This window comes from Sorangium sp. So ce448 (assembly GCF_051520915.1).
GTDB classification, from domain to species: domain Bacteria; phylum Myxococcota_A; class Polyangia; order Polyangiales; family Polyangiaceae; genus Sorangium; species Sorangium cellulosum_B.
The window spans coordinates 5,149,735-5,380,420 of record NZ_CP150343.1; the positions used below are offsets into that span (position 1 = coordinate 5,149,735).

General features: G+C 71.0%; 169 protein-coding genes and 1 pseudogene (2 of these 170 running past the window's edge). 94 read left to right on the forward strand and 76 right to left on the reverse strand.

Annotation, left to right across the window (positions count from 1 at the left end; genetic code table 11):
• Both pheT and pheS read right to left on the reverse strand, forming a co-directional pair.
• On the reverse strand, positions 1 to 293 hold the 5' end (the start) of the coding sequence (gene pheT / locus WMF45_RS19345) for a phenylalanine--tRNA ligase subunit beta (RefSeq protein WP_437718356.1). It extends 2,152 nt beyond the left edge of the window; the window shows 293 of its 2,445 coding nt (coding positions 1-293); it begins with the start codon at positions 291 to 293; the stop codon falls past the left edge of the window.
• Positions 294 to 326: 33 nt separating this feature from the next.
• Positions 327 to 1,376, reverse strand: coding sequence for a phenylalanine--tRNA ligase subunit alpha (pheS, locus tag WMF45_RS19350; protein WP_272098834.1), 1,050 nt, complete (start codon positions 1,374 to 1,376; stop codon positions 327 to 329).
• Between the two features lie 558 nt (positions 1,377 to 1,934).
• On the opposite strand from pheS, the gene WMF45_RS19355 reads away from it, so the two are divergent.
• From WMF45_RS19355 to WMF45_RS19390, 8 genes are all read left to right on the forward strand, one after another.
• A complete protein-coding gene (locus tag WMF45_RS19355; protein WP_437718357.1) occupies positions 1,935 to 2,099 on the forward strand; it encodes a hypothetical protein in 165 nt (54 codons plus the stop codon).
• 35 nt (positions 2,100 to 2,134) lie between these two features.
• Entirely contained in the window at positions 2,135 to 2,440 is a 306-nt protein-coding gene (locus WMF45_RS19360) for a hypothetical protein (RefSeq protein WP_437718358.1), read from the forward strand.
• Positions 2,441 to 2,581: 141 nt separating this feature from the next.
• Complete coding sequence (locus WMF45_RS19365) at positions 2,582 to 3,763, forward strand: vWA domain-containing protein (protein ID WP_437718359.1); 1,182 nt, start codon at positions 2,582 to 2,584, stop codon at positions 3,761 to 3,763.
• Positions 3,764 to 4,043: 280 nt separating this feature from the next.
• Positions 4,044 to 5,669 (forward strand): serine/threonine-protein kinase, encoded by a 1,626-nt coding sequence (locus WMF45_RS19370; protein WP_437718360.1) that lies wholly within the window; start codon positions 4,044 to 4,046, stop codon positions 5,667 to 5,669.
• 28 nt (positions 5,670 to 5,697) lie between these two features.
• The gene (locus WMF45_RS19375; RefSeq protein ID WP_437718361.1) at positions 5,698 to 6,522 is read left to right on the forward strand and encodes a hypothetical protein; all 825 of its coding nucleotides are present in this window, start codon (positions 5,698 to 5,700) and stop codon (positions 6,520 to 6,522) included.
• 285 nt (positions 6,523 to 6,807) lie between these two features.
• Positions 6,808 to 7,713 (forward strand): ParA family protein, encoded by a 906-nt coding sequence (locus tag WMF45_RS19380; protein WP_437718362.1) that lies wholly within the window; start codon positions 6,808 to 6,810, stop codon positions 7,711 to 7,713.
• Entirely contained in the window at positions 7,710 to 8,462 is a 753-nt protein-coding gene (locus tag WMF45_RS19385) for a hypothetical protein (RefSeq protein WP_437718363.1), read from the forward strand. The genes WMF45_RS19380 and WMF45_RS19385 overlap by 4 nt, the downstream gene beginning before the upstream one ends.
• The gene (locus tag WMF45_RS19390; protein ID WP_437718364.1) at positions 8,452 to 9,333 is read left to right on the forward strand and encodes a hypothetical protein; all 882 of its coding nucleotides are present in this window, start codon (positions 8,452 to 8,454) and stop codon (positions 9,331 to 9,333) included. Before WMF45_RS19385 ends, WMF45_RS19390 begins: the two co-directional genes overlap by 11 nt.
• 58 nt (positions 9,334 to 9,391) lie before the next feature.
• Here WMF45_RS19390 and WMF45_RS19395 read toward each other — a convergent pair whose 3' ends face one another.
• Entirely contained in the window at positions 9,392 to 10,717 is a 1,326-nt protein-coding gene (locus tag WMF45_RS19395; protein ID WP_437718365.1) for a sigma 54-interacting transcriptional regulator, read from the reverse strand.
• Positions 10,718 to 10,824: 107 nt separating this feature from the next.
• Between WMF45_RS19395 and WMF45_RS19400 the strand changes: the two genes are divergently transcribed.
• Together WMF45_RS19400 and WMF45_RS19405 are read left to right on the forward strand one after the other, a co-directional pair.
• Entirely contained in the window at positions 10,825 to 11,814 is a 990-nt protein-coding gene (locus WMF45_RS19400; protein ID WP_437718366.1) for a diguanylate cyclase, read from the forward strand.
• A gap of 71 nt (positions 11,815 to 11,885) precedes the next feature.
• On the forward strand, positions 11,886 to 12,476 hold the full coding sequence (locus WMF45_RS19405; RefSeq protein ID WP_437719555.1) for an HD domain-containing protein: 591 nt from the start codon (positions 11,886 to 11,888) through the stop codon (positions 12,474 to 12,476).
• Positions 12,477 to 12,584: 108 nt separating this feature from the next.
• Here WMF45_RS19405 and WMF45_RS19410 read toward each other — a convergent pair whose 3' ends face one another.
• Positions 12,585 to 13,328 (reverse strand): pectate lyase, encoded by a 744-nt coding sequence (locus WMF45_RS19410; protein ID WP_437718367.1) that lies wholly within the window; start codon positions 13,326 to 13,328, stop codon positions 12,585 to 12,587.
• A gap of 34 nt (positions 13,329 to 13,362) precedes the next feature.
• Here WMF45_RS19410 and WMF45_RS19415 point away from each other — a divergent pair, with 34 nt between their 5' ends.
• Entirely contained in the window at positions 13,363 to 13,572 is a 210-nt protein-coding gene (locus WMF45_RS19415; protein ID WP_437718368.1) for a hypothetical protein, read from the forward strand.
• Positions 13,573 to 14,428: 856 nt separating this feature from the next.
• Here the strand turns inward: WMF45_RS19415 and WMF45_RS19420 are convergent.
• Both WMF45_RS19420 and WMF45_RS19425 read right to left on the reverse strand, forming a co-directional pair.
• Positions 14,429 to 15,889, reverse strand: a complete 1,461-nt coding sequence (locus WMF45_RS19420; protein ID WP_437718369.1) for a pectate lyase family protein — start codon at positions 15,887 to 15,889, stop codon at positions 14,429 to 14,431.
• A gap of 425 nt (positions 15,890 to 16,314) precedes the next feature.
• Positions 16,315 to 17,082, reverse strand: coding sequence for a hypothetical protein (locus WMF45_RS19425; protein ID WP_437718370.1), 768 nt, complete (start codon positions 17,080 to 17,082; stop codon positions 16,315 to 16,317).
• Positions 17,083 to 17,339: 257 nt separating this feature from the next.
• On the opposite strand from WMF45_RS19425, the gene WMF45_RS19430 reads away from it, so the two are divergent.
• Entirely contained in the window at positions 17,340 to 21,629 is a 4,290-nt protein-coding gene (locus WMF45_RS19430) for a DNA topoisomerase 3 (RefSeq protein WP_437718371.1), read from the forward strand.
• Positions 21,630 to 21,647: 18 nt separating this feature from the next.
• On the opposite strand, the gene WMF45_RS19435 is transcribed toward WMF45_RS19430, so the two are convergent.
• From WMF45_RS19435 to WMF45_RS19445, 3 genes are all read right to left on the reverse strand, one after another.
• Complete coding sequence (locus WMF45_RS19435) at positions 21,648 to 21,776, reverse strand: hypothetical protein (RefSeq protein ID WP_437553583.1); 129 nt, start codon at positions 21,774 to 21,776, stop codon at positions 21,648 to 21,650.
• A 214-nt stretch (positions 21,777 to 21,990) separates the two neighbouring features.
• A complete protein-coding gene (locus tag WMF45_RS19440) occupies positions 21,991 to 23,562 on the reverse strand; it encodes an SBBP repeat-containing protein (RefSeq protein WP_437718372.1) in 1,572 nt (523 codons plus the stop codon).
• Positions 23,563 to 23,750: 188 nt separating this feature from the next.
• On the reverse strand, positions 23,751 to 24,569 hold the full coding sequence (locus WMF45_RS19445) for an SDR family NAD(P)-dependent oxidoreductase (protein WP_437718373.1): 819 nt from the start codon (positions 24,567 to 24,569) through the stop codon (positions 23,751 to 23,753).
• A gap of 428 nt (positions 24,570 to 24,997) precedes the next feature.
• On the opposite strand from WMF45_RS19445, the gene traA reads away from it, so the two are divergent.
• Positions 24,998 to 27,115, forward strand: a complete 2,118-nt coding sequence (gene traA, locus WMF45_RS19450; protein ID WP_437718374.1) for an outer membrane exchange protein TraA family protein — start codon at positions 24,998 to 25,000, stop codon at positions 27,113 to 27,115.
• Positions 27,112 to 29,007, forward strand: a complete 1,896-nt coding sequence (locus tag WMF45_RS19455; RefSeq protein WP_437718375.1) for an OmpA family protein — start codon at positions 27,112 to 27,114, stop codon at positions 29,005 to 29,007. The genes traA and WMF45_RS19455 overlap by 4 nt, the downstream gene beginning before the upstream one ends.
• Before the next feature lie 152 nt (positions 29,008 to 29,159).
• Here WMF45_RS19455 and WMF45_RS19460 read toward each other — a convergent pair whose 3' ends face one another.
• Positions 29,160 to 29,810 carry a hypothetical protein gene (locus tag WMF45_RS19460; RefSeq protein WP_437718376.1) on the reverse strand — a complete coding sequence of 217 codons (651 nt, stop codon included), beginning with the start codon at positions 29,808 to 29,810 and terminating at the stop codon, positions 29,160 to 29,162.
• Between the two features lie 239 nt (positions 29,811 to 30,049).
• On the opposite strand from WMF45_RS19460, the gene WMF45_RS19465 reads away from it, so the two are divergent.
• Entirely contained in the window at positions 30,050 to 30,568 is a 519-nt protein-coding gene (locus WMF45_RS19465) for a peptidylprolyl isomerase (protein WP_437718377.1), read from the forward strand.
• A gap of 147 nt (positions 30,569 to 30,715) precedes the next feature.
• A complete protein-coding gene (locus WMF45_RS19470) occupies positions 30,716 to 31,198 on the forward strand; it encodes a hypothetical protein (protein ID WP_437718378.1) in 483 nt (160 codons plus the stop codon).
• A gap of 43 nt (positions 31,199 to 31,241) precedes the next feature.
• Here WMF45_RS19470 and WMF45_RS19475 read toward each other — a convergent pair whose 3' ends face one another.
• Positions 31,242 to 33,035, reverse strand: coding sequence for an ATP-binding protein (locus WMF45_RS19475; RefSeq protein WP_437718379.1), 1,794 nt, complete (start codon positions 33,033 to 33,035; stop codon positions 31,242 to 31,244).
• Between the two features lie 123 nt (positions 33,036 to 33,158).
• Between WMF45_RS19475 and WMF45_RS19480 the strand changes: the two genes are divergently transcribed.
• Both WMF45_RS19480 and WMF45_RS19485 read left to right on the forward strand, forming a co-directional pair.
• Positions 33,159 to 33,776: a DUF47 domain-containing protein gene (locus tag WMF45_RS19480; RefSeq protein ID WP_437718380.1), complete on the forward strand. Its 618-nt coding sequence runs from the start codon at positions 33,159 to 33,161 to the stop codon at positions 33,774 to 33,776.
• Positions 33,773 to 34,780 carry an anion permease gene (locus tag WMF45_RS19485; protein ID WP_437718381.1) on the forward strand — a complete coding sequence of 336 codons (1,008 nt, stop codon included), beginning with the start codon at positions 33,773 to 33,775 and terminating at the stop codon, positions 34,778 to 34,780. Before WMF45_RS19480 ends, WMF45_RS19485 begins: the two co-directional genes overlap by 4 nt.
• 194 nt (positions 34,781 to 34,974) lie before the next feature.
• Here the strand turns inward: WMF45_RS19485 and WMF45_RS19490 are convergent, their stop codons facing one another.
• Together WMF45_RS19490 and WMF45_RS19495 are read right to left on the reverse strand one after the other, a co-directional pair.
• Positions 34,975 to 36,174: a 6-phosphofructokinase gene (locus WMF45_RS19490; protein ID WP_437300484.1), complete on the reverse strand. Its 1,200-nt coding sequence runs from the start codon at positions 36,172 to 36,174 to the stop codon at positions 34,975 to 34,977.
• Positions 36,175 to 36,352: 178 nt separating this feature from the next.
• The gene (locus WMF45_RS19495; protein ID WP_437718382.1) at positions 36,353 to 39,094 is read right to left on the reverse strand and encodes a phosphoenolpyruvate carboxylase; all 2,742 of its coding nucleotides are present in this window, start codon (positions 39,092 to 39,094) and stop codon (positions 36,353 to 36,355) included.
• A gap of 223 nt (positions 39,095 to 39,317) precedes the next feature.
• Here WMF45_RS19495 and WMF45_RS19500 point away from each other — a divergent pair.
• Together WMF45_RS19500 and WMF45_RS19505 are read left to right on the forward strand one after the other, a co-directional pair.
• Positions 39,318 to 40,199: pseudogene (locus tag WMF45_RS19500) on the forward strand (serine/threonine-protein kinase); the annotation flags it as partial.
• Between the two features lie 662 nt (positions 40,200 to 40,861).
• Positions 40,862 to 41,770 carry a LysR family transcriptional regulator gene (locus WMF45_RS19505; protein ID WP_437718383.1) on the forward strand — a complete coding sequence of 303 codons (909 nt, stop codon included), beginning with the start codon at positions 40,862 to 40,864 and terminating at the stop codon, positions 41,768 to 41,770.
• 6 nt (positions 41,771 to 41,776) lie between these two features.
• On the opposite strand, the gene dut is transcribed toward WMF45_RS19505, so the two are convergent.
• Positions 41,777 to 42,232 carry a dUTP diphosphatase gene (gene dut, locus WMF45_RS19510; protein WP_437718384.1) on the reverse strand — a complete coding sequence of 152 codons (456 nt, stop codon included), beginning with the start codon at positions 42,230 to 42,232 and terminating at the stop codon, positions 41,777 to 41,779.
• A gap of 18 nt (positions 42,233 to 42,250) precedes the next feature.
• Positions 42,251 to 43,630, reverse strand: a complete 1,380-nt coding sequence (locus tag WMF45_RS19515; protein ID WP_437718385.1) for a M50 family metallopeptidase — start codon at positions 43,628 to 43,630, stop codon at positions 42,251 to 42,253.
• Positions 43,631 to 43,743: 113 nt separating this feature from the next.
• On the opposite strand from WMF45_RS19515, the gene WMF45_RS19520 reads away from it, so the two are divergent.
• Positions 43,744 to 44,595 carry an SGNH/GDSL hydrolase family protein gene (locus tag WMF45_RS19520; protein WP_437718386.1) on the forward strand — a complete coding sequence of 284 codons (852 nt, stop codon included), beginning with the start codon at positions 43,744 to 43,746 and terminating at the stop codon, positions 44,593 to 44,595.
• A gap of 23 nt (positions 44,596 to 44,618) precedes the next feature.
• Here WMF45_RS19520 and WMF45_RS19525 read toward each other — a convergent pair whose 3' ends face one another.
• The 5 genes from WMF45_RS19525 to WMF45_RS19545 form a co-directional block, all read right to left on the reverse strand.
• Complete coding sequence (locus WMF45_RS19525) at positions 44,619 to 45,368, reverse strand: lysophospholipid acyltransferase family protein (RefSeq protein ID WP_437718387.1); 750 nt, start codon at positions 45,366 to 45,368, stop codon at positions 44,619 to 44,621.
• Between the two features lie 188 nt (positions 45,369 to 45,556).
• The gene (locus WMF45_RS19530; RefSeq protein ID WP_437718388.1) at positions 45,557 to 45,988 is read right to left on the reverse strand and encodes a secondary thiamine-phosphate synthase enzyme YjbQ; all 432 of its coding nucleotides are present in this window, start codon (positions 45,986 to 45,988) and stop codon (positions 45,557 to 45,559) included.
• A 9-nt stretch (positions 45,989 to 45,997) separates the two neighbouring features.
• Positions 45,998 to 46,900 (reverse strand): HvfC/BufC family peptide modification chaperone, encoded by a 903-nt coding sequence (locus tag WMF45_RS19535; RefSeq protein WP_437718389.1) that lies wholly within the window; start codon positions 46,898 to 46,900, stop codon positions 45,998 to 46,000.
• Positions 46,884 to 47,741, reverse strand: coding sequence for an MNIO family bufferin maturase (gene bufB, locus WMF45_RS19540; protein ID WP_437718390.1), 858 nt, complete (start codon positions 47,739 to 47,741; stop codon positions 46,884 to 46,886). Before bufB ends, WMF45_RS19535 begins: the two co-directional genes overlap by 17 nt.
• A gap of 156 nt (positions 47,742 to 47,897) precedes the next feature.
• Entirely contained in the window at positions 47,898 to 48,215 is a 318-nt protein-coding gene (locus WMF45_RS19545) for a hypothetical protein (protein WP_437718391.1), read from the reverse strand.
• Between the two features lie 376 nt (positions 48,216 to 48,591).
• Here WMF45_RS19545 and WMF45_RS19550 point away from each other — a divergent pair, with 376 nt between their 5' ends.
• Positions 48,592 to 49,581 (forward strand): hypothetical protein, encoded by a 990-nt coding sequence (locus tag WMF45_RS19550; protein ID WP_437718392.1) that lies wholly within the window; start codon positions 48,592 to 48,594, stop codon positions 49,579 to 49,581.
• A 4-nt stretch (positions 49,582 to 49,585) separates the two neighbouring features.
• Positions 49,586 to 50,611 (forward strand): hypothetical protein, encoded by a 1,026-nt coding sequence (locus WMF45_RS19555; RefSeq protein WP_437718393.1) that lies wholly within the window; start codon positions 49,586 to 49,588, stop codon positions 50,609 to 50,611.
• Between the two features lie 119 nt (positions 50,612 to 50,730).
• Here the strand turns inward: WMF45_RS19555 and WMF45_RS19560 are convergent, their stop codons facing one another.
• On the reverse strand, positions 50,731 to 51,309 hold the full coding sequence (locus WMF45_RS19560) for a hypothetical protein (protein ID WP_437718394.1): 579 nt from the start codon (positions 51,307 to 51,309) through the stop codon (positions 50,731 to 50,733).
• A 297-nt stretch (positions 51,310 to 51,606) separates the two neighbouring features.
• Here WMF45_RS19560 and WMF45_RS19565 point away from each other — a divergent pair, with 297 nt between their 5' ends.
• Positions 51,607 to 52,083 (forward strand): SRPBCC family protein, encoded by a 477-nt coding sequence (locus WMF45_RS19565; protein WP_437718395.1) that lies wholly within the window; start codon positions 51,607 to 51,609, stop codon positions 52,081 to 52,083.
• Positions 52,084 to 52,158: 75 nt separating this feature from the next.
• On the opposite strand, the gene WMF45_RS19570 is transcribed toward WMF45_RS19565, so the two are convergent.
• The 4 genes from WMF45_RS19570 to WMF45_RS19585 form a co-directional block, all read right to left on the reverse strand.
• Complete coding sequence (locus WMF45_RS19570; RefSeq protein ID WP_437718396.1) at positions 52,159 to 54,816, reverse strand: efflux RND transporter permease subunit; 2,658 nt, start codon at positions 54,814 to 54,816, stop codon at positions 52,159 to 52,161.
• A 707-nt stretch (positions 54,817 to 55,523) separates the two neighbouring features.
• Complete coding sequence (locus WMF45_RS19575; protein ID WP_437718397.1) at positions 55,524 to 56,249, reverse strand: hypothetical protein; 726 nt, start codon at positions 56,247 to 56,249, stop codon at positions 55,524 to 55,526.
• Positions 56,250 to 56,281: 32 nt separating this feature from the next.
• On the reverse strand, positions 56,282 to 56,707 hold the full coding sequence (locus WMF45_RS19580) for an EVE domain-containing protein (RefSeq protein ID WP_437718398.1): 426 nt from the start codon (positions 56,705 to 56,707) through the stop codon (positions 56,282 to 56,284).
• 105 nt (positions 56,708 to 56,812) lie between these two features.
• Complete coding sequence (locus WMF45_RS19585; protein ID WP_437718399.1) at positions 56,813 to 57,349, reverse strand: L,D-transpeptidase family protein; 537 nt, start codon at positions 57,347 to 57,349, stop codon at positions 56,813 to 56,815.
• Between the two features lie 105 nt (positions 57,350 to 57,454).
• Here WMF45_RS19585 and WMF45_RS19590 point away from each other — a divergent pair, with 105 nt between their 5' ends.
• Together WMF45_RS19590 and WMF45_RS19595 are read left to right on the forward strand one after the other, a co-directional pair.
• The gene (locus tag WMF45_RS19590) at positions 57,455 to 58,519 is read left to right on the forward strand and encodes an RNA polymerase sigma factor (RefSeq protein ID WP_437718400.1); all 1,065 of its coding nucleotides are present in this window, start codon (positions 57,455 to 57,457) and stop codon (positions 58,517 to 58,519) included.
• A 228-nt stretch (positions 58,520 to 58,747) separates the two neighbouring features.
• On the forward strand, positions 58,748 to 59,788 hold the full coding sequence (locus tag WMF45_RS19595) for an OmpA family protein (protein ID WP_437718401.1): 1,041 nt from the start codon (positions 58,748 to 58,750) through the stop codon (positions 59,786 to 59,788).
• Between the two features lie 27 nt (positions 59,789 to 59,815).
• Here the strand turns inward: WMF45_RS19595 and WMF45_RS19600 are convergent, their stop codons facing one another.
• Positions 59,816 to 64,234, reverse strand: a complete 4,419-nt coding sequence (locus WMF45_RS19600; protein ID WP_437718402.1) for a hypothetical protein — start codon at positions 64,232 to 64,234, stop codon at positions 59,816 to 59,818.
• 71 nt (positions 64,235 to 64,305) lie between these two features.
• Between WMF45_RS19600 and WMF45_RS19605 the strand changes: the two genes are divergently transcribed.
• The 4 genes from WMF45_RS19605 (at position 64,306) to WMF45_RS19620 (ending at position 72,625) form a co-directional block, all read left to right on the forward strand.
• Complete coding sequence (locus WMF45_RS19605) at positions 64,306 to 66,750, forward strand: peptide ABC transporter substrate-binding protein (protein WP_437718403.1); 2,445 nt, start codon at positions 64,306 to 64,308, stop codon at positions 66,748 to 66,750.
• Between the two features lie 118 nt (positions 66,751 to 66,868).
• On the forward strand, positions 66,869 to 67,885 hold the full coding sequence (gene galE / locus WMF45_RS19610; protein WP_437718404.1) for a UDP-glucose 4-epimerase GalE: 1,017 nt from the start codon (positions 66,869 to 66,871) through the stop codon (positions 67,883 to 67,885).
• 193 nt (positions 67,886 to 68,078) lie between these two features.
• Positions 68,079 to 70,220, forward strand: a complete 2,142-nt coding sequence (locus WMF45_RS19615; protein WP_437718405.1) for an ABC transporter substrate-binding protein — start codon at positions 68,079 to 68,081, stop codon at positions 70,218 to 70,220.
• Positions 70,217 to 72,625 (forward strand): glycoside hydrolase family 31 protein, encoded by a 2,409-nt coding sequence (locus WMF45_RS19620; RefSeq protein ID WP_437718406.1) that lies wholly within the window; start codon positions 70,217 to 70,219, stop codon positions 72,623 to 72,625. Before WMF45_RS19615 ends, WMF45_RS19620 begins: the two co-directional genes overlap by 4 nt.
• Before the next feature lie 27 nt (positions 72,626 to 72,652).
• Here the strand turns inward: WMF45_RS19620 and WMF45_RS19625 are convergent, their stop codons facing one another.
• Positions 72,653 to 73,540, reverse strand: a complete 888-nt coding sequence (locus WMF45_RS19625; protein WP_437718407.1) for a LysR family transcriptional regulator — start codon at positions 73,538 to 73,540, stop codon at positions 72,653 to 72,655.
• A gap of 61 nt (positions 73,541 to 73,601) precedes the next feature.
• Between WMF45_RS19625 and WMF45_RS19630 the strand changes: the two genes are divergently transcribed.
• Entirely contained in the window at positions 73,602 to 74,318 is a 717-nt protein-coding gene (locus WMF45_RS19630) for an SDR family oxidoreductase (protein WP_437718408.1), read from the forward strand.
• A gap of 274 nt (positions 74,319 to 74,592) precedes the next feature.
• Positions 74,593 to 75,525 (forward strand): fibro-slime domain-containing protein, encoded by a 933-nt coding sequence (locus WMF45_RS19635; RefSeq protein ID WP_437718409.1) that lies wholly within the window; start codon positions 74,593 to 74,595, stop codon positions 75,523 to 75,525.
• A 122-nt stretch (positions 75,526 to 75,647) separates the two neighbouring features.
• Here WMF45_RS19635 and WMF45_RS19640 read toward each other — a convergent pair whose 3' ends face one another.
• Positions 75,648 to 76,052 carry a hypothetical protein gene (locus WMF45_RS19640; protein WP_437553661.1) on the reverse strand — a complete coding sequence of 135 codons (405 nt, stop codon included), beginning with the start codon at positions 76,050 to 76,052 and terminating at the stop codon, positions 75,648 to 75,650.
• Between the two features lie 303 nt (positions 76,053 to 76,355).
• Between WMF45_RS19640 and WMF45_RS19645 the strand changes: the two genes are divergently transcribed.
• The gene (locus WMF45_RS19645) at positions 76,356 to 77,189 is read left to right on the forward strand and encodes a class I SAM-dependent methyltransferase (RefSeq protein WP_437718410.1); all 834 of its coding nucleotides are present in this window, start codon (positions 76,356 to 76,358) and stop codon (positions 77,187 to 77,189) included.
• A gap of 124 nt (positions 77,190 to 77,313) precedes the next feature.
• On the opposite strand, the gene WMF45_RS19650 is transcribed toward WMF45_RS19645, so the two are convergent.
• Both WMF45_RS19650 and WMF45_RS19655 read right to left on the reverse strand, forming a co-directional pair.
• On the reverse strand, positions 77,314 to 78,816 hold the full coding sequence (locus WMF45_RS19650; protein WP_437718411.1) for a hypothetical protein: 1,503 nt from the start codon (positions 78,814 to 78,816) through the stop codon (positions 77,314 to 77,316).
• Between the two features lie 211 nt (positions 78,817 to 79,027).
• Complete coding sequence (locus tag WMF45_RS19655) at positions 79,028 to 80,539, reverse strand: GH1 family beta-glucosidase (protein WP_437718412.1); 1,512 nt, start codon at positions 80,537 to 80,539, stop codon at positions 79,028 to 79,030.
• 120 nt (positions 80,540 to 80,659) lie between these two features.
• On the opposite strand from WMF45_RS19655, the gene WMF45_RS19660 reads away from it, so the two are divergent.
• The 11 genes from WMF45_RS19660 (at position 80,660) to WMF45_RS19710 (ending at position 94,330) form a co-directional block, all read left to right on the forward strand.
• Positions 80,660 to 81,628, forward strand: a complete 969-nt coding sequence (locus WMF45_RS19660) for a quinone oxidoreductase family protein (RefSeq protein ID WP_437718413.1) — start codon at positions 80,660 to 80,662, stop codon at positions 81,626 to 81,628.
• Between the two features lie 198 nt (positions 81,629 to 81,826).
• Positions 81,827 to 82,186 (forward strand): glutaredoxin, encoded by a 360-nt coding sequence (locus WMF45_RS19665; RefSeq protein WP_437718414.1) that lies wholly within the window; start codon positions 81,827 to 81,829, stop codon positions 82,184 to 82,186.
• 251 nt (positions 82,187 to 82,437) lie between these two features.
• Positions 82,438 to 83,358 (forward strand): ABC transporter permease, encoded by a 921-nt coding sequence (locus WMF45_RS19670; RefSeq protein WP_012236088.1) that lies wholly within the window; start codon positions 82,438 to 82,440, stop codon positions 83,356 to 83,358.
• A gap of 2 nt (positions 83,359 to 83,360) precedes the next feature.
• Positions 83,361 to 84,422 (forward strand): ABC transporter permease, encoded by a 1,062-nt coding sequence (locus tag WMF45_RS19675; RefSeq protein ID WP_437718415.1) that lies wholly within the window; start codon positions 83,361 to 83,363, stop codon positions 84,420 to 84,422.
• A gap of 47 nt (positions 84,423 to 84,469) precedes the next feature.
• Positions 84,470 to 85,483 carry an ABC transporter ATP-binding protein gene (locus WMF45_RS19680; RefSeq protein WP_437718416.1) on the forward strand — a complete coding sequence of 338 codons (1,014 nt, stop codon included), beginning with the start codon at positions 84,470 to 84,472 and terminating at the stop codon, positions 85,481 to 85,483.
• Positions 85,480 to 86,496: an ABC transporter ATP-binding protein gene (locus tag WMF45_RS19685; RefSeq protein ID WP_437718417.1), complete on the forward strand. Its 1,017-nt coding sequence runs from the start codon at positions 85,480 to 85,482 to the stop codon at positions 86,494 to 86,496. The genes WMF45_RS19680 and WMF45_RS19685 overlap by 4 nt, the downstream gene beginning before the upstream one ends.
• Positions 86,497 to 86,621: 125 nt before the next feature.
• On the forward strand, positions 86,622 to 87,968 hold the full coding sequence (locus WMF45_RS19690; protein ID WP_437718418.1) for a hypothetical protein: 1,347 nt from the start codon (positions 86,622 to 86,624) through the stop codon (positions 87,966 to 87,968).
• A gap of 50 nt (positions 87,969 to 88,018) precedes the next feature.
• On the forward strand, positions 88,019 to 88,369 hold the full coding sequence (locus WMF45_RS19695) for a BolA family protein (protein ID WP_437718419.1): 351 nt from the start codon (positions 88,019 to 88,021) through the stop codon (positions 88,367 to 88,369).
• Between the two features lie 14 nt (positions 88,370 to 88,383).
• Positions 88,384 to 89,196, forward strand: a complete 813-nt coding sequence (locus WMF45_RS19700) for a metallophosphoesterase family protein (RefSeq protein WP_437553683.1) — start codon at positions 88,384 to 88,386, stop codon at positions 89,194 to 89,196.
• 159 nt (positions 89,197 to 89,355) lie between these two features.
• Positions 89,356 to 91,542, forward strand: coding sequence for a hypothetical protein (locus WMF45_RS19705; RefSeq protein ID WP_437718420.1), 2,187 nt, complete (start codon positions 89,356 to 89,358; stop codon positions 91,540 to 91,542).
• Positions 91,543 to 91,561: 19 nt separating this feature from the next.
• The gene (locus WMF45_RS19710) at positions 91,562 to 94,330 is read left to right on the forward strand and encodes a hypothetical protein (protein WP_437718421.1); all 2,769 of its coding nucleotides are present in this window, start codon (positions 91,562 to 91,564) and stop codon (positions 94,328 to 94,330) included.
• Between the two features lie 83 nt (positions 94,331 to 94,413).
• Here WMF45_RS19710 and WMF45_RS19715 read toward each other — a convergent pair whose 3' ends face one another.
• Entirely contained in the window at positions 94,414 to 94,818 is a 405-nt protein-coding gene (locus WMF45_RS19715) for a CBS domain-containing protein (RefSeq protein ID WP_437718422.1), read from the reverse strand.
• Positions 94,819 to 95,548: 730 nt separating this feature from the next.
• On the opposite strand from WMF45_RS19715, the gene WMF45_RS19720 reads away from it, so the two are divergent.
• The 4 genes from WMF45_RS19720 (at position 95,549) to WMF45_RS19735 (ending at position 102,973) form a co-directional block, all read left to right on the forward strand.
• On the forward strand, positions 95,549 to 96,367 hold the full coding sequence (locus WMF45_RS19720) for a hypothetical protein (RefSeq protein WP_437718423.1): 819 nt from the start codon (positions 95,549 to 95,551) through the stop codon (positions 96,365 to 96,367).
• A gap of 1 nt (position 96,368) precedes the next feature.
• Positions 96,369 to 100,547, forward strand: a complete 4,179-nt coding sequence (locus WMF45_RS19725; RefSeq protein ID WP_437718424.1) for a serine/threonine-protein kinase — start codon at positions 96,369 to 96,371, stop codon at positions 100,545 to 100,547.
• Positions 100,548 to 100,963: 416 nt separating this feature from the next.
• Positions 100,964 to 101,875 carry an esterase/lipase family protein gene (locus WMF45_RS19730; RefSeq protein WP_437718425.1) on the forward strand — a complete coding sequence of 304 codons (912 nt, stop codon included), beginning with the start codon at positions 100,964 to 100,966 and terminating at the stop codon, positions 101,873 to 101,875.
• 18 nt (positions 101,876 to 101,893) lie between these two features.
• Positions 101,894 to 102,973: a lipase secretion chaperone gene (locus WMF45_RS19735; protein WP_437718426.1), complete on the forward strand. Its 1,080-nt coding sequence runs from the start codon at positions 101,894 to 101,896 to the stop codon at positions 102,971 to 102,973.
• Here WMF45_RS19735 and WMF45_RS19740 read toward each other — a convergent pair.
• The 4 genes from WMF45_RS19740 to WMF45_RS19755 all read right to left on the reverse strand — a co-directional run bounded on the left by WMF45_RS19740 (position 102,957) and on the right by WMF45_RS19755 (position 107,026).
• Positions 102,957 to 103,682, reverse strand: coding sequence for a hypothetical protein (locus tag WMF45_RS19740; RefSeq protein ID WP_437718427.1), 726 nt, complete (start codon positions 103,680 to 103,682; stop codon positions 102,957 to 102,959). The two genes, WMF45_RS19735 and WMF45_RS19740, sit on opposite strands and share 17 nt — an antisense overlap.
• A 387-nt stretch (positions 103,683 to 104,069) precedes the next feature.
• Positions 104,070 to 104,564: a PaaI family thioesterase gene (locus WMF45_RS19745; protein WP_437718428.1), complete on the reverse strand. Its 495-nt coding sequence runs from the start codon at positions 104,562 to 104,564 to the stop codon at positions 104,070 to 104,072.
• 93 nt (positions 104,565 to 104,657) lie between these two features.
• Positions 104,658 to 105,971: a fatty acid desaturase family protein gene (locus WMF45_RS19750; protein ID WP_437718429.1), complete on the reverse strand. Its 1,314-nt coding sequence runs from the start codon at positions 105,969 to 105,971 to the stop codon at positions 104,658 to 104,660.
• Entirely contained in the window at positions 105,968 to 107,026 is a 1,059-nt protein-coding gene (locus tag WMF45_RS19755) for an alpha/beta fold hydrolase (protein ID WP_437718430.1), read from the reverse strand. Before WMF45_RS19755 ends, WMF45_RS19750 begins: the two co-directional genes overlap by 4 nt.
• 555 nt (positions 107,027 to 107,581) lie before the next feature.
• On the opposite strand from WMF45_RS19755, the gene WMF45_RS19760 reads away from it, so the two are divergent.
• The 3 genes from WMF45_RS19760 (at position 107,582) to WMF45_RS19770 (ending at position 111,801) form a co-directional block, all read left to right on the forward strand.
• Complete coding sequence (locus WMF45_RS19760) at positions 107,582 to 108,283, forward strand: hypothetical protein (protein ID WP_437718431.1); 702 nt, start codon at positions 107,582 to 107,584, stop codon at positions 108,281 to 108,283.
• Positions 108,284 to 108,759: 476 nt separating this feature from the next.
• Complete coding sequence (locus WMF45_RS19765; RefSeq protein WP_437718432.1) at positions 108,760 to 110,046, forward strand: peptidylglycine alpha-amidating monooxygenase; 1,287 nt, start codon at positions 108,760 to 108,762, stop codon at positions 110,044 to 110,046.
• Positions 110,047 to 110,340: 294 nt separating this feature from the next.
• Positions 110,341 to 111,801, forward strand: coding sequence for an FG-GAP repeat domain-containing protein (locus WMF45_RS19770; protein WP_437718433.1), 1,461 nt, complete (start codon positions 110,341 to 110,343; stop codon positions 111,799 to 111,801).
• A gap of 7 nt (positions 111,802 to 111,808) precedes the next feature.
• Here WMF45_RS19770 and WMF45_RS19775 read toward each other — a convergent pair whose 3' ends face one another.
• Both WMF45_RS19775 and WMF45_RS19780 read right to left on the reverse strand, forming a co-directional pair.
• A complete protein-coding gene (locus WMF45_RS19775; RefSeq protein ID WP_437718434.1) occupies positions 111,809 to 112,504 on the reverse strand; it encodes a hypothetical protein in 696 nt (231 codons plus the stop codon).
• A gap of 77 nt (positions 112,505 to 112,581) precedes the next feature.
• Positions 112,582 to 114,150 carry a GMC family oxidoreductase gene (locus WMF45_RS19780; RefSeq protein WP_437718435.1) on the reverse strand — a complete coding sequence of 523 codons (1,569 nt, stop codon included), beginning with the start codon at positions 114,148 to 114,150 and terminating at the stop codon, positions 112,582 to 112,584.
• A gap of 167 nt (positions 114,151 to 114,317) precedes the next feature.
• On the opposite strand from WMF45_RS19780, the gene WMF45_RS19785 reads away from it, so the two are divergent.
• The 3 genes from WMF45_RS19785 to WMF45_RS19795 are packed head-to-tail and all read left to right on the forward strand — an operon-like array spanning position 114,318 to position 117,439.
• Positions 114,318 to 114,662, forward strand: a complete 345-nt coding sequence (locus WMF45_RS19785; protein ID WP_012236117.1) for a hypothetical protein — start codon at positions 114,318 to 114,320, stop codon at positions 114,660 to 114,662.
• 3 nt (positions 114,663 to 114,665) lie between these two features.
• On the forward strand, positions 114,666 to 117,110 hold the full coding sequence (nirB, locus tag WMF45_RS19790) for a nitrite reductase large subunit NirB (RefSeq protein ID WP_437718436.1): 2,445 nt from the start codon (positions 114,666 to 114,668) through the stop codon (positions 117,108 to 117,110).
• 11 nt (positions 117,111 to 117,121) lie between these two features.
• The gene (locus WMF45_RS19795) at positions 117,122 to 117,439 is read left to right on the forward strand and encodes a Rieske (2Fe-2S) protein (RefSeq protein ID WP_437718437.1); all 318 of its coding nucleotides are present in this window, start codon (positions 117,122 to 117,124) and stop codon (positions 117,437 to 117,439) included.
• 355 nt (positions 117,440 to 117,794) lie between these two features.
• On the opposite strand, the gene WMF45_RS19800 is transcribed toward WMF45_RS19795, so the two are convergent.
• The 3 genes from WMF45_RS19800 to WMF45_RS19810 all read right to left on the reverse strand — a co-directional run bounded on the left by WMF45_RS19800 (position 117,795) and on the right by WMF45_RS19810 (position 119,998).
• Complete coding sequence (locus tag WMF45_RS19800) at positions 117,795 to 118,325, reverse strand: hypothetical protein (RefSeq protein WP_437718438.1); 531 nt, start codon at positions 118,323 to 118,325, stop codon at positions 117,795 to 117,797.
• Between the two features lie 269 nt (positions 118,326 to 118,594).
• Positions 118,595 to 119,236, reverse strand: a complete 642-nt coding sequence (locus tag WMF45_RS19805) for a hypothetical protein (protein ID WP_437718439.1) — start codon at positions 119,234 to 119,236, stop codon at positions 118,595 to 118,597.
• A gap of 117 nt (positions 119,237 to 119,353) precedes the next feature.
• Positions 119,354 to 119,998, reverse strand: coding sequence for a hypothetical protein (locus WMF45_RS19810; RefSeq protein WP_437718440.1), 645 nt, complete (start codon positions 119,996 to 119,998; stop codon positions 119,354 to 119,356).
• A 975-nt stretch (positions 119,999 to 120,973) separates the two neighbouring features.
• Here WMF45_RS19810 and WMF45_RS19815 point away from each other — a divergent pair.
• The 7 genes from WMF45_RS19815 (at position 120,974) to WMF45_RS19845 (ending at position 127,645) form a co-directional block, all read left to right on the forward strand.
• On the forward strand, positions 120,974 to 122,833 hold the full coding sequence (locus WMF45_RS19815; protein WP_437718441.1) for a serine/threonine protein kinase: 1,860 nt from the start codon (positions 120,974 to 120,976) through the stop codon (positions 122,831 to 122,833).
• Between the two features lie 91 nt (positions 122,834 to 122,924).
• Positions 122,925 to 123,107: a hypothetical protein gene (locus WMF45_RS19820; RefSeq protein WP_437718442.1), complete on the forward strand. Its 183-nt coding sequence runs from the start codon at positions 122,925 to 122,927 to the stop codon at positions 123,105 to 123,107.
• Positions 123,088 to 123,360, forward strand: a complete 273-nt coding sequence (locus WMF45_RS19825; RefSeq protein WP_437718443.1) for a hypothetical protein — start codon at positions 123,088 to 123,090, stop codon at positions 123,358 to 123,360. Before WMF45_RS19820 ends, WMF45_RS19825 begins: the two co-directional genes overlap by 20 nt.
• Positions 123,360 to 123,674 carry a transposase gene (locus tag WMF45_RS19830; protein WP_437718444.1) on the forward strand — a complete coding sequence of 105 codons (315 nt, stop codon included), beginning with the start codon at positions 123,360 to 123,362 and terminating at the stop codon, positions 123,672 to 123,674. Before WMF45_RS19825 ends, WMF45_RS19830 begins: the two co-directional genes overlap by 1 nt.
• Positions 123,560 to 124,039 (forward strand): S16 family serine protease, encoded by a 480-nt coding sequence (locus WMF45_RS19835; protein WP_437718445.1) that lies wholly within the window; start codon positions 123,560 to 123,562, stop codon positions 124,037 to 124,039. Before WMF45_RS19830 ends, WMF45_RS19835 begins: the two co-directional genes overlap by 115 nt.
• 5 nt (positions 124,040 to 124,044) lie before the next feature.
• Positions 124,045 to 124,359, forward strand: coding sequence for an NHLP leader peptide family RiPP precursor (locus tag WMF45_RS19840; protein WP_437718446.1), 315 nt, complete (start codon positions 124,045 to 124,047; stop codon positions 124,357 to 124,359).
• Positions 124,360 to 124,420: 61 nt separating this feature from the next.
• On the forward strand, positions 124,421 to 127,645 hold the full coding sequence (locus WMF45_RS19845; protein ID WP_437718447.1) for a type 2 lanthipeptide synthetase LanM family protein: 3,225 nt from the start codon (positions 124,421 to 124,423) through the stop codon (positions 127,643 to 127,645).
• A gap of 122 nt (positions 127,646 to 127,767) precedes the next feature.
• Here the strand turns inward: WMF45_RS19845 and WMF45_RS19850 are convergent, their stop codons facing one another.
• Together WMF45_RS19850 and WMF45_RS19855 are read right to left on the reverse strand one after the other, a co-directional pair.
• Positions 127,768 to 128,322: a nucleotidyl transferase AbiEii/AbiGii toxin family protein gene (locus tag WMF45_RS19850; protein ID WP_437718448.1), complete on the reverse strand. Its 555-nt coding sequence runs from the start codon at positions 128,320 to 128,322 to the stop codon at positions 127,768 to 127,770.
• An 80-nt stretch (positions 128,323 to 128,402) separates the two neighbouring features.
• Positions 128,403 to 130,496: a DUF4365 domain-containing protein gene (locus WMF45_RS19855; protein WP_437718449.1), complete on the reverse strand. Its 2,094-nt coding sequence runs from the start codon at positions 130,494 to 130,496 to the stop codon at positions 128,403 to 128,405.
• Between the two features lie 34 nt (positions 130,497 to 130,530).
• On the opposite strand from WMF45_RS19855, the gene WMF45_RS19860 reads away from it, so the two are divergent.
• A complete protein-coding gene (locus tag WMF45_RS19860; protein WP_437718450.1) occupies positions 130,531 to 130,857 on the forward strand; it encodes a hypothetical protein in 327 nt (108 codons plus the stop codon).
• Between the two features lie 126 nt (positions 130,858 to 130,983).
• Complete coding sequence (locus WMF45_RS19865) at positions 130,984 to 137,088, forward strand: AAA family ATPase (RefSeq protein WP_437718451.1); 6,105 nt, start codon at positions 130,984 to 130,986, stop codon at positions 137,086 to 137,088.
• Between the two features lie 83 nt (positions 137,089 to 137,171).
• Here the strand turns inward: WMF45_RS19865 and WMF45_RS19870 are convergent, their stop codons facing one another.
• The 3 genes from WMF45_RS19870 to WMF45_RS19880 all read right to left on the reverse strand — a co-directional run bounded on the left by WMF45_RS19870 (position 137,172) and on the right by WMF45_RS19880 (position 139,375).
• Entirely contained in the window at positions 137,172 to 137,702 is a 531-nt protein-coding gene (locus tag WMF45_RS19870) for a hypothetical protein (protein ID WP_437718452.1), read from the reverse strand.
• 269 nt (positions 137,703 to 137,971) lie between these two features.
• Complete coding sequence (locus WMF45_RS19875) at positions 137,972 to 138,613, reverse strand: hypothetical protein (protein ID WP_437718453.1); 642 nt, start codon at positions 138,611 to 138,613, stop codon at positions 137,972 to 137,974.
• Positions 138,614 to 138,730: 117 nt separating this feature from the next.
• Positions 138,731 to 139,375, reverse strand: a complete 645-nt coding sequence (locus tag WMF45_RS19880; protein WP_437718454.1) for a hypothetical protein — start codon at positions 139,373 to 139,375, stop codon at positions 138,731 to 138,733.
• Between the two features lie 313 nt (positions 139,376 to 139,688).
• Between WMF45_RS19880 and WMF45_RS19885 the strand changes: the two genes are divergently transcribed.
• Positions 139,689 to 140,336, forward strand: a complete 648-nt coding sequence (locus WMF45_RS19885; protein ID WP_437718455.1) for a hypothetical protein — start codon at positions 139,689 to 139,691, stop codon at positions 140,334 to 140,336.
• A 22-nt stretch (positions 140,337 to 140,358) separates the two neighbouring features.
• Here the strand turns inward: WMF45_RS19885 and WMF45_RS19890 are convergent, their stop codons facing one another.
• The 4 genes from WMF45_RS19890 to WMF45_RS19905 all read right to left on the reverse strand — a co-directional run bounded on the left by WMF45_RS19890 (position 140,359) and on the right by WMF45_RS19905 (position 144,990).
• Complete coding sequence (locus WMF45_RS19890; RefSeq protein WP_437718456.1) at positions 140,359 to 141,498, reverse strand: hypothetical protein; 1,140 nt, start codon at positions 141,496 to 141,498, stop codon at positions 140,359 to 140,361.
• A gap of 139 nt (positions 141,499 to 141,637) precedes the next feature.
• Positions 141,638 to 142,609: a hypothetical protein gene (locus tag WMF45_RS19895; protein ID WP_437718457.1), complete on the reverse strand. Its 972-nt coding sequence runs from the start codon at positions 142,607 to 142,609 to the stop codon at positions 141,638 to 141,640.
• Between the two features lie 113 nt (positions 142,610 to 142,722).
• On the reverse strand, positions 142,723 to 144,072 hold the full coding sequence (locus WMF45_RS19900; protein ID WP_437718458.1) for an RNA polymerase sigma factor: 1,350 nt from the start codon (positions 144,070 to 144,072) through the stop codon (positions 142,723 to 142,725).
• A gap of 132 nt (positions 144,073 to 144,204) precedes the next feature.
• Positions 144,205 to 144,990, reverse strand: a complete 786-nt coding sequence (locus WMF45_RS19905) for a hypothetical protein (protein WP_437718459.1) — start codon at positions 144,988 to 144,990, stop codon at positions 144,205 to 144,207.
• A gap of 221 nt (positions 144,991 to 145,211) precedes the next feature.
• On the opposite strand from WMF45_RS19905, the gene WMF45_RS19910 reads away from it, so the two are divergent.
• The 3 genes from WMF45_RS19910 (at position 145,212) to WMF45_RS19920 (ending at position 149,294) form a co-directional block, all read left to right on the forward strand.
• On the forward strand, positions 145,212 to 146,144 hold the full coding sequence (locus WMF45_RS19910) for an AraC family transcriptional regulator (protein ID WP_437718460.1): 933 nt from the start codon (positions 145,212 to 145,214) through the stop codon (positions 146,142 to 146,144).
• 173 nt (positions 146,145 to 146,317) lie between these two features.
• On the forward strand, positions 146,318 to 147,484 hold the full coding sequence (locus WMF45_RS19915; RefSeq protein WP_437718461.1) for an STAS domain-containing protein: 1,167 nt from the start codon (positions 146,318 to 146,320) through the stop codon (positions 147,482 to 147,484).
• A gap of 208 nt (positions 147,485 to 147,692) precedes the next feature.
• On the forward strand, positions 147,693 to 149,294 hold the full coding sequence (locus WMF45_RS19920) for a PAS domain-containing protein (RefSeq protein WP_437718462.1): 1,602 nt from the start codon (positions 147,693 to 147,695) through the stop codon (positions 149,292 to 149,294).
• Between the two features lie 56 nt (positions 149,295 to 149,350).
• On the opposite strand, the gene WMF45_RS19925 is transcribed toward WMF45_RS19920, so the two are convergent.
• Positions 149,351 to 150,664 carry an AgmX/PglI C-terminal domain-containing protein gene (locus tag WMF45_RS19925; RefSeq protein ID WP_437718463.1) on the reverse strand — a complete coding sequence of 438 codons (1,314 nt, stop codon included), beginning with the start codon at positions 150,662 to 150,664 and terminating at the stop codon, positions 149,351 to 149,353.
• A 107-nt stretch (positions 150,665 to 150,771) separates the two neighbouring features.
• Here WMF45_RS19925 and WMF45_RS19930 point away from each other — a divergent pair, with 107 nt between their 5' ends.
• From WMF45_RS19930 to WMF45_RS19945, 4 genes are all read left to right on the forward strand, one after another.
• Positions 150,772 to 151,647: an Fpg/Nei family DNA glycosylase gene (locus tag WMF45_RS19930; RefSeq protein ID WP_437718464.1), complete on the forward strand. Its 876-nt coding sequence runs from the start codon at positions 150,772 to 150,774 to the stop codon at positions 151,645 to 151,647.
• Positions 151,648 to 151,771: 124 nt separating this feature from the next.
• The gene (locus tag WMF45_RS19935; RefSeq protein ID WP_437718465.1) at positions 151,772 to 152,530 is read left to right on the forward strand and encodes a hypothetical protein; all 759 of its coding nucleotides are present in this window, start codon (positions 151,772 to 151,774) and stop codon (positions 152,528 to 152,530) included.
• Between the two features lie 81 nt (positions 152,531 to 152,611).
• Positions 152,612 to 153,976, forward strand: coding sequence for a hypothetical protein (locus WMF45_RS19940; RefSeq protein ID WP_437718466.1), 1,365 nt, complete (start codon positions 152,612 to 152,614; stop codon positions 153,974 to 153,976).
• On the forward strand, positions 153,948 to 155,585 hold the full coding sequence (locus tag WMF45_RS19945; protein WP_437718467.1) for a tetratricopeptide repeat protein: 1,638 nt from the start codon (positions 153,948 to 153,950) through the stop codon (positions 155,583 to 155,585). Before WMF45_RS19940 ends, WMF45_RS19945 begins: the two co-directional genes overlap by 29 nt.
• 208 nt (positions 155,586 to 155,793) lie before the next feature.
• Here the strand turns inward: WMF45_RS19945 and WMF45_RS19950 are convergent, their stop codons facing one another.
• From WMF45_RS19950 to WMF45_RS19980, 7 genes are all read right to left on the reverse strand, one after another.
• Positions 155,794 to 159,285 carry an ATP-binding protein gene (locus WMF45_RS19950; RefSeq protein WP_437718468.1) on the reverse strand — a complete coding sequence of 1,164 codons (3,492 nt, stop codon included), beginning with the start codon at positions 159,283 to 159,285 and terminating at the stop codon, positions 155,794 to 155,796.
• A 45-nt stretch (positions 159,286 to 159,330) separates the two neighbouring features.
• Positions 159,331 to 160,428, reverse strand: a complete 1,098-nt coding sequence (locus tag WMF45_RS19955; protein ID WP_437718469.1) for an AI-2E family transporter — start codon at positions 160,426 to 160,428, stop codon at positions 159,331 to 159,333.
• Positions 160,429 to 160,576: 148 nt separating this feature from the next.
• Positions 160,577 to 161,107 carry a pyridoxamine 5'-phosphate oxidase family protein gene (locus WMF45_RS19960; RefSeq protein WP_437718470.1) on the reverse strand — a complete coding sequence of 177 codons (531 nt, stop codon included), beginning with the start codon at positions 161,105 to 161,107 and terminating at the stop codon, positions 160,577 to 160,579.
• Between the two features lie 211 nt (positions 161,108 to 161,318).
• The gene (locus tag WMF45_RS19965) at positions 161,319 to 162,335 is read right to left on the reverse strand and encodes a zinc ribbon domain-containing protein (protein WP_437718471.1); all 1,017 of its coding nucleotides are present in this window, start codon (positions 162,333 to 162,335) and stop codon (positions 161,319 to 161,321) included.
• Positions 162,332 to 163,402 (reverse strand): hypothetical protein, encoded by a 1,071-nt coding sequence (locus WMF45_RS19970; RefSeq protein WP_437718472.1) that lies wholly within the window; start codon positions 163,400 to 163,402, stop codon positions 162,332 to 162,334. The genes WMF45_RS19965 and WMF45_RS19970 overlap by 4 nt, the downstream gene beginning before the upstream one ends.
• Positions 163,403 to 163,471: 69 nt before the next feature.
• Positions 163,472 to 164,548: an alpha/beta fold hydrolase gene (locus WMF45_RS19975; RefSeq protein ID WP_437718473.1), complete on the reverse strand. Its 1,077-nt coding sequence runs from the start codon at positions 164,546 to 164,548 to the stop codon at positions 163,472 to 163,474.
• A gap of 1,075 nt (positions 164,549 to 165,623) precedes the next feature.
• The gene (locus tag WMF45_RS19980; RefSeq protein ID WP_437718474.1) at positions 165,624 to 165,932 is read right to left on the reverse strand and encodes a hypothetical protein; all 309 of its coding nucleotides are present in this window, start codon (positions 165,930 to 165,932) and stop codon (positions 165,624 to 165,626) included.
• A gap of 177 nt (positions 165,933 to 166,109) precedes the next feature.
• On the opposite strand from WMF45_RS19980, the gene WMF45_RS19985 reads away from it, so the two are divergent.
• The 5 genes from WMF45_RS19985 (at position 166,110) to WMF45_RS20005 (ending at position 173,696) form a co-directional block, all read left to right on the forward strand.
• Positions 166,110 to 166,589 carry a hypothetical protein gene (locus WMF45_RS19985; RefSeq protein WP_437718475.1) on the forward strand — a complete coding sequence of 160 codons (480 nt, stop codon included), beginning with the start codon at positions 166,110 to 166,112 and terminating at the stop codon, positions 166,587 to 166,589.
• Complete coding sequence (locus WMF45_RS19990; RefSeq protein ID WP_437718476.1) at positions 166,586 to 168,757, forward strand: ATPase domain-containing protein; 2,172 nt, start codon at positions 166,586 to 166,588, stop codon at positions 168,755 to 168,757. The genes WMF45_RS19985 and WMF45_RS19990 overlap by 4 nt, the downstream gene beginning before the upstream one ends.
• A 9-nt stretch (positions 168,758 to 168,766) precedes the next feature.
• The gene (locus tag WMF45_RS19995) at positions 168,767 to 171,511 is read left to right on the forward strand and encodes a PAS domain S-box protein (RefSeq protein ID WP_437718477.1); all 2,745 of its coding nucleotides are present in this window, start codon (positions 168,767 to 168,769) and stop codon (positions 171,509 to 171,511) included.
• 1,048 nt (positions 171,512 to 172,559) lie between these two features.
• Positions 172,560 to 173,021: a hypothetical protein gene (locus WMF45_RS20000; protein WP_437718478.1), complete on the forward strand. Its 462-nt coding sequence runs from the start codon at positions 172,560 to 172,562 to the stop codon at positions 173,019 to 173,021.
• Positions 173,022 to 173,030: 9 nt separating this feature from the next.
• The gene (locus tag WMF45_RS20005) at positions 173,031 to 173,696 is read left to right on the forward strand and encodes a hypothetical protein (protein ID WP_437718479.1); all 666 of its coding nucleotides are present in this window, start codon (positions 173,031 to 173,033) and stop codon (positions 173,694 to 173,696) included.
• Between the two features lie 162 nt (positions 173,697 to 173,858).
• Here the strand turns inward: WMF45_RS20005 and WMF45_RS20010 are convergent, their stop codons facing one another.
• From WMF45_RS20010 to WMF45_RS20020, 3 genes are all read right to left on the reverse strand, one after another.
• Positions 173,859 to 175,400 carry a hypothetical protein gene (locus WMF45_RS20010; RefSeq protein ID WP_437718480.1) on the reverse strand — a complete coding sequence of 514 codons (1,542 nt, stop codon included), beginning with the start codon at positions 175,398 to 175,400 and terminating at the stop codon, positions 173,859 to 173,861.
• A gap of 47 nt (positions 175,401 to 175,447) precedes the next feature.
• The gene (locus WMF45_RS20015; protein ID WP_437718481.1) at positions 175,448 to 177,055 is read right to left on the reverse strand and encodes a hypothetical protein; all 1,608 of its coding nucleotides are present in this window, start codon (positions 177,053 to 177,055) and stop codon (positions 175,448 to 175,450) included.
• Positions 177,056 to 177,252: 197 nt separating this feature from the next.
• Positions 177,253 to 178,266: an extensin family protein gene (locus WMF45_RS20020; RefSeq protein WP_437718482.1), complete on the reverse strand. Its 1,014-nt coding sequence runs from the start codon at positions 178,264 to 178,266 to the stop codon at positions 177,253 to 177,255.
• 70 nt (positions 178,267 to 178,336) lie between these two features.
• On the opposite strand from WMF45_RS20020, the gene WMF45_RS20025 reads away from it, so the two are divergent.
• The 8 genes from WMF45_RS20025 (at position 178,337) to WMF45_RS20060 (ending at position 192,421) form a co-directional block, all read left to right on the forward strand.
• Positions 178,337 to 179,248, forward strand: coding sequence for a hypothetical protein (locus tag WMF45_RS20025; protein WP_437718483.1), 912 nt, complete (start codon positions 178,337 to 178,339; stop codon positions 179,246 to 179,248).
• Between the two features lie 366 nt (positions 179,249 to 179,614).
• Complete coding sequence (locus tag WMF45_RS20030) at positions 179,615 to 186,307, forward strand: RHS repeat-associated core domain-containing protein (protein WP_437719556.1); 6,693 nt, start codon at positions 179,615 to 179,617, stop codon at positions 186,305 to 186,307.
• Positions 186,308 to 186,574, forward strand: coding sequence for a hypothetical protein (locus WMF45_RS20035; protein WP_437718484.1), 267 nt, complete (start codon positions 186,308 to 186,310; stop codon positions 186,572 to 186,574).
• Positions 186,575 to 186,651: 77 nt separating this feature from the next.
• Positions 186,652 to 186,819 (forward strand): hypothetical protein, encoded by a 168-nt coding sequence (locus WMF45_RS20040; protein WP_437718485.1) that lies wholly within the window; start codon positions 186,652 to 186,654, stop codon positions 186,817 to 186,819.
• Between the two features lie 79 nt (positions 186,820 to 186,898).
• Positions 186,899 to 189,019: an RHS repeat-associated core domain-containing protein gene (locus WMF45_RS20045; RefSeq protein ID WP_437718486.1), complete on the forward strand. Its 2,121-nt coding sequence runs from the start codon at positions 186,899 to 186,901 to the stop codon at positions 189,017 to 189,019.
• A 1-nt stretch (position 189,020) separates the two neighbouring features.
• Positions 189,021 to 189,296, forward strand: a complete 276-nt coding sequence (locus WMF45_RS20050) for a DUF7716 domain-containing protein (protein ID WP_437718487.1) — start codon at positions 189,021 to 189,023, stop codon at positions 189,294 to 189,296.
• Between the two features lie 389 nt (positions 189,297 to 189,685).
• Positions 189,686 to 191,548 (forward strand): M14 family zinc carboxypeptidase, encoded by a 1,863-nt coding sequence (locus tag WMF45_RS20055; protein ID WP_437718488.1) that lies wholly within the window; start codon positions 189,686 to 189,688, stop codon positions 191,546 to 191,548.
• Positions 191,549 to 191,812: 264 nt separating this feature from the next.
• Positions 191,813 to 192,421, forward strand: a complete 609-nt coding sequence (locus WMF45_RS20060; RefSeq protein WP_437718489.1) for a DUF4360 domain-containing protein — start codon at positions 191,813 to 191,815, stop codon at positions 192,419 to 192,421.
• A gap of 43 nt (positions 192,422 to 192,464) precedes the next feature.
• Here the strand turns inward: WMF45_RS20060 and WMF45_RS20065 are convergent, their stop codons facing one another.
• The 6 genes from WMF45_RS20065 to WMF45_RS20090 all read right to left on the reverse strand — a co-directional run bounded on the left by WMF45_RS20065 (position 192,465) and on the right by WMF45_RS20090 (position 199,300).
• Positions 192,465 to 192,890: a hypothetical protein gene (locus WMF45_RS20065; protein WP_437718490.1), complete on the reverse strand. Its 426-nt coding sequence runs from the start codon at positions 192,888 to 192,890 to the stop codon at positions 192,465 to 192,467.
• 189 nt (positions 192,891 to 193,079) lie between these two features.
• Positions 193,080 to 193,679, reverse strand: coding sequence for an RES family NAD+ phosphorylase (locus WMF45_RS20070; RefSeq protein WP_437718491.1), 600 nt, complete (start codon positions 193,677 to 193,679; stop codon positions 193,080 to 193,082).
• A gap of 12 nt (positions 193,680 to 193,691) precedes the next feature.
• Positions 193,692 to 194,327 carry a hypothetical protein gene (locus WMF45_RS20075; RefSeq protein WP_437718492.1) on the reverse strand — a complete coding sequence of 212 codons (636 nt, stop codon included), beginning with the start codon at positions 194,325 to 194,327 and terminating at the stop codon, positions 193,692 to 193,694.
• Between the two features lie 183 nt (positions 194,328 to 194,510).
• Positions 194,511 to 196,637, reverse strand: coding sequence for a DNA ligase D (gene ligD, locus WMF45_RS20080; protein WP_437718493.1), 2,127 nt, complete (start codon positions 196,635 to 196,637; stop codon positions 194,511 to 194,513).
• Positions 196,638 to 196,953: 316 nt separating this feature from the next.
• Positions 196,954 to 197,862, reverse strand: coding sequence for a hypothetical protein (locus WMF45_RS20085; protein WP_437718494.1), 909 nt, complete (start codon positions 197,860 to 197,862; stop codon positions 196,954 to 196,956).
• Positions 197,863 to 198,061: 199 nt separating this feature from the next.
• The gene (locus WMF45_RS20090) at positions 198,062 to 199,300 is read right to left on the reverse strand and encodes a hypothetical protein (RefSeq protein ID WP_437718495.1); all 1,239 of its coding nucleotides are present in this window, start codon (positions 199,298 to 199,300) and stop codon (positions 198,062 to 198,064) included.
• A gap of 790 nt (positions 199,301 to 200,090) precedes the next feature.
• On the opposite strand from WMF45_RS20090, the gene cysK reads away from it, so the two are divergent.
• Both cysK and WMF45_RS20100 read left to right on the forward strand, forming a co-directional pair.
• Complete coding sequence (gene cysK / locus WMF45_RS20095) at positions 200,091 to 201,083, forward strand: cysteine synthase A (protein WP_437718496.1); 993 nt, start codon at positions 200,091 to 200,093, stop codon at positions 201,081 to 201,083.
• Positions 201,084 to 201,090: 7 nt separating this feature from the next.
• Positions 201,091 to 202,083, forward strand: coding sequence for a serine O-acetyltransferase (locus WMF45_RS20100; RefSeq protein ID WP_437718497.1), 993 nt, complete (start codon positions 201,091 to 201,093; stop codon positions 202,081 to 202,083).
• A gap of 30 nt (positions 202,084 to 202,113) precedes the next feature.
• On the opposite strand, the gene WMF45_RS20105 is transcribed toward WMF45_RS20100, so the two are convergent.
• Both WMF45_RS20105 and mgtE read right to left on the reverse strand, forming a co-directional pair.
• Positions 202,114 to 202,404, reverse strand: coding sequence for a SelT/SelW/SelH family protein (locus WMF45_RS20105; RefSeq protein ID WP_437718498.1), 291 nt, complete (start codon positions 202,402 to 202,404; stop codon positions 202,114 to 202,116).
• 39 nt (positions 202,405 to 202,443) lie between these two features.
• Positions 202,444 to 203,877, reverse strand: coding sequence for a magnesium transporter (mgtE, locus tag WMF45_RS20110; protein WP_437718499.1), 1,434 nt, complete (start codon positions 203,875 to 203,877; stop codon positions 202,444 to 202,446).
• Positions 203,878 to 204,355: 478 nt separating this feature from the next.
• Between mgtE and WMF45_RS20115 the strand changes: the two genes are divergently transcribed.
• Positions 204,356 to 205,975, forward strand: coding sequence for an SEL1-like repeat protein (locus WMF45_RS20115; RefSeq protein WP_437718500.1), 1,620 nt, complete (start codon positions 204,356 to 204,358; stop codon positions 205,973 to 205,975).
• Here WMF45_RS20115 and WMF45_RS20120 read toward each other — a convergent pair.
• Both WMF45_RS20120 and WMF45_RS20125 read right to left on the reverse strand, forming a co-directional pair.
• The gene (locus tag WMF45_RS20120) at positions 205,972 to 209,241 is read right to left on the reverse strand and encodes a UvrD-helicase domain-containing protein (protein WP_437718501.1); all 3,270 of its coding nucleotides are present in this window, start codon (positions 209,239 to 209,241) and stop codon (positions 205,972 to 205,974) included. The genes WMF45_RS20115 and WMF45_RS20120 overlap by 4 nt on opposite strands.
• Positions 209,242 to 209,707: 466 nt before the next feature.
• Positions 209,708 to 210,823 (reverse strand): hypothetical protein, encoded by a 1,116-nt coding sequence (locus WMF45_RS20125; RefSeq protein WP_437718502.1) that lies wholly within the window; start codon positions 210,821 to 210,823, stop codon positions 209,708 to 209,710.
• Positions 210,824 to 211,401: 578 nt separating this feature from the next.
• Here WMF45_RS20125 and WMF45_RS20130 point away from each other — a divergent pair.
• The 3 genes from WMF45_RS20130 (at position 211,402) to WMF45_RS20140 (ending at position 214,792) form a co-directional block, all read left to right on the forward strand.
• Positions 211,402 to 212,832: a DEAD/DEAH box helicase gene (locus WMF45_RS20130; protein ID WP_437719557.1), complete on the forward strand. Its 1,431-nt coding sequence runs from the start codon at positions 211,402 to 211,404 to the stop codon at positions 212,830 to 212,832.
• A gap of 237 nt (positions 212,833 to 213,069) precedes the next feature.
• The gene (locus tag WMF45_RS20135; RefSeq protein WP_437718503.1) at positions 213,070 to 214,092 is read left to right on the forward strand and encodes a M23 family metallopeptidase; all 1,023 of its coding nucleotides are present in this window, start codon (positions 213,070 to 213,072) and stop codon (positions 214,090 to 214,092) included.
• A gap of 382 nt (positions 214,093 to 214,474) precedes the next feature.
• The gene (locus tag WMF45_RS20140) at positions 214,475 to 214,792 is read left to right on the forward strand and encodes a hypothetical protein (protein WP_437718504.1); all 318 of its coding nucleotides are present in this window, start codon (positions 214,475 to 214,477) and stop codon (positions 214,790 to 214,792) included.
• 557 nt (positions 214,793 to 215,349) lie between these two features.
• On the opposite strand, the gene WMF45_RS20145 is transcribed toward WMF45_RS20140, so the two are convergent.
• On the reverse strand, positions 215,350 to 216,606 hold the full coding sequence (locus tag WMF45_RS20145) for a dicarboxylate/amino acid:cation symporter (protein WP_437718505.1): 1,257 nt from the start codon (positions 216,604 to 216,606) through the stop codon (positions 215,350 to 215,352).
• Positions 216,607 to 216,782: 176 nt separating this feature from the next.
• Here WMF45_RS20145 and WMF45_RS20150 point away from each other — a divergent pair, with 176 nt between their 5' ends.
• Positions 216,783 to 218,456: a protein kinase domain-containing protein gene (locus WMF45_RS20150; RefSeq protein ID WP_437718506.1), complete on the forward strand. Its 1,674-nt coding sequence runs from the start codon at positions 216,783 to 216,785 to the stop codon at positions 218,454 to 218,456.
• 74 nt (positions 218,457 to 218,530) lie between these two features.
• Positions 218,531 to 219,022 carry a hotdog fold domain-containing protein gene (locus WMF45_RS20155; protein WP_437718507.1) on the forward strand — a complete coding sequence of 164 codons (492 nt, stop codon included), beginning with the start codon at positions 218,531 to 218,533 and terminating at the stop codon, positions 219,020 to 219,022.
• 114 nt (positions 219,023 to 219,136) lie between these two features.
• On the opposite strand, the gene map is transcribed toward WMF45_RS20155, so the two are convergent.
• Entirely contained in the window at positions 219,137 to 219,889 is a 753-nt protein-coding gene (gene map / locus WMF45_RS20160; protein ID WP_437718508.1) for a type I methionyl aminopeptidase, read from the reverse strand.
• Positions 219,890 to 219,992: 103 nt separating this feature from the next.
• Here map and WMF45_RS20165 point away from each other — a divergent pair, with 103 nt between their 5' ends.
• Positions 219,993 to 220,310, forward strand: a complete 318-nt coding sequence (locus WMF45_RS20165) for a LysR family transcriptional regulator (RefSeq protein ID WP_437718509.1) — start codon at positions 219,993 to 219,995, stop codon at positions 220,308 to 220,310.
• A 29-nt stretch (positions 220,311 to 220,339) separates the two neighbouring features.
• Positions 220,340 to 222,181 (forward strand): inositol monophosphatase family protein, encoded by a 1,842-nt coding sequence (locus WMF45_RS20170; RefSeq protein WP_437718510.1) that lies wholly within the window; start codon positions 220,340 to 220,342, stop codon positions 222,179 to 222,181.
• Between the two features lie 99 nt (positions 222,182 to 222,280).
• Here WMF45_RS20170 and WMF45_RS20175 read toward each other — a convergent pair whose 3' ends face one another.
• From WMF45_RS20175 to WMF45_RS20190, 4 genes are all read right to left on the reverse strand, one after another.
• The gene (locus tag WMF45_RS20175) at positions 222,281 to 224,800 is read right to left on the reverse strand and encodes an AAA family ATPase (RefSeq protein WP_437718511.1); all 2,520 of its coding nucleotides are present in this window, start codon (positions 224,798 to 224,800) and stop codon (positions 222,281 to 222,283) included.
• Positions 224,801 to 224,833: 33 nt separating this feature from the next.
• Complete coding sequence (locus WMF45_RS20180) at positions 224,834 to 228,748, reverse strand: RHS repeat-associated core domain-containing protein (protein WP_437718512.1); 3,915 nt, start codon at positions 228,746 to 228,748, stop codon at positions 224,834 to 224,836.
• 44 nt (positions 228,749 to 228,792) lie between these two features.
• Positions 228,793 to 229,788: a phosphogluconate dehydrogenase (NAD(+)-dependent, decarboxylating) gene (gene gnd, locus WMF45_RS20185; RefSeq protein WP_437718513.1), complete on the reverse strand. Its 996-nt coding sequence runs from the start codon at positions 229,786 to 229,788 to the stop codon at positions 228,793 to 228,795.
• 100 nt (positions 229,789 to 229,888) lie between these two features.
• Positions 229,889 to 230,686, reverse strand: the 3' portion of a protein-coding gene (locus tag WMF45_RS20190) for an STAS domain-containing protein (RefSeq protein ID WP_437718514.1). The gene runs 246 nt beyond the window's last position; only the last 798 of its 1,044 coding nucleotides appear in the window; its start codon lies off the right edge, out of view; its stop codon occupies positions 229,889 to 229,891.

Here is a 230,686-nt window from a genome sequence, read left to right on the forward strand (position 1 = left end):
GCCCCCACGGGCGCATAACAGACGAGCGCCGGAGCCGCCGGGATGACCGGCGCGCCGCACGCGACCTCGACCTCTCGATCACCCGCGTCCACGCGGACCACCGTCAGGCCCTTCTTGCCCGCCGGGTGCGGCCGCGTCGCGACGACGCTCGCGAGGACCACCGAGCGCAGCGCGGCACCGACGTGCGTCACGCGGTCGACCTCGAGCCCGCCGCGGCCGAGCGCCGAGGTCACCGCGTCGACGCCGGGATCGGCGCCGAGGATCTCTTGAAGCCACTTGTAGGATATCAACATGGGGAATCGGGCCTGCGGGCGAGGGGCAGTGGCCTAGAGGCTTCCGAGGAAGCGGACGTCGTTCTCGTAGAAGGCGCGGATATCGTCGACGGCGAACTTCATGTTGGCCGTGCGATCCACGCCGATGCCGAACGCCAGCCCCGTGTATTCCTCCGGGTCGATCCCGACGTTCCGGAGCACCGTCGGGTGGACCATGCCGCACCCGAGCACCTCCAGCCAGCCCGTCCCCTTGCACTGCGGGCAGGCGCGGTTCTCGCCGAAACAGACGAGGCAGGACACGTCGAGCTCCGCGCTGGGCTCGGTGAAGGGGAAGTAGCTCGGCCGGAAGCGCGTCCTCGTGGCCTCGCCGAACATCCGGCGGCTGTAGACCTCGAGCAGGCCCTTCAGATCGGCGAGCGACACGTCGCGGTCGACAACGAGCCCCTCGATCTGCACGAACATGGGGCTGTGGCTCGCGTCGTCGTCGCGGCGATACACGACGCCGGGCGCGACGATCATCACCGGCGGAGGGTGGGAGAGCATCTCGCGCACCTGGACCGGGCTCGTGTGCGTCCGGAGGAGCACGTTCTGGCCAGGATCGCCGGCCATGTAGAACGTGTCGTGCATGTCCATGGCCGGGTGATCCGCCGGGAACCCGAGGAGATCGAAGTTGTAGCGCGCGAGCTCGATCTGCGGCCCTTCGGCCACGTCGAACCCGAGCCCGACGAAGATATCGACGATCTCGTCGAGGGTCCGCATGATCGGGTGCGACCGCCCGGGCGCGCGCCAGCGGCCGGGCAGGGTGATATCGAGGGGTGGCGCGGAGAGCTCGCGATCGCGCGCAGCGCGCTTGATCCTCGCCGTCGCCTCCTCGCGGGCGCGCTCCACGCGGCCCTTGACGGCGTTGAGGCGCTGGCCGAGCGCCTTGCGCTCCTCGGGCGCCGCGCCGGGCAGCTGCTTCATCAGCGCATTGAGCGACCCGCGGCGCCCGAGCAGGCTGGCATACAGGCGGTTCAGCTCATCGAGATCGCCGGCAGCGGCGAACTGGACGTCCACCGTGCGATCGACCTCGTCGATGAGGCGGCCGAGTTCGGGACCACTCATTGCCGCCCCCTTACCGCGAAGGCCATGGCAACGCAAGACGTTGACCTCCCGCGCCGCCCCGGCCCCCTGGTCTGGCCACCCGCGGGATCCGGAGGCTCGACGACCCCCGCTGCGGCGGGGGCGCCCCGCGCGAGGAGCCGCCATCGCCGCGCGGGCTCCTCGCGGGAGGTGCGCGTCAACCGCCGGTATCGGTCACGTCAACCGCGTCAACCCGAGGTTTACGGGCTCTCCACGGCGGCTGCCTATCTGAATCGCGATTCGCACTCTGGCCGCGGCGATGACGCCTGAAACGTGGCGCTGTGACCGAGCCGAACGTCCCTGGCCCATCGCTTGCTTTGTGCCGTTACGAACGTTGACGGACGCGGGCGAGCGCGCCTGAGGGCGAGCGCTGCGAGCATTCCAATCGATGAGCGAGCCACGCCAGGCGTGCTCGTCGGGCTCCTTTCGCCCTGACGACACCCCGCTGCATGCGCTGCCGCTCCAACACACCACCCGATCGGCGCACCTTGAATCCCATCATCCATCTCTCTCACCGGGGACGAGAAGTTCATCGCCCGCGTGCCCGAGGCGCTGGACTGGCTCGACAAGGTCAAGCTGCCGCCGGAGCTCGTGGAGATCTTCCCCGACCGAACGCACCCCACGTACATCGAGATCGGGACCGACATTCCGCTCTACGTCCACCGGCGCGGCTCGAACGTCGCCTCGGTACTTCTCGCTGCGTGAGGTGAAGCTCGAGGACCTCTACCGCCGGCGCCACGATGACGACCGCGCCGGTGACCGCGGAGGACGCCCAGAAGCTCGTCGGCGAGCTCAACGGAGAGGGCTACTGGCCGACCAAGATCACGATGATCACGAACCCTTACAAAGGTCCTGGGGCCGCCGAGCCGTTCGTGGAGGACACCTACGCCACGACGCACGTCGGCGATCGCAACGATACCTCCCCGTACGACCCGACGAAGGCGCCAGCGACGTACGCCGCCGAGGAGTCGCCGACGGGCATCTCCGTGGAGTCGTTCATCAAGAACATGGGCGTGCTGATCTCCCACGTTGCGCCCGTGCAGTGAGCGCCCACGAGCCTCCGCGCGCTGGCACCTCGTGTGCTTTGGAGATGGGGACGGAGAGCCGAGGCCTGGGACCACGCGCGATCCAGGTGGCTTGATGGCGGCGGCGCGGTGCCGGCGCGCGGTGGTGCAAGGAGTCGATGCATGAAATTGCTTGGAGTTGTCACGGCGGTGCTGAGCGTGGCTGCGGTCGGGCTCGGGTGCAGCAACAGCCCGAACGAAGGGGGAGAAGGTGAAGGGGCGAGCTCCGGCGGCAGCTACGGCTCCGGCTCCGGCGAGGGGGGCTCGCTGGACATCGGCGGTGGGATCGGGCCCGGATCGAGCGGCGCGGGCAGCGCCAGCCCCGCGGGCGGAGGGGGAGCGTGCGCCACCCAGACGGCGGCGGCATCCCTCCAGCCCGTGTACCTGGCGTTCGCGTTCGACGTGTCCGGCAGCATGGGAAAGGGCGACAAGGACTGGCACGACAAGTCGCTCAAGTGGGATCCCGTGGTCGCCGCGACCAAGCAGTTCTTCTCGGATCCCGGGTCTGAAGGGCTGACGGCCTCGCTCTCGTTCTTTCCCGCCGACGACGACAAGTGTTCGTCCGAGATCTACGCGACGCCGGACGTGCCGCTGACGCCGCTCCCCTCGGCGGCCTTCACCGAGGCGATCGACGCGATCGAGCCGGCGAGCTCGGACGACTGGCGCGGCGGCACGCCGACCGCGTGGGTGATGCGGGGCACGAGCGCCTTCATCGAGGCGCAGCGGCAGCAGAACCCCGGGAAATACGCGATCGTGCTCGTGACGGACGGCTACCCGCAGGGCTGCGACGAGGCCTCCGACACGATCGATGCCGTCGTGGGCGACGCCCAGGCGGCGCTGGCGGAGGGCGTCCCGACCTACGTCATCGGGGTCGAGAACCCGCAGATCAAGGGCGCGCCGGACACCCTCGACGACCTGCACAAGATCGCCGCGGCCGGCGGCACCGAGCGCGCCGTGCTCATCGACACCGGCGATCCGTCGCAGACCACGGCCGCTTTCAAGGCGGCGGTCGACCGGATCCGCGGCGCCTCGGTCTCGTGCACGATGGCGATCCCGCTCCCGCCGAACGGGAGCGCGTTCGACAAGGAGAAGGTCCGCGTGCTCTACACGAGCGGATCGAGCGCGACCACGGAGCTCGTGTACGACCAGAGCTGCGCGACCGAGGGCGCCTGGCGCTACGACGAGCCCGCGAGTCCGACGCAGATCGTGCTGTGTGTCGACGCGTGCACCACGGTCCAGGCGGACATGGTGGCGAAGCTGAGCGTCGATTTCACCTGCGAGAGCGTGATCGAGGTTCCCCTCTAGCAGGAGGCCGCCGCGTCCCTGCCGCGCCGCGCCGCGCCGCGCGCTCGGAGCGCTCGATCCGACGATGAGCGCGCCAGCCCGATCCGTGTCAACCGTGAGTTGACACTGTGGACGCGCGCAGTTGCTTCTCCATCGGTCCCACCTCGGCAGGGGCGCTCAGACACCCATCTGCCGCGTCGAGCGCCCTCGCGCTGCCCGGCGTCATTGGCCGCCTGACGCGGGCGCGGCGCGCAGGTTACCGTCCGGCAACGCTGCCGAGATGTTGTAGAACAGAGCCACCATGGCACCTGCTCAGGAGCGCGAGCGGCGGACCCTCGATCGGTACACGCTCCATGGCGTGATCGCCTCCGGGGGCATGGCGTCCGTCCATTTCGGGCGGCTCGTGGGCGCCCATGGCTTTGCCCGCACGGTCGCGATCAAGCGCCTGCACCCGCAGTTCGCCAGGGACCCCGAGTTCTCGTCGATGCTCCTCGACGAGGCGCGGCTCGCGGTGCGCATCCGCCACCCGAACGTCGTCACCACGCTCGACAGCGTGCAGGCCGACGACGAGCTCTTCGTGGTCATGGAGTACATCGCGGGGGAGTCGCTCTCGAGCCTGCTGCGCGAGGCCGGCCGGCAAGGGGCCCAGGTGCCGCAGCCGGTCGGCTCGGCGATCATCGCCGGCGCCCTCGCGGGCCTGCACGCGGCGCACGAGGCGACCGACGAGGAGGGCGCCGCGCTCGAGATCGTCCACCGCGACGTCTCGCCGCAGAACATCCTCGTCGGCGAGGACGGCATCCCGCGCGTGCTCGACTTCGGGATCGCGCGGGCGGCGGTGCGGAGCCAGGTGAGCCGCGTCGGGCAGCTCAAGGGCAAGCTCAGCTACATGGCGCCGGAGCAGCTGCGCGGAGCCCCGCTGAGCCGCCGCGCCGACATCTACGCCGCTTCCGTGGTCCTCTGGGAGGTGCTCACCGGGCGGCGGCTGTTCACGGGGGAGTGCGACGCGGAGATCTTCGGGCGGATCCTCGAGGGCGTCGTCCAGCCGCCGAGCGTCTACGGCGACGTGCCGAAGGCGCTCGACGAGGTGGTGCTGCGCGGCCTCGACAGGGATCCCTCCCGCCGTTACGCGACCGCGCTGGAGATGGCGGCCGCGCTGGAGGAGGCGCTGCCGCCGGCGAGCCCGCGGGCGGTCGGGGCGTGGGTCGAGGCGACGGCGGGGACGCTCCTGGAAGCGCGGGCGAAGAGCCTCGCCGCGATCGAGACGTCGCAGCGGAGCGCGGCCCCGGCGCCGCCGCCGCCGAGGCCCGCCGCCGTGGACGACGCGCCGCCGCGGGACGTCGAGGCGCGCCTCGCGCAGCCGTCTGGCGGCCGCGGGCGCGCGCTGCGGACCTCGGTGACGGTTCCGACCATGACGAGGACGGTCGAGGACATGGCGCGGCCCGTGGCGTCGGCGCTCGCGACGCCGGTCGCCGCGGCGGCGCCGCCGCGGCTGGCGAGCGCGCAGCTCGTCCGCGCCTCCACGCTCGCGCTCGGCGCCAGCGCGCTGGTGCTCGCCGTGGCCCTCGGCAGGAGCTGTAGCGTGCGTCCAGAGCCCAATGCGCCGCAGGCCGAGCGCGCCGGAGCCGGCGAGCCGCCTCCGCTGGCCGTCGCCCCGGCGCCGGGGCTTGCGGCGCTCGCCTCGAGCGCGGCCGCTCCGGCGGCGTCCGAGACCGCGCCTGCGGCGCCCGCCACGAGCGCGCCTGCGGCCTCTGCGAGCGCCGCTGCGGCGCCTGCGAGCACCGCGGGAGCGCCGGAACCGGTCGCGCCCGCCACCGCGCAGGAGCGCGCTGCGGCCCCCGCGCGCACCGCGCGGCCGCGATCCCGCTGCGTGCCTCCGTACTACGTCGATGCCAGCGGCATCCGGCGGATCAAGCGTGAGTGCCTGTGAACGGTGGAAGCGTGTAGCCTACGCCGCGATGAAACGAGGCCTCCTCGCCGCCGTGGGCGCGGCCGTCACGCTCGTCGCCAGCTCGCGCGCCCGTGCTCAGGGCGTGGGTGAGACGTGCGCGGCCTCGTACGAGCAAGCGCAGCAGCTCGTTCGCGACCGGGCGCTGCTGCGCGCGCGGGCCGAGCTTCGCGTCTGCGTGAGCTCGTGCCCGGCGACGCTCGCCCGCGATTGCCAGAGCTGGAGCGAGCAGGTCGAGCGCGACATGCCCAGCGTCGCGCTGTCGGCCACGTCCGCGGACGGCCGCGCGCCGGGCCGCGTGCGCGTGCTCCTCGACGGCGCGCCGCTGGTCGACGCGCTCCCGAAGGACCCGATCGAGCTCGATCCCGGGCGCCACACGCTGACGTTCGAGGACGCGGCGGGGACGCGGGTCGCCACGGTGGTCACGGTGTCGCAGGGCGACAAGGCGCTGCCGATCGCGGTGCGCTTCCCTGCGGCGGCGCCGTCGCGCCCCGCGGCCGGCGCCGTCGCGCCGCCCGTGAGGCAGCGCTGGCCGCTCGTGCTCGCCGGCGCCGGCGTGATGGGGCTCGGTGCGGGCGCGTTCCTCGGCATCAAGGGGCACCTCGACCGGAGCGAGCTCCGCAGCAGGTGCGCGCCCGGGTGTCGGGTGGACGAGGTAGACGCGATCGACACCGTCTGGAAGGCCGGCGCCATCAGCGCTGGAGCGGGGCTCGTGGCTGCGGGGCTGGGCACGGTGCTGTACTTCCAGCTCGATCCGATCGTCCCCGCGGCGCCTGCCGCGGGCTCCGCCCTGCTTCCGGGCGGCGCAGCGCTCTCGCTGCGCGGCTCGTTCTGAGCGTCCGCGCGAGGCTCGTCTGCCCTCGCTCCGGGCGCCGGGGAGCTCGCGAGCCGCTATTGCGGCGTCGCTGGGGTGGGGGAGCGAACGACGGAAAGGTCAACAATCTTCATAGCTTCACGGGGTACGTGCGGCTGGATCGTCTGCCGGTGTGGCCCGACGTGGGCCCGCACGGGTGAGCTCTGCGTGAGAGGCGTGCGGTCTCGGCCGCCCCGCTTCTGGACGTACTCCTGGTTTCCGCTGGAACTTCCGAGCGGTACGGCTGTGGCGTATGCTCCCACCGGCATGCCGGATCGGCCGAAACAGAGCGTCCTCGCGGTGCAGAACATCAAGGGAGGGGTCGGCAAGACGACGATCGCCGTCAACCTGGCCGCGCTCCTCGCCGAAAGGTACCGCAAACGCGTCCTCTTGATCGACGCCGACCCGCAGTGCAACGCCAGCCTGTATCTGCTCAGCGACGAGCGCTTTGAGGCGAGGACGCGCGAGGACAAGGCGCGTCGGGAAGGCAACCTCCACGATCTGTTCCACGGCGACGTGCGGTACTTCGACGTGGTCAGCGGGAAGCCGCACGGCCCGTTGCGCAAGGTGAGCGACTACCTGGAGCCCGTGCGGGCGTGTGCCGGCGGGGGCTCGCTCACCCTCGTGTGCGGAAGCGCGAGGATGTTCGAGGTGCAGGAGATCGCGGCGGAGATCGTCGTGTCGAGGATCAAGAAATGGCTGCCGAGGACCGGCGATGCGTACGAGCACGTCATCATCGACTGCCCGCCGAGCATCAGCAGCGTCAGCCTGGCGGCGCTCAAGGCGGCGGACAAGATCCTGGTCCCGATGACGGCGGATCAGTTCTCCCTGCACGGGCTGCCGCTCCTGATGAAAGCGCTCAGGGAGTACAAGAAGGTCCTGGACATCAAGGCGAAGGTCGCCGGGGTCGTGTTGAGCATGTTCCCGCCGGCGAGCGACGCCGATCAGCGCGCCAAGGCAGAGCGGTACGTGAAGGCCATCAGCGATCTGTGCGCGGCGCAGAAGCCTGCGGTTCGCTGCCTCTCCGCAGTCGTCTCCAGGGATGAAGCTTACCGTGACTCGTTCGAGCGGAACGAGCCGCTGCCGTTCTCTGGTGATCCGAAGCACGTACGGCTTGTCGGCGAGCTTGAGGCGGTCGCGCACGAGGTGGGGCTTTTTGGAGGTGCGCCGTGACGAGTCCCGAGCGTACGGGCAGTGACGGAGTACGGGCAGCGAGAGCGCTGCTGAGCCTCGTCGAGGAGCACTCCGCCGACGACTTCCAGGCAGCCGAGGCGATCCTCGGCGGGCAGAAGGAGCTAGCACAGGTCCTCCAGTTGCTCCGCGACTTCAAGCGGCAGCAAAGCCCCGAGGACCAGGAGCCGGCGTCGATCGAAGGGTTGCGCGAGATCGCGAGGAAAGAGCTCATCGAGCTTGCCCGAGCTAATGCCGGTGTCGAGTTGATGTTGTTGAAGTCGTTCAAGCAACTTATCGGCACGCCGCCAAAGTCGACGATCGAAGACACTGTCGAACAAATTCTTCTTCACCTGGACAAAAAAAGTCCTACTCATGGTCAAAAAGTGTCTAGGCTTGCGGATTTGCTCCGTCACGCATCTCTCGCTGCAGGACGCGAGCACCGAGAAAGGATCGAGTCGCGTCTCCGCAGGCTTGCGATCTCGGCCCTTGCCGAGAACGTGATCTTGCTGCCGACGCTGCACTCCATCGCGCAGCTCCGAACCTCGTGGGGGCCCCGTCCGCTGCCCTACAAGCCTCAAGAGTCGCGCCAGCACCTCGCAGAGCGGCTCATGAAAGACGCGGAGCAGCATGCGCCCGACGATGTCGGCGATGTCGCCATTTTCTTGCTGTCCGAAGGGCTACGCGGCCCTGCCGACCGGGCGATCGCGGAGACGCGCCGGAGTGACGTGAAGAAGGCCCATGGCGAGTAAGCGACAGCGCCGCGACTCGCCTCGCGAGAAGCTGCTCGCGGAGGTCGGCCGGCAGGTCGAGCGCCGGCTCGGAGGCTCCGGATCCGAGCTGGCCGCCTCCCAGCAGACCCTCGCCTACCTGAACTGGCTCGCGTGGCACTGCGGCGGCTTTGCGACGGTCCCGGCGTTCTTGAACGCGGCGCGAGCGGACATCGTCGCCATCTTGCATGCAGGTGCGCTCGGGGTGGAGCGCACCGCCCATGTCCACGCCCGGAGCCTCCTGGAGAACCTCGTCCGTCACTGCTACTTCGACTCGCGCCCCTCCCTGTTCGTCGCGCGTACCGTCCTCCCCGAGGAGGACGTGAGAGACGTCTGGGCCGACCTGCTCAAGGAGATCCAGCGCCTTCCACACTTCCAGCCGGCGCTCGGCGATGCCGCCGAAACCGCCTTTCTGTTCTCCGAGATCGAGCACGCCTACCAGCAGTCGAGCCGTTTCGTACACGGCTCCACCGCGCGTTACTGGAGCCTCTACTGGAACATCCGCTCGATCGACCTGGATGCGGAGCGCGCCCGGGACCTCGACGCCGCCTTGCGGCGCCTCGGCGAGGCCTGCCTGCTCCTCCTGGCGCTGTATCACCTCGGACCTTACTTGCTCGTGTCGCAGCCCATCCGGCGCTTCATGTTGCGTGACGCCATGGACGCCGGCGGGCGCGCCCGCTTTCTGCGCTGCATGGAGTCCGTTCCCGTGACCTGGGCGCAGCACCAGCGCTCTGCGGCGCTCCGCACCTGGCGGGAGCGGAAGCGCAAGCCCTTCCCGACGAGCGACGGCTTGCTCCTCGACAGGAGGGGGCTCATCCTGGCAGCGAGCCCAAGAACATCAACCAAGTCGTAGGCTTGCGTTCGCGGTTCCCGATGCTGCGAATGCCGAGCCACGCGCGTCGCGCCTGCTATCAGCCCTTGCTGCGGATGCCGTAGCGCTCCATCAGCCGGTGGACGAGCTGCCGGGAGACGCCCATCGACGCGGCGGCCCGCGCCACGTTGCCGCCGCTCTCCCGGAGCTTCATCGCGATGTACGTGCGCTCGAACTGCTCGACGACCATGTCGCGCGCCTCGCGGAGCGGCAGCGCGGCGAACTGGCCGACGCCCATGTCGGCGGGCCGCGGCGCCACCTTGACGATCGCTTCCTCGGCGAGGTGCGGGAACAGCATGAGCCGCGCGACGGTGTTGCGGAGCTCGCGCACGTTGCCGGGCCAGTGGTGCCCGCGGAGCAGCTCCAGCGCGTTCGGCGGCAGGTCGGCGAGCGAGCGCGGCGGCACCTGCGCCGCGAGGAAGCGCTCGACGAGCAGCGGGATGTCCTCCTTGCGCTCGCGCAGCGGCGGCACGACGGTCTCCACGACGGCGAGCCGGTAGTAGAGATCCTCGCGGAACGTGCCCGACGCGACGCGGCCCTGGAGATCGCGGTGCGTCGCGGCGATCACGCGGGCGTCGAAGGACGTGTACGCCGCGGCGCCGATGCGCCGCACCTGGCGGGCCTCGAGCGCGCGCAGGAGCTTCGGCTGGAGATCGAGCGGGAGCTCGCCGATCTCGTCGAGGAAGAGCGTGCCGCCGCTCGCCTCCTCGAGCAGGCCGGCGCGCGCGCCCTGGGCGCCCGTGAACGCGCCCTTCGTGTAGCCGAAGAGCTCGGCCTCGATGAGGTTCGGGGCGACGGCGCTGCAGTCGAACACGACGAAGGGGCCGCCGCTGCGCGGGCTCGCCGCGTGGATGGCGCGGGCGAGGACCTCCTTGCCGGTGCCGGACTCGCCGAGCAGGAGGATCGTCTCCGAGGTGGCCGCTGCGCGCTCGAGGCGGGCGAAGAGCGCGCGCATGGGGACGCTGCCACCGAGGGCCTCGCCGAAGCTGGCCGAGGTGGAGAGCGGGACGACGACCGGGGCGCCGCCGACGCGCACGGTGAGGGACACGCCGCCCAGGGAGGCGATGGCGCCCGGGGTGAGGAAGCCCTCGACGATCAGCACGTCGTTGATGAACGTGCCGTTCTTGCTGCCGAGATCGGTGAGGACGACCCCGCGCGGCGAGAACCGGAGCTGGCAGTGGCGGCGCGAGACGCGCGAGTCGGGGATGATGACGTCGCACTCGCCGCTCGTCCCGAGCACGAGCGGCGCGACGCCGAGGGCGGCCTCGATCGGCGGGCTCTTCTGCGGGGTGACGAGGATGCGCAGGTCCGGGAGCTCGACCGCGTCGCTTCGGAGGGTCGTGATCGTCCGGGTGGGGTCGTGCATGGATCGCGCGGGAGGGGGACGGGGCAGCATCTCCGAATTTCCGGCGGATTTCCAGCGCGCGGTGCGTCCGGGGCGCTGGACGCACGCCGTCAGGATATCCTCGTGAGGTGCTCGAGTTCACGCAGTCCGAGGCCAAGATCCTGTCCCAGTGCGTCACCCGCTTCACGGAGGCGTTCCGCCGCGACGTGGCGGACGTGATCCGGCAGGAGTTCCGCGGCTACGAGCCGCCGGAGGTGACGGAGCTGATAGGACAGCTGAGCCTCCTCGGGCGGCAGCTCGAGCTGCGCCCGCCGCACGCGCAGATCCACGACACGCAGGGCCCGCTGCTCAAGCGCATCCTGATCGACCTCCGGCGCGACAGCGCCACGGCGATCGAGGAGCCGCTGCAGAAGGCCGTGAACGCCGAGACGATCCGGCACCTCCGGCGCGAGGTCCACGGGCTGGAGCAGCTGATGGCCGCGCCCTGGTTCGCGGCCACGCGCGCGCTCAAGGTGCCGCAGCTCACCGACTACATGTCGATCCGGCACGCCGAGGCCGTGACGCCGGAGGCGCCGCCGCTGCGCCCGCGCGAGTACGACGAGAAGTTCCACATCCTCGAGGCCCCCGGGCTCTTCCTGCCGGATCTGGCGCACTACCGGGCGCGCTGCGCGCTGCGCGGCGCCTCGATCGCCGTGGCGTTCATCGACATCGACGACTTCAAGGCGTTCAACGTCCAGCACACCGAGACCGCGGTCGATCTCCACGTGCTCCCGCCGCTCATGGAGAGCATCGAGGCGCACGTCTTCGCGCACGGGCACGCGTACCGGTTCGGCGGCGACGAGTACATGATCACGCTCCCCAACGCGACGCGCGCCTGGGCGGTGGACTTCCTGCGCGCGCTCCAGGAGCGGCTCGCCCGCCGCCGCTACCGCCGCGTCGAGCGGTCGCCGACGATCTCGGCCGGCCTGTGCGTCGCCGACGTCGACTGCTTCCTGACGGATCGCGAGATCCAGGGGCGCGCCAACCTCGCGAAGAACCACGCGAAGGCCACGGAGAAGGGCCGCGTCGCCACGTACGACGGGGAGCTGTTCCGCCCCGAGGATCTGGTGCTCGCGTGAGGCCGGACGGCTGGATCGCGGCGGGCGAGGCGCGCGCCGACGGCGACGCGCCGCCGGAGGCCCCGGACGGCCTGGTCCTGCCCGAGCCGCTGTGGGACGCGGTGCGCGCGGCCTACGGCGAGCCCGGGCGCGCGTACCACGACCTGGCGCACGTGCGCGAGGTGCTCCGCCGGGTGGGCGAGGTCGCCCGCGACGTCGGCTGGCGGAGGCCGCGGGAGGTGTTCCTGGCCGCGCTCTTCCACGACGCCGTGTACGTGCCCGGCCGCCACGACAACGAGGCGCGCAGCGCGGAGCTCGCGCGCGAGGCGGTGGCGCGCTGGCTGCCCGGCGAGGGGCTCGACGAGGGCCTCATCGAGCGGCTCATCCTGCTCACGGCGCGCCACGGGGCCCTCGGGCCGGCGGACGTCGGCGAGGAGGAGGCCCTCTTCCTCGACTGCGACATGGCCATCCTGGGCAGCGACGCGGCGGTGTTCGACGCGTACGACCGGGCGATCGCCGCGGAGTACAGCGCCGTGCCGCCCGAGCTCTACGCCGCGGGCCGGCGGCGCTTCTTCGAGAAGCTGCTCGCGGCGGAGCGGATCTTCCTCTCGCCGTACTTCCACGCCCGCCTCGAGGCGAGCGCGCGCGCCAACCTGCGCCGGAAGCTCGACGCGGGCGCGTAGCCGCGCTGCGCGGGGGTCGGTGGACGGCGCGGTCGTCACGGGCGCGGCGGCCCGCGCCGCCGGGGTGCAGGGGGGCAGCGACGCTGGCGCGCGCTGCCCCTCGCGCGATCACCAGCTCTTCACGTCGCTCTTGCTCACGCGGCACGTGGCGGTGCCCCACTGGCTCGCGCCGCCGTGGAGCTTCTCGGACTCGCCCATGTGATCGGTGACGGCCCTGTACTCCTGGCAGATCTTCGGCTTGTCGTCGCCCGCGTCGTAGCCCCCCTTGACATAGAGGTTCGTGATCGTGACCGTGTCCCCGTAGTTCTGGTTCGCGCCCGCGACCGTGGTCTTCACGCGGTCCACCCTGACGTTGTCGATGATCAGGTGACGCGGCCCGCCGTTCGCGGTGCAGTCGCCGCACGAGCGCCAGAGCTTCCCGAAGTCGGCGATGTACGAGTTCGTGACGATGGTCGTGGAGCCGCCCTTGGCGTTGTGCTGGAAGATCTTGTCGGCCGAGTGCAGGGCGATGGAGCTGTTGATGTGCATCGTCGCCCCGTCGGCGCTGTTGGTCGCCGCGTCCTCGCAGACGTCCTCCCAGTAGACGTGATCGAGCGTGCAGTCGCCCTTGCAGACGATGCCGTTGCCGCCGGGGAGGCCGCCGGCGATGATGAGGTTCTTCACGGTGACGCCGTCCTCGACCTCGAACACGGTCTTCTGGCCCTCGCCGTCGTCGCAGTCCTCCGTGTTGTTCACGCCGATCTTCTGGTTGTTGAAGTCGTAGACGTCCTGCCCGCCGTGGGCGGCGTTCTTGAGCACCGTCGTCTGGTTCCTGATCTCGCCGTTGCCGTTCGTGGGCGTCGGGATCGCCATCGGGAGCTCGTCGCCGAGCGGCTCCTCTCCACCCGTGCCGCTGCTCGTGGTGCTCGCGGCCGTGGTGCTGGAGCTGCTCGTGGTCGCGCTGCTCGTGGTGCTCGCGGCCGTGGTGCTGGAGCTGCTCGTGGTCGCGCCGCTCGTGGTGCTCGCGGCGGTGCTTCCGCCGCCGGCGCCTCCCGTGCCGCTGGTGCCCCCGCCGGTCGCGGCGGCACTCCCGCTGCTCGAGCTGCTGCCTCCCTGACCGTCGTCCGGCGTCGCGGCGTCGTCTGAACAGCCGAGCTGCATGGCTCCGACGGCGCCGAGCACGAACAGCAAAGTGAAAGCTGACTTCAATCCAGATCTCATCTCATTCCCTCTCGTTCCGGCATCATGATGGGCGACCCGCGGCCCGGAAGCGCTTGTGCGGCGCTGTCGACTCCTCGACGCAACCCGTCAGGGGGGCAACCACGAACTCGCGCTTCGCACCGCTCAGCTGGCTTCTGCGTCGAGCTCGTCGAGGTGGATGCAAGCGGCGATCCAGGGGGCGCGGCGGGACATCGAGCATCGCGCGGAGGCGCGCTGGGGCCTTCGTGTCAACGAGGGGTCGACACCGGTTGACGATCGGGTTGACGCGCAGGTGCTCTGCGCCGCGCAGCGCCGGGGGGAGGGCGTGCCTTGGGCGGCGGCGAGCCCACGATCGGCGTCCAGAGCCTGCCGAGCGCAGCGCCAGGCAGGCTGCGCCATGCAGCTCAGAAGATCGGGTCGTCCTTGCAGCCGAAGATGACCTTGACGGAGCCGGCGCCGCTGCTCGCCACCTGCTCACATGCAGCGCCGTGCAGCTTGATCGTCATCATGTCTGGCCCCGTGTAATTGGGGTATCGCCGGCGCCCGACGCTCCGCTGCCGCTGCCGGCTTCATCGCTCGACGTACTGCCCGATAGCGCCGCCAGCACGACGACGGAACAGATCGATGATGCTCTCAACATGATGCCTCCTGTAAGCTGAATCCTGGCGACGTCATCGCGAGCACCGCTCCAGGGCCTGCGCTCGATCCACGAACAGGGGCCACGAACAGCTGCCACGAGCCGCGGGGCTCGGCGACGGCGCGGGCGGCGGTCGCTACTCGAGCTCGTCGGCGAGACGATCGAGCCAGCCCTCGATGTCCTCGGTCGGGGCGTCGAGCGGTCTCGAGGTCGGCGCTGCCGTCGGGTAGCCCCCTACCTCGTCTTGGTTGTTCACGAACATTCCATCGCCGGACAGGACGTCTTCGACGATGCGCAGATCGACCTCGTCGCGGTCTCTGGGCCTCGCGCCCGCGTGCGCGAGCACCGCGTCGAGGACCGACGCTGCGGGGAGCGCCACGAGGCCGTCGGGCCACGCGGGCTTCTCGGCGAGGACGATGATGTCCGGGGAGGCGATGGGCGCCGCTGCGCCGAGGGCGTCCACGGCGAGGTTGTCCTCGAGGTAGGCGGATCCCAGCGAGTTGGTGCCGATCATGGGGAGGCCCGGCAAGGTGTTGGCGCCGTGCCGCATGTAGTTGCCGACGATGCTGACCCTCGGCGGCTCCGGCGTGACGCCCGAGCTCTCCCACTCCTTGAGGACGGGGCCGAGGCGCATCGCCCATTTGCCGGGGTTGTAGACGACGTTGTTCACGATCGCCCCGGTCGCGAACCCCTTGTACCAGGGGTTTCGTTCGTTGTTGTGGGCGTAGAGGTTGCCGACGACGGTGACGTCGGTGCAGTGGTCGTGCACGAGGGTGCCCATCGAATGAGAGCCCTTCTCGTGGATGGATTCGAGGAGCCCTTCGGCGATGATGTTGTTGCTGAGGGTGACGCGGCGCGAGGTGCCGTCGGGACCGTCGAAGCGGGGGCCCGAGACGGACAGGTTCTCGTCGACGCCCCACGCCACGGAGCAATGGTCGATCACGATGTTGTACGCCGAGGCGCCGTCCGTCGTGACGTCGGGCTCGAACCCCGACGCCGGCGCAGCCCCGGCGTCGCCCATCCGGAAGCGGAGGTGCTGGATCCGCACGTCGTGCGTGCGGATCTTCATCCCGCCGCGGATCAGCGTGACGCCCGGCGAGGGCGCTGTCTGGCCGGCGATCGTGACGAACGGCTCGGTGATGTCGAGGCGCGTCTTGTTCAGGTCGATGATCCCGCCGACCTCGAACACGATCGTGCGCGGCCCCCGCGTCTCGATCGCCTCGCGCAACGATCCCGGGCCGTCGGCGTCGAGGTTCGTCACCTTGAGGATCGTGCCCACGCCATCGACGGGCCCCGAGCCGCCGGCGCCCCCCGCGGAGCCGGTGGTGGCGGAGCCGCCGGCGCTGCCCGCGGAGCCGATGGTGGCGGAGCCGCCGGCGCTGCCCGCGGAGCCGGTGGTGGCGGAGCCGCCGGCTCCGGTCTGGGCGCCTGCAGTCCCTCCGCCGCGGCCGCCCGTGCCCGGAGTGCTACCTCCGGCGCCGCCCTGTCCGGCCGCCTCATCGCTCGGCCCGGGCGAGCTCGCTGCGCCGGAGCAACCGGCCAGGAACGTGCACCCCGTGCAACCGAGGAGGACGAACGAGAGGACAGCGGCCTTCATCAGATGATTCCTTTCGAATCGAGAGAACTCGTGTGGGCGCTGAAGGCGCCGAGCTCCCGCTGGCGACAACGGCGCATGGCGCGGCTCACCGTCGTTGCGCTGGATGCACGCACGAGGCGACTCGAGCCCAGCCCGTCGCGCAGTCCGGGTCGCGCGTGAGGTGGCGGCCGCCGAACCAGGCCGGCGCCGCGCCTCCTCCGCGCGCCGCGAGATAAGCAACGACAATGCCATTGGCCCGGCCCCGCCTGCCGACGGCTCACGTGTGTGGCCGGGGGGCTGCGCAGCGCTCGTGGCGTGGAGGTCCTCGTCGCGGCGCGTCGTGGCGCCGCGACGTCAACCACGGGTTGACGTGCTTGACGGCAAGGACGGCTCCCGTGTCAACCGCGCGTTGACCGGCAGCCGTCTGCCGCGCGCTCCGCCGGCGCTCAGCACTTCCAGCCGGGCGGCGGCTTGGCGAAGCCGGTCTCGGCGGGGAAGGGGCTGGCTGTCTCGCGCTGGTGCAGCCCGTCCACGTCGATGCCGAGCGCCCTCAGCCCGTCGCGCTGCTCGTAGCGGATCACCAGCACGGCGGCGGGCTTGGGTGTCGCCCGGGTGAACTGCGTCGATGTGATGCGCGACTCGCGCCGCTCGCCGAACGTCGTGCCCAGCCCCTTCGGCGCCGCGGGGGCCGGCGGCGGCGCAGCGGGCGCGGGCGGTCCATAGCCCCCCGGAGCCGGCGGCGGCAGTCCGCCACCCTGCGGCCCGCCGAACGCCGGCGGGCGCGGCGTGAAGGGCGGCGGGGGTGGCGGCGGCGGGGGCGCGAGCTCCTCGAACACCGCCAGGCCGATGACACCCACGTTGCGGGGCTTGCCGATCTGCGCGGCGTACGACTGCTCGATGCTCCCGAACCGGAACGTCGCGACCTCTGTGTGGCTGATGCGGAACCCGGTGAAATCGAACGACTCGTGCGCTCTGATCACCAGGCCGCGGGCGTCGAACGACGCGTCCTTGCCGCTCTGCACGTCGAGGCCGTCGACCGTGGGCACCACCTCGACGCGCGCGCCCGTCAGGTTGCGCACGCGCAGCGCATAGCGCTGCCCTGACCGCCCCTCGACATAGGTCGTCTCTCGATGGACGTACTCCCGCGTCGGCGTGAGCCCGCCGCTCTCCTCGACGAGCAGCTCCACCTCGACGATCCCCTTCAGGTCTCGCATCTCGATGCCCCTCTCCCTGAGCTGTCGCGCGCCCTCGCGCGGCGGCGAGCGTCCAGGCGCTACGTGAACCCGCTCGGCGCCGGCGTGTCAAGGCGCCGGTCGGGCGCGGGCCTCGCTGCCCGCTCGCTTCCCCATACCGCCCGCCCGCGGCTCGCGCTATCAACGCACCTGCGGGAGGCGCGGGCGACGCCCGCCGCCCTCGGTCTTCGCACACTTCGCACGTTTCACGCGTTTCGCATGGTTCGCAGGGTCGCCGCATGATCGCCGTGGTCGCAGAGAAGCCCGCCGTCGCCCGTGACATCGCCGCGGTGCTCGGGGCCTCGAAGCGCGCCGAGGGCTTCCTCGAGGGCGGCGGCTATGTCGTCACGTGGGCGATCGGGCACCTCGTCGCCATCGCCGAGCCGCACCAGATCGACCCCGCCTGGAAGCGCTGGCGCCTCGACCTCCTCCCGATGCTGCCCGGGCAGTTTCCGCTCGTCGTCCTCCCCGGGACGCGGGCCCAGTTCGAGATCGTCCGGAAGGTCCTGGGCCGGCGCGACGTCGAGCGCGTCGTCTGCGCCACGGACGCCGGCCGCGAAGGCGAGCTCATCTTCCGGTACCTCTACGAGGCGGCCGGGTGCAAGAAGCCGGTCGAGCGGCTCTGGATCTCGTCCCTCACGCCCGACGCCATCCGCGACGGGCTCCGGCGGCTACGGGACGCGCGCGGCTACGACGGCCTCGCCGACGCGGCGCGCGGGCGCAGCCGGGCGGACTGGCTCGTCGGCATGAACCTCTCGCGCGCCTACAGCCTGGTCTTCGACCAGGATCTCTCGGTCGGCCGCGTGCAGACGCCGACGCTGTCCATGGTCGTCGAGCGCGAGCTCGCGATCCGGCGGTTCGTCCCCGAGCCGTACCTCGAGGTCGTCGCGACCTTCTGCCCGCTCCGGGAGGATGGCTCGGGCGCGGCCGACGAATCCTATAAAGGCACGTATTTCAACGACAAACCGCTCCTCGGCGAGCCGCCGAACACCGGCGAGCGGCCAAATGCCGGCGAGCGGCCGAATGCCGGCGAGCGGCCCGAGACCGCGCCGTCGCGGAGGCGCCTGCCCCCGGACGGCGAGGAGGCGCGGCGCATCGTCGAGCGGGCCCGGCGCGGCGAGGCGCGCATCGAGGCGGTCCGGTCGGAGTCTCGCCGCCTCCCGCCGCCGCTGCTCTACGACCTGACCGAGCTCCAGCGACACGCCAACCGCCTTTACGGCTTCTCCGCGCAGAAGACGCTGGAGGTGGCCCAGGCGCTGTACGAGCGCAGGAAGCTCATCAGCTATCCGCGCACCGACAGCCGACACCTCTCGACGGACGTCGCGGCCACGCTCGGCGCGGTGGTGCAGGCGATCGAGGGCTCGTATCGGGGGATGCTCGCCCCGGGGACGGGGGCTCGGCCGCTCGGCAAGCGCTTCGTCGACGACGGCAAGGTCGGGGATCACCACGCCATCATCCCCACGGGGGCTCGGTCCTCGCGCGCGGAGCTCTCGACCGACGAGCAGAAGATCTTCGATCTCATCTGCCGGCGCCTCCTCTCGGCGTGGCACGAGGATCACGTCACCTCGATCACCACCGTCATCACCGCGATCACCACGCGCGGCGGCGCGGGCGCGCGCGGCGGCGAGCCGATCGTGGACCGCTACCACAGCGCGGGCAGCGTCGTGGAGAAGGTCGGGTGGAAGGTGCTCGACATCGGCTTCGGCAAGCCGCCTGCGAAGCCGCGCAGGAAGGGCGAATCGGACGGTGACGGACGCGATGCGCGCGACGGGGAGGGCGGGGAGGGCGAGCGCGAGACCGCGGATCAGCGGCTCCCGCCGGGCCTCGTGAGGGGGCAGGTGCAGCTCGTGCTCGACGCGGAGGCGCAGGCCAAGAAGACGCGTCCGCCGCCGCGCTTCACCGAGGCCACGCTGCTCACGGCGATGGAGACCGCGGGCAGCAGCCTCGAAGAGAAGGAGCTCTCCGAGGCGATGAAGGACTCGGGCCTCGGCACGCCGGCCACGCGGGCCGCGATCATCGAGACGCTCCTCCGGCGCGAGTACATCGTGCGCCAGGGCAAGCTGCTGCACGCGACCGACAAGGGCGTCGGGCTGATCGAGGTCGTCCACGCGGACGTGAAGAGCCCCGCGATGACGGGCGCCTGGGAGGCGAAGCTCGCCCGCATGGCCCGTGGCGGGGGCGATCTGCCGTCGTTCATGGCGGGCATCGAGTCGTACGTGCGCCAGGTGGTGGCGGAGGTGAGCGCTGGGCGGCGCGCGGCGGGGGCCGGTGCGCTTTCCCCGGAGGCCGGGGCGTCGCCATTTCAGGAGCGCGGCGAGGCGCGGTCGCGCGCGAAGGGCGGCCGCGCCGCGGCCGCTGCGCCGGGGGCCGGTCGAGGCCGCGAGGCGGCGACTCGCCGCGCTCCGGGCAGCAGCGCAGGGGTCGTGCCGGGCGACGCATCGGCTGGCGCGCTGCAGGCGGTCGCGGCGGCGGCTGCAGCATCGCCGCCGGCTCGGGCGCAGGCGCGGTCGCGTGCGGCAGCAGCGTCACCGCCGGCGCGACCGGCGGCGGTAACGCCGACGCCCGCGCGACCTGCGGCAGCGGCGTCGCCGCAGGCGCGACCCGTGGCGGAAGCGCTGTCGCCCGCGCGTGCGGCGGCCATCGGTGCCTCCACGGCGCGTGGGGCGGGCACGGCGTCCTCGCCGGCGGTCGCCCCGTCTCCAGCGCGCCGGCCCGAGGATCTCGTCGAGCTGCTCCACCAATGCTTCGGCTTCAGCGCGTTCCGCCCCTACCAGGAGGCCGTCTGCCGGACGGCGGCCGCGGGCAGCGACGTGCTGCTCGTCATGCCCACCGGCGCCGGCAAATCGCTCTGTTACCAGCTCCCCGGCATCGCCCGAGGCGGCACGACGCTCGTCGTGAGCCCGCTCATCGCGCTCATGGAGGATCAGGCGTCGAAGCTCCGGGCGTGCGGCTTTGCCGCCGAGCGGATCCACTCCGGCCGGAGCCGCGCCGAGTCGCGGAAGGCCTGCATCGATTACCTCGAAGGCGCGCTCGACTTCCTCTTCATCGCCCCCGAGCGGCTCCGCGTGCCCGGGTTCCCCGAGATGCTCGCCCGCCGGAAGCCCGTGCTCGTGGCCGTCGACGAGGCCCATTGCATCTCGAAATGGGGCCACGACTTCCGCCCTGATTACCGGATGCTCGGTCAGCGCCTCCCGGCGCTCCGGCCGGCGCCGGTCATCGCGCTGACCGCCACCGCCACGCCGGTCGTGCAGGACGATATCGTCGAGCAGCTCGGCCTCGCCTCCGCGGCGCGGTTCATTCACGGCTTCAGGCGGAGCAACCTGGGTATCGAGATCCTCGAGGTCAGCCCGGGAGAGCGCCTCGCCCGGGTGCGCGCGTTGCTCGGGCAGGACGGCCGGACGCCGGCCATCGTCTACGCCGGGACGCGGAAGGACGCCGAGGCGCTCGCCGCCGGCCTCTCGGAGGATCTCCCGGCCGAGGCGTACCACGCGGGCCTCGCCCCTCCGGTGCGCGACCGGATCCAGGCGGCCTTTCTGGACGGCAGCACCGAGATCATCGTCGCCACGATCGCCTTCGGCATGGGCATCGACAAGCCCGATGTCCGCACGGTCGTCCACGCCGGGCTGCCCGGGAGCGTCGAGGGATATTACCAGGAGATCGGCCGTGCTGGCCGTGACGGGCTCCCCTCGCGGGCCGTGCTGATGCACTCCTATGTAGACCGGCGAATGCACGAGTTCTTCCACGAGCGCGACTACCCTGATCCGGCGATGCTCCAGCGCATCGAAGAGGTCCTGTCGGAAGAGCCCCGCCCGAAGGAGGAGATCCTGGGCGATCTCGGCATCGATCCCGAGGTGGCGGACAAGGCCCTCGAGAAGCTCTGGATCCACGGCGGAGCGCGGGTCGATGTCAACGGGGACATCGCCCTGGGGGAGCCGGGGTGGCGCGCTCCCTACGAGGCGCAGCGGCGCCACAAGCTCGCCGAGCTCCTGCAGATGGCGCGGTTCACCGAGGGCCACGGCTGCCGCATGCTCCACCTGGTCCGCCATTTCGGCGACCAGGAGGACACCGGCGAGCCCTGCGGCCTGTGCGACGTCTGCGCGCCGGCCGCCTGCGCCGCGCGGGAGTTCCGGGCGCCGAGCCGCGACGAGGCGCAGGGGATCGCGAAGATCCTGGCGGCGCTTCGCGAGAGCGAGCAGCCGACCGGCCGGCTCTACCGCGAGGCCTTCGTTGACGGATCGCTGGAGCGGCGCGACTTCGAGCACCTCCTCGGCGGGCTCGTGCGGGCGGGCCTTGTCTGCGTGCGCGAGGACTCGTTCGAGAAGGCGGGCGAGCTCATCACGTACCAGCGCGCGTCGCTCACGTCGCGCGGCCTCCTCGGCGGGCCGCGCGGCGCGAGCGACGTCGTGGGCGATGTGCCGCTCGCGAAGCTCCCGCCGAAGGTGAAGAAGCGGCAGAGCGCGAAGTCCTCGGACGCGCGGAGGGCGTTCTTCGCCCGCAAGGCGCAGCGGAAGAAGGGCCGTTCGCGCTGAGCGCCGCGCGGGCGGCGCTCAGCGGAAGATGCCGAAATGGCCGAGCGCCCACCAGAGCAGGACGAAGATGAGGATGGTGCTGAAGCACCCGCCGCCGAGCTTCTTCGCGCCGTAGCCTGCCGCGATCCCACGCAGAATCTTGCTCATCGAATGACCTCCGGCCCCGTGTCGGGGTGCTCGATGGGCAAAGCAACGTGGGTGCCACCTCGAAGGGGGCGGATTATCGGGCTGGAGGGCGAGGACCTCGCTCGCTCGGCGCTGGGGGACGACAGCGCCCGCGTCACAGTGGGGCGTTTCGCTACGCTGGAGGCTCGGGGCCGCAGCGCTTCGCTGAGCTCAGGCAGCCGGGGCGACGACGGCCCTATCGGCCGAGCTTGGCGATGACGAGGTGCTGGTGGCCGTCGTCTCCGAGGCCGGGGAGAGGGCCCGCGCCCCAGTCGGCGTCTGATGCTCGAGTCCAGCCTGTAACGAGCGTCTCACCGCGGTCCGGTGAGCTGGCAACAGCGTAGGGAACGGCGTCCGTGCCCAGGAAACGATGCCATACGAGCTCCGCGTCGGGGCTGAGCTTCACGACGAAGCCGGTGCCGTCCGCAAGAGCGAGTGGGCCGTCGCCGAAGTCGATCTGCTTGTTCGCGTTTCCGATAACGACGACGTTGTCGAAGGGGTCGAGCACCAGGCCGCGGGCCGTCTGACTATCCATCCCGCCAAGCGTACGCACCCATCCCACGGTGCCGTTGGCCTCGAATTGCACCACGAAGATGTCGCTGTCAACCGACGTCATTGTGTGTGGACCTATCTGTAGCTCGCCGTAATGATATCCGGCCAACATAGGCCTTCCCGAGGAATCTACGGCAATACCCATCACGTCGACACCTGCCGGGATCGGCCCGATCGCGCGTATCGTCCTGATCCAGTCCGGTACTCCCGACGGCGTCAGCTTCATGACGAAGCTGCCTCTCTCGATCGTGTACCCCTCGAACACAACGGTCCCCGGCGTCGAGCCGGCGATAAAGATGTTTTTCGAGCGGTCTGTCGCAACCGCCGTGACGTAGACGGGCGCCCCTGAGCCGCCGAAGCTGCGCGCCCAGCATCCCGGCGTGGTCACGAGGCCTTTGGTACCGTCGAGCTTTGCCAGGTAGATGGCCGCGTCACCCTTCGGCTGAATCGGACCGCTGCCGAAGTCGATAGGATTACTCAGACCTCCCGCTACGATGATGTCATCGTTTGCGTCGGTCACGACGGCACTGAATACTGTGTCCAGGCTCTTGCTCCAGGCGGCTTTGCCCGATGAGTCCAGCTTCGCGATGAATCCACCTGCCGGAAGTGGCCCGTTGCCGAAGTCGATTCCTCCGCGGCTGCTATAGCCGATCAGGATCGGGTTCCCGTTGGAGTCAACGGTGAGGCCCGACGGCTCGTCCGGGTGGAAGTCGCCATACTTCTTGGCCCACATGGGCTCTCCGGTCGGGCTCAGCTTGAGGAGCACTATATCGGTCGTGCTGGCAGAAGAGAGTGTATCACCGCCGATCGTGATGGTATCCAGGAAGGCGCCGCTCACGAACATGTTGCCGTCAGCATCACTCGCGATGTCCATGAAATGGACATCGCCTGTCTGCTTGTAGGCGGTCGTCCAGACGATGCACTCGAGGCCGTCACAGTTCTCATCGTCCGCTGCGTCGCAGCGTTCCACCGCCGAGAGGATCTCTCCCTCGCATACGCCCCAGGTTCCGTCGGCGCTGCAGGTGCGCACGCCTTCCCGGCATATCCCCTCGTTCCTGGTGACCGGCGGGCCGCCGTAGCACGCTTCCGATGCGTCGGGGGTGCAGGGAGGGGGCTCACCTCCACCTCCAGCACCCCCAGCACCGCCCGCGCCCCCAGCACCGCCCGCCCCCGAGCCGCCCGGCGACTGATCGGCGAACTCGTCGAGGTCGAGCAACGCCGCACAACCGCTGGCGCACAGGGTCAAGATGGAGAGGGAACCAAGGACGTACGCTCGTGCTTGCATGCGCTAGGCTGCGCGCTCGCGAGCGGGCGCGGTCGCGCGGGCGGAGGCTACCACACCGGCAGCGCCGCCGGCGCCCGTCTCCAGATCAATGAGCACGGGGCACCGCGCGAGCTCTCGCCCTAGCCTCGGGCGCGTCGAGGTGGCGCGCCATAGCCGAGGAACGAGAGCCCTATCCGCGACGAGAGCCGGCGAATCGCCGCGCGCGGAAGCAGGCGTGAGAGCTGGGCCGTCGCCTTGCTCAACGCGGTCGGGACGGCGACCGCGTCGCCCCGCTCCGTCGCCGCGATGCCGTACGCCGCGCAGCTCTCGGCCGTGAGCTCGAACGGCACCTTCCTGCGCGGCACGCCGGGCGCGCCGGCTTCGAAGATCTCCGTGGTCACCGGCCCCGGGCACAGGGCCGTCACGGTGACACCGGTCCCGTCGAGCTCGACGGAGAGACTCTCGGAGAGCGAGAGCACGAACGCCTTGGTGGCTCCGTACACCGCCTGTCCCGGGGTCGGCTGGAACGCGGCGAGCGACGCGACGTTGAGCACGCGCCCTCCACCGCGGGTCACCAGGTCGGGGACGATCGCCGCGCAGAGCGCAACGACGCTCTCGCAGTTGAGCCGCACCAGCATCGCCTGTGCTGCCGGATCGCCGTCCAGGAAGGGCCCGAGCCGCGTCGTTCCCGCGTTGTTGACCAGCCAGGCCGCGCCGCCCAGCTCGCGCGCCCGATCCCGCACGCGGAGGGCTGCGCCCTCGGCGGTGACGTCGAGCTCGAGCGGGTGGATGGGCGCGTGCCCGGCGGCGCGCGCTTGCGCGGAGAGCTCCTCGAGGCGCTCCGCACGCCGCCCGATGGCGAGCACGGGCTGCCCGCGCGCCGAGAGCTGCCGCGCGAGCTCCGCGCCGATGCCGGACGAGGCGCCTGTGATGATGGCGAGGCCGGAGGTCGTCGTCATGAAGCGATCTTCTAGGCTGCTTCGTCCAGGATCGCGAGCAGGCCGTGACCCAGACCCGCGGGCGCCCCAGACGCCGGCGCCGCCGCGCGGCTCGCCGCATTGCGCCAAGATCGCGGGGATTCCCCGTGCGCGTCATCCGGTGCGGGGAGCCGCAGGTCGCGCGCGGGTGTCGACCTCGTGCCGTCCTCGTCACCGGGCCATCCCACACGGGGCGTGTGCGGCCGATCGCCCGTGCGGTTTGCCAGCCGTCCCGCGTGCAGGGCAGCATCGGACCATGGGGCGATAGAGGACCGTCGCCTACATCCCGCACGGGCTTTCGCGGCCTTCCTCTTGCGGAGCGCGGCTGGGAGCGGCTAGCCTGGGACTCGTGCTTCCGGAGCTCGGGTGCTGAGGACCCGCGAGCGATGCAAAGGACCCGCGAGCGAGCCATGCGCATTCGACGAGTTGCTCTAGCCGCCACGGCGCTGGCCGCGCTGCTGCCGGCGCAGCTTCGCGCGCAGCCGAGGCCGGAGCCGGTCACCATCTCGGCGCCCGCCATCCAAGAGTTGCCGGAGGTCGAGGGGACCGGCCTCTGCGCCGCATCCGCCCTCTCGACCACCAATCTAGCGGAGCGCCACTTTTACGTGCCCGAAGTTGATAACGACGAGATCGACGTCGGCGAGCGCGTACCCTATCTCGATAAGATCAACAAGTTCATTGATGACAATAAGGAAACACGTCTCGAATACGTCATCCGGACCCTTCTGGATTTCAGCAACAACAATATCACTGCCGAGCCGAACAGCTCAGGCCCGCTGAGCTTCGGCGACTTCACCGGGTTGATGGCGCCCACATGCAAGGAGGGCGGGTGCGACTTCCCGTGGAACAGTCACGGCACCGACCAGCCGTTCGGCTCGCGGCTCCGCGGGTTCTTGCGTGTCCCCGTGGAGCTCGCCGGCAGGCCGGTCCATATCGGCTTCTATGCCGACGACGCGGTCAGCCTCAGCTTCTTCGACAGGGTCGCTGGCATGAAGCCGGTCATCATCCGCCCGGCGAGGATCGGTCTTCCGACGTATCGCGTCACGAACACGGTCACGTTCGAGAAGCCGGGCCTGTACCCGCTCGAGGTCCTCTACGCGGAGTTCTGGGAGCACGCGGCGCTCGAGATGTCTTTCTTCCTCGGAGAGTTCGATGATTTCGAGCTCGGCGCGCGCGAGGCGGGCAGCACGAACCTCAAGGACGCCGGCTTCACCCTCTTCGAGCCCGCCCAGTTCTACCAGACGCTGAGCGGCTCGCCGTCGTTCCCCGATATCGACCAGTGCCAGCAGTGCAGTCGCGCCTTCGCCGGCCTCCCGGGCAACGCCCAGTGCGATACGGGCTACTACTGCAACGAGGCCGCCCTCTGCGCCCCGTGCGACACCGCGTACTACTGCGGGGATTCCTGCTCGCGCTGCGAGGGTGAGGCGCAGTTCTGCATCGACGTGAGCGGCAACCGCCAGTGCGCCCAGTGCCGCACCAGCGCGGACTGCCAGGGCGGCTTCGTCTGCGATCCCGAGACGCACGAGTGCAAGGAAGAGTACGAGTGCGAGGAGGACCCGGACTGCCCGCGCGGCGAGATCTGCGTCGATCACACGTGCGTCGTGTGCGACACCTCCGACCGGTGCGCCGGCAACTCGTGCAACTGCTGTCCGAACGGCATCAACGGAACGCAGATGGACTGCGCCGCCGTCGAGCCGGACGGCACCCCGATGTGCGTCGAGTGCCTCACCGACGAGCAGTGCCCCGACGGCAAGGTGTGCCACGTGCCCACGGGCCACTGCATGGACAGGCCGCTCCCGTCGAACGCGCTGCCCAACTGCTGCGGCGAGGGCTGCGTCGACTGCATGCACCCCGAGGAACCGAACGACCCGCAGACGCCCCCGGTGCCGTTCTGCCTCCCCGGGCCTGTCGGGACGGCGTGCGCCGCGTGCCGCAACGACATGGATTGCGCCGATGGGCAGTACTGCCTGAGCGGCGAGTGCAAGGAGTGCGTCAAGGACCGGCGCTGCGGGCCGCGCTGCGATAGCTGCGGCGGCGACACGCCGTTCTGCATGGGTCAGTTCTCCCAGCTCGCGGCGTGCGTGCGCTGCACGTCGGACGAGCAGTGCGCCGGCACGACCTGCAACCGCGAGACCAACGAGTGCGACCCGCCGGGGTGCATGGCGACCTGCGGCGAGGACACCCCGTTCTGCGACGGCGAGAAGTGCGTCGAGTGCTACGCCGACACGCAGTGCCCGTGCGGCAACACGTGCGACCTCGCGACGAACACCTGCGACATCTCCTGCAAGACGAACCTCGACTGCCTCGGCAACGAGCACTGCCGCTGGACCGACGAGGCGGACGCCAAGGAGTGCGCGCTCGGCCCGATGCCCGACAACGTCGCGTGCGGCGGCACCCTCGCCGAGATCTGCAGCGTCTCGGTCGTCGGCCAGAAGGGCGCCGATCCGAGGGCCGCCGGGCTCGTCGCCCTCGCGGCGCTGGCCCTGCTCGAGCGAAAGCGCCGCCGGCGCAGCGGAGGTGCCTCGTGAGAACTCGTCCGCTCCTCGCCCCACTCCTCGCGCTGTGCGCGCTCCTCGCCGGGCGCCCCGCGCTCGCCGAGGAGGGGCGCTTCGATGCCCAGGTCTTCCGCCCCGCGGCGGCCCCGCGCGATCTCGTGATGGTCCAGAAGTCCGAGGTCATCGGGAACCTCTCGCCGACCGTCGGCCTCTACAGCGACATCGCGGCCGACCCGCTCGTGCTGCTCGTCGCGGGCGACGACACGAGGCAGGCCGTCGACGCCATCTCCGGGCGGCTCGAGCTCGCCCTCCTCGCGGGCATCGGCTTCTTCGACGTGTTCGACGTCACGATGGCCATGCCGCTCGTCCTCTTCCAGGAGGGCGGCAACCTTCGCCGCTTTGGCACCGAGGGGTCGGTCAAGAGCTCCTCCGTCGGCGATCTCCGCCTGTCCACGAAGATCTCGCTCCCGTACCTGAACCGGAAGGAGCAGGTCAAGGAGGGGTTCGGGATGGCCATCTCGGGCAACCTCAACTTCCCCACGGGCGACCAGAACGCGTTCACCAGCGACGGCGCGCTGAGCGGCGGCGCGACGCTCATCGGCGACTACCGGTTCAACTTCGGGCTGCTCCTCGCCGCCAACGCTGGCATCTGGCTGCGGCCCGACAATCAGTTCGCGGGCGTGCGCGTCGGCGACATGGCGCAGTTCGGCGTGGCGGCGGAGCAGTACGTCGTCCAGAGCTGGGGCCTGTCGGTCATCGGCGAGGTGTACGGGTACCCCTCGCTCACGAGCTACCCCGACGACCCGGGGCAGATCCCCGCGGAGGCGCTCCTCGGGCTGCGCTGGCAGACCAAGCACGGCATCACGATCACCTTCGGCGGGAGCTTCGGCGCGGCGTGCGGCTTCGGCGCGCCCTCGATCCGGTTCTTCAACGTCATCACGTGGCAGCCGAAGACCTCCCAGGAGCAGGAGGAGATCAACCGCCTGCAGCAGCGCGAACAAGATGATCCGGATCGCGACGGCCTCATCGGCGCCGCGGACCGCTGCCCCGACGTGCCCGGGAGCCCCGAGAACTTCGGCTGTCCGGACCTGGACACCGACGGCGACGGCATCTTTGATCGCGACGACAAGTGCCCCGACAAGCCCGCCGGTCCGCACGGGAAGGACGGCTGTCCGCTCGCCTTCATCCGGGGCGACGAGATCGTGATCACCGAGCAGGTCCACTTCGCGACCGACAAGGACATCATCCTCGAGGACTCGAACTCGACGCTCGAAGCGGTCGCGCAGGTGCTGATCGACAACCCCGACATCCGCGAGGTGCGGATCGAGGGCCACACCGACGTGCGCGCGACCGACCTGTACAACATGGCCCTGTCCCAGCGCCGCGTGGCGAGCGTCATGGCGTACCTGATCGCGAAGGGCGTCGAATCCTCGCGGCTCCAGGCGGTCGGCTACGGGCACACGCAGCCGATCTACGACGACGCCGGCTGCCAGGGGCCCGACGATCAGCTGTCGCCCGATTGCCAGTTCATGACGTCGAAGAACCGGCGCGTCGTCTTCCGCATCATGCGCTACGGCGCCGCGGGGGCGAAGCCGCTCACCGGCGCGCCCGACGGGGGCGAGCAGCTCCTGCCGTCCGGCGGGGTGCTGCCGCAGAAGACCCAGGGCACGCTGCCCAGTCAGGGCACGCTTCCGGGGCAGGGGGTCCTCAAGTCGAACGTGCTGCCGAGCGGCGGATCCTCTCTCCCGCCTGCGGGCGGGGCGCCCGGCGGCGCGGCACCCCTGCCGAACCGCGGCAACGCGGGTGGCCTCCCGAGCAACACGGGCGTGCTGCCTCGATCCGGCACTCCTGCGCCCGCGCCCGCACCGCCGGCGCCGTCCTCGTCGAGCCAGCCGCCTGCTCCGGGAGGCGGGGGGAGTCGCTAGGAGGGCGTCGATCCTCGGGCCTACGGAGATGGATGGAAGGGGCGCGCTGGCGGTCGAGCGCGCGTTACGAGGGGAGGAGAGGACAACCGGACGTCAGCGTCACAGCGGTAGGAACCGCGCGACGCTGACGTCTTCTACGTCTTCTGCTGCGCTTACTTCTTCGGCGCCGGCTTCACGGGCGCCGATGACGTGGCGGGCTTGGCCGACGACGACGGGGGGAGCGACGACGGCGGGGCAGAGGAGGCCGGCTTGGCCGACGACAGCGGGGTGGGCGACGCGGGCTTCGCCCCCGGCTTGCCTGGCTTGGCCGAGGTCGCAGGAGCGGGCGAGTCCTCGTACGGCTCGTCGGATGCAGCCGGAGGAGCAGCAGGCTGGTCCGCCGGCGGCGCATCCGGTTCGACAGGCGCCGCCGAGTCGGCGGGCGGCGTCGCCGGATGCAACGTCAACGGCTTCGCCTCTCCCTCGGTGCGGCGGACCCAGATCACCGCCGTCCCGCTCGCCACGCTTGCATAGCGGCCGTCCTCGGTGCGGACCTCCTCGTTGACCGCCTCGATGACCGCGTCGCCGCCGACGGCGCACGCGGCCTTGCGGAGCGACTCGAGGCGCTCCGCCTCCGTGCGGGCCGTCGGATCGCTCGCGATCGGCTGAAGGCGATGGTACTCGCGATCGGGCAGCTGGCCCGCCGGCACGACGTGCATGTCGCTGCAGAACTCGCCCGAAGGCGTGCGTTTGTCTCGGAACGGAGTGCTGCAACCGGCGATCAGCGCGGCACCCAGGGCCGCCGAGAGGAGGAGGCGCTGCATGCTGCCTTCTTACCAGCGATGCGACGCGCGATGCAAACCCCGTGCATCATGGACGCAGCGGACGTGCACCGGGGACGCCAGCCGACCCGGCGGCACGCCGCCTCTCGCTGGTTGCTCGCGGGTGGATCGGCTCCTGACGCCGTGCCCGTCACCGGGCCGCCACCGCCCCATCCACCGCCCCATCCACCGCCCCATCCAGCGTTCCGATCTCGTGAACGCCTGGATATGCTTCGCGGCCGATGCGCCCCATCGAGCGATCCGCTCCTCTCGGCTTCCTCACCTTCCTCGGCGCGGCGCTCGCCGCCGCGTGCAGCGCGCCTCAGTCGGCGCCGCACGCCCCTCCGCACAGCGCCGCCCCTGCCGAGGAGAGCGCCTCGAGCGCCGCGGCGTGCCTCGCGGCCGCCAGCGCACCGCGGCAGGCCCGCGCCGACGAGCCGCCGCGGATCGGCGTGAAGCACATCCTCGTCCGCCACGCCGGCGCCGAGCGCGCCGAGGGCACGACGCGCACACGCGAGGAGGCGTGCCTGCGCGCGATGGAGGCGCGCGACAAGATCCGCGGCGGCGCCGACTTCGGCGAGGTGGTGGCGCAGTACAGCGAGGAGGCCGGCGCGACGTCGCGCGGCGGCTCGCTCGGCACCGTGGAGCGCGCCGACGTCCTGCCGCCCTTCGCCGATGCGGCGTTCGAGCTCGACATCCAGCAGCTCAGCGACGTCGTGGAGACCCGCTATGGCTTCCACGTGATCTTCAGGACGGAATAGCCCTCCTGCCGGGAGCGAGCCCTCCGCCGGAGACCTCTTTGCCTGCCCGCGCGACGCCTCGCCTCGCGGGCCACGCATCGTCACGGCGCCTCGCGGGCCGCGCGCGCAAGGGTTGCGTTCCCGGCGGAGGCGCAGCATGAAGCACCCATGCGCGCTCACAAGCTCCTCGCCGCCTTCGCCGTGATGATCGCCTCGCCAGCGCTGCTGATCGCGGCATGCAAATCCAGCGACGAGCCGGAGGAGGTCGCCCCGGCGCCGGGCGCCGTCACCGCGCCGACCGCGACGGCGCCGCCGCCCGCTGCGACCGGGACCGTGCCAGCCGCGACGCCGACCCCGGCCGCGCCTCCAGCGACCACGACGGCCGCCCCGACCCCAGCCGCCCCGGCGACCCCGAAGCCGGACGCGGGCGCGCCAGCGGACGCCGGCGCGCCGAAGGACGGCGGCACCGCCACCACGGCCGACGCGGGGGCGCTCTCGACCAAGCTCGCGGCGTGCGCCGCGAAGTGTCAGTCGATCCTCCAGACCTGCCTGACGCCGAAGTTCCCCGCGGACGGCGGCCTGCCCGCGCTCGCCGATCCGGCGGCGTGCCAGGGCTCGTTCGACTCCTGCCGCACCGCCTGCGCGCCGTAGCGCCTGCCCCGCCTCGGCGAAGCCGGCTCCAGCGCCGCCGAGCCTACTTCTTCTGGGCGCCGGTCGGCAGCGTGATGCGGAAGAGCGCGCCCCCGGCCGCGCCGGTCGTCACCGTGATGTCGCCGCTCATCGCCTCGACGAGGTGCTTCGCGATGGACAGGCCGAGCCCGGTGCCGCCCGACGCGCGAGAGCGGCCCGGATCCACCCGGTAGAACCGATCGAAGACGCGGGCCTGGTGCACCGCAGGGATGCCCGGACCGTCGTCCTCGACCTCCAGGACGACGCGCCCGTTCGCGGCACGCGCGCGCACCACCACGTGCGAGCCGTTCGGCGTGTGATGGATCGCGTTGTCGACGAGGTTGGTCAAGATCTGGTCCAGCGCGCGCGGATCGGCCGCGACGAGCGTGCCCGGCGCCACGTCGATCTTCACGTCGGTGTCCCTCTCCATGGCGCGCCCGCGCAGGAGCGCCACCGCCGCCTCCGCCTGCACCGAGAGGTCGAGCGTGCCCGGCGAGAGCGGCCGCTCGCCGCCCTCGATGCGCGACAGGTCGAGCAGATCGTCCACGAGCCGGTGCAGCCGGGTCGCGTTCCGCTCGATCACCTCGACGAAATCGCGCGCCGCCTCCGGGTCGTCGAGCGCCCCGCCGAGCAGCGTCTCGCTGCTCGCGCGGATCGACGCGACCGGCGTGCGCAGCTCGTGCGACGCGTTGGCGATGAAGTTGCGCTGCAGGCCCTCGATGCGCCGGAGCTCCGTGACGTCGAAGAAGACGGCGACGACCCCCGCCGCCCCGCGGCTCTGCGCCGGCAGCGCGAGCGGCGCGGCGTTCACGAGCAGGATGCGCCGCCCCGGAGGCCCGGCCACGCCTGGCGCCGCGGCCGCGATCTCGATCTCGCGCGTCGCCGCCGCGCGCGCGAGCGCGACCTCCTCGAGTAGCTCGTGCAGGCTCGACGAGCGCAGCACCTCGAGCGGCGGGCGGCCGACCGGGTCCCTGCGGATGCCGAGCAGCTGCGAGAGCGCCGGGTTGACCAGCGTGATGTCGCCCTTCTCGTCCGTGACGAGCACGCCCTCGCGCATCGACTCGAGCACCGCGCCGAAGCGCTCTCCCTCGCCCCCGAGCTCGCGCCGCGACAGCTCCAGGCTCTCGGCGAGGTCGTCCAGCGCGCCGCCCAGCGTGGCGATCTCGTCGTGCCCCTGCATGCGCGCGCGCCGGCCCAGGTCGGCCCGCATCTCCCGCGCGACGCCCGTCAGGTAGACGAGCCGCCCGGAGAGGGCGCGCGCCCCGGCGAGCGCCGCGGCGACGGCGAGCGCGAGGGCCAGGAGGGTGCCCTCCACCACGCGCGTGCGGGCGGCGGACAGGCTGCGGTCGATCGCGACCGGCTCGAACGCCACCCGCACCACCCACCGGCCGTCCGGTCGATCGAGCCGCTGCGCGGCGTAGAGCATCCGCATCCGCGTCGTCTTGCTCACGCGCTCGCTGCGCCCCGTGCCCTGGTGCCGCGCGTCGGCGACCTCGTCCCGCGTCGCGTGCGTGTCGAGCTGGCCGAGCCCCTCCGGCGCGACCGACGAGTCGCCCCGCACCGCGCCCTGTGGATCGATGAACGTGACGCGCGCTCCGGCGATCTTCGACAGCGCCGTCGCGAGGGCGGGCGCCTCGGCCGCGAGGTCTCCTGACCTCGCGGCGACCTCGGTGACGAGCGCCGTCCGCGTCGCCAGGTTGTCCTCCGTGTGCGCCGAGAGCTCTGCTCCGAGCGTCTTCAGGACATAGCCGTCGAACACCAACGCCGCGAGGATCGCGATCCCCACCGCGAACGCGATGAGCTTGCTTCGTATACCCATGTCACCAGCGTGCCGGGCTCACGCCGCGCGCGACGTGGGCGAAGATCTTTATGTTACTTGGTTTTGTCCGTTTCATGACGACTCGTTGACGTGATGCGGGGAGACGGGTAAACGCCCGGCCCCATGGGATTGACCCGTGACGCAGTCTTCTTCGATGCGCTGGCCAACCATGCGCGGCAGAGCGTCGCAGCGAGCGAGCTCCTCCTGGAGATGCTCGACCGGCTCGACGAAGCCCCGGCCCTGGTGCAGCGGATCTCCGACCTCGAGGACGAGGCCGACAAGATCACCCACGAGTGCCTGGCCGCCCTCCACCAGACGTGGATCACGCCGCTCGATCGCGAGGAGATCCACGCGCTCATCACCCGCCTCGACGACGTGCTCGACTGCATCGAGGCGGCGAGCGTGAGGCTCGTACTCTTCGAGATCACGAGCGCCCTGCCGGACGCGCGGCTGCTCGCGCAGGATGTCGTCGACGCGTGCACCGTCATGAGCTCCGCCATCCAGTCGCTCAGGGACATGAAGAAGCAGCCGCACCTCCTCGAGCTCTGCGTCGAGATCAACAAGATCGAGAACGCGGCGGATGCGCACTACCGCAACGGGTTGGCGGCGCTCTTCAAGAAGGGGAACGACCCGCTCCTCGTGATGAAGTGGCGCGACATCTATGACCTCCTGGAGCACGCGACCGACCGCTGCGAGGACGTCGCGAACATCATCGAGGGCATCGTGCTCGAGCACGCATGACGACCTACATCCTCGCCATCCTTATCATCGCGCTGGCGTTTGATTACATCAACGGCTTTCACGACGCCGCGAACTCGATCGCCACGGTCGTCTCGACGCGCGTCCTGTCGCCGCGCACCGCGGTGCTCTGGGCAGCCGCCTTCAACTTCATCGCGTTCGCGCTGTTCGAGCCCACGGTGGCGCGGAACATCGCGAAGGGCGTCGAGCCTGGGTTCATCACGCCGAACGTCATCCTGGGCGGCCTGCTCGGCGCGATCATCTGGAACCTGCTCACGTGGTGGTGGGGGCTGCCGTCGTCGTCGTCGCACGCGCTCATGGGCGCGTTCGCCGGGGCCGCGGTGAAGAGCGCGGGGCGGCTGTCGGTGCTCGACGCGACGGTCTTCGGCAAGACGGCGGCGTTCATCCTGGTGTCGCCCTTGCTCGGCGCGGTCATCGGGTTCGCGCTCATGCACGCCATCCGGCGGCTCGCGCGGGGCTGGACGCCCAAGAAGGTGAGCACCAGGTTCCGGCGGCTGCAGCTGCTCTCCGCGGCCGCCTACTCGCTCGGGCACGGGGGTAACGACGCCCAGAAGACGATGGGCATCATCACGGCGCTCCTCATCTCCGCGGGACTCCAGGAGGGCGGCAAGGACCCGAAGCCGATGCTCTGGGTCGTGCTCGTCTGCCACGCCGCGATGGGCCTCGGCACGCTCTCCGGCGGCTGGCGCATCGTGAAGACCATGGGGATGAAGATCACGAAGCTGAAGCCGGTGGGCGGCTTCGCGGCCGAGACGGCCGGCGCGGCAACGCTGTTCAGCGCCACGGCGCTCGGCATCCCCGTGAGCACGACCCACACGATCACGGGCGCGATCGTCGGGGTCGGCGCCACGAGCGGGCGCCTCTCCGCGGTCCGCTGGGGCGTCGCCGGGCGCATCGTCTGGGCCTGGATCTTCACGATCCCCGCCTCGGCCGCCCTCGCCGCGATCGCCTACACCATCGCGAGCGTCATCAGCGGCCAGCCCTGACAGCGCAGGCGAGCAGGCGCCTCGCTCGCGCGCCGGGCGGCGGCGCTTCGAGGACTGGGCACGCGAGCACCTCGCGGGCGCGCTGACCCGAGCGGTCGCGTGAGCCGGCGAGGGCGCCGCGTCGATCCGGCGCGCGTTCCGCCGGTCCACCTGCCCCGCGCGCCGGGCTCACCCGGGCCGCGCGGGCGCGGCGCTCATCCGACGTGCGACGGAGCGCGGCTCGGTCGGGCCGCCCCGAGGCTGATGAAGTGGTCGAGGATCCAGGTCTTGAAGCGGTTCAGGTCGAGCCGGTCGAGCAGCGGCAGGAACGCCCGCTCCACCCCGTCCTCGCGGCGTATCGAGGCGAAGTCGAGCACGCCGACGTCGTTCGCGGCGAGCACGTACGGCATCACCTCGGTGCGCCCCTCGTCGAACGCCGCGAGCAGCAGCGACCCCTTGAGGAAGGCGGCCGAGACGTCGAGGAAGGCGGGGCGGATGCCGCGGATATACCGGCTGAACGGCTCCGCGATCACGCGCTTGTCCGGCGAGTCGCGGAGCCCCGCGCCCTCGAGCTGCTTCTTCAGGAACTCGCTCGCCGACATGCCGGGGTGCTCCTTGCGGCGGCGCTCGGCCTCGTAGCCCTCGGCCACGACCACGAGCGCGTAGTCGGCGCGCTTGAGGCCGTCGGCGAGCTCGCCCAGCACGTCCTGCGGGAAGCGGAAGAAGGGGAGCACGATGAGGTGCGCCCGGGCGGCCACCGCGCAGTGCAGCGCGTGCCGCCCGCTGCGGTTGCCCATCATCTCGAGGATGTAGATGCGCTTGTGCGTATAAGCGTCCTCGTAGAGCCCGCGCGCGATGGTCGCGCCCGTCTCCACGCCGGACAGGAAGCCGATCGCGCGATCGCCCTCCAGATCGTTGTCGATGGAGACGTTCACGAAGCCGGCCTGCGGCCGCACCTCGAACTCGTCGAGCCACGCCTTGATGCCCTCGAACGTGCCGTTGCCGCCGACGCAGATGAGGTGCGTGAACCCCTGCGCCTTGAAGGTCGCGGCGGCCTGCTTGCGCTTCTCGCGATCGAGGAAGCCGGAGTAGCGCTCGCTGCGGAAATCGCTGCCCGCGTCGAGCACGCGCCGCCCCATCGAGCGCGCCGGGATGCCCTGGGCGAGCAGGTCGTAGCGCTGGCGGCGGCTCATGATGAGGCGCTCGAACTGGGGCTGGGCGCGCGCGTCCGCGGTCAGGGAGCGGAAGCCCTCGGTCGCGGCCCACACCTCGTAGCCGCGCCGCGCCGCCTCCTCGGTCAGCGCGACGGCGACCGAGGAGTAGCCAGGGGCGTTGCCGCCGTCGAAGACGAGCAGCAGGCGCTTGTCCGATGCCGGGAGGGTGTCGGGACGTCCGAACTCGACGATGCTGGTCATGGCGCCGGCCTTCTACCACGCGACGACGAGGTTGGCTGAGCGATTGTCACACGTTCGCGCTCGTTGTTTGACGACGCCGGGCGTTGGACGACAGCGCCGCGCGGCGTCGTGCGAGCGCGCCGCGCCGCGTGGCGCTCGCTCGACGCCGCGCGAGCGCGTGGCGTCGAGCGCGCGCCGTTCACCCCGTGTTGCGCATGCCGGCGGCGATGCCGTTCAGCGTGAGCAGGAGCGATCGATCGCGCCCCGAGTCCCCGCCGCGGCTCGCCCGCAGGAGCTCGACTTGCAGGAATGAAAGGGGGTCGACGTAAGGATTGCGCAGCGAGATGGACCGCTGGAGCGTCGGGTTGCCCTCGAGCAGCCGCCGGTTGCCCGTGAGCCGCTTGAGCCACGACCGCGTCCGCTTGTATTCCGCGATGATCCGCGGCGCGACCGCCTTGCGCGCGGCGGCCGGCGCGAGCTCCGCGTAGCCCGCGAAGATCGTCATGTCGGCCTTCGCGAGCACCATCTCGACGTTGTCGATGACCGCCCGGAAGAACGGCCACGACGCCATCATCTCCTTCAGCAGCTCCGCGCCCTCGGGGCGCTGGCCCATCGCCTCCAGGCCGCTGCCGACGCCGTACCACCCCGGGAGGATGGCCCGGTTCTGGGTCCACGCGAAGACCCACGGGATCGCGCGCAGCGACTCCAGGCCGCCCGCGCGCCGCTTGCTCGGGCGCGAGCCGAGCGGCAGGCGCGCGATCTCGTCGATCGGGGTCACGGCCGTGAAGAACTCCACGAACTTGGGCTCCTCCCAGACGAGCGCGCGGTAGGCGCGCCGGCCCGTCTCGGCGAGCTCGTCGAACGCCGCGGCGAAGCGCAGCTCGGACGCGGCGGGCGGCCGCGGCTGCGCGCCCAGCGTGTGCAAGAGCACGCCGCTCAGCATGATCTCCAGCGTGCGCATCGCGAGCTCGGGGCGCGCGTATTTGTGATCGAGCGCCTCTCCCTGCTCGGTCGCCTTGTAGCGGCCGCCGACGCTGCCGGCCGGCAGGGCGAGCAGCGCCTGGTGCGCCGGTCCGCCGCCGCGCGCCACCGACTCGCCGCGGCCGTGGAAGACGCGGAGCGGCAGCTCCGCCTCCGCGGCGATCTTCGGCAGCGTCTCCTGCACGCGCCGGAGCGCCGCGCTCGCCGCGAGCAGGCCGACCTCCTTGCCGGAGTCGCTGTAGCCGATCATCACCTCCTGCACGCCGCGGGCGAGGACGTGCGGCCGGTACTCGGGGTGCGCGAGCAGCGCGCGCAGGATCCTCGCGCTGTCGTTCAGCGCGCCGAGCGACTCGAACAGCGGGACGACGTCGATCCGCGCGCACGAGCGCGCCTCGTCCCACAGCCCGGCGGCCTTCGCGCTCGAGAGCGCGGCGAGCACGTCGTGCTCGCTCTGGGTCATCGACAGGATGAGGGTGCGGCAGGACGACTCGCCGCCGTCGCGCTGCGCCGCGGCGATGCGCTGGAGCGCCTCGAACACGCGGCGCGCCTCGGGCGTCATCTGCGCCGGCTCGACGCGGCCCTCCGCGAGGCAGGCGGCCGCAGCGCGCGCGTCCTCGGCCGGCGCGCGCATCTCGAGCTCCGCGAGCGCGAACCCGAGCGCGCGGACCTGCGAGAGCAGCCCGCGGGCGCGCCGCTCGCCGGAGCTCGCGCAGCGCGCGGCGCGCAGGCTGTCGGCGACGACGGCGAGATCGCGCTCGAGCTCCGCGGGCTCGCGGTAGGGGACCGCGAGCGTGGGCTCCTCGGGGCGCACGAAGGCGCGCCCCTCGCGCGTGGGGCCCTGCCCGGAGCGCGCGCGCGCCTCCGCGCGGCCGTTCTCCGCGTGCTCGAGCGTCGCGGTGAGGCGCGCCTCGATGAAGTGCAGCTTGCGGCGCCACGGCTCGCCCTCGGTGCGCGGGCCGAAGTGCGCGGACACCTCGGGCATCGCCGCGGCGTCCTCCTCGATCGAGGCGAGCAGCCAGGGCGGCGGCGTGACGTGCCGGACCGACTGCGACAGCGCGCCGCCGAGGTCGCGCGCCGCCCGGATGAGCCGGCGCAGCCCGCGGATGCGGTAGGCGAACAGCGCGTCCTCGAGCACGGCGGGCACGACGAACGGGTTGCCATCCATGTCGGCGCCGACCCACGAGTGGATCCGGAGCGGCACGATCTCGGCGTCCAGGGGCTCGCCGTACGCGGCCTCGAACGCGCGCCCGATCGCCGCGGGCAGATCGGGGAGCAGATCCCAGAGGATCTCCTCGATGTACCAGGCGACGTTCTTCACCTCGTCGCCGACGGTGGGGCGATCGCGGCGCACCTCGTCGGTCTGCCAGAGCGCGGTGATCTCCTCGCGGATCTCGGCGAGCTTGCTCGCCGACTCGTCGGGCGTCAGCTGGCAGCGATCGTGCTGCTCGAGGTTCTTCGCGATGCGGTAGAGCTTCTCGAGGACGGTGCGCCGCGCCGCTTCGGTCGGGTGCGCGGTGAAGGTGAGCGTGACGTCGAGCGTCCTGAGCGCGGCCCGCACGCGCTCCGCGGGCACGCCGGCCTTCTTGAGCGTATGCATCGCGGCCTCGAGCGAGCCGCGCTGCGGCCGCGCGCCGGGATCCGTCGCGTATGCGCGCGCGCGGCGGATGCGGTGGTGCTGCTCCGCGAGGTTGACGAGCCGGAAGTAGACGGTGAACGCGCGGATGACGGGCTCGAGGCGATCGTGGGGCAGCTCCGCGAGCAGCTTGCTGAGCTCCGCGGCCGCGTGCGCGCGGCCGTCACTGGGGCCGCGCCGCCGGCGGATGGCGAGCGTGCGGATGCGCTCCTCGATGGCGAAGAGCTCTTCTCCCTCCTGCTCGATCAACACTTCCCCGAGCAGGCGTCCAAGCAGACGAACTTCTTTGCGAAGAGGTCGATCGACCTCGCGGCGGCGGGGCGGCATGGGCGCCAGCGTAGCGCGATGCGGCGTAAAACGGACCACCGAGTGTGGCCTGGGCGGACGGTCGGTGACGCCGGGGGTTAGGCGGCGCCGGGGGGGGTGGCACGGGGGGGGGTGACGCGCCTCGGGGCCTGGGCGGGTGGGCGGGGGTGCGAGCACGGTCCGTGCATCGCCCGTTCATCCGCGCCCTTTCGAAGCCTCGTCGAGCTCGTGTACCCTCCGGCAGATGGCCGATGATGTGTTCGGGATCGTCGGCACGACCCAGGGGGCGTTCAAGGTAGAGCGGGTCGTCGCCGAAGGTGGGTTCGGCGTCGTCTATCGGGCATACCACGAGGCTTTTCGAGCGCCGGTCGCGCTGAAGTGCCTCAAGGTCCCGGCGACGCTGCCCGAGCAGCTGCGCGTGCAGTTTCTTGAAAAATTTCGTGAGGAAGCGGAACTGCTGTTCCGCCTGTCGGCCGCGATCCCTGCTGTCGTGAGGCCGCTGCACCACGACGTGATCTCGGCCGCGAGCGGCGCCTTCGTGCCGTTCATCGCGCTGGAGTGGCTCGAGGGCCGCACGCTCGCGAGCCACATCGCCTCCCGCGCGGCGATAGGAGCGCCGCAGCTCGCGCCGGGGGAGGTGATCCGGCTGCTCGCGCCTGTCGCGCGCGCGCTCGAGGCGGCGCACCATTTCCCCGGGCCGAGCGGCCCCACGTGCGTGGTGCACCGCGATCTCAAGCCGGCGAACATCTTCCTCGCCCAGATCCACGGCGCGGAGGTCGTCAAGATCCTTGACTTCGGGATCGCCCGCGCCCGCGACGCCGCGACGGTCATGGCCGGCCAGACCGCCACCACGTCGGGCGGCCTCTCGACGGCGTTCACGCCCGCCTACGGGGCGCCCGAGCAGTGGGCGCCGAAGCGCTTCGGCAAGACGGGCCCCTGGACCGACGTCTGGGGGCTCGCCGTGACCGTCGTCGAGGCGCTCGCCGGCCGCGAGATCATCGGCGGAGATCACGTCGCGATGATGGGCACGGTGCTCGACGAGAAGCGCCGCCCCACCCCGAGGAGCGAGGGCATCTTCGTGCCCGACGCGCTGGAGGCCGCCTTCCGGCGGGCGCTGGCCGTGGATCCGCGCGAGCGCTTCCGGGACATCGGGGCGTTCTGGGACGAGGTCGAGCAGGCCCTCGGGCTGCCGCGGAGCGCTCCGCCGATCGCGGTGCCCAGCCGGAGCCAGGCGTCGGCCGCCGCCCGCGTCCGCTCCTCGGTGTTGCCCGCATCGCCCTCGTCGCCGGGATCGACGCGGTCGCAGGATCTCCTCCAGGGCACCGCCCTCGCGGCGCCGGCGGCGTTCGCGGAGGCGACGGCCCGGGAGCTCCACCTGCCGGAGCGCGGCGGCGGCCGCTTGCCGCCGCACAGCCTCCCCACCGAGCCGGTGGTGCCGCTCGCGCTCGACTGGTCTCCTCCCGCGCCCGCGCCCTTCGCGCGGCCGTCCTATGCGCCGTCGAGGATGCCGCCCCCGATGGTGGAGCGCTCGCCCGCGCGCCCCAGCCTGAGCACCGGGGAGCTCATGGCGATGTTCGCGTTGCCGGTGCGGCTCGCCGGCGCGGGCGTCGTCATCACCCTCCTCGATCTCGCGGCCGCCTCGCTGCTCTTCGGCGGCCAGCGCATCGGCGTGGGCCCCATCGGCGGCGTGGGCCCGATCGGGCTCTTCCACGTCGCGGTGGGCCTCGTGGTCCTGGGCATCGGGATCGCGGTGTTCCGGCTGTTCTCGTCGGACCGCTAGCGCAGCCCATGCCCGCGAAGCCGCAGGACCTGGGCGACACGCGGTGGGACGACGTCCGCGTCTTCCTCGCCATCCATCGGCACGGGAGCCTGGGCCAGGCAGGCGCGCGCCTCGGCCTCGACACGTCCACCGTCAGCCGCCGCTTGACGGCGCTCGAGGCGTCGCTCGGCGCGCGCCTCTTCGACCGCACCCGCGACGGCCTCGTCCCCACCCGCGTCGCCGAGCTCGTCCTGCCCGCCGCCGAGGCGATGGAGGCCGCGCACCGGCGCCTCGCGCGCGACGCCTCGGGCGCCGAGGCCGACGCCGAGGGCGTCGTCCGCCTCAGCGTCGCGCCGGGCTTCGCCGACTCGTTCGTGGTCCGGAGGCTCCCGCGCCTCCGCGCCCGCCACCCCAAGATCCGCGTCGAGCTCGACGCGTCCGTCCGCGTGCTCGATCTCACCCGGCACGAGGCGGACCTCGCCCTCCGCTCGATCCGGCCGGAGGGCGCCGACCTCGTCGTGACGAAGCTCGCGTCGGCCCGCTGGGTCGCCGCCGCCTCGGAGCAGCTCGTGGAGGACGCCGGGCCCGTCGAGGCGTGGGACGCCGTGCCGTGGATCGCCTGGGATCGCGACCTCACCAGCTTCCCGGCGGCGCGCTGGCTCGCGCGCCACGCCCCCGGGGCGGAGATCGCCCTGCGCACGAGCTTCTTCGTCTCGCAGCTCACCGCCGCGGAGATCGGGCTCGGCGCCGTGCTGGTCCCCGAGCCGTACCTGGAGGTGCATGCCCTCGTGCCGCTGAGGTTCGCGAGCGCGCTCGAGCCGAGCGCGGCGGAGTGGCCCACGGACGATCTCTGGCTCGTCGGCCACCGCGCCCTGCGCGACGTCCCCCGCGTCGCTGCCGTGTGGAGCTTCCTGATCGACGAGCTCAGGTCGCCGTGAGCGCTGTCACTCCTCGCGCCGCACGCCGGTCGATCCGTAGCCGCCCGCGCCGCGCGCCGTCGGCGCGAGCGCGGGGACCAGGACGACGTCGGCCAGGGCGACCGGGCAGATCACGAGCTGGGCGATCCGATCGCCGCGGTGCACCGTGAACGGCGCCGCGCCGAGGTTGATCAGCACGACCTTGATCTCCCCGCGGTAGTCCGGATCGATCGTCCCGGGGCTGTTCAGCACGGTAACGCCGTGGTGCAGCGCGAGCCCCGAGCGCGGCCGCACCTGCCCCTCGTGGCCGTCGGGGAGGGCGACCGCGTAGCCCGTGGGCACGAGCTTCCGCTCCCCGGGCGCCAGCGTCACCGGCGCCTCGATGGCCGCGCAGAGATCGAGCCCGACGGCTCCCTCGGACTGGTAGGCGGGGGGAGGGACCTCGATCGGCCCCACGCGAAGGAAAGGCACCTGGATGCGCACGCGGCGCAGCCTAGCCGGTCACGGGCGCGGCAGCACCGCCTCGAGCGCCGAGCCCCGGAGCGCCTCGAGCGCCGAGTCCGACCACGCGCGCGCCCGATCCGAGAACCCGGCCTCCACCGCGCGCCGGAGCAGATCGAGCGCCCCCTCGAGGTTCCCGTCCTTGGCGCTCGCGCGCGCCGCGTCGTACGCGTCCTGGCCGAGGCCCGCGCGGCGGAAGATCGCCTCGTAGAGCCGCGCCGACCAGTCGAACGCGCCGCGCTCGAACGCGATCTCCGCCATCCGCCGCGCGTCGTCCTCCGAGAGCTGCTCCACGATGTCCAGCGCCACGGCCGCGGCCCGCGCCACATCGCCCTGCTCCACGAGCACCCGGATCAGCGGGCCCGCGACCTCCTTCCGGTCGTCGCCGGCCTCCCGGGCCGCCTCGAGCACCTTCCGCGCCTGCTTCAGCTCCCCGAGCGCGAGGTGCACCGCCCCGACCAGCGCCGGGTCCGGCTCGCCCTGCTTGCGCGCCTGCGCGAGCGCTTCCCCCGCGCGCTTCGCATCGCCGAGGAGCAGGTGCGACCAGCCGATGAGCTCGTGCGCCTCGCGGAGCGCGCGCTTCGGCGGCGCCGGCGACTGCGCGAGCACCTCCGCCGAGAGCGCCATCGCCTCGCCCGTCCGCTCGTCCTCGACGGCCCGGCGCGCCCGCTGGAGCAGGACAGCCGTCTCGGGCGGCATCGGCTCCTCCTGAAACTCCGCTCGCCGGCGGTTCATGGACGGCGATGGCGCCGCCGGCTCGCTGCGAAACCGCTGCAGGCTCTGGAACGCGGACATGACGAGGATGAAGGAGAAGAAGAAGAACCCCGCCCTCAGGAAGAAGATGGCGAGGAGCACGGCGAAGATGCCCGAGATGGCCGCCGTCAGCCGGGCCCGCCGCGGGCCGAGCGCGTGCTCGAGGACGTGGCCGCCGTCGAACGGGAGCACGGGGATCAGGTTGAGGAGGCCCCACCACACGTTGACCTTGATGAGCATCTCCATCCCGTTCAGCAACAGGGTCGGCAGGGCGTAGAGCGCCGGGACATAGCTGAGCACGAGGTGAAGGACCCCGGCGACGAGGAAGCCGGCGAACGGGCCTGCCAGGCTGATCAGCACGTGCTGGAGCCGTCCGAGGGGCAGGAGCGAGCGCCAGGTCGTGGTCCCGCCCATGAAGTGGAGCGTGATCTCCGGCTCGATCCGGTACCGCTTGATGGCGAGCGCGTGGCCGAACTCGTGCATCAGGACCGACAGGAAGACCACGAGGATCCAGACGAGGAACAGCCGGTACTGCTGACTGGCCACGATCCCGTACCCGAGCAGGGCGGCGGAGAGCCAGAAACCGAGCTGGACGTCGACCGAGACTCCAAACAGACGGAAGCTCATGCGCATGTAATAAGCCGTGCGGGCCGTTCGCTCAATGATTGCCGTGCAGACGCGGCCGGCCGTAGAGTGCGCGCCGCGCACGCGGCCGCGCGGACGCGGCGCCGGGAGCGAGCATGGGTAGGGAGATCCGGGTCAGGAGATGGGCGCTCGCCGGGGTTGCCGCGGCGGGCATCGCGTGCGGCGCCGCACCGGCGCCCGCGCCATCCCCCGGGGCCGTGCCGACGCCCGCGCTGCCATCGGAGGCCTCCGCGCCGGCCGCCGCCCGCCCGCCCGAGGCCTCCGCGCCGGCCGAGGCCGCTGCCGCGCCGACGGCCGCCGCGCCGCCCGCGTTCGAGGTTCCACCCAACACAGCGGTCCTCCACGTCGGCGACTCGTTCGCGGTGGCGGGCTTCGCGCAGGCGCTCCGCCCGAGGATGCAGGAGCACCGCGTGCGCTACGCGGTGAAGGCGGAGACCAGCTCGTACACGGTGACGTGGGCCTCCAGGATGGAGCTCCTGGTCGCCAACTACCAGCCGGACCTCGTGATCATCAGCCTGGGCGCCAACGAGGTGGAGAACGTCAACCCGCCGGCCCACGCCGGCGCGATCCGCCGCATCGTCAAGGCGATCGGCGGCCGCCCGTGCGTGTGGGTGTCGCCGCCGCTCTGGCGCAAGGACACCGGCATCATCGACGTGATCCGGACGAACTCGGCCCCGTGCCGCTTCTTCGACTCCGACGCGCTGGTGCCGGGCCCTCTTCCGCGCCAGAAGGACAAGATCCACCCGAACGAGGTGGGGGGCGCGCGCTGGGCCGAGGCCTTCTGGGGCTGGCTCACGGCGGAGCACCTTCCGGCCGGCGAGGCGGCGCCGGCGCGCAGCCCCTGGGCGCTCCGGCCGTCTCCGCCGGAGGAGCACCGCTCCCAGGCGGAGGCCCCGGAGAGCGCGGCCCAGCGAGGCGAGCAGGCGTCCGAGCGGCGGGCGGAGTGATTCCGAGCTGACCGGCCGGCGCCCTACGCCGCCGACGTCGCGACGCCCGCGCCGCGGTGGATCAGCCCAGGATCGTGGCCGAGCGCCCCAGCGATCGCCGCCCTCACGTCGCGCATCAGCCGGTTGCGGCCCCCGGCGCCGTAGGGCGCAGGATCGATCGGCGGCATGATCGTGACCACCACCCGGTGGTGCTCCTGCACAACGAAATCCTTCGCCCGGAGCACGTGCCGCGTGCCGTCGATCGCCACCGGGAGGATGGGCGTGTTGGTCTCGATCGCCATCCGGAAACCGCCGCTCTTGAACGGGAGGAGCGCGCCGGTCTTGCTCCGCGTCCCCTCCGGCGCGATCCAGACCCGGGTCCCGTCCTGCAGCATGGACGCGCCGACCTGCAGGCTCGCGCTGGCCTGGACGTGGTCGCTCCGGTTGATCCGGATGAACCCGGCCGCCTTCATCGCCTGGCCGAAGATCGGCACGTTGAACAGCTCCTTCTTGGCGATCATCCGGAGCCGCCCGGGGATCGCGCGGAACACCACCGGGATGTCGAAGAGGCTCTGGTGGTTCGACATCACGACGAACGGCCGCGCGCCCGCGGCGTTCTCGCGCCCGCGCACCACCAGATCCACGTCCGCGTCCTCGAGCACCTTGCGCGCCCACCAGTCCAGCCGCTCATCGCAGCGCTCGAGGGTCACACGCCCGATCATCGCGTCCACCACGGTCGGAAAGCAGATCCGGGCAGTGTCGAAGATTCCCATGAACGTCGTCTGAAGGCTCATCGCTCTCTTCCCGCTGATTCCGCTGAAAGGTGAGGGGATCGCGTGGCGCGCTGGCGACCGGGCAGGCCCTGCCTTACGCGGCGGGCAGGCAACCCCCGAGGGGCGCCGAGCTCATCCAGTGCTCATGCAGCGCTCATCCAGCACTCGTCCACTGCTCGTCCGTACGCGAACGCCGCAAAGTATACCACTCAACCCCCGGCTGTGGTGCCGGTCACGGTCACTACCACACGGCGCGCGTGGGGAGAACTACGGTGCTCCCAGACATACAGGGCTTGCCAGGTCCCGAGCGCGAGGCGGCCGCCGGAGATCGGGATCACCTCGCTCGAGCGGGTGATGGCGCTCCTGAGGTGGCCCGGCATGTCGTCGGGGCCCTCGTCGTCGTGCTCGTACTCGCGGCCCTCCGGGGCGAGGCGCGACATCCAGCGCTCCAGGTCGCGCAGGACGGCCGGATCGGCGTTTTCCTGGATGATGAGGCTCGCGGACGTGTGCTGCAGGAACACGGCGCAGAGCCCGACATCGACGCCCGCGCCGGCGACGATGCGCGCGACCTCGCGCGTGATATCGACGAAACCCCGGCCGTTCGTGCGGATCTCGAGCGTGCGCTGGACGATGGTGGTCACCGCGCCATCTTAGCCGCCTTCAGCGCGGGCGCCCGGCGCGACGTCGACGATGAGCCCCCAGCTCGTCCATCGCTGGAACCACACGCCGACGCGCTCGGCCAGCGCCGCGCCCGTCAACTCGCCGCCGCCCGTCGCCTCGCTGGAGGCCTCCGCTCCGTGGGCTCCGGCCGCGACCTCCTCGCACGCCGGGACGAGCGGTACGCCCCGCCCGAGCGCCTCGAGGAGGGCGAACGCCGGCGGCTCGAGCTCCTCGAAGCGGATCGTGAGATCGGCGCCGCGGAACACGGCGAGGTGGACGGGGCGGGGCGCGGGCGGCGCGGGCGACCGACCCTGCTTGAGCTCGCTCCGGAGGACGTGCGCCGGGTGGCCGAGCCGCACCAGCGCGAGCAGCGGGTGAAGGACGATCCTGGCGGTGGACCAGCCGTCCGCCGGCATGCCCGTCACCTTCGCCGGATCGAGCGGAGGGGGCGAGGCGCCGTCGAACAGATCGACGAGGGCGTGCTCGTACCGCGCCACGTCGCGCGCGAGATCCCGCAGGGCAGGGGGGAACCCCTCGTGCGCGGCCGCGAAATCGGCGACGTCTCGCCCGAGGTCGCGCAGCGTGAAGCTCGCGGGCGGGTGCGCCGCGAGGTAGGCCCTCGCGAACGCGTCGAAGCCGTCGTCGCCGAGGACGTGCGCCAGCGCGGGGTAGTCCTCGAGGAGCGCGTCCCTGTGCCGCAGCCAGAACTGCCGCCTGTAGATGTCGGCCTGCTCGGCGGGCGCGAGCCGCTCGCTCCCGGCGACGTGCTCGCGGCACAGGCCGGCGAGCTCGGCGTCATCCGGGAGCGGCGCGCCGGCCGTGAACATGCGGGTGAGCTGGCGCATCAGGGCGGCGAGGCCGGCCGGGGGCGCGGGGTCAGGCGGCGCGCGCACGCGCCACCTCCTCGCGGATCGCCCGCGCCTTCTCCGCCTCGGCGGCGAGGACCTCGAACGAGGGGATGTCGTCGTCCCACTCGATCAGCGTCGAGACGTCGCCGGCGCGGGCGACCGCGCGCCGGTAGAGCGCCCACACGGCGTCGACCACGTGATCGCTGTGGGTGTCGAGGATGTACGCGCCCTGGTGCGCGTGGCCGGCGAGGTGAAACTGCACGATCCGGTGGTGCGGCACGCCGTCGATGTAGGTCTCCGGATCGAAGCCGTGGTTGTACGAGGAGACGTAGACATTGTTGACGTCGAGCAGGATGCCGCAGTCGGCCTCCTCCGCGACCGCCGAGAGGAACTCCCACTCGCTCATCCGGCTGGCCGTGAAGGTCAGGTAGCTCGACACGTTCTCGAGCGCGAGCCGGACCTCGAGGAAGTCCTGCACCACCCGCGCCCGCGCCGCGACGTGCCGCACGGCCTCTTCGGTGTACGGCAAGGGGAGCAGGTCGTGCAGGTTGATCCCGTGCGCGCCCGTCCAGCAGAGATGATCGCTCACCCAGGGCGAGCCCACCCTGGCCAGCAGCGCCTTCAGCCGGCGCAGGTAGTCGAAATCGAGCGGATCCGTGCTGCCGATCGACAGCGAGACGCCGTGCTGGACGAGGCGGTAGCTCGAGAGGACGCGCTCGAGGTTGGCGATCGGCATGCCGCCGTCGACCATGAAGTTCTCGCTGATGATCTCGAACCAGTCGACCCGGGGCCGGTGCTCGAAGATGTGCCGGTAGTGCGGGATGCGCAGCCCGACGCCGACGCCGAGGTCGGGGAGTCCCAGCCGCATCCGTTCGAGGTTCACCATGGTTCACCGCGAGCCTTGCTCAGGGGTGGAGGGGTGCGCCGCGGCGCCTCGCGATCCAGCGGATCCGGCGGTTCCGCGTGGCATGGCCCGACGGCCCGGCGGATCTGGCGGATCCACGTGGATCCACCTAGATCCGTCGGGCGGGGCGCGCCGAACCTACGACGAGCAGTCGGCCGGCTTGCAGCCGCCCTTGCCCTTGCACTCGTTCTGGCCGGCGCACGCGTGGCTGTCGCTCTTGCAGCCGCCCTTGCCCTTGCACTCGTTCTTGCCGGCACAGCACGCCTTGGCGGCGTTCTCCGGCGCCGCGGCCGGAGGCGCATCGGCCGCGGGGGCGGCGCCCGTCTCGGGCGCGGGCGGAGGCGCCGAGGCGCAGCCCGCGAGGCCCGCCACCATGCCCGACACCGCCGTCAACGCCAACGTCTTGCCCATGTCGATCGTCATCTGATCCTCCACGCTCGTCTTCGTCGCGATCACCGAGCCCACCGCGCGCCTCGCCCGAATGGCGCGCCCGCACGCTGGAGCCCGTCGGGTCTCGCCGGCCTCTCGACCGCGCTGAGCCCATCGGCTACGCGTCACTACGTCCGGCCGGTTCCACGGTTTCACTTCGGACGCGTTGATTCTTCATTCAACTCCCCGTAAGTGAGCGGGGTTGACCTCCACGCCCACGCGAGCCCCCCCTGCGTGCACGGCGTCCGGCGGCGTAGCCTCTGTGGCTGGGGCGCGCGGCCAGCGTGCAGCGTTCCATGCACGACGTAACTCGCTTCGGACGGTAGGCGCAAGACAAAGCGTCCAGCGCGGCGCGCCGGCGCCGTGGCGCGTCCTCGTCCACCCGCGCCGCGGGGCGCTCCCCGTGCTCGCGGCGCTCTCGCTGGGGGCGTCCGGCTGCGGGGGGGCTCCGCGCGCGGGGGGCGGCGCGGCGGGTGATGCGGCCTCCGGGCGCGAGATCCCGGTCGAGGCGATCGCCGCCGAGCTCGAGGCGATGAGCGGGGCGATCCTCGAAGGGCGGGAAGCGACGTTCCGGGACATCCTGGCCGACGCGATCGCGAAGGACGCGTACCTGTGCCAGCCGGCTCCGCGCCGCGTCTTTTCCGGGGCGCGCGGCGACGTGCCCGAGGGGGAGCGGCGGATCGCCGGGGTGATGCCGCATTACGGCCTCTTCTTCGGCCCGATGAGCTACCTCGTGCGGCGGCGCGGCGGCGCCTGGGAGGTCGACGTGCGGATCGCGGTCGACCCGCCGGAGGGCGCGGGCTGGATCGAGCTGCCCGACTGCGGGCTCTCCGCCCGGCTCGGGGGAGCGATCGCGTGCCGCGGGACGCCGTACGCGCGCTCGGGCTCGACGGACGCTTGCCCGGGGTCCGGCGTGTTCACGGCGAGGGCGACGCCGGCCGCGATCCGCGCGCTGCTCGCGCGCTGGTCGGACGAGGCCGAGGGGTACTGGAACCGCGACGCGCGCGCCTTCGGGCTGCCGGTGCGCTACGACTTCGACTTCGTGCTGGCGGACGAGGCGCGCGCGCGGGCGCTCCGGGTCGACCTCGCGGTGCCGCTCTCGCCGACGTGCGGCAGGACGCCGTACTTCAGCGCGATGCGGGCCGGCTGGTCGCTGCCCGTGCTCGCCCACGAGGTGGGGCACGTGCTCGGGCTGCTCGACGAGTACGAGGCGCTCTCCGGGATCGTCCGCTGCTATCCGAAGACGCCGTTCCCGGGCGCCGAGATCAGCCGGATGGGGCTGTCGATGAAGGAGGAGACGCGGCTCCTGCCGATCCATCACTACCTCGTGCTCCGCCGCTTCTTCTGCCGCGAGCCCGCGTCCATCGACCCGTATGCCGGCGCGGTCCGCTGACCCGATGCCGGCGCGATCCGCCGAGCGCTCCACGCGGCCCTGCGCCGGCCGCAGCCTCGCGGCAGCGGCGCTCGCTTACGTCAGCGCCGCGGCGCTCGCGTGGACGGGGCTCGCGGGCTGCCGCTCGGAGCCAGAGCGCGGCGCGGCGGACGCGGGGCCGAGCGCGGCGGAGGCGGGAACCAGCGCGGCGGACGCCGGGGCGTCGGACGTGGCGCCGCCGCTGGTGGGGGCGCCTCCGGGGCCGAGGGCGCTCGCGCCGCCGGCGGAGCCGCGCTGTCCGCCGGAGATGGTGCGGGTCGCGCGCCGGTTCTGCGTCGATCGCTACGAGGCGGTGCTTCTCGACAAGGAGACGGGCCTCGAGATCTCGGCGTTCTATCCTCCGTCGCGCCAGGCGGCCGCGTCCGTCGAACGCGTGTGGTCGAAGATGCGGCTACAGCTCGGGGACGACGAGGCGCGCCGGATGGAGCTGCCGCTCCTGCCCGGCTGGCAGAAGCAGCGCGAGTTCGAGCCGCGCGCGGTGTCGCGCAAGGGCGTGCTCCCGCAGGGCTACACGACCGGCGCGCAGGCGGATCTCGCGTGCCGGAACGCGGGCAAGCGGCTCTGCTCGCTCGAGGAGTGGCGGACGGCGTGCCGCGGCGAGCGGGACGAGCAGTTCCCGTACGGGCCGACCTACGCGGACGGGCGGTGCAACGTGTTCCGCGAGCACCACCCGGCCGGCGTGCTCCACCGCGACGTGACGCTCGGGCACAGCGACCCTCGGCTCAACCTGGTGCGCGTCGCCGGGGCGCCGCTCTTGCGGCGAACGGGCGAGACCGCGACGTGCACGAGCGCGTGGGAGGACGACGCGATCGCCGACATGGTCGGCAACCTGGACGAATGGATCGACGATCCGGAGGGGACGTTCGTCGGCGGGTTCTACGCGCGCGCGACCCGGGAGGGGTGCATGGCGCGCGTCGCGTCGCACGACTTCACGTATTTCGACTACTCGACCGGCGTCCGCTGCTGCTCGGATCTGCGCGCGCCGTTGTGACAGCGCGCGCAGCCGGGGGCCGCTGGACGCGCGACGAAGATGCCGCTCTCCGGCAAGCCAGGGAGGGGGAGCCGGCGCCGGTGAGAGAAGAGGCGCCGAGCCCGTGTGGCGGCTCGCGCTTACTCCCGCCTGGCCAGTCCCTGCCGGACGACCTCTCTGGCAACGAACGGGCTCCATTCCGGGAGCAGCTCCAGCGGCAGCCGTCCCTCCAGGTACGGCACGTAATACAGCTCCCGTGCGGCGATGCACTCTCTGTCGTTGAGCTTCAGTCGCTCGATGGTTGCCTGGACGCGCTCGCGCACCTCGCCGTCGAGACCTTCCGCTGGGAGCACCTGGAGGAACGACAGCTCCAGGACGAACCACCCATCAGGGATCTCCATCGGATCGAGGACGTCGTCGAAATCGCGTTTGCGCGCGTTCATGAGCGAGCACACGAAGCGGAAGTTGCTCCACTCGTACGCGAGCTCGCGGCGCTTCGACTTCGGCGCGGCGTGATCGACGGAGCGCGCGCCGGTGCCTCGCGGAACGATCACGCACAGATAGGCGCAGATGCTGCGGTAGCTATCGCGGAGATCGTCGAGGCACTCCCGCCAGGTTGGGGGTAGGTGCTCCGCGTTCGCGGCGAGGGCGCGCAGGCCGGGCTGCCGGACGAGCGCGTCGAAGCGCGCCGGCTCCGGCTGGAGAGGTACATGGATCACGGCGTGAGCCCGGCCTGACGCGCCCTGACGAGCCAGCGCGCCCAGAAGGGATCGGTGTCCTTGAGCACGTCAACTGCGCCGCCGGGGCACTCGAGCCAGCGACGCGCCACGGCACGGCCCTGCGCGGACGAGGGGAAGGCGGCCCAGCGTCGTCGTGAGGCCCAGCGCACCGCTGCTGCGCGGATGTGCGCGCCGCCGTTGCGGGCGCGCGGCCGCGGCGGAGCGGGACGATCTGGTAGCATCGGCCGCTGCGCGGAAGGACGTCGCGCTCGTGCGACACCGCGGGGAGGACCATCGATGCTCGCAGCCCGATACCACGTCTACGATTCAGCGGTGCTCGACGTGCCCATCGAGGAGGCATGGAGAGAGCTCCGCGATATCGTCGCGCTCCTGCCGATCGTCTTTGGTGACGGCGTAAAGGACTACCGTTACGTGGACGGCGGCTCGGCGGAGAAGATCCCGTCGCGCTTCGAGTTCACGCTCCACCCGTCGGGAGACAGGGCCGTGGAGGAGGTGGTCGCGCGATCCGAGGCCGAGCACTCCCTCACGTACCGGCTGCTCGGGCAGGTCCTGGGCATCGAGGGGTACACCGCGACGTACCGGCTCCGCCGCATCACGACCGAGCCGAGCAAGACGTTCGTCGAGTGGCCCCGGGAGTTCGGCGTGGCAGCGGGCCACGATCCGGCGGCGGTCGTCCCGTCGATCGCGGCCCTCAGCGCGAAGGAGATCATGACCATCAAGGAGTACTTCGCGAAGCGCCGCCGCTCCACGTGACGCGCGTCGGCTCGCTCCACGCGCGCCGCGGCCGGGGTCCGCGACGGATCGGATCCGTCGTCCGTCGGGACACCCTCAGGTCGTGGGGCGGCCGACCGCGAGGAAGGCCTCCTCGCCCTTCGGGCGCCGCCGGTCGCGCCAGACGAGCGCCGCGGGCAAGACCAGCACGGCCGCGAAGAGGCACGCGAGCTCGCCGATGACCGCGGCGACGCCCAGGCTCCGCACCGCGTAGTTCTGCGAGCGGACCAGGGCGAGGTAGCCCAGCGTCGTCGTGAGGCTGCAGAGGATCACGGCGCCGCCCGTCTCGCGCACCGCGGTCAGCGCGCCGCCGGCGCCCTCCCGCGCGTACCGCTGCACGATGTTCACTGCGTAGTCGACGCCGATGCCGAACGTCAGCGGCAAGGCGATGAAGTTCAGGAAGTTGAGCTTCACGTTCATCAGCACGAGCAGCCCCGCCATCCACGAGACCCCGACGAGCAGCGCGCCGAGCACCGCGAACGCCGGGCGGCCGCCGCGGAAGGCGACGAGCACGACGAGGACCGTCGCGGCCAGCGAGAAGAGCACCGCCGGCGGCACGTCGTCGATGATCGCCGCCCACATGTCCGCGTAGATGACCGCGCGCCCCGAGCCCCGCACCACGCTGCCGTCGGGGAGCCGCGTCTCGCGGTACGCGTCCGCCCACCGGAAGAGGTAGTGCGCGTCGTGCACGCTCTCGGGCGTGATCGGGCTGATGTACACGATGCGCCCGCGCGTCCCGTCGGTCTCGGTGAAGGCGCGCGCCACGCCCGCCGGCAGATCGTCGATCCCGAACGGCGCGAGATCGTCCGGCGGGATGACCGCCTGGATGCGGCGCCAGTCCTCGTCGCCCACGAGGCCGCGCTTACGCGCCCTGAGGACGCGATCCTTGATCCCCTGGAGCAGCGGGAGCTTCGCCTCCTGATCCCGCGGGACCAGATCCTGGAGGGCGTAGATCTCCTTGAACGGCTTCGCCCCCTCGGGCGCCGCGTCGCGCCTCGCGTAGAGCGCGGCGCGGAGCGGCTCGACCTGCTCGGGCCGGTCCACGAGGATCGCCATGCCGTCGGTGCCGACGTAGCCAGTGATCTCCTCCGCGAGCGAGCTCAGGCGGATCTGCGCCGCGCGGGCCCCCTCGTCGTTGCGGAGGTTCTGGAGGTTGTACTCCATCGGATCGGCGCGCACGTAGCTCACCGTGGCGACGAGGCCGGCCGCGGCCAGGGCGAGGCCCCCGAGCGTGAGCGAGACCGGGCTCCGTGACGCGAGCCGCGCGAACGGCGCGCCGAACGCGAGGCCGCCCTGAGCGCGCCGCCGCAACCTGCCGAGGAGGCCCGGCGACTCCTGCTCGAGGGGGACGATCCGGTCCATCACCGCGAGGATGCTCGGCAGCGCGACGAACGTGGCGACCCAGCAGAGCACCATGCCGGCGCTGCCGATGAGGCCGAAGTCATGGAACCCGCGGAACTCGGTGACGAGCAGCGAGCCGTAGGCGGCCGCGGCCGCGCAGCCGGCCGTGAGCGTGGGCAGCCAGGTCTCGCGGTGGGCGACGCGCACGCCCTCGAGCAGGCTCGCGCCGCCGCGGCGCGCCTCGAGGTAGCGCGCCATGTAGATGATCCCGAAGTTGATCCCGTTGCCGGCGACGATCGAGAAGAGGAACCCGGTGGCCATGTTGAGGTGGCCGAGCGCGAGCTGGGTGGCGCCGAACGTCCAGGCGACGCCGATGCCGATCGTGATCAGCATCGCGACGAGCGTGCGCAGGCGCAGGTAGTAGAGGAACACGACAGCGGCGATGAGGACCGCGCCCGAGACGCCAACGTCGGTCAGATCCTCGTTGATCGCCGCGTACTCGGCGATGCCGGTCTGGAGATCGCCGGCGAGGCCGTAGGTGATCCCGGGCTCGAACGAGGCGGGGCGCACGCGCTCGACGACCTCGCTCACGCGCCGGATCGCCTCGGAGCCGGCGGCGAAATCGCTGGCCATCACCTTCGAGCGGATGGCGACGACGACGGTCTTGCCGTCCTTCGACTGGTAGTAGCCGTCGGGGTAGCGCCCCGTGTCGACCCCCTGGAGGCCGAGGCTCTGCTCGATCGAGCTGGCGTTGATCTCGGGCGGCGGCTCGTCGTCGTCGAGCAGCGCGCCCGTCGCCTTGTTGACCTCGTAGGTGTAACGCGCCTCGATGTCGTCCCTGAGCTTGGTGAGCCTGTCGCGGTCGACGTAGAGCCCGGCGCGCGGCGAGAGGAAGCGGTAGGCCTCGTGCACCCCGTCCTCGACGCTGCCGACCCACGGGGGGCCGATCTTCTCGATCTCCGGGACGAGCGCGTCCGCGGCCCGCTGGAGCGCGGCGGTGGGCGTGCCCTCGCCGCCCTGGAGCACGACGAAGAGCGTGGAGACGCCGGCCGTCTTGGCCGCGACCCGGTCGAGCTCCTGCACGCTCGGCCGCGACGCCGGCAGCAGCGACTCGAACCCGGTCAGCACATGGAGCCGCGTCGCCAGGAAGAGGGCGATGACGGTGAGGATCCCGGTCGCGAGCAGCGGCAGCGCCGGCCGCTTCACCTGGAGCTCGGCCAGGCGCGACGCGAGCCCGCCGCCGCGCGACGAGGGCGGCGCGAGGCGGGGCGAGGGCTCGCGGGGAGCTTCACCGGAGCTCTCGTGTGAATCAGAGGAATCAGGGGAAGGATACGGGCGGGGCGCCGGAGGCGGTGGCATGGGCGGAGCGGACATGAGACGGTGTGTGGTTCCGGGGCGGAGAGGGACGTTGGAAGGACGGTGGAAGCGCCGGGGTGAAAGCGCCGGTGGACCACGTTCTAGGGAACGGGATCCCCGGAGAACAGCGGTCGTGTGCGGCGCGGCGACGGCGCGCCGCCGAGGTCCAGGTGGCCGCGGAGGCGCGCCGGGCCCGCGGGCGCTCCCACGGCCCCGCTGACCATGATGCGGTGTTCGGGATGCGCAACGACGATCTCGTGCGCCGCCTGATCGGTCAGGAGATCGCCCGCATCGCGGGGCGAAAAAGCGGCACTACAGGGAGCTCGTGACCGGCTCTCGACGTCATTGCCTCTAGGGATGGGCGCCCGGCGTGCCTCCCGTGTCGAGTCCGCTCCCCTACGACGCCTCTACCGGGGGCCTCGCACGATCGGAGGGGGCCTGTGAAGCCTCGCTCGCGTCGCGCACGGGCCAAGGCAGCTAGGGTGTCGCCGGCGGCCAAGCCCGCCGACCGATCGCCTCATGAGATATACGAACAGGCCCTGGTCCCGCGTGCCACAAATCCGGCCAGGGATCCGTCTCGCAAACGAAGAGAGAGTTGACGCAAAGACGCCAAGAGCGCAAAGACGCAAAAATACAAATTCTGTTCTTTTTTGCGTCTTTGCGTCTTTGCGTCTTTGCGTTGAAATCTCTCTCCGGATCCCGGGCCGACGCTCTGGCGGGCGGAACTAGGGGCTAGGCGGGGTCGTGCCGGCGTCCGCGGCCCCCGTGCGGCGAGGCTTCGCGACGCCGCCTGCGCCCCCGTCGCGGGGCGCGCCGGCGTCCACCGGCCCAGCGCCCGCGTCTACCGGCGCGGCGCCCGCGTCCACCGGCGCGGTGCCCGCGTCGGCCTCGGCGCCCGCGTCCGGCGGCGGCTGGTCGGGCGCCGCAGGGGGCGCGGGCGGCGGGGGCGCTGGGGGGAGCTCGCTCTCCCAGCACTCCGCCTTCGGCGGGGCCGCGAAGTGGACCGTGCGCGACGCGGCGTCGCCCTTCCGGGTGACGAGCTTGTCGGTCTTGAACACGGTCGCGTTGCCGCACGCGTACTCCGCGGTGTGCTTCGCCTCGTGCCCCGCCACGTGCGCCCGGGGCGCGCGCTCGTTCTCGCACTGGGCCCACTCGAGCTCGTACTCGGCGTCCTGATCGGAGAGGAGGATCCGGCTCGGCGGGTCGTCCTTGGACCGGCGCCCGGTGAGCGTCGTCCGGGTGATCGGCTCCTTGCCCTCGCGCACCGTCAGCGTGACCGGGAAGCGAAGGCTCCCGCGCATGTGGGCGCGCGTCGCGCCGATCTCGAAGTCGGGGCAGATAGGCTCCCCGTCGATCGGGGACGGCGTGGGTGGGCCGCCGCACGCGGCGCTGGCAAGGAAGCTGCCGAGGAAGAAGACGGCGAGGGGTCGGGCTCCGGGGCGGAGGTTCACGACGGGATTAGTCGTTTCCCCGGGTCCGCGCGTCAAGCGATCTTGGTCTTGCCCAGCTTCAGCACCCGATCGAAGTGCTCCTTCGAGACGGGCACCACGCTGAGCCGCGACCGCTTCAAGAGCGAGATCTCGACCAGCGACTCGTCGCCGCGGATCGTGTCGAGGCTCACCTGCACCTTGAGCGGCGCGACCGGCTCGATGTCCACCACGCTCCAGTCCTCGTCGGCGTCGGCCGTCGGGTCCGGGTACGCTTCGCGCTTGACGCGCGCCACGCCCGCGACGGCCTTGCCCTCGCTCGAGTGATAGAAGAGCACGAGATCCCCCTGCTTCATGGCCCGCATGTTGTTGCGGGCCTCGAAGTTCCGGACGCCGTCCCACATCGTCTGGCCGTCGCGCACGAGCTGCGCGAACGAATATTTCTGTGGCTCGCTCTTCATCAGCCAGTAACGGCGAGACATGCACGATCTCCAGGGCAGGCGCGAGGGCGGCGCCGGCCTCGCCGTCGCGCTCTCATCCTCGACGGACAGCCCGTCGATTTGACCGGCTACCCTAGCACCGCCCGTTCAGTCGGTGATCACGATCTTGGCGCCGTCCGGCGTTCGACGCGCGATCTCGTCAATCTCGTCGTCGTCGAGGGCGATGCAGCCGAGCGTCCAGTCGCTCTCCTTGTGCACGCCGGCGAGCTGCGCGCTCCCCACGCCGTGGATGCCGATGCTGTGCCCGACGCCGCGGCCCGGCGGGACCTCGCCGCGCCGCTTGAGCTCGGCGAAGCGCGCGCGGTCTTCCTCGTTCGGGTAGCTGACGATCAGGAACCGATGGAACAGGCCGTTGATGCGGCCCGCGACGCGGTACGTGCCGACAGGGGTGCGCCTGTCGCCCTCGTAGCGCTTCGGCCCCGGCCCGCCCGGCCCGAGGGCGACCCGGTAGGACCGGACGATCTTGCCGCCCGCGACGAGATCGAGCGTGTGCTCGCTCTTGTCGATCCGGATCTCGGTGACCGGCGGGGCACCGCGCTGGGCGGCGGTCAGGGAGGGGACCGTGTGGGTGAGGGATGCGGCGAGCAACGCCGCGGCGAGGACGAAAGGGGGCCTGAGGAGCATGCCCGACCGTCGGCGCCGGGCTGGAGAGTGTGACGCCCGGCCGGGGTCTGCAGTATTCTCGATCGGGCGCGTCACACTCCGCGGCCGCGGCGCGATGCAGGGTCGATGAGCACGCCGATGACCACCGAGGACCGCACCCCCGCGACGAACCCCCTGGCAGAGCCGGGGCTCCGCCGAGCCCTCGAGGATTTCGTGCGGCGGCGCGTCCAGAGCGGCGAGGTCGACGACGTGGTGCAGACCGTCCTCTGCGACGCGCTCGCGTCGCCGGGGCGCCCGGCCGACCCGACGGAGCTCCGGCGCTGGCTCCTCGGGATCGCGCGCCACAAGGTGGCCGACCACCACCGGCGCTCGGCCCGGGAGGCCGCGACGGATCTGCCCGACCTGCCGGTCGGACCGCCGCCCGTCGAGGCGCGCGAGCTGGCGCGCTGGGCGGAAGAGCAGGCCTCCGCGAGCCGGGACGCCCGCCAGACGCTGTCGTGGATGGCCCGCGAAGGAGAAGGCGAGAAGCTCGAGAGCATCGCCGCCGAGGAGCAGGTGCCCGCCGCCCGGGTGCGGCAGCGCGTGTCGCGGATGCGGCGATGGATGCGGGAGCGCTGGATGGCCGAGCTCGCCGCGGTCGCGGCGCTGGCCATCCTCGCGATCGTCGTCGCCCGGCTCCTGCGATCGACGAGCGAGACGCCCGTGATCGCGCCCCTGCCCGAGCCGCAGCCGAGCGCGCCGCCCGACGGGCCTTTGCCGCCCATCGCGCCGCCTTCGCCGCTCGACGCGCTGGAGCGCGCGCGGTCGCTGCGGGCCGAGGCGCTGCGCGCCTGCGACGAGGCGGCCTTCCGCCGGTGCCTGGACCAGCTCGACGAGGCGGATCGGCTCGACCCGGCGGGCCGCGACGCGCCGGAGGTCGCCGCGGCGCGCGAGCGCGCGCTCGAGGCGCTCCGCGCGCCGACGGAGAAGACCCCGGCGCCGGGGCCCGTCAACGAGAAGCTCGACAAGAAGGACGAGAGCAACTCTCGCCCCGCGCCGAAGCCTCGCCCGAAGGTGGCGCCTCCGCCCGCACAGAAGCCTACCTCGTCGGTGCCCGCGGAGCAGATGCTCAAGGAACAGATGCTCAAGTCGAGGAAAGCAGCGCCGAAATCGAAGATCGACGAGATGGATTTCCCGTCGGGGAAACTCTAGCTGCTCGCGCCAAGGAGCGAACGACGCGCCGAGATCGAGCCGAACTCGACGGCTCGCCGTCGCCTCCGGAGCGGGGGACCGACGCGCTGCCGAGGGGGAGCGGCGCGCGCCGCCGTACGAATCCATCTCGCAGTTTCCGGCGTAGTCGTCTAAACACGCTGGCGCTCGGCGCCATCAACGACGCCAAGGAGAGGAGCCCAGGAGATGCGAACGACGAGATGGCTTGGAATGGCATTCGCAGTGTCGCTGCTCGCGGCGAGCGCCGGCTGCGCGGTTGAGCCCCAGCAGCAGACCGCGAAGGCGCCGGCACCGCCGCCGCCGCCTGCGCCGCCTGCGCCGCCTGCGCCGCCCCCTGACGCGGACGCGGACGGGGTGCTCGACGACGGCGCCGACAAGTGCGTCGCCGAGAAAGAGGACGGCCTGCCGCCCGACGCCAAGGACGGCTGCAAGTCGACCGACCCGGACGGAGACGGCTTCGTGGCCGATGCCGACAAGTGCCCGACCGAGGCCGAGGTCAAGAACGGCTACAAGGACGAGGACGGTTGTCCCGACGTCCCGCCGGTCGCGCTGGACGGCAACGAGGTGAAGCTCAACGAGAAGATCGCCTTTGTCGCCGGCAAGCCCGATATCGAGCCCGCCTCCCAGGGGCTCCTCGCGAACATCGCGCAGATCCTCAAGGACCATCCGCAGATCCAGTTCGTCGAGGTCGCGGCCTACTCCGAGAAGGTCGGCAACGACGCCGCCACCGTGACGCTCACGAAGAAGCGCGCCGAGGCGGTGGTGAAGGCGCTCACCGCGCTCGGGGTCGAGAAGAACCGCGTGCGGGCCGCCGGCTACGGGGCGCACTGCGCGACCGATCCGGGCGAGACCGAGGAGGCGAAGGAGAAGAACCGCCGCGTCGAGATCAAGATCATGCGGCTCGAGGGCAAGGACACCGGCGTCGAGCTCGCCTGCGCCGCGGCCGCCACCAAGGGCCTCAAGCCGGCCGGCGTGCCCGCGACAGCGCCGAAGGGCCCCACGAAGGCCTCCGACCCGAAGCCGGTGGACCCGAAGGCCGCCGCCAAGCCCGCGGATGCGAAGCCCGCCGCCGCGCCTGCCGCACCGGCGCCCGCCGCCGCGCCGCCGGCTGCAGCGCAGCCCGCCGCGGCGAAGCCCGCCGCGCCTGCCGCACCTGCCCCCGCCGCGGCGAAGCCCGCGGACACGAAGCCGGCCGCGGCGAAGCCCGCGGACACGAAGCCGGCCGAGACGAAGCCCGCCAGCGTGAAGTAGGCGCTCGGCGCCGCGCAAGCGGGCAGGCTAGCGAGCCTGTCCGCGCGCGGCGGCGAGCAGGTTCGTGAGCGCCTCGCGCGCGGCTTGGCGGCGTTGCGGCTCGGGCAGCGCGCCCGGGCGCAGGCGCTCGATCTCGGCGCACAGCGCGGCGCGATCGCCGGCGAGAGGCGCGCCGCACGGCGCGTCGCGCGCGCCGTCTCCGGGGGCGGCGCGCGGCGCAGGCTCGCCAGCGAGCACGGCCGCCGCGGCCTCGATGAGGCGCGCGGTCGCCGCCGCGCCTTCGTCCTCGCCCCGGAAGCGACCCACGAAGTCGGGCTGCTTCGAGAGCCGTGAGAGCACGTCCCAGCGCTGCTCGCGCACGGCGAGCTCCGTCGCGAAGAGCACGACCTTCAGGTTGCGGCCGAGATCGGGGAGGGCGCGCGTCTCGCCGTCGAGCGCCATCAGGTCATCGACGACGCTCGCGTCGAGCGCCGCGGCCGCGCAGCGCACCGCGACGCTGAGCAGATCCGCGCGCAGCGCGGGGCCGAGCGAGGGAGCGCGGCCGAGCGCGCGCGCTGCGGCGAGCACGGCGGGGCCGCAGTGCCCCTCGCGCCGCTGCCGCGCCAGCATCACGCCGGCGTCGTAGAGCCGGCCGCTCTGCCGCAGCGCCTCCACGGCGGCCGTGAACGCGTCGGGGTCGTACGTCCCCCGCTCCGCCGCCGTGAGGAAGCCGTCGAGGCTGCGCAGGGCAGGGCACGCGGCCGCGCTGCCCGCGCGCGCCCGTCGCTGGAGGTGCGGCAGCTTGCCGAGGACGTCGGCGATGCGCAGCGAGAGCGCGAGCGGGTAGGCGTCGCAGGCGGGCTCCTCGTAGCCGCCGAGCTCGACCCTGGCCTCGGTGCACGCGAGCGGCCTGGCGACCGCGGCGAGCGAGCGCGCGGTCCTCGCGACGAGCGGGTCGAGCCCCTGGACCGCGGCGAGGCCGGCCGGGAGCGGATCGAGGAGCGCCGCGACCGCGGCGTCGCTGGCGTCGGGCGGCAGGAGGCCGCGGACGAGCGTCCAGAGGTCGCCGGCGAGGAAGGGGTGACCGGCCTCGGCCGCGAGCTGGGCGTCGATCGCGAGCAGCGCGCGGGCGTCCCGGCCCCAGGCGAGCGGCTGGTCCGGGCGCAGCGCCCGCCGCCCGAGCCGGAGGCCGAACGAGAGCGCGGCGATCGCCCGGCGCGCCGCCGCGGTGCCGCGCTCGGCGTCGCCGTCGAGGAAGTGGTAGGCGGCCGCGAGCGCCGCGGCGCTGACGTAGGCGCGCGCCGCGTCCTCGTCGCTCCGGGGCGAGCCCTCGGGCGCGAGCGCCGCGGCGAGGGAGCCCTCGGGCTCGCCGCGGGTGCGGAGCCCGAGGCCGAGCTGGAAGCTGTTCGCGCCTTCGAGGAGCCCGGCGCCGTACGAGACGTCGAAGCTGAGCGAGAAGACGCGGGTCGCGGTCTTCTCCTCGTAGCGGTAGGTCATGCGCGGCACGCGCAGGCCGCGGGCGTCGGCGGCGGCGAGGACGCGGTCGAGGGCGTCGCGCGCCTCGGCGCGCCGGCCGCCGGCGAAGTCGCGCACGGCGCCGACGAGGGCGAGCACGTCGCCGGTGTCGGCCGCCTGGCAGGCGTCGTCCGACGCCTTGCTCATGGCGGCAGCGTACGCCGACGGATCCGGGGCAACGCCGGCCCGGGCCTTCGCGATCTCGCCGAGGTACGAGAGCGCCCAGGCGACCCGGCTGCCGCTGTCGTTCGCGAGCGCGATGGCGTCCGGCGACGGCGGCCCGCCCAGCACGGCGGCGCCGAGGAGCGAGGCGAGCAGCGCGAGGTCGGCCTGGTCGCGCAGCCCGAGGGCGGAGAACGCGCTGGCGTAGCCGACGAACAGGCCCCGCAGATCGCCGCCGCCGTCGCTCGCGGCGGGGAGCGACGCGAGCGCGTCGAGCAGCGCGCCGCCGGCGGGGCCTCGTCCGACGCCGCCACGCCGCGCCGGATCGTCGCGGAACGCCGAGGAGAGCCCGCGGAGCACCCGGCCGAGCGGGGCGCCGCTCCGCTCGGCGAAGCGCTCCGCGGTGGACGACTCGAGGAGCGCGCGGGCGAGCGCGTAGCCGCCGGTGAGCGCGTCGGCGAGGTCATGGTCGACCCAGCCGGACAGGCCCGCGGCGACGGCGGCCTCGGCGTCCGCGGCCGGGAGGGTGAAGCGCGGCGGAGCGACGCGCGCAGGCGCGCCGGCGGCGCGCGGCGGCGCCGAGAGGAGATCGATGGCGTCGGAGAGGAGCGTCACGAGGAGCCGCGCCCGGCGCGCCCACGGGCCGCCGCCCTGCCTGTACCGCGGCGCGAGCAGGATCCGCCGGCGGACGTCGCCGAGCCGCGCGAGGGCGCGGCGGGCCTCGGGGCTCGGCCCGCGCCCGGCGGCGCAGGCGGCTCCGGCCGGCGGCGGCTTGCGCGAGCGCTCGGTGAGGAGCACGGCGAGGACGCCGTCGGCCAGCGCGGTGACGTCCTCGACGAGCTCGGGCGGGGGCGCCTCCGCGGCGCCGGCCGCGCCGGCGCCGGCGTCGGCATCGCCCGCCGCGAGCCCCGCGACGGCGCGCCGGAGCGCGTCGCGCGCCTGCCGGCGCTCCGGGGGGAGCCTGGCCGCGTCGGTCGCCTGCGGATCCAGCGCGCTGGCGGCGCCGAGCGCGGCGTAGCGGGAGAGGCTCGCGGCGAGCGCAGCGAGGCCGGGGTAGGGCAGCGCCGGGGCGGGCGCGAGCGCGCGCTCGATCTGCGCGGACGAGAACGCGAGATCCGGCGCCTGACCGGAGGCGAGCCGGTACAGCGCGTCGGCGGCGTAGAGGCCGGCGACGCCCCAGCCGGCCTGCTCGGTGAGCTCGCCGCGGAGCTTGGCGGTGAGCGCGCCCTGCAGGGCGAGGAAGTGCGGGGGCTGCACCTCGGGCGGGTACGCCATGCCCGCGAAGACGCCGGCGAGCGCCGCGCCGAGGACGGCCTCCGGATCGTGCGCCTCGGCCATGCGGCGCTGCACGGCGATCTGCGTGAGGTCGACGATGGCGTCGCGGAGCGGCACGTCGGCGAGCACCCCGGGGCTGTAGGCGAGGGGGATCAGCGCGAGCGCGCGGTAGCGGCGCGGCTCGGCCTCCGCGAGGGCGCGCAGCGCGGCGAGGTGCGCGAGGCCGAGCTCGGTGGCGCGGCGGTGGACGGCGCTGCCCGCCTGGCCCGCGGCGGGCGCGGGGCCGCGCTCGTGGAGCAGGCTGGGCGCGAGGGCCCACGTGGTGCTCGTCTGGTCGACGGCGCGGACGAGCGCCTCGTAGCGGGGCAGCCATGCGTCGAGCGGGAGGCGTCGTCCCGGCGCCGCCGCGGTGCTCGCGGGCGCAGCGGCAGGGTCGCCCGGGGCGAGGGCGCCGGCGAGCGCCGCGGCGAACACGAGGTCACGCGGGCCTTCCATGAGGGGCGCGACGTCCCGTCCGCAGCCAGGGGCCTTGCCGAGCAGGTCGTCGAGCGCGGCGCGCCGGTCCGCGGGGACAGCCCGCAGCACGGCCGCGCCGCGGGCGCGCCACGCGGCGCGGCCGTCCCGGGCCGTGCGCACGCGGAGGAGGTCGCCGTAAGGCGTGTCGCCCGGCGCGGGCGGCGGGTCCAGCCTGGGGGCCGAGGGCGTGCCGGTCGCGTCGTCCTCGGCCTCCTCGAGCGCGACCCCGGCGGTCGCGAGCAGCTGCAGCGCGTAGCGGCCGCGCAGGACCGGCTCGTCGTTCGGGTCGCGCCCCTTCACCGCGGCCGCGAGGGCGTCGGCCGCGGCCGCGGCCTCGACATAGCGGAAGCGGCCCGCGGCGCCGAAGGCGCGGCGGACGAGCGCGGCGAGCGCGATGTCGTCCGCGACCCGCGAGAGCGGCGCGTCGCCGCGCGCGATCGGCGCGAGACCGGCCATGAACGGCGCGAGCGGATCGGCCGGAAAGAGCTGGACGGCGCCGTGGCGGGCGCGCGCGTGGACGAGGTGCTCGTACCCGAGGGCGTCGCCGATCGCGAGGAGCAGCGCGTCCGCGCCCAGGGCCCCGGGGGGTGGCAGCGGCGCTGTACGGATCCATTTCGCGTCCGCCGCGGCCGCAGACGCTGGCGCCGCGACCTCCGCGCCCGCCTCGACGATGACCGCGGCCCGCGGCCCGGTCCCGCCGCGCCGGTCGAGGTCGCGGAGCACGAGCGCCCAGGGGTCGTCGGCGTCCCGGGCGGCGCGGGCCGCGACGTAGCCGAGGGCGAGCTCGCGCGGCGGCCGGCCCTCCGCGAGCGCCGCGGCGAGGGCGCGCTCGCACCCGTCGAGGTGCGCAGGATCGCACTGCGCGGCCGCCGGGGACGTCGCGCCCGGGGAGGCCGCGCCTCCGCAGCCGGCTGCGAGCAGCGCGACGAGCAGCGCGACGAGCAGCGCGGAGCAGCGCGGGAGAGCGCGCGGCGAGGAGGACACGCGGTCGTGCAGCATGGCGCGCGCGCGACCTTACACGAAACGACCCCTGTCTTCCTGCCCCCGGAGCGCCGTGCTACGCGCGCGATATGCGACGGGCTTCGGAGCGACGAGGTGCCGGCGGCGCGGGGGGCGGCGGGAGCGCCGGTTGCGGGGCGCGCGGCGCCTCCGCGGCGCTCGGGCTCGCGATCCTCGCGCTCTCGGCGTGCAGCGAGGGCGAAGGCGGGTATGCCGGGACGACCGCGCGCGTCGGCAAGGACACGGAGACGATCTACATCAACAACGGCAGCGAGCCCGAGTACCTGGATCCAGGAAAATCCAACGACTCGGCGAGCTCCACGCTCGTGCAGCAGATGTTCGAGGGGCTGACGACCTACGGCGCCGGCGACCTCCGCCCGGTGCAGGGGGTCGCGACCCACTGGGAGCAGAGCGACGACAACCGGCTCTTCCGGTTCCACCTGCGGCCGGAGGCGCGCTGGTCCGACGGCAAGCCGGTCACGGCGCACGACTTCGAGTACGCGTGGAAGCGGGTGCTGCGCCCCTCCACGGCGTCGCTCGCCGCGACGAACCTCTACGTCCTCAAGAACGGCGAGCTGTTCAGCCTCGGCAAGCTCAAGGCGCTGCGCGAGGCCGCGCCGCTCCGCGCGGCCCCCCGGCCCGACGCGCCATCCGCGCTCGATCTGCCGAAGGGGGCGTTCGTCGTGGTGCTGGCGCGCTCGCCGATCCAGGTGGACACCGCGATCGCTCCCCTGGCGGCGCTGCCGGAGGGCTCCGCCGCCGTGACCTTCGCGAAAGGCGACGCGAAGGGCGGCGCAAGCGATCGGCTCTCGTTCGGCGCCGCAGGAGGCGGCGCGACAGGAGGCGACGCGGCCGCTGGTGGCGCGGCGCCGCTCGGCTCGGCGCCCGGCGGCGGCTGGCAGGGCGCCGTTGTCGACATCGTCCGCGTGGGCCCCCCGTGCAAGTGCAACGGCGCCGCCGACCGGTGGTTCGAGATCGAGCGGGGCGGCGCGCGCGGCTTCCTCCCGGGCTGTGCGCTCGTCCCTCCTGCGGGCAACGCCGGCAACCCGGGCAAGGAGAGCGCGGGCGGCGCGCCCCGGTCGGAGGCGTACGCCGTCGTCACGCCGCACACGAGCCTCCCGACGTACGACGCCGCGGCGCCGCCCTCTGCCGGCGCCGCGCAGGGCGAGCCCCCCGTGGGCTTCGTGCCGGACGCGCTCCTCGTGGAGGACGACGGCGCCGTCGGCGTCCGGGCAAGGGACGACCATACGCTCGACGTGCAGCTGGAACAGCCCACGCCCTACTTCACCGATCTCACGAGCTACGTGACGCTCTTCCCCGTGCGCAAGGACGTGATCGAGGCGTTCGAGAAGCGCGGCGAGCCCGAGCTCTGGTTCCGCCCCGAGAACATCGTGGTCAACGGCCCTTACACGCTCGATGAGTGGAAGTTCCGTTACGAGATCACGATGAAGCGGAATCCGATGTACTGGAACCGCGACAAGCTGAAGATCCACCGCGTCGTGTGGCTGGAGGTCGAGCTCTACAACGCCACGATGAACATCTACAAGGCGGGGGATCTCGACTACCTGGGCGACAACACCTCGCTCCCCGCCGAGCACATGGACTGGCTGTCGACCAAGCGGGATTTCCAGCGGTATCCGTACCTCTCCATCTACTGGTTCGAGTTCAACACGAAGAAGCCGCCGGTCGACGACGCCCGCGTCCGCTGGGCGCTCAACCTCGCGGTCGACAAGCGGCAGGTCGTCGAGAAGGTCACTCGGGCGGGGCAGACGCCGGCCACGCACTACGTCCCGGACTACACCGGATCGGGCTACGACGAGGCGGCCGCCGAGGACAGGAAGCTCGGGGTCGATCCGTTCTCGTCGCCGGAGGTCGCGTTCAACCCGGAGCGCGCCCGCGCGATGCTCGCCGAGGCAGGGTACGAGGTCGTCCAGGAGGGCGACGGGTACCGGACGAAGAACTTCCCGGCGCTCGAGCTCCTCTACAACACGAGCGAGGGCCACAAGCAGATCGCCGTCGCGGTCCAGGACATGTGGAAGCGTCACCTCGGCGTCTCGGTCACGCTGCGGAACGAGGAGTGGAAGGTGATGCTCAAGAACGTGCGCGACGGGCACTACCAGGTCGTGCGGTTCGGCTGGATCGGCGAGTACAACCACCCGGCGACGTGGCTCGGCACGCTGCTCTCGTACAGCCCGCAGAACCGGACGGGATGGGCCGACCAGGAGTTCGACGATCTGATGCGCGCCGCCGCGGCGACGGCCGATCCGAAGGAGAGCATCCGGGCGTTCCGCAAGGCGGAGAAGCGGGCCCTCGACGGGATGCCCAAGCTGCCGCTCTACTTCTACACGAAGTCGACGCTGGTGAAGCCCTGGGTCAAGGGGTTCAAGGGCAACTCGCGCGGCGTGCAGCTCGTGAAGTGGCTGTGGAACGACCCGAGCTGGCGCGACAACCCGTCGAACCAGACCGCGTTTCCGGAGCTCGAGTTCCCGACGCCGGGGCGGCTCGGCGTCCCCTGACGTGCCCTGACGCCACCGCCGGACGGGCCGGCTGCGCCCCGAGGTCCCCGTTGACGCGCCGGCCTGTGCCGTGGCCTCATCGACGGGAGCGCGGCATAGACCCTCTCGGGAGAACGACATGAGCAAGACGATCCTGGTCACCGGAGGCGCGGGCTACATCGGCTCGCACACCTGCGTGGAGCTCCTCCACGCGGGCTACCGGGTGGTGATCCTCGACAACCTCTGCAACAGCCGCAAGGCGGCGGTGGAGCGGGTGGAGCGGATCTCCGGGGAGCAGGTGACGTTCATCCAGGGCGACATCCGCGACGCGGCGCTCCTGGATCGGCTGCTCGCCGAGCACCCGATCGACGCGACAATCCACTTCGCGGGGTTGAAGGCCGTCGGCGAGTCCGTCGAGAAGCCGCTCTCGTACTACGAGAACAACGTCGCGGGGACCGTGTGCCTGCTCAAGGCGCTCGACGCGCGGGGCGCGCGGAAGCTGGTGTTCAGCTCGTCCGCCACCGTGTACGGCGATCCCGAGCGCGTGCCGCTCGACGAGGGGAGCCGGCTCGGACCGACCAACCCCTACGGGCAGTCCAAGTTCATGGTGGAGCAGATCCTGCGCGACGTGGCCGCCACCGGGGGCTGGTCGCTCGGGTCGCTGCGTTACTTCAACCCCGTGGGCGCCCACGAGAGCGGGCTCATCGGGGAGGATCCGAACGGGATCCCGAACAACCTGACGCCGTTCATCACGCAGGTCCTCGTGGGGCGGCGCGACAAGCTCCGGGTGTTCGGGGGCGACTGGCCGACGCCGGACGGCACCGGCGTGCGCGACTACATTCACGTGGTCGACCTCGCGCTCGGGCACCTCGCCGCGCTGAACCGCATCTTCACCGTCGGCGACAGCTTCACCGTCAACCTCGGCACCGGGCGGGGGCACTCGGTGCTGGAGATGGTGGCCGCGTTCGAGAAGGTCAGCGGGAGGCGCGTCGCGCACGAGATCGTGGCGCGCCGCCCCGGGGACGTCGCCTCGGTGTACGCGGATCCCGCGCGCGCGGTCGAGCTGCTCGGCTGGCGCGCGGAGCGCGATCTCGAGACCATGTGCCGCGACAGCTGGCGCTGGCAAGAGCAGAACCCGAAGGGGTTCGCCGATTAGGGCCGCGGATCTGAGGCGCGATAGAGCGCTCCTGCTCGCGGCCCTCTCGTGCCCGCTCGCGGCCTGCGCGAGCGAGACCGAGGGCTACGTCGGGACGACGTCGCGCGTCGGCAAGGACGCCACGACGTTCTACGTCAACAACGGCGACGAGCCGGAGTACCTCGATCCCGGCAAGGCCGTGGACTCGGTGAGCATGACGCTGCTCCACCAGATGTTCGAGGGGCTGACCAGCTACGCGCCAGGCGATCTCCACGCGGCGCAGGGGGTCGCGGCGCGCTGGGAGCGGAGCGACGACAACCGGCTCTTCCGGTTCCACCTGCGGCCGGAGGCGCGCTGGTCGGACGGCAAGCCGGTCACGGCGCATGACTTCGAGTACGCGTGGAAGCGCGTGCTGCGCCCGTCGACGGCCTCGCTCGCCGCGACGAACCTGCACGTCCTCAAGAACGGCGAGCTCTTCAACCTGGGCAAGCTCAAGGCGCTGCGCGAGGGCGCGACGCTGCGCCGCGCGCCTCGTCCCGACGCGCCGCCCGCGCTGGATCTGCCCAAGGGGGCGTTCGTCGTCGTGCTCGGCCAGTCGCCCGCCCGGGTGACGTCGGCGGTGGCGCCCCTGCCGGCGCCGCCCACCGGGGTGACCTCGGTGACCTACGCCGAGCCCGACGAGGCGACCGGCGCCGGCGAGCGGCTCTCGTTCGACGCGGCCGGCGTGACCCCGCCGCCCGCGCCGCGCGACGCCACCCCGGGCGGCGGGTGGCGGGGCGCCGAGGTCGCGCTCCTCGCGGCCGGCCCGCCGATCGCCTGCAATGGCGCGGCCGACCGCTGGTTCGAGATCGAGGGGCCGGCGGGCCGCGGCTTCCTCCCGGGCTGCCTGCTCGCGCCCGTGGAGGCCGCCGCGTACGCGCTGGTCGCGCCCCACGCGAGCCTCCCGACGTACGACCCCGCCGCGGCCCCAGGCGCTCGCGCCGCGCCGCCTTCCGGCTCCGGAGGGGCGACCGGGTTCGTCGCCACGTCATCGCTCGTGGAGGACGACGCCGCCGTGGGCGTGCGGGCGCGCGACGACCTGACCCTCGACGTCGAGCTCGAGCAGCCGACGCCGTACTTCACCGATCTCACGAGCTTCGTCACCCTGTTCCCGGTGCGCCGCGACGTCGTCGAGCCGTTCGAGGCGCGCGGCGAGCCGGAGCTCTGGTTTCGCCCCGAGAACATGGTGGTCAACGGGCCGTATCGGCTCGACGAGTGGAAGTTCCGGTACGAGATCACGATGAACCGGAACCCGGCGTACTGGGGCCACGACGCGCTCAGGATCCACCGGATCGTCTGGATGGAGATCGCCCAGTACAACGCCACCCTGCAGCTCTACAAGGCCGGGGACATAGACTACCTGGGAGACAACTGCGAGCTCCCGTACGACCACCGCAGCTGGCTGTCCGGGAAGAAGGATCTCCGGCGCAGCGAGTTCCTCTCCACGGTGTATTACGAGCTCAACACGAGGAAGCCGCCGGTCGACGATCCGCGCGTCCGGTGGGCGCTGAACCTCGCGATCGACAAGCGGGAGCTCGTCGAGAAGATCACGCGGCTCGGGAAGCCGGCGACGCACTACGTGCCCGACATCACCGGATCCGGCTACGCCGAGCAGGCGGCGGAGGACAGGGCGCGCGGGGTGGATCCGTTCTCGAGCCCCGAGGTCGGCCACGACCCGGCGCGCGCCCGCGCGCTGCTCGCCGAGGCCGGGTACGAGGTCGCCCGCGAGGGAGACGAGCTGCGGGCGAAGGGGTTTCCGCCGCTCGAGATCCTCTACAACACGGGGGAGGGGCACGCGCAGGTCGCCGTGGCCATCCAGGACATGTGGAAGCGCCACCTCGGGGTCTCCGCGACGCTGCGGAGCGAGGAGTGGCGGGTGATGCTCAAGAACTTCCGCGACGGCAACTTCCAGGTGATCCGGCTGGGCTGGCTGGCCGACTACAACCATCCGCAGACGTGGCTCGGGACGTTCCTGTCGCAGAGCCCCCAGAACCGGACCGGCTGGGCAGACGCGGAGTTCGACAAGGCGGTCGGCGAGGCGGCAGCGACGGCCGATCCCAAAGACAGCATCCGGCGCTTCCGGGCGGCCGAGCGGCGGGCGCTCGACGGGATGAGCAGGATACCGCTCTACTTCGAGGAGAAGCCGACCCTGGTGAAGCCGTGGGTGAGGGGCTTCATCCCCAACGCGCGGAACACGCAGCTCATCAAATGGCTCTGGATCGACCCGGACTGGCAGAAGCAGAAGGAGGGACCGGCCGGAGAGCCGCCGCCGCCAGTGCTGGAGTTGCCGCCGCCGGGGCGGCTGGGGGGGCCGTGACGGGCGCGCACAGCCTCCTCACCGACGCCTCGATCGGCGCGACGCACGTGCTCCTCTGGGGCGCCCGCGCCGCGGTCGAGATCCGCTGTCCTGGCCCGGGCGTGCTGCGCGTGCGCCACGCCCCCTCGTCCGCGGTGACCAGCTTCACGCACCCCGATCTGCCCCCCAAACACTCCTTCGCCGTGGTGGCAGACGGCGCGCTGCCGCTCTCCGCGCGCCGCGAGGGGGGCACGCTCCACGTGAGCGCCGAGGGCGCCTCTCTCGAGATCTCGCTCGCCGCGGGCACATGGATCTTCAGCGACGCAGAGGGCCGCGCCCTCGCGCGCAGCGAGGCCGTCTCGGGGCAGGTCCGGCCGGCGTTCCCCGTGGACGAGCTCCGCTCCAGGCTCTCGCTCGCGGCGCCGCCGGGCGAGGCCTACCTCGGGTTCGGCGAGAAGGTCGGCCCGCTCGACAAGCGCGGCCTGCGATTCACCTTCTGGAACACCGACGCTTTCCCGCCGCACGTGGAGTCCGACCCCCTCTACGCCTCGATCCCTTTCTTCATCGCCCTCCGCGGCGGGGTGGCCTGGGGCCTCTTCCTCGACGAGCCGTGGCGCTCGGAGGTCGATATCGCCCTCAACGACCCGACCCGCATCGAATGGGAGTCGCGGGGCCCCGAGCTCGACGTCTACCTCCTGGCCGGCCCGCACCCGGCCGACGTCCTCCGGCGCTACGCCGCGCTCACCGGGCGCCCGGCCATGCCGCCCCTCTGGAGCCTCGGGGCGCACCAGTCGCGCTGGGGCTACGAGACCGAGGACGACGTGCGCGGCGTCGTCCGCGGCTACCGATCGCGCGGCCTCCCCCTCGACGTTGTCCACCTCGATATCGATTACATGGATGCTTATCGGGTCTGGACCTGGGACCGCTCGCGCTTCCCCGACCCGGCGCGGCTCGCGCGCGAGCTCGCGGCCGAGGGCGTCAAGCTGGTGACGATCGTCGACCCGGGGATCAAGGCCGACGAGGGATATGCCGTCTACGAGGAGGCGAGAGCGCGAGACTACCTCGTCCGGCTGCCTCGCGGCGGCACCCTCGTGGGAGAGGTCTGGCCCGACCCGGCGGTCTTCCCCGATCTCACGCGCGAGGAGGTGCAGCGCTGGTGGGGTGATCTGCAAAAGCCCTTCGTCGACGCGGGCATCGCCGGCATCTGGAACGACATGAACGAGCCGGCGTGCTTCTCCGTCCGCCCCGACAGGGGCCTGCCGGCGCCGAGCGGCGGGCGCACCGCGGGCCTCGGCGCCATCGAGGGCAGCACGCTCCCCGACGACGCGCGCCACGGCGCCCGGCGCCACCTCGAGGTCCACAACGTCTATGGACTCGGCATGTCGCGGGCCGCCCACGAGGGCCTCGCGCGCCACGCTCCGGAGCGGCGCCCCTTCGTGCTGACGCGCGCCGCCTTCGCCGGCATCCAGCGGTACGCGGCGGTGTGGACGGGCGACTTCGCCAGCAACTTCACGCACCTGGAAGCGTCCATCCCGATGCTGATCGGCCTCGGCCTCTCGGGCGTGCCGTTCGTGGGCGCGGACATCCCGGGCTTCACGGGGCGCGCGAACGGCGAGCTTCTCGTGCGCTGGATGCAGGCGGGGCTGTTCTATCCGCTGATGCGCAACCACGCGGCGAGGGGCAGGCCGGCGCAGGAGCCCTGGCGCTTCGGCGAGCCGTACCTCGGCCTCGCGCGCGCGGCGCTCGAGCGTCGCTACCGGCTCCTGCCGGCCCTGTACACGCTCATGCGCGAGGCGGCGGAGACGGGGATACCCGTCCTGAGGCCGCTGTCCTTCGCGGCGCCGGGCGACCCCGAGGCGCTCCACGCGTTCGATCAGCTCCTGTTCGGCGCCGACCTGCTCGTGGCGCCGGTGGTGCGGCCAGGGCAGTCGAAGCGGCTCGTGTACCTGCCCGCGGGCGCATGGATGGACTTCGCGAACCTGGAGCGCGCGGGGAGCGTGGACCAGGGCGGGCGCCACGTGATCGCCGATGCGCCGCTCGGGGTGGTCCCCGTGTGGCTGCGCGCCGGAGGCGCGGTGGCGCTCACCGCGCCTCGGATGCACACGACGAGCGCCAGCTGGGAGGAGATCACGTGGCACGTCCACGCGGCGGAGCGCGTGAGCGGCCGCCTCTACGAGGACGAGGGCGACGGCCACGGCGCGTCGCGCGTCACGCGGATCGAGGGCGGCCTCGACGGCGCCACGTTCGCGCTCGAGCGCAGCGCGACGGGCGATCTGCCGCTCGCGCGCGAGGTGGAGACGATCCGCGTCCACGGCGTGCCGGCGCCGCGCTCCGTGGTCGGGGCCAGGTCGCACCGCGCGATCGACGGGGGCGTCGAGATCGAGGTCGCGGCCGACTGGCAGCGGATTGAATTCAAGGTGTCCTGATCGCGGCCGCGCCGCGCGCCGGGGCCGTCAGCGGTGCTTCATCACCCAGTCGATCGCCAGCCGCACCCGCGTGGAGAGCAGCCGCCGCGACGGGTAGACCGCGAAGAGCTCGCGGGGCTCGACCGTGCGCCCCGTGATCGTGAGCTCGACGAGCGCCTTGCCCTGCTGCTCGATCACCTCGCGGGGCGCGCAGACCACGCCGAGCCCCTGCGCCGCGGCGGTGATCGCCACCCGCGGATCGTTCACGCAGAGCTGCGCGCGCGGCCGGACCTCCTCGATGGATCCGTCCCGCCGGCGAAGGCGCCATGCGGCGCCCGGGTGGCTCAGGACCGCGGGCACGGACCCGAGCGACGCGCGCGCGAGCCGCGAGCGGCCATCGAGCGCGTCCTTCACGAGGCGCGGCGACGCGGCCAGCGCGTACGGGAGCGACCACATCCGCCGCGCCACGAGGTCGGCGTCCTGAACGGGCCCGGCGCGGAAGGCGAGATCGACGCCCTCCTCGACCAGGGGGACGACCGCGTTCGTGAGCGTGAGCTCCAGCGACAGGCGCGGGTGCCGGGCGGCGAAGGCGAACAGCGCCGGTGCGATCCGCTGCGCGCCCGTCATCACGGGCGCCGTCACCCGGAGCCTGCCCGCGGGCTCGTCCTCCCGATCCGCGGCCCGGTCGAGGACCGAGCCGAGCTCGTCGAGCAGCGGCCCGGCGCGCTCGATCAGCCGCGCGCCCTCGCCGGTGAGGCCGACCCGGCGTGAGGTGCGCTGGAGCAGCCGCACCCCCAGCGCCTCCTCCAGCTGCGCCACCCGGCGGCTCACGGTGCTCGTGGGCACCCCCGTGCGGCGCGCCGCCTCCACGAAGCTCAGGTGGTGAGCGACGGCCGCGAAGAGGCGCACGTCCTCGAGGGAGATCATCCCGCTCATGGGACGGAGCATGCCACAGCATCCCATGGTTCGCCCGAGGCGCGCGCGCTACGCCTCGCTCATGGACCTTGAAGATCAGCATGTCGTCGTCATCGGTGGCTCGTCGGGCATCGGCCTCGGCGTGGCCAGGGCCTGCCTCGAGCGCGGCGCGTCTCTGACCGTCGTGAGCCGCTCGCGCGAGCGCCTCGCGCGCGCCGCGGCCGGGCTCGGGGAGCCGCGCCGGGTGCGCACCTTCGCGGCCGACGCGACGCAGGAGGCCGAGGTGCGGAGTCTGTTCAACGAGCATCCGCCGGCGCGCCATGTGGTGGTGACGGCGGTGGAGGGGCATTATCAGCCGATTCGCGCGCTGGACATCGCCGCGGCGCGCCGCGTGATCGACTCGAAGCTCGTCGCGGCCCTCCACGTCGCCAAGCACGCGCGGATCGAGCCGGGCGGCTCGCTCACGTTCACGGCCGGGATCGCGGCGGAGCGGCCGGGGCCCAGCGGGGCGGTCGTGGCCGCGGTGAACGGCGCGCTCATGGCGCTCGTGCGCGCCCTGGCCGTGGAGCTCGCGCCGGTGCGCGTGAACGCGCTGTCGCCAGGCTGGGTCGACACGCCGGTCTGGAACTCCCTCGCGGGCGGCGCCAAGCAGGAGCGCTTCGAGCAGCACGCGCGCCGCCTCCCGGTCGGGCGCGTCGGCGCGCCTGCCGACATCGCCCATGCCGCGCTCTTCCTCATGGGAAACGGGTTCACCACCGGCGAGGTGCTGCGCGTCGACGGGGGACACCGCCTCGTCTGAGCCTGAGCCCGCCCAGGGTGGTGGCCGGATTCGACAGGTGCGCAACGCGAGCGCAACGCAAAACAAGAGACGGCAAGCGAGAGAAGCAAGAAAACCGCGGGGAGCGAGGGAGGCGCGCCGCAGCCGCCTGGCCCATCGAACAAGGCATGTTTCCCGCGCTTGCCGGTACACTTGCGGCATCGCTTGCCGCAACGCTTCACCGCGCGATCGCCAGGAGACGTGGTTGACAAAAGCCGCGAAATATGGTTGTTCTTCTGCTCCCTAGGAGTGCACCATGTACCCTCGTTCTTTCTTTCTTCTGACCTTCGCAGCGGTAGCCCTGGCGTGCTCTTCGACGCCCGACGAGAGCAGCAGCCCGACCTCCGGGTCCGGCGGCAGCAGCGGGACGCCCGCGAGCAGCAGCGGGACGCCGACGAGCGGCGTCAGCAGCTCGACCGGCGACGACTTCGGGACCATCACAGGGGGCAACGCGAGCGCCGGCGCAGGCGGCGCAGGCGGCAGCGATTGCAAGAGCGTCCTCGATGTCACGTATCGCGACTTCAAGGAAACGCACCCCGACTTCGAGATGCCCACCTTCAGGGGCGACGAGCCCCGCCGCAAGCTCATCAAGCCGACGCTCGACGGCGACCTGAAGCCGCAGTTCCTCGACTCCGTGGGCTGCTTCGCAGACAGGGAGACCCAGCTGGGCTGCAGGGACGGGGTCGGCACCCAGAAAACCATCACGAGCGAGGAATCCTTCAACCAGTGGTACCGGGACGTGCCGGGCGTGAACATGACGTTCACCAAGGAGCTCGCGCTCGAGGAATCGCCGCCCGGATCGGGGCAGTACGTGTTCGAGAGCGCGGCGTTCTTCCCGCTGGCGCCGGACGAGGGGTTCGGGATCTCCCCGGCAGGCAGGGACCGGAACTTCCTCTTCACCACCGAGATCCACCTGATGTTTGGCTACGTCGCCGGTCAGAAGTTCACGTTCGTTGGCGACGACGACATCTGGATCTTCATCAACGGCAAGCTCGCGGTCGACCTCGGGAGCATGCACGGGCCGGAGACAGGCATCATCGACTTCGACGCCATGGCCGACGACCTCGGTATCTTCCCGGGCAACAACTACGCGATGGATATCTTCCACGCGGAGCGCCACACCGACGGGTCGAACTTCCGCGTCACGACCAACATCTCCTGCTTCGTGCCCGTCGACATCCCGCTGTGAGGCGTCCGGGCTCGCCCCGCGCCCTCTCGCAGGCCTGATCCCGACATCCATCTTGGCGTCTTATGGCGCCTTGGCGGTTCCATCCTTCCTGCGAGGTGGGGGAATCCCCCCACCGCCCGGATTCAGACGTCGAGCGCGATGTTGTTGGGGTTGGCGGCGTCGATCTTGACCGGTACGACGAGGCCCGGCTGCACGCGCGGGATCGCCATCTGATGGATGACCGCGAGGATGGCCGCGCGGTAGGGCGGCGCGTTCGGGCGATACACCTCGAGGTCGACCCGGCACTGCGGCTGGTAGTTGATCATGGTGCCGGTGGGCTGGACGACGAGCACGCGGGCCTGCGCGGGCAGGCCCGTCATGCGGAGGTTGGCCGCCGCCGTCTGGGCCTGGATCATCTCGTTCGCGCCCGCGAGCATCTTGTTCGCGTTCTTCATCATGGGCAGAAAGACGGTGACGAACACCACGGCCATGACGCCCAGCACGACGAGGGTGATCACGATTCCTAAGAGGGGACCGGCGATCGACATGGGAGCCTCCACACGACTGCGTTGACGGGCCGGCGGTCGGCAGAGCGTAAGGGAGGACCCCGAGCTGCGCGTCGCGCCGGCGAGGGAGCGACCGATGCCACGGGGCTCCTCCGCGATCACCAGGGGAGCACGAAAGGGCGCCAGCGACAATCCTGCGGAGCGCGCCGCCGTCGCCGTCGCCTGGCCGCGGGAGAGGTGCGGCGAGCGAAAAGGAGGCCAGATCCACCGAAAGCGCCGCCAGTGACGCGCTCCTCGGGCGGTGACAGGCTCCTCTCCCATGAACGATGACAAGAGGAATGGCCGATGACCAACCGCGTTGAGCCACTCAACTTCAGCGACGAAGCCCACTGGACCGCCATGGCGGCAAGCTACGAGCGCTGGGCCGAGCCGTTGACGGCGGGCTTCGCGCGCGCGGCGCTGTCGCTGGCGGGCGGGATCGGGCACGGCGAGCGCGTGCTCGACGTCGCCGCAGGGACGGGCGCCCTGACCTTGGCCGCGGCCGAGGCGGGCGCGCGCGTGCTGGCAACAGACATCTCGCGCGGCATGGCGGCGCGCCTGGGCGAGCGACTGCGGCCCTTCGCAGGGAGCGAGGCGCGGGTGATGGACGGGCAGGCGCTGGAGGTCGAGGACGCGGCCTTCGACGTGAGCTGCTCCGTGTTCGGCGTCATGATGTTTCCCGACTGGCGCCGCGGCATGGCCGAGCTCGTCCGCGCGACCCGGCCCGGGGGCCGTGTCGTCGTGGCGGCCTGGTCGAGCCCGGAGGGGGCAGGCCCGGCGCCGCTCTTCCTGCAGGCCTATCGCCGCACCTTCCCGGAGGCGCCGATCCAGCCGCCGCCCCAGGGCATGACGGTGCTGTGCTCGCTGGAGGGCCTGAAGGCCGAGATGCTCGGGGCCGGGTGCGGCGAGGTCGCCGTGCACGCGGTCGACGGCGCGTGGGGCGGAGCTTCGGTGGACCACGTCATGGCGGATCTGGACGAGATCCTGCGCTTCATGCACCTCTACGTCGCGCTGGACGGCGACGGGCGCGCTCGGCTACGCGGACCGCTGCGGGCCGCCATCGCGTCCTTCGCCGAACCTGGCGGGGCCGTGCGTGTCCCGGTGACGGCGAACATCGCGATCGGCCGCAAACCCCGCTGACCGAGGAACGCAGCGCGGCCCGTCCTGTCGGATCGCGCTGCATTCCTTCTCGACGCGACGCCTGACGGGCCGCGCACCTGTCCATGGGGAAGGGCCCCCATGGCCGGCGCCGAGCCCGGCGCGGTCACCGGGTGAGCTTCACGACGATCATCGATTCCTTCTCACCGGGGCTCGAGATCGGTCCGGCGCCAAAATCGATCGTGCCCTTGAGCTTCCCGACGGCGACCAGCGCTCCGTTGGGGCCGAGGGCGATATGGGTCAGCCCTCCGTACTCGGACGGCTCGAACGCGACGTTGCAGAAGTCATCGCCGCTCGGGTCGAGACCGGCGACGAACATGCCCACGAGCTGCGTGGTGAGCGGACCGCAACCGAGGTCCATGCCATCGAGGTAGGTGCCGGCGAGCCAAGTGTTGCCGGCGGCGTCGGTGGCGAGCGCTTGCGCTCTCGCGGAGCTCCTGGCGAACATCGCGGAGCCGCCGGCGGAGAGCCTGCTCACGGACACGCTGTTCCCGTCGCCCGTCAGGGTGGTGTCGCCGACCGAGAACGTCGTGAAGAAGGAGCCGAGCGTGACAACGCCGCCTGCCCCGTCCAGGACCGTTGCGAGGTGATCGTCACCATCGACGCCGCCGAGCCTCTGGCTCCATCGGTGCTCGCCGTCTGGATCGAGCGAGGCGACGAAGATGTCGGCCGGACCGTTCTCCCCCGAGGGCCCTGCGACGTGGAGCGGGCCGCCGCCGAAGTCGATGACGTCATGGAAGCTCCCCCCGAGGGTGATATTCCCCGCCGCATCCAGGGTGAGGGTCTCGGCGCTCGCGCCTCCCGGCCCGCCGAAGCCCCTGCTCCAGAGATGGCCGCCCGACGCATCGAGCCTGGCGACGAAGGCGTCCATCGTTACTGTCGCGTCGGGCAAGGGCCCGCCGCCGAGATCCATGGTTCGCCCGTAGTCACCGGCGACGACGACGCCGCCCCCTGGATGGAAGCCGACGCTGCGGACCGCCACGGACACCGCTCCGAAGTGCTTGCTCCAGACGTGCTGTCCCGAAGCGTCGAGCACGACGACGAAGCCGCTCGAGTTCCCCTCGTTCGTCACGGGGCCGCCGCCGAGATCCGTCGTTCCACCGAATCGGCCCCCGACCGCGATATTCCCCGACGCGTCGGCCGCGATGGCCAGCCCGACCTGGGTCTCGATCACGGAGGAGAGATCGCCGAACCGCCGGCTCCAGAGGTGGTTGCCGAGCGGATCGAGCTTGAGGACGAACGCGTCGATGTTGCCCGTGCCCACCAGAGGACCGCCCCCGAAGTCGACGGTGCCATCGAAGCCTCCCGTCACAAGGATGTTCCCGTCGGCGTCGACGGCGAGGGCGTAGGGTTCGACGTTGTCGAACTGGCGGGCGACATCGAGCGCGAGGCACCCCGCATCACACACGGGAGCGCTGCCGCCGGTGCCGCTGCTGCTGGTGTTGCTGTTGCTGGTGTTGCTGCTGCTGGTGTCGCTGCTGCTACTGCTACCAGCACCGCCTTCTCCTGCCCCCGGGCCGCTCCCAGACGTCGCTTCCCCGTCGTCCACGCTGACGCTGACGCTGCATCCGAGCGTGGCCAGCACAGCCGCCAGCGAAAGATGCCTCAAGCAAGACGCTCTTCCGTTCATCGCTGCCTCCCTCGCGGCGACGATATCATCGTTCAAGGCGGAGCACGGATGAGGCGTTCGGGAAAGCCGGAACTCGACGCCGGTGCGCGCGATTGACGCGCTCGGGCCGCGAGCGTGACGAGCCGCGGCGCAGCGCGGCGGCTCGTCACGCTCGCGGCCCGGGGTGGGACCGGGCCGCGGGCCGCCGGGATCAGCCGGTCACGTTGTCCCACGCGACGGCCGTCGGCCCGAGGAGCGAGCGCCCGCCGCTCGCGATGACCTCTCGGTACCACGAGAACGAGTCCTTCGGGATCCGTCGCTGCGTCGCGTAGTCGACGTAGACCAGCCCGAAGCGATCCTTGTAGCCCTCGGCCCACTCGAAGTTGTCGAGGAGCGACCAGGCCCAGTACCCGACGACCGGGACGCCCTCCTGGACAGCCCGCGCCAGGCCGAGCAGGTACCGGTGCATGACGTCGATGCGCTTCGGGTCGTGCACCTTGCCGTCGAGGAAGACCTGGTCCCGCGTCGCCAGGCCGTGCTCGGTGATCCCGATGGGCAGCTTGTACCGCTCCCAGAAGTACCTCGATCCCCAGTAGAGCGTGCTGGGGACGATCTGCAGCCAGTCGAGCGTCCCGCGCGGGTAGCCCGGCGGGGAGACGACGCGCTCCGGCCTGCCGTCCTTGCCCTGCCGCCACGTGCCCGCAGAGTACATGTTGAGCCCGAGGTAGTCGATCGGCCGCTTGATCTGGTCGAAGTCGCTGGCGGGGAACTCGGGCATGTCGTCGCCGAAGAGCTGGAGGCCGCTCTCCGGATACCGCCCCTCGAGCACCGGACAGATCCACCAGGCGTTGTTCCAGGGGTTCTTGTCATAGACCGAGAAGATCGCCTCGCGCGCCGCCTCGATGTCCGCCGGGTCCTCGGTCGCCGGGCGCTGCACCTGGGTGGCGAGCACGTAGCCGATCTTCGCCGCCGTGGCCGCGGCGCGGAGGGCGTCCACCTGCTTGCCGTGCGCCCGCATCTGGTTGTGGGCGGCGGTCAGGTACTCCCGGTAGGGGAGCTTGAGCCCGGGGGCGAAGACCCCGTTGAGGAGCGCGTTGCCGATGAACGCCTGCGGCTCGTTCTGCGTCACCCACCAGGGCACGCGATCGCCGAGCCGCCGGGCGACGACGGTCGTGTAGTCCGCGAACCAGTCGGCGACGTCGCGCTGGAGGAACCCGCCGCGATCCTGGAGCGCCTGGGGGAAGTCCCAGTGGAAGAGCGTGCACATGGGCACGATGCCGGCGCGGAGGAGCTCGTCGACCAGGCGATCGTAGAAGTCGAGCCCCTTCGGGTTGACCTTGCCCGTGCCGTCCGGGAGGACCCGATTCCACGAGACGCTGAAGCGGTAGCTCTTGACCCCGAGCTCGGCGAGCAGCCCGACATCTTCCTTGTAACGGTGGTAGTGGTCGCAGGCGACGTCTCCTGTGTGCCCTTCGAAGACCTTCCCGGGGGTCTTCGAGAAGACGTCCCACACGGAGGGCGTCCGGCCATCCTCGCTGGCGGCGCCCTCGATCTGGTAGGCCGCGGTGGCCGTGCCCCACAGGAAGTCCGCGGGAAACGGCGCGGCCGTCGCGCTTGCTCGGCCCGCGCCGGCCGAGGCGGCGGTCACGGGCGGGGGCGCGGAGGAGGGCGAGGCGGGAGAGGCGTTGCTCGCGGGGAGCGACTCGGAAGGATGGAGAGCCATGGAGGCATCATCCACGGCGCGCGCGGGACAGCAATGGGTTCGATGCGCGTCGGCTTCGATGCGCGTCGAGGATCGCGCCGGTCGCTTGACGGCCCAGCGCGGCTCGACAACATGGGCTGCATGCTCGCGATCCGACCGAAAGCCGCAGGCGGCCCCGAGGTGATGACGCTGGAGGAGCTCCCCACGCCCACGCCGGGCCCGGGGGAAGCCGTGGTCCGCGTCGAGGCCGCCGGCGTGAACTTCATCGACATCTACCAGCGGAGCGGCCAGTACAGGCTCGATCCGCCCATCCCGCTCGGCCTCGAGGGCGCGGGGCGCGTCGAGGCGGTGGGGCCGTCCGTCACCGAGGTGAGGGAAGGGGACGAGGTCGCGTGGACCGGCGGCCCCGGCTCGTACGCGACGCACGTCCGGATCCCGGCCGCGAAGCTCGTCCCCGTGCCCGCGGGCGTCGGCGCGAGGCGCGCCGCGGCCGCGATGCTCCAGGGCATCACGGCGCAGTACCTCGTGCGCTCCACGTTCCCGCTCGGCCCCGGCCACACGTGCCTCATCCACGCGGCCGCGGGCGGGGTCGGCCTGCTCCTGTGCCAGATGGCGAAGCGCCTCGGCGCGCGCGTGATCGGCACCGTCTCGACCGAGGAAAAGGCGCGCCTCGCGCGAGACGCCGGCGCCGACGAGGTGATCCTGTACACGAAGGCCGACTTCGAGGCCGAGGCGCGCCGGCTCACGGGCGGCGCGGGCGTCCACGTCGTCTACGACGGCGTGGGGAGCGACACGTTCGCGAAGGGCCTGGGCGCGCTCCGCCTGCGCGGCACGATGGTGCTCTTCGGCCAGTCGAGCGGCCCGGTGCCGTCGTTCGACCCGCAGATCCTGAACCAGAAGGGGTCGCTCTACCTCACGCGGCCGAGCCTCGGCCACTACACAGCGACGCGCGAGGAGCTGCTCGAGCGCTCCACCGACGTGCTCGGCGCGATCGCGCGCGGCGAGCTCACGATCTCGATCGGCGCCACGTACCCGCTCGCCGAGGCGGCGGAGGCGCACCGCGCGCTCGCCGGACGGGCGACGACGGGGAAGGTGCTGCTCATCCCGTAACGGACGGAATCGTCGCGCGGGGGCGCGATTCGAGGCGCGGAGGAGCTGGGGAGTTCGGCCCCGCTGCAGGAGCTCCGTGCCTCTCTTGTCCTCTCAGGGGTGCAGACGTGCGCTGTACGCGAGCGGTCTCCGGCCAATCCGGCCGTTGACCGTGTCGTCTTCGGGCCGGTAGGCTCCCGGCCCGGAGGTGCTCATTCCATGGCTGAACGTCCCACGCTTGCTCCCGAGAAGATCTCGGACACGGTAAAGTCGCAGCTCGCCGGATTTCATCGGTCCATCGTCGACGAGGTCGCGGCGGCGGTGAGCCGCGACCGGGTGGTGGTCGTCGGGATGGCCCAGAATCCCTTCGTGAAGAAGGCGCGCCAGGTGCTCGACGGAGAGGGCGTGAAATACACCTACCTGGAGTACGGGAGTTACCTCTCCAGGTGGAAGGAGCGGCTCGCCATCAAGCTCTGGTCGGGCTTTCCGACGTTCCCCATGGTGTTCGTCGGCGGGGTCCTCGAAGGCGGCTACGCGGAGCTCGTGAAGCTCCGCGACCAGGGCAAGCTCAAGGGCTAGCCGTGAACAGGCGCGCATGAACGCGGGACACAGCGCGCAGGCCGCCTCGGCCGCGGCGCGACGTGCCGCGCGAAACGCCGCGGTCGACCGGCGGTTCCGTGATATGCGGGAGGTCGCGGCGCGCGCTGGCGGCGGTCGCTGCGCTGAAGGAAGGCAGCACGGAGGCACCTCGTGACATCGCTCGGGATCCACGGAAGGCGGCGGGATGACGGGGCGAACGGCGCGGCCCGACGGCCGGGAGGCGGCGCGCCGTGAGCTCCTACGCCATCAAGCGGCTGCTCTCCATCATTCCCACGCTCTTCCTCGTCGCCACCCTGGTGTTCGTCCTTGTGCGCATCGTGCCGGGCGGCCCGTTCGACCAGGAGCGGGCCGTGCCCGTCGAGGTCCAGCGGCAGCTCGACGCCAAGTACCACCTGAACGATCCGGTGCTGAAGCAGTATGGCGACTGGCTCCTTGCGCTCGTCACCCGAGGCGACCTGGGCCCGACGTTCAAGTACCCGAACCGCACCGTCAACGAGATCATCGCGCTCAGCCTGCCCGTGTCGATGCAGCTCGGGTGCTGGGCGATGCTCTTCGCCCTCGCGACGGGCATCCCGCTCGGCATCATCGGCGCCATCCGCCAGAACACCTGGAAGGACACGGCGGCCATGGGGGTCGCCATGGTCGGCCTCAGCGTGCCGCGGTACGTGCTCGCCCCGCTGCTCATGCTCGTCTTCTCGCTCAAGCTCTACTGGTTCCCGGTGGCGCGCTGGGAGACGTGGCGGCACATGGTGCTGCCGGTCATCTGCGCCGGGCTCCCGGTCGCGGCCTACATCGCCCGGCTGACGCGCGGCGGGATGCTCGAGGTGATCCGCTCGGATTTCATCCGCACCGCCCGCGCCAAGGGGCTCTCCGAGCGCAAGGTCGTCCTGAAGCACGCGCTCCGGGGCGGGCTGCTCCCGGTCGTGAGCTTCCTCGGCCCCGGCTTCAGCGGCCTTCTGGTCGGCTCCCTCGTCGTCGAGAAGATCTTCAACATCCCCGGCATGGGCCGTTACTTCGTCGAGGCGGCCACGAACCGCGACTACAACCTCGTGATGGGGGTCATGCTCGTCTACGGCTTCCTGCTCATGCTCTTCAACGCGATCGTCGACGTGGCGTACGCCTTCATCGACCCGCGGGTGGAGCTGCGCTGACCATGCTCCACGCCGCCCTCCCGCAGCCCGCCGCCCCCGGCGATCCGCCCGCCGCGCCTGTCAACACGGGCGGCGCGGGCGGCGCGGCGCCGAGCCCGGCCGGCCCGCTGCGGCTCGACGCGCTGGAGCAGGGATCGAGCCTCGGCCGCGACGCATGGCGGCGGCTCCGGAAGAACCGCGCCGCGGTCGCCTGCGGCGTCGTGCTCATCGCGATGATCCTCGCCTGCATCCTCGTGCCCGAGCTGTCGAGCTACCGGTACGACAAGGCGGATCTCAAGCTCGGCGCGCAGCCCCCGTCGCTCGCCCACTGGATGGGCACCGACTACTTCGGCCGCGATCTGATGGCCCGCGTCTTCTTCGGCGGGCGCATCTCGTTCGCCGTCGGCATCGTGGCGACGCTCGTGAGCTTCGTCATCGGCGTGAGCTGGGGCGGGATCGCAGGCTACTTCGGCGGCAAGGTCGACGCGATCATGATGCGCATCGTGGACGTGCTCTACACGTTCCCGTTCCTCATCCTCGTCATCCTGCTGATGGTCTTCTTCGCGAACGACCAGACGGTCCTCTACCGCGCCTGGAAGGTTGCCCTCGGCCTCTTCGTCAAGGAGCCGTCGGATCCGAGCTACTTCCCCATCTTCCAGATCGTCGTCGTCTTCGCGGCCCTCGGCGGCATCTCCTGGCTCACCATGGCCCGCATCGTCCGCGGCCAGGTCATCGCGCTGCGCGGCCAGCCGTTCATCGAGTCGGCGCGCTCGATCGGCGTCGGGCACGCCGCGCTGATCTTCCGGCACCTCGTGCCGAACGCTGTCGGCCCGATCATCGTCTACACGACGCTCACCATCCCCGAGGTGATGATGACCGAGGCGTTCCTGAGCTTCCTCGGCCTCGGCACGCAGGAGCCGCTGTCGAGCTGGGGCCTGCTCGCGTCCACCGGCGCCGACGCGATGGACCTCTTCCCCTGGCAGCTCGTCTTCCCGGCGCTGATGCTCGCGCTCACGCTGATCTGCTTCAACTTCCTCGGCGACGGGCTCCGCGACGCCCTGGATCCTCGCATCCGAAAGGACTGAAGGGCGCCGCGCTCCCTCTCCGGGACACGCGCGCGACCGCACGGACCATGCTGCTCGAGGTCAAGAACCTGAAGACCCACTTCTTCACCGAGGAGGGGGTGGTCCGCGCGGTCGATGGCATCTCCTTCAGCCTCGATCGCGGCGAGGTCCTCGGCATCGTCGGCGAGTCCGGCTCGGGCAAGAGCGTGACGAGCCTCTCCCTCCTGCGGCTCATCCCGGACCCGCCGGGCAGGATCGTCGGCGGTCAGATCCTGCTCGAGTCCGAGGGCGGCGTCGTCGAGGACCTCGTGGAGGCGAGCGAGGCGCGGATGGAGCGCGTCCGCGGCGACCGGATCGCGATGATCTTCCAGGACCCGATGACGTCGCTGAACCCCTATCTCCGGGTGAGCGAGCAGCTCATCGAGGTGCTGGAGCTCCACCGCGGCATGGGCCGCGCCGAGGCGCGCCGACGCAGCGTCGAGATGCTGCAGGCGGTCGGGATCCCCGCGGCGGGGTCGCGGATCGACGACTACCCGCACCAGCTCTCGGGCGGGATGCGGCAGCGCGTGATGATCGCGATGGCGCTCCTGTGCGACCCCGATCTGCTGATCGCCGACGAGCCGACGACGGCGCTCGACGTCACGATCCAGGCGCAGATCCTGGACCTGATCGGGGAGCGGAAGGAGGCGCTCGGCGCGGCCGTCCTCCTCATCACGCACGACCTCGGCGTCGTGGCGAAGATGGCCGATCGCGTCGCTGTCATGTACGCCGGGCGCATCGTCGAGGAGGGCCCCGTCGGCGCCATCTTCCACGCGGCCCGGCACCCGTACACCATCGGCCTGTCGCGCTCGATCCCGCGGCTCGACGACGCGCGCGGGGCGGATCTCGTCCCCATCCCCGGGATGCCGCCCTCGCTCGCGCGCCTGCCGCCGGGCTGCCCGTTCCACCCGCGCTGCGCGCACGCGATCGCGGCGTGCCGGGAGGAGGCGCCGCCGCCGCGCGTCGTCTCGGGCGAGGGCAACAGGAAGGCGCTGCACGTCGTGCGGTGCCACGTCGAGGACGTCGCAGGACGAGCGCCATGACCACCGCCCGAACCCCCCCGCCGCTGCTCTCGGTGCGCGATCTCAAGGTCCACTTCCCGGTGCGCCGCGGCCTGCTCCAGCGGCAGGTCGGCACGGTGCGCGCGGTCGACGGCGTCTCGTTCGACGTCGAGCGCGGCGCGACGCTGGGCCTCGTCGGCGAGTCCGGCTGCGGCAAGTCGACGACGGGCCGGGGCATCCTCCGCCTCGTCCCGCCCACGTCGGGGAGCGTGAAGATCGACGGTCAGGAGATCCTGACGCTCGATCCGGGCGCGCTGCGGAAGGCGCGCCGCGAGATGCAGATGATCTTCCAGGACCCGTACGCGAGCCTGAACCCGCGCATGACGGTCCACGACCTCATCGCGGAGCCGCTCTCCACCCACGGCCTCGTCTCGTCGCGCGACGAGGCGCTGCGCGAGGTGGCGCGCCTCATGGAGCTCGTCGGGCTCTCGCCCTCGTACATGCGGCGCTATCCGCACGAGTTCTCCGGCGGCCAGCGGCAGAGGATCGGCATCGCCCGCGCGCTCGCCCTGAAGCCGAAGCTCGTGATCGCGGACGAGCCGGTCAGCGCGCTCGACGTGAGCATCCAGGCCCAGATCGTGAACCTGCTCGCGTCGCTCCAGCGCGAGCTCTCGCTCACGTACGTGTTCGTCGCGCACGACCTCGCCGTGGTCCGCCACCTGTCAAGCGAGATCGCGGTGATGTACCTCGGCCGGATCGTGGAGCGCGCTCGCCCGGACGAGCTCTTCCGTTCACCGCAACATCCGTACACGCAGGCCCTGCTTTCGGCGATCCCGATCCCGGATCCCGACGTGGAGCGCACGCGCCGCCGGCTGCCCCTCGTCGGCGAGGTGCCGAGTCCGCTCAATCCGCCGTCAGGGTGCCATTTTCACACACGCTGTCCCTATACGATGGACCGGTGCAGCGCCGAGGCCCCTCCGCTGGAGGAGCGTCGCCCTGGGCACTGGGCCGCCTGCCATCTCACCGAGCTGCCCACGGCACCTACGCATCCGTGAGGTGATCCGGCGGCGCGCAGTACCCCACATCGGCTGAGCTCGTTGTCCAGACATGACGTGGAATGTCCGATGACAGGATTTTCCTGACCTCTGCGTGCAGTAGCGGGGTTAGGATCCTGGGACCGATGCCGCGAATCTCTGACGCCACGCTTCGCGCCCAGATCCCGACGGCCCTTCTCATCGGCGGCGATCAGGCGTTGCTCCAGCGCTGCCAGACGGCGGCGATGGATGTGGGGATCATCGTCAAGGCGTGCCCGGTATCGATGGCCGCCGCGCTCGCGGAAGAGCGTCGGCCGGTGGTCATCGTGGTCACGTCGTCGACTTACGCGCTCGCTCCCGAGGCGTTCGAGGAGATCGCGCGCGACGTGGTCAGCACGCTCGTGCGGGTCGACGAGGCGATGGTGGACGACGAGCTCGGGGCGCTGCTGGCCACGGCGGCGCGCGAGAGCCGCAAGCAGCGCTCGCGGCAGGCGACGCCCGGCCGCTACTCGATGATGCCGGCGGACGAGAGCGCGTCGGTGCCGCGGTCGGAGCGCTTGACCATCGGGGTGATGAAGGCGGACCCGGCGTCGCGGCGCGACCCCGAGGCGACGCCGCTGCCGCGCTCGGGGCCGCGCAGCGCGGGCGCGCAGGAGCTCGCGTACCGCGAGCGCGTGGCGGCTGCCGTGGCTGCGCAGCGGCCGGAGCGCTCACGCGCGGAGGCGCCGGGGGAGGCGGCGCACCGCCCGCGCGAGGCGCCGGTGCCGCGCTCGGAGCGCCTGGGGGTCATGGTGGGGCCGCCCTCGTCGCGGGCGCGCCATGAGCTGCCCGCTCCGACGCCGCTCCCGCCGCCGCCGGCGGCCGGCCCGGCGGTTGCGCGCCGGGACGCGTCCAGGCCGGTGCAGGCATCGCCGGCGGCTGGAGCGTACGTGCGGCGGGATACGCCGCTGGCCGGCTCACATCCGGCCGAGGCCTACGTGCGGCGGGATACGCCGGTGGCTGGCTCGCAGCAGGCCGGGGCGTACGCGCGTCGGGATGCGCCGGCCGCGACGTCTGCACGGCGAGAGGCGTCGGCGCCGCTGTCGCAACGGGCCGTTCCAAGCGCGCGGCAGCAGGCCGGGGTGGTTCCGCGTCGGGATACGCCGGCGGCGCATGCGCTTCCGCGGCAGGTGCCTCCGTCGCCTGCCGCGCAACGCGACGCGCGGCCGTGGGAGCAGCGCGACGCGCGGCCGTGGGAGGAGAACATCGGCCTGCAGCCAGGCGCGGCACCCCCGCAGCGGGAGGTGCCCGCGATGGGCTCGCAGGACGGCGAGGCGCACGGCGGTCATTCCGCGTCGCCGCCGAGCTCCCATCGCGCGCCGCCGAGCTCCCACCGCGCGCCGCCCAGCTCCCATCAAGCGCCGCCGTCCTCTCGAAGAGCGCAGTTCCACGTCGACATCGCTCTCCTGTTCGATGAGCGAGGTCTGCCGCGCGCCGATCCCCAGGCGAAGTGACGCCCGGGCGGGTGACCGGCGGCGCGGCGGAGGGTAAGCTGCGCGCGACCATGACGACAGGGACGAAGCAGGAGTCGATCCACGGCAAGCTCGTTCGCGCGCTCGATCCCGTGCACATCGAGGTGGAGAACGAGAGCCGCATGCACAGCGTGCCGGTGGGCTCGGAGACCCACTTCAAGGTGCTCGTGGTGAGCGAGGCATTCCGGGGCCTGGGCCCGCTCGATCGCCATCGCCGGGTCAACGACGTGGTGCGCGAGGAGTTCCGCTCCGGGCTGCACGCGTTGACGATCCGCGCGATGACGCCGGACGAGTGGGAGCGGCAGGGGGGCGCGGACTTCCGATCTCCCCCGTGCCTGGGCGGCTCCAAGGCGGAGCCGGAGCCCGGCGCCAAGTCGGGCTGAGCGGCGAGGCGCGCATGGAGCTCGTCGTCGCCCTCGTCTCGGACCTGCACTTCGGCCCGGAAGCATCGTTCGGGGGCAAGCTGCGCAAGCTCACGGGCGAGGCGCCCGAGCTGACCCGCGCCTTCGTGAAGCGGATGAACGAGGTCACGCGGCCCGATCTCGTCGTGAACCTGGGCGACGACATCGAGGACGAGGGGCCCGAGGCCGACCGGGAGCGCTACGGCGCCTGCATGGCCGCGCTCCGCGGCCTGAAGGCCGAGCTCTTCCACGTCGCCGGCAACCACGACGTGGTCCACCTGAGCGAGGCCGAGCTGCTGTCCGCCTGGGGCAGGCCCGAGGCGACGCGGCTCCACTACTCGTTCGATCGCGGCGGCTTCCATTTCACGGTCCTCCACACGCGCGAGCGCAAGGATCACGACATCTCGCTCGGGCCAGAGCAGCTCGCCTGGCTCGGCGAGGACCTCGCGGCCTCCCCGCTGCCCAAGATCGTGCTGATGCACCACAGCGCGGCCGATCAGGATCTCCGGGGCAACCGCTGGTTCGAGGGGAGCCCGCACATCTGCCTCGTGCGCGAGCGGCGCGCGATGCGGAAGATCTTCGAGGAGCACGGCGTGCTCGCCGTCTTCAACGGCCACCTGCACTGGAACCACCTCGACGTGATCCGCGGCATCCCGTACGTGACGCTCCAGAGCCTGATCGAGAACCTCGACGACGACGCGCCGGGCCGCCCCGCCGCGGCGCACGCGGTCGTGCGGCTCGGCCCGAAGCGCATCGTGGTGGAGATCGAGGGCGCGGAGCGGGCGCGGTACCAGTTCGACCGGCGGTAGGGGGCGGAGAGCGCCGAGCGGGGAATTGAAGTCGGGAATCGGCCGGCAGATCCGCTCGATTCCAATGCCCGGTTTCGATCGTCGGTTTCGGGCGTGCGTCGGATCGGAACTCCAATTGACAGCTCATTCCGGGGCGCTCTAGCGTTAACTCCGCCCCTCATGCGTCGCAACGACTCACGCCTCCGCCCCGCTCTCCTCCTCGCGCTCGCCTTGTTCGGCGCCGATTGCGGTGACGATGCCATCTGTGCGCCAGGCGCCCTGTCCGCCTGTTTCCTCGCCGACGGGTCGCTCGGCGCGCAGCAGTGCAACGCGGAGGGCACCGCGTTCGGCGCGTGTGCCCCCGTGGCGAGCGGCTCTGGACGAGGGTGTGAGCACCTCGGCGCAGCGTGCTGCCCCGCGCTCCCCGAAGAGCTCGTCGCCGGCTGCGACGCCGCCGCGAGCCAGGCGAACGACGCCGCGTGCGACGATTTCCTCGCGAGCGCCAACGCGGTCGACCTCTGCACCGGACGGGCCGGCGAAGGCGGCGGCGCGCCGGTGGTCCCCTATGGCCCGAGCTGCGCCGGCCTGCTCGACGCGTGCTGCGCGGCGCTGCCGGCGCAGCTCAGGGAAGCGTGCCACGCGACCGGATTCCGGGGCAATGAGCAGCTGTGTCACCGGTTCCTGGAGAGCGACGCCAAGGACAACGGCTTTTGCGCCGACGTCGACCCCGCGGCCGAGAGCTGCGGTTATCTGTCGGAGCGGTGCTGTCCCTCGCTCCCCGAGGGGGCGCGCGAGCGCTGCGCCGCCCTCGCGGGGGAGTCCGACGCGGCGCGGTGCCTCGACTACCTCGGCGGCGCGGCGGACGCGGGCCGCTGTCCCAGGCTCGCCCCGGACGAGCCGTTCAGCGCGGCCCCGTGCGAGGCGCTGCTCGATACGTGCTGCGCGACGCTCGAGCCCGAGCTCGCGTACGAGTGCGATCTGGCCGCGATGTCCGGCGTCCATGCCCGCTGCGAGGCGTTCACCGGCTCGATCCGCGCGTTCGGCCTCTGCCTCGACAGCGACGGCGCGGGGGGCGGCGGCGACGACTGCGGGGACACGTCGAGCGACGTGGACAACTGCGGGTCCTGCGGCAACGTCTGCGGCGACCAGCACGCGACGCCCTCGTGCGCGGCCGGCAGGTGCTCGCTCGCGTGCGACCTCGGCCACGCCGACTGCGACGGCGAGCCGGCGAACGGCTGCGAGGCCGACGTCGAGGGCGACGCGGACAACTGCGGGGCCTGCGGCAACACCTGCAGCGCGCTCCACGCCGCCGCCACCTGCGTCGCGGGCGCCTGCGAGGTCGCGTGCGACGCGGGGTACGCCGACTGCGACGGCGACGCCTTCAACGGCTGCGAGGTCGCGCTCGCCTCGGATCCTTTCAATTGCGGCGCATGCGGCAACGACTGCGCGGGCGGCCTCTGCGACGCCGGGGAGTGCGCCCCGGGCGCCACGTCGCTCGCCTCGGGCCTCGCGGTGCCGTCGGCCCTCGCCGTCGACAGCAGCGCCCTTTACGTGGTCGGCTTCCAGCACGCCGGCGGCATCGCCGTCCGCGTCGACAAGCTCTCCGGCGGCGCGACGTGCCTCGCCAACGGCGCTCCTCCCGGGGTCGTGGGCTGCAGCGCCGACCGCTTCGAGGACATCGCCCTGCTCGGGGCCGACGCCATCGTCACCGGGTCCTCCGGCGTGCTCCGGTACCCCTTGTCGGGCGGCGCGGCGATCCCCCTCACCACCGCGATCCCCGACCCCTGGGCGGTCGTCACCGACGGCAGCGACGTCTGGTTCACCTCGCTCTCTCAGGGCGGGATCTACCGCATCGACGCCCTCACGAGCGGACAGCGCGCGCAGGAGATCACCGGCGTGTTCTCCGAGCCAGGGGGCGCGCTCGCGAGCGACGCGGAGCACCTCTACTGGTCCCGGACCGACGGCACCGTCGTGAAGCTCCGCAAGGACGGCACCGAGCGGCGCCAGATCGCGTCCGGCCAGGTGGTGGACACGACGAACCTCACGCCTCACACCCTCGCCGTCGACGCCGGACACCTCTTCTGGAGCAGCCCGAACGGGTTCGTGTTCCGGCTCGGCAAGGACGGCGCCGGCCTCACGGTGCTCGCCGACGATCAGCCGAACCCCGCCGGGATAGCCGTCGATCCAGGCGACGGCGGCGCCGTCTACTGGGCCAACCGCGTCGGCTCGATCCGCAAGGTCCCGAAGGCCGGCGGCGCCGTGACGACGCTCGCCGTCGGCCAGCTCGACGCGATCGCGATCGCCGTCGACGAGGCGTTCGTCTACTGGGCGACCCGGGCGGGTGACGTCCGCAAGATCGCGAAGTGAGCTGAAGAGCAGCCGGGAGATGCAGCGCATGCACGATCGCGTCGAGGGCAGTCCGTCGCACCGAAGCCCTGTCTCGAGCCACCTCCGGCGCGTGCCGGCGTTGCGCCTCCTCGGGACGCTCGCCGTGCTGCTCGCCGCCGGGGTGGTGGCCGGCATGGGCTGCGGCCAGGAACCGCCCCCTCCCGCCGTCGCGGCGCCGCCCCTGGGCGCGCAGGCGAACGACGACGCGTGCGCGTGCAGCGATGGCTTCTATTACAACGGCCAGGCGATCCCGATCGAGGACACCCGGTGTGACAGCTTCGTGTGCGGGCGCGACCTCATCGCCTATCACTGCGTCGACCTCGGCGCGAACGACAACTGGCGCAGCTTCCCGGGGAACAGGTGCGGTGATCTCTCCTGTCCTGGCGCAGGGACCTTCTGCGGCGCGGACGTCGTGAACGGCGAGCCCGCGGCCGTGTACCAGTGCGCGGGCGCGGGCCAGATCCCGCTCGAGTGGACGATCTGCGAGGGGGGCTGCCGCCGCGGGGCGTGCACCGACGCCGCGACGAGCGAGTGCCCGTGCGAGGTGCCGCCCGTCGCCGGCGGCGAGCATATCCCGCGCACCTGCGGGCAGCGCGTGTGTTTCCCGACCGGCGCTGGCAGCGACGGGGTGAAGATGGTGTGCACCGCGGACGGGTGGCAGAGCCTGGGGCTCTCGTGCACGCAGCGCGCGGGCACCTGCAACGCCTGCCGCGGCGTGCAGGACAGCTTCGACAACGAGGTGACCACGACCGCGTGCGGCGAGACGATCTGCGGCCTTGGCCACGGCAACCGCAGCGAATGGATCTGCGGAGAAGAGGGCTGGCTCGACCTCAATCGCCCCTGCGAGCCGGGCAAGCCGGAGGAGGAGGGCGCGGAGTTCGGCCGCTGCCCGGAGCAGTTCCAGGACAAGGACGGGAAATGGAAGTCGGTCGAGCAAGGCCAGACCTTCTGCGGTGATCAGGTCTTTCGCAGCCCCTGGAACAACGACCTGGCGCGGAGCTTTGGCGAGCCGTTGATCAAGATCAAGGGGAAGGCGACGCAGCTCTTCGCCTGCCCCGGGCCGGGCGCCCGCCCTGTGCCTTACCGGGAATGCTCCGCGCTCGGCGGCTCCGGCGCGTGCAAGCCCGTGCGGGAGCTGCCGGCCATGCACTACCACGAGGTCACCGGAACGCAGCCCGAGGACGGCGCCAGGACGATCCGCGACTGGGACCGCTGCGACGAGGCGTGCCCCACGGTCGCCGAAGCGGCGTACACGAGGGTTGGGCCGGAAGGCAACCGCTTCTGCCGCCACCTGTTCTGCGGGCAACACGGGGTCACCGGCCGCGTCGGGACCTTGTACCAGTGCGCCTACGACGATTGGGCGAACTGTCCACCGCCGGCGGAGTCCACGCGCGCCGTCGTGGGTCGCCCCGTACCGTACCAGGAGTGCTCTGAGGCGTGCCTTCCGCGCGACGCCAAGGGGCATCACGACGTGTGCGATTCCTCCGTGGACCCTCAGGAGCCGTTCGGGATCCCGGATCCGGCGCCGGAGCCGAGCCCGTCGTCGCGCTGCGACGCCATCGTCGATTACCAGGGGAACGAGGTCCCTCCGACGTCGCGGCGGCGGGGCGCGAGCGTCTGCGGCCGCGGCGGGCAGGTGTTCGAGTGCCGCGATCGGCAGCTCTACCGCCCCGACGGCTGGCACGCCACGGGGATCTCGTGCGGCACCGCGTGCGGGATCTGCGGCCCGGATCCGTACGGGGTCCAGAGCTCGTTCTGCAGATCGATCGCGGAGTTCTTCGGCAACACGTGCAGCGACATCACCGCCGACGCGGACGCGATCCTGTGCAACAACAGCGATGACGTCCTCCTGAACGACCCTGCCTACTGCGGCCACAACCCCGGCCTGCACGCCGCGGGCGATCCATGGATGCTCTACACCTGCAAGGCGTACTGCGAGCGCGAGGACGGCGCGACGACGCGCTGGGTGCCGTGCGAGGGGCGTGAAGGCGACGGCCAGAACAGGCGAGAGAGGACGCGCGTCTACCGCTTCGATCACGCGACCTACTGCCCGCTGGGGTGCAGGATCAACGAGAGGGTGAACGACGCGTGCATCGCGCCCACGGGGAACCTCCAGTTCCCGTTCCCCGACCACAAGATGATCCAGAACATAGGCCACAAGCCGGACTGGAATGAGGGCCGGCACCTCGGCGAGGACATCGGCAAGGCGAGCGGCCGGACGGAGGGCACCTACGTCTTCCCGATCGCCCCTGGAAAGCTCCTCCGGGCGGGCATCAACTGCTCGCAGTACCTGGGCATCGCGCTCGTCGAGCACCGCTTCGTGGAGAACGGCGAGGAGAAGCGGTTCTGCTCCTTCTACGGGCACCTCGACGTGGATGAGCTGGCGATGACCCTCGTGGGACAGGACATCGGCACCGACACGCCGCTCGGGAAGATCGCCTATTGGGACGACATCCCGAGACAACACAACCTCCATTGCGAGAACAAGTGGACGGAGTGCCCGGCAGAGGACAGCTTCCCCTGCAATGCGGGCAATTCGCACCTGCACTACGCGGTGCTCTCCCACGCCGAGTGCGCGCGCTTCGACGACGGTGGCGGCGCGCCGCCGGGGTACGACGAGTGCAACACCGCGTCGGCGGTCGGGTACCTCGACACGGAGACGCGGATCGAGTCCTACACCGCGCTCGACGGGACATGCACGATCCCCATCTCGAGCCCCGACGGCTACATCTCCCCGGAGTGGTTCGTGACCTCTCGTCTACATTGATCCCCCGCCCGCGCCAGCGTCGAGCCCCCGGCGGGGAGGCGTCCTCGGCTTGACCGGCGCCTCGCGCGGGCGGGCGCGCGACGTCAGGCGGTGCTCGGCGGGAGCGGCATCACGCATTCCACGAAATAACGCAGGATGTCCTGCGGGGTGATGATCCCGACGAGGCGCCCCTCGCGCACCACCGGCAGATGGTGGATCCGGTTCGCGCGCAGCAGGGTCATCACCTCGTCCGTGGGCATGAACTCGTCCACGCAGATGGGCGGGGTGCTCATCACGTCCGCAGCCGTCATGCCCGCGTACTCCTTGCGCAGGAGCACGCCCAGGAGATCCGTCTCGCTGACGAACCCGACGATGTGGTGCCCCCCATCGATGACCGGCGCGCCGCTCAGGTGATGGTTGGCGAACAGCTGCAACATGTCGGCGACCGGCGTGCCCTGCTCCAAAGCGATAACGCGCTCGGTCATCAGATTGCGCGCATGGCCCTTCATGGTCCGGGCATGTAATGATCAACACGCAGCGACGTCAAGGGCGCCGACGCACCGCGCCGAGCAGCCCGTCCAGCCGCCGTCCTTCCGCAACGCCCCCGCCGACGCCCTCGGTCGCGCGACCGCTGCGGACGGCCGAGGGGCGATCGCACCGGCCGGCTCGGCCGACCTCGGCGCCCCCTGCCGGCCGCCGCGGCGGCCAGCGGGCACGCCGGGGGAGCTCAGGGAGTCGACGGCGGGGCCCGGGAGGCGCAGGCCCAGGCCGTCGTCCGCTCGGATGGATCGAGCCCGCCGAGCGCCTCTCCGGGCGCCTCCCGGCGAGGAGGTTGGCTGTCAGCGACAGGCCATCGTGTCGCCACCATCGCACTTCGACCGCACCCCATCGCTCCTCCGTCCCCGGTGCCAGCATCGCTGTCCATGATGCCTTGGACAGAGCAGGAGTTTCGCGCCGACAGCGTCGACAGAGCGATCGCCCCGCGACACAAAAAAAGAGATCATTGCGTGCGCGTCGGTCTTTGCCCGGCGGGGTATCAGTGACATCTTTCCATTTGTCTCTGAAGCGGAGATGGCCCCATCGGCCGCTCCGACTCGTGGGCTTCTTCGCGGCTCGTGCATCTGAACAAGATCACGCACCGGTGTTCGATGCGCGCACCCCGTGGCCCGCGCCTCGGCGCCGGTCGTTTCGGGAGCTCGTGGGCCGTGCGCTCATGGGCATCCCAGGGGGGCGTTATCCATGGAGCATTCGCCGAAGCTAGCTGCACTCCTCCTGGCCATCGCGGCGCTCTTCGCGAGCGCGTGCGCGGTGGCGCTCGATCCGGACGAGGACGCCGGGGACGCCGCGTCCCAGGCCGCCCAGACGGCGAACGCGCTGACCTCGAACGCGCTGACGTCGAACGCGTTGACGTCGAACGCGCTGACCTCGAAGGCGCTCACGTCGAACGCGCTCAGGGCCGAGGCGCTCTCGGGCAACCCGCGCACGGCCGACGCGCTCCGCGACCCGGCCGCGCGCACCTTGCTGAAGTACGTCGCGGGCTGCGCGCTGCCCGCGGGTGAAGGCTTCACCGTCGCCGTGGACGACGACGAGTTCTCCTTTCCAGGGGAGCTCGGCCTCGCGGCGAGCTGGGGCGAGGAGGGCGGCGCCTGCGACGAAGCGTGCCGGTCCTGGGTCAGCGGCTGCGTCCTCGCCCGCGTCAATTACCTCGGGCACAGGGTGAACATCTCCGTCCGCGGAGATCGCGAGGAGCTCCAGGCCGGCAAGGTCGAGCGCGCGGCCTACCCGACGCGCGAGGCCACCTACTACGGCGACATCTTCGCGCCGCTGCCTCGCTACAACGCGTGCCTCCCCCCCGAGGCCTCGTCGCTCGCGCGCGCCTGCGGGCCCTCGCCCGAGACGTGCGCCATCAAGGTCGCCGGCTCGTGCGACAGCCTGTGCGACGAGCCGAACAGCGACGGAAGCTTCCCGAACTGCCGCGGCAAGGTCCGCAACAGCTCGGGCAAGCTCATCGTCGAGAAGACGCCGAACCCCGGCTCGGTCACCGTGTTCCTGCGCTGACGTGGGCCACGCGGAGATCATCGCGGGGCGCTTCGTCGTCGAGGGCGAGGCCGCCTCCGGGGGGATGGGCACCGTCTACAAGGCGTACGACCGCCTCGGCGGCGCGGCGGTCGCCCTCAAGATCGTCCGGCTGAGGAACGAGATCCAGATCGAGCGGTTCGAGCGGGAGGCCGCCCTCCTCGCCGCGCTCGTCCACCCGGGCATCGTGCGCTACGTCGCGCACGGCAGCACCCCGGAAGGCGATCGCTACCTCGCCATGGAGTGGCTCGACGGCGAGGACCTCGCCGCGCGCCTCGCGCGCGCCGTCCTGCCGGCGAGCGAGGGGCTCCTGCTCGTGCGCCGGGCCGCGGACGCCCTCGCGTTCGCGCACGCGCGCGGCATCGTCCACCGCGACATCAAGCCGAGCAACCTCTTCCTCCCGGGCGGGGACGCCGGGCGCGTCAAGCTCGTCGACTTCGGCATCGCGCGGCCCAGCAGCGACGCGGGGCGCGTCACCGTCACCGGAGGCGTCCTCGGCACGCCGGGGTACATGGCCCCGGAGCAGGTCGAGGCGCACAGCGTGCCCGACCCGCGCGGCGACGTGTTCTCCCTCGGGTGCGTCCTCTTCGAGTGCCTCGCCGGCCAGCCCGCCTTCGCGGGCGCGAGCCCCATGGCCGCGCTCAGCAGGGTGCTGCTGATGAGCCCGCCCCGCCTCCGCGACGTGCGCGCGGACGCGCCGGCGCCGCTCGACGAGCTCGTCGCGCGCATGCTCTCCAGGCAGCCCGGCGACCGCCCGCGCGACGGCACCGAGGTCGCGGCCGAGCTCGACCGGATCGCCGCGATGCGGGGCGGGTGGACCGCGCCGCCCGACGCGCCGACGCTCGCGGGCGGCGCGGCGCCCGACGCGCCGGCCCACGGCCTCGGCCCGCGCGACCGCGCCGCCCTCACGCTGGGCGAGCAGCGCGTCGTGAGCCTCGTCTTCCTCGGCGAGCCCGGCCACGGCGCAGCCCGGGCGCCGCAGCCCGCCCCGCAGGCCCAGGAGGCCCCCGGCGAGCCGCCGCCCGCCTCGCCCAGGTCGCAGCCGCCCGCGTCGCGCAGGTCGCAGCCGCCCGCGTCGCGCAGGTCGCAGCTGCCGCCCGGATCGAGCAGGCTACAGCCGTCCACGTCGAGCGCGCGGGCCGCGGAGATCCGCTCGCTCATCGAGCTCCACGGCGGCAGGCTCACGCAGCTCGTCCCGGGCGTGGAGATCGTCATGATGTCCGGCCCCGGCAGCGCCGTGGATCGCGCCGAGCGCGCCGCCCAGTGCGCGCTCGCCCTCCGCACCGAGCTCCCGGCCGCACCGCTCTGCGTCATCACGGGGCGGGGCGTCTTCTCCGCGGGCCTCGCCGAGGGCGACGTGATCGACCGCGGCCTCGCCGAGCTCCGCGCGGCGCTCGATCAGCTTGAGCAGCGTGAGGTGCGCGCGGTGCGCATCGACGGCGCGACCGCCGACATGCTCGGCCCGCGCTTCATCGTCGCGCACGCCGCGCCCTCGGCGCCGGGCGGGCCGCTCTTCCTTTACGGCGAGCGCGCCGTGGACGAGATCGCCCCCGCCTTGCTCGGGAAGCGCACCCCGTGCGTCGGCCGCGCCCGCGAGCTCTCGATGCTCCACGGCGTGCTCGCCGGCTGCATCTCCGAGTCGCTCGCGAGCGCGGTGCTCGTCCTCGGGCCGCCCGGCGCCGGCAAGTCCCGGCTCCGCCTGGAGCTGTTCGCCGCCCTGCGGCAGCGGGACGAGCCGATCGAGATCCTCTGGGGCCGCGCCGACTCGGGCTCTCCCGGCTCGCCGTTCGGGATGATCGCGGACGTGCTCTGCCGGGCCGCCGGCCTCCGCGCGCGCGACCCGGCGTGGGCGCGGCAGCGCAAGCTGAAGCAGCGGCTCGGGCGTCACCTGGGCGGCCCGGCGCTCGATCGCGCGGCTGCGTTCCTCGGCGAGATCAGCGGCGCGCCGTCGCCGGAGCACGCCCGCATGGTGCGGGCGGCGCGCCAGAGCGCCACCGGCATGAGCGACGGCGTGGGGGCCGCGTGGGAGGACTGGCTCGCCGCCGAGTGCGCCGCGCGCCCCGTGCTGCTCGCGCTCGAGGACCTCCACTGGGGCGACGCCGCCACCGTGCGCCTGCTCGACGCGACGCTGCGGAACCTCCGCGAGCTCCCGCTCATCCTGCTCGCGCTCGCGCGCCCGGACGTCCACCGGCTGTTCCCGAGCCTGTGGGCCGAGCGCGAGGTGCAGACGATCAAGCTCGGCCCGCTGCCGCGCCGCGCGAGCGCGGAGCTCGTGCGCGCCGCGCTCGGCGAGCCCGTGCCCGAGGGCGTTGTCGCGCGCCTCGTCGAGCGCGCCGGCGGCAACCCGTTCTACCTGGAAGAGCTCATCCGCGCGGTCGCGAGCGGCAAGGAGGAGCTCCTGCCCGACTCGGTGCTCGGCACGGTGGAGGCGCGGCTCGACGCCGAGGGCAACGAGGGCAAGCGCGTGCTCCGGGCGGCGAGCATCTTCGGCGATCGCTTCTCGAAGCGCGGCGTCGCGGCGCTGCTCGGCGGCGAGGAGCGCCTCGCCGACGTGGAGGCCTGGCTGACGGCGCTCGCCGACCGCGAGCTCGTCGCGCCGGCCTCGGCGTCGGCGGGCCTCGCCGACGCCGCCGACTACGTCTTCCGCCACACGCTCGTCCGCGAGGCCGCGTACGCGATGCTGACCGAGCGCGACCGCGCCCTCGGCCACCGGCTCGCGGGCGCCTGGCTCGAGCGGAGCGCCTCCGCCGATCCGCGGGGCGTGGCCGAGCACTTCCGCCGCGGCGGAGAGCCGGGCCGCGCGGTGCGCTGGTACCGCCGCGCGGCCGAGCAGTCGCTCGAGGCGAACGACCTGCGCGCCGCGATCGAGCGCGCCGCGTGCGGCGAGGCCTGCGGCGCCGAGGGCGAGGATCTCGGCGCGCTCCGCCTGGTCGCGGCCGAGGTCAACGTCTGGACGGGCGACCTCGCGGCGGCCGAGGAGCTGGGCGCGTCCGCGGCCGAGCTGCTCCCCGCCGGGTGCGCCGGATGGTTCCGGGCGGTCACCCAGATCGCCGCCGCGGCCGGGAAGCTCGGCGCGGTCGACCGGGTTGCGCGGTGGGCCGCCGTCGCCGAGGGGATGTCCGCGGCGCCGCCCTCCTTCGCGTCCTCGGCGCCTCCCACGTTCGCGTCCGCGGCGCCGGCGTCCGCCGCCTCCGCGGCGCTGTCCTCCGGCGCCGCCGCGCTGCGCCGCGCCCGGATCGCGTGCTTCTGCGAGTGCGGCGCGCAGCTCGTCTTCGGCGGCCGCTACGCCGAGGCCGACGCGCTGCTCGCGCGCATCGACGAGGACCTCCGCGCGCATCCGCCGCCGGACGCCGAGCTCGTCGCGATGGCGCAGCAGCTCCGCGCGATCCGCGCCTCGGCCGGCGGCGATCCCGAGGCGTGCCTCGAGGGCCTGGAGGCGGCGCTCGCGGCCTTCGAGCAGGCAGGGGACAGGCGCAGCGCGTGCGTGATCGGCGCGAACCTCGGCTTCATCTACGCCGAGCTCGGCGAGCTCGCGGCGGCCGAGTCCGTCCTGCGCGCCGCCCTGGAGGCCGCCGACCGGATGGGGCTGCGCGAGCTCGAGACGGTCGCGCTGCACAACCTCGGCCACGCGCTCGGGCTGCTCGGCAAGCTCGACGAGGCGCAGCTCGTCGAGCGGCGCGCGGTGGAGGCGTTCCAGCAGCGGGGCGACCTCCGCATGGAGGGCGTGGCGCGGACCTACCTCGCGAAGATCGCGCTCCTCTCCGGCGACGCCGCGACCGCCGAGCGGGAGGCGCGCGCGGCCGAGGCGGCGCTGCACGTGGCCCCCCGGCTGCGCGCGGCCGCCGTGGCGGTGCGCGCGCGGGCGCTGCTCGCCGCGGGCGACGTCGCGGCGGCGCTCGGCGCGGCGCGGGCTGCGTTCGGCGAGCTCGCGGCGCTCGGATCCCTGGAAGAAGGCGAGTCGCTCGTGCGGCTCGCGTACGCCGAGGCGCTCGCGGCGTCCGGCGCCCACGGCGAGGCCTCCGCGGTGCTCTCGGAGGCCAGGGAGCTCCTGCTCGCGCGGGCGCGGCGGATCGCGGACCCGCGGCGGCGCGAGCGGTTCCTGACGGCGGTGCCCGAGAACGCGCGCATCGTGCGCGGCGCGCGCGGTGCGACGGCGACCTAGCCGCCCCGAGGGCCCGCGCCCTCCGCCTCGCCCGTCCGCGTGCCCCCGGCCCTCGCCGCGACATGGGCGGCGCTGCGCTCCCGCGCTGATGGCCTGTCGCGCCGCCTGGACCGACGTGACCCGTGAAGGGGAGGACACCGGCCTTCCGATTGTCCAGGATACGCGAGGTGCTTGTCGCGCTGAGAGCCTGTGAGTTCTGCTTGATTCGAATTAAACAAATACTCTATCAGAGGTGACAGGTGATCAGACGAGCTCATTCCTCCAGCATGCGCGCTGCACGACCCACCGCCGTCACATCCGCTCGAAATCAGAGAGTCGAGAGAAAACGATGGGCCGGGCGCCGGACGTGGATTGACGCATTGCGGTGCACGGCGGGAGCTGTCGTGGTGCTGCTCTCGCCAGGATGCGTCGCGTCGATGGACGAGCCGGCGGACGTGGAGCGCGGCGAGGTCGGCGAGGCCGCGCTGGCGATGAAGAGCTATGCGCAGACGCGGTATCCGATCGTGCTCTGTCACGGGATGGCCGGCTTCAAGGCGATGTTCGGGGTGATCGACTACTTCGGCGGGATCGCGTCGGCGCTGCGCTCCGGCGGAGCGGAGGTGTATGCCACCGAGGTGCCCCAGTTCGACAGCACCGAGGCGCGGGGGGAGGCGCTGCTCGCGCAGGTCGAGGATATCGTCGCGCGCACCGGGAGCGGGAAGGTCAACCTGGTCGGGCACAGCCATGGCGGGCTCGACGCCCGGTATGTCGCCGCGGTGCGGCCGGATCTCATTGCCTCGGTGACCACCATCGGGTCTCCGCATCAGGGGGCCGAGCTCGCCAGTTTCCTCCAGGAGAACCTGCGGGAGGGCGGGTTCGCGGAGGGGGCGCTGTCGCTCCTGGCCAACGGCCTCGGCGCGGTGCTCAGCCTGCTCAGCGGGCACACGGCGCCTCAGGACGCGATCGCCGCCGTCAGATCGCTGTCCGCCGCCGGGATGCGCGAGTTCAACGCGCGTTACCCCGCCGGGCTGCCCGACGGCCGGTGCGGGCAGGGCCCCGCCGAGGAGGGCGGCGTGCGCTTCTTCTCGTGGTCGGGGACAGCGGTCGTCACGAGCCTCATCGATCCGACGGACCTGACGCTCAAGCTCATCTCCACGCTGTATTCGGAGTCGAACGACGGGATGGTGGGCAGGTGCAGCTCCCATTTCGGGGAGGTGGTCCGCGACGACTATGCGATGAACCACCTCGACGAGGTCAATCAGATCTTCGGGTTTATCAACCTGTCTGGCCCGAACCCGAAGTCCGTGTTCCGGTCGCACGCGAGCCGGCTGAAGGCCGTCGGCCTCTGACCTCCTGGAGGGCTCTTCGTGGCGCGTCGTGGCAGGACCGCTCTCTTCGTGGCCATGGCGCTCGTCGCGACGGTCGGCGTGGGGCGCCTCCTCTCGGGGGAGCGGACACGGCCGGCGGCGCCCTCGGGCCGATCGAACGGGGCCGCGCGCGCCGCCCGGAAGGAAACGCTGCCCGCGCTGTCGGTTGCGCCGGCCCCCACGCGCGTCCGGCAGGCGCTGTCGGTCTCGAGGCCCCCTGCGGCGCCGCGCCCGCCGGCGAGCGCCGCGCCACCCTCGCTCCGCGGCACCGACGTCGACGGCGCGGTGACCACCGACGAGCGCGGCGATCTGGTCGTCGGCCCGGAGCTGCTCGGGCTGTTCGACTACTTCCTGAGCGCCACCGGCGAGGAGCCGGCGCCGGCGATCCGGGCCCGCGTCGTCGCGGCGATCCGGGAGCGGGCGACGGGGCGCGCGGCGGAGCAGGCGATCGCGCTGTTCGACCGGTACCTCGGCTACCGTGAGGCGGCCGGCGCGGCGCGCGTCGAGCAGGAGGCCGATCCGGCGGCGCGCCTCGCCGCGCTGCGCGCGATCCGGCGCGCATGGTTCGGCGAGGCGGCCGCGGCGCGGCTGTTCGGCGACGAGGAGCGGGAGATCGAGGCGGCGATCGAGGAGTCCCGCATCCTCGCGGACGAGGCCCTCTCGCCGGAGGAGCGCGACGCGCGGATCGCGGACGTCGAGGCGGCGCTCCCGGAGGCCGTCCGCGAGGCGCGCGAGGCGGCGACGCGCCCGCTCGTGCAGCAGGCCGAGGAGCAGGCGCTCCGGGACGCGGGCGCGTCGGACGAGGCGCTGCGCGCACACCGGGTCGCCACCGTGGGCCCCGAGGCCGCGGACCGGCTCGCGGAGCTCGATCGGCGGCGCGCGGCGTGGCAGCAGCGCCTCGACGCGTTCGCCGGCGCGCGCGCGGACATCGAGGCGACGGTGGCCGATCCCGACGCGCGGCGCGCCGAGGAGGAGGCGCTGCTCGAGGGCTCGTTCACGCCCGAGGAGCGGCTGCGCGTGCGGGCGATCCTCAACCTCGCGCCTCCCGCTGTGACGGGAGCGCCTACAGCGATCCGCTGATCGAGAGCCCGAGCCCGCCGGGGGTGACGATCGGGGCCGCGCCCACCTGGAGGACCTGGCCGCGCTGCAGCGGCACGCGCACCTGCGGGGGCATGGCGATGCCGCCGAGCAGCATCCCCAGGCCGACGGCTTGCCCGGCGCCGAGGAGGGAGAGGCCGACCGCGCTGGCCGCCGTCGGCCGCCCCGTGCCGAGGTGGATCCACGGACCCGCGAGAGGGATGAGCAGCGAGGCGGGGTTGGCCGAGGTGCGTTCGTAGCGCCGGAGGATGAAGCAGGCGCCCTGGGAGCACTGCGGTACCAGCCGGATCCGCACCTCCGGCTGCGCGAGGGAGAGCGCGGCGCCGCGGACGGCCGACGCGACCCAGAAGCCGCCCAGGGTCGACGCGCCCGCGATGATCCAGCGCGCCCTCCGCGGGTTCGCGACGTAGGTGGCGGTCGCGACCCGCTGCGGGGCGCGCTGCGTGATGGTCGCGGTCTGCTGCGGGGCGCGCTGCGTGATGGTCGCGGCCCGCTGCGGCGGCCCCGCACGACCCTGCGCCGGGGCCTGAGGCGAGGTGGCCTGAGGCGAGACGGCCTGCGTCGCGTCGCCGGCGGAAGCGCTGGAGATGCCGAGACAGAGGCCGATCCCGAGAAGCCCGGCGAGCCCCTGGACGACGCCTTTCCCCCTTGTTGACCTACCGCTGGTTCTCCCTGTCTTCGAAGTCCACATGCGCCCCTCCCGGTGCCATCGACGCACCTGCGCTGGAGAGAGCAAGCCACGGGCCTCCTCCGGGAGATGCCTTTCGCCCCCGTCGATCGAGCGCCCGGGATCCGGGGCAGGGAGGTGCAGTGAGCACAGAGGGCAAGGAGAGCACAGCGATCCTCTGCGATCGCCTCGGAGTCCTCGGCGCCGCTGCGATTCCCCTTCATGGAGGGGACATGCCGAGTCCCGCGTCCCGGGAAGACGCCGCAGACGAGGAGCGTCCGACACGGCCAGGCCCGGGATCCGCGGCGCTCTCGAATTTTTCGGAGATATTCACAGGGAGGCGAGGAGACGGGGAGTACAATCCCAACAATCTCCCCGTCTCCCTGTTCAGCGAGCCGGCGCGGGCGGCGCTCACCGCAGGATCAGGCACGTCGTTGTGGCGTGGGCGTAGAGGGTGCCGTCGGCGTCGCGCAGCGTCCCGTCGGCGGTGGCGTGGCGCTTGCCGAGGTGGACGACCCGGCCCTCGGCGATGAGCTCGGGCCCGCCGGCGCGCGGAGCCTTCACGAAGCTGACCTGGAGCGAGACGGTCGAGTAGCCCACCCCCGCCTCCAGGGACGCGTGCACGGCGCAGGCCATCGCGGAGTCGAGCATCGTGCTCAGGTAGCCGCCGTGGACCATCGCGATCGGATTCTGGTGCTGCTCACCGGGAGATCCGGTGATGACGACCCGGCCGGCCTCCACCGCCGTGACCCGCAGCCCGAGGAAGCTCGCGATCGGCGCCATCGGCAGCTCGCCGTTCATCATGGCCGTGAGGTAGGCGAGGCCGGACATCGATCTCACCTTCTCCACCGCCGGCGCAGGATCTTGCCACGTCACCACCAGCTGTCGTTCCTGATTCGTCGTCATGATTCCCTCTCTCCCTGTTCCTGAATCTGACGTTTGTAACGTCTGTGACGTCCGTGACATCGGCGCGAGCCCGCGATCGATGGGCCGCGGAGCCTATCCGTGCAAGGAAGCGAGCTCAAGGCCACCGATGTCCTTCCGCCGGGCGCGGCGCGCGCCGGCGCCGGAGATCGCGACGCGCGCGGCCTGCACCTCCTCGTCGCTGATCACCGCGCGGACCATCTCGGCGATCCGCCTCCAGACGGAGTCCCTGCGGTACGGGAGCCCGACCTCCCTGCACAGCACCTCGACCTCCCTCGCGACCTCGGGGTAGCGCCGGAGCGGCAGGTCCGGCCAGAGGTGATGCTCGATCTGATACCCCATGTAGCCGTGCAGGAAGTCGGCGGCGCTGCCGGGGCTCTCGTAGTTCACCGAGCCGACGATCTGCCGGACGTAGTACTCCTCGCGGCTGCGCGCGGCGCCCTCGAAGATGGGGATATCCAGGCCCGTGTGGGTCGGCGCGATCACCGCGAAGCTGTGCAGGTTCGACAGGAGCTCCGCCGCCACGCTGTTGACGAGCACGCCGAGCGCCGCCCAGCGGCCGAACGGCAGGAACGCGAGCGGCAGGACGACGAAGTGCACGAGCGCATACGGCAGGTACGAGCGGAGCAGCATCTCGCGGTCGAGCAGCACCCCGGGCGACCAGGCCGCGCGCTCGCGCCCCTCCGTCGAGGCCTCGGCCGCGCGCTCGCGCCGCTTGCGGAGGGCGCTCCGGGTGGCCGGGCCATAGTAGAGCCACTTCCACGTGCACGCGGTCACGAACAGCGCGAGCGCGCGGACGAGCTTCGGCTTGCTCTTCAGCCACGCCATGTTGACGGCGACGCGATCCGGGTCCCGCTCGTCGCCGGTGTAGCAGTGATGAGAGACGTTGTGCTGCGCCTGCCACGCGTCGGCGTCCAGCCAGTCGAACCAGTCCCACAGGCTGCGCCGGCCCCGCGCGAACGTGCGGCTGTTCCAGGCCGGGTCGCCGCCGGCGACGCCATCATACGCCTTGTGGAGGACCGGGTGCGCGACAACGACCCACCTGGCGAACCGGCCAAGGGCGATGAGGATCATCGAGATCGGGTTGGGCCCGAGCACCGATGTCGCGTACCCCAGGGCGGAGAAGGCGCGGCCCAGCAGCGACAGGCGCTTGATATGGCGGAGATCCTCCGCGCCCGTCCGGGCGGAGGCACCGGCGCGGATCGCCTTGATGCCCGCCATCAGCCGCCGGGCCTCGTCGGCCGAGAGCGAGGTCGTGCGAGGGGCCGTGTCGGTCGCCGCGGGCGCGGCGCGGGGAAACGCATCCTCGGTCTTCATCGTGAGCTCCGTCCTCTGCGTCTCGAGCGAAGCGAGGCGTGTCATGGCCATGGTGATGATTCGAGCGCTCATGACGCGCCCCCGGGGGCCTGGTGGCGCCGCAGCCAGGCGGCGATCTGCTCGTACGGGGTCCGAGGCACGGCCGGGTCGAGGCCGAGATCGAGCCTGCGGGGAAGCGCGATATGGCCGCCGCCGTCCATCCAGACGACGCGGGCGGGCGACGAGAGCCCCCCGCGCGCCGCCAGTCCGGCGAGCGTCGCCGGCGGCACCATCGGATCCTGGCGCGAGTACAGGAGCAGCGCCGGGGTGACCAGCGAGCCAAGGATCCTCCCGGCGCCCTGGGCCTCGTAATAGGCCGTGGGATCGCGGAAACCGAAGCGGCGGACCACCGTCAGGCGGTCCCACTCGCGCAGCGTCGCCGCACGGTCGACGGCCGACGGGGGGACAGGCATCTGTCGCCGCCGCGCGATCTCCCGGTACATCCGCTTCAGCCCCCCGAGGACGTGGCGCCGGTACACGACGCTCTCGGGGCGATCCATGTGGCTCACGGCGCGATCGAGGTAGAGGGGCGAGCAGATCGAGGCCACGGCCGCGAGCCGCGGGTGCCCCGCCGCGGCGAGGTGGAGCGCCACGTGTCCGCCCATCGAGAAGCCGACGACGAAGATCCGCTCCTGGCGCGCAACCATGGGATCGCCGCTCAGCACGGCCGCGAGGTCCTCCCAGAGCCCCGCGTGGTGGAGATCCTCCGGGTCGCACGACGAGCCGCGCTGGCCGAGGCGGAGCACCGACAGCCCCTGCGCGCGCAGGGCAGCCGTCGCCGCGCGCAGGTAGGCCGAGCGCACATCCCCGCCCATGCCGTGCAGCAGGACGACAAGGTCGCGGCTGCCCGGGGAAGGGAAGTACAGGCCTGTCAGCGTCGCCGCGCCGTACGGCCCGCCAGGGACGCGGAACCGCCAGGGGACCGCGGACGTGAGCTCCGGGGTGAGGCTGCTCGTGACGAAGCCCGCGATGGTCGCGGCGTGGCCGCGCACGAGGCGCACGAGAGACGCGCGCTCACCCCGCCGCGCGGCCAGGGGCTCGAGACGCTGCATCCAGGATGCGCGATGAAGGGCGTTCTGCTCGATCATGGGTCCTCAACCTCTTCCTCTCCGCCGCGAGGCGCGCTGTCCGGCGCGAGCTCCTGATCCCCGGGGGTTCGCCGAGGAGCCGGGCCGAGCGACAGCCGGCCACGGCCGGCACGGGGCGGCGTGGTGCGGCGGCGAGAGGCGTCATTGCAGCAAGGATGCCAGTCTCCAGCGGGCCTCGTGGGCCGCCCTCCGCCCCGTCGTGGGCGCGCCGCGCGCCCTCGGGGCTTCAGCGAGCCCAGGCTGTATCGGCGCGGACATCCGCTTGCTCGATCGAGCAACGCGCGGCGGTGCCGGAGGCGCATGCGGCCAGCCGGGGTAAAGGGGCCAGCCGCCAGCTGGAGGTCCCGGCCTCCATGGGAGGAGCGCCCCCCGCGGCGCGGCGTGAGGGCTCCGGACGCCGAACCGCCGCGCCGGACGGGCGGAGTCGCGCCGGAGCGGGCTGGCATCGCGGTTGCCATGCACGAACCGACATCGACGAAGGCATCCCGGCCGCGCTGCTCGCCGGCCGCGCCAGCGTCCCTTGCAGACCGCAGGTCTGCGCGAAGGAGCAAACCCATGAATCCCGTGGCAATGTCTACAGGGGCTGTCCAGATCGTGGCGGGCGTCGTGATCGGTTATCTCACCGTCTCCATGGCGGAGTCGTTTCTCCACCGGAACGCGCTGCACGCGAGCGTCGCGGTCCGCCGCGCGGCGAAGCGGCTCGGTCGCGTGGGCCGCCCTGTCTTGCGCGCGTACACGAGCCACACCGTCGTGCATCACGGCAAGACCTACCGTGCGAGTCACGTGCGGCAGTTCCGGAACCGCGAGGAGCAGGAGCGGCTGGATCGCTGGATCGTCGAGACCCAGGGCGACCGGCGGATGATCCGCGAGCAATACGGCGTCTCGCTGGCCGGCCTGGGGATCCTCGCGTTCGCCGCCCCCGTGCTGCCGTTCTTCGCGCTGTACGCGCTCTTCCTCCCGGCGGCGGTGGTCGTCGGCGCCTTGCTGCCGCTCGTGATCTACCCGCTGTCGTCGCTCGTCCTCCACCCGTACCTGCACATGCCGCGGGCCGAGGCCATGGCCCGCGCGTCGCGGCCGATGCGGTGGCTGCTCGGCACGCGCTACGTGCGCTTCATCTCCCGGCACCACTACCTGCACCACCGGTACATGCACTGCAATTACAACCTGCTCTGGCTCGGCGACCTGCTCCTCGGGCGGCACCGCCGGCCGAACGACGACGATCTCGCCGAGATGCGCGGCCAGGGGATGATCTGCTGAGCGCCTTCCGGGTCTTCGAGGCGGGGATTCACGAAGCTCGAAGCGCGCCGTGGTGGGAAATTCGGCGTCAGCCGCGACTTTCCTCGCGCTCGCGTCACGCCGCCTCGCACCCCGCTGGGTCGCGCGCTCGCGCCACGGCAGCCGAGCTTTGACCAGACGGCACCTCGCCTCCCGGCGCGCGAGCGCCTCGATACCTTCCGCGTGAGCGCACCGTTGAACGATCTCAGAGCGGGCGGGCACTCACCGGAGCAGCACCGACGCCAGGTCGCCGGCCCGTCCGTAGACCTGGGTCGCCGGTGCTCTCACGCGCCAGGTCTCCCGCTGTTCCCGGGAGCTCGCGGCGCGCGCTCTTCTTCCACCCGATTCGACGGCGTTTCTCGGAATCTCGGTCTTCGACCGCCCTTCCGAAAAGCTGCAGATCAGCGCTCGATACCCTCGAAGCCCGTTCAAGGTCGCACTTTCCCCGAGGAGCTCGCATGAATCGTAGTCGTTATTTGTTCTCGGCGCTGTCCTTCCTATCCGCTCTCGTGGTCGTCGCGTGCAGCGACGCCGAGAAGAACGGCGACGCGGAAGCGCTGCCGTGCGACGTCGACAAGATCCTCTCCACGAAGTGCCAGACCTGTCACGGGGCGTCCCCGAAGTTCGGCGCGCCGTTCCCGCTGGTCGACCGGAGCGATCTTGTCGCGCCCGCGGTGAGCGATCCCAGCAAGAAGGTCTACGAGCTCGTCGCCGCACGCGCCCGCGACACCGCGCGCCCCATGCCTCCGCCCCCGACCGAGCCCCTGACCGCCGCGGAGCTCGCGATCTTCGATCAATGGATCGCCGCCGGCATGCCGGCCGGTAAAGACACGTGCGTCGACCCGGGCGGCGGCGGAACCATCGACCCTCCGACCCTGAGCTGCACACCGGATGTCTTGCTAGCGCCGTCCGCGCCTTACGTCATGCCGAAGGATGTCCAGGACCAGTATATATGTTATGGGGTCGATGTAGAGATCGGCCAGAAACGACACCTCGTCGGGGTCGCGCCCCGCATCGACAACAGCACCATTGTACACCATATCCTGCTCTTCAAGGCGGATGAGGCGTCTCCCTCGACGCCCACGCCGTGCAATGGGGGCGACATCATGGGGCCTCTTCTGGCCGTCTGGGCGCCCGGCGGCAAGGCCATGGAGCTGCCGCTGGAGGCGGGCTTCCCGCTGGAAGGCACGGCACACTTCACAATCCAGGTGCACTACAGCAACCTCAAGGGCCTCGACGGGCAGCAAGACAGCACCGGCTTCGACGTCTGCACGACGACGGAGCTCCGCCCCAACGACGCCGGCATCTTCATGTTCGGCACAGAAGACATCAACATCCCGCCTCACGGCTCGCTCGACGTGAGCTGCGATTACCAGTTCCCGCAGGACATGGGGGCGCTTTCGGTGATCAGTGTCATGCCGCACATGCACATCCTCGGCAAGCACCTGTCGAGCAACACGGTGCCCACGGACGGCAGCGAGCCGAGCAACCTGGGGCTCGCCGATCCGTGGAACTTCGACAACCAGATCTGGTACGATAACGATACAATCCTTCGAGGCGGCGACACCGTGAGGACGCGTTGCGCGTGGGACAACCCGGGCAACAGCGCCGTGGAATTCGGGGACCGGACGCTGGATGAGATGTGTTATAATTTCGTGATGTACTATCCGTCTCAAGAGCTGGAGTCAACGGTGGGGGACTGGACTTCTCCGGCGGACGACGTGTCCTGTGTGACGACAGAATAGACCAGCTCGTGCAAGACGCGCGGCCTGTGCCCGAGCGGAAGCGCGCGCCGCGGTAGAAAATTACACCACGATGCGTTGCCGGCAGGGAGGACCGTCGTGACCGGCTCGGCGACGCGATGCGGCGGGCAATAACGCGCCGCCGCGTGCCTGATGACGCGCTGCGATTTTCCTGCTCCAGTGAATGCGTAGCTCGTTCAGCGCATCGTAGTCGCCGGGCCGCCGAGGGCGTGGGGGATGGGCATGTCCCGGAGACGTTCAGGTTCGTGGGTTTCACTTGTCTTGCGGAGGTAACCTATGAGGTTTGCGCGACGCAGCAGCGGACGCATGGTGGTCGCTTGTTGTTTGCTCGTTGGCTTCAGCTCGGGGTGCGAGAGCTCGGTTGTCCTTCCCGAACCATCTCCCCACGACGACTCGGTCGATTCGCCGCGGGACGACGAGGCGACTGACGTCGGCTCGCCGGACAGGCCCGTTGCCTGGCGCGGGACGGGCGAGCGCGTCGTCGATGTGTCGAACGGCGGCGGCGCGGACGTGCCCAACGGCGGCGGCGCGGACGTGCCCAACAGCGGCGGCGCGGACGTGCCCAACAGCGGCGGCGCGGGTGATCGATGCACGGGCCCGTTCCCGGGCGACGAGCCGAGCGACGGCAGCGGCTACTACCTGAAGCCCGGTCTCCTCTATCCCGCGGAGTCCTCGGGTGTGTACATGGGTCAGCTGTCGCTGGGCGACATCGACGGGGACAGGCGCTTCGACTTCGTGAGCACGGATCGCAGAGCGCTGTACTTGCAGACGCATCCGCGGGTACGGGAGCTGAACGGCGAAGTCATCTACACCTCTTCCACGCCGGCCAACTCGGTCGAGGACACGCTGCTGCTCGACGCGGACCACGACGGCGCGCTCGATGTCGTCGTCGCGCAGCAGGAAGGGCTCGCCTTCCTCCGCAACCAGGGCGGCGGCGCCTTCGAGCCCCCGAGGATGATCGCCGCGCCAACCACGTTCACCCCGACCGCCGTGGACCATGACGGGGATGGCATCCTCGACATCGTCGGGCTCGGTTATCACAGCAAGATCCTCGTCTACCGGGGCGACGGCGGCGGCGGCTTCGAGCTGACCCACGAGCTGCCGGCCGGCGTGTTCATGTCCGGCATCGTCACCGGCGATCTGACCGGGGACGGCCGTCCCGACGCCGTGATCGCGATGAGCGGCGCGGGCGCAGGCATCGCCGTCTTTCCGCACGACGTCGAGCGCGGGTTCGACACGACCGGACAGCAGGTCTTCTTCGAGACGACGCCGCCGAGCTCAGGCGTCTCGTTCGTCTCGGTCGCGGTGGGCGACGTGAACAACGACGGACGCCAGGACGTCGCCGCCGTCACGCACGAGTACTCCGACGGGCCGATGCGGGTCTGGATCCTGCTGCAAGACGAGCTCGGCCACCTGACCGCGCCGCAGCCGCTGCTCACCATCGATGACCACCAGTATTTCGTCTCAGGAGGCCTGCAGATCACCGATCTGAACCTCGATGGGCGGAGCGATCTCGTCGCGGTCAGCCGAAACACCGCCGAGATGTGGTCGTTCCTCCAGACCCAGGAGGGCACGTTCGAAGCCGAGGCGGCTCCATTCCCCGGCACCTTCCAGGACATCGACGGTTTCGGCATCGGCATCACCGATTTTGACTGCAACGGGTGCCCTGACGTCGTGGGTGTCCAGCTCGGCGGCCTTGTCGTCTTCCGCGGTCGCGGCTGCGCGACGGCGCCTTGAAGCGGAGCTACGCGGCCTTCGCCGGCTTCGGGTTCAGCTCGAGGAAGCGGCGCTGGTAGGCGTACGAGCGAAAGCGGATCTTCAGCGGCGGCTTGTTGCTGCTCTCGATCTCGACCTTCGCGCCGTCGTCGTGCTCGGCGCAGTGCGGGATGCGCAGCGTGTAGGTCGTGCCGCCGCCGGTGCGAACAGCGATGCTCCCGAGCGCGAGCCCGGCCGCGGCGACGGCCGCGTTGGTCCCGGTCTCGCCGTCGTGCGCCTTCGCCTCGACGCCGCGGGTGGCCGGCCTCGCGCACACGCAGCAGCCCGCCGGCCAGCTGATCGTCTCGCTCGTCACCGGCGCCGGAAAGCCCGGCGTCGGGTGGACGTAGTCGTCGGCGAGCACGGTGAGGACGCGCTTGTCGACGAGGTACGCGGCCTGGCACTTGTCGCAGAACGCCGGGTCGTCGGTATGGTTGAGCTCGATCTCCTCGAGCGTCGCCCGGCAGCGCGGGCACGTCGCGGTGCCGGCCAGGTCCTTGGCGACAAGGAGCGACCCGAGCGCGAACACCGCGAACCCGAGGCCGCCGGCGAGACAGAGCACCCACAGCAGGCCGGAGCGGCCGATCATCGCCCGGAAACAGAGGAACGAGAGGCCGACGAGCACCGCCGTGATGACGGCGTACTTGATGGTGGAGCCCGTGTTGCGGGTCACGGTGGACGTCATGAGCGCGACCTTAGCGCCGGTCGACCCTCGAGCGCGCGCCGAACGCCGTCAGCGGGTCTCTCGCCCCCGGGCGGCGGCTACACCGCGCCGTCGCGGAGCCACTCGCCGAACCGCTCGCCGATCATCAGCGCCGTCAGGTTCGTGTTCACGCTCGGGATGGTCGGCATGATGCTCGCGTCCGCGACGACAAGGCCCTCGACGCCGCGGACCCGCCCGCGCCCGTCGACCGCCGCCGAGACGTCCCCCTCGGGCCCCATCGGGGCCGTCCCGCACGGGTGGTAGCCCGAGCCGCAGCTCCGGGTGATCCACCGCTCCAGCGCCTCCCGCCGCATCAGCGTGCGCTCCGTGGGCCAGACGAACCAGCCGAGCTCGCGCATCGGCGCGGTGAGGGCGATCTCGTACGCGAGCGTGAGCGCGTCGACAGCGCGCGACAGGTCGTCCCGGTCGACGAGCATGTTCGAGACGATGCGGGGCCGCGCGTGCGGGTCGGCGCTCACGTGCTCGATGCGGCCGGCGCCGCGCGGCTTGCCGATGCAGCACGCGAGCGCGAACGCCGGCACCGTGAGGCGCGGGTGCAGCGGGAAGAACGAGCCCGGCTGGAGCATGACGTCGTTCGGGTACGGGCTCCCGCGCGACGTGTAGCGGAGCATCGTCTGGACGAGCGGCTGGCGCAGGACGTCGATCAGGCCGCGGCGGCGCGGCCACAGGCCGATGACGGCCCCCGGATGATCGAGCAGCCGCGCCCCCACGGCGGGCACGTCGGACACGAGCGCGACGCCGAGGCGCGCGAGCTCGGCCCGCGGCCCGATACCGCTGCGCAGGAGGATCCCCGGCGTCGCGATCGCGCCGGCGCTCAGCACCACCTTCCGCGTCGCGACGACCTCGACGCGCCCGTCCGTCTCGATCTCGACCCCCTCGACCCGGCGGTTCCGCACGAGCACCCGCCGCACCGTCGTGCGCGGCCGGAGCCGCAGGTTCTCGCGCCGGCGCACCTCGGCGGTCAGGTAGCAGCGCGCCGCGCTCATGCGCTGTCCGTCGATCTTGTTCATCGCGTGCGGCCCGACGCCGCCGGGCGCGCGCGGATCGTTGGTGTCCGCGCACTCGGGGTGGCCGAGCGCCCTGCACCCGTCGACGAACGCCGCCTGCCACGGCACGAGCTCCTCGCGCCTGGCGCGGCGGATCGGCACCGGGCCGCCCTTGCCGTGCCAGGGCTCGCCGAAGTCGAGATCGTCCTCGAGGCGCTTGAAATAGGGCAGGCAGGCGTCGAAGCCCCACTCGGGCAGGCCGAGCGCCGCCCACTCGTCGTAGTCGTACGGCTGGCCGCGGACCGCGATGCACGTGTTCACGGCCGACGAGCCGCCGACCACCTTCCCGCGCGGGAAGAGGAACATGATCTGCCCGGGCGTCGGCCGGTGGCGATAACCCCAGTCGTGCGCGAGCCACGAGTTGCGGGTGCCGTCCCGCAGATCGGCGGGCAGGCCTTCCGGGTCCGGGTAATCCGGGCCCGCCTCGAGCAGCAGGACCTCGCGATCCGCGCGCTCGGTGACACGCGCGGCGATCACGGCGCCCGCCGAGCCGGCCCCGACGACGACGAGCTCCGCGGCGCCGGCCGGGCGGGGCGAAGAGGACAGTGACGATCGAAACACCTTGGAAACTCGACCTACACGGGATCGCGCCGCCGGGCAACGAACCCTCGAAACTGTCCTCGCTGTATGACCGTTGTGCGGTGCCAGAGCGCCGCGCGGCGCGCGCCGGGCCGCGTACGGCGCGCACGCCCATCCGAGGGTCCGATGGATCCGCCCGGGAGGCCACATTGGAAACACCGAGGTTCATACAGGGTGTCTACTCGTTCGAGGGGCAGGGCCTGGAGCAGCCGGTGCCCCTTCGTCCGGCGGTCGGGTACACCGTCCCGCGGGACAAGCGCGCTCAGCTCATCTACCTGCGCGCGGGCAACTCCACGTCCGAGCTCATCTACCTGCTCCTCAAGCGCGACGGCCACCCGATGCGCTACTTCCCGATCGGCGCCAAGGCGGCGATCCACGTGCCCCTCGTGATCGTGGAGGACATCCACCCGGAGAGCGTGATCGAGCTGTGCGTGGGCGCGCCCGAAGGCGCGCGGGGGCTCGCGACGATCGACATCGGCCTGGCGGAGATCTGAGCCATGCAGAAGAAGCGAAAGCTCGTGTTGATCGGCAACGGGATGGCCGGCGTCCGCACCGTCGAGGAGATCCTCGCGCGGGACGGCGCCGACCAGTTCGAGATCACCATCTTCGGCGACGAGCCGTATGGCAATTACAACCGCATCCTGCTCTCGGAGGTGCTCAACGGCTCCCAGGACCCGAGCGAGATCTTCCTGAACCCCCTGGCCTGGTACCGGGAGAACGGCATCCAGCTCCACGCGGGCGTGCGCGCGCGGGCCATCCACCGTCACTCGCGCCAGGTGACCGGCGATCACGGGGTCGTGGCGCCCTATGACAACCTGATCATCGCGACGGGCAGCTCGCCGTACATCCCGCCGATCCAGGGAGTTCGGCTGGAGGGCGGCAGGGAGAAGCCCGGAGTGTTCGTGTTCCGCAGCCTGGACGATTGCCACAAGATCGCCCAGTACGCGCGGGGCAAGCGGAGCGCCGCGGTCATCGGCGGCGGGCTCCTCGGGCTCGAGGCCGCGCGCGGGCTGCAGAACTTCGGTCTCGACGTCCACGTCGTCCACATCAGCGGTCACCTGATGGGGCAGCAGCTCGACGCCACGGCGGGCGGCATCCTGAGGACGACGCTCGAAGAGCTCGGCGTGACGGTGCACCTCAACAAGAGCACGAAAGAGGTGCTCGGAGAGGACCGCGTGACGGGGCTCCGCTTCGCCGACGACGAGGTGCTCACCTGCGATCTCGTGGTGATCTCCGCGGGCATCCGGCCGAACGTGGAGATCGCCCTGCGCGCCGGCCTGACCGTCGAGCGCGGGATCGTCGTGGACAACCACATGCGCTCGCCCGACGACCCGAGGGTCTACGCCGTCGGCGAGTGCGCGCAGCACAGGGGGCAGGTCTACGGGCTCGTGGCGCCGCTCTGGGAGCAGGGCAAGGTGCTGGCCGACCACATCACGAAGCGCAACGAGAAGGCCTCCTATGCCGGCTCGAAGGTCTCCACGAAGCTCAAGGTCATGGGCATCCAGCTCGCCTCGATGGGCATCACCGAGCCCGCCGACGACCGCGACGAGATCGTGCAGTTCCTCGAGCCGAAGAAGGGCACGTACAAGAAGCTCATCATCCGCGACGGCAGGCTGCTCGGCGGCATCCTCCTCGGCGACGTCAGCAAGGCAGCGTACCTGATGCAGGCGTTCGACAAGAGCACGCCGCTCCCGGAAGAGCGGCTGTCGCTGCTGTTCGACATCGGGGCGCCCTCGCAGCAGGCGACGATCGAGGAGATGCCGCAGGGGATGCAGGTTTGCAACTGCAACGGCGTCACCAAGGAGGGCCTCGTCGCATGTGTGCGCGCCGGCAAGCGGACCCTCCGGACCATCATGGACGCGACGCGCGCGGGCATGGGCTGCGGCGCCTGCAAGCAGCTCGTCTCGGAGGTCGTGGCGTGGGCGTGCGGCGGCGCGGCGGAGCAGGACCCCTCGGCCAGCTACTACGTGCCCGGCGTCCCGCTGAGCAAGCCCGAGCTCGTCCAGGCGATCCGCGAGCGCGGGCTCCGGTCGGTGTCCGCCGTCTTCCGCGAGCTCGCCGGCGGGAACGAGGACCCGGGGAGCAAGCCGGGGCTCGCGTCGCTGCTCCGCACGGTGTGGCACCATGACTACGAGGACGAGCGCGACGCCCGCTTCATCAACGACCGGGTGCACGCCAACATCCAGAAGGACGGCACCTTCAGCGTGATCCCACAGATCGCCGGCGGCATCACGTCGGCCGCGCAGCTCCGGAAGATCGCGGACGTCGTCGACAAGTACCGTGTGCCGCTCGTGAAGCTGACCGGCGGCCAGCGCATCGACCTGCTCGGCGTGAAGAAGGAGGACCTGCCGGCCGTGTGGCGCGACCTCGACATGCCTTCTGGGTTCGCTTACGGCAAATCGTACCGCACGTGCAAGAGCTGTGTCGGGAGCGACTTCTGCCGGTATGGCCTCGGCGACAGCATCGCGCTCGCGCTGAAGATCGAGGAGCGCTTCCAGGGCATGGACACGCCGGCCAAGCTGAAGCTCGCGACCGCCGGCTGCCCGCGCAACTGCTCGGAGGCGATGGTGAAGGACGTCGGCGCCGTCGCGGTGGAGGGAGGCAAGTGGGAGATCTACGTGGGCGGCGCGGCCGGCGCCCACGTGCGCAAGGGCGATGTGCTCTGCGTTGTCGAGACGCACGAGGACGCGCTCGAGCTCATGGGGCGATTCATCCAGTATTACCGCGAGAACGCCAGGTACCTGGAGCGGACCTACGGATTCGTGGAGCGCGTCGGAATCCAGAAGATCCGCGCGGTGGTCGTGGATGACAGCGAGGGTATCGCTGCGCGCCTCGACGAGGAGATGCGGAAGACGGTCGAGGCGTACCGCGATCCGTGGCGAGAGGCGAACTCCCCGAAGACAGCGAACCAGTTCCGATCGGTCCTGCCGATCGTGCAATGAGGGGGCGCGACATGGAGATCACGCTTGGACCCCTGTCGGCGATCCCGCCGGGCGAGGGGCGCGCGTTCGAGGTCGGAACGGAGCGCATCGCGGTGTTCGTCACGCGCGAAGGCCGCATGTTCGCCACGCAGGCGAGCTGCCCTCACCGCGGCGGCCCGCTGGTCGACGGGTTGCTCGGCGGCTGCACGCTCATCTGCCCGCTGCACGCCCGGAAGTTCAACCTAGAGACCGGAGAGGCCCTGAGCGGCGGGGAGGGGCTCAAGACCTATCCCGTCCGTCTGAGCGCGACGAACCAGATCCTTGTGCGGATCGAGGGCGGCGGGGGCTGAGCGCCGCCCATGCCGCCGGGGGCCGGCGGCCCCGCCGGGCGCCCAGCGGGGCCCCCGGAGGGCGCTTCCTCCGGGACGCGCCCCCGGCGCTCTGCGGAGCCCCTGGATCGCGCGTCTTTGGGTACGCTGCCGGAGCGCGTCACGCGTCACGCGTCACCCGACGTTGCCTGGAGGGTTCCCGTTCGTCATGGCCGACCCCACGACAGCCGCACCGCTCGCCCCCGGCGCCGTCCTCGGGGGCGACTTCCGCATCGGCGAACGACGCCATGGAAGGTGAAGAGGGCGAGGCGCCCTGAGCACCCGCAACCCCCCTGAGCGCGAGCGACAAGGCGAGCGGCGTCCTGGGCGCGACCGATCAGAGCTGCCCATACTCACGGATCCGGTCGCGCTTTTCTCCCTTGTCTCCCTTGTCGGGCTCCAGATCGACGACGATCCCGAGGCGTGATTCGACGTAGGCCGCCCAGAGGGTCCCATGCGCTGGAACGCTGGTCCAGGTATTCATCTCCGTCATCGACAGGAGCCCATCCATGCTCCGATCGAAGATTCTTATGTCCCTGAATCGTAATCCGCACGTGAAGCCGAGCTGTACGTTCAGGTTGCGGGAATACACGTCACCACCGAGGAAGAGATCGACGTGCGTGGTCCGGACAAGGGTCCCCTGCGGCCTCAAGGTCGTGGTGAACATGGGAAGAACGGCTCCGATCAATTGGTAGAATTGAAGGCTCGTGGCCGCGCTCGCCCGGAACGGTCCGGCTTCGAACGTGGCATGGATCCCCAGATTCTTGTCTTCTATCGTCGACACGCTCTCCTTGCCCATTCCAATGCCGATGAAGTACCCGATGTTGAGCTCTTGACTGGGACTCGCGGTCTGTCCGAAGCTCACCATGACCGTATGGACAGCCCCCGGAGCCGTTCCGCCGCCATACGTGGCGCCGAGTCTCGCGAGATGGGGGAGCTTCGTCTGAACGACACCGTTGAGGCGGAGGCCGTCCCAATGGAATCTCTCTGGGGGCCGTGGCTCTTGCGCTGATGCCAGAGCGGCGAGGGTGAATACTCCAAGCCCTGATAGAGCGCGCATGAGTGGCTGTCCTGGTCGGCTCGAACAGCGGGTCGATGGCTCCCGCGGGATAAACGGCGGCGTGAAATAGGTTCGAGTCATTCGGCCTGCATGCGGGCTATGCACGCTGGGTTCTTCATCAGATCATCGACGTCGATGTCGCCGTAGTCGCTCCTGAACATATAGGCACTTTCCATCGCGTCGATGCCGCGAATATCGCTCGCAGCATCTGGCCGCGACGCGCTCTCGAAGTGTCTTATGACGGCTGAGCAAGCCGAGTATTGGTCTTGAGCCAGCTCTCGAATGCTCAATACGGTTTCGCAGTCAATCATGTCGCTGCCCAGTATTTCATTATATGCGCGGAATTGCCACCTGAAGTTCCTGCAATTCTCGGCCATCATGTACAGCTCCTTCGCTTGCGATTTGACGATACATTGCTCCGACAGCTCTGGCTCAGGTGAAGGTGCGGGTTTATCTTCGTCGGCGTGGGGATTTTCATCTCTCTTCTGAGGATGGTCGTCGCGACGCTGGAGGGTCTTTTCGCAGCTGGCTAACCGTTTCCGGGCGACGCTCAGAGTCGACTGAAGAACGGTATTGTTCTTGCTGGCGGCGTCCTGGCGCCATTGAGGCTGCTTGTCGCTCTCCGCCGAGATTTTTCCCAGACTGTATGCCGCCGCCAGTGCGGCGACCGCGATGGCCCCCAATCCGATCCATGTTGTAGGCTTTGGTGATGTTCCCATGCGTCGAACGTTACGGGATGAAGTCCCGGTGGAGTGCGCAAGAATGGCGACCCTGGCCTGCTCGAGCGGCGGTTCTATGGCTCCCGCGAGATGTACGGCGGCGTGAAATATGCTCGTTCATTCGGCATGCATGCGGGCTATACACTCTGGGTTCTTTACCAGCTCATCAATGTTGTCGAGATTGCCGTATTTGCTCCTGGTTGTGTAGGCATCTTCCGCCGCGTCAATGGCGAGAGGGTCGCTCATGACGTCTTGAAAACGAGCATCCTCGTTGACTTTTGTGATGCGGACACAAAGTAGATATTGTATTCGGGCCAGGCCTCGAATGCTCAAGACGGTTTCGCAATCGATCGCGTTGTTGCCCAGTATTGCCTTGTATGCATCGAAATGTCTCCTGAAGCTCCCGCAGTTCGCGGCCGTCATATGCAGCTCCTTCGCTTGCAATGCGACGATGCATTGCTTCGGAAGCTCTGGCTCAGGTGAGAGTTTGAGATTCCCTTCGGTGGCGCGGGGCTTTTCCTCCCTCTCCTGAAGATGGTGCTCTCGATGCTGGATGGCCTTTTCGCAGTCGGCCAACCTTCTCTGGGTAGCGCTGAGAGTCGACCAAAGATTGGGATTGTCCTTGCTGGCGGCGTCTTGGTGCGATTGAGTCCGATTATCGCTGCCTGCCGAGATTCTTCCCAGATTGTATGCCGCCGCCAAGCTGGCGACAGCGATGGCTACCAATCCAATCCATGTCGTCGGCTTCGGCAATGTTCCCATGTGTCGAATGTTGCGGGGAGGCGACAATGATCGTTGCTCGAAGGTCAGTCGGTGTGGTGCGGGTGGGTCTCCAGGGTGGCATGAGCTAGAAGTGGCAGGGATCCTTCTTGATCGGCGTTATTCCAACATCTTCAGGTTTGATTTTTAGATTGATGCCGCTGACGGGCTGTAGCGATTCGCGCAATTTATAACACGTATTCGTGCTTACTATTTCCAGAAATTGGACTTGTAGCGGTGTCGTCCTCGAGCAGCCGCTCAGTTGAGCCCATGTGTCTTCTTGTCCACACAGCGCCACGCACTCAGGGGATGGATCCATGCACGTTGGCGCCGGTGTTTCGTCGAAGATCGTGCATCCGGTTTGGGATAGTACCGTCGCGGAAATGATCTGAGCAAGGCTGGGACGGATCGTCCTTGAACGACGAAGTGCTGCGGTCATAGGTTCTTGCTCTCAGGGGCATCTGGTGGTGGATCGCATTTGCCTCAAACAGGCGATGTGAGGATACAGGAAGGGCTGGCGTTCTTCAATGAATCGAATCCGTGCACATCGCCGCGGCCAGACGTCGCGAGCGAGCGCGTCGAGCTCACCGAGACACGCGCGCGATGTCGCGATGTCCAGGACGTCGGGAAGCTGCCCGCACCGGGGAGGCCCGCTTGTCGACGGGCTGCTCGGCGGCTGCACGCTCCTCTGCCCGCTGCGCGCCCAGAAGTTCAACCTGGAGACCGGAGAGGCCCTGAGCGGCGGGGAGGGGCTCAAGACGTATCCCGTCCGTCTCGACGAACCAGATCCTTGTGATGATCGAGGGCGGCGGGGGCTGAGCGCCGCCCGCGCAGCGCCCGGGGGGAGACCCGACCCCGGCGCCGCCAGCGGCGCCGGGCGCTCTGCGGAGCCCCTGGATCGCGCGTCTTTGGGTACGCTGCCAGAGCGCGTCGCGCGTCCCGCGTCACGCGACGTTGCCTGGAGGGTTCCCGTTCGCCATGGCCGACCCCACGACAGCCGCACCGCTCGCCCCCGGCGCCGTCCTCGGGGGCGATTTCCGCGTCGTCCGCCCCCTGAGCCAGGGGGGCATGGGCGCCGTGTTCGTCGCCGAGCAGCTCTCGACGGGCAAGCCGCGCGCGGTGAAGCTGATGCACGCGCAGCTCGCGCAGGACCCACGCTTCCGCGAGCGCTTCGAGCAGGAGGCGAGGGTCGGGGCGCGGATCGAGAGCGATCACGTCGTCGAGGTCGTCGCCGCGGGGGTCGATCCCGCGACGCAGACGCCCTGGCTGGCCATGGAGCTGCTCGACGGGGCCGACCTTTCGGCCGTGATGGCGCAGCGCGGCGCGCTGCCGCCCGACGAGGTGCGCGAGCTGATGGGGCAGCTGTGCCACGCGCTCGGCGCGGCGCACCGCGCGGGCGTCGTCCACCGCGATCTCAAGCCCGAGAACATCTTCATCGCGCGGCCGCGGCAGCAGAACGTCCGCTTCAAGGTGAAGGTGCTCGACTTCGGGGTCGCGAAGATCGTGGCCGAGGCGCGGGCGACGACGTCGATCACCGCCTCGGTCGGGACGCCGCTCTGGATGGCGCCCGAGCAGACCGAGCTCGCCGCGCAGGTCGTCCCGGCGTCGGACGTCTGGGCGCTCGGGCTGCTCGCGTTCTACCTGCTCACCGCGCGCCTCTACTGGGTCGAGCCGAGCCGCGGGCCGAGCGCCTCGGTCATGTCGCTCATGCGCGAGGTGCTCTTCGGCCCGCTGGATCCGCCGTCCGCCCGCGCCGCGCAGCTCGGCTGCGCGCACCTGATCCCCCCCGGCTTCGACGCCTGGTTCGCCCGGTGCCTCGCCCGCGACGTCCGCGCTCGCTTCGCCGACGCGGCGCAGGCCATGGCGGCGCTCGATCCCGTGCTCGCCGCGGCCGCCCACAGGTCCCCGCCGCTGCCGGCCATGCCCTCCCTGCCCACGCCGCCGGTGGTTTCCGGCCCTTCCGGGCCGATCACCGCGCCGACCCAGCCGGGGGTCTACCGCACCGACGTCGGCGGCATGACCGGCGGCACGCTCGTCCCGGTGCCGGCGTTGCCCCCGCGCAGGGCGCCCTGGGGCCTTCTGCTCGCGATCGCGGGCGGCGGGCTGGTCGCCCTGGCCGCGCTCATGGCCTTCGGCTTCATGGCCTTCCAGCGGCTCCGCGCGGCGGACCGCGCCGCCGACAGCGCGCCGCCGGCGCCGCTGTACGGCGGGGGCGGTGCGGCCACAGCCACGGGCGGGGCGCCGACGGCGGCGAGCAGCGACGTCGATCTGGCTGGCACCTACGACATCGTATCGTCGCGCAATCCGGGCGGGCAGGGCAGCTACTCGGGCAACGTCCTCCTCTCCCGGAGCGGCGACACGTACCGCATCGCCTGGATCATCACGAAGGGCGCGGGCTACGAGGGGATCGCGTTCGTGCAGGGGCAGACGCTCGCCGTGGGATGGGCGAGCGGCGGGCCCTACGGCGCGGCCGCCTACCGCATCGACGGCGGCCGCCTCCACGGGCAGTGGATCGCCACGGACCGGCCCGGCCAGGTGATCTCCGAGGAGCTGGAGGGCCCTGAAGGGCTGGTCGGCAGCTACCGGATCGTCGGCGGCGCTCGCAAGGGCACGGTCGTCATCGTGCCCACGGGCGAGACGTACGCCGTCACGTGGGCGCTGAGCACCGGCGCGCTGAAGGGGGTGGGCATCCGCTCGGGCGATCAGCTCGTCGTGGGCTGGTCGCCGAGCCAGCAGGTCGGCGTGGTCAGCTATGCGATCGCGGGCCGGCAGCTCGCGGGGCGATGGGGGACCCTGGGCGGCACGCTGGCGGGGAGCGAGGCGCTCGTGCGCCGCTGACGAGCGGAACGAGCGGAACGAGCGGAACCGTGCGAGGCGAGCACGGACGCGGTGTTGCGACCGGGAGAGTCCAATGTATCTTTCCAGGATCATGACCCCTTTGCCCGCGCCGAACACCCCTCTTTGCAACCTCGAATTGCCCGCGCTCAGCGTGTCGGCGCGCGAGCAGCTCACGCGCGTCTGCGCGTTCCTTGACGTCGTGCGTCTTCCGGAGATCCAGACGCGCGCGCTCCTCGCGGAGGGCATCCAGACCGATGCTCGCGCGGTTCCATGAGGTCCTCACGACGGTCCAAGACTTCATCGCCGCGGCGCCGCTCGACGCCGACGAGCTCGCCGACATGCAGGCGGTGCGCGAGAAGGGCGCCGCCTCCGTCAACGCGTGGCTGACCGCGCGACGGAGCAAGTTCGCGGGGAACTTCACCGAGGAGACGCTGAACCTCCTCGCGCTCGGCGAGGCCGTGCCGCCGCCGCTGCCCGACGTGCTCCTTTCCCTGCTCGCCCGCTTTCAGCGGGCGGTGTGCGCCTAGTGGAGGACACCTCCGGCGGGCGCGAGCGGCGGCGGCTGGGCTCGATCACCAAGCAAGGCAACGCGTATTTGCGCACGCTGCTGCCGCAGGCCGCGCACACGATCCTTTGGCACAAGAACCAGAGCGGTGGCGCCCCGCTGCGTCGATGGGCCGATTCCATTGCCGAACGCCCGAGCATCCACACCGTCTACCGGGACCTATGCCGCTTCGACGGGGAGGCGCTCGAAGAACTGGTCAATATCGCCGACCCGGGGTACGGGCACGACCACGTGCGTCGCCTTGCCATCGCCATGCTCTCCGCCTGCCGGCACTGAACGTCACCGGGGAGCCCTCGATCCATGGGAACGTCAACCGTGTGGACAGCATCCCCGAGAAGCTGAGCGCCGCACTGCACCACGGTCGGAAGACCATGGTGATGCCGGCGTCCAACGCCATCGAGCTGGCGCGGTTGCTCGACCTCACCACGCAGCTCGATGTGCGGCCGGTGCAGGCGATCGCAGAGAGGGTGGCGATCGCCCTGGATAGATCAAGCGCTGATCGCACGGAACAGCGCGTGAGTGGAGCGTCTACGCCGTACCATGATCGGAGCTTTGCAGACATCCTCACCCTTGACGTCGCTCGATCGAACCGACACGCTAGGCCACACCAAAGCTCGTGTGGACGAGCAGGGGGAGTATGAGCACGATGAAAACAACCATCACGGATCGAGACGCCTTCGTCGCCCATATCGTCTCGCGCGTCTGGAAGGACGAGGGCTACAAGCAGAGGCTGCTCAAGGATCCCAAGGCCGTACTGGCCGAGGAGCTCGGGACGCAGATATCCGAGAAGGTCGAGGTCCGTGTGCTCGAGGAAACACCGAATGTCCGCTACCTCGTAATCCCCTACTCGAAGGATCGCTTCCGAACTGTAACCGAGGTAGAGCTCCTGTCCGCGAGCGGGAGCATCGGGGTGGCCACCGTCACATCGACGGCGATCTCGTCGCCGTGCGATTGCGGCTGACACGCGTTGCGCGGTGACGACCCCTGCGGCGGCGCTCGGTGGTCGAAGAACGGAGACGTGCATGCCCTCTGCTATCGATCTACGCGCGATCGTCGCTCGGGCGCTCCCCCTTGGGGAGCGCATCGCGCACTGCGTCCACGCCGAGCCGAGGGCCCGTCGAAACAGGGAGGTCGAGGCACGCCTGGAGCGGTGGCGCAGCGCCCTGCGCGTGGAGCGTCTGGAGGACCTAGAGGAGCGCCTCTCTCTGGATGGACTGAGCATCGATGCCGTGTGTCCGGCGCTCGAAGACGCGCTCCTTCCAAGCAATATAGAGGTGCCCGGCTGGGCGACGGTGTTGCGAGAAGCCCTGGAGGAGAGCGCCGTCGGCCGCGAGGAGGGAGAGCGCGCCCCGCCTGGAGATATCCCCTTTGCGCCGGTGTATACTCCCTTTCTCCGGGTCGCCCGTCGAAGGCTCGCGGCGCGGTGCCCCTCGGGCGTGCTGCTGCTGTCCGCGGAGGCTCGCGCCGATCTCGAGCAGGGTCTCTGGCGTTGGCTCGGCCACCTCTCGGCGCAGGCGCTAGAGCTGGAGTTCTCGCTGCTCCGCGCCGCAGGGTGGTCCCCGCTGGCACGCATGTTCGACGATTTCAGCGGCGAGCCCTCTCGGCGACTCTACGAGGCGTTCCTCGCCGAGCTCGCGGAAGGAGGGCTGGCCGGCTTCTTCTCGGAGTACTGCGTGCTCGCGCGGCTCGTTGGCTCAGCGATCGAGCTCTTCGTCGACGCCTCCGCGGAGCTCCTCGACCGCCTGGAGCGCGACCGCGACACAATCAATTCGGCCTTCTGCGCCGGCACCCAAGAGCGAGACCTCGGACCGGTCGTGCGGGTGCACCCCTATCTATCGGACCGGCATCGAGGTGGCCGCGCGGTCACCGGGATCTCTTTCGCCTCGGGCATCTCGATCCTCTACAAGCCCAAGGATCTCGGCCTCGACGAGATGTTCGGTGACCTCTTGCGCTGGCTGAATCAGCGGAGCGGCCTGTTGCCGCTGGAGGCGCCGAGGAGCCTTCGTCGTGAGGGCTATGGCTGGGTCGAGATCGTTGAGAGCCGCCCATGCCGCGACCGCGACGAGTCGAGCCGCTACTTCCGCCGCGCCGGGATGCTCCTCTGCCTCGCCCATGCCCTCGCGGGAATCGACCTTCACAACGAGAACATTATCGCCTGTGGGGAGCACCCTGTCCTCATCGACTTGGAGATGCTCCTCTCGCCCAGACCGCGGTCCGGGAGAGAGAGCGCGCCCCATGCTGGAGGCTTCGATCCGGGGCTCGATAGTTCCGTGCTGCAGACCGGTCTCCTGCCATATTACGAGGTGGGGCCGGACGGCGTTCTGTACGATGGGAGTGGCCTGGGCGGGGCGCGTGGGGGGGCGATGGGATTCGGTATCATGGTTTGGTCGGAGATCAATACCGATCGCATGGAACTCACCTTCTCGCGCCACCGGAGTGAGCACCGGAGAGGTGATCCAGCGGGGGCGGGCGGGGACCTCGGGCTCGCCGCGCATGAGGACGATCTGGTCGAGGGCTTCCGTTCGATGTACGGAGTGCTCTTGCAGCAGCGCGCGTCGATGCTGGCGCCCGAGGGCCCGCTCGCCGCGATGTCTCGGGGGCGAGTCCGGGTCGTCCTCCGACCGACCCGGCTCTATGATCTGCTTCTCACCCGCTCGCTTCGACCCGATTGCCTGCGGCATGGCGCCGATCGGGGCATCGAGCTCGAGGCGCTGGCGAGCTGCCCGCCCACCGCGACCGATCCGATCGCGCTGTGGCCGCTCTTTCGAGACGAGATCGCTGCGCTTGAACGGATGGACGTACCGGTGTTCGTCGCCGCGGCCCACAGCGAAGATCTGATGAGCGAGGCAGGGACCACCGTCCCAGGGGCCCTCGAGCAGTCCGGCTATCATGTTGCTGTCGAGCGCCTCCTTGGCCTCAGGGACGTTGATCTCGTCCGTCAGATCGCGTTCATCCGTGGCGCGGTCGGCGCCAACGTGGCTGCGACGAGGAGCAGGCCGTTCCTGTCGAGCGAGGCGGAGCGCCGCGGCGGCCCGCACTCGGTCGAGGACCTGCTGGCGGCTGCACGGGCCATCGGCGACGGCGTGCGCGCGCGGGCCATCGTGACCGAGGAGGGCGCGACCTGGACAGGACCCTACCACGTCGAGGGCGGGAGGCGACGCAGGGTCCTGCTTATGGGCTATGGCCTCTTCGACGGCTCGTCCGGCGTGGCGCTCTTCCTCGCAGCGCTCTCGCGGCAGACCGGCGACCGTGGGTACGGCGATCTCGCGCGCCTCGCCCTGGATCCGCTCCGCCGGAGCCTGCGCCTCGGGCGGTTCGAGGCGATAGCCGCGGCGATGGGCGCCGGCGGCGCGGCTGGCTTCGCGTCGCTGAGCTATGCGCTGATGCGTGCCGGCGATTTCCTGGGCGAGCCGGGCGCGCTCGACGACGCGGCGCGCGTCGCCGCGCTCCTCACGGAGGAGCGGATCCGTGCCACGCGAGGAGCCGATGTGATCGACGGCGTCGCCGGAACGCTCTTGTCGCTGCTCGCGCTGCACGCGCGGACCCACGACGCGGGCATCTTGGCCAAGGCGGTCGTCTGCGGCGATGTCCTGCTGGGAACCCGCGCCCCCACGGCGACCGGCGCACGGAGCTGGATGAGCCTCGGAGATCGTTTCCTGACGGGCTTCTCGCACGGCGCAGCGGGGATCGCCGCCGCGCTGATGCGCCTGTATGGGGTGACAGGGCGCGACGACCTCCGAGCGGCGGCGTTGGAAGGGATCGCGTACGAGGCGGCGCTGTTCGATGAGGACAGCCGTAACTGGCCCGATCTGCGGCTGCCGGAGGAGGATGGCGCGTCGAGCTTCGGGACGTCGTGGTGCCAAGGCGCGCCGGGTATTGGGCTCGGCCGGCTCGCCTGCGCCGACGTCCTCGAGAGCCCGGCCCTGGAGCTCGATATCGGGGCTGCCGTCGACGCGACCCTCCGGGCAGACAGCGGAGAGATCGATCAGCTCTGCTGCGGCGCGATGGGTCGAGTGGAGCTCTTGATGACTGTCGCCCGGAGGCGCGGTCGACCAGAGCTCGAGCACGCCGCGATCGAGATCGTCAGGGAGGTCTTGAGGAGAGCGGAGCGCCGCGGATCCTTTGGCTTCGGCTTGAAGGGCGCGATCGACAGCTCCACGCTTTTTCAGGGCGCATCCGGGATCGGATACCAGATGCTGAGGCTGGCCGCGCCGAACGTGGTGCCGTCACTCCTGCTCTGGGAGTGACGCTTCACCGTGTCCGTCCAGCCGGCCGGGAACATGAGGATCCCTGCCGTGCGCCAGGCGCCCCACCCGGTGATGGACGTCGCCGTGCGGCACCTCGCCTCGTAGTGCGGGGTTGCTGTGGCTCACCCACTGGGTCCGGCTGAAATGAGACGACCCTCAGCAGGATTGGTTCCTGGGCACGGATACGTGTACGCGCGCAGCTTCTCAGCGATGTGCACCTCTCGCGCATAAACGGCGATCTCGAACGTAGGTATCCCTGCGAACCCGAAGAACTCCCCCGCGGCGATGCGGTCAGGGGGTCTGGGCATGAGCCCGCCGGAGACGACGTCCACGTGAAAGGGCTCGCCGTAGACCCTTCCGGCCAGCCGTGCCTCGCTCCGAAAGCGGTATCCTTGGTAAGGGCTCGTCGTTGCGATCACCGCGTGCTGCGAATCACGCCGGATCTCGAATGTCATGAAATCGCCGAGGTCTATCCGACCTGCGGCCTGCAGCTCGGCGAGCAGCGCGCTGGGATCTCCTGAGATGCGCAGATCCACGTCGCGCGTCGCTCGCGCCCCATGGAGGCGCAGCTCCAGCGCGAAGCCTCCTTTGAGCACCACGCGCGATCCGAAGGCCGACACCAGCCGCGCTGTGAATCGCTCGAAGACCAGTATTTGACGGACGCGCACGACGAGCATGCCCGCGCGCTGCGCCTCCGTGCGGATCCGCTGCTCCAGCGCCTGCCGGAACTGATCGGCGGTTCGATAGCCTCGCGTCTTCATTCTGCGGCGAACGTCGTGCTCGGGGGTAGCTCGTCGGCGGGGAACATGCCTCGCTCGATTCCCTCGCGGCGCGCTTGGTCCACTAGGTCGGGATCGAGTCCGGCGTCCACGCAATCCTGGAGGGTGCGGATGGGGGTCGTGACGGGCACGACGTCGTGCCAGGTGATCTCCGACTCCGCCAGCGTCGCGCGATGCAGGACGACGTGAGCAGGCAGCGACGCCGCCGGCGTCCAGTCCGGTGGAACCGTCGCGTGAATGCGCGGGGGAAGGATATCGGAGAGCTCGTGGAGTACGAGCGCGGTGTGATGGGAAAAGACAGCTGTTTTACCGCTCTGGAGCCAGACGACGACGAGATCTTCCACGTCGGAGATCGGTGGGAAGTTGACCATGCGGTACACGCCCTCCGCTGCCGTCTGCACCTTCCGGCGCTGTTCGAGGTAGTCCAGGTAGTCGGCGAAACAACCGACCGATCCTGCTTGATCCGCCGTGAAGTACCCTGACTGCTCCTTCGCCAGGGCGTCGAGGCGATCCTCGACGCTTCCCTCAGGGGTCCAGTGGAGGTAGCTCCCGCGGCACTGGATCTTCACCTGAAATGTGGCTTGTTGCGACGCCAGCGCATGCTGCATCGCGCTGTTGTGGTCTTCCACGAAGCGCGGCACATCCGCGATCACGAACCGTACAGGTCCGATAGGCACACGGACCCCGAAGACCTCGATAGCGTCCTCGTTGTCGATTTTGCCATCAACGACGAAGGTCATCGGGCCCTCGGTCGCGTCGATCGCGAGCGCTCTTGCTCGATCGGTGCGGATGGTTGCGTTGCACACCATTTCATGCTCGCCGCCGGCCACGATCCGGAGCAGCTTGCGCGCCCTTTCGAGTTGTTGCTTGGGCGGGGGGAATGTGAAGTCGAAATTGCCGTGTCTCCGGACACGATCTTGAAGCCAGCAAAGCTTCTCCAAGAGCTCGCGCGCCCGTCGCAGCGCGGCGCGTTCCTCCTCCGGCACGGATGCACGGAACGGCACGAGAAACGCGTCCGTCTTCTCGTCGAGCCGATCGAGCCGCAGACTACCGCCGGGCTCCGTCGCCACGAGGGCGAACCGCACCGCAGCAGTAGCCTCGAAGACGTCCCTTCTGTGCAGCGCGAGCTCGACGCTCACCTCGACGCGCTGCGCGTCCTCGTCACTGAAGGTGAGCGTCAAGGTGACCGCTGCGCGCTGGTGCTCGTTGCTTATGGTCCTGTATCGATGGCCGGAGCGCACAGGCCGCAGCTCGACATACGGAAGCCGCGCTGTCCCCGCGGGTGACTCGGCCTCGACTCGAACCGGCGCGAATTCACGTCCAGCGACGGAGAAGAGCTGGACCTCGGTGGAGCGCTTCCAGTAGTCCTCTCCGAAGGCCGCGCGGAGTCTGTCGTGGCGCATGACCAGGTCGGAGATGAATCGGCTCTCGATCGTCACCGCGCCGCCACCTTCCCAGAACCTGGTGAGCTCGTCGAGCTTGGCGCGTCCTTCGGGGCTATCGTCGACCTGCAGCTCGAAGGGAACGTCTTCGCCTGGCCGGACCAGTTTGGGAAGCTCGTCCCGTGCCACCGCCACTCGCAGTCTCGCGAGCCCCTCTTCGTCGGTGATATTCGCTCTGGGAATGAGGAGCGTCGCCTCCTGCTGCCCGCGCCATCCGCGGCTCCGTTTGTCCAGCAGCTCGCAGGCGTCTCTCGCGAGAGCCCAGTACCCGCACCGCTCGCGGATATCCCAGACGATGATCGCGACGGGCCTTGTCTTTCTCTCCCAGCCAACGAGGTGCTTGACGTCGAGGGGATAGTGCAGATGAGCGGGATCGCTCTCCACGTGGAACCGTTCTATACTCTTGTGTCCCTTCACCTGGAGGTCGAGCGAGAGCCCGGTGCACGCGCCTCCGGTTTCGAAGATCTCGACCCGAACGTCCTCGCCCGTGTCCGGGTAGATCGAGGACGAATCCACCTTCCACCCTGCGTCGGTGAGACGATCGGCGAGCTGGAAGACGGCCCTCTGCGAAATGCGCATCGCGTCGCTGAACTGCGGCCCCGTGCTCCCGTTGTACCCCTTGGGATCCATGGCTCCGGCGGATGCTACCATCATGTGACGGTGCGTGCTCGGGCTTGACAGCCCGAACGTTCGACCGGACGACGAGGGCATCCAGACCGAGCTCGCGCGGTTCCACGAGGTCCTCGAGACGGTCCAGGATTTCATCGTCACGACGCCGCTCGACGCCGACGAGAGCGCCGGCATCCAGGCGGCGCGCGAGGAGAGCGCCGCCTCCGTCGCAGCATGGCTGACCGCACGGCGGCGCCAGTTCACGGGGCGCTTCACCGAAGAGACGCTGAATCTCCTGGCGTTCGGCGAGCCCGTGCCTCCGCCGCTGCCCGACGTGCCCCTTTCCTTGCTCGCCCGCTTCCGGCCGGCGGCGCGTGCCTAGCAAGACCCGTCGCGCGCCGGGGTTCGCGGAGGACGGATGAGGGCCGGCGCGCCGCCCGCTCAAAGCGCTGGCGACGCGCGCCGACCATGGCAGCATGTGCCGCGCATCACCCGCATCAGGGCTCACGTGGGCACCAATCCCGTCTCGTCCGATCACGGGTCTTCGTCCCGTTACGCCATCATCGAGACCCTCTACGAGGGCTCAGACACCGTTCTTTACCGGGGTGTACGCGAGGACGATGGCCATCGCGTGGTGCTCAAGGTCCTCCGGCGCGATCACGCGAGCCCTCGCGCCCCCGAGCGGCTTCGCCACGAATACGAGATCGCCCGGGCGCTCGACACGACGGCCATCGTCAAGCCCTGTGGGCTCGCCATGCTCGGCGAACAGCCGGCGCTGGTCCTGGAGGATTTCGGCGGCGTGTCGCTCGATCGGCTGCTCGATGGCGATGGGCCGACGCCGCTCGCGCGCTTCTTCCCCCTCGCCCTCCGCCTCGTCGAGGCGCTCGGAGGGCTGCATCGGCACGACATCGTCCACAAGGACATCAAGCCGCAGAACGTGCTCCTCAACCCCGCCACCGGCGAGGTGAAGATCACCGACCTGGGGATTGCGTCCCGGATACCCCGCGAGCTCCAGCACCTCGAGCACATCGGGCTCATCGAGGGGACCCTGGCCTACATGGCCCCGGAGCAGACAGGCCGGATGAACCGCTGGATCGACCAGCGGACCGATCTCTACTCCCTTGGCGTCGTCTTCTACGAGATGCTGACGGGCACGCTGCCGTTCCAGGCCGGCGATCCCGTCGCGTGGGTCTATTGCCACATCGCCCAGGCGCCGCCGCCGCCGCACGTGCTCGTCCCCTCGATTCCCCCGCAGCTCTCCGCGGTGGTGCTCAAGCTGCTCTCCAAGGCCGCCGAGGAGCGTTATCAGAGCGCGGCGGGCCTGCGGCACGACCTGGACGAGTGCTTCGCCAGATGGCGGGCGAGCGGATCCATTCCCCCCTTCGCGCTCGGGGGGCGCGATCTCTCCGACCGGTTCCAGGTCCCGCAGCGGCTGTACGGGCGCGAGCGCGAGGTCACGGCGCTGCTCGCCGTGTTCGAGCGCGTTGTCGCGAGCGGCCGGCCAGAGCTCGTGCTCGTGTCGGGCTACTCGGGCATCGGCAAATCATCGCTCGTCGCCGAGCTGCACCGGCCGGTGGTGAGGGAGCGCGGCTTCTTCCTGTCCGGCAAGTTCGAGCAAGCCGCGCGGGACGTCCCCTACAGCGCCTTCCATCAGGCGTTCCGGGCGCTCTTTCAGGAGATCCTCTGCGCGAGCGAGGAGCAGGTCGAGGGCTGGAGACAGCGTTTCCGGGAGGCCCTCGGCGAGAGCGGCAGGTTGCTCGCCGACGTGCTCCCCGAGCTCACGCTGCTCCTCGGCCCGCAGCCGCCCGTGCCCGAGCTGCCGCCCGCCGAGGCCCAGAGCCGGCTGCACGCGACGCTCCAGCGCTTCGTCTCGGCGTGCGCCCGGAAGGACCACCCGGTTGCGCTCTTCCTCGACGATCTGCAGTGGGCCGACGCGGGGAGCCTCCAGCTGCTCGAGCAGCTCGCCACCTACGCCGGGTCCGAGCACCTCCTGCTGATCGGCGCGTACCGCGACAACGAGGTCGGCCCAGCGCACCCGCTGCGGCTCACGCTGGCCGAGGCGCGGGGGCGCGGCGCCGCTGTCGTCGAGCTCGTCCTCGGGCCGCTCTCGGCCGCCCATGTCGCGGCGCTCGTCGCCGAGACGGTCCACGCGCCGCACGCGCCGGCAGAGCAGGCCGAGCCGCTCTCGGAGCTCGTCTATGAGAAGACCGGCGGCAACCCGTTCTTCGTGCTCCAGTTCCTCCTCGCGCTGCACCAGGAGGGGCTCATCACCTTCGACGCGGAGGAGGGCAGCTGGCGCTGGGACATCGCCGCGGCCCGGGACAAGGAGTTCACCGACAACGTCGTCGAGCTGATGGCGGGCAAGCTGAAGCGGCTCTCGGGCCCGACGCGGGACGCGCTCACGCTCGCCGCGTGCCTCGGCAGCAGCCTGGAGCTCGACACGCTCGCGGTGGTCGCGGGCCGTCCGGAGGCGGAGCTCCGCGACGCGCTCGAGGAGGCCGTGCGGGAGGGGCTGCTGCTCCGCCGGGACGGCGCCTATCGATTCCTCCATGACCGGGTGCAGCAAGCCGCTTACTCGCTCATCCCGGCGGGACAGCTCGCCGAGATGCACCTGGGGATCGGGCGGCTGCTCCTCGGGGCGCGACGCGCGGAGGAGCGCGACGACGCGCTCTTCGACGTCGTCGGCCACCTCAACCGCGGCGCCGCGCTCCTGCGTTCCCAGGCGGAGCGGGACGAGGTCGCCGCGCTGAACCTCCGCGCCGGCAGAAAGGCCAAGGCGGCCGCGGCCTTCCAGTCCGCCGCCGCGCTCTTCGCGGCCGGCCTCGCGCTGCTCGCCCCGGCCTCGTGGGAGACGCGCCACGAGCTGACCTACGGCCTGACCTTCGAGCGCGCGCACATCGCGTACATCACCGGCAGCTTCGAGGAAGCCGAGCGGCGCGTGGAAGAGCTCATGGATCGCGCGAGGACCCGGCACGAGACGGCGACCGTCGTCGAGCTCGCCGTCGCGCTGAACGTCACCCGCGGGCAATACGCCCGCGCGGTGGAGATCGGGCTCCTGTGCCTCCGCGCGTGCGACGTCGATCTGCCGCTGCACCCCACCGACGCGCAGGTCGAGGAGGAGACCGAGATCGTCTGGAAGGCCCTGGGCCATCGGGCCATCGAGGGCCTGATCCACCTGCCGCCCATGACGCACCCGGGGATCAAGATCACGATGGGCGTGCTGCAGAGCGTGTCCCTGCCTTCGTTCTTCGTGGACCCGAACCTGTACAACCTCGTCGTCATGCGCATGGTCGAGCTCAGCCTGCGCCACGGCAACGCCGAGCACTCCGCTGTCGCGTACGCCGCCTTCGCGATGGTGATCAGCTCGAGGTTCGGGCGATATGAGGAGGCTCACCTGTTCGGCAGGCTCGGCCACGACCTGGCGCAGAAGAGCGGCCTCCTCACCACGAAATCGGTGGTGGTCATCCTCTTCGGACACTATGTCGTCTTCTGGACACGCCACTACAGAGAGACGTATCCGTACACGCGAGAAGGCTTCAGCGCTGCGGTCGAGTCCGGCAATCTGAACAACGCGTGCCTCAACTGCATCTGGGCCGCGCTGTTCCCGCTGCTCTCCGGCGAGGCGCTGGAGGACGTGCTTCACGAGGTCACGGAGCGCCTCGGCTTCGTGCGCAGCGTCGGTTACACGTTCGCGCACAACGCCCTCCTCGGCGGCCACGCCATGATCCAGACGCTGCGCGGGAGGCCGGTCCGCTTCTCGATGCCGGACGGGTCCGAGCTGGATCCGCCGGCCTTCGAGGCGCGGCTGGAGGAGGGGGGAGATCTGGAGGCCGCTCGCGACTTCTATTACAGCTTGAAGGCGCAGGCGCTCTTCGTGCTCGGCTCTCCCCGAGTGGCGCTCGCGGCGGCGATCCGCGCGATCGCCGAGCACCCCCCCAGGGTCGGTCCGCACGCGCTCATCGTCGAGAGCTTCTATTATCGCGCGCTCGCGCTCGCGGCCCTCTTCAACGCGCCGCACGCGCCGCACGGCGCGGGCGAGGCGCAGCCGTCCCCGCCGTGCGTGCTCCCCGAGGAGCTGGAGGAGCTGATCGAGTGCGAGCGTCAGCTCGGCGCGTGGGCCAGGAGCGGCCCGGACAACTTCCTCCACAAGCACGCCCTGGTCCGCGCCGAGATCGCCCGGCTCCTGGGGCGCGAGCCGGAGGCCAGCCGGCTCTACGAGCAGGCCATCGCGGCGGCGCGCGAGGGCGGCTTCGTCCAGCATGAGGCCATCGCCTGCGAGCTCGCCGCGGAGTTCTACCGCGCGCGCGGCCTCTCGACGCCCGCCGACAGCTACCTCCGAAGCGCCCGCGCCGGCTATTTCCGCTGGGGCGCCCACGCCAAGGTGGAGCAGCTCGATCAGCGCTACCCGCACCTCGTCGAGCGCAAGCCGATCGCCCCCACCGTCACCTTCGCCGTGCGGGCCGAGCAGTTCGACGTCCTGTCGGTGGTGAAGGCCGCGCAGAGCATCTCCGGCGAGCTCAAGCTCTCGCGGCTGCTCGAGATGCTGCTTCGCATCGTGGTCGAGCACGCGGGCGCAGAGGAGGGCTGTCTCCTCCTGGTCCGGGAGGAGCAGCTGTGGCTCGCGGCGATCGAGACGCCGGGGGGCGCGGTGCGGCTGCTGGACGCGGGCGAGGCGCCTTCGGCTGCGTTGCCGCGGTCGGTCCTCAACTACGTTCGCCGGAGCCACGAGCGCGTGCTGCTCGACGACGCCGCCGGCCGGCACCCTTTCGTGGAGGACGAGTATTTCCGGCGCAAGCGCCCGAGATCGGTGCTGTGCCTCCCGATCGTGCGCCAGGGCCGGCTCATCGGCCTGCTCTACCTGGAAAACAACCTCGCCACCGGGGCGTTCACCCCCGGGCGGCTCAGCGTCGTCGAGCTGCTCGCCTCGCAGTCGGCGTTCTCGCTGGAGAACGCGACGCTCTATGCCGAGGTGGAGCAGGAGAACGCCGAGCGGCGGCGGGCGGAGCAGGCGCTCAAGGCCAATCAGCAGATGCTCCAGGCCATCGTCGACAACTCGGCGGCGAGCGTCTACGTCAAGGATCGAGAGGGCCGATTCCTGCTCGCCAACCGGCAGGTGGGCGCCCTCCTGGGCATGCCGAGCGAGCAGCTCCTCGGGAAGACCGACGCCGACCTCTTCCCGGCTCCCTTCGCCGAGATGGTCCGCGAGCACGAGCGGAAGGTGCTCGAGACGGGCGCGCCGATGGAGTGGGAGGAGACGGTGCCGCTGGAGGACGGGCTGCACACGTTCCTGTCGATCAAATTCCCTCTCGGCGAGGGGGTCATGCCCGGCGTGCTCTGCGGCATCTCCACCGACATCACCGAGCGCAAGCGGGCCGAGCAGGCCGAGCGCTTCCTGGCCGAGGCGAGCCGCCAGCTGATGACGCTGGGGTACAGCGCGACCTTCGAGAGCGTGGCGCAGCTCCCTGTGCCCGAGCTCTCGGATCAGTGCATCGTCGAGGTGCTCTCGGCGGACAGGACACCGGGCCCGACGGTCGTCGCAGGGGTGCCCGGCGAGCAGCTGGAAGCGCTGAAGGAAGCGCTGCGCGCTCTGGCAGAGGCGCCGCCGGCCGGATCCGAGGGGGTCGATGGCCGCGCCGCGCCGCTGGTGCAGCAGGTGCGTTCGCTCGACCCGCGGGTCAGGCCGCGCTGGGAGCGGCTCGGCGTCCACGCGTTCCTGCGGGTTCCGCTGCTCGCGCGCGACCGGTACTTCGGCGTCATGACCCTGCTGGCGACGGCGCCCGAGCGCCGTTATGGCCCCGCCGACCTGCGGCTGGCCGAGGAGCTGGGGCGCCGCGCGGCGCTCGTGCTCGACAACACCCGCCTGTACACCGAGGCCCAGGAGGCCATCGAGCGGCGGGACGAGTTCCTCGTCGTCGCGTCCCACGAGCTCAAGACCCCGCTGACCTCGATGCAGATGCAGGTGCAGGCGGCCGAGCGACTGCTGCACCGCGGCTCGCTCGCAGGCGTTCCCCCGGCGCGGATCGAGGCGATGTTCCGTATCCTCGGCCGCCAGACGTCGCGGCTCGGGCGCCTGGTCGACGAGCTGCTCGACGTCACGAGGATGAACGCCGGGCGGCTGACGCTCACGCGGGCGCCGGTCGATCTGGCGGCGCTGGTGCGTGAGGTCGTCGAGCGGATGCGCCCCCAGCTCGCGGACGCCCGCTGCCCGACGCAGCTGGATCTGGGAGCGCCCGTGGTCGGGTACTGGGATCCGGATCGCCTGGAGCAGGTCGTCGTCAACCTCCTGTCGAACGCGATGAAGTACGGCGCAGGCGGGCCTATTTTCATCGGCGTGCGGCGGCAGGCCGATCGCGTGCAGCTCGTGATCCGGGATGAGGGGATCGGGATCGCGGAGGCCGATCAGGACAGGATCTTCGAGCGCTTCGAGCGCGCGGTGTCGGTGCGCAACTTCGGCGGCATCGGGCTCGGGCTCTACATCGCGCGCTCGATCGTGGCGTCGCACGGCGGATCCATCCGGGTGCAGAGCAAGCCGGGCGCCGGCGCGACGTTCGTGGTGGAGCTCCCGCTGAGCGCACCGGAGAGCGCCGCGCCGGTCGGATCCGTCGTAGACTAGGGCGTACCGTTCGCCGGAGCCCCGCGCGTCGAAACCAGCCTGAGCGAGAGCGACAAGGCGAGCGGCGTCCCAGGCGCGATCGGTCAGAGCTGCCCATACTCACGGATCCGGTTGCGCGCTTCTCCCTTGTCTCCCTCGTCGGGCTCCAGATCGACGACGATCCCGAGGCGCGATTCGACGTAGGCCATCCAGAGAGTTCCATGCGCTGAAACGCTCGTCCAAGCGTTCATCTCCGTGATCGACAAGAGTCCGTCGATGCTTCGATCGAAGATTCTTATGTCCCTGAATCGTAATCCGCACGTGAAGCCGAGCTGGAAGTTCAGGTTACGGGAATAGACGTCCCCGCCGAGGAACAGATCGACGTGCGTGGTCCTGACAAGCGTCCCCTGCGGCCTCAAGGTCGTGGTGAACATGGGAAGAACGGCTCCGATCACTTGGTAGAGTTGAAAGCTCGTGGCCGCGCTCGCCCGGAACGGTCCGGCCTCGTACGTGGCGTGGATCCCCAGCTTCTTGTCTTCTATCGTCGACATGTTCTCCTTGCCCACTCCAACGCCGATGAAGTACCCGATGTTGAGCTCCTGGGTGGGACTCCCGGTCTGCCCGAAGCTCACCATGACGGTATGGACGGCCCCCGGAGCCGTTCCGCCGCCGTAAGTGACTCCGAGTCTCGCGAGATGGGGGAGCTTCGTCTGAACGATGCCGTTGAGACGGAGGCCGTCCCAATGGAATTGCTCTGGGGGCCGTGGCTCTTGCGCTGATGTCAGAGCGGCAAGGGAGAACACTCCAAGCCCTGACAGCGCGCGCAAGAATGCCTGCCGTGGCCTGCGCAAACGCCGGGCTGAAGGCTTCCACGAGCTGAGCGGCGGCGTGAAGCACGCTCGCGTCATTCGGTCTGCATTGGATCTATGCACGCGGGGTTCTTCACTAGCTCATCGATGTCGACGTCGTCGTAGTAGCTCTTGAACGTATAAGCATTTTCCATCGCCCCGATGCTGCGACGATCGCCCGTGACCCCTGGCTGCGGCGCATCCTCGAAGTATCTTATGATACTGGAGCAGGCCGAGTATTGGTCCCGAGCCAGGTCTCGAATGCTCAACACAGTTTCGCAGTCGAACGTGCTGCTGCCGAGTATTTCCCTGTAAGCGCCGAACCCTGCCAGAAAGCCCCTGCAGTCCACGTCCAGCATGGCTAGCTCGCTCGCTTGTAATTGGATCATGCATTGCTCCGGGCGCTCTGACTTAGGCGAAGGGGGACGCTTGTCTTCGTTGGTGGAGGGATGTTCCTGTCCTTTCTCACGATGGTGATCGCGACGCTGGAGGGTCTTCTCACAGCTGGCCAACCGCCTCCGGGTGACGCTCAGGGTCGACCGAGGATCGGGGTCGTTCTTGCTGGCGGCGTCCTGGCGTGCTTGCGGCTGTTCGTCGCTCTCTGCAGAGATTTTTCCTAGATTGTATGCCGCCGTCAGCGCCGCGATCGCGATGGCCCCAAATCCAATCCACGTTGTCGGCTTTGGTGATGTTCCCATGTGTCGAGCGTTACGAGCTAAAGTCCTGGTGCGTGCCTGAGAATGGCGACCCTGGCCTGTCCGACCAGCGGAGCGATGGCTCCCGCGAGATGAACGGCGGCGTGGAATGGGTTGGATTCATTCGGCCCGCAATTGGCTTATGCACTCTGGGTTCTTCACCAGTGCTCTAAGGTCGTTGGGGTTGCCGTATTCGTCCCTGGTCGCGTAGGCGTCTTCCGTCGCGGCAATGGCGAGCGGGTCGCTCATAGCATCTCGGTAGGCGGTGCCTTCGTTGATTCTTATGATGGCGGCACAGAAGGAGGACTGCGCGTGAGCCACGGATAGAACATCCAAGACGATCTCGCAATTGATCGTATTGCTGCCCAGTATTGTCTTGTACGCAGCAAAATGTCTCCTGAGGCTCCTGCAGTTCGCACCCAGCATCTGCAGTTCCTTCACCTGCGATGCAATGATGCATTGCGTCGGAAGCGCTGGCACGGGTGAAGGTGTGGGGTTGTCTTCGTTGGTGTGGAGCGTTTCCTCTCTCTTCTGAAGATGCTGGTCGTGACGCTGGAGGGTCTCTTCGCAGCTGGCCAACCTCTTCCGGGCGGCGCTCAGAGCTGACCGAAGATCGGGATCGTTCTTGCTGGCGGCTCCCTGTTGCCGTTGATGACGGCTGCCGCTCTCTGCTGAGGTTCTTCCCAGATTATATGCCGCCGCCAAGGCGGCGACCGCGATGAGACCTGATCCGATCCATATTGTCGGCTTGGGTGACGTTCCCATGTGTCGAATATTGCAACGGGGCAACAATAGTCGCTATACGCAGGCGATTTAGTGTGGCGAAATGGGTCTCCAGGGTGGCATGAGCTAGTAGTAACAGGGCTCCTTCTTAACCGGTGTTATTCCAATCCTTTGAGGCGTGATATCCAGGTTGATGCCGCTGGCGGGCTGCAACAAGTCGCGCCATTGATAACATGATTTCGCGTTTACCGTGTCCACGAATTGATTCTGCAACGGCGTCGTTCTGATGCAGCCGCTTAATTGAGGCTGTGTATCTTCTGGCGCACACAGTGCCACGCACGTGGGGGATGGATCTATGCACGTTGGTTTTGGTCTTTCGTCGAGGATCGTGCATCCGGTTTGGGATAGTACCGTCGCGGAAATAAGTTGGGCGAGGCTGGGACGGACCGTCCTTGAACGACGAAGTGTTGCGGTCATCGGCTCTTGCTCTCATGGATATCTGGTGGTGGCTCGCGTTTGCCTCAAGAAGCAGGCAAGAGGATACAGGAAAGGCTGTCGTTCTTCGATGAATCCGTGCGTGTGGCCACGATCGGGCGTCGCGGGCGAGCGCGTCGAGCTCGCCGAGGCGCACGCGATGTCCAGGACGTCGGGAGCAAGCGATGACTCGCGCGGCCGGTCGCGCACGACCTCGCTTCGTTTTCAGGGGATCGACGTGGTCCAATCGGTTCGCGCGGTCCACGCCGCGAACGCTCGTTGGCAGTGCACCCATTCCCTGACGCGCAGCCGCCCCTCGGACGTCACGGCCAGCGCGGCCATGAAGCGGCTTCGCGCCGAGGGACGCGGCACGCTCGCGGGGGCGATCATGGCGTTCTGGGTGAGTGAACTGGTCGTGCCGACGGTCGGCTCGCGGCCGCTCGCAGGCGCCCTGGTCGCGGCCCTCCGCGATGAAGATCGCGGAGAGCTCGCGGATCAGGTGGAGCTGCTGCCGAGCGCGACGCGATGATCGCCTCTTCTTCTCGCGGGCTTTATGCCTGGCAGCAGAACGTCGACGGTTCGGCCGGCAGCAGCTCGCCGGTGGGCTCGCCGCCGCTCGGGGCGCAGCCGCCGGGATCCACGGCCACGACCTCCGCCGACTTGCTGCCGAGGGCGACGCCGGGCGGCGTGACCCCGCAGAACGGCGTCGTCGAGCTCACGACGGTCGACGCGAGCAACGCCCCGCATGCGCCGTCGCTGTAGACGGAGGCCATGACGGTACACGACGCGCCCTCCAGCTCCCCGCAGCCGCACTCGGAGCAGCCGCGCGTGTCCTCGGCGCCGCCGTAGAAGACGTGCCTGGCCAGGTAGGGCTCCTCGCACGTCACGTCGCCCTCGTGGAAGATGCACGTCAGGAAGCCGCCGGGCGGCGGGATCCCGGGCTGGTCCGGCGAGGGCATGCAGGTGCTCCGGTCGCCCACGCACTCCGTGTAGGCGCCGGGCACGCAGGCGAGCGCCCGGGTCTGCCACGGATCGAGGAGCGCCGGCGGTGGCGGTTCGTCCACCCTGGGCGTGCACGCGCCGGTCGCTGTCACGATCGGCGCCTCGATGGAGACCGATTGCACGCACGGCTTCCCGCCGCAGTCCTGGCCGGCGGGGATCGCGTTCGCGGCGGTGCAGGCGCCGTCCCAGCCGTCGGGCGCCGCGAAGGGGGTCGTGACGCCGCCGGGGTCGCCGGGACACGCCGAAGCGTGGACCGACCAGCCCAGCGGGAGCTGGCACGAGGCGGTGGCCGCGTCAGGCGGATCGCACGAGCAGGCCGCGCAGGCGAGGGGTGCGGGCGCGAGATCGGCGAACCCCTCGTAGCCGATGTTCGGCGCGGCGGCGGGGCAGTCCGGCACCTGGTCCCGCGGGCCGAACCAGAGGAGCGCCGGGCCGAACCAGCCGAGCGGCGCCGGTGGGACGCAATCGCCGGCGCAGGCGGTCTCGTCGCCGCCACCGGCGCCGTCGCCGCCGGCCCCGCCGCTGCCGCCGGCCCCGCCTTCGCCGCCGGCCCCGCCGCCGCCTTCCTCGGGCCACGGGCAGCCCGGGAGGCCGTATTCCTGCGGCTGACAGGGACCGTAGACGGTCGGATCTCCGGGACAGCCCGGCAAGAAGAGGGATCCTACGAGCAGGAGGAAGCAGGTTCGCATGCTGGAGAAGATACGTAGAGATGGTGCGCGCTCACAATAGGCACCTTGCACCGGACAGTCGATTGCACTGAGCATTGAGCATTCCTTCTGAAAGTTCTCATCTCGAGGGCGAGGAGAGCGGGGGCCTCAACGAAATCGTTCAGTACCTCGCCGTGACACCGAATCCGAGCGCCGCGGCGACCGGAGGTGAGGACCATCGGATGGCTCCAGCGAACTCCCGCCGCCCGCCTTGGCGCCGGAGCACCGCGTCCGCCACGATTGCGCTCGCCTCGGCGTATCCATGCGCGCTCCACCTGTCCGAGAGAGCCCAGGCGCTGCCAAGCCGCGCTCCAACGCTGAACAGAGCGTCGTCGCGTAATGTCATGTCCCACGGATGCCGGGGCACGAACCGGACGAAGCCGACGGTCGCGACCCCGCAGCCGAAGAGGTGGTGGCCGTGCAGGCAGCCCACACCAGCCGTCGTGAAGGCGCTCGTGCTGACGGTCATCTCTTTCACCTCCTGCGCCAGGGACACGAGCGCACGCCCCTCTACCGCGACCGACCAATCGGGCCGGCGAACGCCGATGGATAGGGTCATGCCAGCTGCGGCCCCCGGCGTGAACCCCAGGCCGAGGGTCGCCCCGAGCCCCGCCTCCAGCCGCAAGCGTTCGGTCGGCGCTGGCGTCGCTTCCGGCAGCGGTGGCTTCGACGCAACTCGGCGCGCCTGCGGAAGCGACGGTGAAGGCGGTGGCGAGGGCTCGGAGGGCGGTGGCGCCCGCTCCGGCGCGGTCAGGATCTGCGCCACGATCGCGAGGGCCACGCCGGAGAGCAGCGCCTCGCAGCCGTTCCGGGTGCTGAACCCCTCGGCCCAGGCTGTCTCGACCGCGCCCTCGCTCTCGCGCAGGGCCATCAAGGCGGTGAGCTCCGGCCCCTCCCGCGCGATGCTGACCGTGAGCACCCGCGGCGCGTCGTCCTCGAACGGATCGCCGCCGAGCCCCCGCGCCACCTCCGCGCGCAGGAGCGCCTCGTCGGCGCAGCCCTCGGCGCCGGGGCCTCGTACGACCTCCAGCCGCATCGCAGGCCGTGGCAGATCCGGCGCGGTGTGCCCCTCCGCGACACCGAGCAGGACCATGGCCGCCGTGGCCGCGGCGACGGAGACGCGCGCCAGCCACCTCGCGCCCCCGCGCGGACCGATGCCGCACCGGGCCAGGCGCGCGCCGAGCCTCGGTCTGCCGCAGGGCCCCCTCATCGCGACGGCTCGCTCCCGGCCGCGCCCTGCTCCGGGGCGGCGACGCGCGCCAGGGCGACCGTGCGAAGCCGCTCCCGCACATTCTTCAGCTGGCCCCCGGGGAACCGCTGCGCGTGCACGGCGATCTGCCGTAGCGCCCCGGCCGCATCACCGGCGGTGAGGCGCTCTCGCGCCGCGGTGAGCAGCCGCAGCTCCTCCGCGAACGTGTCATCACGCTCGCTGGCCTCGCTGGCCCGAGGCGCCGCCCGCGGAGCAGCAGGGCACGGGCGGTGGGGCGCCTCGGGCGCGGGGGCGACGGGCCCCGGCTCGGGCGCCTGCTGCGGCGGGGTCGCTGCAAGGCAGGCGCCGCCCGCGGGCCTCAGTTCGGGCAGCACCGGCCCGAAGCGGCGCGCCCAGAGGGCGGGCGGCGGCGCGAGGGCGAGCAGGACGGCGACCGTTCCGGCGACGCCCGCCGCGGCCGACCCGAGGGCGACGGCAATCCGTCCTGGCCTCCGTGGCAGGGTCGAGGTGGCAGGCGAACGCGGCGGCGGTCCCGGCGGAGCCGGCGGCGCAGGCGCTGTCGGCGGCGGTGCCGGCGGCGCGGATTCCGCAGGCGGAGCAGGCGCCGGCGGCGCGGGGGCCGACAGCGCCGTGGTGCTCGCGCCGCCGTCGCGCGCCAGGAGCTCCGACGCCAGCGGGAACGGGAGCCAGCACGCGCGCAGCGCCTCCCGCTGGTCCGGGCGGAGCCGCGCGACGGCGGCGCGGTAGTCCTCACGGGCCAGGCGCAGCCGGTTCGCGGCCGTGTTGTAGTTGATGCCGAGCTCGCGCGCGATCTCGACGATCGGCACCTCACAGGCCTCGTGCAGGACGAGCAGGACCCGCCGCTCGGGCGCGATCGTGCTCAGCACATCGATCGCGAGCTCCAGCCGCTCCCGCTCCACGACGCGCTGCTCGCTGCTCGGCGCGGGGTCGGCAGCCTGGCCGCGCGGCCCGGGGTGCAAGCCGCCCGGCACTTCGCGGCGGCGGTAGGCGCGTTCCAGGTGCTTGCTGACCTTCCGCCACGCGATCCCGAAGAGCCATCGGGCTTCCGCCGTGCCGCGCGGGCGCCGGCCATCCCGCTGCGGCGGATCGACCGCCGCGTCGGCCTCGCGCGGAGGCGGCGGCGAGGCGGAGGCGGGGTAGTCGGGATCGAACCGATCCAGGCTCTCGTACGCCGCAAGGAGGACCTCCTGGACCAGGTCGTCGATGTCGGCCGCGGCGACCCCCAGGAGCCGGAGCGAGCGCGGGAGCGTCTCAAGCGCTGCGGTGTGGACGGAATTCCATGTAGCGGTGCGGGTGGCGTCGGCGGGAGGAACGTGGGTGCTCATACCCAGAATTGCGGGGAGCACTTCGGGTTTGTTTGGAAAACGCACGGCCCGGCGCACGGGACGGAGCCGCACGGGACGGAGCCGCACGGCCCGGCGCACGGGACGGAGGCGCTCCCGCGGCGAGCGTCGCGTTCACGACAGGCTGCGGCCCTCGGGCGGGATCCACGCCGCGTGGGGCGACATCGTTTCCATGTGGGCCATCACCTCGACCTGACCCCAGCGCTCGAGCGCGTCCATCTCCGCCGGGCCGAGCAGCCGCTGAATCGCACCCCAGGTGCGCTCGAACTCGAGCGCGGACAGGTGCTGCGACAGCGCGGTGAGGGGGCTCAGGTCGGAGTCGTCGCCTCGGTACGCCGCGTAGGCCTCGGCGTCCCATCCTTCCAGCGGGAGCGCTTCCGCCTCGGCGATGCGCCGATCCAGCGTGTCCTCGGTCTCCGCCCACGCTCGGGCGATCTGGAGGAGCTTGGCGATCTTGTCGAGCGGCAGGCCGAACCGCGCGACGCGGTGCTCCTTGCGGCGCGATAGCCACACGACGAGCACCTGCCACATGGTCCGCCAGTCCGGCAGCCGGTCGAGCACGAAGTAGCGCTCCTCGATCCACGCGCGGATCTGCGCCGCGGCCGCCGTGCCCTGGGAGCGCTCCACGTCGGCGAGGAACGCCGCGATGTGCACAGCGATCATGCCCTCGTAATCCCGCTCCTCGTCGTCCAGCGCCTCGATCGCGATCTCCGCCCGGACGCAGCGGCGCGCGGCCGTCTTCACCGCCTCGACGTCATCGATGCGGAGCCCCAGATCGGGCCAGAAAGGCGCTGCCCTGTCCAGGCTGAGGAGCCGGACAGCGCTCGTGTAAGCGTAGGATGCATCGAGGTCGAAGAGATCGAGGGTCGGGGTCATCGGCAGCGTGGCTCGGACATCCATGGCAACCCAACCCTACCAGCCAGGAGCATCTCCAGGCGACCCCTGAGGCGCCCGCCGCCTCCTTCGTTCGCTCGAGCGTCGACCGCCGCGCGCCCGCACTCGGAGCGCCGGAGAGCGCCTCTCCGGCCGGAGCCGTTCTAGAATGCGGGCATGCGATTCGAAGGCCCGCGCGCTCCGGGCACGCCGCTCGCCCTCGCAGGGGCCGCCTCGCGGAGGTCGCCGTGACGGAGTCCGCCGGCCGGCCCGAGATCGAGCGCGCGCTCCGCTTCATCGCCGCGAACCTCGAGAGGCCCATCACGGTCGCGGACGTCGCGCGCGCGGCGCGCCTCAGCGAGTTCCATTTCCACCGCGTCTTCCACGCGGCGGTCGGCGAGCCCATCGGGCGGTTCATCACCCGGCGGCGGCTCGAGCAATCGGCGCTGCGGCTCGCGTACGAGCCGGACCGCAGCGTCATGGATGTGGCGCTCTCGTCCGGGTACTCGTCCGCCTCGAACTTCTCGAAGGCGTTCGCGGCGCACTTCGGCTGCAGCCCGTCGCAGGTGCGGAGCCCGGAGCGCGGCCTCCCCGTCGCGATCGGGAAGCTGACGTCGCTCTACGGAAAGGACTTTCGGCCGGAAGCGCTCTACACGCTCCCGCCCGAGCGCGGCGTCGACGAGCGGCGCATCGAGGCGGTGGCGTGGAGCGCGCGGGTCCGCTTCGAGACCACGAGCGGGCTCGACTTCGCATGCCTCGCCAGCCCGGGCGGGTACGACGTCTCGGCCCTCGAGCGCCTCTGGTCGGACCTCATCGCCGCCGCCCGGCAGCTCGGGCTCTGCGAAGACGCCGTGGATGCCTGGGGCGTGCCGCACGACAGCCCGCAGATCACGGCCCCCGAGCTGTGCCGCTACCACGCCTGCGTGCCCTGCCCGAAGACCACCCCGCTGCCGCCCCCGCTCTTCCGCGGCCGGATGAGCGAGGGCCGCTACGCCGTCTTCCGCTATGCCGGCGAGGTGTCCGGGATCCCCGAGGCGTATCGCAGCATCTATTCGTGCTGGTTCAGGGAGAGCAGCCTCGCGCCCGACGACTTCGCCTCCCACGAGCACTACGTCACGGACGAGCCGAAGGACGGCCACGTGGACCTCGAGCTCTGGTTCAAGGTGCGGCCGCGCCGCTGACCGCAGCGAGCACCGGGGCGCGGCGCGGGTGACGCGCGCGCCGAGCACCCCTGGAGCTGCATGATCCGTCGCCAATCGCACCAACATCATCCTGTCGCGAGCGCGCCTTTCCAACCGCGATGCGCTTCTGATACAAGCCATCTTGTCTAAGGGGGACATACGGGAGGGAAACGATGGCGAACGAAATGGACGCCGCTTCGGCGCTGCTGGACACATTTTTCGCGTCCTGTCCAGAGATGCTCTTCATCGCGGGGATCGATGGGGATGTGCTGCACGCGAGCGGCGCGCTCCGTCAGGCGCTGGGGGCCGGGATAACGCATGGCAACTCGCTCTCGGCGCTCGTCCATGCGGAGGATCGCGCCGACTTCGCCGCTGCGTGGATCCGGCTGAAGGAGCAAACAGAGCCGGTGCTGGTCGATGTGCGCCTGATGGACGCCCAGGGCGCTTACCGGCGTCTGACGTGCAACGCGAGCCGGGCGCCCGAAGGGGGCACGATCCACGGGTCGCTGCGGCAGGCCGACGGCGAGCGCAGCCCGGCAGAGCCGAGCCTCAAGGAGCGGCTCCTCGACGGGCTGGCAGACAGCCTCCACGTCGTCCTCTGGGCGATCGACACCGAGGGGACCGTCATCTACCACGACGGCAAGGGGCTCGACGCCACCGGGCTCGCGAGGGGCGCGCTCCTCGGGAAGAACATGCTCGAGCTCTATCCCGAGAGAGACCGCATCGTCCTGCGGGGAGCGCTCGCCGGCGCGATGGCCCATGACCACAACACGGCGCACGGCGTCCACTGGGAGAGCTGGGTCGTCCCCGTGCTCAACGAGCGCGACGAGGTCGACGTGGTGCTCGGGTTCTCGCTCGACGTCACCGCGGTGAAGCGCGCGCAGGAAGAGCTGCGGACCAGGCTCTCTCAGATCGAGAAGCAGCAGGAGGTGATTCGCACCCTCTCCACGCCGATCATCGAGGTGTGGAACGGGGTGCTGACGCTCCCCATGATCGGCGTGGTCGACAGCGTGCGGACGGCCGAGGTGATGGATGCGCTGCTCGCGCGCATCACGGAGAAACAAGCCCATTTCGCGATCCTCGATCTGACCGGGGTCGACATGGTGGACACGAAGGTGGCGAGCCACCTCATCGAGCTCGTGGCGGCGATCCGCCTGCTCGGCGCCGAAGGCATCGTCGCCGGCATCAAGCCGAACGTCGCGCAGACGATGGTCGCGCTGGGGCTCGATCTCTCGACGATCTCGACGCAACGCGATCTGCGGGCCGCCCTGAGCTACTGTATCCGGCGCATGGCGCCGCAGCCCCCGCAGGAGAGCCGCGCCAGCGTGAGCGCGATCTGACAGGGCTTCACGCGCGGCGGCCCCGCGCCGTCGAGCTCGCTCCGGCGCCGGAGAGCGCCTCCGGCGCGAACGCCGCCTCCCCCTTTCGGCGACTCCGCTCATCCGGAGGGTGCAGCAGCGCGAGAACGGGGCGATGATGCGCCCGGTTGTGACCGTTCAGCAGCGGGGGCCGCGCTCGGCCCTCGCATCGGGCTCACGGGGTGGGTGCGTGCACACGACAGCCGAAGATCGCGCAGAGACTCTTCACATCGATCCACGTCTCCTGATCGAGGCCCTGGACGACCCAGCGCTCGTCATCGACGCGCGGGGCGCCGTCCTGTGCAAGAACGAGCAGCTCGATCGCCTCCTCTCGGGGCTCGGGGCGCCGAGCCTGCCGCTGTCGCCGGAGGGCGATCGCGTGCTCCTGTCGCTGGCGCCCGCGGCCGCCGACGTCGCCCGGATCCAGGCGATCCTCTCGGGCGAGGTCGATCGCGCCGAGATCGACCTCCCGGACGAGGGCCGCGGCGCGCCGCGGTGGATGCTCCGCGGGCTCGCCTGCACGATCGCCGGCGGGCGCGGCGCCCTGCTCCGCCTCATCGATGGAGGCGAACGCAGCGTCCGGGAGCACCAGCGCCGGTGCGCGCAGGTGGTCGAGTCCATGCACCTCGGCTGCACGTTCATCACCCTCGACGACCCGGAGGATGACCGGTCGCTCCGGTACGTCTACATGAACCGCGCCGCCGAGCGGATCGCCAGCAGGCCCACCGCGTCGATGCTGGGCCGGACCCTGGACGAGAGCGTCCCCAGCCTCCGGCAGATCGGCATTCCGCAGCGCCTGGCGGAGCTGATCCGCTGCGGCGGGACGGACGAGAGCGAGGTGATCGTCCCCCGGGAAGAGGGCACGCACGTCATGACGACGTGGTCGTTCGCCGTAGGCGATCGGTGCGCCGCCGTGGTCTACGACGACGTCACCGAGCGCAGGGCGACGGAGGCGTCGCTCGAGAGCGCGCGCCTCCTCCTCGACGGCATCATCGAGCACCTCCCGCTGATGCTCTTCGTCAAGGATGCGGCGGGGCTCCGCTATGTGCGGGTGAACAAGGCTTTCGAGGAGTTCCATGGCCACGCGCGAGGAGAGCTGATCGGCTTGTGCGCCAGCGACTTGTTGCCGCAGGCGCTGGCCGCGAAGGTGGACGCCGAGGCCCGCGCCGTGCTCGCGGGGGGCGTACCGGTCGAGTTCCCGGAGCTCCGCGTCCCCTCGAAGCGCTTCGGGGACCGCATCGGTCGCGCCCGGTTCATCCCCATGGAGGGCGCCAGGGGCAAGGGCCGTTATCTCCTCGGGCTCGTCGAGGACATCACCGAGCGCAAGAAGATCGAGGACGCGAAGCGCCAGGAGTCGATCCTCCTGGAGACGCAGCGGCGGCTGATCGAGCTCATCCAGGAGCTCTCGACGCCGAGCATCCCCATCCACCCGGGCATCCTCGTCGTCCCGCTCGTCGGCCAGATGGACAGCTCGCGCGGCGCCCAGCTCGTGGAGTCGCTCGTCGCCGCGGTCGAGCGGCACCACGCCGAGTTCGTCATCATCGATATCACCGGCGTCACGTCGGTCGACACCGCGGTGGCCAACCACCTGCTCCAGGCCACGCGCGCCGCGGGGCTCCTCGGTGCCGAGTGCAGCGTCGTCGGCGCCTCGCCCAGCATCGCCCGCACCGTGATCGAGCTCGGCATCGAGCTCGGCAAGCTCGCGACGCACCGGGACCTGCAAGCCGGGTTCCGGCACGCGCTGGCGCGGAAGGGGTATGTGATCAGCCCGCGCGCGGATCGAAAGGCCTGAGCGCGGCGGCGCCGTCCGCGCCGCGCGAGACGGCCGCTCGCGCTACCGCGTCGGCGTCACGAGCTTGGCGAGAACATGATGGGATACACCACCGTGACGACGCCGCCCTCGGGCGCCGGGAACGTGAACTTCTCGAACTCGCGCAGGACGCAGCTCACGACCGCGCGATCCGGCATGGGCGCGCTCGCGGTCGATTGCGGGGGGCTTTTCGGCTGCGGAGCGTCCTCGGCGACGGCCGTCACCTTGCCGTCCCTGCCGATGACGAAGCGCACCGTGATCCGGCCAGCGAGGTTGGGATCGCGGCGCAGCCCGTCCTCGTAGCATTTGCGCAGCGCACCGAACCGCGCGCGAACCACGTTCCGGATCTCCTCGGGGGGCAGCCGGCCCGAGACCTCCATCGAGAGCGCGCGAAACGAGGGCGGCGATCCTGGCGGCCCGGTGAACCGACCCTCGCGGGGGAGGGCTCGGAGCATGAGGATCTCCGGCTTCGAGCCCGGCGGTCGCTCCGTCCATTGCCGCGCGCGGGCGAGGGTGGTCGACACGACCTCCTTGACGTCGGCGAAGCTCGCTCCTGGCACGGCGCGCAGGCCGATGCGGTCGAGGCAGGTCCGCGGCGCCTTCGCGCACGCGGCTTCGGCGAGCTCCGCGAGCGCGGCGGAGGCGCGTTCCCGCTGCGGGCCGACGACCTCGCGCTTCACGAGCGTCCGGACGAACCCGCCGCCCTCCGAGGCGCTCGGCGGGGCGACGGTCAGCTCGAAGAGGCTCACCTCCACGTCGCGTTCGCGGACATCGACGGCGATCTCGAACCACGGCGGCTCCGAGGCTTCCTCACCGGGAGAGCCGGGCACGGGCGTGCGGAAACGGAGCCCGCCCACGCCGATGCGCAGCAGCGCCACGGGGTAGCCGGCGAAGGCCGCCGTGCGCGACACGCTCTCGATGACGATCCAGGCGACCGATCCGTCGGCCACGACGGCGATCTCGCCCTGCGCGGGCGCGCCGCGGTCGCTCTCGCGGGCGCGGCGCGCCTCCAGCTGCACGAACAGCTCATCGACCTTGGTCAGCTGGCCGAGCTCGGCGATGCTCTTCGCGTCGCCCACGAGCCGGCCGTCCAGGAGGATCTGGTGGCCTCGGATCTCGACCTCCGGCGGCGAGGCTGCGTCGGGCGGGGCGTCCGGAGCGACGGGCGGCGCCGCGGGCGCGATGGGTACGGCGATCGGACGCTCGGCCGGCGGGCGCGGGGGCGCAGGCGCGGCACACGCGCAGAGCGACGCCGCCAGCAGGGCGATGGGGCACCAGGTCGGGTGAGGCATCGAGCAGCTCTCCAGGGTCGCGACGCTGAACTGCCGCGAATCGAGGATGCGAGCATACATGTTCAGGCGAGCGCGAAGCGAGGCCGGCGATGCGGTGAGTTCCTGGCTCTTGCGCTCGTGCCCCTTGCGATCCGGCCGGTCCGTACCAGAGCTTCAAAGCACCGCTCATGCCTGAAGGCGACACCCTCTTCCGCATCGCCGCCGCCCTCGGCCCCGCGCTCACCGGCGCGCGCGTCGTCGCGCTGGAGCTGCCCAGGAGCGACCAGCCGTGCCGTTGGCTCGTCGGCCGCCGCGTCGAGCGCGTGGAGGCGCGCGGCAAGAACCTCCTGATCTTCTTCGACGAGGGGACCGTCCTCCACACGCACCTGCGCATGAGCGGGGCCTGGCACCTCTACCGCGAGGGCGAGCGCTGGAAGCGGTCCGAGGCGACGGCGTCGGCCATCCTCGCGGTCCCGGGCTACGTCGCCGTCTGCTTCCGCGCGCCCGTCGCGCGCCTGCTCCGCGCGAGCGCCCTGCGCGGCGACCGCCTCCTCGGCGCCCTCGGCCCGGATCTGCTCGGCGACGCCTTCGACGCCACCGAGGCGCTCCGCCGCCTGCGCGCCCTCGACGAGGTGCCGCTCGGCGTCGCCGTCATGGACCAGCGCGTCGTCGCCGGCATCGGCAACATCTACAAGAGCGAGCTCCTCTTCCGGACGCGGCTCGACCCCTTCGCCCCCGTCCGCGCGTACTCCGACGAGGAGCTCTCCGCGATGCTCGACGTCGGCCGCCGCCTCCTGCAAGCCAACGTCGAGCCGCGGGACGCCGCCAGCGCGTACCGTGGGCCGACCGCACATTACATGACCACACGCACGACGCGCGCCGGCGGAGACCGCAGGAGGCCGGTCAGCGTCTACGGCCGCGAGGGGTACGCCTGCTACGACTGCGGCGCCGCGATCCAGATGCAGCGGCAGGGGACGATGATGCGGTCGACCTACTTCTGTCCCCGTTGCCAGCCGACCCGCGCCGCGCCGCCGCCGGCCGTGCCTGCTCCGTCCGCGCCGTGACCACGGTCGCCGGCGGGCGCGCTGCGGCGCGTAGGAGGACGCCACCGTTCCCGGCGATCGCGCTTCGCGCGCAACCGTGCTGCCCGGCAGACCTTTCCGGCGCCACGATCGTACGATCCGCTCCATGCGCCTCACCCTGCTCCTGATCCTCGCGCTCGCGCCCGGTTGCAGCCACGCCCTGGACGAGCCCGTCACTCCGGACGACGCCGGGAGCGCAACGCCCCCTCCGGCCCCCGTCTCCTCCTCCTCGGCGGATGCGCCGGGCTCGCCACCCGCGACGGGCACCGCCGAGGCCGAGATCGACCCCCGGCTCGCCCCGCTCATCGCCGCCGCCTTTCGCGACTACAAGCCCTGGGGGCGCGTCGACGACGAGCTCCGCTGGGCGCCCTGGCTGTGCCGGATGCCGCTGCCCGGCCGCGTCCGCATGAGCGCCGCCGAGGATGGCGGCCACGCCCGCAAGCTCTACTCGGTGTTCGCCAAGCACCGCGATCGCTATCCGCTCGTCGACGGACAGGCGCCCGTCGCTCAGCCGGTCGGGCAGGTCCTGGTCAAGGAGAGCTTTGTCCCGGAGCTGGTGGAGGACGGCGCGGCGGCCGCCCTCCCGGGCGCCGGCGCCACCCCGCCGGAGTCCGCGGATCACTTCGATCCCATCCTGCGCGACGGCGATCGCGTCTACCGCGCGTCGCGCCTCGCCGGCGCGTACGTGGTGCTCAAGGTCGCGCCGGACACGCCCGGCACCGACGCGGGCTGGGTCTACGGCACGGTCACGGCCGCGGGCCAGGTGACCTCCGCCGGCCGGGTCGCCTCGTGCATGGGTTGTCACGTGAGCGCCCGTCACGAGCGCGTCTTCGGGCTCGCGCCGGCGCCGTCCGCGGCGCCCTGACGGGCTCGGGGGCGGCGCTCTGCCGCTCTTGTGCCTCCGCCGGCATCTTGGACTACGCTGGCGCCCGGAGCCCTGGCACCTATGTCGAACCGCGTCCGCAGTCCTGCCTCCCTTCTTGCTCCCTTCGCCCGCGGTGCTGTCTCCCTTCTTTCTCCAGCGAAGACGCTCCGGGATCTCGTGCGCAACAGCGACCCGGACGTACCGCTTCCGAACGACGATCCACGCTGGCAGGACTTCTCGTTGGCGCGCGGCGATCAGTCCATGGCGGCGCTGGAGAAAGAGCTCACATGGCGACCCGAAGGCCAGTTTGTTCACGCCACCTTCGTGAGTCACCGTGGAGCGGGCAAGAGCACCGAGATCCTCCGGCTGACCGAACGGTTGAGCGACCAGTACGAGCCGGTGTACATCGAGGCGACAGTCGAGATGGATCCGTTTCGTATCGAGGCGGAGGATCTGCTGCTCAACATGGCGCTGGCGGTCGAGCAGAGAATGCGCGAGCGGGGGACACCGCTGCCGGCTGACCTGCTGAAGCGCGTGACGGGATGGTTCGATGAGGTCGTCCGCACGACCAAGTGGGCGCAGAACTACAACGCCGAAGCTGCGGCTGGGGTGGAGCTCAAGGCGGAGCTGCCGTTCATCGGCAGCCTCTTCGGCTCCCTGAAGGCGCTGTTCAAGCAGGAAAGCGAATATCGTACGGAGGTCAAGCAGGTGCTGCGCAAGTATCCCGGCACCCTGCTTCAGAGTGTGAACGAGCTGCTCGACGCAGCGCGCGGGCTGCTCGGTGAGCGCGATCTCCTGGTGATCGTCGACAATCTGGACCGCTATGAGCCCGAGGTCATCGATCGGCTCCTCGTGCAGGGCGCGGACAGGATGCGTGAGCTCCGCACGAACCTCCTGTTGACGCCGCCGATCAGCCTCCTGCTCCAGCCGAAGTCAGCCCATCTCGACACGCTGTACAGCTGCCACGTGCTCTACACGGTGCGCTTGCGACGGCAGGACCAGCAGTACGACGCCTTTGACGGTCCCGGCCGGGATCTGATGGAACAGGCGCTCTCACTCCGGATGGATCTCGACACCGTGATCCCGGAGCAGGAGGCTCGGGACCGCCTGATCGCAGCGAGCGGCGGGGCAGTGCGGGAGCTGCTCGATCTCGTCACCCAGTCTGCCTACATGGCGAACGGCGCTGTCCTCGCCAGGGCGGACGTCGAGCGGGCAGTGGCGCTGCGGCGGCAGCGGATGCGCGATCTCATCAACGCCAATGGCTGGCTCGACGCGCTTGTGAAGCTCGCCCGAGACAAGCAGATTTTTCCTGATAAAGCGTGCATGGACGTGCTCTTCCACCGGCTCGCCTTCAAGTACAACGGCGATGGCTGGTACGACGTCCACCCGCTGGTGGCCGAGATCCCGGAGTTCGTGAATGCGCAGCACGACGTCCTCCGCCGATAGCGCAGCAGAGCGGCGCGCCACGCCGGGCGACGAAGCGGCGCCCGAAGAGCCCGGTGACTTGGAGCGCATCCTCGGACCGGAGCGCGGAGCCGCCTACCGGCGCTTCCTCGAGTGGTCTGTAGGAGAAGGTTTCATGCTCGCCGTCGTGGAGGTCAGGCGGCCTGTGCAGCGCGAGGCGCTCGCCGCAGCCACGCGCGCAGCCGTGCCGAGTCTATGTATCGCGAGGCTCACTTCCGTCGGCGCGCAGCCGATCCGCACCTTTCTCGAGGAGGCGTGCCCATCTCCTGAGGAGACCTCGGTGCTCATGCTCACGCGTCTCGAGGAGTCGGACGATGCCGCCAGGATCTGCGCCGCGCTCAACGTACACCGGGACGAACTCGCGCGACGGTTCGCGCTGCCCTGGGTGGTCGTGGTCCACCCCGCGGCGGCGCTGGCGCTGCAGCGGCATGCGCCCGACTTCTGCGACTTCGCCGGGCTCTGGCTCCCCGAGGAGCCAGGGGAGGCGATGGATCCGATCTTGGATCAAGCGTTCCTCTCGCCGACTGCGTCGTTCGTCGCACCGCACCATCTCGGCGCAGATCCGACGAGGATACCGAAGGGTTTGCTGTCGCTCGCGCACGAGGCCGCTGTCTCCGGCCATGTCGACCAAGCGGCCGACTTGCTCGCACAGCACGATATGAAGCACCCAGACGCCCGAGCCCACGATGCCCGACGCGTGCACGTGGATGGGGTGCTGCTGGCGGTACGCGGTGAGCTCACCCAGGCGCTCGCGCGTTTCCACGCGGCACTGAAGCTCTGCGAAGCGACCAACGATGCCACCATGCGAGCTGTGCTCCTCAACGAAGTCGCCCAGGTCCATGCCCTCCAAGGCGATCTGGCCGCCGCGCGTCGCTTCGTGCAAGCCGCACTGGAGCTCTTCGAGAAGCTTGGAAACCAGCGTGGCCGTGCGGCATCCTTGCAACAGCTATCAATCATCGAGGGGGGCCTTGGTGACAACGCGAAAGCGCAAGAGCTGGCAAGAGAATCATTGCAGCTCATCGAGGAGCTCGGAGATCAGGTGGGACGGGCTGCCTCGCTGCTCGAGCTGTCGTTCATCGAGGCCCGCATGGGTAACCACGCGAAAGCGCAAGAGCTGGCTCGCGAGTCGCTCGCGCTCGGCGACACATTCGGGAATCTGATCGTTCGATTCGCCTCGTTGCATCGTCTCGCGACGCTCGCGATTCGACAGGGTAACCATTCCGAGGCGCGGGAGCTGCTGGATGAGTCGCTGAAGCTCAGCGAGAAAATGGGAAGCGCGACGTGCCGATTGGCGGTGCTTCGCGAGCTTGGCAACATCTTGTGCCTTGAGGGCAACTTCGCAGAAGCGCGAGATCTATGGCGCGAGTCGCTGAAGATCAGCGAAGAGCTCGGAGTCAAGAGCACCCGAGCGACATCACTTATGATGCTTGGCATAGTGGAAGCCGTACAAGGGCAAACCGGGCACGGCTTGGCGCTCGTGCGCGAGGGGATTGGCATCCTTGAAGAGATCAATGCCACGGCGGCTGCCAAGCTGAAGGATGCTCTGCGTGGGCTGGAGACCATTTCGTCAGCGGACTTGTCCGACCGTTAGCGACAGCGCGCGCAAGAGGCCCGCCTCCAGCCACAGGCCCTGCTGCGCGAGGCCCCTTCTCCATGGACATCTCGGCAGGTCACCGTGGAAGGTGTTTGTCCCGCGGGGTGGGCCTGGGGCCCCGCGCGTAAGCACCCGCCCAAGGGCATCGTGATCATCGCTCCGCCGGCCGGGTCGCCTCGTGCATGGGTTGTCACGTGAGCGCCCGTCACGAGCGCGTCTTCGGGCTCGCGCCGGCGCCGTCCGCGGCGCCCTGACGCGCTCCGGACGCCGCGGCAGCGTCGACGACCCCGGCGAGCGCGTCCAGCGACATCGGCTTGACGAAGTGGGCGTCGAACCCTGCCGCCTCGGCGCGGCGGCGGTCCGACGCCTGCCCGTACCCCGTGAGCGCGATGAGCGCGCCCGAGCACAGCTCAGCCTCCCTCAGGCGCCGCGCCACCTCGTAGCCGTCCATTCCTGGGAGCCCGATGTCGAGGAGCACGAGATCGGGCCGATGCTCGGCCGCGGCCTTCAACGCGCGCGGGCCGTCGCCGGCGATCCACACCTCTTGCCCGAGGGCCAGCAACGCGTCGGCGAGGGTGCTCGCCGCGTCCACGTTGTCCTCCACGATGAGGACGCGGAGCTTCCTCGCCGCCGGAGACGGCTGCTCTGCGCTCTTCGAGGGCGCGGACGACGCCCCGACGGCCGCGGCGGGCACGCGCTCGTCCGCCGCCGCGGGAACACGCTCGTCCGCCGCCGCGGGCGCGCGCTCCTCCGCCGCAACGGGGAGACGCACGACGAACTCGCTGCCTTGCCCTGGCCCCGGGCTCGTCGCTTCGATGCTCCCGCCGTGGAGGGCGACCAGATCGCGGACGATGGTCAGCCCGATACCGAGGCCGCCGGGCGCCCGATCGAGGCTGCGATCCGCCTGATGGAACAGCTCGAAGACATGGGGCAGCACCTCCCCGGCGATCCCGATCCCGTTGTCGCGGACGCGCAGCTCCACCCGGTCGCCGCGCTGCTCGACCGCCACCCCGATGTGGCCCCCGGGGTCGGTGTACTTGCACGCGTTGGTGAGCAGGTTGACGAGGATCTGCTCGAGGCGGACGTCGTCCCCGAGGACGTGGACGGCGGCCGCCGGCAGCACGAGCCGGATCTGGTGCCGCCGCGCCTCGATCTGCTCGCGCGTCGACGCCACGGCGCGCGTCACGGCGGCCTTGACGTCGATCCGCTCCTTGCGCAGCTCGATCTTTCCCCGGGTGATGCGCGACACGTCGAGCAGATCGTCCACGAGGCGCATCAAGGTCCTCGTTTGCCGCGCGATCACCTCGACGTGCTGGTCCGGCGGCCCGCCGCGGCTCCGCCGCCGGAGGAGCTCCACGGCCACGCAGATGGGCGCCATGGGGTTGCGCAGCTCGTGCCCCAGCATGGCCAGGAACTCGTCCTTCCGGCGATCCGCGTCCGCCAGCGCGTCCTCGACGCGCTTGCGCTCGGTGATGTCCAGGGACGAGCCGACGAACCCCAGGAACGCTCCGGCGGCGCCGTAGCGCGGGGCGCCCTGCGTCACGACCCACCGGCTCTCGCCGTCCCGCCGGAGCATCTGGCATTCCAGCATGAATGGCTCATGCGTCTCCATCGATTCGGCGCACGCGCTCGCGACGAGCGGGCGATCGTCCGGGTGGATCGCGTCGAGCCAGCCGTCCCCCAGCTCCTCTTCGAGGGAGCGCCCCGTGAAGCGCAGCCACGTCGTGTTGACGTACTCGCACCCGCCGGAGGGCCCGGACATCCAGATCATCATGGGGGCGCAGTCGGCGAGGGAGCGGAAGCGCTGCTCGCTCTCGCGGAGGCGCTCGACGTCCTCGGCGACCTGGCGGCGCAGCCTGGCGATCTCGATGCGACCGCCGACCCGCGCGAGCAGCTCGCGGACCGAGAACGGCTTCACGAGGTAATCGTCCGCGCCCGCCTCGGCGCCGTGCACGCGCGACGCCTCGCCGGATCGGGCCGAGATGAACACCACCGGGACGAGCCTCGTCCTCGGCTCGGCCCGCAGCGCCTTGAGCAGGCCGAACCCGTCGAGCCCGGGCATCATGATGTCGGTGAGCACGAGATCGGGTACACGCGAGCGCACAGCGCAGAGCGCCATCTCGCCGTTCTCGACGGCCTCGACGGTCCACCGCGTCGCGAGGATGTCCCGGAGGTAGCTCCGCATGTCGGGGTTGTCCTCGACGAGCAGGACGTGGCCGGCCGGGCCCTCCGCCGGGCGCGCGTCTTCCGCGCTTGCCGGTGTCCCGAGCGGCAGCTCCGCCGACGGCGCGGGCCCGGAGACCCACTGCGACGCTTCCTCCACGAACGCCTGGACCGTCACGGCCGTCATGCCGAGCTCCCGCTCGGCGCCGATGCGCTCCGCGGGCACGTGCGCGGATCCGGCGGGGATGCGGACGGTGAACGTGCTGCCACGACCGACCTCGCTCGTCGCCTGGACGTCGCCCATGTGGAACCGGACAAGCTCCCGCACGAGGGCGAGGCCGATGCCGGAGCCTTCGTAGCTCCGCCCGCGCGCCCCCTGGATCCGGTGGAAGCGCTCGAAGATCCGAGAGAGCTCGCCGGCGTCGATCCCTATCCCCGTGTCGCTGACCTCGAGGAGCACGTGGTCGCCGCCCCATCGGAGCGAGATCGCGATCTCGCCCTCGAACGTGAACTTGAACGCGTTCGAGACCAGGTTGAGGACGATCTTCTCCCACATCTCGCGATCGACGTAGACGCGCTCCGGGAGCGGCGGGCAGTCGACGACGAGCCGGAGCCCCGCCCGATCCATGGGCCCGCGGAACGCGCTCGCCACCTCGGCGGTCAGCGCCGAGAGGTCGAGCGCCTCGTAGGAGACCTGCATCCCGGCGGCCTCGATCCGGGCGAAGTCGAGCAGGTTGTTCACGAGCTTGAGGAGCCGCCGCGCGTTGCGGCGCGCGAGCTCGACGAGCTCGTGTTGCCTGCCGGTGAGGCCGCCGGGCTCGCTCGTCAGCAGCTCGTCGATCGGGCAGAGCATGAGCGTGAGCGGCGTCCGGAACTCGTGGCTCAGGTTCGAGAAGAACCTGGTCTTGAGCTCGTCGATCCGGCTGAGCTGCTCGTTCGCCACGCGGAGCTGCTCGTTCGCGCGCTGGATCTCCTGCGCCCGGAGGAAGACCTCGGCCTCGACCCGCTCCGCCCGCGTCTTGAGCTCCTCCGTGCGCCGGGTCTGCTCGATCCCGCGCTGCTTCAGCCGGACGAACTCGGTCACGTCCTCGACGCGGTGGATGATGTACACGACGTCGCCGTCCGGCCCCACGATGGGCGAGTTCACGGGGCTCCAGTGCCGTTCCTCGAAGCCGCCTCCCTCCGCTTCAGGGCGCTGGACAGCGTATTTCTGCACGGCCATGCTGTCGGGGGCGCGTGTCTCGATCACACGCTCGAGCGAGGCGCGCAGGTTCTTGACGCCGGTCGCGTTCGGATCGTCCGGGTTGTCCGGGAAGACATCAAAGATGCCACAACCCAGGATCTCTTCGCGCCGCGTGTTCGTGGCCTTCAGGTAGGCGTCGCTCACGGCGGCGACGGTGAGGTCCGGGCGGAGCACGAGGTAACACCCCGGGAGCCCCTCGAAGATCGCGCGGAAATCGGGGTTCGCTGGCGTCGCCTGCTCGCCCTCCGATCGCTGATTCGGCTTCGCGCTCGTGATGAGGCTCGTGGTCATGGGCAGATCTTCGAGAGAAGACCTGGTGCACGAGACCACGTATCGCTACCCGGATCTCCGCGCTCCCGCGACGCTCGGCCGCAGCAGCGAGCCGGGCGCCGGCTCGCCGCTGACGGGCGCTGTCTCTGGCTCCTCGGGCGCGGGCTCCATGATGCGCGCGACCCACGAGAGCCCCTCCACGTTCTCCAGCGTGATCTTCGCGACCATCATGATGGGCACCGACAGGAGCGCGCCCGCCGGCCCCCAGAGCCAGCCCCAGAAGAGCATGCCGATCAGGACGGCGAGCGGCGACAGGCCCAGGGTCCGCCCGAGCACGCGCGGCTCGAGCACGTTGCCCACCAGCAGGTTGATCAGCAGGTACCCGATGGCCACGAGGGCCGCGGTGCCGGGGCCCTGGCTTGCCAGCGCGGCGAGCACGGCCGGGATCGTCGCGACCGCCGCGCCGATGTTGGGGATGAAGTGCAGGACGAACAGGCTCGACGCCAGGAGGAGCGCCAGGTCCACGCCCAGGAGGACCAGGAGCACGTAGGCGAGGACGGCGACGAGCAGGCTCGTCAGCGTCTTCACCACGAGGTACTTCTTCACCTCCCGCACGATGCGATCGACGTGCTCGAGCCCGCGCGCAGGGGTCGAGAGCAGCCGCCGCACCTTCGCGCCCGCGCCGGCGCCCTCGCAGAGCGCGAAGAACACGACGAGGAGCACCACCCCGAGGCTCGACGCCGCGCTGGCGACCGTGACCGCGGCCCCGCCGAGGAGGGGGACCAGGGACGCCGTGTGCAGCGTGCGCGAGAGGAACTCCGGGTTCACCGGGAAGCCGCGCTCCGTGAGCGTCATGGCGAGCGCCTCGGTCATCGAGGACATCCGGACCAGGTAGACCGGCACCTTCTCCTCGAGCTCCACCCCGGCGATGGTGACCACCGCCCCGACGAAGACAAGGATGGCCAGATCGACCACGAGCGCGGCCAGCGCCCCGAGGGCCGCGGGCAGCCCGCGGCGGGTCACCCAGGTCGCGATGGGCGACGAGATCGCCGCGAGCGCGACGCCGAACAGCACCGGCACGAGGAACGGCTCCGCGTAGCGCAGCCCGACGATGACGACGACCGCCGCCGCCGCGACCACGACCATCTGAGCTCGACGAGACATCGTGAAGATCCCCATGCCCAACCTCGCTGCTGACGGGTTCTCGCGTCACCTCCGCCCCGGTGGAGAGGAGCGCGGCGCAATCCCGAGAGGAGCAAGGGATGCGCCACGCTCCGTCCCGCCCCGAGGCACGGCGCGACGGCGTGGATCGTTATCGCGCGGACACCCGGGCATCGCCGGCTTGCCCGCCGTTCAGCGGCACCGAGCCGTGCTGGGCGGCGTCGGTCTTCGGCGTCGTCCCGGTGACGTACGCCTTGACCGCCTCGACGAGGAACCGGAGCCCCGCCGCGCCTTCGTTGTCCCAGTACTCGCCTTCGCGCGGGCTCACGTGGATGAGCGCGAGGGAGGGATCGTCCTTGCCCTGCGGGAAGAACACCTTCGCCTCCTCCGACCACAGGGCCTCGATCTTCGTCCGACTCCGCACGATCGAGGCGCTGCCCGAGAGCGACAGGAAGCGGCGCCCCTCCTGGAGGGTCACATTCACCTCGGGCTGCGACTCGATCTCATCGACCTTGCCCGAGTCGATGCTCGTCATGAACCAGACGTCCCCGGTATCGCTGTCGACCTTCGTGAGCGCCATCGGACGCGCCCGCAGCGCCCCCTGGCTGGCGTGCGTGACGAGCATGGCAGTCCGGAACTTCTTGAGGATCTCCAGCAGCTTCTCCCGTGATCCAGTTTCCATGGTTTCCTCCATCGAGCTCCGGCCTCAGTGCGAGATCCGGACCATGGCCGGGGCGCGCGGTGGAGGGCGCGGATCATGGCTCTTCTGTGCCGCACCGAGCGTGCGCTCGCGGCATTCCGCCACAGCGTCTGGCGCGGCCCGCCGCGCCCGCGCAGCGCTGGAGCTGGGCGAGCGGGCAGGGGGAGGGGGAGAGGACCGAGAAAGGGCGAAGCTATGCTGCGCGGGCGAGCACGAGCGCCCCGATCACGAGCATGACGAGCGCGAGCGCGCCGGCGACCACCAGCGCCACCTTGCCCCACGCGATGGGCGCCGTGCCTGTGACGTGGCTCGCGTCCTGGCCGTGGACGACGGCGCGGTAGCTGCGCCCCTTGTAGCGGTAGGCGAGCACGTACGATGGCAGCGCCAGCCGGCGGGTCTCCAGGGCGTGCAGGAGCACCGCCACGTGCACGTTGCGAAACGTGGACCCCGGGATGACGCCTCGCTTCAGGGCGTCCTCTGCGCTGGCGGCGATCCGCTCGCTGACGATCTTCCGCGCCGCCGAGCGCTGCGCGTCGAACTGCTCCAGCACCGCGTCGGGCGGGCCGAGCTGCTGCTGTGTCCGGTGCGCGGCGGGCACCGCCAGATCGAGCCGGAAGTACGGCGCGAGCTCCTGGGCCTCGCCAAGCGAGAGCCCGCGTGAGGCGGACAGGAGCAGGTTGCGGAACGGCAGCTGCGTCTGTCCGGCGTGCGGTGCCCAGCTGCTCAGCCGGGCGCCCGCGTTGGAGTCCGCCGTCCAGCTCACCACGGCGTCCGCGCTGACGAGCCAGCCCGCCCACCAGATCGGGCGCAGCCCGTCGATGGTCGCCGTGCGGGAGAGATCCGACGGCCGGAAGAAGCCGAGCGTCGACATCCACCGCCGCAGCGCCTGATCGGCCTGATCGGGGGGCACCCCGAACGGGAGCAGCCAGTCGGCCTGTTCGATCGGGTCGACCGGCTGCTCGAGCCGCGTGACGGCGCCGCAGAAGCGGCACTTCGGCGCCTGCGCCTCGGCCGAGTACGCGACCGCGGCGCCGCACTCGGTGCACCGCAGCACCTGCACCGCCTGCGGGGCCGGGGCGCGGCCCTGCGGCGCGGCGAGGCCGCAGACGGCGCAGCGCAGGTCCCCCGGCTCCAGCGGCCCCTGGCAGCGCGCGCAGCACGGCCCCGTGGCGCTCGTGGTGGCCGAGGCGACGTCCATGCTCGCGCTCATCGCGTCCCTCCGGTCGGTGTGGGGCTGCTCCCGGGGCGGACGCGCTCGGTCGGCGCGGGGGCGGCGGCGGGGGCGGCGGCGGGCGGACGCGCGGCGCCGCGCCGTTCGGCGGGATCGCGGCCCCGGTCGCGCGCCGCGACGAGGAGGAACGGCGCCGCGATCAGCGCGATCACGAGCACGACGGCGAGGGCGATCTTGATCCAGGAGACGGGGGCCTTGCCGTGGATCGCGCCGGTCTGGCCGTTGATGAGGACGCGGAAGGGCGGCTTCTGCGGGTCGTGCCGGATGGCGAGCACCCAGAGGGGCACATAGAGCAGCTCGAGCGTCTCGCGGTCGAGGTGCGTCTCGTGCGTCAGGCCGTGGTGGCTGTCCCCGGGCATGAAGCCCGAGAGGTCGCGGCCGATCTTCTCGAGCGCCTCCCGCCGCGCGAGGCCGTAACACTCGGCCTGGGTCATCGTCGGCTCCTCGGCGATCCAGCCGCTGAGCACCGCGGGCGTGTAGCGCCGCATCGTGCGGAGGTCGAACGGCTCGATCGCCTCGAGCTCGGCGTTCGGGACGGCGCGAGACGCCACGACGAGCACGTCCATGACGTAGGTCGCATGTTGACCTTCGAGGTGCCGGTGCTCGGTCCTTGTGACGACGCGCGTCCGGGTGACGCTGTTCCCCTTGTCGTCGGTCGTCGTGTACGTCTCGGTTTCCTGGTAGTCCTCGCCGATCTGCGCCGCGTAGCGCGTCTGCGCCATCGCCGAGTACAGGTAGGCGGGCGTGTAGACGCCGCGGATCGCGTCGATCGTCGCCGTCTTGACGCTGGACTGCACGAAGAAGCTCCGCTTTCCCAGCCACGCCTTGACCGCGCCCTGCGCGCTCTCCCGCGTCGTGGTGAACCCGACGACGAAGTGCGGCGACGGCCGATCATGGGAGGGCGGCCGCTCCACCACCGAGGGCGAGGCGCAATAAGGGCACACCGCGGTCCGCTGGTCCGCTTCGACGCGCAGCGAGGCGCCGCAGGTCTCACATTCGAGTTGCACCGGCGCCCGAGAGAACCGCACCGGGGGGCACGGCGTCAACAGGGAAGGGGTAGCGTGGCGTCGACAGGACAGGCGTGCGCGGCGTCACCGAGAGCGCGGCGCGCGCCGTCAACAGGGAACCGGCGGCGGGCGGCTCCCGAGGTCGGCGGGAGATGCCGAGTCGCCGGTGTCCTGCTGCGGTGTCTGCCGCATCAGCGGAGACAGCGAGCTCCGCGCCCAGCGCCTGACCGCGGCGTCCGGCCAGGGCTGCCAGCGGGCGCTGGCCTGCGGTGAGCGGGCCGCCGCGGCCGATGCGCGCGGGGCGCGCGCCCCGGTGCGCAGGCGCGGCGCGGACCGCGGCTCGTCGAGGAACCGCAGGAGATCGGGGGCGAGATCGCCCACCGCTTCCCGGTGCGGGTAGTGCCCCGCCTTGGCGAAGCGCCGCACGGCCGCGCCTTCGATGTAGCGGTCGATGTCCGCCGCGTGGCGCGCCGGGATCACCTGGTCGCGCTCGCCCCAGTAGACGGCGAGCGGCGGTATCTCCGGGAGCCGATGAGCGATGTCCATGAGGTGATGGCGCTGTCCGCGCAGATCGATCGCGTGGCGGAGCGTGCGCGACAGGGCGCGCGCCGTGCCGGGCCGCGCGTTCATCCTGGCGAGGTGCCTGCGCTCTTCCGCGTTGAAATCGCCCCCGAGCACCAGCACGCCCGCGTGCGTGCCGACGCCCATGAGCACCGGCGCGGCCAGCTCGATCAGCCCGGTCACGGCGGCGAGGCGCAGCGGCAGCGCGACCTCCGTCCCGATGCCGCCTGCGGCGACCAGCCCGACGCGGTGGATGCGCCCTGGCCGCTCGGTGGCCACGCACATTGCAATGCTGCCGCCGAACGAGTGCCCCACCAGATCGAAATCGCCGAGCCGGAGGGCACGGATCCATTCGGCGACCACGCCCGCATACCACGCGACCGTATAGGGCGCGTCGGGCCGAGCCGAGTCGCCATGGCCGGGCAGGTCGAGCGCGACGACCCGGCGCCCTGCCGCCGCGAGCGCGGGGGCGAGGCGGTTCCAGGTCCGACAGCTATCGGACAGGCCGTGCACCAGGACCACGGGGCGCTGGTCCGCGCCGCCGTTCCGGGAGGGGGTCCACTCTTGCCAGTGGACCTCGCCGGCAGAAAGGACGCGAACATGGCTGCGACACGTGACCGACATGTTCTTCATCAAGAGTTCGCACGAAGTGCCGCGTCTGTCCAGATTGCACAGCTGAGATGGGGAGCTCGGGGGAGGGGGGGCCGCGAAGCGTGCTTCGCGTCCAGTGTGGGTTTTGCAGCGCCAGCGTACGCCGTGCTGGGTGCATTCGCGTGGTCCCCGGAGGGCGGCCGCCCTGTCTCCTCCCTGGCTCGGCGTGTCCTTGCCGCAGTCGGCCGCTTTGTCATCTCACCTCGGTGCTGCGTTCGATGCCCTGGCCGGGCCGCCCTGCTGGCGCACGGACAGAATTGAACTTCATGGTTCCTTGTTGACATCGCGCTCTATTTGAGACGAGTCTCGCCGCATCGGAAGACATACGCTGGCAGGCTTTCTCTGTTGTGAGAGCGAGCTCTGTTTCCACGCGCGCCGCGGGGGGCGGATCTGCAGGCTGAGGGAATACAGGGTTGCCCTGCGCCGGATCCGACGCGCTGGGTGACTCGGTCGATAGGGGCATCATTCCCCAGGAGTGGCCGAATCAACAGGATGCGATTTGCCAGCCTGCGCCCCCAGGCTGTGCGCATCGTGGCGAGAGGCGCGATTGCACTTCGTGACTGCATTGTGTTCGCGCTCATTGCCGGTGTCGCTGGCGCCTTCATTGGACGTGCCGCTCCGCGCGACGCGCCGAGCGCACAGGCGGCCGCCCAGGTGCGGCTGCTCATCAACGCCGCCGTCGAACGGTCAGCAAGGCCAGCCCGCCGCGCTCCTCGGGGGCCAACCTCGCGCTCGACCGCCGCGGCAGCGCCCCTCGTCCCAGAGGACGGGGCAAGAAAAAAGAAGAGGAGTTCCATGCAGCGCTCGACCGTCTCCCGTGCCCGAATCGGGACAAGGCGCCGCCACCGGGCGATAACGAGAGACGTGGGGCCGCCACTGTGCCAGCCTGAACCCCGCGGTGTCAGGCCGCGCAGGGGCGAGCCGCGGTGGGCGTGGAGCGCGAACAGGCGCTCCCCGAGCCCTCCCGCAGCGGCATCGCGATGGACCGAGCGGCCCTTACCCTCGCGAACCGCACGAGATCACCGAGATGCGAGACCTCGAGAGAAATTCACAGGATGCGGGGGTGATGCTGCGCGAGGCGGCTGACGCGGCGACCTCCGCGCGCCGCGCCGTCCGTCACGTCCTCGAGGAGCTCGAATCCATCATCGCGCTCCGCGCCTCCGCCGGAAGCGCGCAGGACATCCATCGCGTGCGGAAGCTGGTCGACGATCTCCGCGCCGCGCGGAGGTCGGCGGGCATCTCGTTGCGTGCGGCGCAGCGCACCGCGGACGGCGCGCTCCACGCGCTCGGCGGGGAGTCGCCCGGCGATCGAGCGCGGACTCGAGCCCGCGACCGCGCCGAGCTGAAGGGCCGGCACAGCTCGCACCGTCGACGGATCCCGCGAGCATCCCGAGCGCAAACGCCGCGATCGTCCGGCCTGAAGCGCGAGCGCCACGGCGATGCTGCCCGCGCGCGACGCCCTGATCGAGCGCGCGATGCGGCATCGGCATGAACATTGCCCCTCCCCGGCGACCGTCGAGGCGACGTAGCGCCCATGCGTGACGCGAACGAGCACAGCGCCTGCGTGGACGCCTGGATGGATCGGGCAGCTCGGGGCGCGCCGCCCGACCGCCTCATCCAGCTCTTCGAACGAGCGTTCAACGCCCTGTGGTGGCGCGCCCACGTCACCCTCGGGGAGGTCACGCTCGGCGCCATCGTGGATCGCGTTCTCTACTATGCCTCCGAGCGATCCCCGGTCCTCTCGTCGCTCAGGATGGAGTCGGCCGGGATCTGGTGTGTGGAGCTCCAGGAGCGCGCCGGGGGCGTGCGTCGCGACCAGATCGAGGAGGGGCTCCGGTTCATCCTGGTGGAGTTCCTCACGGTCCTCGGAAACCTGACGGCGGAGATCCTCACGCCGGCGCTCCACGCGGAGCTCTCGAGGGTCGCGCAGGAGGAGGCGGGCGGGATCGAGAGAGCGTCGAAGAGCTCGCCCGGGATCTCCGAGGGCGAGGACGGCGAGGAAGTGGAGCCATGACGAAGAAGACGGCCATCGCGCGCATCGAGACGGGGGTGCGAAACCTGGATGCGCTGTTCGGGGGGGGGCTGCCGAAGGGGTCGATCGTCGTCGTCGCCGGCCCGCCGGGCGCGGGCAAGACGATCCTCACCCAGCAGATCTGCTTCCACAACGCCTCGGCCGGGACCCGGGTCCTCTACTTCAGCACGCTCTCGGAGCCGACCGCGAAGACGCTGCGCTACCTGAATCAGTTCGACTTCTTCGACGCCGGGAAGATCGACGGGGGAATCCAGTTCGTCGACCTCGGCGCCATCCTCCGGACGAAGGGCCTCGACGGCGCCTCCAGGCTCGTCATGGATCACGTCAAGAAGGTCAAGCCGTCCATGGTCGTCATCGACAGCTTCAAGGTCTTCGACGATCTCGCCAAGTCCAAGGAAGAGCTCCGGAAGTTCGGCTACGAGCTCGCGATCAACCTCATGGCGTGGGAGACCACCACCTTCTTCCTCGGAGAGTTCGGGCAAAGCGACATCGAGACCAACCCGCTGTTCTCGATCGTCGACGGGCTGATCATGATCAACCAGCGCCAGGAGTCCGGTGAGCAGCGGCGGATCATCCAGATCGTCAAGATGCGCGGCACCGACCACAGCCGAGAGGAGCACTCGTTCGCCATCACGCGGGCCGGCATCGACGTGTTCGCGCCCCGCCTCACCATCCACCGGGCGGCCGTCGAGGGCAAGGAGCCGCGCCTCAGGACCGGCATCTCGAGGCTCGACGAGCTCCTCGGAGACGGGATCCCGCGTGGCTCCAGCCTCCTCATCGCCGGCGTGGCGGGGACCGGCAAGACGGTGCTCTCGCTCGAGTTCATCTACCGCGGCGCGAAGGCCGGCGAGAAGGGGATATTCTTCTCCTTCGAGGAGAGCGAGGCGCGGCTGCGCGCCACCGCCCGTGGCCTCGGCTGGGACCTCGACGCCGAGATCGAGCGCGGGATGGTCGAGATCGTCTTCATCCCGCAGCCCGACATCCTGGTGGAGGGGCACCTGCTCATGATGAGCGAGCGGATCCTCGGCATGAAGGCGCGGCGCGTGGTCGTCGATTCGGTCTCGGTCTTCCTGCACAAGGTCAAGGACCCGCAGGTAGACCGAGAGAAGATCTTCCAGCTCGCCAGCATCATCCACAACGCGCAGGCGGTCGGCTTCCTCGCCACCGACATTCCCTACGGCACCAACCAGATCAGCCGCTTCGGCGTCGAGGAGACCGTGGTCGACGGGGTCATCCTCCTCTCCTCGACGGAGGAAGGGCTCGAGCGCCAGCGCTACATCGAGATCTACAAGCTCAGGAACACCGCCCACCTCAGGGGCCGGCACAGCATCCTCATCGGCCCGGGCGGGCTCATCGTCTATCCCCGTTACAACGCGGAGGCGGCGTTCGCCGAGCCGCCGCCCCCCCTCGACACGGCGCGGCGCCTGCCCTCCGGGGTGCCCGGGCTCGACGGGCTGCTCGGCGGAGGGCTGCTCGAGCGCAGCGTCACCCTCCTCTCCGGGAGCGCGGGCATCGGGAAGAGCACCCTGTCGCTGCAGTTCCTCGTCGAAGGCTGCCGCCGCGAAGAGCCGGGGCTCTACCTCGCCCTCGAGGAGGGGCCCGCACAGCTCATCAGGACCGCGGAGGCGCTGGGGCTGCCGCTCCAAGAGGCGATCGACAAGGGGCTCGCCGAGGTCATCTATCTCTCGCGGGAGCGCGTCCGCCCGAGCCAGCTCCTCTCGCTCCTGACCGACAAGATCCGCAAGCAGAAGACGCGTCGATTCGTCCTCGACAGCGTGAGCCACCTCGCGGCCGAGGGCATCGCGGAGGACGAGCTGCGGCAGCTCCTCTACGCGCTGATCACGCGGTTCAAGGCGCTCGGCGTGACCACCGTGCTCACGCTCGAATCGAGCGTGATGTACTCCAGCGAGACCGTCACCGACCGCAGGTTCTCTCCGGTGGCCGACAACCTCGTCGTGCTCCGGTACACGCCCATGCCGGGCGAGATCAGGCCGACCCTTATGGTCGTGAAGACGCGCGGCAGCGAGCACGATTTCGGCGCCTACCACTTCACCGTGGGGAAGGGCGGCGCCCGGATCGGGCAGCGCGCTGACGTGGGAGCCCCTCTGGCGGCGAAGAGCGCCGAGGGCCGGAGGCGAACGAAGAAATAGGAGGCGGGGATGAGCACCGGCCGCCGGACGAAGGAACCGCCGAGAGCCCACCAGAGAGAGGCGAGGAGCGACGACGCGCGCGGCGAGCAGGAGCCGGCGCGGCGCGGCGGCGAGGATCCGGCCGCCGGAGGCCTCGAGCGCGCGTACCCTCGCGTCCTGTACCTCTACGAGATCAGCAAGCAGCTCACGCGCTTCGAGGGCGCCGAGCGGACCGTCCCGTCGGTCCTCGCGACCCTCGCGCGGGCGCTCCCCCTCCGCACCGCGCTCGTCCTCCTGACGGTCCCGGGTCGCCCCGGGGTCAAGACCATCGTCTGGAGCGCCGAAGGTGTCGGCGCCGATCGACTCCAGGCGGCCAGGTCCCATGCCGCGGCCTCGTACGCTTACCTCACCGGCTCGGAGGCCGCGTGGCCGGCCGATCCGGACGGCGAGCCGACCGCGACGAACGCGCCCTCCGGACAGCCTTCCGGGGCCCCGCGGGCCGAGGCAGAGGAGCGCGGGTGCTTCCTCGTCCTCCCTCTCGTCATCGACCGCCGGCCGATCTTCGGCGCTCTCCAGATCGAGGGGGCCGTCCGTCTGGAGGAGCCGGATCTCCTGTTCATGAACGCGGCCGTCAACCAGCTCGCGATCGCGCTCGATCGCCAGGCGATCATCGACGCCAAGCAGGCGGCCGCGGAGGCGGCGCGAGCGGCGGCCCAGCGGAGGCAGGCCGAGGCCGACGAGCAGCGGGCCCTCGCCGAGGCGCTGCGGCGGCGCTACGAGGCGCTGGTGGACAACCTCGCTCGAGCGTTCGTCTGGGAGGCCGACGCGCGCACGCTCCAGGTCCTCTACGTGAGCGCGCGGGCCGAGGAGCTCCTCGGCTATTCGCGCGCGCGGTGGCTCGCGGAGCCCGACTTCTGGAGCCGCTGCGCCGAGCCGGACGATCGCGGCGAGCTCGAGCAGGCGCTCCGGAGGACGCTGGCCGCCGAGCGGGACCAGCGCTGCGAGCATCGCTGTCGGACGTCGGACGGTCGCGTGCTCTGGCTCCACACCGGCGTGCACCTGGTGAAGGACAGCGCCGGCGCGCCTCGGGTTCAAGGTGTCTCGATGGACGTCACCCCCGCGAAGGAGGTGGAGGCGAGGGTCCGTGAGCAGCTCGAGTTCACGCGGGCGGTGACCGGCAGCATCGGCGAGGGCGTGCTCGCGATGGATCGCGAAGGGCGGATCACCTTCTTCAACCCCGCGGCCGAGCGCTTGCTCGGCTGGACGGCGGAGGAGGTCGTGGGGCGGCGCGTCCAGGAGATCGTCCAGTTTCGACGCGCGGATGGGACGTCCGTACCTGACGAGGATCACCCCGCGCTGCGGGCGATCCACGCGGGCGAGCCGGTCCGGAGCGACGAGGACGTGGTTTCAAGCCGGGACCGAGCGGCCTTGCACGTCAGCTGCACGTTCGCCCCTCTGCAGCGAGCAGGGCAGATCTCGGGGGCGGTGCTCGTCTTCCGGGATATCATGGAGGTGAAGCGAGCCGAGCAGGTGCAGCGATTGTTCGCGGAGGTCAGCGCGGTCCTCGCCTCCTCGCTCGACTACGCGGAGACGGTCTCCTCGGTGGCGCGCCTGTCGGTGCACGCCCTGGCCGATCTCTACTTCGTCGACCTGGTCGACGAGAAAGGCTCTGTCGAGCGCCTCGCGCCGGTGTCCGCCGATCCCGTGAGGCAACGGCTGGCCGACCGGATGGGGGATTTCGCCCAGCGGCCGGGCTGGGAGACCCCGCAGGCGCGGGTGCTGCGGACCGGCGAGCCGCTCCTCATCCCTGCAATCACCGAGTCTGCCGTGGGGGCCGCCGGCGATCCGGGCCATCGAGGGTCCCTCCGCGCAGGAGGCTCGGGAGCGGTGATGGTGGTGCCGCTCGTGGCCCGCGGGCGGACGCTCGGCACGCTCACGTTCGTGACGGCGGAGCCGAGCCGCCGCTACTCCGCCGCCGATCTGGTGGTGGCCGAGGAGGTGGCGCGCCGGGCCGCCGCGGCCGTGGAGAACGCGCGCCTGTACCAGCACGCGCAGCGCGCCATTCGCACGCGGGACGATTTCCTCGCCATCGTCTCTCACGACCTCAAGAACCCGTTGAGCGCCATCTTGACGGCCGCGGCTCTCCTCATGCGGACATTGCCGGCCGACGAGCAGGGAGCGCTCGACAGGAGGAAGGCCGAGGTCATTCTCCTCGCTGCGCAGCGGATGCTCCGGATCATCGGTGATCTGCTCGACGTCGCCGCCATCGAGGCGGGTCGGCTGTCGATCGAGAAGCGGAGGCATGCGGCGGGCGCGCTCGTCGGCGACGCGATCGAGATGGAGCGGACGCTGGCGACGCAGAAGCACCTGGTGCTCGAGGGCGAGATCCGCGGCGGGGGCGCCTTCGAGGTGATCTGCGATCGCGAGAGGATCCTCCAGGTCTTCGCGAACCTGATCGGCAACGCGATCAAGTTCACCGCGGAGGGAGGGGCCATCACGGTCCGAGCCGAGCCACGTGGCGACGAGGCGCTCTTCGCCGTGGCGGACACGGGGGCGGGGATCCGCGCCGACGAGCTCCCTCACATCTTCGATCGTTTCTGGCAGGTGGCGGAGACCGCGCGTCTGGGGACCGGGCTGGGGCTCACCATCGCGAAGGGCTTCGTGGAGGCCCTCGGCGGGAGGATCTGGGCGGAGAGTCAGCTAGGCGCTGGCGCCACGTTCTTCTTCACGCTCCCCCTCGTCCGGCCGGAGGGAGCCGCCGGAGGGAGCCGCTAGAGAACGTCGTCCCGCGACCCGGGCCGCGCGAGGTGGCAGCTCGGCCCGCTCTCCCCGGCTCTCGCGCCCCCGCGCCGCTCGGCCGCGACGGCCCCAAGAGCCCCCCAGAAGAGCATCCCGAGGTGGCGCGGCGTCACCTGCCATCCAGCCTCGGTGGCGCGCCCGATGCCTTGGCCGGCCGCCCCCACTGGCGCACGGACAGAATTTGTACTCCTGGTCACCCATTGACGCCGCGCTCTGGTGAGATGAGTCTCGCCGCGCCGGGAAGACATACCGCGGCGGGCGTGCTCTTTTGTGAGAGCGAATGCTGTTTCTACGCGCGCCGCGGGAGCCCAATGTTGCCGCTCGTCACCGAACCTGCCGCGAGGGGCCAGGCGTGAGCTTGACCCAGAGGAGATTCGCATGAGACGGTTCGCTTCGCATATTCCTCTGTTCATCGCGTTGATGTTTGCCCTTTGCTCCATTGGAGCAAAGACGTCGAAATGCACTCCTGACAGCTCACAAAACAGTCAAGGAACGCAGTCCAGTCAAGATTTTGCCAAGCCATTCTGTTACACGGACCCGCCGATTAACTGCGTCGTGTTTGCTACGCAATGGACCAACTCATGTTCACGCCCGCGTGCAACGGCGTCGGTGCTGACGAGTTGACGCTCCTGTTCATGGAGGAGGTGCTCATTGGCGCGGAGGATTTGGCGGCCGACGGGATACAGGTGTGCCCTGGGCCTGATCCGAACAACTGGCTGACTCCATGCGACATGGGCATCATTCCCCGGGAGTGGCCGGATCAAGATCACGCGGTTTGTCGGCCCGTGCCCCCAGGCTGCGCGTGGTAGCGGGAGGCGCGATGACAACTCGCAGCTGCCTCGTGTTCGCACTCATCGCCGGTGTCGCCGGCGCCTTCGTTGGACGGGTCTCTATGCGCGACACGCCACGCGTACAAGCGTCTCCGAGCACATCGTCCCCGAGTTCGACGGCGGCATCTCCCGGCCGTGGCTGCAGAGAGGAACGCGCCGTTCTCGCCTCGACCAGGGCACAACTGGAACTCTGCATGGCTCTTCGTTCGCGGGTTCCCGAGGCCGAGCCATCTGGCGTTGCCAATCCATCCGAGGTCGATCTTCCGGAATCCCAGCCCTTCGACCAGCGCATGTCGAAGGTCGAAGAGATCCGTCGGAATCGCCGGCTCTTGGACAGCTATTCCGAGGCCGTGGTCGTCCAGCACCATGATGGGAGAACCGGTGTCTACAAACCTGACGAATGGCCGGATGACGGCGATGGGTACATCGTCGCGCGCAAGTTGCCCAGCGGACGGCTCGGATATTATGCAGGGCCAGACGCCGGACCACGCACAGATCCCGACGCATTCCGGCCCTGGGATCCTCCGATCCCTCCGCGACGCGTCTGGAAGCGTGAACCGGATGGGACGATCACAATCGACGGAAAGCCTGCGAGCCCTGGTGTGCAGTTCATGTTCGGCGGAAAGATCGAACAACCGTCGAAGCCGCCGCAGTGAGAATGCGCCATGACAAGCTCTCGCGCCTTCGGGTTCGTCATCATTGCCGGGGCTGGCATCCTTGGTGTCTTCCTCGGACGCGCCGTACCCCACGATGCGCCAGGTGTCGCAGCGGATGCCAGCGGGTCACCCACGTCTCCGGGCACGACGCCTGCCGACGATGAGTGCGAGGCCGAACGAAGCGCCCTGGCCTCGACCAGGCAAAAATTGGATGTGTGCATGGCCATTGACACGGCGGAACCAGAGGCCGCGCCGTCCAGCGTTTCCGAGACCCCCGAGCCCGAGCCTTCAGCTTCCAACGTCGAACCGACCGTCCAAGAGATCATCGCCGAAGAGATCAGGAGCTATCACGGTCGTCTGGACAGCCTACCCGAGGCTGTGATCGTTCACGAGGCGGATGGAACGATCGGCATCCATAAACCCGACGATTGGCCGATCGACGGTGACGGCCTCATCATCGGACGAAAGCTCCCCAGCGGAGAGATCGGATGGTATGCCGGGCCAGATGCCGGACCACGCTCCGATCCTGCCGCGTTTCGACCAACCAAGTCCGTGATCGTCTTTGCGCACGACTTCGTGCGTGAAGCAGACGGGGCGATCAGAGTACGTCGAGGTGCTCCCGCTTGGATAAAGCGCAGGCTCGGCGAGAGGATCGATGAGCCGGCGAGTCCGTAGCTCATCGAGATCGGTGCAGAACCGCTCTTCGGTCGCGCGGAGGCGCCGGCCGGTTGCGGTCGGGCCAGGGCGGCGTGGGCGCGGAGGACCGCGCCGGGGGCGAGCGCTGCCGCGATGGGGACGTCGGCCCTATCCGTCGACGGAGCTGGCCCGCACCACGGCCTACTCAGGGAAGCGCAGCGTCTCCACGGCGACGCCAGCCTCTCCCGTCGTCATGGTGCCGTCATGGCTCCAGCTGGTGCCGCCTGGGCCTGGCAGGCCCAGCTCGAAGGTGACTCCCTCCAGCGCGAGCTGGTCCTCGTCGAGGTGGGCGATCCCGATCACGTCGCCGCCGCGCCCGGGGCCACCGTAGCCGCCGTCGCCGCCGTAGCCGCCGCTGCCACCGCGGCACGCTGGTGCGGCGTCGAAGCCGTCGCCGCCGTACCCGCCTCGTCCGGGTTTGCCGCCTTGCTGGGGCGGCCCTCCGTGGCCTCCCCGCCCGCCGGCGGGCGCCTTGATGATGCTGTCCCGGACCGTCACCCTGGCGTGCAGCGCGGCGATGCCGATCGACGGCGAGCCGTTCTCGCCGGCTCGACCCCCTCGGCCGCCACAGCCGCCAGCGCCTCCGGAGCCGCCGCCGGCCCCTCCCTTGTCCGCCGCCGTGCACACGGCGAGCCCGCCGCGCCGGCCGCCGCCCCCGCCTCCGCCCTGGCCCGGCGTTCCCCAACCGCCGTCCGTCCCCTTGTCGCCCTCCCATCCCGTCTCGGTGAGGCGCCCGATGCCCTGGCCGGCCACCCCCGCCGTTCCCGAGGATCCGGAGAGCCCGGACTGGCCGTTCCAGCAGGCGCTCTCCTCACGCTCCCCGCCGCCGCCGAGGCCTGAGGTCGGATCGGCCACCGGCACCGGTTCGCCGGTGGCCCCGTCCTCGGCTCCCGAGGGCAGTCCATCACCGCCTTTGCCGCCGGTGCTCGACGTTCCGTCGTCACACGGGTTCGTCACCGCCGCGCCCCCGGGGATCCTGGCGGCGGAGCACGAGTTCTCACCGAGCAGGCCATCGGGGCCAGCCGCTGCTCGGCTCGGCCATGCCTCCCCGTCGTGGCCCGCAGTGCCGTAATAGAACGCCCTGATCTCGCTGCGGACGATCTCCACCGCGGTGTCGGACTGAACGAGCACCCCGATGGGGGCCCCGCTCAGGACCGTCACGTGATCGAGCGTCGAGACCCCGTCCGCGGCCCCCGTGTCGCCGGGGCGCGCCGGCTCGACGATCACTGCGATCCGCTCATCCACCTCGGAATTGATGCGGCCGCTGTCGTCCCTGCTCCGGCGCCGCCATTCGAGGAAGTCGAAGCCGGCATGGATGTCCACGCCGGAAGGAACCCTGATCGCCCCCACGAAGGTATCGGCGGGCATGAACACGCGACCGCGCCCGGTGCGAGCGAGCTCGATCGCTCGCTGGATCGAGCGAACCGGCCGGTCCTTCGTGCCGGGGTTCGCGTCGTTTCCGCCGAGGATGTCGATGTTGACGAACACCCCGCAGCCGTCCATGGCGCGATCCGCGGCGAGCTCCTCGAGGCACGCCGACTCCGGGACGGCATCGCCCGGACAGGCGGACGGAGCGTCGCATGGCGGTGCGCCGCCCGGCTCGCTCGCTTCCGGCGCGTTCCCGCAACCGGCCATGGCGAGCGGCAGGACGACGAACGGAAGGAACACGGACTTCTCGCGCATGGGCATGCCTCACCGGAAACGTCCCTTGGGACGCGCTCTATCCAAGGCTAACGGGGCAGCTCGTTCAGCCCGCTGAACGCCTGGGTCGCCGCCGAAGGCGCGGAACCGCCTTTGCCAGCCACATCGAGCGTGCCGGCGTTCCCCGCGAGACCGCCCTCGCCAGCCGGTCCGACGTTGATGACGGTGCCGGGCCGGAGGGCCAGGTTGGGGACCACGTAGGCGACGCCGATGGACGGGCCGCCGAGCCCACCGCCGGCGTCTCCCCCGCGGCCGCCGTTGCCGCCGTAGCCGCCATGGCAGGCGTCCCACATCCCGGGCACGAACCCCTTGCCACCGTACCCGCCGTGTTTGCCGAAGCCGCCCGGCTGGCCCGTTCCGCCGGTCCCCCCGTTCCCGCCGCGGCCCGTGACCACCTCGGTGGCCTCGAGCGTGAGCTCCGTGCCCTCCAGCGCCACGATGCCGATGCTCGCACCGCCGTAGCCGCCGCCCTTGCCGCCCAGGCCACCGCAGCCGCCGCCCCCCCCCGAGCCGCCGGCCGCTCCGGTCTGGGGTCGGGAGGCCGGGCACACGCGGAGACTCACGCCCTCGCGCGACTTGCTTCCGCCCCCGCCGCCTCCGGCCTGGCCAACGCCGCCCCGGTCCCCGTCGTCACCGCGGACGCCGATCCATCCATCGTCGGTGAGATAGCCAATGCCGGCCGCTCCGCCGGCGCGGCCACGGTCCGCGCCGGGCGCGCCATCTTTCCCGTCGCTGCACGCCATGCTGCCGGCGCCGGCTCCTCCGAGGCCCTTGCCCTCGGGGTTCGGTGCGGGCTCGGGCTGTCCCGAAGCGCCGTCGCCGCCCTGCTCGATCCCGCCGTCGCCCCCGTACCCGCCCGTCGACTCGATGCCCTCGCCGCACGCGGTCACGACCGGAAGGGCGCCCGTTGCGGCGTCCGCCGTGCAGGCATCCGCCCCGTCGTTCCCGAACTGCCCGCTCTGCGCGCGGACGCTCAGCGCGTCCTCGCCGGGCTCCCCGTCCTTGCCGTTGCCCGCGATGACCACGCTCGACACCAGCGTCACCCTGGCGCCGTAGCTCAGGATCACCGCGATCGACGACCTGCCGTCGATCGCCGAGGCGTCCGCCGCCACGACGCGCACGCCGGAGATCGTCGACGTCGCGTCGTCTCCCTCGATGACGCGCAGCGGGACCCCCCCGGGCGGCGCGATGGTCGTCCGCTGAGCGGGCCCGCCGAACGACCAGTCGCCTCCGTCGCAGCGTCGGCCGCCCCAGAGATCGACGCCCGAGGGTAGGGAGATCGCCTCCTCGAACACCCCACGGCAAGCGTACACGCGCCGGGTCGGCGCCTCGCCGCCGCCTCGCCTGGTCGCGGCCAGCCCGACCGCGCGCTGGAGCGTCTTCACCGGCGCGTCCTTCGTGCCGGGGTGGTCGTCGTCGCCGTGCTCGCTGACGAACACCCCGCACTCGTCGAGCGCCGGCGCCGTGCCGGGCTCGCCCTCGCACGGTCCGGGCGGCGGCTCCGGATCCGGAGCGCACGTGCGCGTCTCCCAGCAGGCATCGGAGTACGTGCACGCGGTCGATGTGCTCGCGGTCCATGCGCAGAGCGCAACAGCGACAACGGACGCTCGCCTGGTGGCTTTGCCCTGGATCCCCATATTCCGCGTGCACGGTAGTCGCGCCAGCCGCGCAGCGTCAACCAGCAGGAACCGCAACAAGGCGCATTTGCCCGTGGAAAAATGTCTCTCGATAACGCAATGCGACCCGCTGGTCAGCGGTATGTGCGGGCCTTTCGCTTCGGGCGGGCGCTCGATCCGTCCAGTGCAGCGGGGCGACACCGCGCCGTGACGCGCGCTCACTCCAGCAGAAAGTAGTGTGCGTGTCGCTTGATATCGAAATGGAAGTGGTCCGCGTGCGCCTCGTTCGCGTTGGGCGTGAGGATGACGTTGAACAGCCCGCTCGTGGAGATGGAACAGAGGATCTCCCGCAGCTCGAGCGCGTGGGGGCTGGGCGCCTTCGGCTCCGATCCGGGGCCGCACGGCGGCGCGCCGATGGCGCCGAGCCAGTCGGCCTTCACGTCGAGTCGAGTCCCGTCGGCCTTCACGAAAGCAGCCACGTCGATGGCGAGCCCGAGGGCGTGCTGGTTGGGGCGCCCGGGCGCCGCCGCCGGCTTCTTCGCGGCGCGCTCGCCCGGTTTCGCCGCTTTGCCGGCGGCCTTCGGGGTCTTCTTGCCTGCCGGCGGCTTCGCGGGCGCCTTCGTCGGCGCCACGGCGCCGGCTGGACCGGGCCGGTGCATGCTGAAGTGCACGACCTCGACGATCCCGCGCGTCGTCAGGAAGGCGGCGAGATCGTCGAGCGCGAGGACCAGCCGGCAATCGGCGATGTCGAACGGGGAGGCCGACCTGGGCTTCGCCACGCCGTCGCCGCGGAACGTGACCCCGTGCAGCGCGCCGGTGATCCTGACCGGCCGGTCGACCAGCGGGGCGCCGCGCGCCGGGGCGTGCGGGATCCCGCGGCGCTTCATCTCCTTGTCGCAAGCGTCGGCCGAGAGCGCCCCGTAGGTGGCCGCGCGCGACGAGGCGGACCACGCGGGCAGCTCGAACCGCGCGCCGCCCCCGTCCCAGCCGCCGTCCAAGAGGGCGGCCGCGCCGTCTGCCGGCGCGCCGGCGTCGCCGTCCAGAGGGCCGTCCCCGCCATCCGCGAGCGCCGTCGCCGCACCGGGGGGCGCGGGCGCCGCCGCTGCGGGGGCGTCGACCGGCTCCTCCGAAGCGTGGCGTAGTGAGGCGATGCCGAGCGGCGTGAGGAGCGCCGCAGCGCCGATCAGGGCCGCGCCCAGGGTCAGCGCACGGCGGGAAGGGAGCGCGCTCATCTCTGGCGGAGCTTAGGAGAAACCGGGCAGCCTGGCAGCCTTTGTGGCACCGGACACAGGTCATCCCCTCATGACGAAGCCTTCTCCGCTCAAGAAGAAGCCTGCCCCGAAGAAGCCCGCGGCTCCGCTCCAGGCCGCGGCGGCGTTCGACAAGGCCCTGTCCGAGATCGAGGCGCTGAGCCCGGATCGGCTCATCGCCATCAACCTCGATATCCCCCGTGTGGTCTCCCAGGTGCTGGGCGTATTGCCTGGCCTCATCACGCTGAAGCCTGCGATTGCGGAGCGCCTGCCGCAGCACGATGTCGCGCTGCTGGACCGGCTCGAGACCTACGCGCTGGCCGCCTGGTATGCGCACCTCGCGTGGCTGTCGAGCGGAGGTGCCGAGAACGCGCTGAAGCCGCTGCTCGCGGAGGCAGCCCCGCTGCGCGAGAACCTGCTGAGCGACGCGGCGGCGCTCGCCCGCCGCGGTCTGCTCGACGCGGACACGGTCGCGGAGATCCGGGCCGGACAGGGGCACATCGACACGGCCAACGACCTCGTCGCGCTCTCGGCGCTCTTCACCGCGAGCTGGTCGGAGGTTACCGGCAAGACGGCGGCGACCGAGGAAGAAGTGAGGCGCGCCGGGGAGATCGGGCCGCAGATCCTCGCGGCCCTCGGCGTGAGGGAGCATGGCAAAGGTCCCGGGCCGACCGAGGCTGCGGATAGGAGGGCGCGGGCGTTTTCGCTGCTCGTCCACGCCTACGACCAGACCCGCCGCGCCGTCGCGTATCTGCGCTGGGATGAAGGGGACGCCGATTCCATCGCGCCGTCCCTCTACAAGGGCCGCACTGGCCGGGCGGCGTCGTCCAGCGACACCGCCGCGGCACCGGCGGACGAGGCCTCGGCTGGGCCGATCGAGCCGGCGTCGCGCGCTGCGCTGAACGGCGCAGCAGTGCCCGCGGTGCCCGGCGCCGCGCTGAACGGCACGACGCCCACCAGCTAAATGTCGCCACCGCGCCCGGGCTGCCGTGGAGCGTCCCGGTCACGCCGTCGTGCGCGCTGAGCTCCCATACCGCCTCCATGCACCCAATCTCGGGTTAAGCGAGGCTCAGCCGATAGCCGCGTTCGACGTCGAGGCAGCGCGCACGCTGTCGCACGCGCTTTCACGCCCGGATGCCCCCGTCCTCATCATGGACGGCCAATCGCTGCTCGACGAGGGCAGCTGTGGCGCCCGCCGCGCGCACGCCGACCAGGCACTGATGCAGTCACGAATGCCTCGACATCGGCATGGATGGCGCGGTTCGGCATGAGCGCGGCGCTTGACGCGCGCTGCAGCGCCGTGGCACTGCTGTTCGCCGGGGAGGCTACGATGTCGCGAGTTCCGCGTTGGTCGCTCAGGGCGTTGATCCCGCTCTGGATGTTTCTGGCTTGCGTGCTCGGGTCGGGCGGGTGCCAGTGCACCTTCGGTGAGCCGCTTCCGGAGCCACCTGGCCTCGTCGCCTGCCGGACGCAGCGCGCGCACAGCCCTGCCACGTCCCGTCCCGCGCCGGAGGTCGAGACCGTCGCCGCCGGCACCATCCCCGGGGCGTTTTCCATCACGAGCACCGGCGAGGCCGTGTACACCATGGAGCTGGCCTCACCGCCCTCGCGCGCGGGCATGGGTCCTGGGCTCCAGATCGTCTACCGGAGCGACGGCGGCGACGGCGTGCTCGGCAACGGCTTCTCCCTCGCCGGGCTGTCCGCGATCACACGATGTCCGAAGAGCCTCGCGCAAGACGGGGAGATCCGCGGCGTGCGGTACGACGGAGACGACGCGCTCTGCCTCGACGGCCAGCGCCTCGTCGTCGTGGGAGAGGGGCCGGGAACCATCGAGTACCGCACGTTCCCGGATACCTTCGTCAAGGTGGTCGGTCACTATCCTCCGGAACGTAGCGCGCCCACCGAGGCGCTCTTCTTCGAGGCGAATCTGCCCTCCGGCCGTATCGTGGAGTACGGGCGCGCCGACGGCAGCAAGCCGCTCGCGCGAGGCGGCGTCCCGCGCGCGTGGCTCGCGAACGAGGCCCGCGACGGCCGCGGCAACGCCATGACGTACGCATATTGCCTCGCCGAGGCCGAGGACGGCCATACCGCCGAATATGCGGTCGACGAGATCCGCTACACAAGCTTCGAGGGCACGCCGTCGCTCGAGCCTTCCCGGACGGTGCGCTTCGTGTACGGGACCAAGGACGCGGCCGCGGTTCGCACGGGCTACTCGGGCGGCATGGCGCTCCAGCGCTCGCTTCGCCTGGAGGAGATCCAGATGCTCGGTCCGGGCGACGCGCTGGTCCGGAGCTACGGTTTCCGCTACGAGCTCAGCCCGACGACGAGCCGGACGCTCCTGACCCAGGTCGAGGAGTGCGCGAGCGACGGGGTCTGCAAGCCTCCGACACGGTTTCAGTACAGCCGCGGAAAGCCCGGATTCGAACGGCTGACGACGGACATCGACAAGCCGGTCTCCGAGAAGGCGAGCCCGATGGTGTTCGACATCGACGCCGACGGCCTCGACGAACTCGTGATTCCGGACATCGTCCCGGGGTCCAGCACGCCGTCGCATCCGATCACCACGTGGCAGGTGGCGCGCAACCTCGGGCCCAGCGCCTCGCCGTCCTTTCTCGCGGCGCCGGAGCGCGCCTTCCTCCAGGATTGGCTGTTCGTCGCCGATGCGGATGGACCGTCCGACCCGGCCCTTCTTCAGCCTGAGCTCGGGACAGTGCTCGATTACAACGACGATGGGCAGATGGACGTCTTTCTCCACGACGTCTTCGACAGCAGGACCACATGGCAGGTGCTCCTGTCCCGGCCGGACCGGACCTTCGCGCTGCATGACACGGGCATCCGCCGGCCGTTCCCGCTCGGGAGCACGCCAAAACCGCCGAGCCTGAGCAGCCCCGTCGCCTCGGTGCACCTCGCCGATCTCGACGGCGACTCGGTGCCGGATCTGATCCAGTGCCAGGACCACGTCGAGGAGCTGGTACCGGATCCGCGGTCCGCCGTGTGGACCGTCCACCTCTGGAGGCCCGCGCGCGGCGCGACGCCCGCGGGGTTCGGCCCCACGGGCGAGTCGATCGAGGTGCTCGCCGCCTATCCATGCGATGTGGAGCTCCACACGCTCGACATCGACGCCGACAGCAAGATCGATCTCGTCGTGCCTTCCCTGATGTTGTGGAATGACGGGACGCCCCTCATCGGAGAAAGCTACGAAGCGATCATGCGCCGGGGCGAGGGGCGCTGGGAGCTCATCGACACCAAGCTCCCTGTCGTGCGGCCCGGGGACCGCGTCGTCTTTCTCGACGTCAACGGCGACGGCCTGCCCGATGCCGTCGAATCGGATGTCCATAGCCACCAGCTCTACACGTACCTCAACACGGGGTCGACGTTCGTGATGTCGCCCTTCCGGACCGTCAACGCGTTCAGCTTCGGCGATCTGCTGGGTATCCCGGATCAGGACGCGCTCTTCCGCCTCGCGGTGCCGCTCGACTTCAACGGCGATGGACGGCAGGATCTGCTCATGCCCGTCCCACCAGGCATGCTGCTGAGTGGCTCCAATGTCCTCCCCTCCTGGGCCGTCCTGCAAGCGACGGGCGACCTGGCGGGGCCGCCGTTCAAGCTCGTCGATGCAGGGGTTCCTTTCGAGGCCAAGCTCGGCGACGCGATCACGCTCGCCGATCCGCGCGGGCCGCGCACCGGCGATCTCGACGGGGACGGGGCCCAGGACGTGATCCTGCCGCTCGGCGGTGTGTTCAACGTCTTCCAGAACCTCTCGGCCGACCAGGATCTCCTGGTCGCAGTCTCTGACGGGATGAACGCGCACGAGCCGACCGAGCCGGGCTTCGTGCCCAACGTGAGCCTCTCGTACGGCCACCTGACCGATGCGCCGGTCACGAGCGGAGGCGCGAAGGAGGATCCGGACCGGAGGAGCGCGCTCTACGTCGCGCGTTCCGGCGCGGCGGACGACTGCGGCTATCCTCGGCGTTGCGTCGTGGGCCCTCGCCGGGTGGTCAGCGCGTACGCGCTCAACAACGGCGCGGATCGAGCGAGGCGCTTCGAGGTCGGCTACCGCGACGGGCGCTACCACCGGTTGGGCCGCGGATTTCTCGGGTTTGGCGAGCGGATCGTCACCGATCTGGATACGGGTGCCGTGACGATCGACGTCTACGACCACGGCACCTTCGACGACGAACTGCAGGTCTTTCCCTTCGCGGGGAGCGTCCAGCGGACGCTGCGCGGGGCTCCGGGGCTCGCGAGCCAGCCCAGGCCGGAGCAGATCGAGCTCTCGTTCAGCGACGTGACGCGGACGCTCGTGCCGACCAACGACGGCGCCACGTACTTCACGCTGCCCACCGAGCGCCGGGTGAGGCGAGCGCAAGGGGTCTATCCGCCCCCGGGCGGGGACGCGACATCGATCGAGGTGTACGTGCGGGAGATCGAGCGCGGCGGCGATGGCGCGACGCTGCTGCGCGACTCGATATCGAAGGTGACGGACTTCGACACGTTCGGCAACGTGCGCGCCGAGGAGGTGTCGACGGAAGACGTCGACCTGACGCTCGAGGTCACGCGGTCGTTCAAGAACGATACAGGGCGCTGGGTCCTCGGTCAGCTCGAAACGCAGAAGGAGTGCAGCGCGGCGGCCGGGATGTCGCAGTGCAGGACCCTCAAGCGAACGAACACGATCCACGGCGAGGTGGAGACCGAAGCCACCGAGAGCGACGATGGCCTGCCGGACACGAAGCTGAAGCTCACCTATGCGCGCGACGACTTCGGGAACATCACCGGCGTCATGGCGGAGGACGCCTTCGGGCACAAGCGCACATTCAGCACGGGCTTCGACGAGGAGGGCATGTTCCCCGAGAAGTACGTGAATGCGGCCGGGCACACCACGCTCGTGGAGCTCGACGACGCGCTCGGCGTGCTCCTCAAGCGGGTCGATCCGAATCAGCTCGTGACGACGTGGGCGCACGACGGCTTCGGGCGGCTCGGCATCGAGAGGCGCCCGGACGGCACGACGACGACCGTCACCCTCGCTCGCAGCAAGGAGGGTGGCCCGGAGCACGATGCGTGGCGGGTGAGGCAGCGGAGCATCACGACCGGCGGCGCCGACGATACGGTGGAGTTCGACAGCCTCGGCCGCCCGATCCGATGGCTGGGACACGGGCCCGAACCGGAGCCGTCGGAGGCCTCGGGCGGTGCGAAGCGCATCATGCAGGAGATCGTGTACGACGCGCTGGGCGAGCACATCGCGCGGCGCTCGGTGCCGGTCAGGGAGAACACGCCCGAGAGCGCGATCCTGTACGATCGCTACGAGTACGACGCCGCGGGCCGCAAAGTGCGCCATACGACGCCGTGGAACGCGGTCACGACGACGGCGTACGATGGCCTGCAGGTGCGCGTCACCGATCCGCTCGATCATGTGACGGTGACCGAGCAGGACCCGCTGGGGCGCATCAAGACCATCACCGACGCGGCCGACGGGATCACCCGTTACGCGTACGGTCCCTTCGGCCTGCTGCACACGGTCACCGATCCGGGCGAGGCGGTGATGCGCACGACGCGCGACGCATTCGGCCGCGTCCGGCAGCTCGACGATCCCGATCGGGGCACGACGGTCTCGATCCATGACGGCTTCGGCGAGCTGATTTCACAGGCCGATGCGCTCGAGCGAAAGGTCACGTGGACGTACGACGCGCTCGGTCGACCCCGCTCACGCGTGGACCAGGACGGCGCGGAGAGCCTGACGACCACGTGGACCTGGGACACCGCGGCGCATGGCCTCGGGAAGCTGCACACGCTCGCGAGCCCCGACGGGGAGAAGACGTACGGGTACACGGGCCGTGGCCAGCTCGGCACGATCGCGCTCCGCATCGACGGCGAGCGCTCTCCGCTGGAGGCCAGGCTCGGTTATGACGACTTCGGCCGCGTCGAGACGATCACGTATCCGGCGCTTGCCGGCGCGGCGCCGTTCGTCGTGGCCCACGATCGCGACGCACACGGCCATGTGCTCGCCGTGCGCGACAGCGGAACGAACCTCGCCTACTGGCGCTTGGCGGGCGTGGACGACGCGGGGCGCTTCCGGGAGGAGGTGTTCGGCAACGGCGCCGTCACGGAGCGGAGCTACTTCGCGGACAAGCAGCGCCTGAGGCACATGGCGACGCAGAGCGGCGCGGGGGAGGTGCAAGACCTGGACTACGGGTTCGACGATCTCCTGAATCTCACGCGCCGCACCGACGCGCTCCAGCCAGAGAACACGACGGAGCGCTTCCGGTACGATCCGATCCAACGGCTGACGTGCGCGTACTTCGGCGCTCTCGAGAGCGCGACGGCGCCCTGCGCGCTCCGCTACGACTACCACCCGAACGGCAATCTCACCTTCAAGTCGGACGTCGGTGACCTCTCGTATGACGACCCGCTGCACCCGCATGCGATCACCGGCGCGGGTACGGACACCATCGCGCATGACGCTGTCGGTAATCAGACGGCGCGGCCCGGTGGTACAACGGTGCGCTATACTCCGTTCGATCTGCCGGAGCGCATCACGCAGGGTGCGAGCACCATCACGTTCGGCTACGACGGCGACCAGCAGCGGATCCGCAAGACCACGGCGGAAAAGGAGACGCTCTACTTCGGCGATCTGTACGAGCGGGTCACCGAGGCAGCGTCGGGCGCCGTGGAGCACCGGTACCACGTCCACTCGCCGGAGCGCGTGGTGGCGATCGTGACCCGGGGAGGCTCGGACGACGGCACGCGCTACGTGCATGTCGATCACCTCGGCTCGATCGATGCGCTCACCGACGAGGACGGCGACGTGATCGAGCGGAGGAGCTACGACCCGTTCGGCCAGCGCAGGAACCCCGTGTGGGGGGAGCGCCCGCCTGCGTCGTTCCCGAGCGAGACGACGCAGGGGTTCACCGGGCACGAGAGCGACGACGATCTCGGCCTCGTGAACATGAAGGGCAGGATCTACGATCCCAGGATCGGACGGTTCTTGACGACGGACCCGATCGTTTCGATTCCGTCCTTCGGGCAGAGCTGGAATCCGTACAGCTACGTGCGCAACAGCCCGCTCAATCACGTGGATCCGAGCGGCTTCCAGGAAGAGCCGGTGGAGCCGCCGATCCTGCCGGTCGAGTCGGTGGTGCGCCCGGAACAATACGCCGTGGAGCTCTTCTACTCGCCGCCGAAGGCAAACCAGCCTGAAGAAGGACCGCGCGAGGCCGTGGAGGTCGGCGCCACGACGGCGCCTATCGACATGGGCACGACCGGAAGCTCGTCCGGGTACGTGCCGCAGCCGGTGACGGTCTCGCCGGAGCATTCGGGCGTCGGCGGCCCGGGCACCGTCGTCGGCCAGACCTTGCTGGGCGCCGCGGAGGGGACGCGCGACCTCGGAGCAGGGATCGGGCGGATGCTCGTGCTGAACGCGCTGACGCTCGGGATGTACAGCGGCTACGAGTTCGCCAGCGCGATGTGGGACGGCTACGACGACGACGGCGTTGCCGGCGCGCTCAACGCCGTCAACCCGCTCTACCACATCGGCCGCGGCGCGGCGGACACGGCCCTTGCCATCGATCGGGGCGATTACCGAGCCGCGGGCTCGGCGGGGGTGAAGGCGATCCTCCTCGGCGCGGCAACGGTGTACGGTGCCGGAAGAGGGCTGGGAGCGCTCGCGGAGGGGTCGACGGCGGCGGCGGGCGCCGCAAGGGGGGGAGCGTCTGGACGGTACGTCTACCAGCTGGTAGACGAGGCTGGCGATTCGGTGTACTACGGCATATCAAACAATCCTTTGAGGCGTCTCGGCGAGCACGCGGTTGATCCTCCGGGACCCTTCCAAGGAATGCAAGTAATCTCGGACCTCCTTCCAGATGCCCAAGCACGATCGCTAGAAACCTCGCTCATTCAGCAAGCTATGGCCGAGGGCAGGGTGATCTATAACTCCGCGCCCGTCTCGCTCTCGCCATTGACGCCGGTCGAGATCGCTCGAACGGTTTCACCGAATGCTAGCCTATTGAATCCACAAATTTATGGCCGATAGATGCTGTTCGTTGTCGAGGAGTACAAAATGGGATGGTGGAAGATTCAAGGTACGGAACACGTAGTTGGCGATGCTCCCATGGATACATTGGGCGAAGCAGTGAGCGCCGTGGTGGCGGAGTACCAATCCTCATTTGGAAGACGTCCGACGAGGCCTGAGTGGGAAGCGTTACTGAGGGCTGTGCTCGGCAACGAGATGCCAGAATTCCGGTGCATGGAGGATGGGATCGTCGGGCGAGTGCACCTGGAGCTAAAGCAGACGACCTGAAATTTGCTCGACTGGGCCGGCCTGTAACCGACGAGCACGGCCACCCGGTAGGCCTCCGCAATGCGCGCTCCCTCGAGATGTTCCGGCAGCTGAATGAAACGGATAACGCCGGCCGGATCCGGACTGTCCAGCTCGTCGGTCCGATGCTGCGCAACGCGCCCTTTGGCCTGCTCTACGCCGAGGTGCGCTTCCTGGCGTCTGAGTTCGCACAGCGGCTGCCCGCGTCGCGGTTCCGCCCGAGATAGCGCGCACCACGCTCCCGCCGGCCTTCGTCAAGAAGCACGTGAACGCGGCCACACACATCACATCCGTGAGCCCGACGATGTGCTCGGCCGCGTCGAGGTGGTCATGTATCCGGCGCCGTTCGTCGTGGCCCACGATCGCGACGCGCACGGCCATGTGCTCGCCGTGCGCGACAGCGGAACGAACCTCGCCTACTGGCGCTTGGCGGGCGTGGACGACGCGGGGCGCTTCCGGGAGGAGGTGTTCGGCAACGGCGCCGTCACGGAGCGGAGCTACTTCGCGGACAAGCAGCGCCTGAGGCACATGGCGACGCAGAGCGGCGCGGGGGAGGTGCAAGACCTGGACTATGGATTCGACGATCTCCTGAATCTCACGCGCCGCACCGACGCGCTCCAGCCAGAGAACACGACGGAGCGCTTCCGGTACGATCCGATCCAACGGCTGACGTGCGCGTACTTCGGCGCTCTCGAGAGCGCGACGGCGCCCTGCGCGCTCCGCTACGACTACCACCCGAACGGCAATCTCACCTTCAAGTCGGACGTCGGTGACCTCTCGTATGGCGACCCGCTGCACCCGCATGCGATCACCGGCGCGGGTACGGACACCTTCGCGCATGACGCCGTCGGGAATCAGACGGCGCGGCCCGGCGGTACAACGGTGCGCTATACGCGGTTCGATCTGCCGGAGCGCATCACGCAGGGCGCGAGCACCATCACGTTCGGCTACGACGGCGACCAGCAGCGGATCCGCAAGACCACGCCGGAAAAGGAGACGCTCTACTTCGGCGATCTGTACGAGCGGGTCACCGAGGCGGCGTCAGGCGCCGTGGAGCACCGGTACCACGTCCACTCGCCGGAGCGCGTGGTGGCGATCGTGACCCGGGGAGGCTCGGACGACGGCACGCGCTACGTGCATGTCGATCACCTCGGCTCGATCGATGCGCTCACCGACGAGGACGGCGACGTGATCGAGCGGAGGAGCTACGACCCGTTCGGCCAGCGCAGGAACCCCGTGTGGGGGGAGCGCCCGCCTGCGTCGTTCCCGAGCGAGACGACGCAGGGATTCACCGGGCACGAGAGCGACGACGAGCTCGGGCTCGTGAACATGAAGGGCAGGATCTACGATCCCAGGATCGGACGGTTCTTGACGACGGACCCGATCGTTTCGATTCCGTCCTTCGGGCAGAGCTGGAATCCGTACAGCTACGTGCGCAACAGCCCGCTCAATCACGTGGATCCGAGCGGCTTCCAGGAAGAGCCGGTGGAGCCGCCGATCCTGCCGGTCGAGTCGGTGGTGCGCCCGGAACACTACGCCGTGGAGCTCTTCTACTCGCCGCCGAAGGCAAACCAGCCTGAAGAAGGACCGCGCGAGGCCGTGGAGGTCGGCGCCACGACGGCGCCTATCGACGTGGGCACGACCGGAAGCTCGTCCGGGTACGTGCCGCAGCCGGTGACGGTCTCGCCGGAGCACTCGGGCGTCGGCGGCCCGGGCACCGTCGTCGGCCAGACCTTGCTGGGCGCCGCGGAGGGGACGCGCGACCTCGGAGCAGGGATCGGGCGGATGCTCGTGCTGAATGCGCTGACGCTCGGCATGTACAGCGGCTACGAGTTCGCCAGCGCGATGTGGGACGGCTACGACGAAGACGGCCTCGTCGGCGCGCTCAATGCCGTCAACCCGCTCTACCACATCGGCCGCGGTGCGGCGGACACGGCCCTCGCCATCGATCGGGATGACTATCGGACAGCAGGCGCGGCGGGGACCAAGGCGATGGTCCTCGCCGCGGCCACCGTCTTCGGGATGGGAAGAGGGCTGGGGGCGGCGGAGGAGGGAGCGGTTGCGATAGGAGCCGCACGCGGGGGAGTAAGGGCGTACTCGGTCGCATACGAGACACCCCTGCCCAAGCTCGAAGCCGGAACCCGACCGGCTCACTTCAGGGCAGCAAACGAAGCGCTCCTCGCCGATATGCGGGCGAGCCCAGAGCTGTCCCAGGCCATGCGAGGGTTGAGCATCGACGTGCCCACTTCTGCTTCCGGTGCCGCCAGGGGCCTCTCTCCGTCAGGTTGGACATGGCACCACGTGCCCGAGAGACCTGGTGTTGTACAGCTGGTCCCGCGTGCGCAGCACACCGCGGGAAGCGGCTACTACGAACTAATGCATCCTGAGGGCCGAGGCGGGGTCTTTCTCTGGGGAAAGGAATTCTAACATGACCAGTCTACTGGACTTGATCGCCAAGATCGGTCAGATGGATCGTGAGGATGTGATCTTCGTGAAACCGGAATGGCGCCCCGACTCAGAAGCGAGCGCGTTTCGGCTTACCGAGGACTATCGTGTTCCTGACGAAGCAAGGGTTCTCGGCTATGAGTACTTTCTTGAGGTTGATACCATTCAACAGATACTCGAAGAGTTTCGCGGCCGCCCAGACGCGACGCTCAACGAGAAATGCCAACGGATCATTCATTACGCAATGTACGATGCATAGATATACTGGTTCCCCGTGAACGTGACGGCGGTGGGTTGGCGGTAACGTGCAAAAGATGCTGCGCCGAGCAGGCCGACATGTCTACCTCCTCGGCCCTATCGCGCGGACGAGGTTGCCACCGTGCTCGCGCACGTCATCGTGCTCGAAATTCCGTCCACTCGCCGGAGCGCGTGGTGGCGATCGCGACCCGGGGAGGCTCGCTGGCCCGACCCGCGCGCGATGGCGACCTGCCGAGCTCTTCGCGAAGCGGGCATTGCACCATGGTTCCCGATGTTCGCGCGATCGCGGATGTTCAGGGTCCGCCTCGTTTGGCCGGCATCGCGCTTGGCCTGCTTCTGGCCAGGGATCGCGCCATTGCCGTTCGACACGGAATTTGCTCGACTCCCCCGATGTCTCGCCCCTGCATCGCGGCCCCCGGCCGCCTCGCTTCCCTCGGCCGCCTCCACATCGCCCTCGGGATCGCGCTGGCCGCGCTGCTCGCGCCCCGCCAGGCCCCGGCGCGCGGCGCGCCGGCCGGCGGCGGGCCAGCGCCGTCCGCGCGCCCCGAGGCGCCCTCGCTCGTCACCGAGGCCGAGCGGACCGGCTTCCGGCGCACGGGTCGTTATGCCGAGGTCGAGCGGCTATGCCGCGACTTCGAGCAGGCCTATCCGGGCCGCGCACGCTGCGTCCGTTTCGGCACGACGCCCGAGGGCAGGCCCCTGCTCGCGATCGCCGCCTCCGACGACGGCACGCTCGACCCCGCGGCGGCGCGGGCGAAGCGGCGCCCGGTGATCCTGTTCCAGGGCGGCATCCACGCCGGCGAGATCGACGGCAAGGACGGCGGCTTCTGGGCGCTCCGCGAGCTGCTCGACGGCGCGATGGCGCCCGGCGCCCTCGCGGCGGCCACGGCGGTGTTCGTGCCGGTGTTCAACGTCGATGGCCACGAGCGGTTCCGTCGAAACCAGCGGCCCAACCAGCGCGGCCCCGAGGAGATGGGCTTCCGCGCCACCGCGCAGAACCTCAACCTGAACCGCGATACCATGAAGGCCGAGGCGCCCGAGATGCGGGCCATGCTGGCGCTCCTCGACGCCTGGGATCCGGTGGTCCAGGTCGACCTGCACACGACCGACGGCGCGAAGTTCCAGCACGACATCGCGGTGGTCGTGGAGCCCTCGGTGCCTCACCCCGGCGGGCTCGACGCCGTGGCGCGCGCCCTCTCGGGGGAGCTCCAGGCGCGCCTCTCGGCGCTGGGTCACCTGCCGCTCCCGTTCTACCCGGCCTTCCGCGAGGACGACGACCCCACGTCGGGGATCTCCACCGAGCCGGGGCCGCCGCGCTTCTCGCAGTCCTACAGCGCTGCCCGCAACCGCATCGGCGTGCTCGTCGAGACGCACAGCTGGGCCACCCACGCCGAGCGCGTGCGCGCGGTGCACGACCTCCTCGCGGCGCTCTTCGAGCGCGTCTCCTCCGGTTCGGGCTCGGGCGCCCTCCGCGCCGCGGCCGAGCGCGCGGACGCCGCGAGCGCGCGCCTCGCCGGCGTCCCCTTCGCCCTCACGCACCGCGCGGGGCCGGCCTCGCGCATCTTCCCGTTCCGCGGCTTCGCGTACGAGAAGCGCGCCTCGGAGATCTCGGGCGGCACGTGGACCCGTTACGACGAGTCCCGCCCGGAGATCTGGCCCGTGCCGCTGTTCGACCACATCCAGCCGGACCTGACCGTCACCGCGCCCGAGGCCGGCTACGTCATCCCGGCGGCGCACGCGGCCTGGGTGGCCGACAAGCTGCGCCTGCACGGCGTGCGTTACCAGATCCTCCCCCAGGCTCGCCCCGGCTTTCCCGTCGAGGCGTTCCGGGCCGACGCGGTGACGTTCGAGCGGCCCTTCGAGGGGCGGACGCGCGTGAAGCTCCAGGGCGCCTTCCGGCCCGAGCGGCAGGATCTTCCGGCCGGCTCGCTGTTCGTTCCCATCGCGCAGCCGCGGGCGCCCCTCGTCCTGCACCTCCTCGAGCCGCTCGCGCCCGACTCCCTCGTCGCCTGGGGCTTCTTCAACGCCTCCTTCGAGCGCAAGGAGTACATGGAAGCCTACGTCGCCGAGGAGGAGGCCCGCAGCATGCTCGCCGCGGATCCGGCGCTGCGCGACGAGTTCAATGCGCGCCTGCGCGATCCTGCGTTTGCGAACGACGCGAAGGCTCGCCTCGATTTCTTCTACAAGCGCCATCCGTCCTGGGACGAGCGCGTGAATCTCGTCCCGGTGTTTCGCGTCGCCGCGCCGCCGTGACAGGCCTCTCCTTCGTTTCGTCTGCTTCACCTGCACTCCGGCGCTGGCCGGATCTCCGTGAGCCCCACAGGCCTCACATCATTCGATGGATTCCGGCCAGTCTGCGGCGCCGCGCCGGGCGATGGTGCCCCGCTCGAGTTGCGCGGAGCGCGCGGGGATCGCATGCTCGTCACGACATGTCGACCGGCGTGCGACAGCGGTGACCCGCGCGCCGGCGACGACGCACGGCGACGTGATGTCGCCTGACGGCGAAAGGGGGGGACGATGTTCCTGCGATGGGCGTTCGGCTTTTGTTCGGCGTTTTTCTTCGCCTATCCTGCGCTGGCGCAGAATACGCGGATCGCGAACTTCACCTATGCTGGCAGCGGCTGCCCTGTCGGCTCCGCCGCGGGGGTGATCTCGCCTGATCAGAAGGCGCTGACAGTCATCTTCGACCAGTTCGAGGCGCACGCCGGCCCGGGCATCGGCCGCGCCTCGAACCGCGCGTTCTGCCAGCTGGCCGTGGATCTGCGGTTCGATCCGGGGTGGCAAGTCGCGGTCTTCGACGCCACGTACCGGGGGTTCGCCGACCTGGAGGGCGGCGTCCAGGGGCTCCACGAGACATCGTATTATTTCTCGGGATCGCCGCTCACCTCGGGGCCGCTCACGTGGAGCATGATCGGGCCGTTCACGAGCAACTTCTCGCGCACGGACAACTTCACGACCACGGTCTGGTCCGAGTGCGGCACCGTGCGGCCGCTCAACATCAAGACGAGCCTCTATGTCACGAACCGGCTCGCGCCGTCGAGCTCCGGGGTGTTGACCAACGACACGACCGACGTCCAGGTGCGGATCGAGTACGGCCTCGTGTTCCGCCCCTGTCCCGGTCCCTGAGGTCGGCAGGGCGCCCGGCGCGGCGGTGCCGCGCCGGGCTCGCTCATGCCATCAGGCAGCCGGCCGACGACCCTTGCATCGGCACGATGGCCAGGATCTCCCCGGTCTCCCCGAAGATCAGGAGCCGCGCGACGATGGCCTCCTTTCCCGTGCCGCACAGGGGCAGGAGCGCGAGCCGGACCGCTGGCCCGTTGCCCCCCTCGAACTTGAGGGCGAGCAGCTGCTTGTCGTCGCACTCCTCGAGGAGCTCCACGTCCGCCTCGATCTGGACCGGCGCCACCCGGGTGCACGCCTTGGCCTCGCCGAAGCTGTCCACCGTGCAGCGGTTGGGATCGAGCGAGATCCGGACCCGAGACGACCCCTGTTCGCTCACCGAGATGATCTGGATCTGATGAACCGCAATCCCCTTCTGGAGCGGGATGGGCTCCACGAGATAGCCTGTTTCCAGCCGCAGATTCTTGATTTTCATCGGACCCCCGCCTCTCGGCCGTGCGTCCCGCGATCTCCGCCCATCGCGGCGCCGCGGCGGCGCGCCTGCTTCCACGAGAAGCACCGGTTGTGCCGGCGCGCGCGCGCGGAGCCCGCACGCGCGCCCTGCTCCGCCATCGCGCTCGGCGGAGCGCTGTGGGACGGCGCGCCGCCGTCCGCTCGTCCAGGCTCAGACGAGCCCGAACTTGTAGGTATCAAGGAGCCTGGCGAGGAGCACTGCGTGCGCCGGATCCGCGAGGGAGCCGAGCCGGGTCACCTCGAGCTCCGCGCTGACGCGCTCGAAGAGGGCGGCGCAGACGCGGGTCGGATCGTGGCGCGCGACGTACGCGATGCCGTCGGGTCGCCTCGGGTGGTCGTGGATCGCGCGCGCCCAGCGGTGGGCGGCCCGATAGGACTCCCCCGAGGTCAGGCGGGCGTCGGCCCCGAGGCGCGCCAGCCCCTCTCCCGCGAGGTTCACGAGCCGCAGCGGCCGCCGCGGCGCGATGCGCGCGAGCCCCCGCGCGGCGAGCTCGCTCTGCTCCACGAAGCGCACGCCGGTCGCGTGGCCGAACACCTCGATGAAGGCGCAGCGCGGGTCCTTCCCGGCGTACAGCACGCCAAACTCGCCGTCCGGCGCGTCGAAGCGGTTGTCGCCCGAGCGACCGAAGTGCAGCGGTTCACGCGTGAGCCAGTGGACCCGGAACCAGCTCCGCCGGAAGATCGCGATGGGGAGCGGCGACGCCGCGAGGTCGAGGGGCGGGTCCGGATGCGCCCCGAGCGTCGTCGTCATCGCGGCGCGTTCTCAGGCCGCGCCTTGCTCACCGAAGGTGCGCGCGGCGAGCCGCACGGGGTCCAGCTCGCCGCGGCGGAGCCAGTCGAGCGGCCGCTCGCCGTCGAGGCGGAGGTTGCCGGAGAGGAAGAAGCGGACCTTCGCCAGCGGGGGGTGCGCTTCGAGGAGGGTCAGGATCTCTTCCATCCCGGGCAGCAGGCCCTCGTCCGCGAACTGCCATGCGGGGTAGAGGTGGCCACGACCGCCGATGCTGACGGCCAGCAGCGTTCCGGCGGCGCGCCGCGCTTCGATCGCCTGGGGCGGGAGGTGGAGCGCTTCACCGACCTCCTCGGCGGTGAGCGTGCCCCCTTCGGCCGCGAGGAGCGCGTCCCTCGCCTGCAGGCCGCGGAGGCGGGCCGGCGTGAGCGGATCTGCGGCGGAGAAGAGGCCGACGGCGCTCGGCTGCGTGAGCGCTGTCACCAGGGCATCCGCGTTGCTGGGCGACGCGACCACCTCGCCAAGCTCGCTCTGATCGAGCCGCTCCGCGACCTGGGTGAGCGCGTCGATGCCGCGCGCCAGGAACTCGACCCGCAGCGGTTCACCGTCGAACTGCTGGTGGAGTCGCTCTGCAATTTCCGAAAGGGCGCTGGAGTCCCGATCCTTGGCCATGGTCGATCCAGAGGACGATGCAGCGCGCGCGCAGCACCGTCAACCAAGCGCACGCCGCCCTTCTGCGTCATTACGACCATGCTGAACGGAACGTCAGTGAAAGCCATTCCCGGTGTCGCTGGTGTCGTTCTTCTTCGGTGAGCTCACCGGCTCCTGAGTTTGTCGTGGGCGTCGGGAAGAAGGTCAGAGCTCGACCTGTTTCAGCATCGCGCTGGTGATCGACTGGCGCACGCTCGTGAGCTCTGCCCATGGGTCCCGGATCGTGGCGAGCCGCTGCGGCACGGTGTCGATGGTGAACGAGGCGGGATCGAGCGGCGCGTCGAGCTCGTCCCACGAGAGCGGCGTCGCGACGGCCGCGCCGGGGCGCGCCCGCGTCGAGTAGGGCGCCACCGCGGTGGCGCCGCGCCCGTTCCGCAGGTAGTCGACGAAGACCTTGCCGGCACGCTTCGCCTTCGACATCGTCGCGGTGTACCGCGCCGGATCGGAGCGCACGAGCGCGTCGGCCACGGCCTTCGTGAACGCCTTCACCTCGTCCCAGCCCCTGCGTGGCGCTATCGGGACCACGACGTGCAGGCCTTTGCCGCCGGTCGTCTTGACGAAGCTCTGGAGCCCCAGCGACGAAAGGAGGCGCCGCGTCGCCTTCGCGGCGTCCGCCACGCGCTCCCACGGGAGATCCGGCGCTGGATCGAGGTCGAACACCATCCTGTCGGGCTGCTCGATCCGGTCCACGCGGCTCCCCCAGAGGTGCACCTCGAGCGCCCCCATCTGGACGAGCGACACGAGCCCTTCGGTGGTCTCGATATAGAGATAGGTGCGCTCGCCGTCGTCCTCCTCGACGGCCATCCGCAGGATCGCCTCGGACAGCCCCTCGGCCTCGTGCCTTTGAAAGAAGCATGGCTTGCCCTGGCCTGCGGGGCAGCGGACCAGCGTGAGCAGCCGCTTCTCGGCGTGGGTCAGCATGTGCTCGGCGATCTGCTCGTAATACCGGGCCAGCGCGAGCTTCGTGATCCCCTGCGCGGGATAGAGCACCTTGTCGGGGTTCGTCAGCGGCACCCCGGCGACGTCGACCCGCTCCGCGCCGCCTCTGCTCCGGCCCCCACGCGGGGCCTTGCCCTCCGTGGTGCTCGCGGCTTTCCTCGGCGCCGCGCCGGCCGCTCTGCTTGGCGCCGCGCCCGCTGCCTCGTCGGGCGGCGATTGCGGCGGCGGCTGTTCGCGCTCGACGATGACCGACTCCGGGGTGCGGTCCTCGCGGAGCCCTTCGAAGGAGGGGTGTCGCAGCCGTCCGTCGCGCGTCCACTCGGAAAAGCGGACCTCCGCGACGAGCCTGGGCTCGACCCAGCGCGCGCCCCGCATGCGCGGCGCCCCTGAACAGGCCGGCGTGGCGCGAACGATCGAATCGAGGCGGCTGCGCAGGATCGTCAGCGTCTTGCTCGTGAAGCCCGTGCCCACCTTGCCGGCGTAGGCGAGCTTGCCTGATCTGTTCACGCCGACGAGGATCGCCCCCAGCCCTTTCCGGGCGCCGGACGGCTCGGTGAAGCCGACGATCACGAACTCCTGGCGCCGGCCGCACTTCACCTTGAGCCAGCTGTCGCCGCGCCCGCTCCGGTAGGGCGCCTCCGGGCGCTTCGCGATGACGCCCTCGATCCCGAGCTCGCACGCGTGCTGGACGACGGCGGAGCCGTCCTCCGAGACGTGCTCCGTGTAGCGCAGGTGCCCTTCCTCGGGCGCTTCCGCGAGTAGCGCCTCGAGCGCCCGCTTGCGGGTGACCTGTGTGCACCCGCGGAGATCGCGGCCGTCGAGGTAGAGCAGGTCGAAGACGAAGTACATCAGGCGCCCCTCGCGCCTGCCATTCCCGTCGCTGAGCGCGTTCTGGAGGGCCTGGAAGTCGGTCACGCCGTCCGGCCTGACGACGACGATCTCGCCGTCCAGCACGGCCTCCCGCGCAGGCAGCTGGGCGAGGTCGTCGCGCACGCCCGCGAACCGCTCGGTCCAGTCCTGGCCGCGGCGGGTCAGGAGCGTCACGCGCCCCCCGCGGAGCGTCGCGAGCATGCGATAGCCATCGAGCTTGACCTCGTAGAGCCACCCCTCGCCCGGGGGTGGCTCGGTGACGAGCGTCGCGAGCTGGGGCTCGATCTCGCCCGGGAACGGCCCTTTCCGGGCGCCCTCCAGCGCATCCGCGTAGCTCAGCGTCGGGCGCGGGATCGCTGCGGTGGTGTCCGCCTCTCCCGTCGCCGCGGAGGAGCGCTGGCTGTCCGCGTCGGCCGCCGTTCCCCGGCGTTTGCGACGGGCGGTCAGGGTTGCTGGTCGCACCGCTTGAGTCCGCCGCGCCGTGCCTTGTGCCCGTCTTTGTCCGGCCATCATCATGCCACCGTCTCTTTTGGTGGAAAAAGCAATTCCGATACCGCAATGGCAGCATCGCCTGCCGGTGGTTTCCCGTTTCCAGGACGTGGCGCAGCCGGCTGAGCTCGACATGCGCGCCCCAGAATGCGGCGATCTGCCACGCACGCGTCCTCACCCCCGGGGCGCGCCAACCGCTGCGATCGTCGGATGGTCGTTCCGGACGGCGTGAACAGGTCAAGCGCCGCCGTGAGGGGCGAGCGATAGGTACGCCCGGTGCGGGACCGAGCTACTGCAGTGCCTCGGAGGCGGTCGTCGCGGTGATGGCCTGGTCGTGCCACCGCTCCAGGGTCGCCAACTCGACGCACGCCTCGATGCGAGCGTCGTCCAACGGGCTCAGCGCGAGCTGCCGGCGAGCGAGTACACGACGCAGGGCAGCGCGTGCCTCCGCCAGACGTCCCTTGCCGATGCCCCTCTCGATGAGCCGCTCCTGGACCTGCGGGCTCGCTTCGAGCAGCACCTCGAGGATGCGCTGCCGCCGGGCCTCCACTTCAGGGTCCTCGGCCTTGCCGAACCTCCACAGGAGCTCCTCTCGGGTCGTCGCTGACATCGCCAGGTACTCTAGCATGGCCAGCACCCACTCGATGGGCCGGCGTCCGGCTACCCACCGGCCGAACTCGTCGAGGGCTCGCCCGGAACGGGCGACCAGGAAAGCGATCAGCTCGTCGCGCAGGGGGAGCTCGTTCGCTGCGACCCACAGCACCCAGTGCCCGAGCGGCTCCACGCGGTAGCAGCCGGGCGCGAAGCGCGTGGGCGCGTACACCCGTTGCAGCCACTCCGGCACGTGAGGAGCGACCAGCCAGAGCGGCTCGTGGCCCACCCAGGGCGCCTCGCCTTCCTGCTCGACCCGCTGCAGCTGCCTCGCCTGCCGCCGCAAGAGGGCCCGCTCTATCGCCTTCCGATCCACGTGATCCCCGGCGAGCTTCAGCTCGACCATCACCTCCTCGTGGCCACGCGCCTCGGGCCAAGGCGCGGTCAGCTCCACCAGGAGAGCCGGGCGGTGGATCAGGAGCAGGCCATCACACTGCACCTTCTCGAGCCGGATCTCCGGTGGATCCTGCCAGGTGATGGCACCTCCGGTGAGGCGCTCTGTCTCTTCGGCGAACGTTCGCTTGGCGAACAGGTCCGGTTGACCCATCGCGCTGCGCGGTAGCAGAGGACGATCGCAGGAGCCAGGGTCAATCGGAGATCAGCGAGATCCGCTGACCGCCGTTCTCGCCGGCACTCGCACTCTATACACCCGAGCCCGCCCCGCGACGAATTCTCAAATGAAGACGCCCCGGTCTCCGTAATACGCTTCTCGGTACGACGGCTCGCGCGCCCCCACACGCGACCCGTCATTGCGCGGGCGGCTCGCTCCAGTAGCGCACCAGATCAGGCAGCGCGGTCTCCGCCATGCGGGTGAGGTGCCTCACGTGATCTGGCTTCTGGGTGCCCGCATAGCCGCGGACATGGAACGCGCCCCTGTGCGCCTCGGACAGGGGGGCGAACCGGAGCTTCGCCTCGCTCGCCTCTCCGGTCAGGTCGTAGATCGCCTGCTCGTCCGCGCCCGCGCCCGGGGAGCGCTGCGCGCCCGTGAGCTTGAGGAGAGCGTCGGTGCTCTCGTGGGTGCCGGCGTAATCGCCGTTCGGAGTGATCTCCGAATGGGTGATCGACATCATCTTCTTGCCGGCGGCCGCCAGCTCGGCGAAGCGGCTGAACGGCTTGAGGCGCTCCATGTCCAGGCTGTGGTCGAGCGGCATGTAGCCGGTGTGGATGCCGTCCAGGAGGAGCACGGCGTCCACCTTGTCCGTGAACCCCGGCTGGTTCAGGAGCCCGCGAACCGCGGCGTACCCGGCGCTGAACGCCGAGAGCGCCACGCGCCGGAGCCGGGCGTCGCGCAGCCCACGGGCCTCGAGCGCCGCCTGCGCCTTCGCCATCAACGCCGGTAGATAGGAGCGGATCGAGAACTGGGTCTCGTACGCGCCAGAGCTGATGCCCAGATTGATGATCATCACAACCGCGTTGAGCCGGGCGCGATCGAACCCCGCCTGCACAACGTCGTTGACCCCGTGGAAGTGGATCACCAGATCGTAAGCGCCATCTGTCGAGGCGAACGACGCGGGGATCGTGATGATCCCATCAGGGATGGGGATCACCCCCGTTCGATCGAGCGTCGCATCGGCGCGATCCGCGGCGGCGAGGGCCGGCGCCGCCGTTGCCGGCGTTGCCTGGAGCGGCGCGGCCGCTTCGGCCTTCGCCTCGATCCGCGCCGCCCCCCTCGTCGACCGCAGGACGGCCGCGGCGGCCGCGGCAGGCTGGAGCGCCGAGCCCGCGCGGAGATCGAAGCCCGCCGCGCCGAGCTGCATCGAGACGAGCGCGCCCACCACCGCCGCGAAGCCAAGGCCGGCACCGGCGCTCAAGGCGATCAGGCGCGACGTGGAGCGCCGCGTCGGAGATGCCATGATCGGAGCCGGCGATTCGAACGGCATCGCCATGCCCCCAATCGACGCCGGCGGACGACGGAAAATTAAAGTGGGCTCATCCTCGTCATGGGGCAGTTGGACCTCCGCACAAGGGGGCTCACCGGGGAACATGTCAGCGATGATGCGAGGCCTATGCCACTCATGGCAAGAGCTAAAATTCTACATGATAGGTTTGCATGCGCATGCGTCAAGGAAGTGGACCTGGTCCGACGTAGTCCCATGGTGGTTCATCGTTTGCCCAGGCGCCCATGCCCAGGGAAGCACCTTGCTCGCGCGCGTAGCCCCGTGGTTCCGGGATTCGTGAGCGCTCGTGAGCACCTCTGAGCCGCCGGTGCTCCGACGTGGCACGGCGTGGTACGACGTGAATGTTCAAGCGTCAGCAGATCGGAAATGACGCGCTCCGGCAAAATTTCACATGAAATTGGCCGCTATCATCGCCACCTTGGTCGCGCTGCGTCATCCCCTGTGTCTCATGGGAACTCGGGACACCCGAGCGCTAGCGCGGTGCGGTCGAGGTCCTGCAGGATGAGGCCAGTCTGCCCTCCGAGGATGATCTGATGGGCTCCTGCGCTTCGCGCAGAGCGCGTAATCGAGTTCGCGCCCTCCACCGCACGATCGCACCGCCCATGGCCCGACTGACCTCCATGCGCCGGGGTGCCTCGCCGGACCCTGCGCGTCGACCGTTGCACGTCCAACGGTTCATCGACGAGGGGGCGCGCTGAGCGCGGCGCGCGCCCGCCGGCGAGCTGGCGCGGCAGGCGTCGCCCCGACGTCAGCGACGGACGACGCCGCGCTGCCCTCTGGAAATACGGCGCGACCCGGGTGCGGCGCACGTGGACCTTGACAGCGCGGGGCGCCTCTGGATCTCCTCTTTCCTCCCCACTCACCCGCACGGGCCCCCATGACCAGCTACCCCCGCGTCTACGACGACAACACCCAGAGCATCGGCCGCACGCCGCTCGTGCGCATCCGCCGCGTGATCGAAGGCGCGCGCGCGACGGTGCTGGCGAAGATCGAGGGGCGCAACCCGGCGTACTCGGTCAAGTGCCGCATCGGCGCGGCCATGGTCTGGGACGCCGAGCAGCGGGGCGTGCTCGGCCCTGGCAAGGCGATCGTCGAGGCGACCAGCGGCAACACCGGCATCGCGCTGGCCTTCGCCGCCGCCTCGAGGGGGCTCGAGTGCGTGCTCGGCATGCCCGAGACGATGAGCATGGAGCGGCGCAAGGTGCTCATCGCCCTCGGGGCCAAGCTGCTCCTGACGCCGGGCCCCAAGGGGATGAACGGCGCCATCGCCAAGGCCGAGGAGCTGGCCGCCTCCGACCCCGGCCGGTACGTGCTGATGCGGCAGTTCGAGAACCCGGCGAACCCCGCGATCCACGAGACCACCACAGGCCCCGAGATCTGGGACGACACAGGCGGCAACGTCGACGTCCTCGTCTCGGGCGTGGGCACCGGCGGCACGATCACCGGCGTCAGCCGCTACTTCGAGCGCGGCCGCGGCCGCGCCCTCCACTCCGTCGCGGTGGAGCCGGTCCACTCGCCGGTCATCTCGCAGACGCTCGCCGGCCAGCCGCTCACCCCGTCCCCGCACAAGATCCAGGGCATCGGCGCCGGCTTCGTCCCGAAGAACCTCGACCTCTCCTTCGTGGACCAGGTCGAGACGGTCTCGAACGACGAGTCCATCGCCATGTCGCGGCGCCTCGCGTCCGAGGAGGGCATCCTCTGCGGCGTCTCCTGCGGCGCGGCCATGGTCGCGGCGAGCCGGCTCGCGAAGGATCCGAAGTGGGAAGGGAAGACCATCGTGGTCATCCTCCCGGACGCCGGCGAGCGGTACCTCTCTGGGCCCCTCTTCGAAGGAATGTTCTCCGAGGTCGAGGCCATGAAGGCCTCGTGAGGTCGACGTGAGCAAGAAGTGTGATGCTGCCCCCTCCGAAGCGCCGGCCGACCTGCACGGCATCGTCGACGCGCTGATCGCGAGCTACCGGGCGGATGCGCGCGGGCATCACATCAACAAGCGCTTCACCCCGTCGCGCCAGGAGATCACCGAGATCATCGATCTCCTGCTCCAGATCTTCTACCCGGGCTATCACGGGCGGCAGGACCTGTCGGACGAGGACCTGCTCTACCACGTGGGCACCCTGGTCTCGACGCTGCGGGACAAGCTGGAGCGACAGATCGAGCGCTGTCTGTGCTTCCAGGACGAGACGGTCGACGCGGGCCGCCTCGACGTCCCGAGGTGCCGGCAGCGGGGGCGCGACGTGGCGCGGGTGTTCATCTCCCGTCTGCCGGAGGTCCGGCGGCGCCTCCTGCTCGACGTGCAGGCGGCCTACGACGGCGACCCGGCGGCGGCCTCGATGGACGAGATCATCCTGGCCTATCCAGGCCTCCTCGCCGTGACGGTGCACCGGGTCGCGCACGAGCTGTACCTGCTCGGCGTGCCGCTCATGCCCCGGATCATGAGCGAGTGGGCGCACACGAGGACGGGCGCCGACATCCACCCAGGCGCCAACATCGGTGACAGCCTCTTCATCGATCACGCCACCGGCGTCGTCATCGGCGAGACGACCGACATCGGCGAGCACGTCAAGCTCTACCAGGGCGTGACGCTCGGCGCCCTCTCCTTGCCGCAGCACTCGCGGGGCGCGCGCGGCCTGAAGCGCCACCCCACCGTGGAGGACAACGTCACCATCTACGCGAACGCCACGGTCCTCGGCGGCAAGACGGTGCTGGGGCAGGGGAGCGTGGTGGGCGGCTCGGTGTTCCTCACGAAGAGCGTCGCCGGCGGCCAGCGCGTCGCGATCGAGGCCCCGCGGCTGCGCGTCGCGTCGCCGCCCCACGGCACGCCCGCCGTGGGCGGCGCCGATCTGGACAGCATCCTCGACTTCGACATCTAACGCGGCGCTCTCCCGATCAGGACGCGCGTCTCATCGATCGGAGTGGCCGAGAGGGCGCTCCGGGGCGACGCGGTCGCGGATCGCCTGCTTGAGCTCCTTGGGCTCGGGGAAGCGCCCTTCGACGGCGCGCGAGAAGAGCGGCGCGCCGTCGAGCGTGATGTCGAAGATGCCGCTCTCGCCCGGCGACAGGAGCACGTCGATCTCGTCAGGGAAGGTGATCAGCAGCTCCTGAGCGAGCCAGGCCGCGCGCGTGAGCCAGCGGCACTTGGGGCAATACCGGATCGCGACGAGCGGCCGTTGCGGGGCGGGGGAGGCGTCCATGCCAGGATCGTAGCGCGAGCGCGCGGCGCGCGGGCAGGCTCAGACGAGGAACGCCCTGGCGAGCCCGAGGAAGATGAAGAAGCCCATGCTGTCCGTGGTGAACGTCAGCAGGACGCTCGACCCCTGGGCCGGATCGCGGCCCAGGCGCTGGAGCGCGAGCGGCACCGCGCACCCGACCATCGCCGCCACCACGAGGTTCAGCTGGATGGCCGCGGCCATCACCAGGCCGAGCGGGACGCTGCCGTAGAGGGCGGCGGCCGCGAGCCCCACGAGCGTGCCCCAGACCGCGCCGTTCATCAGGCCGACGAAGAGCTCTTTCTTCAGGAGGTGCCCCGTGTTCACCCGCGTGAGCCGGTCGAGCGCGAGGCCGCGGATCACGAGCGCCACCGTCTGATTGCCCGTGTTGCCGCCGACGCTCGCCACGATGGGCATCAGCGCCGCCAGCGCCACGAGATCCTGAATGGTGCTCTCGAAGATGCCGATGACCCGCGAGGCCAGGAATGCCGTGAGCAGGTTGACGAAGAGCCAGAGCCAGCGGTTCTTCGCGCTCGTCCACGCGGGCGCGAAATAGTCCTCCTCTCCCGCGAGGCCCGCGCGCAGGAGCGCCTCGCTCTGGGCTTGCCGCCGCAGGAAGTCCATCATCACATCCACCGTCAGCCGGCCGACGAGCTTGCCGCGCTCGTCCACAACCGGCGCGGCGATGAGGTCGTAACGCTCGAACGCCCTGGCCGCGTCGCTCGCGCGCTCCTGGGGCGTGAAGCTCACCACGTCCGTGGACATGACGGCGCTCACCTGCGCGCGCGGCTCGCGGAGCAGCAGGTCCTTGAGCGACAGCGCGCCGCGGAGCACGTTGCGCGCGTCGACAACGAACAGCGCCTCGGTGTGCGGCGGCAGCTCGCCCCGCCGGCGCACGTCCTCCAGCGCGCCGCCGATGTCGCGGCCGTCGCGCACCGAGACGAGCTCCGGGCTCATCAGGTGACCCACCGAGCCGTCCGGGTACGCGATCGTCGACTGGAAGAGCGACTGCTCGCGCGCGTCGAGCGACTGGTACACCTCCGCCACGATCTCCGGATCGACCGACTCGCTGATGTACGCCAGATCGTCCGGATCGAGCTGGCCGAGCAGCGCGACGAGGCGAGGGCGCCTCGTCTCCGCGACGAGCCAGTCGCGGACCGAGCGCGAGGACTCGAGCAGCACCTGTGCGGCGCGGTAGGGATCGAGCTCAGCCCACACCACAAGGCGGTCCGCCTGCGGGAGCACCTCGATGATGTGAGCGAGGTCCGCCGGGTGCAGATCCCTGAGCTTCCTCTGCAGCAGGGCGAGATTTTGCCGGTGAACCAGCGCCTCGACGAGCTCTTTGTTCTTGCTCTCCTGCTTGTGGGTCAGCGCCTCGATGACGCGTTGCTTTTCGAGCAGGGTAGTCACCAGGCTCAGGCTCTCTTGCAGTTTCTCCTGGGACCTGGGCGTGCTCATGGCGGCTCCGGGCGCGGGGGCGCGCCGAGCATAGCCCGGGTCCGCGCGGCCGGTCGTATGCCGCGTGCGGTCGCGCTCGCCGTATTGACCGGACCCCATGGCTCATGGTTCTGTCGGCCCGATGAAGCGCGCGTTCGATTTGTGCGTGGTTGGGCTCTCGCTCGGAGCGATGGCCTGTGGACCGGGCCTGGAACCCGAGGTGGTCGTGCATCCTCCCCGGCCCACTGCCTCGCCGGAGAGCACCGCCAGCACGACCAGCGGCGGGTGTCCGGCCATCGGCCACGCCGAGCCGCTCATCGTCGACTGGCTCACGACACGCCGCTCCGATCTCGGGCTCGCGATGAAGGACGGCATCGCCGTCGTCTCCTACGACTGCACGACGCTGAAGCTCCTCACGCAGTGCAAGCTCCCAGGGAGCTACTCCTTCGCTGGCGTGACCCGGGCAGAGAAAGTAATACAATTAACAAACCCTGCGGAGATGCAGGCGAACGTCCCCTTCGGGGCTCCGGCGCTGAGCACCGCGATCGAGGGCGGCGGCTCGGCCGCGATCGACGTGGCGCTCGTGCCGACGGGGAAGATGGCGACCACGGTGGCCTCCTCCTCCTCGCAGGATCTCTCGGGCAGCTGCGAGGGAGCGACGCACTTCGTGCGCGCCGCGCTGCTCGGGGCGTTCGCGATGACGCCAGGCAGCCGGGGCACGGCGCGGACGGTGGATCAGGTCTTCGGGGCGGTCGGGGCGGCCGCGACGGCGGGCCAGGGCGGCACCGCGAGCAAGGAAGGGGAGCTCGACGCCTGCCGGGCCGCGAAGCCCGACGCGCAGGCGCCGACGGAGCGCTGCCATGCGCCGCTGCGCCTGGAGCTCGTCCCGCTGCTCGCGAAGAAGGCGGCGGCGGCCGAGGCTCCGGTGAAGCAGGCGGAAGACGAGTTCCCGAAGCTGTCGAGCCTGTGCCCGCTCGGGACGGTGCAGAGCGGGGCGAAGTGCTCCCCGCCTGCGCTCGCGCCCGCGCACCTGTGCGAGCCCACCGACGCCCGATCCTGCGCGGCGGAGTGCGGGAAGGGCGATGCCGGCAGCTGCTATCACCTCGGGATTCAGTACCTGGGCGGCAAGGATTTTCCGCGCGATGACGCGAGGGCGGCGGAGCTGTTCGAGAAGGCGTGCGGCGCCGGCGTCACGCAGGCCTGCTACGCGAGGGCGAAGCAGCTCCTGCGCGACATGAAGAGCGCCAAGGTCCCCCCGGACGCCGCGGGGCGGGCCAAGGTGCGAGAGTTCGCCGACAAGGCGTGCGAGATGGGCGACGGCTGGGCGTGCTTCAGCGTGGCCGAGTGGTACCTCAGCGAGGGCCCGCAGGCGGTGCTCCCGAAGGACCCGACGCGCGCGGTCGCGTTCCTCCGGCGCGGCTGCGATCTCGGGCACGGACCGAGCTGCAGCGCGCTGGGCAAGATGCTGGTCGAGGGGAAGCTCGCGGCGAAGGACGTGGGGGTCGCCGTGGGCGTGCTCCAGCGCGCGTGCCAGGGCGGCCAGTCCGAGGACTGCGTCGATCTCGGGGACATCCTGCGCAAGGGGCAGGGGGCGCCGAAGGACGGGGTGAAGGCGATCGCGGCGTACAGCCACGGTTGCAGCCTGGGGGACATGCGCGCCTGCAACGCCGCCGGCTCGGTCTACGCGCAGGGCGACGGCGTTCCGAAGGACGTCGCGAAGGCGTATTCGTTCTTCGAGAGGGGCTGTCCGGAGAAGGGGTTCGGGGCCGAGGCGTGCTTGAGCCTCGCCGGGATGTACGAGAAGGGGAACGGCATTCCGAAGGACATGCCGCGCGCCGCGGCGCTCTACGAGAAGGTGTGTGGCACCGGCGGCTGCGTGCGGGCCGCCGAGATCTGGCAGCGCGGCGACGGCGTGACCGCCGATCCGGAGCGGGCCTACTCGCTCTACGAGAAGGCCTGCACGCAGTGGGGCGAGAAGAAGGCGTGTGACGCGTTCGGCCCGCTCCTGGAGCGCAAGGACAAGGAGCGGGCCCGGACCTTCTACGCTGACCAGTGCATGCGGACGCAGGACAAGGCGGCATGCGCGGCCCAGAAGCGGCTCGGCGGCGCGCCGCGCTAGAAGAGCTTCATCTGACGATCGACCCCGGCGCGTGAGCCCCTCTGCGCCTCGGGCGACGGGCCGGCCCGAAGGAGCAGCCGCTCCTCCACCTCGCGCACGAACGGCGACACCTCGGTCTCAACCACCTTGCCGTGCCGCGCGCGCTGCATGGCGCGGGTGAGGAACAACCGCTCTCGCGCCCGCGTCATGCCCACATAAAAGAGCCGGCGCTCCTCGGCGACGTCCGTCTCGCCCCTGCCGGGGAACCGGAGCGGGAGCAGGCCGTCCTCGCACCCCACGAGGAAGACCACCCGGAACTCGAGCCCCTTGGCCGCGTGGAGCGTCAGCAGCGAGATGCGGTCGGCCCGCGGATCCCACGTGTCGATCTCGGAGCACACCGCGAGCTCGATCAAGAAGCGTTCGACGTCGCCGCCGCAGCGCTCCGCGAGCGCGAGTTGCAGCTCCAGCGCCGCGTCCACGTCGGCCTCGCGCAGACACGCCGCGCCCTCCGGGCCCTCCTCGGCCGCGCCTGCCGCAGGCGGAGCGCCGGCGAGCCCGGGCTGCGCTACCTCCTCGCGGAGGCGCGCCGCGGCCGCCTTGAGGCGCGCCGCGAGCGGCCCCGGCGGTGTGCCGGCGAGCGCCCGCGCGAGCGCCTCCGAGCCCGCGCGCTCGGCGAGGAGGCGCTCCGACCGCCGCTGGAACGGCATCCCCGAGCGGGCGAACGCCTCCCGGAGCCGCTCGGACTGCGCCTCGGTCCGGTAGAGCACCGCGAAATCCGAGAAGGAATAGTCGCCGCTCCCGGCAGGGTCGCCCACCCGCCCGCTATCCATCGAGAAGAACGTGGACCCGCCGAGCATCCGCTCGACCGTGTGGACCACGCGCTCGGCTTCGGCGGCTTCCGTCGGCGACTCGTGGACCGCCACGAGCTCCACGCCGCCCGCGCTCGGCAGGAGCTCCCGCGCGCCGAGCGTCGGTGAGGGCGCGATCACCTGGAGCGCCGCCTCGACGATGGGGCGCGACGAGCGGTAGTTCCGCTTCAAGCGCACCACGCGCGCCGCCGGGAAATCTTGCTGGAAACGGAAGAAGAAGCCCACGTCCGCGCCGCGGAATCCGTAGATCGCCTGATCGGGATCACCGATGGCGCAGACGTTCCCGCCGGGAGCGACGAGCGCGCGCACCAGCCGGTACTGGCGCTCATCGATGTCCTGGTACTCGTCGATGGAGAGATACCGGGCCCGCTCCCGCGCCGCGGCGAGCGCTCCGCTCTGCTCCTCCAGGAGCAGGGCGGCGTGCCCGATCAGGTCGTCGAGGTCCAGGAGCCCGCGCGCGGCGAGCTCGTCCTCGTACACCTTCCACGCGCGGTCGACGTGGCGGTCGATCTCGCCGCCTGCGGCCGGCGACGCGTGCGCGTCGGCGTGGCGCGGGTAACGCCGCTTCAGCGCGGCGATGTCGGCGAGCAACCTGGCCGCCCGCCGGTCCGGGACGCCGAGCGCCGCGGCGAGCAGCGCCGTCCGCTCGCGCTCGCCGGCGATCGCGGGCGGCGCGGCCCCCGCGCCCTGCGCGTGCTCGCGGAGCAGGGAGAGGCCGAGCGCGTGGAAGGTCATGGCGGGCACGCGGCCGCCGGCCTCACCGAGCAGCGCGCCGAGCCGCTCCCGCAGCTCGTCGGCGGCGCGGCGGGTGAAGGTGATCGCGAGGCACTGCTCCGGCGGCACCCCGAGATCCAGGACGAGGTGGGCGATCCGGTGCGTGAGCGTGCGGGTCTTGCCTGTGCCTGGCCCCGCGAGGAGGAGCAGCGCGCCGTCCGTGATCTCCGCCGCGGCCCGCTGCTCCGGGTCGAGCGCGTCGAGCGGCGCTGCGCCGCCCGGCGCAGGCGGCGCGCCGCGGGACACCTCCCCGGCCAGCGCCGGGCGAGGGGCCGCGTCGGCCCGGCCGCGGCGCGGAGGGGGGCGTGGCGCCGCGGGATCGCGCGCCCCCGAGGGAGGCGGCTTCGGCGCCGCGGCCTCCGGCTGGAAGAGGAGCCCGCCCCCGCGGCGCTGCGCGAGCTCCTCCGGCTGGAAGACCCGTATCGCGCCGTACTCGCCGTCGTAGCCTGCGTCGCGGATCACGCGCCCTTCGCGCATCCGCGCGATCGCCTCGGCGAGCAGGGGCGTGCCGGCGCGCTCGATCTCGTCGAGCGGGGCGTCGCCGAGGAGGAACAGCTCGGGGCCGATGCGCGACAGCACCCCGTCGTAGCTCCGCTGCACCACCTTGCTGGAGGCGCCCACGCCGTGGAGCTCGGCCAGCATCTCGGGCAGCGGCACCAGGTTGCGGAACTCGCTCGCGCCCTCGGGGCGCACGCCCTCGTCGCGATCGGCGAGCTCCTCGACCCGGTGCAGCACGCCCACCGTGACCGGGTGCCCGCACACGGGGCAGGCGAGGGAGAGCGCCCGCGTCTCCGCCGGCGAGAGCACGACATTGCACTTGCGGTGGCCGTCGAGGTGGTACTTGCCCTCTTCCGGGAAGAACTCCACCGTGCCCCCGAAGCCCTCACCGGTCTCCAGGGCGCGCCGGATCGCGAAGTAGTCGAGGGGCGCGTCGAAGGCCGTGGCCTCGCGCCCGAGCTTCGCGGGCGAGTGCGCGTCCGAGCTCGAGACGAGCCGGTACCGATCGAGCCCGGAGATCCGCCAGTTCATCGCGGGATCGGACGAGAGCCCGGTCTCGAGCGCGAAGATGTGCGGCGCGAGATCGCCATAACACTCCTCGACCGCGTCGAAGCCCGCCTTGGAGCCCAGCACCGAGAACCAGGGAGTCCAGATGTGCGCTGGCACGAGGTAGGAGCCCTCGCCGGCCTCCAGCACGATCTCGAGCAGGTGGCGCGAATCGAGCCCGAGGATGGGCCGCCCGTCGGCGGTCAGGTTGCCGATCTTGGCGAGCGCGCGGACGATGCGCTCCGCCGCGTCGAAGCTGGGCGCGTAGAGGAGGTGATGGATCTTCCGCGTCCGATCTCCCTTCTTGTAGATCGTCGAGATCTCCACCGAGAGGACGAAGCGCGTCTCTCCGCGGCAAGCCCCGGGGAGCCGATCCGAGACCGCGCGTCCGAGATCGTCCCGCAGGCGGAAGAGCCCGGGCTCTGCGGGCACGAGGTGCTCGCGGAGCTCGGCCATCCACGCTGGATGGGTGAAGTCCCCCGTGCCCAGCACCGCGATGCCCTTGCGCTGAGCCCAGTAGCTCAGATGCGCGAGATCGCAATCGCTGCTCGTCGCGCGGGAGTACTTCGAGTGCACATGGAGGTCTGCATAAAAACGCATGGTGTTCCGCCGTGAGGTCTCGTTTGCCTGTTTTACCTATCGAGCTCCCTCGCGCTGTCAATCGCGGATACCAGCAGCCTTGATGAAATCTGATTGGAAATCGAGGTGGTCTGATCGCAATGCGTTGCGATGCGTGAGAGTCCTTGTCCTGTGGCAAAAGATGCTCGTTCGATGCAATGCGGTTCGACGGGCTCGCCCGTGTGGCAAAAGGTGCTCGCTCGATGCAATGCGGTTCGACGGGCTCACCTGGACGACACGTTCCTGCCGCGAGGGCCGACCGCGCCGCACGAGGCCGCGCGCACGGCGAGGCGAGGACCGGGCCAGCGCGCACCGCCGGCGCCGGCGGCCGCCGCGCCGGGCAGGCAGGCGTCCGCGAGCCTTCGACAGCGGCTCGACCCGGGCCTACACGCGCGGGCGCGAGCCCCGGTCCAGAGGGGACCGCCGGCCGCTGCGAGGCATCACGAGGTCACGGGGTCGCGGTCGAGGGCGCCGGGGTCTTGCGGGTCAGGTAGAAGAAATCGCGCAGGGAGCGCTTGCGGATGTACTCGTCTTCCGAGAACTCGAAGCCGCTGGCCAGCGCGACCGGCGCGAGGGCGCCGCCCTCACCCGGCTCGTAGAGGAGGAACTTCGGGTACGACCAGTTCACGTCGAGCTGCGCCACCGCCGAGGCGCCGGCGTGCTGCATCCCGAGCGCGATGGCGGGCGCCGTCGTGTGATTGCTGATCCCGACGTAGAGGACCTTGCCGTCGCGGTCGAGCCCCACCGCGGAGCGGCGGATCACCGTGTTGCCGTCCAGCGTGGCGCCCCAGTTGCGGACCTGCGGCGCGCGGAGCAGCGGGTGCAGCTCGCCCTCGTCGACCATGCAGCTCGGCGTCTGCCGCCACCACTGCATGTCGCTCTCTCCCGCCGAAAGCCTGGTCCACGGCGCGATCTGCAGCCGCCCGTCGCGGCCCCGCGCGAGCGTGCAGCCCTGGTCCCGGGGGCGCACGAGCGTCACGCCGTCGACCCGCATCCCCCACTGGCCGTGCTCGGTCATGAAGCCGCCGTTGAACGCCGCGAGCAGCCGCTCGTGGTCCGCCTCGGGGATCTTCGCGGGCCGCTCGTAGGGCTTGCCCTCCTCGGTCGTCGCCGCCGGCTCCCGGGAGCCGGCCACGAGGTGCACATCGACCCGCGCGAGATCCACCGCCACGATGAACAGCTCCGCCCAGGAGCGGTTCGGATCGGGGTGGAGCAGCGTCTTGTGGAGGCGCGGCGCGTCGCTCGGATGGGCGTGATCCGCGATGGGCACCCACCGCCCGTCGCCGGGAGCCGACCAGGCCGCGTGCGAGGGGCCGACGTCCGTCGGCCGGAACGCCGCCGCGCCGGTGCCCCCCGCGGCCGGGCTCGGCGTTGCGACCGCCGATGGCGAGGCGGTCGCGGCAGGGCCCGGCGGCTCGGGCACCTCCCAGTACGTCTTCGGCGGCTCGTCCTTGCGCCAGAACTGGTGGACGCGATCCTCCAGGGCGTAGGCGGTCTCCTCGAGCGCCGTCACGTTCTCGGCCCCGATCACCGAACGCAGCCCGTTCGCGACGAGTGGACCCATCCATGGGATGCGGTGCACCGCGATCCATAACCCGGCCCCGGAGAGCATCGGGACGGCGACGGCACCGAGAACCCAGCGCCGAAGGCGGGATCGGGGCGACCGAAGGACGGGGCGCTCCGGCGCGGAGTGCCCGACCTGAGCCGGCGTTTTCGAGGCTTCGGCGGTTTCGGCCATGGCGTGCTGCGCTGCTTCGAAGGGGCGGAAAGACGCTGGAGGTCGCGGGCGACGCGGGGCGACGCGGGGGGACCTGCGAGCGCGAGCGCGCGAGAAGCGGGCCCTCCGCTCGGGCGACGGTCTAGCATGGTGCGCCGCGCGCGCGGAGGGCGCTCTGCGCACCGCGAGCGGAGCGGCTCGACTTCCTCACCACGCCGTACTAGAGTCGCCGCCTCGGACTGACCTGGCACGGGTCGCGGTGCTCGGTCGCTGTCATTGGTCCTCGCAGCCCCCCGCTCAAGGGGGCGCGAGGCGGCAGCTCTCCGTGATCGAACCCTCTTCGCAAGGAGGGCGCGGTGCCGCGGCGTACTCTCCGACCTTGCTCAGGAGGGGCTGTGCTCCAGCCCGATTCCAGCCCGATGTCCATGCAATTTGCCGATCTCAAGCTCATCGAACCGCTTCTCCGTGCCATCGAGGCCGAGGGGTACAGCGCCCCGACGCCCATCCAGCAGCAGGCCATCCCGCCCATCCTAGAGGGCAACGACCTCCTCGGTTGCGCGCAGACCGGGACGGGCAAGACCGCCGCGTTCGCGCTGCCGATCCTGCAGCGCCTCGCGCAGAGCGGCGGGTCGAGGCAGGGCGGGCTCCGCGTGCTCGTGCTCACCCCGACGCGCGAGCTCGCGGCGCAGGTCGCCGAGAGCTTCACCACGTACGGCAAGAACCTCGGCCTGCGGACCGCGGTCGTCTTCGGCGGGGTGGGGCAGCGCCCCCAGATGGAGGCGCTGCGCCGCGGCGTCGACGTGCTCGTGGCGACGCCGGGCCGGCTGCTCGATCTCTGCTCGCAGGGCATCGCCCCGTTCGGTCGGCTCGACACGCTCGTCCTCGACGAGGCCGATCGGATGCTGGACATGGGGTTCATCCACGACATCCGGCGCGTGCTCGCGATGCTGCCCGAGCGCCGGCAGACGCTCCTGTTCTCGGCGACGATGCCGCCGGACATCCTGAAGCTCGCGAACAGCATCCTGCGCAGCCCGGTGCGCGTCGAGGTCGCGCGGATCGCGACGACGGCCGAGAACATCGACCAGCGGGTGGTCTTCGTCGAGCGGTCCGACAAGCGCGCGATGCTGGAGCACGTGCTCAAGGATCCCGCGCTCCGCCGGGCCATCGTGTTCACCCGCACCAAGCACGGCGCCAACCGCGTGGTCCAGCAGCTCAGCCGTGCGCGCATCGAGGCGGTCGCCATCCACGGGAACAAGTCCCAGGGCGCGCGCGAGCGGGCGCTCGCGAGCTTCAAGCAGGGGACGACGAGCGTGCTCGTCGCGACCGACATCGCGGCGCGCGGCATCGACATCGACGACATCTCGCACGTGATCAACTACGACCTCCCGAACATCCCGGAGAGCTACGTGCACCGCATCGGCCGCACGGCGCGCGCCGGGGCGTCCGGGGTGGCGCTCTCGTTCTGCGACAGCGAGGAGCGCGCTTATCTCGCCGACATCGAGCGCCTCATCCAGAAGCGCCTCCCCCTCCTCGCCGACCCCGGGGTTCCCTTCTTCCAGATCGATCCCAGGCCCGCACAGCAGGCGCAGGGGCAAGCTCGGCCGCAGGGACAGGGCCGTCCCCAGGGGCAAGCTCGGCCGCAGGGACAGGGCCGGCCGCAGGGACAGGGCCGTCCACACCCCCAGGGGCACGCTCGGCCGCAGGCGCAGGGCCGGCCGCAGGGGCAAGCTCGGCCGCAGGGACAGGGCCGGCCGCATCCCCAGGGGCAAGCTCGGCCGCAGGCGCAGCCCCCCGCACAGGCGCAGCCCCCGGCGCGGCCGCAGCCGCGGCACGACACCCCTCGCGTCGATAACTGATCCTCACCGCGCTGCCCGCCGCGTTCGATCCGTCACGCCGCGCATCGCCTGATGCGCGCGGCGTCGCGAGCCCGGCGCCCGTTGGCGCTCGTCACGCGCCAACGAGGGTGAGGGCGCCGCGCCAAGGCGCTCAGGTCGTCTGCAAGGCGCTCGGGTCGCTTGCGACCGGACCATGCCTGAATGACGCGCTTCGACATTATCTCGTCGATGTACGGAAACTCTGGCACGATCGCCGTCATGCGCGTTCCCGTCATCGTTGTAAGTCTGCTCACGATCGCTGCCTGCGATCGCGGTGCTCCTTCTTCGAGCTCGTCCACCACGGGCGCCCAGGCCTCCGCCGATCCGGCGCCGATTGCCTCAGCCGCCCCGGTCGCCTCCGCGAGCAGCGCACCGGTCGAGGCGCCCGACGCCAGCGCCGCTCCCGCGGCGGCTGACACCGCCGATGCCGCGGCGCCCGCGGCGAGCGCGGCGGCGGCCGACGCCGGGCCGCCCGCGGCCGACGACAGCCGCCTCTCGGTGGAAGGGCGCGCCGTCCAGGGCGGGCTCCTGCGCGCCAAGCTGAACGGCAAGCTGCGCCGCATGGCGTTCCCCGGCCATCGCGTGACCGTCAGCGACGAAGGCGAGTTCCTGATCGCCTTCTCGCGCAACGCGCCAGCGCAGGAGAAGCTGACCATCACGTTCGACGACGGGCAGGTGCTCGAGAAGCTCTTCGACGTGGAGCCCCGCAAGTTCGAGGTCGACAAGGTCGACCACCTGCCGGAGAACATGGTCAAGCTCGACATGGCGACGCGCGTGAAGCTCACGCAGGCCGAGAAGAAGCTCGACGCGCTCCGAAACAAGTACACGAAGAGGAACTGCTACAAGAACGGCTTCATCTGGCCGTCCAAGGGCCCCATCACCTCGCGGTACGGCCAGCCGCGCCTGCTCAACGGCACGGACGGCGGGATCCACTGGGGCGTGGACATCGCGGTGCCCGTCGGCACGCCGGTGCGCGCGCCTGCCTGCGGCAAGGTCGTGCTCGTCGAGAAGGATCTCCCGCTGAGCGGTCACACCGTGATCATCGATCACGGGCAGGGACTGACCTCCACGTTCATCCATCTGCACGGCTTCGCCGTGAAGGTGAACGACGAGGTCAAGCAGGGGCAGGTCATCGCGACCGTCGGGATGACCGGCCGCACGAACGGACCGCACCTCGACTGGCGCATGAATCTCTTCGAGACACGCGTCGATCCAGAGCTCCTGATCTCCGCCGCGAAGTGACGCACGGCGGGGCGATGTGCCACACGAAGAGCGTTCATGGCTGAGCGCCCCCGGGCGGAAACGTGGCCCGGGTTCGGCCGTCGAAGCGCTCTCTCCCGCGAGCCTCTGGGCGGCAACTCTGGGCGGCATATCCCTTGCAAATTTCCGGACCGACGAAGGCACTCAATCCGGACATCGATTTTGCAAGGAGTCGGTCATGAAGATGCTGTCGCCTCGAGTTCATGGGTTTGTGGACTATGCGACGGCCAGCGCTCGTTACCGGCCGGAGCACCGGTCGTTCTCCTGAGGGGCGTGCGCGTGCGCCTCGCGATCAGCGCGGCGGTCGGGGTGGTGGATCGCGCGGATTTGCGGCAAGCTCATGCGTGGCGGGAGGACAGACGCCGTGAGCGACCCGAAGAAGCCGGATCCGATGAGCCTGCGGGTGGGTAACTTCCTCGTGAAGGTGGTGCCCGTCGGCGAGACCAGCGACGCCCTCGATACCGAGGCGAACCGCGAGCGGGCGCAGCGAGCCGAGGAGGACCAGCGGGCGGCCCAGCGCGGCGCGAGCGGCGAGGGGGCAGGGGAGGCCGCGCAGAAGGCGGCGGAGGAAGCCGTGGACGAGGCGATCGAGGAGGCGCGAGCGCGCTTGAAGAGCGCCGGCGAGGACGTGTCGATCTTGCTGCGCGATCCGGTGACCGGAGCGACGTTCACCCTGGAGTGACCGAGAGCGGTACGGTCCACCCGGCGTCCCTGCGCGTCACGGTTGCGCCAGGTTCCACGTTCCCGCGCGCACCTCGACCGCGACGGAACGGCCTTCCGGCGCATCTTCTCCGAGACTCCCATCCTGAGCGCGGCCGCCTCACGGGGCTCTGTTTCGACCAGCACGGCAGCGATGGCTGCCGTTATCGTGGATGATCCGCTGCTTGGTTCGGCCCGCCATCCGCTCCGTCCAGAGCTCTGTCCGCTCCCGTGGACGAAAACACGGCGCTCCAAGTCTTCAACATTGCTCCGATCCGGTCAGGGAGTTACTTCACTTCCCGCAACGACTGCCCCAGGGGAGAGCCATGATGAACATGCCGATGATGCCAATGATGCCGATGATGGGCGGCATGATGCCGAACGTGATGGGCATGATGATGCCCGGCATGAAGATGGCGGCCTGAACCCAGGAACGTCGGCGAGCGGCTCAGCCCCGACGGTCGGGAGCGGGCGCTCCAGACCTGCGGGGCGCGACGCCTCGGCTGCGAAGCGTCGCGTGCGGGCGCTCGCCCCGTCCAGTCACGCGCCGGCTGCTTCCTGCGGCTTCGGGTGCTGATCCCGCGATACGAACACCGCCGCTGCCAGGTCCCCCACCACGTTGATCACCGTCCGGCACATGTCGAGGAACCGATCCACCCCGAGGACCAGGCCGAGCCCCTCGGGCGGGATGCCGAGCATCCCGAGGATCATCGCGATGACGGGCAGCGAGCCGGCCGGGATGCCCGCCGTGCCGATCCCCCCGAGCACCGAGATGAGCATCACGGTCGCCTGCTGCCCGAAGCTCAGAGAGACGCCGTAGACCTGGGCCAGGAAGAGCACGGTCACCCCCTCGAACAGCGCCGTCCCGTTCTGGTTCATCGCGGCGCCGGCGGTCAGCACGAAGCGCGCCACGGACGGCGGCAGCTTCAGCTCCTCCTCGGCCACCTTCAGCGCGGTCGGCAGCGTCGCGTTCGACGAGGCGGTCGAGAACGCCGTCACGATCGCCGTCCGGCTCCCGCGAAAGAACGCGACCGGCGACATCCCGCCAAGGAAGCGGACCGAGAGCGAATAGACCACGAACATGTGCAGGCCGAGGCCGAGCAGCACCGTGAGCACATACGCCGCCAGCTGCTGCATGATGCCGATGCCCATGCGGGACGTGATCGTGAAGAGCAGCGCGCCCACGCCGATCGCCGCGAACCGGAGCACCCCCTCGATGAGCCGCATCGAGACGTCGAGCAGCCCCTGGATGCACTCGCGGAGCCGCACCGCCGCGTCGGTCTGGGTGAGCGACAGGGCGATGCCGAAGAGCAGCGAGAACGTGATCACCGCGAGCACGTCGCCCCCTGCCGCCGCCTTGAAGATGTTGTCCGGCACCATCGCGATGATCATCCCCACCGGCGAGGTGTCGGCCGGCGCGGTCGCCGCCTTGATCCCCCCGCCATGCGCCAGGCTCCGGACCGCCTCGGGCAGGCCGTCGCCCGGGCGGATCAGGTTCACCAGGACGAGGCCGATCAGCACAGCGATGCTCGAGACGACGGCCGTGTAGCCCAGCGTCCGCAGGCCGAGCCGACCGACGTGCTTCAGATCGAGCTCGCAGACGCCCATCACGAGCGCCGAGAACAGGATCGGGAGCACGAGCATGAACAGCAGGCGCAGGAAGATCTGGCCCACCGGGTAGGTGATGTGATCGACGATCCAGGTGAGCGCCGGGCGCCCTGCCGCGACAGCGTTCGCCGTGAGACCGCCCGCTGCCCCGACCGCGACGCCGAGCAGCATCGTTCGATGCGATGACATGGCGCCACCTTACACAAGCCGCGGCGCCGCGATCCGCGGAGTTGACGCCACGCCCCCGGGCCCTCCATGGCCAACGGGGCGTGCTGCGGCCGCGGATCGACCTCCGCGCGCGCGCCGTTCCCGGCCAAGGGCCGCCTGTCCAAGGTCGCGCGGATCCATTAGGCTCCCCGCCGGCCATGCTGAAGCCGGGCGATTCGTTCGAGCGGTACACGATCGAGGCCGCCATCGGGCAGGGGGGGATGGGCTGCGTGTACCGGGCGCACGACGCGCGGCTCGGGCGGCGCGTCGCGGTCAAGGTGATCGCGGGCGGCGCCGTTGACGAGGACGCCGGCGCGCGCCTGCTCCGCGAGGCGCGCGCCGCCGCAGCGCTCGATCACCCGAACGCCGTGTCGATCTTCGACGTCGGCGAGCTCGAGGGGACGCCGTTCATCGTGATGGAGCTCGTCCCGGGCCGCACCCTGCGCAGCGCCATCAGCGGCGCCGACGCGCCAACCTCGACGCGGGTCGCCTGGCTCTCCGACGTCGCCCGCGCGCTTTCGGCGGCGCACCGGCGGGGGCTCGTCCACCGGGACATCAAGCCGGAGAACGTGATGGTCCGGGACGACGGGGTGATCAAGGTGCTCGACTTCGGCATCGCGCGCCGCGCCGCCGGCGACGCCGATCCGAACGCGTCCACCGAGGCCCCTGCGCTCCCGACGCTGACCGCGCTCGGCGTCAAGCTCGGGACGCCGGTCTACATGGCCCCCGAGCAGATCCGCGGCGCCGAGCTCGACGGGCGCGCGGATCAGTTCGCGTGGGGCGTGCTCGCCTTCGAGCTCCTCACCGGCAGGCTGCCCTGGCGCGGCGCAGGCGACATGCTCGCCGTCGTCGCGTCGATCCTCACCGACGAGGCCGACCGCGCCCTGCTCGACGCCGCCGCCGTCCCGCCCGCGGTGAGCGCGGTCGTGCTGCGCGCGCTGTCGAAGCGCCCCGACGATCGGTTCGCGTCGATGGACGACCTCCTGCGCGCGCTCGAGGCGGCCGGGAGGGGCGAGGCGCCCGCCGCGCCTGCGCCTGCCGCCGCGACGTCCGCGTCGCCCGCGCAGACGCCCGGCGCGCGGCGGAGCGAGGCGCCTCGCGGCGGCGAGACCGCGGCGCAGCGGTTCTCGACCGAGGAGGTCCGCGACGTCCTCGCGCAGGCGATCGAGCGCCAGACCGCCGCCGACGGAGGCGATGCGCGCGCCCCGCGGGGCGACGCGCGCCTCGGCTTCGACGACCTGCTCGCCGCGGCCGAGGAGGTGGGCGTCGCCCCCGAGGCGCTGCGCGAGGCGAGCCGCGCGCTCCGCGCGCGCGAGCGCGACGGGCGCGACGGTGTGGAGCGGAGGTCGAGCGCGGCGACCGCCGCCGAGCGCGCCTCGTGGCTCCGGCGCAAGCGCCGCGATTTCTACCGGCACCTCGGCATCTACTTCATCGTCAACGCGGCGCTCCTCACGCTCGCCCTTCCGCTCGGCGTCTTGCTCTGGGCGGCGATCATCCCGCTGGGATGGGCGATCGGGGTCGCCATCCACGGGCTGGTCGCGTTCACCGCGCACGAGGACGACTGGGCCGAGGAGGCCGAGCGCATGCAGTGGTGGCACGAGCACCATCGCCGCAGGCACGAGGTGGCCATGGCGAGGGCGATCGGCAAGGACTGGCGCCCTGCGGCGGCCCCGCGCCAGCGCATCGGCGCGGCGGAGGAGCGGGACCGTCGGGGCCAGCTGCGCGTCGAGACGGACACCGCGCGCTCCACGGCGGAACGGGCGGAACGAGCCGAGCGGGCGGAAGAAGAGGCCGCGGTCGCGGTGAACAAGCCCCAGCGGCGACGGCGCTGACGTGGGGTCCGCGCCGCCCACGGCATGATGAGGCGCCGGGCCGGCATGCGCTAAGCTCGCGGTCCGGAGGCTCTATGTCCCAGTTGAACTTCATCTCCCGCTCGCTCGCGCCGCTCCAGGCGCTCCCGTCCTTCCTGCGCACGCGCGCGCAGACCGTGCTGTTCCAGCGCATGGTGCCGTTCACCGGGACCGGCGGGATCCAGTTCGACGAGGTGAGCTCGGATCGGGTGGCGCTGCGGCTCACCAACGGGCGCAGGGTGCAGAACCACATCGGCGGGGTGCACGCCGCCGCGGCGGGGCTCCTGGCGGAGACGGCGACCGGCTTCGTCGTCGCCGTCAACCTGCCGGACGACAAGCTGCCGCTCCTGCGCAGCATGAAGATCGACTACAAGCGCCGCGCCCAAGGCGGCCTCCGCGCGGTCGCGACCCTCACGCCCGAGCAGCGCCAGTCCTTCCTGGACCAGCCGAAAGGGGACGTGACAGTCGCCGTGACGGTGACGGACGAGAGCGGCGTGCCGCCGATGGAATGCGAGTTCGTCTGGGCCTGGGTGACCAAGGGGGTATGACGCCGCCGCGTTCGCGCGCGGCGCGAGCGCGGTCAGTTACGGCGGAGGCGCTCGATCTCGGCCAGCGCCTCGGCGAGCTGATGGTAGCTCCGCGCCCTGCGCGCCCTCGGAGCGTCAGGAGAGCGTCAGGATCTCGCAACCGTCCCGCGTGACGAGCACGGTGTGCTCGAACTGTGCCGAGAGGCTGCCGTCCTCCGTGACCATGGTCCACCCGTCGTCGAGCGTGCGGATGCGGTGCGAGCCCAGGTTGACCATCGGCTCGATCGTGATGGCCATCCCGGCGCGGAGCCGCATGCCCGCCCCGCGCACCCCCGTGTGCGCGACGTGCGGCGGCAGGTGCATCCTCCGTCCGATGCCGTGCCCGCCGACCTCGCGGACCACGCCGCACCCCTCCGCCCGCGCGATCTCCTCGATCGCCGCGCCGATGTCGCCGAGACGCGCCCCGTCGCGCACGACCGCGATGCCCGCGTCCCGGCAGCGCCTGGCGACGTCCACCACGTGCAGCGCCTCGGGGCTCGGCTCCCCGATGAAGAACGTCGCGGAGGTGTCGCCGTGGTAGCCGTCGAGCTCCGTGGTCACGTCGACGTTGACGATATCGCCCGGCAGGAGCACCTCGTCGCGCCGCGGGATCCCGTGGCACACGACGTGGTTCCGGCTCGTGCACACCGCCGCGGGGAAGCCCTTGTAGCCGAGCTGACTCGGGCGGCCGCCGCGCCGCGCCGTGTCCTCGCGCACCCACTGATCGATGTCCGCCGTCGTCACGAAGGGCTGGAGCCGCGCCCCGACGGTCGAGAGCGTCGCCGCCGCCGCGCGCCCTGCGCGCCGCATCGCCTCCCACGCGTGAGGCCTCAGGATGTCCACGTTCATGCGTGGCGTATGGGCGCGCCGCGAGCGGCCATCCAATACCGTTTTGATCTCGGGCCCTCGCGCGCGGCTCCCCGCGCGCGGGGTTCGGGCTAGAATCGGCCGCGTGAGCCTCTCGCAGATCCGTTACTTCATCGCCGTCGCCGAGGAGGGCCACGTCGGCCGCGCCGCGCGCCGGCTCCACATCGCGCAGCCGCCCCTCAGCCGGCAGATCCGCGGCCTGGAGGACGAGCTCGGCGCGCAGCTGTTCGAGCGCACCGCGCGCGGCATGCGGCTCCTGCCGGCCGGCGCGGCGTTCCTCGACCACGCCCGCACCATCGTCGCCCAGGTCGACGCGGCCGTCGCCGATGTGCGCGGCTATGGCGCCGCGCTTCCCGCCGGCGATCTCGACGCCGGACACCGCCAGCGCGCCGACCTGGGGTAGGGTGCCTCGCGTGGAACCAGGGGAACGGCATGGGCTACGACGCTGAGCTCGCGCTGGCCGTCGACGCCGCGCGCCGCGCGGGGGCGCTCCTCCGCGCGGAGTTCCACCGCCCGGGCGGCCCACGCGGCGCCGGGACGAGCGCCGACGTCGACGTGGAGGTCGAGCTCCTGCTGCGCGACGCGCTCACCCGGGCCACCCCGTACGCGTTCCTCGGGGAGGAGACCGGCGCCCTGGACGGCGTGGACCCGTCGCACCGCTGGGTCGTCGATCCGCACGACGGCACCGCGTCCTTCCTGCACGGCTACCGCGGCGCCTCGGTCTCCATCGGCCTCCTCCGCGAGGGCACCCCGGTGCTCGGCGTCGTCTTCGCGTACGCCTACCCCGACGACGACGGCGATCTCATCGCCTGGGCCGAGGGCGCCGGGCCGATCCGGCGCAACGGCGCCGCCGTCTCGACCTCGCTCGCCGGCGGCGCGCTCGATCGCTACGCCGTCGTGCTGCTGTCGCAGTCGGCGGATTACCTCCCGGCCCGCAACGCCCGCTGCGTCGCCCCCGCGCGGTTCCTCGCCCTCCCGAGCCTCGCCTACCGGCTCGCCCTGGCCGCGGCCGGCGAGGGCGTCGCCGCGGTCTCGCTCAGCCGGCCCCGCAGCTGGGACTACGCCGCCGGGCACGCGCTCGTGCGCGCCGCGGGCGGCGAGCTCGTCGACGACGACGGCGCGCCCATCGCGTACACAGCGCAGGGCGACGGCGAGGTCTGCCGCCTCTTCGGCGGCGCCCCCGCGGTCGTGCGCGAGCTCGCGCGCCGCCCGTGGAACGCCGTCATCCACGGCCGCATCCCGCCGCCGCAGGGCACGTACGGGCTCCTGCGCCCCTCGCGCAGCCTGCTCGTCGAGGGCGCTGGCACGCTCGCGCGAGCGCAGGGCTGCCTGCTCGGCCAGCTCGCGGGCGACGCGCTCGGCGCGCTCGTCGAGTTCCGCACCGCGGAGGCGATCGCGCCGCTCTACCCGGGCGGCGTCCGCGACCTCGCCGACGGCGGGACGTGGGGCACGCTGGCCGGGCAGCCGACGGACGACTCCGAGATGGCGCTCATGCTCGCGCGCTCGATCGTCCGCAAGCGCGGCTTCGTCGCGGAGGCCGCGCTCGACGCCTACGTGCACTGGTACGGCTCCGGCCCGTTCGACATCGGCAACACCACGGCGGCCGCGCTCAGGGCCGCCGCGGGGGCGCCGCTGCCTGGCGCCCGGCGCGAGCGCGCCCGCGCCGCCGCGAGCCTGACCAGCGAGGCGAACGGCTCGGTGATGCGCGCGGCGCCGCTCGGCGTCCTCGGCGCGGGCCGCCCGCGGGAGGCCGCGGCCTGGGCGCGCGACGACAGCGCGCTCACGCACCCCCACCCGGTCTGCTGCGCCGCCTCCGCCGCGTTCGTCGCGGCCATCGCCGCCGCGGTGGGCGGCGCCGGCGTCGAGGGCGCCTGCGCCGCCGCCCTCGACGAGGCGGAGCGCAGCGGCGAACGCGCGGTCGTCGCCGCGCTCACGGCCGCGCGCGGCGCCCCGCCCCGGAGCTTCTCGCACCAGGCCGGCTGGGTCCTCATCGCCCTGCAGAACGCCTTCTACCAGCTCCTCCACGCGCCCTCGATCGAGCGGGGCCTCGTCGACACGGTGATGGCCGGCGGCGACACCGACACGAACGCCGCGATCGCGGGTGCGCTGCTCGGCGCGGCGCACGGCCGGGACGCCATCCCGGACCGCTTCCGCCGCCTCGTGCTCAGCTGCCGCCCGCTCCCCGAGGCAGGGGCGAAGCACCGGCGTCCGCCCGAGCTCTGGCCGGTCGACGCGATGCTCCTCGCCGAGGCGCTCCTCGCCTCGGGCCGTTAGGATCGCTCCTCGACTTCGCCGGCGCTTCATCGTTCTTCGGCGTGGCGTGTGGAGCTTCTGACCAAGCGTCCTGCATGAGCATGAGCGGGGGAGGACGGGTCACTCCACGCTGCGCAGCCACCGCCCCGCGAACGCCACCTCATCGGCGGCCGCAAGCACGGCCTCCTCCCCTCCGGCCTGGCGAAAGACGCGCGCGAGCTGTGCCACGCTTGCCCATCCCTGGAAGACGCCTGCCAGCGACGGAATCCCTGAGGCGTCGAACAGGCTCGTCGCGACCAGCCGTGCCGCATCGGCAGGGCTCATCCACGGCGCAGCCTCGCAGAGATCGCCGAGCACATCGGCGTCTGCACCCGCTGCCTCGAAGGCGAGCACCGCACGTCGGGCCGCCTCGGCGCGCATCGCTTCAGGAAGCGCCTTTACAAGCCGTGCCAGCGCGACAGCCCGAACGTAGCTCCCGGAGGACTCGACGCAGTCCCCTGCGATGCGTAAAGCCGCTTCCGCCCCCAGGAGCGTGACCGAAGCGGAAGGATGCTCTTTGATCAAATTGCATCGCTCCTCCGGGGCGAGCTCCTCGAAGAGGGTCCGGACCTCCTCCACCGGCCGCCGCCCCGCAGGGAGCCTCTCGCCTAGGCGAAGCAGCGCGTCCGCCCGGTACCCTGCGCTGCTCGCCGCCCATCGAAGCACCAGCGCGCGCGCCTCGTCCTCTCGTCCGAGCGAGACCAGCCGTGCCCCGAGAGCGTGTACCGGCCAGACCGGGACCTCCTCGATCGCCCTCTCCAGCAGAGCCTCGGACAGATAAGGCGCTACCGCCTCAGCCTCTTCCTTGTTCTCGAAGCACCAAGGCGCCCAGAGCCGTTCGATCTCCTGGACAGCACGAACTTTCGCCTCTGCCGGGAGGCCGGTGAGCAACCGGGCGAGGACACGAATTCGCTGGGGCGCTGGCAGAGAACGCGAAGCTCGCTCCAGCGCGACGGCGGAAGCCTCGCTGACTCCGGGCTCAGGCACGATCGCGGGCGGCACCCCTCCCGCGCGCGCGATGGCTTCCGCGGCGACCTCCTGGGCTTCCTCTTCGGGGAGCAGGCCCGCCGCCACGACGAGCGCCCGGGGCGCATCTTCCCCGTCCGACTGGCGCGCAGCTTCCAGCGCGGCGCGCGCATACCGGGTGCGCCTCTCGCCCTCCGCCGCCTCGGCCATGGCGATCAGCGCCGAGGCGCTTGACCACCATGCGCCCGTGCGATCGGCGATCTCGAGCGCACGCTCGCGGACCCCGGCTTGGGCGGACGGTGAGACCTCCGCAGCGAGGGCAAGCAATGAAAGCGCGCGCGCCGCGTCCGCATCGAGCAGTGGAGTCGCGACGTCTGCATCGGGGCTCTCCCACGGCTCCGTGTCTCCCAGCGTCGCCGCCGCGCCCTGCGCCGCCGCGCAGCGGACGAGCGCCGCGGCGAGGGGGGGAGGCAGGGACCTGCAACGCTCCACCTCCTCTCCTATTCGATCGCGCAGGCGGCGGAGATCTGTGAGGGCATACGCGAGCGCCTCGGCAGAGTCACCCGCTACCCAACCCGGCTCGGCAAACGCGAGCATCGAAGCGATGGGAGCGCCGCCGAGCGCGAGGTGTGCGCTGGCATAGCGGCGGAAGTAGGCCGGCCGGCGGCCGGCGGGCTCCGCCGTCCATCGCGCGATCGCGCCGCGGTAACGCGCCTCGATCGCCTCCTCACAATCGGCGCTCCGCTGCTCCCACGCGACCCGCAGCGCCTCATGCTGGAATCGCACCGCACGCGCCGGCCCATCCCGGCGCAAGATCCGATCGACGACCTTGCCGTACACGAGCAGGAGCCCGCGCACGGCAAGGTCGTCGATCTCCAGGAGCGCCGCGATATCCTCTGCATCGAGCGGCGCGAGCGCGCGGGCCAGCACGGAGAGCATCTCCAGCGCGATCTCTCCTCCCTGGAGGAGTCGGAGCTCACGCTCGACCTCTGCGGCGAGCGCCTCCGGTCCGCCGTTGCCCCCTGCAGCTGCCCAGATCGGAATGCCTCGACGCTCCGCTGCCGCGGGGGAAGGCGGCGCAACCTCGACGAAAAGCGCGTCACCGGCCTTCCATCCGAGCCGCTCCCTCCAGGCGTGCGCGTCGCCCTCGCCGCCGGAGATGGAGACCAGACATCGGACGCGCTGTCCGAGCGCCTGAAGCGTCGATACCCGAGCCTCGCGAGGCCAGTCGACGCACTCATCAAGGCCATCGAGCACGAGGAGCACCTCGGGCTCGTCCTCTTCCTGACCGTTGGCCAGCCTGTTCCGGAGCTCCGAACGCAACTTCAGGACGTCCCGCGGAGGGTGCAGCACGTCGTCACCGAGCTGCTCCAGGAGCGACGCGAGGATCTCGGGCTCGGAGGCGAAGCGGCCCGCTCGTCCAACCTGCACCGCGGCGGTGCGCACCCCGACACGCTCGCTCGCTTCGGCGACGAGCAGCATACACAGCGCCGTTTTGCCGGCTCCCGGCGGGCCGTGCAGCAGGCACGCGGAGCCCGGAGCAACGCGCCATCGCTCGAACGCTTCACGAGCGCGCTTTTCCCCCTCGGTCCAAGAGACGGCCTCGGGCGATCTTTCCTTTTCCTCACGATGCATTCGCACCTCGGTGGGGGACGCTCGCCGCCTGTTCTAGGCCCTGTAGACGCCGTATTGGCCCTTCTTGCCCTTCATCCCGACGACGTGCTCTTGAATGCCGAGCCTTTCGAACATCGCTCCGCATCTCTCGCACGGGTCGACCCGCTTCCGCATCTTCGCGCTGTCGTACGTCTCGATCGAGAGCCCTTCGTCCTGGAACTTCTTTTTGATGCGCCGGTTCACCTCGGCGTCGACCTGTTCGGGGGTCATGCGATCCTGAACGCGCACCTTCTTCTGCTCTTTCATCACGTCTCTTCGGATGTTCTCCCCCATGACCGTCAAGACCTGCGCCTCCGCGCACGGCTTGTCGCTGATGTGGCCGGCGGGCGTCACCTTGCCTCCCTCGCTCGGGTTCCTTCCCACATACGGCTTCGTACTGGTATCTTCATCCACGTACGTAAGGACGTTGCCGTCCTTGTCGAGGATGCGGGAATAGATGAGCCCATCGGGATCGACGATGGTCCACGGCTGGTTGCGCGCGTACCAGTAGGCGTTCAGCTCGCCGTCGATCTCTGCGGGATCGGGCGAGATGTACCTCCCGAGATCTGGATCGTAGTAACAGTGCCTGTTGTAGAAGAGCCCCGTCTCCACGTCCTCGTACTGCCCCAGGAAGCGAACCTGTGTCGGCGCGCTGCCTCCGGCTTCGGACGTCACCTTCCCCCATGCCGTGCGGTACAGCTCGCCCGCGACCTCACCTTTCCCATCGACGAGGCGCTCCGGATAGCCCGTCATGGCTTCGTTCAAATAGAAGAGCCATGGCCCCGCTACCGACGCCTCTCCGGTGTGCCTCGTGTCGCGGTGAGCCCACGGAGCCCCGCTCTCATCGAAGCAGTAGGTGCGCTCCTCGATCTCCCCGCCGGGGATCCCCGCGATCTCGTGGGCGAGGGTCATCGCGTCCCAGCAGAAGCGCGTCGTGCGCAGGAGGCGCACCTCACCGCTCTCTCCCTTCTGCCACACGGTCTTCTTCATCCTCCGCGCAAACGCGTCGTACATGAACTCAGCCGTCGTCCCGTCTGGCATCTCGATCTTCGAGAGCATTCCGCTCGCCGACCAAACATAACGTGTCACATGGTCGTCCCCGGCGGTGCCTCGCGCCCTTTTCTCGATCAGCCGGCCCTGCTCGTCATAGAAGAAGCGGGTGGAGCCCTTGGTCTCCAGCCGGCCTCCGCGCTCGTAGCGGCGCCCCTCCGCCCCTTCGCCGTACTCATGGAGGTTTCCAGCGGCATCATAGCGGAAGCGCTCGACAGCATGGGGCCGCCTGGCCGCGAGCCCATCGCGCGCTTCCTCGGGGATCACGGCCAGCAGCTGGCCGAGCGCATCGTGTTCGAAGCGCTTGTGTCCGAAGTGCGCATCCCACACGGCTGCGAGATGCCCCGCCGAGGTATATTGAAACGCCTGATCCACGGTCACGTTGGGCATACGGGGCCCCACCCACTCCGGCTCGCCTGGGCGCAATGCGAGCGAGCTAGATGAGGACCACACCCGCCGTGCAACGAGCCTGCCGCTCGCGTCGTACCGCGCGCCGATGCGGCCTCCACCCGGCAGGTGGGTCTCGACCGGGAGCCCCCGTTCATCCTGGCGCAAAAAGACTTCGTCGCGGCCGTCGAGCCGCGTTCGCGTACAGCGCCCGGCCTCATCAAAGGCCCACTCTACCGCATGACCTCGGGACGTCGCCCTCCGAAGTGCAGTCCCGACCCGATCGCAGGTCACCTCGACCTGAAACGCATCGCCGTCCACGACCTGCTTCTCCCCGATCACCCATCCGACCGCGTTGCGTCGCAGCTCGACTGTACAGCCGCGCCCCTCCGCCAGGATCACCTCGCCACGGCCGTTGTATAAGAAGTGCTCCTCGGCTCCGTCGTCGTAGATTTTCTTCACCACGCGTCCGGCGAGGTCACGCTGGAGCTCTGTGGTTTCGCTTCCACGGCGGATCAGGAGGACGCGCCCGAGCGCGTCGCGTTGATAGCGAATTTCCCGGCCATCGAACGTCCTCTCCGCGATCGGGAGGCCGAGAGCGCCGACCGCGACCGAGTACACCTCTCCTTTCGCATTGCGGATCTCGACGAGGCGTTCCTCGCGGTCGTACCGGAGCTGAATGGCGCTCCCGTCTGGCAGGATGGCGTCCGCCAGCGAGCCGGTGCCTCCGCGCACGAGGCGGGTCTTCCGGCCGTCGGCATCTGTCACGCAGATGAGGTTCTCGTCGCCATCGTAGTCGTAACGCGTGACACTGCCGTTCGGCTCGCGCACCGCGAGGAGCAGCCCCTTGTTGCTGTACGAGAACTCGGTCACGCTTCCGCTCTCGTCGCGCTCCGCCGTCCGCCTCCCGAGCTCGTCGTACGCGGCCGTCCAGCGCGTGCCGGAGGCGCGGAGAACCTCGACGAGATTGCCGTGTTCATCGTGACGGTAACGCGTCTGATGCCCCGTCGGAGCCACGGTCGCCTCCATGAGGCCGCGAGCGTCGAAGCGGACCTCGAAGGTCGCGCCGATCGGATCGGTCCAGAAGATCGCTCGCTCGGCGTACGCCACCTCCGTCACGCTGCCTTCCGGATCGATGATCTTGCGGATATCACCGTTCCGCAGCCGCTCGATCACGGTCACGTTCCCGAGCGGGTCCACGATTCGCGTCTCGTTCCCGAAGACATCGCGCGTCCAACAGGTCGTCGCTCCGAGTGGATCGGTGAACGAGCGCAGGTGGCCCCGCTCGTCATACGTGCGCATATACACGCTTCCGGCTGTGATGGCCTTGTCGACCTTTCCGTGCTCATTACCGAAGTAACGGTGAAATGTGACCGAGTCGGTGACCTCCGAGTAGCCATCGGGATAGAAGTCGAGTCGAACGTGGTGCATGCCCTTCGCGGGCGTCTTGCCATCCGACAGAAGCGCCGGGACAGAGGCGGCGAGGCACGGGTCGACCGCGCCGGGGTAGTCTGCCCATGTCTCGACGCATCGTCCGGCGGGATCGTATCGGTAGTGGAACGTCAGCCCGGTCGGCCTCTGCTGCGAGACGAGCCGGTGCTCGTCGTCGTAGCCGTACTTCGTGGTGTTTCCATCCGCATCGGTCACTGCGACGAGATCCCCTGCTTGGTCATGCTGGTAGCGCACGAAGACGAGCGAACGCCCCCCGGACGCGCGGCTCACGAACTCGATCTGGCCGATACGTCCCGCGGACGCCGGTCGAATCCGTAGTACGCGCCCCACGCTGTCGGTGACCTGGGCCAGGCGACCTTCACTATAGGTGAGGGCGATTCGGTTGTTGAATGCGTCTACCTGCGCGGCGAGGCGGAAGCGATGCTGCGTGCGATCGCCCGGATCCGGCTCGAACAGCAGGCGATCTCCGTCCGGAAAATCGAGGGAAAAGCCGTCGCCCTCCTTGTGGAGGACCCAGCCGTGCGGCCCGAGGAGGCCAGCGTCCCGCGGAACGAGTCCGAATTCCTCCTCGTTGCCGTCGGCCGTGACGACGATGGTGGTCCGCCGGCGAAGCTCGATCGCCCATGCGAGGCTGTGGGTCCATCCGAAGCCGAGCCCGACGTCCCGCCCACGCGCCTGGCTGCCGTACGACCGAACGATCTGGAGAGGAAGGGGACCCGGGATGTCGACGTCCGTCTCGGGGACGGTGAACACGCGGCCCGTGACCACGTCGACCGGGTCGCCCTGGGCGATTTTTCCGCTTCCGCGGCCGCCATGGTGGTTCGGGCAACCGCCGCCATCTTTACCTGCGCCGCAGGCGTTCTTTCCACCGCCCTTCGCCTTGTCGCCGCCGTTCTTGCCGCTGGCCCCCTGGCCTCGCGCCTTGCCACGGCCTGAGGCTCCTCCGCGCCCACCGACGACGGCGCCTCCTCCCATGATAAATACCCCAGGGTTCATGCCAGGAATCGCCGGAATGTTCGGGACGGGGGCGGTGCGGGCCATGACGGCAACGCTGCCAGAGGTCGGTTCTGACCGTCAACCTCGCCTCAACCCCCCGTGGGGCGCTCCAGGTGCCCGCCGAACTTGTGCCGCATCGCGGAGAGGACCTTCTCGGCGAAGGTGTGATCGTGGCGTGAGCGGAAGCGCGCGTAGAGCGCCGAGGACAGCACCTCTGCGGGCACGGCCTCCTCGATCGCCGCCATCACGGTCCAGCGGCCCTCGCCGGAGTCCTGCACGAAGCCGCTGTACCCGGCGAGCTCCGGGCTCTCGGCGAGGGCGATCGCGGTGAGGTCGAGCAGCCACGACCCCACCACGCTGCCTCGCCGCCACACCTCGGCGATCTCGCCGAGGTCGAGCGCGTACCGGTGCTCCTCGGGCAGGCGCTCACCCGCCGCGTTCTTGAGGATGTCGAACCCCTCCGCGTAGGCCTGCATCAGGCCGTACTCGATGCCGTTGTGGACCATCTTCACGAAATGCCCGGCGCCGACCGGGCCGCAGTGCAGGTAGCCCTCCTCCGACGTGCTCTGCGCGCCGCCCTGGACCTCCTGCCTGCCCGGCGTGCGCGGGATGTCCCCCGGCCCCGGCGCGAGCGTGCGCAGGATCGGCTGCACCAGGGCGAACGCCTCGGGGGCGCCGCCCACCATGAGGCAGTAGCCGCGGTCGATCCCCCACACGCCGCCGCTCGTGCCCACGTCGACGTAGCGGATGGCCTTCGGGGCGAGCGCCCTGGCGCGGCGGACGTCGTCCTTGAAGTAGGTGTTTCCCCCGTCGATGATCACGTCGCCGGCGCCGAGCAGCTCGCCGAGCTCCTCGACGACCCGCTCGGTGGGCGCGCCCGCGGGGAGCATGACCCAGACCACGCGCGGCGACGCGAGCTGCGCCACCGCGTCGCCCAGGGAGGAGGCCGTCGCCGCGCCCTCCTCGCCGAGCCGCTTCACGCTGTCCTGGTTCAGATCGAACGCGACGACCTCGTGGCCGCCGCGCATGAGCCGGCGCGCCATGTTGGCGCCCATCCTGCCGAGTCCGATCATCGCGAGCTTCATCCGTCACGCTCCTGTGTGGGATCGCGGGCGTATCACAGCGGGCGGCGCGCGGCGCGCGGCCTTCACCGCTCCGGTCCGGGCGCTCCTCCGGCCGCGGCGGTTACCGGCGCGCCGGCTGTGCCTGCTGCCGGATCGCGCCCACCGCGTGCTCGAGCGCGCTCTTCAGCGTGCTGAACACGGGGATCCCGTCGAGGCTGCCGCCGGACTCCAGGATGCGCCCGACCATCGCCGTCGGGACGCCGGAGACGATGCACCGGCTGCCGAGCAGCCTCGTCGCCGCGAAGATCCGCAGCAGGTGATCGATGGTCGACGCGTCCGTCGCCTGCGCGCCGGTGAGGTCCACGATCATGAAGCGGGCGCCGTGCCGGACGACCGCGTCGAGCACCTCTTCCATCATGCGGGCCGCCCTCGCGCTGTCGATCGTGCCGATCACGGGCAGCGTGAGCACGCCGTCCCACACCTGGATGATCGGCGTCGACATCTCGAGCATCGCCTCGTGCGCCGCGCGGACCCGGTCGAGCTGCAGGCGCAGCTCGATCTGGACCCGCTCGAGCTCGTCGTTCTGCTCGCGCAGCTGCGCGCTCGCGGCGGCGAGGTCGAGCGAGTTCTTGAGCGTCGTGTACGTGGCCCCGACGTACAGCGCGTACGTGGTCGCGCTCGCCAGCGCCTTCCGGTCGATCTGGCGCTGGTCTTCCAGGGCGAAGAGCATCGTGCCGATGGTCTTCTTGTAGACCTGGATCGGCACATGGAAGACGACGTCGGGGTCGTCCGCGAGGAGCCACGCGCGCGCGCGATCCGACTCGCGCGCCTCGTCCCACGGCCCCCTGAACCAGGCGGGGCGCTGCGCCTCCAGCGCCGCGACCATCCAGGCGTCCACGACGACGCCGCCGCCCTCGGG

Coding starts and splice junctions, on each gene's coding strand:
- WMF45_RS19675 (WP_437718415.1), top strand. CDS start 83,361: ATGCTCCACGCCGCCCTCCCGCAGCCCGCCGCCCCCGGCGATCCGCCC.
- WMF45_RS19745 (WP_437718428.1), bottom strand. CDS start 104,564: ATGACGACGAATCAGGAACGACAGCTGGTGGTGACGTGGCAAGATCCT.
- WMF45_RS20055 (WP_437718488.1), top strand. CDS start 189,686: ATGTCTCGCCCCTGCATCGCGGCCCCCGGCCGCCTCGCTTCCCTCGGC.
- WMF45_RS19665 (WP_437718414.1), top strand. CDS start 81,827: ATGGCTGAACGTCCCACGCTTGCTCCCGAGAAGATCTCGGACACGGTA.
- WMF45_RS19750 (WP_437718429.1), bottom strand. CDS start 105,971: ATGAGCGCTCGAATCATCACCATGGCCATGACACGCCTCGCTTCGCTC.
- WMF45_RS19870 (WP_437718452.1), bottom strand. CDS start 137,702: ATGGTGAGCTTCGGGCAGACCGGGAGTCCCACCCAGGAGCTCAACATC.
- galE (WP_437718404.1), top strand. CDS start 66,869: ATGAGCAAGACGATCCTGGTCACCGGAGGCGCGGGCTACATCGGCTCG.
- WMF45_RS19875 (WP_437718453.1), bottom strand. CDS start 138,613: ATGGGAACATCACCAAAGCCGACAACGTGGATTGGATTTGGGGCCATC.
- WMF45_RS19690 (WP_437718418.1), top strand. CDS start 86,622: ATGCCGCGAATCTCTGACGCCACGCTTCGCGCCCAGATCCCGACGGCC.
- WMF45_RS20120 (WP_437718501.1), bottom strand. CDS start 209,241: ATGCGTTTTTATGCAGACCTCCATGTGCACTCGAAGTACTCCCGCGCG.
- WMF45_RS20150 (WP_437718506.1), top strand. CDS start 216,783: ATGCTGAAGCCGGGCGATTCGTTCGAGCGGTACACGATCGAGGCCGCC.
- WMF45_RS19590 (WP_437718400.1), top strand. CDS start 57,455: ATGAGCACGCCGATGACCACCGAGGACCGCACCCCCGCGACGAACCCC.
- WMF45_RS20125 (WP_437718502.1), bottom strand. CDS start 210,823: ATGGGTCCACTCGTCGCGAACGGGCTGCGTTCGGTGATCGGGGCCGAG.
- WMF45_RS19390 (WP_437718364.1), top strand. CDS start 8,452: ATGGCGAGTAAGCGACAGCGCCGCGACTCGCCTCGCGAGAAGCTGCTC.
- WMF45_RS19770 (WP_437718433.1), top strand. CDS start 110,341: ATGAGGTTTGCGCGACGCAGCAGCGGACGCATGGTGGTCGCTTGTTGT.
- WMF45_RS19555 (WP_437718393.1), top strand. CDS start 49,586: ATGCCGGCGCGATCCGCCGAGCGCTCCACGCGGCCCTGCGCCGGCCGC.
- WMF45_RS19465 (WP_437718377.1), top strand. CDS start 30,050: ATGCGCCCCATCGAGCGATCCGCTCCTCTCGGCTTCCTCACCTTCCTC.
- WMF45_RS20105 (WP_437718498.1), bottom strand. CDS start 202,404: ATGGACGCCTCCCCCGCCCCGCAACGGCCGCTCGTCGCGATCCGGTAT.
- WMF45_RS19685 (WP_437718417.1), top strand. CDS start 85,480: ATGACCACCGCCCGAACCCCCCCGCCGCTGCTCTCGGTGCGCGATCTC.
- WMF45_RS19915 (WP_437718461.1), top strand. CDS start 146,318: ATGGCGAACGAAATGGACGCCGCTTCGGCGCTGCTGGACACATTTTTC.
- WMF45_RS19895 (WP_437718457.1), bottom strand. CDS start 142,609: ATGGTCCTGCTCGGTGTCGCGGAGGGGCACACCGCGCCGGATCTGCCA.
- WMF45_RS19955 (WP_437718469.1), bottom strand. CDS start 160,428: ATGTCTCGTCGAGCTCAGATGGTCGTGGTCGCGGCGGCGGCGGTCGTC.
- WMF45_RS19495 (WP_437718382.1), bottom strand. CDS start 39,094: ATGCCGCCCCGCCGCCGCGAGGTCGATCGACCTCTTCGCAAAGAAGTT.
- WMF45_RS19930 (WP_437718464.1), top strand. CDS start 150,772: ATGCCTGAAGGCGACACCCTCTTCCGCATCGCCGCCGCCCTCGGCCCC.
- WMF45_RS19940 (WP_437718466.1), top strand. CDS start 152,612: ATGTCGAACCGCGTCCGCAGTCCTGCCTCCCTTCTTGCTCCCTTCGCC.
- WMF45_RS20085 (WP_437718494.1), bottom strand. CDS start 197,862: ATGGGTCAACCGGACCTGTTCGCCAAGCGAACGTTCGCCGAAGAGACA.
- WMF45_RS19375 (WP_437718361.1), top strand. CDS start 5,698: ATGAAACGAGGCCTCCTCGCCGCCGTGGGCGCGGCCGTCACGCTCGTC.
- WMF45_RS19680 (WP_437718416.1), top strand. CDS start 84,470: ATGCTGCTCGAGGTCAAGAACCTGAAGACCCACTTCTTCACCGAGGAG.
- WMF45_RS19765 (WP_437718432.1), top strand. CDS start 108,760: ATGAATCGTAGTCGTTATTTGTTCTCGGCGCTGTCCTTCCTATCCGCT.
- WMF45_RS20075 (WP_437718492.1), bottom strand. CDS start 194,327: ATGGCCAAGGATCGGGACTCCAGCGCCCTTTCGGAAATTGCAGAGCGA.
- WMF45_RS19705 (WP_437718420.1), top strand. CDS start 89,356: ATGCGTCGCAACGACTCACGCCTCCGCCCCGCTCTCCTCCTCGCGCTC.
- WMF45_RS20090 (WP_437718495.1), bottom strand. CDS start 199,300: ATGTTCCCCGGTGAGCCCCCTTGTGCGGAGGTCCAACTGCCCCATGAC.
- map (WP_437718508.1), bottom strand. CDS start 219,889: ATGAACGTGGACATCCTGAGGCCTCACGCGTGGGAGGCGATGCGGCGC.
- WMF45_RS19490 (WP_437300484.1), bottom strand. CDS start 36,174: ATGACCAGCATCGTCGAGTTCGGACGTCCCGACACCCTCCCGGCATCG.
- WMF45_RS19935 (WP_437718465.1), top strand. CDS start 151,772: ATGCGCCTCACCCTGCTCCTGATCCTCGCGCTCGCGCCCGGTTGCAGC.
- WMF45_RS19640 (WP_437553661.1), bottom strand. CDS start 76,052: ATGTCGATCGCCGGTCCCCTCTTAGGAATCGTGATCACCCTCGTCGTG.
- WMF45_RS19425 (WP_437718370.1), bottom strand. CDS start 17,082: ATGCGAGACCTGAAGGGGATCGTCGAGGTGGAGCTGCTCGTCGAGGAG.
- WMF45_RS19815 (WP_437718441.1), top strand. CDS start 120,974: ATGGCCGACCCCACGACAGCCGCACCGCTCGCCCCCGGCGCCGTCCTC.
- WMF45_RS19655 (WP_437718412.1), bottom strand. CDS start 80,539: ATGGCTCTCCATCCTTCCGAGTCGCTCCCCGCGAGCAACGCCTCTCCC.
- WMF45_RS19925 (WP_437718463.1), bottom strand. CDS start 150,664: ATGTATGCTCGCATCCTCGATTCGCGGCAGTTCAGCGTCGCGACCCTG.
- WMF45_RS19840 (WP_437718446.1), top strand. CDS start 124,045: ATGAAAACAACCATCACGGATCGAGACGCCTTCGTCGCCCATATCGTC.
- WMF45_RS19800 (WP_437718438.1), bottom strand. CDS start 118,325: ATGGTGAGCTTCGGACAGACCGCGAGTCCCAGTCAAGAGCTCAACATC.
- WMF45_RS19900 (WP_437718458.1), bottom strand. CDS start 144,072: ATGAGCACCCACGTTCCTCCCGCCGACGCCACCCGCACCGCTACATGG.
- mgtE (WP_437718499.1), bottom strand. CDS start 203,877: ATGAGCACGCCCAGGTCCCAGGAGAAACTGCAAGAGAGCCTGAGCCTG.
- WMF45_RS19515 (WP_437718385.1), bottom strand. CDS start 43,630: ATGAGCTTCCGTCTGTTTGGAGTCTCGGTCGACGTCCAGCTCGGTTTC.
- WMF45_RS19960 (WP_437718470.1), bottom strand. CDS start 161,107: ATGGAAACTGGATCACGGGAGAAGCTGCTGGAGATCCTCAAGAAGTTC.
- WMF45_RS20115 (WP_437718500.1), top strand. CDS start 204,356: ATGCAGGCGAACGTCCCCTTCGGGGCTCCGGCGCTGAGCACCGCGATC.
- WMF45_RS19395 (WP_437718365.1), bottom strand. CDS start 10,717: ATGCACGACCCCACCCGGACGATCACGACCCTCCGAAGCGACGCGGTC.
- WMF45_RS19595 (WP_437718401.1), top strand. CDS start 58,748: ATGGCATTCGCAGTGTCGCTGCTCGCGGCGAGCGCCGGCTGCGCGGTT.
- WMF45_RS19605 (WP_437718403.1), top strand. CDS start 64,306: ATGCGACGGGCTTCGGAGCGACGAGGTGCCGGCGGCGCGGGGGGCGGC.
- WMF45_RS19445 (WP_437718373.1), bottom strand. CDS start 24,569: ATGACGACGACCTCCGGCCTCGCCATCATCACAGGCGCCTCGTCCGGC.
- WMF45_RS19760 (WP_437718431.1), top strand. CDS start 107,582: ATGAATCCCGTGGCAATGTCTACAGGGGCTGTCCAGATCGTGGCGGGC.
- WMF45_RS19370 (WP_437718360.1), top strand. CDS start 4,044: ATGGCACCTGCTCAGGAGCGCGAGCGGCGGACCCTCGATCGGTACACG.
- WMF45_RS19825 (WP_437718443.1), top strand. CDS start 123,088: ATGCTCGCGCGGTTCCATGAGGTCCTCACGACGGTCCAAGACTTCATC.
- WMF45_RS19810 (WP_437718440.1), bottom strand. CDS start 119,998: ATGGGAACATTGCCGAAGCCGACGACATGGATTGGATTGGTAGCCATC.
- WMF45_RS19995 (WP_437718477.1), top strand. CDS start 168,767: ATGAGCACCGGCCGCCGGACGAAGGAACCGCCGAGAGCCCACCAGAGA.
- WMF45_RS19585 (WP_437718399.1), bottom strand. CDS start 57,349: ATGCTCCTCAGGCCCCCTTTCGTCCTCGCCGCGGCGTTGCTCGCCGCA.
- WMF45_RS20135 (WP_437718503.1), top strand. CDS start 213,070: ATGCGCGTTCCCGTCATCGTTGTAAGTCTGCTCACGATCGCTGCCTGC.
- pheS (WP_272098834.1), bottom strand. CDS start 1,376: ATGAGTGGTCCCGAACTCGGCCGCCTCATCGACGAGGTCGATCGCACG.
- WMF45_RS19430 (WP_437718371.1), top strand. CDS start 17,340: ATGATCGCCGTGGTCGCAGAGAAGCCCGCCGTCGCCCGTGACATCGCC.
- WMF45_RS19600 (WP_437718402.1), bottom strand. CDS start 64,234: ATGCTGCACGACCGCGTGTCCTCCTCGCCGCGCGCTCTCCCGCGCTGC.
- WMF45_RS19795 (WP_437718437.1), top strand. CDS start 117,122: ATGGAGATCACGCTTGGACCCCTGTCGGCGATCCCGCCGGGCGAGGGG.
- WMF45_RS19715 (WP_437718422.1), bottom strand. CDS start 94,818: ATGAAGGGCCATGCGCGCAATCTGATGACCGAGCGCGTTATCGCTTTG.
- WMF45_RS19460 (WP_437718376.1), bottom strand. CDS start 29,810: ATGCAGCGCCTCCTCCTCTCGGCGGCCCTGGGTGCCGCGCTGATCGCC.
- WMF45_RS20145 (WP_437718505.1), bottom strand. CDS start 216,606: ATGTCATCGCATCGAACGATGCTGCTCGGCGTCGCGGTCGGGGCAGCG.
- WMF45_RS20065 (WP_437718490.1), bottom strand. CDS start 192,890: ATGAAAATCAAGAATCTGCGGCTGGAAACAGGCTATCTCGTGGAGCCC.
- WMF45_RS19775 (WP_437718434.1), bottom strand. CDS start 112,504: ATGACGTCCACCGTGACCCGCAACACGGGCTCCACCATCAAGTACGCC.
- cysK (WP_437718496.1), top strand. CDS start 200,091: ATGACCAGCTACCCCCGCGTCTACGACGACAACACCCAGAGCATCGGC.
- WMF45_RS19805 (WP_437718439.1), bottom strand. CDS start 119,236: ATGGGAACATCACCAAAGCCTACAACATGGATCGGATTGGGGGCCATC.
- WMF45_RS19635 (WP_437718409.1), top strand. CDS start 74,593: ATGTACCCTCGTTCTTTCTTTCTTCTGACCTTCGCAGCGGTAGCCCTG.
- WMF45_RS20040 (WP_437718485.1), top strand. CDS start 186,652: ATGTTCCGGCAGCTGAATGAAACGGATAACGCCGGCCGGATCCGGACT.
- WMF45_RS19580 (WP_437718398.1), bottom strand. CDS start 56,707: ATGTCTCGCCGTTACTGGCTGATGAAGAGCGAGCCACAGAAATATTCG.
- WMF45_RS19755 (WP_437718430.1), bottom strand. CDS start 107,026: ATGATCGAGCAGAACGCCCTTCATCGCGCATCCTGGATGCAGCGTCTC.
- WMF45_RS19905 (WP_437718459.1), bottom strand. CDS start 144,990: ATGGATGTCCGAGCCACGCTGCCGATGACCCCGACCCTCGATCTCTTC.
- WMF45_RS20005 (WP_437718479.1), top strand. CDS start 173,031: ATGACAAGCTCTCGCGCCTTCGGGTTCGTCATCATTGCCGGGGCTGGC.
- WMF45_RS19845 (WP_437718447.1), top strand. CDS start 124,421: ATGCCCTCTGCTATCGATCTACGCGCGATCGTCGCTCGGGCGCTCCCC.
- WMF45_RS19525 (WP_437718387.1), bottom strand. CDS start 45,368: ATGAGCCTTCAGACGACGTTCATGGGAATCTTCGACACTGCCCGGATC.
- WMF45_RS19625 (WP_437718407.1), bottom strand. CDS start 73,540: ATGAGCGGGATGATCTCCCTCGAGGACGTGCGCCTCTTCGCGGCCGTC.
- WMF45_RS19880 (WP_437718454.1), bottom strand. CDS start 139,375: ATGGGAACGTCACCCAAGCCGACAATATGGATCGGATCAGGTCTCATC.
- traA (WP_437718374.1), top strand. CDS start 24,998: ATGCGCATTCGACGAGTTGCTCTAGCCGCCACGGCGCTGGCCGCGCTG.
- WMF45_RS20015 (WP_437718481.1), bottom strand. CDS start 177,055: ATGGGGATCCAGGGCAAAGCCACCAGGCGAGCGTCCGTTGTCGCTGTT.
- WMF45_RS19360 (WP_437718358.1), top strand. CDS start 2,135: ATGACGACCGCGCCGGTGACCGCGGAGGACGCCCAGAAGCTCGTCGGC.
- WMF45_RS19630 (WP_437718408.1), top strand. CDS start 73,602: ATGGACCTTGAAGATCAGCATGTCGTCGTCATCGGTGGCTCGTCGGGC.
- WMF45_RS20060 (WP_437718489.1), top strand. CDS start 191,813: ATGTTCCTGCGATGGGCGTTCGGCTTTTGTTCGGCGTTTTTCTTCGCC.
- WMF45_RS20025 (WP_437718483.1), top strand. CDS start 178,337: ATGACGAAGCCTTCTCCGCTCAAGAAGAAGCCTGCCCCGAAGAAGCCC.
- WMF45_RS19730 (WP_437718425.1), top strand. CDS start 100,964: ATGGACGAGCCGGCGGACGTGGAGCGCGGCGAGGTCGGCGAGGCCGCG.
- WMF45_RS19855 (WP_437718449.1), bottom strand. CDS start 130,496: ATGGATCCCAAGGGGTACAACGGGAGCACGGGGCCGCAGTTCAGCGAC.
- WMF45_RS19485 (WP_437718381.1), top strand. CDS start 33,773: ATGACGACCTACATCCTCGCCATCCTTATCATCGCGCTGGCGTTTGAT.
- WMF45_RS20070 (WP_437718491.1), bottom strand. CDS start 193,679: ATGACGACGACGCTCGGGGCGCATCCGGACCCGCCCCTCGACCTCGCG.
- WMF45_RS19945 (WP_437718467.1), top strand. CDS start 153,948: ATGCGCAGCACGACGTCCTCCGCCGATAGCGCAGCAGAGCGGCGCGCC.
- WMF45_RS19820 (WP_437718442.1), top strand. CDS start 122,925: ATGACCCCTTTGCCCGCGCCGAACACCCCTCTTTGCAACCTCGAATTG.
- WMF45_RS19700 (WP_437553683.1), top strand. CDS start 88,384: ATGGAGCTCGTCGTCGCCCTCGTCTCGGACCTGCACTTCGGCCCGGAA.
- WMF45_RS19835 (WP_437718445.1), top strand. CDS start 123,560: ATGCCGCTTCGACGGGGAGGCGCTCGAAGAACTGGTCAATATCGCCGA.
- WMF45_RS19850 (WP_437718448.1), bottom strand. CDS start 128,322: ATGCTCGTCGTGCGCGTCCGTCAAATACTGGTCTTCGAGCGATTCACA.
- WMF45_RS19740 (WP_437718427.1), bottom strand. CDS start 103,682: ATGTGGACTTCGAAGACAGGGAGAACCAGCGGTAGGTCAACAAGGGGG.
- WMF45_RS19985 (WP_437718475.1), top strand. CDS start 166,110: ATGCGTGACGCGAACGAGCACAGCGCCTGCGTGGACGCCTGGATGGAT.
- WMF45_RS20180 (WP_437718512.1), bottom strand. CDS start 228,748: ATGGCCCGCACCGCCCCCGTCCCGAACATTCCGGCGATTCCTGGCATG.
- WMF45_RS19365 (WP_437718359.1), top strand. CDS start 2,582: ATGAAATTGCTTGGAGTTGTCACGGCGGTGCTGAGCGTGGCTGCGGTC.
- gnd (WP_437718513.1), bottom strand. CDS start 229,788: ATGAAGCTCGCGATGATCGGACTCGGCAGGATGGGCGCCAACATGGCG.
- WMF45_RS20000 (WP_437718478.1), top strand. CDS start 172,560: ATGGCTCTTCGTTCGCGGGTTCCCGAGGCCGAGCCATCTGGCGTTGCC.
- WMF45_RS20030 (WP_437719556.1), top strand. CDS start 179,615: ATGTCGCGAGTTCCGCGTTGGTCGCTCAGGGCGTTGATCCCGCTCTGG.
- WMF45_RS19470 (WP_437718378.1), top strand. CDS start 30,716: ATGCGCGCTCACAAGCTCCTCGCCGCCTTCGCCGTGATGATCGCCTCG.
- WMF45_RS19480 (WP_437718380.1), top strand. CDS start 33,159: ATGGGATTGACCCGTGACGCAGTCTTCTTCGATGCGCTGGCCAACCAT.
- WMF45_RS20035 (WP_437718484.1), top strand. CDS start 186,308: ATGCTGTTCGTTGTCGAGGAGTACAAAATGGGATGGTGGAAGATTCAA.
- WMF45_RS19505 (WP_437718383.1), top strand. CDS start 40,862: ATGCCCGCGAAGCCGCAGGACCTGGGCGACACGCGGTGGGACGACGTC.
- WMF45_RS19965 (WP_437718471.1), bottom strand. CDS start 162,335: ATGAGCGCGAGCATGGACGTCGCCTCGGCCACCACGAGCGCCACGGGG.
- WMF45_RS19520 (WP_437718386.1), top strand. CDS start 43,744: ATGGGTAGGGAGATCCGGGTCAGGAGATGGGCGCTCGCCGGGGTTGCC.
- WMF45_RS19695 (WP_437718419.1), top strand. CDS start 88,019: ATGACGACAGGGACGAAGCAGGAGTCGATCCACGGCAAGCTCGTTCGC.
- WMF45_RS19615 (WP_437718405.1), top strand. CDS start 68,079: ATGACGCTGCTCCACCAGATGTTCGAGGGGCTGACCAGCTACGCGCCA.
- WMF45_RS19475 (WP_437718379.1), bottom strand. CDS start 33,035: ATGGGTATACGAAGCAAGCTCATCGCGTTCGCGGTGGGGATCGCGATC.
- WMF45_RS19975 (WP_437718473.1), bottom strand. CDS start 164,548: ATGTCGGTCACGTGTCGCAGCCATGTTCGCGTCCTTTCTGCCGGCGAG.
- WMF45_RS20170 (WP_437718510.1), top strand. CDS start 220,340: ATGGGCTACGACGCTGAGCTCGCGCTGGCCGTCGACGCCGCGCGCCGC.
- WMF45_RS19950 (WP_437718468.1), bottom strand. CDS start 159,285: ATGACCACGAGCCTCATCACGAGCGCGAAGCCGAATCAGCGATCGGAG.
- WMF45_RS19710 (WP_437718421.1), top strand. CDS start 91,562: ATGCAGCGCATGCACGATCGCGTCGAGGGCAGTCCGTCGCACCGAAGC.
- WMF45_RS19660 (WP_437718413.1), top strand. CDS start 80,660: ATGCTCGCGATCCGACCGAAAGCCGCAGGCGGCCCCGAGGTGATGACG.
- nirB (WP_437718436.1), top strand. CDS start 114,666: ATGCAGAAGAAGCGAAAGCTCGTGTTGATCGGCAACGGGATGGCCGGC.
- WMF45_RS20175 (WP_437718511.1), bottom strand. CDS start 224,800: ATGCATCGTGAGGAAAAGGAAAGATCGCCCGAGGCCGTCTCTTGGACC.
- WMF45_RS19990 (WP_437718476.1), top strand. CDS start 166,586: ATGACGAAGAAGACGGCCATCGCGCGCATCGAGACGGGGGTGCGAAAC.
- WMF45_RS20155 (WP_437718507.1), top strand. CDS start 218,531: ATGTCCCAGTTGAACTTCATCTCCCGCTCGCTCGCGCCGCTCCAGGCG.
- WMF45_RS19410 (WP_437718367.1), bottom strand. CDS start 13,328: ATGGCGATCCCGACGCCCACGAACGGCAACGGCGAGATCAGGAACCAG.
- WMF45_RS19420 (WP_437718369.1), bottom strand. CDS start 15,889: ATGAAGGCCGCTGTCCTCTCGTTCGTCCTCCTCGGTTGCACGGGGTGC.
- WMF45_RS19570 (WP_437718396.1), bottom strand. CDS start 54,816: ATGTCCGCTCCGCCCATGCCACCGCCTCCGGCGCCCCGCCCGTATCCT.
- WMF45_RS20010 (WP_437718480.1), bottom strand. CDS start 175,400: ATGCGCGAGAAGTCCGTGTTCCTTCCGTTCGTCGTCCTGCCGCTCGCC.
- WMF45_RS19565 (WP_437718395.1), top strand. CDS start 51,607: ATGCTCGCAGCCCGATACCACGTCTACGATTCAGCGGTGCTCGACGTG.
- WMF45_RS19890 (WP_437718456.1), bottom strand. CDS start 141,498: ATGCGAACCTGCTTCCTCCTGCTCGTAGGATCCCTCTTCTTGCCGGGC.
- WMF45_RS20050 (WP_437718487.1), top strand. CDS start 189,021: ATGACCAGTCTACTGGACTTGATCGCCAAGATCGGTCAGATGGATCGT.
- WMF45_RS20020 (WP_437718482.1), bottom strand. CDS start 178,266: ATGAGCGCGCTCCCTTCCCGCCGTGCGCTGACCCTGGGCGCGGCCCTG.
- WMF45_RS19885 (WP_437718455.1), top strand. CDS start 139,689: ATGCACGTTGGTTTTGGTCTTTCGTCGAGGATCGTGCATCCGGTTTGG.
- WMF45_RS20130 (WP_437719557.1), top strand. CDS start 211,402: ATGCAATTTGCCGATCTCAAGCTCATCGAACCGCTTCTCCGTGCCATC.
- bufB (WP_437718390.1), bottom strand. CDS start 47,741: ATGGTGAACCTCGAACGGATGCGGCTGGGACTCCCCGACCTCGGCGTC.
- WMF45_RS19720 (WP_437718423.1), top strand. CDS start 95,549: ATGGAGCATTCGCCGAAGCTAGCTGCACTCCTCCTGGCCATCGCGGCG.
- WMF45_RS19435 (WP_437553583.1), bottom strand. CDS start 21,776: ATGAGCAAGATTCTGCGTGGGATCGCGGCAGGCTACGGCGCGAAGAAG.
- WMF45_RS19380 (WP_437718362.1), top strand. CDS start 6,808: ATGCCGGATCGGCCGAAACAGAGCGTCCTCGCGGTGCAGAACATCAAG.
- WMF45_RS19645 (WP_437718410.1), top strand. CDS start 76,356: ATGACCAACCGCGTTGAGCCACTCAACTTCAGCGACGAAGCCCACTGG.